Consider the following 230,686-nt stretch of genomic DNA (forward strand, 5'->3'; position numbering starts at 1 on the left):
ATAAATGCCACGTCATCCATATGTTAAGTTACATTCAACTCAACATATTTCGGCACAACGCACTGTTCTAAATGAGCACAGAGCCCATCAATAAGGGCTTGTAAGCCAAATTCGTCTTCTTCATCAAACCGATCAAAAATCATACTATCAATATCCAATACACCAATGATTCTATCGTTAACGATCAACGGCAACACAATTTCAGCGTTACTAGCAGCATCACAGGCAATATGACCAGGGAACTCATGAACATCATTAACACGTTGAATTCGCTTTTCTGATACAGCAGTTCCGCATACCCCCTTACCAACAGGTATTCTGACACAGGCAACCTTTCCCTGAAATGGTCCCAGAATCAATGTATCACCATCAATCAGATAAAAACCGGCCCAGTTAACGTCATGTAGGCGTTCATACAACAATGCACTAGCATTGGCGAGCGTTGCTATTAAGTCATACTCTCCAGACAACAAAGCTTTTAAGTCTCCAACCAGATCTCGATAGAACTCATTTTTATTCATATTGACCTATCCGATAAAATTTACAAAATGCATCTCTATTTTTATATCAAAAAAATATCAAATGCCCATAACAATAAGGTTAACAGCCTGTTCCACTGACGTAAATTTTTTACTGTCTCTGTTAAGATATTCTTTATTATATTTATTGCTCGTTTATCAAGGTTAGCGAGATATCACGCTCCTGATCAAAACATCAAAAGGTGCAGCCAATAAGAAGTATAATGCACCAGTAAGAGCCGCTATACCCTTTTACAATAAAAATTAGACTGTATTCTGCCCACATTTTATCTAAGCGCAGACCAGTAGAGTAACGAAAAACAAAACATTCAAACAATTTATCCGTAGAATTATTAGATTTGCCCTCTGTCATTAACACTTTTGGCTCCGAAAATTATACTAAAATAAAATATTTCCTACTGAATGTGGAAAAGTCCAAAGAATGACGAAGATGAAAAAAGCAATATTACAAAACTAAGTTTTAGTACAGATAGTTATAACAGCAATATCATCTAACGATTATCCAATTCTGGAAATATTATTACTGGCAATCTCAGTCATTTGATCTATTCTCAAATGATGGCCTTACTGGTCGTACCTGTTAATTAAAAAATTAAGGAGCCATCATGAAACAGACAAAACTGAGAATTTCCAGCTACGAAATTGATGATGCTATTCTGTCTCCACCTTCTGCAGGAGACGATACTACTATTAGTATTCCTTGCAATTCTGATCGCGAACTTTGTATGCAGTTAGATGGCTGGGATGAACATACCAGTATCCCCGCCTTACTAAACGATAAACAAATTCTGTTATACAGAAAACATTATGACAGACAAAACCATGCATGGATTATGAGGGTGGTCTGATGTCCACAAAACTTCTGACAAAAAAAGGCCGAGTTGACTCCTCTACTCGGCCTAGGGAAAATGGCTCTTAAGAGCCGTGCGCTAAAAGTGTCATTGAGACGTAAAACAACTTACAACTTAAAGCGTAGCTGACATATTACATTTAAACAACTTCTTGGATAATAAACAGCCAAGAATGACACTCTTAAGTCAAATGTCACGCTACGCAGCTTAACTCAATGACATTACTTTCTATTACCCACTCTTTTCATCACCCACTCTTTTCATCACATAGTGCTAAAGCTGCTCTCTGGAATGGTTCTATACTCATTTTTTGAGTCGGATTTTTACTATCATCTAATAGAATAATATCCAAAGAATTAGCATTCACCTTCCCTGTCCTGACCATCTCTGTGGCTATATCATTTAACGGGTATTGCACCAAAGTACTTGGGTTAATCACAAACAAAGCCCTATTTGCTCTGCAATTCAGCATCACTTCTTCTCGAGTAAATGCCCATTTATCACCAAATTGCAGCTTACTCACCGTTTCAATAGGCGCCGCAACATTTTGAAAAGATAGACATAATAAGGAAAGTAATAAAAATAAACGTTTCATAATAGTTACCAATGTGTAGATATAAGGACAAACGAAACGAATCATCCTCACGTACTGCGTGTACGCGACGGTTTCTGCACGCTGTCCGCATTCACTATTTATTATCAATAATCAACTGCATCAATAACACCTACTGAAACAAGTTGTTAGTTAAAAAAATCAAATCGGCTGATAAGTAGCAAAAATAGCAACACATAACAAAGCCAACGCCCCAAAAATAATTTCAATCCAACTATTGATAATCAACAGTTGATAGCGACCAGGTTGCCTTAGTTTAGGAACCAAGATATAACGGTTAATCAATGCAAGCATCACCATAGCCGCTACTAGCACTATCTTCAGCCATAGCATTGACTGATATTCAGTACCGCTATACTCCGGCCACCCTGGGAGCAAAATCAAGCTACTTATTATGCCTGTAACGATGATAAGAATTACAGCAATATGACCATAGGTGGAAAAATGCATCATAGAAATCATAACCTGTCTATCCAACCCTACAGCGAGTTCATTCCGCATACGCAAAAGTTGCAGGCATAACAAAAACGGCCATAATCCACCAAACCAGTACCCTGCGCTTAATAGGTGAATTACCTGGTTAATCTGATGAAGAATACCCAACACCCCATCATGTATTACTGCATGACCTATAAAAGCATGACAGGATAATAAAATGGCAGAGCCGATTAACATTAGAATATTTCTGGTCTTTTGGTTATTGATAAACAAGAACCCTGTAGTCACTATTGAAATCAATATTTGCCACTGCCAGACTTTGCCAAAGTTTGTTCTCAGAACCGCTAACCAAACTTCCAGATCATAAGTATCCTGCCAACCATCCCCCATTAGCCCCGCTTGTATCACCAACCAGCCAATTACAGTTATTAATGCCACAATGGTACTGATAATTATCCCCAAACGGAGACGAGCATCAATTAGGACAGAGAGGCGAGCAGGAATCAACATGACAGTAAATATGCTGAGACCAAACATCAACATAACTGCCACAAAATGAGCGAAGCGACAAAAGATATAAAGTGCCGCCAGAGACATAATTATTTAACTGTAAAACTGTAGACGCCTTTAGTTTTATGCCCATCAACCGAGACTACCTTCCAGTCAACATGATATTTACCTGCCACCAGCTTATCTTCCACAGGAAGAATCAGTTTTGTATTAGTTGCAGGATCAAGCTTCAATTGACCAGTTTTGATAGGTTTATTTTCCGGGCCAGTCACTTTTACTTTACTGAAATTCAGTTCAATACCCTCTGAAAAACTCAGGGTAATTACCTGTGGTGCATTTTCCACTGTGGTATCTTCTGCTGGGATTTGTTCTGTTAAATGCGCATGAGCTAAAACTTGCTGGCAAGACATGCCGACAAACAGCACAACTAAAGCAGATAATTTCCGGCAAAAAGAACGAATTTTACTGATGGTCATAAATAACCTCTTAATTTTCAGATATATTTCTACAAATTAAGACTATCTTATATCAAAGAAGTTATTTTATCCGCGATAACTTACAATAAGAACTTCGTCTTGTGAACTATCGCGCAAAAACAAAGGAAAACCGCAGCACTGGCTTTAAATATCTAAAGTTATTGCCAGCTACTGCGGTTGATTAATTCCATTCATTAAGAGTCCGCACCGGCCAAACCTTTCAGATCTTTATCCAATAGGAAGAGTGCCTTACCATCCTCACCAACCATACTCAATTTATCAAGAATAGACTTGAACAACTTCTCTTCTTCGTGCTGTTCTGCTACATACCATTGCAGGAAGTTAAAAGTGGAATAATCCTGCGTAGTTATCGCCAGATGGGCAAGTTTATTAATTTCAGCGGTAATAGATTTCTCGTGATCGTAGGTTTTCTGAAGTACATGAGATATGGATTCATAGTCTGCTGAAGGCGCATTAATCTGCCCTAAACGTGGCATCGCACCAGTATCACTCAGATAATCAAATAAGCGATGCATGTGCTGCATTTCTTCCTGGGAGTGCGATTTGAAAAATGCAGCGGCACCTGCCAATCCTTTATCACTGCACCATGCACTCATTTGTAGATATAAATTCGCAGAATAGAATTCCAAATTCATCTGTTCATTTAATTTATGCACCATTTCTTGATTTAACATAATAGATTCTCCTAGCATTAATTTATTTGTATTATGCCAATTAAATAAAAATAAAAAAACCCAATAAACAAAAATAATTTAAAAAAATATATCGCATTGAAATACAATAATATTTTCAATAAAATCAAATAGAAATGAATCTCATTTAATATATTTAAATGAAAATGAATTTTATTCGCAAAATAATCTCATCGAATATCTTTCTATATTTAATGATAATGAATATTATTTATATTTATAAATTTATCAATTTAGTTCTTGCCAGAAAAATCAGTCTGGATTAACTTCATCATTTTATGAATTTATAGTTTCAACTGAGCGAGACACTTATGGGACATAATCTGGCCGAACTTTCCACAGAAAATATGGATAAAGTCAATGTTGATTTGGCAGCATCTGGTGTAGCTTTTAAGGAACGTTACAATATGCCGGTACTTCCTGATACAGTTGAGCAGGAACAACCCGCACATCTTCGGCAGTATTTTCAACAACGTTTAGTGCATTATCGCCAATTATCTAAACAATTTTCTCGTTTACCTTACGAGCCCAAAAGCCGCTAATTATTCAGTAAGAATTGATAACCACCGGATAACCGGTGGCTATATCAGATTACTGCTCAGCAAACTTATCCGTTGCACCAATAAGCTGATGTAAAATACCTGGCTCATCAAATGAGTGCCCCGCTCCTTCAATAATATGTAATTCTGCTTCTGGCCATGCCTGCGCCAGATCCCAAGCATTTTGCACCCGACAAGCCATATCATATCGACCATGAATAATAACTGCCGGAATATCCCTTATAGCGTCAATATTATTCAACAGCTGCTGCTCCTCATTCATAAAACCTCCATTAATAAAATAGTGATTCTCAATCCGAGCAAATGCCAAGGCAAATTCATCTTCTGTAAAAGACTCCACACTATCCGAAGGAAGCAATGTTACCGTCTCTCCTTCCCACAAGCTCCAGAGACGAGCTGCTTCTAATTGAATTTGACGATTATTACTAGTCAGCCGCTTGTTATATGCGCTAATAACATCATTTCGTTCTTCTTCCGATAAAATAGAGACCGTTCGTTGCCATTTATCCGGGAAGAAATTAGAAGCGCCATCCTGATAATACCAATATAATTCTTGCGGCCTCAGCAGGAAAATCCCTCGAAGAATCAGCTCAGAAACTCGCTGAGGGTAAGTCTGTGCGTAAACTAAAGATAAAGTGGAACCCCACGAGCCACCAAATACCAGCCACTTTTCTACCCCCACTAATTGACGTAAACACTCAATGTCTTCAACTAAATGCCAAGTAGTATTATTTTCCAAACTGGCATGAGGTTTTGAACGCCCACAACCACGCTGATCAAATAGCATGACATGATATTTCTTAGGGTCGAATAGCCGACGATGATAAGAGGCAATACCACCACCCGGTCCACCATGAATAAATACAGCGGGCTTACCTTCAGGATTGCCACATAATTCCCAATAAACTTGATGACCATCGCCTGTGTCCAAATAACCAGAACGGTAAGCTTCACAAGCCGGATATAATTTTCTCAATTCAGACATAACATTTCCTTACTGACTCACACTAAATCTAGTATCCATCTGATGACGGGTAGAGATAACCATCAGAAAATGTTATTTCAATTCGCTATAGCTAATCGTATTTTGCTGACAATTAACTACAACACGGTAATCTTTGTCATGCTTAGAACCACGAACAGTCAGTGGAACTTCTAACACATCCTTATCTGCGGTGATATTTTCTACATTTATCCACGCCACTGGTGTAGAAGTTCCCAACTGTTTTCTATCTTCTGACCAACGATTAATACGGTTTTGTAGAAAATCTCGCTTTACCTGAGCAGCAATCTGCGATTTGGTTAAATTATCGCAAGAAACAAATTTATCAACACGTTTGGTCTCTGGAACAGCGGATACGGTGAATGAAATCGTAAATAAAAGTGCAGCACCTGATAGGCCAACTCTATTAATGACATGACATGCTTTCATACTACCTCCTGTTAATATCTCAAAATAAGAGATTAAATATGGAGCTAACCTAACATGTCAGGTAAAAAAAATGTGTGATTATTGTTAAATAAATAATTTAATTATGTTCATTTTTAATCATCAAACACCACATTAACCTGCTCTTGTCCCCTATGCTTTTCACGAAGTTCCTGTGCAACCAACGCAATAGCTTCCCCACTACTCATTCCTTCAGCCATCAATTGCTGAATTTTCTCCACTGCCAGTTGTTGTTCCTGATGAGATAATGTTGGCATACCTGAAAACATGAGAATAACCTCAATAAATTGATCAATGACCAAGAGTATAGCGATTTTTAACTCAGTAAGGAGTGGATTTCTATGCTAATCTCTGGCAATTAATAATTAATGCCAACTCTTACGTTGCTATTGTTAAAACTGATACCATAATGAATACTTCATTACAAAAACGACAATTACCTTATCAATCAAATGTCGCTATCAACTATTTCGCGCCGATTTCAAACCAGCCTTGGGCAATGCTGCTCCACTCTGGCTCTGCAAACCATACCCATAACCGGTTTGATATTCTGGTTGCAGAACCACTGATCACGCTTCTTTGTCACGGTAAATCAACCGAAATAAATAAATATAGTACTCACTATATTACTGAAGAAGATCCCTTTTGCCTGTTAAAAACACAGCTAGAAAATTTAAATCTCACAGCAAAATTTAATCCTGATTTACCATTTCAGGGTGGTGCATTAGGCCAATGGGGATATGACCTTGGACGTCGTATTGAAAAATTACCGTCACAAGCCAAAAATGAGCTGTCATTTCCAGATATGGCAATAGGTATTTATGACTGGGCTTTGATTGTCGATCATCACAAAAAAAAGGTGACTTTATTAAGTCACAGTGATGTTGATGCACGTTTAAACTGGCTTATGTCGCATAAAAATTTGCCCGAAACAACTTTTACTCTGACCAGCGAATGGCAGTCAAATATGAGTGCGGAGCAATATAATGGAAAAATCCGCCGCATTCACAACTATCTATTAGAAGGTGATTGTTATCAAGTTAATCTGTCACAACGGTTTTGCGCTGACTATCAAGGCGATGAATGGCAAGCATTCATGAAACTTAATAAGAGAAATCGTGCCCCTTTTTCTGCCTTTATCCGTTTACCAGAAAACAGCATAATCAGTGTCTCTCCTGAGCGTTTCTTACTCTTGGAAAAGAATCAAATTCAAACTCGTCCTATCAAAGGAACATTACCGCGTTTAAATGATACTGAAAAGGATGCATTACAAGCTGAAAAACTAGCAACATCGAAAAAAGATCGAGCCGAAAACCTAATGATCGTCGATTTGTTACGTAACGATATTGGCCGGGTAGCCACTCCAGGGTCAGTTAAAGTACCTGAACTATTTGTGGTTGAACAATTCCCCGCTGTTCATCATCTGGTCAGCACAATTACCGCAGAACTACCAAATGAATTGCATGCTACAGATTTATTAAGAGCCTGCTTCCCCGGAGGTTCGATCACTGGTGCACCGAAAATCAGGGCAATGGAAATAATAGAAGAATTAGAGCCTCACCGCAGACATGGATATTGTGGTTCAATTGGCTATATCAGTTTCTGTGGCACAATGGATAGCAATATCACTATTCGTACCCTCTTGACCGAAAAAGGAAAAATATATTGTTGGGCCGGTGGTGGAATTGTCGCGGACAGTATTGCTGAAAAAGAATATCAAGAAACATTTGATAAATTGAATTGTATTTTGCCGCAATTAGGGAAAATAAAACCAATATGATACTACTATCTGATTTCATTAACAGATTTCAGTTACAACTTCCATCTCATCCTAAACGGCCTTCAAATAACTGCCGCCATGCTGCGGTGTTATTACCGATCATCTGCAAACCGAAACCAACACTATTGCTGACGCAGCGCTCTACTACTTTACGATCACATGCCGGTCAAGTGGCCTTTCCCGGTGGTGCTGCTGATCCTGAAGATAAATCAATAATTGCTACAGCACTGCGAGAAGCAGAGGAAGAAGTCAACATACCTCATCACAAAGTTCAAGTTTTGGGACAACTCGTGCCTTTAGACAGTATTAGCGGTTATCTGGTGACACCCGTTGTCGGGTTATTACCCCCAGAATTGTCTTTCCACAGCAACCCAACAGAAGTTTCCAGTATATTCGAAGTCCCTTTATCTAAGGCACTTTCACTTTCGAGCTATTATTATCTTGATGTTAACCGCCATGGTCAGCAACATCGCACCTATTTTTACTGGTATCAAGGGAAACTTATCTGGGGCCTGACAGCAGCGATTATTCATCAATTAGCTCAACAGGTTCAAATTTGATCTGCATCATTAGAGATAATCAATTTGTGTTTTTTTCATCCATTTTTATCACTATTGCTATCATAATTCAAAAAAAACTGTAAACTCCCTTATCAACACTACTAAATCACAGTAAAGTAGCGTACCTCAATATATATAACTATATCTCTATCTTTTTTAAGGAGTCTGGCGTGATTAGCGTTTTCGACATGTTTAAGGTCGGTATCGGTCCATCTAGCTCTCATACGGTTGGCCCGATGAAAGCCGGCAAACAGTTTGTCGACGATCTGGTAAACCAGGGACTAATGCCTTCTATCACGCGTGTAGCCGTCGATGTTTACGGCTCACTCTCATTAACCGGTAAGGGCCACCATACGGATATAGCCATTATCATGGGCCTGGCAGGCAACTTGCCAGCAACCGTTGATATTGATTCAATCCCCGGTTTTATTCGTGATGTAGAGCAAACTCAGCGCATCAAGCTGGCCAATGGCTTACATGAAGTCGATTTTCCACGTGACAGTGGCATGGTTTTCCGTAGTGATAACCTATCACTACATGAAAATGGTATGCAAATTCATGCATTCGCGGGTGACAAAAAAGTTTATAGCAAAACCTACTACTCAATTGGTGGTGGCTTTATTGTTGACGAAGAACATTTTGGTAAACCATCTCAGGATACCAAACCTGTTTCATATCCATACAGTTCAGCAAAAGAATTGCTGATGAATTGTAATAAAACCGGACTCTCGATCTCTGGTTTAATGATGAAAAACGAATTGGATCTCCACAGCCAAGAGGAAATTAACGCCTATTTTGCTGATGTTTGGGATACTATGCAGGCTTGTATTGAACGTGGCCTGAACACAGAAGGCGTTCTACCCGGCCCATTGCGCGTGCCACGCCGTGCAGCTGCACTACACCGGATGCTGACCGCATCAAACAATCTATCTAGTGATCCAATGAATGTCGTGGATTTAGTAAACATGTTTGCATTAGCAGTCAACGAAGAAAATGCTGCGGGTGGACGTGTTGTTACAGCTCCTACCAATGGTGCCTGTGGCATTGTTCCCGCCGTACTTGCTTATTATAACCATTGCATTGCACCTGTAACACCAGAGCTTTATATCCGCTATTTCCTGGCTTCAGGTGCTATTGGCATTCTGTATAAAATGAATGCCTCTATTTCTGGGGCTGAAGTGGGTTGTCAGGGAGAAGTTGGGGTTGCCTGTTCAATGGCAGCAGCCGGTCTTACTGAACTACTCGGCGGTAGCGCAGAGCAGGTTTGTATTGCAGCTGAAATCGGAATGGAACATAACCTCGGCCTCACTTGTGACCCGGTTGCTGGCCAAGTACAAGTGCCCTGTATTGAAAGAAATGCCATTGCTTCAGTGAAAGCAATCAACGCCGCTCGTATGGCTTTGCGTCGTACCAGTGAACCACGCGTTTCTCTCGATAAAGTTATTGAAACTATGTACGAAACAGGTAAAGACATGAACGCTAAATATCGTGAAACATCCCGCGGTGGTTTAGCGATTAAAGTTCAGTGTGATTAACCCAATAAATAACCTGATTTTTTAAGCAGCAAATTCTTCTTGATGAACATATCCCTACCTCATGGTTGGGATATTTTTTATCCAAAACTTGAGAGGGCTCGTTTTTCAACCAAAAAAGATGAATATATTTTTAATTTTAAATTAATAAGATGTTACCGGAAACAGAATTAATATCTATCTTAAATTAAATTTAAGATAATTATAAATAAATTTAACAATATTTAGTTTATTAAATTATTTTATTACTAATATGTTCACCTATTTCATTTTTTCTGACTGATAGCAATTTTTCTCTAGTATTTCTGATGCTAATCTAACAGGATGTTTTCTCAGTCAATAAGAGATAAAAATCTAAATCAAGCCAAATATTCAGGCACCCAATCAACAAAAGACTATTATTTGTACAAATAAATTTTTTATTGGAGGAATGATTCATCAAAATTATTGGAGTAAATTGTAATTATTCTGCGTTTATATACTAACAGAGGGGAAAATGAGGTGAGTATAGCCATTATGATTGGCACACATGGAGCTGCGGCTGAGCAACTGCTTCACACTGCAGAGATGTTAATTGGAGAACAAGAAAATGTTTCTTATATTGACTTTGTTCCTGGTGAAAATGCCGATACTTTATTTGAAAAATACAACAGCAAACTTGCAAAGCTTAATACAGAAAAAGGCGTACTGTTTTTCGTTGATACATGGGGAGGAAGTCCATTCAATGCAGCGAATCGTATCGCTGTAGACAAAGAAAATTATGAAATTATTACCGGGGTTAACGTCCCGATGCTGGTTGAAGCCTTTATGTGCCGCGATGATAACCCATCTCTGGAAGAATTGGTCTCAGTCGCCCTGGAAACAGGGAAAGAAGGTATTCGGGCTCTAAAAACAGAAGAACCGCAAAAAGTTGAATCTGCCAAACCTGTAGCTCCCGTTGCTGCACTTGCATCTGCACCATCAACCGGTGGTCATATGAAAATTGCGCTGGCCCGCATTGATGACCGCCTTATTCATGGCCAAGTCGCTACCCGTTGGACAAAAGAAACTAACGTCAAACGGATTATTGTCGTCAGCGACGAAGTTGCTGCCGATACTGTCCGTTCTACCTTATTGAAACAGGTTGCACCACCGGGGATCAGTGCTCACGTTGTTGATGTCGCAAAATGTATCCGGGTTTATAACAACCCAAAATACGCTAATGAACGTGTCATGTTGCTGTTTACAAATCCAACAGATGTTCTGCGTCTGGTTGAAAATGGGGTCAATATCACTTCTGTAAACATTGGTGGAATGGCATACCGGCAGGGAAAAACACAAGTTAATAACGCAATATCTGTTGACGAAACTGATATTGCAGCCTTCAAAAAATTGGATGATCGCGGTATTGAGCTTGAAGCCCGTAAAGTTGCCAGTGACACCCGTCTGCAAATGATGGATCTGATCCAGAAGGTCAAAAACGAAAATTAAACTAGAGCAATTTAACTATTACTCAATGACAAAAATTTCTCACCAAATTTAAATTTGGTTACAGGAGACAAACAATGGAAATTACCGTTGTTCAAATTTCATTGATATTCATCGTGGCCTGTATTGCAGGCATGGATTCCATTCTTGATGAATTTCAATTCCATCGCCCACTTGTGGCCTGTACTCTAATCGGAATCATTCTCGGTGACATGACAACTGGTGTCATTATCGGCGGTACACTGGAGATGATCGCACTTGGCTGGATGAATATCGGTGCCGCAATTGCTCCGGATGCTGCTTTAGCATCAATCATCTCAACTATTTTGGTCATCGCTGGTGGCCGAGATATCGGTGAAGGTATCGCTCTGGCAATTCCTTTGGCAGCCGCCGGACAAGTGCTGACTATCATTGTACGTACCATCACAGTTGCGTTCCAACATGCCGCCGACAACGCGGCAGAACACGGCAACCTTCGGGCTATCAGCTTTATCCATCTATCCGCATTACTGCTTCAAGCTATGCGCATCGCTATTCCTGCCCTGATTGTTGCCCTGTCCGTTGGAACCAACGAAGTTCAACAATTGCTCGCCTCTATCCCTGAAGTTGTAACAAACGGCCTGAATATTGCGGGTGGTATGATTGTGGTTGTGGGTTATGCAATGGTCATCAATATGATGCGTGCTGGCTACTTAATGCCATTCTTCTATCTCGGTTTCGTCACTGCGGCATTTACTGATTTCAATCTAGTTGCATTAGGTATCATTGGTATTGTGATGGCAGTGCTATACATTCAACTCAGCCCTAAATACAACAAATCTCAGGTGGTTACTGCGGCCCCTGGACACACCAATAACGACCTTGATAACGAATTAGATTAGAGGACGAGCAACATGTTAGATACAACAAAAACGACTGCTCAGACAGCAGGCCAGAAAAAACTGACACCAAGCGATATTCGTGGTGTATTCCTCCGTTCTAATGTGTTCCAAGGTTCATGGAACTTTGAACGGATGCAAGCGTTAGGCTTCTGTTTTTCTATGGTTCCCGCCCTTCGCCGTCTGTATCCAGAAAATACCGATGAGCGTAAACAAGCGATTAAACGCCACCTTGAATTCTTTAACACTCATCCTTACGTCGTCGCACCTGTATTGGGTGTCACTATGGCAATGGAAGAACAGCGTGCTAATGGAGCAACAATTGATGATGGCGCTATCAACGGCATCAAAGTCGGTTTGATGGGACCACTGGCGGGTGTTGGTGACCCAATTTTCTGGGGCACAGTCCGCCCGGTGTTTGCTGCTCTGGGTGCGGGCCTCGCGATGAGTGGTAGCTGGCTCGGACCTGTACTATTCTTCTTTTTATTCAATTTAGTACGCCTGTTAGTTCTCTACTCAGGCATTTCCTACGGCTATAAGAAAGGGATTAATATCGTTCAGGATATGGGCGGTGGCTTCCTACAAAAAATGACTGAGGGGGCATCGATCCTTGGTTTATTTGTCATGGGAGCATTGGTCAATAAATGGACGAAAGTAAATATTCCACTGGTTGTATCAGAAATTCCTAACCAACAAACAGGTGAAAAGACCATCACAACGGTTCAGAATATCCTTGATCAACTGATGCCAGGCCTTGTACCACTTTTACTGACATTTGCCTGTATGTGGCTATTGCGGCATAAAGTCAATGCCCTCTGGATTATTATCGGCTTCTTCATTCTGGGGATTATTGGCGCGAGGTTTGGTTTCCTCGGCCTGTAGAATATATACCCTATGGATTTCAAGATGCATCGCGACGGCAAGGGAGCGAATCCTCGGGAGCATAGCGAACGATGTGACTGGGGTGAGTAAGTGCAGCCAACAAAGAGGCAACTTGAAAGATAACGGGTATATCATCCCATTAATCATACGGGGAGGAATTCCTCCCCACATTTTCTTTTTTACAGCAAAACAGGGATTAAAGAATGAGCCTCAATGATATGGTATTAGTTGGATTAATCGTACTAATGCTGATTCTCGCTATCTATGATGAATTTGTGGTTAATCTGCTGAAAGGGAAAACTTATTTGCAAATAAAGTTAAAAAGAAAACATAGAATTGATGCTTTCATCTTTATTATCCTGATACTTATTGTTGTTTATAACAACATCACTGCTTATGGTAGTCGTTTAACCACATACTTATTGTTATTTACTATCCTGGTAACTCTTTATATTGCCTATATACGCTCACCTAAATTGTTATTTAAGAGCAATGGTTTTTTCTATGCAAATACGTTTATTTCTTATGACCGGATAAAAACCATAAATTTATCTGAAGATGGCATTCTGGTTATTGGTTTGGAAAATAAGAAATTATATATCTCAGTCTATCAACTTGATGATTTAGAAAGGATTTATAAATTCCTCATCGAAAACAGATAGATAAGAATTAATAATAAATAGAGAGATAAATAATAAACAGTCAGCTTTATGCTGACTTTTATTTTCCCCCTACATGATAGATAATGATAATTATTATCGATATCATCTCTTAATCCTAAAATAATATTATTTACTCTTTTTAAGTTATTATGCTATCTTTAAGCAAGTCATGGGGAGTAGCCTGTTTCAGAAAAACGATTTAGTTAATTTCTCTGAAAAACCCGTATCAACATACTCGTTTCAAAATAAAACGTGGTGCGGGTAGCCTTTAAGGTTGGCAAGACCATAGGCATATAGCACATCATTGGTTGGGGGTGGGTTATATGTATATGGAAACACCCAGCCGAGGCTATTTTGATGAACCTATACGCAACCCTTATCTTAGCTTTAGCACTCTCAATGGATGCCTTCGCTGCGGCAATCAGTAAAGGGGCGACACTACATAGACCACATTTTCGTGAAGCAATTCGTACTGGCTTAATATTTGGTGTAGTGGAAGCTTGTACTCCACTAATTGGCTGGTCTATAGGACTTTATACCAGCCAGTATATTATAGAGTGGGATCATTGGATTGCTTTCACTCTATTATTCATCCTAGGCTGTAGAATGATTACAGATAGTTTTAAAACAAGTCCGGAAAAAAAGTGTGAACCACCCTGTCGCCACGATTCAATGGTATTAATAACAACCGCTATTGCTACCAGTCTGGATGCAATGGCAATTGGTGTCGGACTCGCTTTTCTTCAAGTCAATATCGTCCATACCGCAATGGCTATTGGTATGATGACAATGATTATGGCAACATTGGGAATGTTAATTGGCCGCTATATTGGCCCACTATTAGGCAAACGTGCTGAACTTATCGGTGGACTCACTCTGATTGCAATTGGCTTCAATATTTTATTTGAACATCTCAAATTGTTTATGTACGCGAAATAGCACCACCAGCCCAAAATATTTATCTGTCAAACACAATATTTTGGGCAACAATCCAAATCATTTAAGGCGTTGATAGACCCGCAATATAAAATCAGTTTCACATTCAAACAATGCTCTATCTACTAATCCTTTTTTTACACTTTCTGTTGCTCGCCAGGCAAATGGTGTCATCTGTAATAAATGATACGCTTGTACTCCATCCAATTTCATTAGATAAGACAATGACTCATCGGTTATCAATTCAAACCCTGCCAATTGCTCTGTCTTCAATGGATGAAGATGAATATCTTGATAAATTAACTCCTTGAGCTGATAAAGGTGACGAGGACCCGGAGTGACTGTCAGCACAATTCCCTGTGACTTAACTACCCTTGCCAATTCTTCTGCCTTGCAAGGTGCATAAATCCTTAATATCCCGGAAAGGGATTTATCAGCAAATGGCAAACGATGACTCGACGCAACACAAAAACTGACAGCAGGATAGCGCTTAGCGCCATAACGAACCGCGATCTTAGCAACATCTAACCCATAGATTTTAAGATTACGTCTCTTGCTTAGCTGTGCTTCAAGCGAAGCAGTGTAATAACCTTCACCGCATCCTATGTCCAGTAAACTCTCTGCATTTTCTGGCAGATACTTTTCTAACAATTCCGAAACTCGTTGCTGTAATGGCTGATAATATCCAGCATCCAAAAACGCTCTTCTTGATTGCATCATCTCCGGGCTATCCCCCGGTTCTTTAGATCTTTTATACTGAACAGGCATCAGGTTGACATACCCTTCTTTAGCACAATCAAACTGATGATTATTCTCACAGCGCCATTGCTGTCGAGTGAGCAGTAAAGATTGGTGACATAAGGGGCATTGATAAGACATAAGATTCCCAAAATATAAGCGAAAACCAGCCAGCACTATATACCCAATAGATTTCGAGTTGCAGCGCGGCGGCAAGTGAACGAATCCCCAGGAGCATAGATAACTATGTGACTGGGGTGAGTGAAAGCAGCCAACAAAGCAGCAACTTGAAAGATGAAGGGTATAGCATATTCTGATACTTTTCATCATAAATCATACTCATTAATAGTTCGATAAAACGATTAATCATTACCTTGCATGAAATTATCTTCCATTATTTTCAGCCCTATTTTTGAGCCGGCTCGCAATATTTTTATGGAATAAATCTATTTATCAGGTATCATTCTCCAATTAAAACTCAAGAAATATAATTGTAAATAAGTCATTTAACTAATAGAAACAACTAATAATACAGGTAATATGATGAACATTTTCATGCAATATTTTAATAAATTAAGATCAATTTCACCGAAATTCGATATTATGCCAAATACGAATTATTTTGATCTTATTCCATCGAAGAGTGATATTGATACTTTATCAGATGACCTGGATAAAGTTCGGGCAGACTTTGCTATTGTATTAAAGCAATTCAATGATGAAATCATATCATCTACAGGGAAAGAGACGATATATGATCAAAAGAATAAACAGAAAACATCCGAAAATAACTAAACCAACTAATCAAGGTGATATCAACCCATTATATTATCAACTTCCTGATTCAGAGATATTAACGCTTTATGAACAACATACAAAAGGCGCTGCTGACCGATTTCTAACGCTGATCGAACAGCAACAAAAGCACAGACACGAGATGGAAAAAGTTGCCTTAGAACAAATGGTAAGAAAAAGTATCAGGGGGCAAAGTTATGGATTATTACTCACTTTTATCTCTTTATTTGTCTCTTTAATCTTAGGCTTAAATGGGAATAATTGGTTAGCAGGAATTATCGGAAGTGGTACTGTAACAACTATTCTAATTATTTATGTTTTAAATAGAAATCCAAAGTCATATATGAAATAAATCAAAATAGCTATCAATGATTTTTTGTTAATATATACTATTTAGTTATTAATAGTACATTGTAGAGAATAATAGATTATTCTCACGATATTATCTTAATATCTATAACTAATTGATTTCGAGTTGCAGAGCGGCAGCAAGTGAAAGCAACCAACAAAGCAGCAACTTGAAGGATGAAGGATATAGATAGCAGAAGGGATAATTCAATTTTGCTACCTGGGTCATACCACGCGCACGCGCGATCGTACCTAGCGCACGCGCAATAAAAGCAGGATCATCACCAGCTTCTTCAATACAGGCATCCAGATACGCTGCCATATCAGCTTCAGTTTTCAGGTATTCTACTGAATCCCAACGGGTAAACTGTTCACTCATTATGTTGTTCCTTCCAACTGCGGGCTAGTTGTAAAGCAAGTTTAATGTCTTTATTTTGTGTGCTCTTATCACCGCCACAAAGTAAAACAACAATCTACCTACCCTGCTGCATAAAATACACTCTATAGCCAGGACCATAATCAATACGGCATTCGCTGACACCGTTACCAACCGGTTTTACATCGCCAAAATTTCCTTCAGCCATACGATCAATGCGAGCTAATATTCGCATTCTTGCCCGTATATCCTTGAGCCCGACCAACCAGTCAGAGAATGTATACCCTATGGATTTCAAGATGCATCGCGACGGCAAGGGAGTGAATCCCCGGGAGCATAGATAACTATGTGACCGGGGTGAGCGAATGCAGCCAACAAAGAGGAAACTTGAAAGATGACGGGTATATGACTTTTCAGTATCTCTTTCATAAATTGAAGCGTATCCCATAAGCTACAATCAAGTTTTGAAGCATCGCTTGTCATCAACATTATCCCTAAACTACATTTCTTCCCTTCATGGCACAAACGAATATTGTCAGCTAAACAGTGTCTGTTTTATGTAGATAACGCTAAAAATTACTAATTGTTGCAATCATAAAAAAACAAAAAAACCGCCAAAAAATGAAGGCGGCTTGTGTTATTTTCAACTGCTAATAATAAAAAATGGAGCTTAAATTATTCCCACTCAATAGTCGCAGGTGGTTTACCGCTGACGTCATAGACAACTCTTGATATTCCATTGACTTCATTGATAATTCGGTTAGAAACTCGGCCAAGAAAATCATATGGCAAATGTGCCCAATGTGCAGTCATAAAATCAATCGTTTCTACTGCCCGTAACGAGACAACCCAATCATATTTGCGGCCATCTCCCATAACGCCCACCGAACGAACCGGCAAGAATACCGTAAATGCCTGACTAACTTTATTGTACAAATCAGCCTTGTGCAGCTCTTCAATAAAGATAGCATCTGCCCGACGCAGTAAATCGCAGTACTCTTTCTTCACTTCACCCAGTACACGAACACCTAAACCAGGACCTGGGAATGGATGGCGATTCAGCATGTCATAAGGCAATCCCAACGCCAAACCAATCTTACGCACTTCATCTTTGAACAACTCTTTCAGCGGTTCCACCAATCCCAGTTTCATCTCTTCCGGCAAACCACCTACGTTATGATGAGATTTGATAACATGTGCTTTACCTGTCGCAGATGCCGCTGATTCGATAACATCCGGATAAATAGTACCTTGTGCCAACCAGTTAACCTGAGTCTGTTTACTTGCCTCTTCATCAAAAACTTCAACAAACACACGGCCAATCGTTTTACGCTTCTCTTCCGGATCATTAATGCCAGCCAGTGCAGCAAGGAAACGATCTTCGGCGGGAACATGAACAATATTTAGCCCAAATTTGCCAGCAAACATTTCCATAACCTGCTCAGCTTCATTCAAACGCAGCAAACCATTATCAACAAATACACAAGTCAGGCGTTTACCAATTGCGCGATGCAATAATAATGCGGTGACAGAAGAGTCAACACCACCGGACAGCCCCAAAATAACGTGATCCTCACCAACCTGTTCACGCAGGCGTACAACAGTATCTTCGATAATAGAAGCAGGGGTCCACAATGCTTCACATTGGCATATATCCAAGACAAAACGTTCCAGTATGCGCTGCCCCTGATGGGTATGGGTGACTTCCGGGTGGAATTGTACGCCATAAAAACGCTTTTCTTCATTCGCTATAATGGCAAATGGACAAGTGTCAGTGCTGGCAATAGTGATAAAATCCGCAGGAATTGAGGTGACTTTATCACCATGACTCATCCATACATCCAGTAATGGTTGACCTTGCTCATTTAATGAATCCTGAATCCCACGGAATAATGCACTTTCCGCTTTAATTTCAACCTGTGCATAACCAAATTCACGTTCAGTAGAATCTTCTACCTTACCACCGAACTGCACTGACATAGTTTGCATGCCATAGCAAACGCCCAGAATAGGAACACCGGCATTAAAAACATATTCAGGTGCACGTGGACTTCCTTGCGCTGTGGTACTTTCCGGACCACCAGAAAGAATGATACCGCTTGGATTAAATTCGCGAATTTGCTCTTCAGTGACATCCCATGCCCAAAGTTCACAGTAAACCCCGATTTCACGGATACGACGAGCAATCAACTGAGTATATTGTGAACCAAAATCAAGGATAAGAATGCGGTGCTGATGGATATTAGTTGTCATGTGCGGGGAATTCCAAAAACAAGTAGTAAAAATAAAAAAAGATTAAGTGGCCTGAAGCAGGCCACAATAAATATGAATTACAGACCTAAACGGTAATTTGGAGACTCTTTGGTAATGGTAACATCGTGAACATGGCTTTCCTGAATACCAGCGCCACTAATGCGCACAAACTCCGCTTTAGTTCTCAATTCATCGATGGTTCCACAGCCTGTCAACCCCATACAGGAGCGCAGCCCCCCCATTTGCTGATGGATAATATTTTTCAACAAGCCCTTATAGGCAACACGGCCTTCAATACCTTCCGGTACCAGCTTATCTGCGGCATTATCAGTTTGGAAATATCGATCAGAAGAGCCTTTAGACATCGCTCCCAACGATCCCATGCCACGATAAGATTTAAATGAACGCCCTTGGTACAACTCAATTTCTCCAGGTGACTCTTCTGTCCCTGCCAACATAGAGCCCACCATAACACAGGAAGCTCCCGCCGCTATTGCTTTAGCAATATCCCCAGAGAAACGAATACCCCCATCAGCAATAACTGGAATACCGGTGCCTTCCAACGCTTCAACCGCATCAGAGATAGCGGTAATTTGTGGCACCCCTACCCCTGTAACAATACGGGTAGTACAGATAGAACCAGGACCAATACCAACTTTAACTGCATTGACACCAGCGTCTACCAGCGCTTTTGCACCTTCCCCAGTCGCTACGTTACCACCAATAATTTGTAGATTTGGGTACTTAGCGCGAGTTTCACGAATACGCTGTAATACACCTTCAGAATGACCATGTGATGAATCAATCAGCAAAACATCGATACCCGCAGCAACCAACGCATCAATACGCTCTTCATTGCCTGCTCCAGCGCCAACCGCCGCACCAACGCGTAAACGACCACGTTCATCCTTACAGGCGTTTGGTTTACGTTCTGCTTTCTGAAAATCTTTGACCGTGATCATGCCAAGCAGATGAAAATTTTCATCAACTACCAGCGCTTTTTCGACACGTTTTTCGTGCATTTTATGCAATACAACTTCACGGGCTTCACCTTCTTTTACCGTTACCAAACGCTCTTTAGGCGTCATTACCGCAGTAACAGGCTGATCTAGATCCGTAACAAAACGTACATCACGACCCGTAATAATACCAACCAACTCATTTCCTTCAGTGACAACAGGGTAACCCGCAAAACCATTACGCTCTGTTAGTCCTTTAACTTCACGCAGCGTTGTTTTAGGTGTCACAGTGACAGGCTCTGTTACAACACCACTCTCATGTTTTTTTACTCGGCTAACTTCTTCTGCTTGACGCTCAATCGACATATTTTTATGGATGAAACCTATTCCACCTTCCTGAGCCAGTGCAATAGCCAAATCGGATTCAGTCACGGTATCCATAGCTGCAGATAGCATAGGAACATTCAGACGGATAGTGGAAGTCAATTGAGTAGACAAGTCAGCAGTGTTAGGCAGAACAATTGAGTGGGCAGGAACTAACAGAACGTCGTCAAAGGTTAAAGCTTCTTTTTTAATTCGTAACATAAGCAATATCTCACCAAGCTGCTGAAAATTTAAGGGATAAAATATTGCCGTGGCATTATACAGAACGTAATCGGTTGCCTCCAGCATTTTATTAAAAAATTTCTTGCTTACTGCATCATGAAGGTTAGTATCAGCATATTAAGTTATTGTTTTGAAATTTGATCTTTCTCACATGTCACTACTTTTTAACACTGGAATTTTTTCTGTCAGCCGCCTCAATCAGACAGTTCGACAGCTGCTCGAAATGGAAATGGGCAAAATTTGGCTAAGCGCTGAAATATCCAATTTTTCTCAACCTTCCTCTGGGCATTGGTACTTCACACTGAAAGACGAACGTGCCCAGGTGCGGGCTGCAATGTTTCGCAATAACAATCAGCGCATGACATTCAAACCACAAAATGGTCAGCAGGTCTTAGTTCGCGCTGCAATTACACTTTATGAACCAAGAGGAGACTATCAGCTTATTGTTGAAAGTATGCAACCCGCCGGTGATGGCCTGCTACAGCAACAGTTTGAATTATTAAAACAAAAACTCAGTGATGAGGGATTATTTGACCAAAATTATAAAAAACCGCTGCCCTCTCCGGCCCAACAGCTTGGGGTGATTACTTCAACCAGTGGTGCTGCTCTGCATGATATTTTGAATATTTTAAAGCGTCGCGATCCATCATTACCCATCGTCATTTATCCAACAGCCGTTCAGGGTACAGAAGCACCATTACAGATTATCCGATCTATTGAATTAGCTAACGAAAGGCGGGAATGTGATGTATTGATTGTTGGGCGCGGTGGCGGCTCACTAGAAGATTTATGGAGTTTCAACGACGAACATGTTGCTAGAGCAATTTTTCGCAGCAATATCCCGATAGTCAGTGCCGTAGGTCATGAAACGGATGTCACCATTGCTGATTTTGTGGCAGATTTACGCGCCCCAACACCTTCAGCAGCGGCTGAACTTGTCAGCCGTAATCAGCTTGAATTGTTACGTCAAATTCAATCACAACAACAGCGGCTGGAAATGGCAATGGATTACTTCTTTGCCCAGAAACAACGTGTTTTCAGTCTATTACATCATCGTTTACAGCAACAACATCCTCATTTGCGATTGGCTCGTCAGCAAAACTTGTTGGTCAGTTTACGCCAACGACTCACTGACAGCTTGCAACGGCATCTACGCCAAAGCGATCTGGCATATGAAAAATTGCAGCAACGCCTCTGGCATTCAGAGCCTGGTCAGCAGATCCGCCAGTATAGCCAACAAATCCAACAACAAGATTTCCGGCTAAAACAAGCAATTGAACGACAACTCAGCCGTTCCAGAGAAAAATTTGCCGTTTCCTGTTCACGAATGGAAGCCGTCAGCCCACTGGCAACACTGGCTCGTGGGTACAGCATCAGTGAAGCACCTGATGGAAAATTGCTGAAACAAACCAAGCAAGTACATGTTGGTAATGCCATTAGGACTCATTTACAAGATGGTTGGGTAGAAAGTGAAGTGACTAAGGTCAAGAAAGAACGAAGAAAACGGCCTGTAAATCTGAAATAGTGGCATTCCCTTGCCACTTATTTTTCCTATATCAGAAACGAATTTCTGCGCCTGCAATATAGGTGCGCCCTCTGGCTGTTTGCATAGCTGAAGTTTGTTCAGTCATTACTGGAGAAGAATTGACACGATTAAGCGCTTCAGAATAATTTTTGTTTGCCAGGTTCTGTACTGAAAATTTCAACAACACATTTTCATTTATCTGATAATCACTATAAAGATCAACTATCGTTGGGATTTTAGGCTCTTTTTGCAGTACAACCCGTCCATCACTATCAACATTATATTGATCTGGGTCCAGTCTATGAGAATCACCGGTATATTTAACAATCGCACCAATACGGAATTTCTCATCCAATAAACGAACACCTGTATCCAGAGTCATAAAACTATCAGGTAATTGTGACACAGGATCGGCCCCAAAATACGCTGTAGCGGCAGAAGTTGGCTGACGCGTTTTTTGCCAGCTATAAGCCAATTTGCTATAAAACATACCCGTATCATAATCAGCAGAAACTTCATATCCACGTATTGTCACTGGCGTCAAGCTATTGTGATAAATATACATTTTGATATTAGGATCGACTGTATCGTAATTGTCCAGTGAACTATCGTTTTTACATGTTTTCCTATCGCCACAAATAATCCAGATATCATTGAGAATATAATTTTTTACTTTAGAGTGATACCAGGCAGCTTTCAGGCGGAAAATATCTCCCTTAACAATCAAGTCTGGGCGAAAACTATTAAAACCAATTTCATAAGTGTTTGCTGTTTCTCCCTTCAAAAATGGATTCATGGAACCACCGCCTTCATTACTATAGAAAGTTTCCTGAATGTTTGGCGCTCTCATTGAACGAGCATAGCTGACGAATGGCTGGAATTCAGGAATAATTTCTGCTGATAGTAAAATACCTGGATTAAACCCACGTTCTTTCAAATTCAATTCGGTTGCCCCTTGAGGGAAACAAGGTATCCGCAGATCACAAGCCGGTTTATGTCCTTTAACACTGTAGTCCATATAATTAAAGGTAATATTGGCCTGATAAATCCCACGATTCATTTTCAGCCCACCATAAATACTGGCAATTTCTTGTTTACCACTTGGTGCAAAGACATTATTTTCTTTTGCTTCCCTATCCGTTTTTTCAAATTCTTTCTTTTCTTTCTCATCTTTACCTTTGCCAGAATAAACACTATCCGTTGTTTTGCTATATTCGGTTTTCATCAATTTACTGCCGAATGTTAGCTCAAAATCTGTATCGCCATAGTCGAATCGACTAATGTTACTGATATCTATTGCATCTGACTTGTTTTTGGCTTTGCTATTTATCAACTCAAAAAGTGAATCACCTTCGTAGCGTTGACTACTCTCACTGGTGCTGGCTAATAATTTTATATCAACCCATTCATTGAATGGTGTGTAATTATATTTTAAATAAACATCCCGACTGTCAATATGACGGCGGGTAAATTTATTATGATAATTCCGTCCACTGAGTTCCATATCATGAAATTCGTTCGGTTTAATATTTATTTTCATTAATTGCGAATTGGGTTTTTGCTTAAATGATTTATTGGTAGCAAACTCATCACTTAATACTCCGTCGCCATTCTTATAATGCGCATCAATTGAATGCCCGCTGACAGCCAGCATAGCACCTATTGACCCGTCAGAACTAAAAGCCGGTATTTTACCCGCAACCGCCATCATGCCATTATGACCAATGCCATTATTGCCATAAGTTGCTTTTGTACGTATTCCTAGCGAATCCCCAGAGAATATCACATCATCTACGCCAATTGTGCGGAAATTAGCACTACCTACCAAGGCATTAACGCTATTTGAACCATCAGATTGACCACGGTTAACATCAACTCCCACAATAAAATTAGGATCAATTATTGTACCGAATTGGTTATAAGTCGTACCGTGAATTGGACTCGTCGGAGATGTACCATAAAAACTCTGGCTAACACCATCAACCATCATATTAACCCGACCAAAGCCACTTAATCCTCGGATATTTACACTCACTGTTCCCTGCCCCGGATCTATTTGCGTATAGGTTCCAGGCATACTGCGTAATATGCTATCGATTGACTGAAGTTTAGTATCTTCGCCTTTAGAACTGTAAGAACCGGGCCTTTCCATTGCCCGCACTTCAGCATTATCTTGTGAACCTGAAACCTTAAGGCTGCTAAATTTCAGTACCTTATCTGATTTCTTCTCTTGTTTTTCTTCACCATAAGCAAGCCCTTGAAGCCCAATTAACACGATACTGGCCCCTGCTATTTTTGTCATTATTTTCATTTCAATCATCCCAAATGCATAAAAATAAATATTTGCTCACATGTCAGTCTTTAAGAAAAGAATAAAAAGATTCAGCACTGATAAATAATTATCAGTGCCTTAAATAAAAAACTTACTATTTATAATTTCTTTCAGTTATCTTTTAATTGCGGAAAATACTTTTTAGCATCATCCAACATTAAAATAAAACTATAATCTAATGCAGTATCTTTCAAACGATTAAAACGGCCTGATTTACCACCATGTCCTGCACTCATATTAGTTTCCAGTAATAAAACAGTGTCACCTTTCTTTATATCCCGCAATTTCGCCACCCATTTAGCCGGTTCCCAATATTGAACTTGTGAATCATGAAATCCACTCGTGACCAATAAATTGGGATAGCGCTGAGGCTTTATATTATCATATGGACTATATGATTTAATTCGGAAATAATCTTCCTTATTTTCAGGATTACCCCACTCTTCATATTCTCCAACTGTCAGCGGAATAGAGGGATCGAGCATGGTTGTAACAGCATCAACAAATGGCACCTGAGCAACAACACCACGATATAATTCCGGTGCCTGATTAATTACTGCGCCCATCAGCAGGCCACCAGCGCTACCTCCCATAGCATAAACACGTTTGCTGTCACCATATTTCTGGGTAATCAGAGCTTTGGTTACATCGATAAAGTCATTAAAACTATTCATTTTATTTTCGACTTTACCTTGCAGATACCACTGTTTGCCCAATTCACCGCCACCACGCACATGCACCAACGCGTAAACAAAACCTCTGTCCAACAGACTCAATCGTGGTGAGCTGAATGCCGGGTCCATACTCGCACCATAAGCCCCATATCCATATATCAATATTGGATTATGGCCTTTTTCGAACAGTGACTTACGATAAACCAGAGATACTGGAACTTCCACGCCATCGCGAGCTTTCACCCAAATACGCAGGCTCTCATAATTATGTTTATCGAATCCTTTTACTTCCTGTTGCTTAAGTAATTCACGTTCTCCCGTTCTCATATCCCACTGGAATGTTGAACTTGGCGTAGTCATGGATGAATAACCATAACGTACAAAATCAGTATCAGGCTCAGGGTTGTAATCAATCCATGCCATATAACTTGGATCATCAAATTTAATCTGCTTTTCTTGCTGTGTTTCCCAATTAATCTGACGAATTGTCGGCAATCCTTTTGCTCGCTCTTGTACCACTAACCAGTTATTGAACAATGCGAAATCTTCAAGATCACTATCCTGCTGTGGAGCAATAACTGTTTTCCAAGGTATATTTATTGCATCAGTTTGATAAAGTCCATAAGTCTCATTTTCATGATTTGAACGGATATAGAAATGACCGCGGAAATGGTCAATATAATATTCTCGTCCTTCCTGACGCGGAGAAAATACTTGCAATTCAGCTTGTGGTTTATTCGCATCAATCAATAAATATTCCGAAGTCGAAGTACTGGTTATCGACAACATAATATAATCACAGGAAGAACTTCTAGAAAGATCTAAGTAAAATCGCTCATCTTTTTCCTGATATATTTTCTGATCCCTCTCAGTATCTGTACCATATTGGTGACGAAATACTTGGTATGGCAACAGAGTTTGAGCATGTCTGCGCACATAAAACAATGTGTTGTTATCATTTGCCCAAACAATGTTGCTGGAAGCATTTTTTATTACATTGTTATTCCACTGTTCATCACCGATCTCTTTAAAAGAGATCTGATAATTACGGCGTCCCTGAGTATCTTCAGCAATCGCAATACGTTTATTATCCGGAGTGATAGCAAAATTACTCAACCGATAATATTCATGTCCTTTAGCCCTTTCATTGCCATCAACCAGAATCTGCCAATCTGATGAACTATCAACCGGTTTACGCTGATAAATCGGAAAATCTTTCCCAGTTTCATAGACTGTACGATAAATATACCCGTTATAAGTATATGGCACAGATTGATCATCCTGTTTCATCCGATCAACCATTTCCTGATATAACGTATCCCGCAATTGCTCACCGGGTTTCAGCATCTGTTCAGTATATTTATTCTCGGCTATCAAATGATCAATAATTTTTTGATCCTGGCGATTATCATCCCTCATCCAATAATAATCATCTGTACGAGTATCACCATGAATAGTCATCTGATGTGGTTGTTTAATTGCCTTTGGTGGCATAATTCCTTCCTCTGCCGCAGCTGAACTCAACCAGCCACTTAATAAAAATGTTAACAACAGCCCTTTAGTCTTCAGGGCAAACTGCGCTTGCTGCCTTAGCATATATGCTGTCCTTAAGTCATTAAAGATATTAATTGATTAAACTAAAATCAATTGGAAGTTCTATCGTAATTTCACTGCCATTTAAAATAATATCGGGAGGAGCTGGCAATGGCTGCGCTCTTGTCAGAACTTGCTTCGCTTCCCTATCCAGAGAATGAGTACCTGAGCGGCGAACTAAGTCGCTGTCAGTAACATAGCCTTGTTTATCAATAGTGAATCTGACTGTAGGCCGGCCAGTGCGGTTTCTTCTCTGCGCATCCTCAGGATAACGTTTATAACGATTTAAATGCCCGATAACCTCCGCTCTCCATGCAGCATCTGCATCAACAACAGCATTTGAATCACTATCATAAGAAGCAGCAACTCGCGAAGTCAGATTGGCAGAAGTAGCAGTACTACTCACTGAAGCGGCACTACTTTGGGATTTTTCACTCTCTTGTTCTTCTACCTGTTGGCGCTTGACTGGCGGTGTTTTTTTAAACTCTTCGTGGTTCTTTTTTTGTTTTTTAGGCTTATGTACCAAAATCTGTGCTTGTTCATCTTTAATAAGCTCAGGTGCCTTAATCTCATTAATCGCACTTTCTTGCTGTCGGCTGGCAACAGAAAGTTGTTGTTCAATACCAATAGGTTGTTTTTGCACCTGATGGATTGCTTCTGTCAGCAATGAAAGCTCCATCATCACCGCTGGAGGTGACATCAATTCATTAACAGAAATTTCTTTTGGCTGGTAGATAATCCATCCGGCCCAAATAAGATGAGCAGCAATAGCGAAAACCAGTCCTTTTTTAAAATGACTTGTTTGAAAGGCAGGGTGTGTCAATGTCAACATTAGTTACAGTGCATAATTTTAATTATCATTTGGTAATGATAATTAATTTCATATGTTAATGAAAATTATTTTTACACATATCGTTAACTTGCGCACATCCATGTGCCAATATCTTCAAATACAGATAAAAAACAAATAATTATGTAAGATATCTATGGTTTTTTTACTGGTGTATACCAGACATAATCAGCATGCTGACTATCCAGTACATTTGCTTTCTCGGCGATAATCAGCACAACAAAATCCTCTCGTGGTGACAAATCTTTAATGTGCAGAGGAACACCCATCACTTTCGTTGCATGGTATCCACCCGCAATCAATGTGGCAGGAACAGGCGCTTTAAGTAATTGCTCTGCCATTCTGCGATCCCGCATTTGCTGAATAGTTGTCATTGCAGATAACTGTCGCTCAGTTATTTCACCACCATGGGCATCTTTAATCGTCGCTGCAATCTGCGCTTTCACATCTTCAGAAACAGAAATATTTCCCTGTAAAACAGGAGGATTGTTGTAAGCAGCCTTAATTTCACTGCGAGCCAGGTTTGCCGCTAAGAGCGGATAAGGCTGATACATAAGTTCCATTACCAGCTCACCATACAATTCCCATGGCCATCCAGCGTGCCACTCCAGCAAATCTTTTATACGACTTTCACGCACAGTAGGCTTAGTTTGTAACCAGCTTTTGACTTTATTCACTCTTTCCTGTTGGTCAGGGGTAATCATTTCCAACAGCACCGAGCCAGGTTCTCTCTTGAGAAGAAGTTGCTGAACCAGCCAAAGCTCAATTTGATGATGGTATGGGTTATCGTGTTTTTCACCCACAATGATCCGCTGGTGCGATGCTAATTGGTTGAGTAATTCATCAGGAGTAAGCACGTTGCCGGTTTTAAGATCGATAACAACCCCTTGCTGGGTCAATTCCGGCGAAAGTATTTGCAGAGTTGGCGTTTGTTGTACAGATGCACATCCAGATAAGATCAGTAAACCACAGGTAATCAGAAAAGATTTTATAGCTATGAAAAATTTCATAATGTCCGTTATCCCTATAATATTTTTCCGCATCATAGAGATAATAAGAATTATTTACAATAAACAGCCCGGCTTCCCATAGGATACCGCAGCTGTTTTAACTCATATTAATTAAGATCTGTAATTACAATGGATGAGTCTGCGCTTCAACCGCAGCTAAAGCGACCATATTGATGATACGGCGTACAGAAGCAATTGGCGTCAAAATGTGTACCGGCTTTGAAACTCCCATCAGAACCGGCCCCACGGTAACTCCCTCAGAACTGGTGACACGCAGCAGGTTATAGCTAATACGTGCAGATTCCATATTCGGCATAATTAACAAATTCGCCGCCCCTTTCAATGGGCTGTCTGGCATGATGTCACGACGAATACTTTCAACCAACGCCGCATCACCGTGCATTTCGCCATCAATTTCAAGCGAAGGTGACATCTTATTAACCAATGCCAGTGTTTGACGCATTTTCTGTGCGGAAGGGCAATCCATAGAACCAAAACTTGAATGAGAAAGCAGCGCAACTTTTGGCTCAAGACCAAAACGGCGAATAGTCTCTGCCGCCATGAGAGTAATCTCTGCCAATTGTTCAGGCGTTGGATCATGATTGACATAGGTATCAGCGATAAAAGTATTACCACTTGGCAACATCAATGCGTTCATTGCTCCCGCAGTATGAACCCCCTCTCGGAAGCCAAATACATCTCTCACTACATCATAATGTTCGCTATAACTGCCAACGGTACCACAAATCAGGCCATCAGCTTCACCGCGCAGCACCATAATTGCCCCAATCAGGGTTGGATTACCAATAACAGCTCGGCGTGCTTGTTCAGGAGAAATACCACGACGTTTCATAATATTATGATATTCCTGCCAATACTCTTTGAAGCGTGGATCGTTCTCATTATTGACAACTTCAAAATCTTTACCTGCTTCGATATGCAACCCTAGTTTCTGGATACGCTTTTCGATGACACTTGGCCGGCCAATCAGGATCGGATAAGCCAATCCAAGAGAAACTAGCTCCTGAGTCGCATGCAATACCCGTACTTCCTCCCCTTCGGCCAGAACAATACGTTTTTTCGCTTTCTTTGCCTGAGAAAAAATAGGTTTCATAAACAAGTTCGTTTTATAAACAAACTCATTCAGTTTCTCTATGTATGCACTAAAGTCTTTAATCGGACGGGTTGCTACACCAGAATCCATAGCCGCTCTAGCCACTGCCGGGGCAATCTTAACAATCAGGCGCGGATCAAATGGTTTGGGAATAATATATTCTGGGCCAAAAAACAGATCCTGATCATTATACGCAGAAGCCACTTCTTCACTTTGTTCTGCCAGCGCCAAATCAGCGATAGCGTGAACACAGGCAAGTTTCATCTCTTCGTTGATAGTTGTTGCTCCAACGTCTAACGCACCACGGAAAATAAATGGGAAACAGAGAACATTATTAACCTGATTCGGATAATCAGAACGACCAGTACAAATAATGGCATCAGGGCGAACTTGTTTAGCTAATGGTGGCAGGATTTCTGGTTCAGGGTTTGCCAGCGCCATGATAAGAGGATCTTTTGCCATGGTTTTCACCATATCCTGAGTCAGTACACCCGGACCGGAACATCCCAGAAAAATATCTGCACCTGGGATAACATCACCTAGTGTACGGCTGCCATTGTCTTCAATGGCATAGGCTGCTTTAGTTCCTTCCATATTTTCATCGCGGCCACGATAAATAACGCCTTTAGAGTCACATACCACAATGTTTTCGCGTTTCAGCCCAAGCGCAACCAGTAAATTCATACAAGCAATCGATGCAGCACCGGCACCAGAAACAACCAGACGAACTTCTGAAATCTCTTTTTTCATAATCCGTAAGCCATTGAGAACAGCAGCAGTACAAATAATCGCTGTGCCATGCTGGTCATCATGGAATACCGGAATATTCATTTTTTCCCGGAGTTTTTGTTCAATATAAAAACATTCCGGTGCTTTGATATCTTCGAGGTTAATTCCCCCAAAAGTTGGCTCCAATGCCGCAATGATATCAATCAATTTATCAGGATTAGACTCATCGACTTCGATATCAAATACATCAATCCCTGAGAACTTTTTAAACAGTACACCTTTTCCTTCCATTACTGGCTTACCTGCCAGTGCACCAATATTCCCTAACCCTAAGACCGCACTACCGTTAGAAATCACCGCAACAAGGTTGCCACGCGCAGTATATTTGTAAGCCGCTAATGGATCTTCTGCAATCTCCAGACAAGGCGCAGCAACACCTGGTGAATAAGCTAAGGCCAAATCGCGCTGAGTTGTCAGAGGCTTAGTTGGAGTAACCATGATTTTTCCTGGTTGTGGAAACTGGTGAAAATCCAATGCACTCTGCTTTAATTTTTCGTCCATTGTCGATCCTTTTATATACATTATCTGGAGTAAGAGCATAGCCAGTATAATTGGTACCGGGTGTAAAAGCATAACTTTGACCGTAATTCACCAATAAACCAGCACTTTTTTGCTCAAAAAAACACTGATGAATTTATCCATCAATACCATATACTGAACATGGATAATATAAACATAGAAATATTATTCATGATATAATGTCATTATAATTATAATAACATTGATAATTATAACCGATAAAAACTCTCAATATAAATTCAATTAAAATAAATTTTATAAAAGAAAACAAATCTAATAATTAGATTTATAACAAATTGATTTACAATATTATTTTCCTCATCAAAGTTATGTGTTTTTTGTGAAAATTACTCACATTCTTTTTTTACTTATCAAACTAATTTGCGCTATTTATCTTTTTATATCAGGATGTGTTTTCTGGACTTACAGAGCTATCAACTTTGTAACTCAATCGGTTTTTATAAAATTTTTTTGTATCAATTTAATTTAGGGCAGACTCATTCATTACTGCCTACCAATCGAATTAAAAGTCTGAATTTCGTGGCTTTACCTATAAGGGAGAAGGACAATGTATAACCATTCAGTGATGATAGTTGATGACCACCCTCTCATTCGCCATGGCCTGAAACAAATTGTAGAGCTCGACCGTGCGCTTACCGTCACTGCGGAAGCGGACAACGGAGAAGAAGCAATAAACATTGCATGCAAGCTCAAACCTGATGTCATTATGATAGACCTCAATATGAATGGTCTTTCAGGCGTGGACACAATTAAATCTATTCGTAGAAAAGGGATCAACTCTTATGTGCTGGTATTATCCGTTTCAGATGACCGGAATGATGTTTACGCGGCTATTGACGCTGGTGCCAATGGCTATTTACTCAAAGATAGTGATTTAGATTCACTATTAAGCAGTATTCGCCACGCAGCTCGTGGACAAACTGTATTTAGTGAAAAAATATATCAACATCTGGCTAACCGCCATAAACACGTTGATCCTTTATCTGAATTGACCAAACGTGAATTAGATGTATTAAAAGAGGTTTCCAGTGGCATGACCAATAAGGAAGTTGCGGATGTACTCTTTATTTCTGAAGAAACAGTAAAAGTACACATTAGAAACTTGTTAAAAAAACTAAATGTACGTTCCCGTCTGGCTGCAACAATTATGTATCTGCAACATAGAAAGAATGGGATAGCCTAATATTTTTGCTAAGCCGCTCCCTTAGGTTTATAACCGGGGACCGGCTTTTATGGTTTTTGTTCAGTACAATAACCTGCGTGAGACAAGCTAGCTCACCAAACCCTCTTGATATCTCTGGCAATAAAAATCCAGATACCGTCTAGATAAAACTGGCATTTTCCAGCATTATATTTAGGTATTTAAACTTTTTTTAGGGATCTCTTATTTATGTCAGATAAACCTTCTCACTCTGCCTTTACTCTCTACGGGATCAAAAACTGCGACACCATAAAAAAAGCCCGTCATTGGCTGGAAGAACAGAAAATCGCTTATCTTTTTCATGATTACCGTGTAGATGGATTAAACGAAGCTCTCTTACAATCATTTATTGACAAACTTGGCTGGGAATCACTGATTAACACTCGCGGCACGACCTGGCGTAAACTCACTGACCAACAGAGAGCCGCAATTAATAACGCTGATGTCGCAAAAGCGTTAATGTTGGAACAGCCCGCAATTATCAAGCGTCCATTATTAATTTCTGCCAAAGGTAACTGTCTGTTGGGTTATAACGCAGATAAATATCAGCAATTTTTTGCTGAGGCACTCTAAGATGACTTGTCCTGTAATTGAACTTGCACAACAACTCATTAGGCAACCATCAGTCAGTCCGGACGATAAAGGTTGTCAAGATATTATGATCTCCCGCCTGCAAGCGATCGGCTTCACCATTGAACGGATGCCTTTCGGCGATACAAACAATTTTTGGGCTTATCGTGGTACAGGTTTAACGCTGGCCTTTGCAGGACATACCGATGTTGTTCCTGCGGGTGATGAATCTCAATGGGAACATCCACCTTTTGAGCCGACCATTCGTAATGGCATGTTATATGGTCGGGGTGCAGCGGATATGAAAGGTTCGCTGGCCGCCATGGTTGTTGCAGCCGAACGCTTTGTTACCAGCCACCCTAATCATAATGGCCGCCTAGCTTTTCTTATTACCTCAGATGAAGAAGCGCAAGCCACCAATGGTACCGTTAAAGTGGTTGAAGCATTGATGTCCCGTAATGAACAACTGGATTATTGTCTAATTGGTGAACCCTCTAGCCAATATCGCCTCGGTGATATGGTGAAAAATGGCCGTCGTGGTTCCCTTACAGCCAATTTGACTGTCCATGGCATTCAAGGCCATGTTGCCTATCCACATTTAGCTGATAACCCAATTCACCGGGCTATCCCTGCTTTACAAGAACTAGTCAGTACACACTGGGATCAAGGAAATGAGTTTTTCCCGGCGACCAGTATGCAAATTGCCAATATTCATGCCGGAACAGGCAGCCATAACGTGATCCCTGGAAATTTACAGGTTCAATTTAATTTCCGCTTCAGTACAGAACTAACCGATAGCCAAATCCGTGAACGGGTTGAAACCATCCTGAAAAACCACGACCTGGATTACACTATTGAGTGGATATTACCAGGAGAGCCTTTCCTGACAGCCAAAGGCGAATTGGTCGATGCCGTCGTACAAGCAATAGACCATTACTGTGGCTATAAGCCTGAATTATCCACCAGCGGTGGTACATCAGACGGACGGTTTATTGCCCGGATGGGTGCTCAAGTTGTCGAACTGGGCCCAATCAACTCAACAATTCATAAAGTTAATGAGGCTGTCAGTGCCGCAGATCTGCAACAACTTAGCCGGATTTATCAGCGTGTTATGGAGCAGCTAATCCAGTGACAACAGCAAATATATTGACCGGCCTGACTACCAAGCATTTGGTTCCTCTCTCTGGCAACCATCAGTTACAACCAGAAGCAGCCAAAGCTTTTCTCTCCATGCAGCAAGCAGCAGCAAGCGCGGGATTTAATTTGCAACCTGCCAGCACTTTCCGCGATTTTCAGCGCCAACAGGCTATCTGGAATGACAAATTCCGGGGCACACGCCCTGTATTGGATGAAAATAGCCAACCAATGGATATCACCCAGTTAACAGAAGGTGAACTCTGTAAAGCTATTCTTCGCTGGTCTGCCTTGCCCGGTGCCAGCCGTCATCATTGGGGAACCGAACTGGATATTTATGATCCAACGCTGCTGCCGGAAAGCCAGAAATTACAATTGGAACCTTGGGAATATGAAAAAGGCGGTTATTTTGAACCATTAACTCACTGGTTGACAGAAAACATGCCGCACTTCAGTTTTTACCGCCCCTTTGGTGGACACGGAGGTGGCGTTGCTTATGAACCATGGCATATCAGCTACTGGCCACTATCCGAACAATTAGAAAAATTGCTAACTGAACAGATTTTACTGGATGTATGGCAACAGCATGATATCGCAGGTATCGACTGGCTATCGGCTAACCTATCTTTTCTATTTGAAAACTACCTCCGCACTCCACAGGAGACACCCCGATGCAATGGTTAGCTGATTACTGGTGGATTATTTTAATTTTACTGGTTGGTGTTCTTCTCAATGCCATCAAAGAATTACGCCGTTTGGATGTCAAAAAATTTTTGGATAATAAACCAGAACTCCCCCCTCACCGGGATCTTAATGACAAATGGGATGATGAAGACGATTGGCCTCAGAAAAAACAGTAGTCCACTCCTGCCAGTACATAGCAAGTTTCTCGTCGAGGCTGACCAGCGCCTGCGCGGTTTCTTGCCGCCAGAGTAACGTTAATGCCTTATGCCCATTCAACCTTAACTCAGTGACACACTGTTCAATACTCATTTCCCGCTGAAGGTGATTTCTTAGCGCTGTCAGCGGCAAACCACAATTCAATAACAATCGCTGTAAAGCGGGCAATGAAGCAGACAATGGCCGGTGAGCAAATGCAAAACCTGCAAGCTCCTGCCAGTCATTTTGATTGAGACGTTGGTCAGCCTGGTCATCGACAGGCAAGCTGAATCCAATCTGTGACTCCAACCAATAGGCATCACGGGCAAGCTGCTGTTGTGCCTGAACACAAAGTGCAATCCCTTGTTGACTGAGTGGAAAAATTGCCATTGCGGTATAACAACCGCTGCTGGCTTCCAGATGGGTACCTATTCGTACCAGTTGGAAACCACACTTTTGCCATAACGCCCAAAGTTCAGCGGTATAACCAAAGCTAACAGAAATAAAATCCATTCCTTGCTCTTCTGCTCTTTCGCGTTGAAACGCAATCATTCCCTGAGCAATACCCTGTCTTCGACGGTTAACCTGCACCGCAACCCGGCTAATTCGCTGAGATTTCAGGACAGCCGCTTGGGGTAAACCACTGTGGGCCGCTAACGATTGCGCTACCAAATTTCCTCTTGGGCGACGTCTTCCCGCCCATATTTCATGTGCCAGTTCAGCGGATAATCCGCCCTCTTCAACCATCCATAAAGCACCAATCAAAGTGTTATTGCCAAGAGCTGCAACAAATTGCATTCCTTTGGCATCCAGTAAACGCCGTAAATCTAAAGGTGAGGTTTTATAATGAGCACTGGTTAATATTCCATAAAACTGTTTTAGTAACTCAGGTTGCTGAATCCATTGCTGCTGTTGATATACGTGATAGCCGATCGCTTTAGCAGAATGATTTGCAGGAACAGCATCGTCAAACAATAAAGCTTCTTCCAGCCAGTTTTCCAGCGGATCACTTTCCGCCCAACGCATAGGTTCTGTCAGGTTCAATATATGACAGCCAGGAATTTCAGCACAAAATTTATGCAAAAATCCTCGTCCGGTACCTTCATATCCCTGTACTGTTGTTGTTAATAATATTCGGGGAAAATAACTGATAAGTTCAAATAACTGGGGCGTTGGAATAGCAGCGGCTTCGTCTATCAGCAACCAATCAATATCTGATACGCTATTTTGTCTGCAATACTTCAACAAATTATCTACTGCCCAGAATTGTCCTTTTTCACTTGAATAACACCTGACAACTTCAGTGGTTGCTTTTGCGGGTGCCGTTAGCCAGCAATGTCCTTGCCATTGCTGTATCAACATACCAGCAAGTGTCGATTTACCTCGCCCTCTCGGGGCAATAATCACCCATACCCCCTGATTTGCCCGCAAAAGTCGCGCCAAAATAGTATGCTGATGGGCTGTTGGCTGACCATCAGGTAGTTGCCACTCTCTATATTGCGGCAATTCAGGGATATAAAAGGGATCATTTTGCCGCCATAGCAAAACCTGACGATCATTAGCAATTTGCCGTTGAATATGCTGAATAAAATTCGGCGTTGGTATAGCACCTGATTGTTCATTCCAGCGAATACTGTCACGGTCTGGTTGATCATTCCATTGGTGCCATGATGGCACCATCATCACCAACCAGCTCCCTGCTTTCAACGTACCCGCTAGTATCGCCAGTGCTTCCGCATTCAAACCTTCGGTAGCATCAAATACTCCGTGTAAATACTCCTGACCCAATAATCCTGCCGCTTTTTCAGGTAGAACAGCTTTCTCTTTGCGATAAGAGATCCATAACCAATCACCCATAAACTCCTGCTGTAACTCATGAGCCTGTTGGTGACACCAATTATGATCTCCACTCAGCACTAGCAAACGACGTAATCCTTGTTGCTGCATTTCCGCCTGGATCGCACTTAATTCTGGCAACATAACGATTACGATTTACCAATCAGCAATGACAAAATCCCCGCAGCAATCAGCGGCCCGACCGGAACACCTTTAAACATGGCAACACCCAGCACAGTTCCCACGAGCAAACCAGCGACTATCGATGGTTGATTAGACATCAGGGAAACACCCCGACTGCCCAACCATGACACTAAGACACCTATCACTATTGCCAATAACGATTTCCAATGCATAAATGAGTTAAGAACCGCTTGTACAGTGATTTTTCCACTGGCGATAGGTGCCATCACTCCCACAGTCAAAATAAGCACACCAACCGTCAACCCATATTTTTCTACCCACGGGAAGAACTGATTTAATGGCGTTATACGAATAACTAGCAGGAACAACATTGCAAGAGTGACGGTCAGGTTGTGGCTGATGATACCCAGCGCTGCCAGCACCAACAACACGAGTAAAGTAGGATCGATATGGCTCATAAACGTTAATACCCTAAGCTGCCTTAATCGACTCGACCAGGGCGATTTTTCCTTGTATTTCATTAATAAACTAATTTTTTACTTACTGATATTATTAATAATTTTTAAACAATTAACTGGTCAGTGTTGTACTATTATCATTATCATCTATCATCAACAAATCGTATTTTTTCATCATCATCTGTTTTCCCATGGAATGCTGCATATGGGTATCCGTCGAATCAAGCGATATGCCATTATAGCTACTTTTCCTGAAAGCAACAGTTGCTGAGAACAAACAACTCCCCTCTTTCCGGATCGCCAATATCGAGTTTTATATATTCATATAGCATCAATAATTTCAAAATTATCCGGCAACTATTATGACTAAATAAAGCATTAATAGACCCCTTATTTTCGGCAACACAAAAATGTAATATAAAATTCAGCCAGTTCTAACACTTGTATTATTTCGTTATCACTTTTTTATGCCGGCTAAAATTAAATTCGCAGTTAACGAGAAAAACTGTTGATAAAGTTGATGATAACTAAATTTACGATTACCATAGACAATTACAATCATTTCTGACTATATTTATCATTGTTTATGAAATATTTAAGTTAAAGACCGACCATTGGTATAAACTCAATATATACCCAATAGATTTCGAGTTGCAGCGCGGCGGTAAGTGAACGCAGCCAACAAAGCAGCAACTTGAAAGATGAAGGGTATATATCTATTTACTTTATCTTGCATCAAAATATTCCCCGCCCTGTTTTGTGAGCTGCTTCTAAATAAGCATACCTTTAACAAGTCATACTTAGCCTAAACACTCAAAATACGCATTTAATTAACCAATACATTGCAAAATGAATTCATACTGATAATAGTGAATATCGCCTGACTATTAATCTAACCGGGGGTAAATTATGTCATGCTTTCCTACCGGATATTGGGAAAAATATCCGAATACAGCCACTGTGATCACAACATACACTTGCAATGCCGCTTGCAAAGAGTGTTGTTTTGAATGTAATCCTTCTGTGAAAGCACGCCTCAGCCTGGATGAAATTAAACAATTTATTGTACATTCAAAAGCTAACTTTCCAGGGTTGAAGTTAGTCGTTTTCAGCGGAGGAGAATGTTTCCTACTAGGCAAAGACCTCATAGAAGCCATCCGTTTTGCTTCAGAACATGGCTTATTGACCCGTTGTGTGACTAATGGTTATTGGGGGAAAAATCGGGAAAAGGCGCAAAAAATCGCCCAAGATTTAACAGATGCCGGTATCACAGAGATAAATATCAGTACCGGGAAAGATCACAGTGAATGGGTACCAATCGACAGCGTGGTTGCAGCAGCAGAAGCGTTGGCCGAGCAAAACATTACGACACTGATTACCATAGAACAGGACACCGCAGATTCCTCCATTGCAACACAAATTACCCAAAACCCAATCATTAAACGTCTCAAAGAACAAAACAAGATCAGCTTACAACGAAACACCTGGATGCCATTCTATGATACCAGCGAAGAACGGAAAAACGTGCCAAACCGGGCTGAACAACTGACAAAAGGGTGTGATCAGGTCTTTGAAAATATCGTTCTGACACCACATGGTGAAATTTCCGCCTGCTGTGGTCTGACATTAGAGCATATCCCGGAAATGAAACTGGGTCGGTTACAGGGAGGTGATTTAGCCCAACTTTTCAAAGGGCAAGAAGAAGACTTTATGAAAGTCTGGTTACGGACAGAGGGGCCGTACACGATTCTAAAAAAATATCGCCCGCAAGATAGCGACATTAATCTGGAAAAAATCGTTCATCCCTGCCAAGCCTGTGCCTATTTGCATAAGGACGAAGGAACACGCCAGAATTTATTAGATAATTATCATGGGGAAATTATTCCAATAATCAAAAAATTTAATGCCAAAGAAAGATTGGATCTTCTGATATATCAATCAGCAGCAGAAAATACAGTTGACTCAATATAAGGGGTAAATAATGAAACGACGTACATTTATTGGTGTAGCCGCCGGAGCTGCCATTGGCAGTGTCATACCCACCGTTAACGCAAAAGCTAACAGCAATCGTCTCTTTGGCGTACCACGTTCATTACTCTCTCCAGGAGAAGTTGAAGAAAATAAGCTCAGGCTGTCAATGTCACATGCCAAACTCCCGGTTGAAATTTGGGAAGATATCATCGCCTATAACCGATTTTGGGAAACCATAAAACAACAACCTGAATTAGTATTAGAATATAGAGAGTCACCAGAAAAAGTTCTGAATGAATTTGGCATAGACAAAAATATTGTTAGCCCCGGTTCCTCAGAGGAATTATTGCTATTTATCACTTATGATAAGGAGTTAATGGATGCGGTAAAAACCAACAACTATGAGAAACTATTTTCCCGACTAAAGACTTACGGCCTAAATAAAAGGAAATCAAACCTGAGAAGCCGGATCAATTACTACCTTAGCCAGGATGCCAATCTGGTTGCACATTTTAAAGATTACATCCCATTAGAGCAGCCAGAAAGTTCCCCGCTTATCAGGTTGAAAGAAATCCTGGAACCTGTGAACAACAAAGATGATACCCGCCTTACAGCGGGGGCAAATATGGTTGCCGCTATTAATATGGCCGTCGTCGTTACCGTGCAAACATCTACCACAGTAAATGTCTCAACGACAACTAGCGTATCCGCATTTGTCTTAGTAACTATCCTGACAAAAATAGCTGGAAAACATAGGGTAAATTATCGCCCTCAAATTAATCATGAAGACATTTCTGTCAGTGCTGCCTCTCTTCACCTTGCCAGGATCTATCACAATCGAGCAATGGTAGATACGCTGGTCAGAGAAACAATTCGGCGAGAAGTCATCGCTTGCCTGTTTGCCGCACAGAAATGTGGTTATATTAACCTTCCAGTGACTCGGACAGAACGCAAAGAAGTGATTCATCTTTTTACCGAATTGTCTTTAGAGATGATGATAACATAGACAATATCATGGAGTTGAATCTGAATTTCAGCACAGAATCTCAATGACAAACATCACTATGATTCATATTTGTAAGCCATAAATTTTTATACCCTTCATCCTTCAAGCTGCTGCTTTGTTGGCTGCTTTCACGCACTCCAGTCACATAGTTATCTATGCTCCTGGGGATTCGTTCACTTGCCGCCGCGCTGCAACTTGAAATCTATTGGGTATATCGAATGAGGTGGTAATCAAGGAAAGGAAATATTTTGTCATCCTTTAGGAATATTTCCACCACCTATTCTGTGAGCAGACTCTAAATAAGCACATTTTGTAACTCAATATATTTAGCCTAAACACCAAAAATATAAATTTAATCAACTAACCTATTGCAAAATGGAACCATCCGGCTAATAGTTAGTAGCGCCTAACCTTTAATCGAACGGAGGACAAATTATTCTATGCTTTCTCACCAGATATGAGGAATAATATCCAAATACTGTTACGGTAATCACAATATATACTTTTGCAATGAGCATCGTTGATAAAAATATTAGCCATATAATTACTTCATGAAACTATATCAGTAATAAAGAATTTAATAAGAAAAGGTTGAATTTCGTCTTATAACACTCAGTAAAAAAGAATTTCGTTCACTTATAAAGGAACCAATGATGAAAAGACGCACATTTATTGGTGTAGCTGCTGGAGCAGCTATTGGCAGTGTCATACCTACCGTTAATGCCAGTATTGACAGCACTCGTCTATTTGGCGTGCCACGTTCACTACTTTCCCCAGGAGAAATCGAAGAAAATAAGCTGAGACTGTCAATGTCAAATGCCAAACTCCCGGTTGAAGTTTGGGAAGAAATTATTACCTATAACCGGTTTTGGGAAACCATAAAACAACAGCCTGAATTAGCATTAGAATATCGAGAATCACCAGAAAAAGTGTTGGATGAATTCGGTATAGACAAAGATATTGTTAGCCCCGGCTCCGCTGAGGAATTACTGCTATTCATCACGTATGATAAAGATTTAATGAATGCAGTAAAAACCAACGATTATGAAGCGCTCTTTTCCCGACTAAAAACCTATGGTTTAAACGAGAAAGGCTCAAGTCTGAGGAACCGAATCAATTATCACCTCAGTCAAGACGCCAACCTGGTTGCACATTTTAAAGAACATATCGAATCCTACCAGCTACAAGATACAGACAATCCTCCACTTATCCGGTTAAAGGAAATTCTGGAGCCTTTAAACAGCGAAGACGATACCAGCATTGAGATTGCCCGCCTGGTAGTCGGAGCAAATGTGGTTGCTGCGGTTAACGTGGCTGTCGGCACCAGAGTCGTCGCGGCGGTAAATGCGGCGGCGGCGGTTAACGTAGCTGCCTATTTAAGTCTGGCAGTACAAACAGTCGTTACTGTATGCATGGCAAATTATCTACCCAAAATTGACCATAGCGACCTTTCAACCGGTACGGCTTCTCTTCATCTTGCCAGGCTCTATAACAATCAACAGATGGTAGACACACTGGTTAAAGAAGCTATCCGGAGGGAAATCACTGCCTGCCTGTTTGCTGCACAAAAGTGTGGTTATATCAATTTGCCGGCAACTCGCGAAGAGCGTAAAGAAGTGATTCATCTTTTCACCGAATTATCTTTAGGAATGGCAGTAGCATGAGTAATATCGTGGGATTAAATCCGGACCTCAAAGTCATATTAATGAACGTCGCCATGTTCGTCCTTATTGCCCTGGTTTTGCTGCCAATACCATACTGGCTCAATAACAGTAATCCCAATAAATTGGTGGCAGGCATTACAACCACTCTCTTTATCATCATCACCTTATTTGTGAGCTATCAACTATTATCAAATAAGGCGGTGGTCAAGGAAGGAAAATTATTAATGAAGTCCGGAGTATATTCACACGAATGGACTATTTCCTCATTGCGCCGGGAAGAAGGAACTTCCCTGAATGACTTTCATCGCAGTAATGGTATACATATTATCCATTATTCATCCGGATACTATCAAAAAAAACCAAACACATATTTTATTCTGCGTACCAGCAAACGTCCTCTGGTGTGTTTTAGTGCAGAAGATAATATTGGATTATGCATAGATGAATCTGTTTACGAAAGAATAAATAGCTCGTTGCAAAATAAAATATAGAGTGGAGTCGCAGGATAATGGAATATAGTGAAAATTATTGGCCATTGAACTATACACAGCTCCGTTTAGCCATTGCTAATACTGTAGCTGATGATAAGTCTGCCTTTAATGTCGGCGAATTCGTCAGCTTCAGTGACAATATTAATCTAGAAAGACTAGAACAAGCTATTATGACCATTCATAATTTTAATGATGGTTTTTCTTTACGTTATCGTCTTGCTGAACAAAACATTTTTCAGGATCGAGGATCTGCACCGATTGAAGTCATACGGATAAAACAGTCAAATTCGATGATAGAACACGCGGCTAAAACTGATTTTGAAAAGAGAGCAACTGAACCGCTGGACATCGAAAATGGTGTCACAATCAGACATTATCTTTATTTTAATGATATTGGATGCTATTTTTGGGGAATAGTTGCTCATCATGTTGCTACAGACTATTGGGGAATTGGGCAATTAATTCACGATGTTTTATCCTGCTATGAAGAAACCCCATTTCCGCCAATATTAGAACCTGTTTTTACCTATCATGCTTACCTTAATGACGCTAAATATAAGGCAAGCGTACATTATGCCAACGACAAAAACTATTGGGATAATTATCTTCACCAACTTCCCATATTAGAAGATTACACACGGAAACGCTTATTTCCTTCAAAAACGATTAAAGTCACCCGACCGCTCACCGCAAATAACGACAGTTTCACTTTTAATGATAAATTGATAATGATATTGGCCTTATGTTTACAAATGACCAAACAGGGCCATTTATCAACAAGTATTATCAATTTACCTTTCTCCAATAGACGAAGCAAAGGAGAATATCGTTATTATCGCCCCGCTATGAATACCTTGCCTTTGATGGTTTCTTTATCTCCAGAAGCAACAATAAAACAGATTCTTGGGGAAATGCAATCTCAGATCAGTTTACATAGCAAACATAATCGTATTGATATAAATGATTTAAGCGATAGCGCGATAAACCGAGCGGATCAATTAACTTCTGCGCCCTATGTTAACCTATTACATGAGCTTGAACATGATTTCATGAAAAATAACCGCGCTACTCGCGGTTGTATGACTTCCGGTGCAGTAAATAATTATGGCATTAATATCCGATTCTCTTCTGACGAGAAATCGGCATTAGTTGAATTAGATGCAGGGAGCCGACTGTATAATTATTTTACCGCACATGCTTTGATTGATGAATATTTACGCATCTATAGCGCTATTACGGAGAATATCAATGAAACTATCGATACATATTGGATAAAATATAACAAAATAGCACCAGAAAATAATACCATATCGAACGGAAAAACTATAGGTAATATTTCCATAAATCACCCTATCAAAGAGAATATTATTGTCAAAATAGCGCAAATCGCCTCGGAATCACCAGATAAAAAAGCCGTTATTTGTGGGAATCAAACCGTAATAAACGCCGCACATTGCCTTACTTACTGTGAACTTTACTATAAGTTATTAAACTTCAGCCAGCAGCTATTATCTTATCAGATACAAAACCGAAGGGTAGCCGTGTTATTACCAAGAGGAATGGAATCCTTATTATCTATATTAGCAATCCATGCTACTGGGTTATGCTTTGTTCCAATCAACATGACATTCGGACAAGAAGAAATCAGCAGTATATTACGTGGACTGAATATCTCTTTATTGATAACTGCACATCGTTATCATGAAAAAGTAAACGGTATTAATCATGCACATATTTTCTTTGTTGAAGATATAAATACGATCCCTAATGGAGTATTTCTTGAACATGACATAAAACATCCAACGACCAAAGAGGACGAAGCCTATATCTTTTTCACATCAGGAACCACTGGCGTGCCAAAAGCAGTACCGATAACTTTTAAGGGACTTTATGCTTATTTGGCAGCTATGACAGATAATTATGGCATTAAACAGGATGATGTTATTCTTAATTTCAGCACACCAGTTTTCGATGCTTATATTGAAGAAGTGTTCGGATGTTTTTATCTGGGAGCCACACTGACAATTGCCAGTGATCAAATGATTGCTGAGCTTGATACACTGTTTTCATTTTGTCATGCTCAATCGGTTACTATAATTAACTTTCCTACCAATTACTGGCATCAAATTGTCTTTTTCCTACATGCAGCCATTAAAGAATTGTCACCTTCGATCAGAATGACAATTATTGGTGGCGATTTAGCAATGGATAAAGCTATCCTCCATTGGTTAGAAAAAGTAGGCTGCGGGATCTCCTTAATTAACTCTTATGGCCCAACAGAATGTTGTGTTATAGCTAGTTGCCAAAAAATAGATGATGAATTCCAACCCGGCAATATCATTGGCAAAGCGTTGGCAAATACCTCTATCGTTATTCGGGAATATGGAACTGATAAAATCATCAGCGGCAGTAGTGGAGAAATATGCATCCGTGGCGATTCTATCTGTGCTGGATATATTAATGATGACGAATCAACTTCACGCAAATTCTTACGATTGAATGATGGAGAAGTTTATTATCTAACCGGAGATCGTGGATTTTACGATACTCAGGGGAATTTAAATTTCATTGGCCGATTGGATAAAGAGCAAAAAATTGATGGAAAACGTGTCAATTTGGAAGAAATGCACAAAATACTTGCAACAACTTTCGATATCGACGAGATTCATTTAACGGTAAAAGAAAATGAAACCGGGTACCAGTATATTAATATATTTATACCTCATGATGTATACCCGATAGATCGCCACGAAATTGTCTCCTTCCTGCGCGGATGCTATCCAAAATTGCAGATACCTTTTATTGTCGAATTGAGTTCATCCAATCAATCTGTTCCAGAGCCAGATTTAAGTAAAAGAAGCAATATGCCACAAATTGAAGGAGAAAAACGCGAATTATTTTTCACTTTATGGCGAGAAGTCTTTGGCGATAGTGACAAAATAGTTAATGAGGATACCGATTTCTTTGACGCAGGCGGTACTTCTCTTAAAGCATTGTTGCTAATTAATAAGATCCAACAACGCTTTGATTGCACAATCCGTCTGGAAGATTTCTATCAATCTCCCAGATTAGGTTATTTGTTGCAATCTGTTATTCAGCAGGGACGGACGCCTGTTTTAACCAATAAAAATAGCACCTGCCTGACAGAACAGCACGACCAGTATTATTGGATAATTGACACTATCTCTAATCGTTCAGGGGCACATAACATACCGTTATATTATCATCTTGCCGGTAATATCGATTTAAAGAAATTACATCATGCTTTGTTGTATACCATGCAATATTTCCCTGCCCTCTGCCAAAGGGTAACAATGGCAGACGGGCAACTCTCTTTATCCTTTTTACCTATTACCAAAGAGAGTTTACCCTTCGAATATATCGACCTGACTTATGCTACAAGCATTAACATTGAGATTTCATTACGCAAGATCTTAAATGATATGGCATTCAAGCCAATGACATTACAGGAGAATCCACCAGTATATTTTAAGCTACTAAAAGTAGCGGAGAATGAACATTATCTCTTGTTAAATTTCCATCATGCATTTTGTGATGGAATGTCAATTGCTCATGTGCTGCAAAAATTATCTTCAGCTTATACCAATAATACACAGAACATAGAGGCCGTTACAAAAACAGAAGTTGCTGTCGCTAATCCGCGTATGTCAGATGAAACATTGAATTTTTGGACCGAAAAACTAGTCAACGTACTTTCTATCACCGGAAAACATAATTCTGTACCAGAGGCTAATCTTCGAATTCGTGGTCGACGCTACTCGATGCCATTGTCCCCTCAATTAATTGCAACATTATCTTCGATACAAAAAAAACACGCAGTTACTCTGGAACATATCGTGATTGGGGCATTTTCGATGACCATCAGATCATTACTCAATAAAAACGAGCTAATCGTAGGCATCCCTTGCGCCAACCGTGTTCCTCCTGTGTCATTCGATAGTGTCGGCAGCTTCGCAACAACATTACTATTGCCTTATGCTACTGCTGAAACCTCATTGATTAACGTATCTAAGTATGTCCGTGATTTCCTGATGGATGCAAATACACATTCCAATATTTCGCTGGCGTACTTAAAACAACATCTTCACCACTATCACAATATGCAATTACCAGAAATCGCTTATTATTTCTCTTCTCAAATGGGATTCTCCACCAATTTGCATCTTGGTGAAACCCATTGCACAAAGGAAAAAATTAAGGGGCTTAAGCCCAAAGGGGATATTGCTCTCGAATTAGTAAATACACCAACCGGGTTGGGTCTGGAATGGCTCTATGACGATGATATTTTCTCTGAAGAGATTATTAACAATATGGGACTGTTTCTGATTGATTTATTGGATTACATGGGCGCTCAGCATGACTAGACTCCTGACAATACGAAACGATAGCAAATACTAAGATGGATACTGATTGTGCCGATCAAAAAAAAGAAATGGATAATTACCACTACCATCATGATCATTTTTATCGCCGTGGTTTATTACACATTCAGCCGGAAAGAAACGCCTGCTGTGATGGCAGAGCAAATCATCACTGGAACGTTAGGTGATGTCATCACGACGGTAGATGCTGCTGGTATTATACAACCGACTAGTCAAGTTAACGTTGGTAGCCAAATCTCGGGCCAGTTAATTAAGTTATATGTTGAAGTCGGGGATATCGTCGAAGCCGGTAAGCTGGTTGCCAGCATTGATGATACTTTTTATCGTACTAAAGTTGAGGCGAGCCGCGCGCGATTAGAAAAATTGCGAGCTATATTGAAGGAGGAACAATATACCTACCAACTCCTAGTCATTACTGAAAAACGCCAAAGGCAACTTAATCTATATTCTGCAACCAGCCAACAATTACTGGATGAGGCAACTTTCGGAGTAAAAAAAAGTCTGGCGAGAATTGAAAGTCTCAAGGCAGACATCAAACAAAATGAACATATTTTACATAGCGAAGAGGTCAGCCTTAGTTATACCCAAATCTATGCACCTATTGCCGGCGTAGTAACTGCAATCTATGTTGATCCAGGACAAACCCTAAATGTTAATCAACAGACACCCGTTCTCATGCAAATTGCCGATCTCAAAAATATGACCGTTTATGCAAAAGTTTCTGAAGCAGATATAAACCAAATCGTGACCGGGCAAAAAGCCTCTTTCAAGATCTATAGTGCAAATCAGCATATATGGCACGGTAATGTTAAGAAGATCATGTATAAACCAGACCTAATTAATAATGCAGTTTATTATACGGTACTGTTTGATGTAACTAATGACAATTTCCTGCTAAAACCCAACATGAGTGCTGATGTCACTATTGTGACACATGAAAGCACGGGGGTAGTGACCATCCCCAATAACATACTAAATAACAAGCGGCATCAACCTTTAAATGAGAATCTTACCGCTTATTTTTTACGAGAGGTGAAAGATGGAAATATCGCAGTAAGGAAATTGCTCATTGGTCATAATGATGGAGTACACTCAATTGTTGTCAGCGGATTACAGAATAATGAACAGATCGTTGTCCTTTCTAAACAAGATAATCTTGGTGGTAAAGATGATAATCCTAAATAATATCTGTAAGATCTACGACAATGAGAACAAACAGCATCTTGCGCTGAAAGATATCTGCTTAACAATCGATCCACATGACTACGTTGCTATTCTTGGTCGCTCCGGTTCAGGGAAAAGTACCTTATTAAATATAATCGGACTTTTGGATACCGCCAGTACGGGAAAATATCTTATTAACGACCTTGAAATCACTCAGCAAAAAATTCATTCATTGGCACTTTTACGACGGAAATATTTTGGGTTTGTTTTTCAGAACTACAATTTACTCGATAATTACCGGGTCGATGAAAATATCTTAATGCCCATGTACTACTTAAAAAGAGATTTCAATTACGACAGAAAATATTTCAATTACTTAATAAAGCGTCTCCAACTTAATAATTTATTAGATAAATACCCGCGTCATCTTTCTGGCGGAGAACAGCAACGCGTTGCTGTAACCCGCGCATTAATCAATAATCCGAAGTTTATTATTGCTGATGAACCTACCGGCGCACTAGATACCACTAATGCGACCAATCTGATGCAACTTTTTACTGAATTACATAATAGTGGATGTGGCATCATTCTCGTGACACACGATCAAGCTGTTGCCGGATACGCCAAGCGCAAGTTGTACCTGGATAACGGTTCTTTGGTGACATAATGGGCATAATAAAAACACCCCTAAAGCTTAATATTTATTCTACTGTTATCCTATTTAACCTCAAAATGGCAGCACGCTCCCTTGTGGCACATAAGACACGGGTTTTCTTAACTTTGCTATGTATTGCCATCGGAGTAGCTTCAATTGTGATTATGCAGGCTATCGGGATGGCAACTAAGGATCACATTGTCAAAGCTGTTTCCTCAATGGGAAGTAACATCATCTCCGTAAAATACAAAGGGCAAGAAAGCGGTGCTTTCGATTCCCATAATAATTATCTGACCCAAAAAGATATCACGTCACTTTCAGGTAATCCGCATATCAGCTACAGCACCCTTTTTTCCACTGCTTCAGGGACAATAGTTTCTCCACAAGGCACTACCAATGCTCAGTTGATCGGTGCGAATGCGGATATTGCAATTATCCGAAATCTGGTCATTGAACGCGGGCGTTTTTATACACCAAAAGAAGACGAGACTCTGGCAAACGTCGTCGTTTTAGGTGCTTCTTTGGCCGAAAGACTATTTTCCCATAAAGAATCTGCATTTGAACAGAATATCAAAATTAACGACATTTCTATGCGGGTCACCGGCATCCTGGCACAGAAAGGTGAAGGCATGGATGTAGGAGTGGATGACACTGTTTTTATACCAAGAAATAGCTATCTGGTGAGACTATTCGGCAATACGCCTCCCAGTGGTATCGTGTTGAAAGCCAAAGACGCTTCTCATGTCGAATCAGTTAAGCGCGCTGTTGAGGAACAGTTATCACCGTTTAAACGTCAACAAAGCTATGAGATACGAAATACTACGGAATTGTTGAAAACTTTGAATGAAACTCAGTCGAAAATTAACCTTTTCCTGCTATCAATATCATCGGTAACGCTCTTTGTTGCAGGAGTTAGTGTTATGAATACTATTTTGATCAGTGTCAGAGAGCGTAAAAGAGAAATTGGTATACGACTTGCCGTAGGAGCAAGTTATTCCGATATTTTTTATCAATTTCTTACCGAAGCATTTTTGATTTCATTATTGGGAGCGCTATTAGGATTATTATTCTCATTTATCGGTTTCAAGATCTTATCACTATTTGATATTGCCGTTGGCTTCTCATTTTATTCATTTCTATTGGCTTCCCTCTCGGCATTTTTCATTACGGTGGTGTTTGGCGTATATCCATCCCATCGCGCAGCAGCATCCGCGCCGATCGAAGGGATCAGGGAATTGTAGCCTGTTTTGTTTAACACAACTTTGGAGGTACGATGAAAAATCAACTTTTATATGAAATTTTACTTCGGGAAATCACAACTCTTCACCCAGAGGAAAAAACCATTCCAGCAGACGAGAATCTTTTTGATATTGGTTTCGACTCGATAAAAATGTTAATGCTGGTTGATCGGTTAAAATATGCCGGTTATTCAGTTAAATTTGCAGATTTGGTCCGGTGGCCGACAATTAATGACTGGATCAATCTAATCGCAAAAAATTAACTGAGCTACCTGTCATTTCATGATGAGTGGTGGATAAGCCATGTAGCAAGATCAGTAATCACCTGCTCTGGAATCTGGCTTGGTTGCAGATAATCCTCGCTACTGGAATATCCTGTTGTAGGCAATAAAATGTGATTCAACCCAGTATAAAGTTTGAATTCCGCATCTTTATTGCCTTGCAGTGCAGTTTTCCACATTGCCAAGTCAATATCATACGGAACCTGAAAATCCTGATCACCTTGAGCCAAGAATAAAGGTATTGAGGGCAAATCTTTTAAGCAAGTCAATGCGTGGTAACCCTCAATTTGTTTGAGATAACTCTCCGGTACGGCCAGCAAGTTCGCAAGAGACACCGTATCGTTCTCTTTCCCACTGGATAATTGGGATAAAATCACCTGAAGTAAACTACGAAATGGCGTCGCCAGCATCACTATGCCCGCAATATTTAGACCCGACTTTTGCCGTAAATTCTTTGCAATTAATGGGCTAACATATCCGCCGAAACTGTGCCCAACAAGGAATACCGGCACATTGTGAAATTCAGTATGTTCCATTAAGCCAGTTAAAATATTACATGCGTCATCAACAATTTCTGCATTAAGATCTATCGACTCTGGATCGGTATTTCCCTGCCAAGAGCGATAATAGCGTTTGTCAAACCGTGCGCTTGCGATACCGTATCGGCTTAACTCATGTGCCAACATACGAAACAGTGGATTAGGACCAACATCATAATCCATTGAATGCGGACCAGAACCAGCAAGCAATAATGCCAGTGCTTTGACATTATGTGGTGACGGCAGACACACCAAACCATCAGGAAGCTCTTCAAGGCCAAACTCCCTTAGCATTTTTTCGGTAAAAATGCCCGGCCTTTCATACGCATTGGGTATCGGGCATCGAGATAACGTAAGCGAATCAATTTGCTGATCTTTAAGCCCAATATAAAGATTGAATTTTCCATTGAGAGTATTTAGTCGCAGATGACAAGCACCTTGCTGGTGGTAAATAATATCGATATCTGAGTTATACAAACTGTCTGCCAGTGCAATTAAAGTCAGATCATCAGCCACCACGCGCAATGGTTCATTCATTAATTCCCTAGCAGCTTCCCATTGTTCATCAAGTAACGCAGTTATCAATACTGTTATTTCCTCATCCAACGCGGTAATTAATCTCTTAACAAGCATGCCATTTCTCAAATAACGGTGATTTGCTTTTTTATATCAATTTTTGCTCAAGTATCCCAGTCTTTGGTGTTTTTGATATGAAAAGCCCGATATACAGAAAAATTGTGCAGATTAAATTCAGACGAAATAGTTTTTTAATCAGTGTAGGGATTATTTAGATTAGTAATCGTGATAATAGTTATCTGACTCCAGCGAAACGAAGCTTGCTGTAACCTTCACGTGAGGAACACAAAAAATCGATATCAACCGATTCCCTGTACTCAGAGAGCATCATAACTATTGCGGTCCCCCTGCAAAATAGCCATCTGCATCATCAAGAAAGTCTTGTGATAAAGAGCTTAACACCTTCGCAATACGGTTATGATGCGCAAGACGAAAATTAAACATTTAAAAAACCATGCCCCTGCTCATGAATGAGTCGTTCAATCAACTGACGTTCCTGGGGTTCAAGCTTATCTTCTTCGACATATTTCCAATTGCGCTCGTAAAATGCCAGAGCATCACGATCAGTTAGCTCAGTATCTTCAGCAAGATACCAAGCACAACTTTTCATTTGTGGATAATCAGCGATTTTTACCATAACAACCTCTCCTTTCATATTTGTATAGCTGAGTGGAACCTTCAACTCAACCACATTGCAAGTGCCTACATTCTTTATACATTGAAACTCACCTGGCTAAAGCCAGGTGATTCTTGTTGTCATTGGCAATCGCATAGCAATATACGATTATACGAATACGATTGCTTTAGTCTTACATTGCCTCTGACAAGCATTTAACGTATCGGTATTCCCTAGCGCCATTACATTATTAGGCTAAGCATTCCCTCATGCGGCACAACTATTTTCCAGGGATCATGCCAACTCCCTCCGTCGTTGAACAGTAACAATATGGTCAGCTTTAGCGAGAAGATCAGCATTGCATGAAACAACAATCCACAAACCAGGCCAACGCTCCGGCAAGGTGGACCATAAGTGACGAGCCGTAACTGCATCTAATGATGAATCACAATTATCAACAATATAAACATCAGCAGGACGACATAACATTCGAGCCAACGCCAAACGTTGACGCTGGCCACCAGACAGTTGCCGGGCGCTGCCAGAATTAATGACAGTATCAAGTCCTTCTGGTAGCTCATATGAGCCAGGAGTCATACCTACCGCCTCTAAAGCCTGCACCATAATATCGTCATCAATATCCGTATCGCCCAATGCGAGATTTTGTCTTACTGTTCCACCAAAAAAACCCGCTCTTTGTCTGGCATATCCGATACGTGGATTCCGCCACCAGTTTTCATTCCCCAGAACTTCTCTGTTATTCCAAAGCACACTGCCAGAACTGGACTTTTCCAAACCGATCAAATAACGCAAAAAGGTGGTTTTACCCGCCCCCATCTCCCCAACAATTCCAACGACCTGATTAGTTGTCGCTTCAAATGAAACAGGGAGCTGAGTATTTGAATACGCAAGATGATTAACACTAAGCTTATGGAGAACCTCACCTTGTTCATCTTCTTTTATTTCTCTTTTATCTGCCAATAACTGTTTGATGCGCTCATAACACACATCAGCATTTTTATAATTAGCAATAGACCGACCAAAGAAAAATATCTGTTCACTGATCCAGCCGATATAAGTCAAAAATAACGCCAGATTACCCACAGTAAAACTGCCATCAACGATTCGTTTACTCACTATCAATAAAACCGCTGATGTTCCGATTATGACAATATTTTTAAACAGGCCAGAAAGAAGGTCAGTAAATACCTGATGTTTGGCTTGAATAGCCCGTCGACTCACAAATTTCTGCGACAATCTCTCAATCTGACCTTCAATTTTGTTGCTAAGGCGCAGATCACGTATACCCGTTAAAACATCAGTAATCTGACCTGCAATATCTCCCTGCGATTGACGTTTACTCTCTTGTAAATTACCTACTTTGCGTTTAAGTATCGCGCCAATCCAGAGACCCACAATCATCGGCATAAGAGCCAGCGTGGTTATTGGATCAGTGTTGATAAGCACAACTAATGCGATAATTAAAAGTAATGCCCGGTAGATAAAATCAGAAGTCCAACTCAAGAATTCCGCAATTTCATCACTATCATCACGAATGCGATTCAAAATATCGCCTTGTGAAAAAGCGTGCCTCTGATTATGAGAACAATGGCTCACGCCGCGTAAAACTCTCTCTTTCAAATAAGCACTTACTTTAAATATCAACGTAAAGTCCAGGCTTAATCCCATGAAGAGAACTAGCGATCGCAAAACCATTACAGCAATTGCAGAGGAAAGTAACCACCAGACTGTAGGATTAGTCGGTTCATTTATTGCACTATCCAGTAGCTTACTGATTAAGTAACCAATCAACAAAGGAAAACCGTGCATAAGTGTCCATACAAACATTGTGATGAAATAGAGAGGGGCAAATTTTTTCACCAAATCAATCAATGCCGATAACATCTTAGGTTTAGTTGATACACTGGATATAGTCATACAATGAGTCCATGATTGCTGGTTAACATTGCGATTTCTGTTTCTGGAACTCGCTGTTTAATCCGCCCATCATCAATAATGATGATTTCATCAACGGCTGAAAGTGTATGAAGACGGTGTGCGACCATCACTACGGTGCGATTGCGACTTAATTTTCCAAGTAATTTCAGCCAACTCTCTTCAGTCTGCGGATCGAGTTGAGATGTTCCTTCATCAATAATCACCAACGAGCAATGCTGTAACATCACTCTGGCGCCCGCTATCATTTGAATTTCCCCTTCTGACATTATCCGTCCGTTGGTTCCGACGAGTGTATTAAGACCATCCGGTAATGCTTTAGCCCATTCAAGCGCATCTAATTCTTGCAGAACAGCCCAAATCTGACCGTCAGATATTTCATTACTGAATAGTGTTAAATTTTCCCGCAACGTTGCAGAGAACAAATGAGAACGCTGACTAAGCACGGCAACCTTTTTCGCAAATTCTTCAGGTCTAATTGTTGAGACATCAATATTTCCAATTGTCACTCTTCCCGAATCAGGCTGCGCAAATCCACACATCAAATTAAGAATAGTGCTTTTTCCTGCTCCCGTTCTCCCGATAATGCCAATTTTGCTCCCCGGAGCAACGTAAAAATTAACGCTATGCAAAACCTGTGTTTCTTCCCCACCATAACTGAAATCAACATTATCGAAATGGATAGAGAGAGGGCCATCAGGCAATAGATTATCTGGTGATTTACTTGCAGTACCTTCACTTAGCGTTTTAGCCGCAAGTGATAAAGCAGCAAATAACTTCTGTAGCAACTCTATTTCTTGTGACATGTCTTCCACTGGCTCTCGCAGCTTGTCAACATAGAGATAGACCATTGTTAATGTGCCGATACTTATACTGTCTTGGCCAAGTAACTGAAGCCCAAAGCCAAAACCTATACCGAAGCACAATGCAAAAAAGAGCTGAGTAATTGGCCAGAAAGCCCTACCGCCGATATAAGCCTTGCGTTCAATTTTGAGTAATACTGACAACATCTTACGAAATGCAACGGAAGGCCAATGGGCTTGAGATAATGGCTGCAAATCATCCATTGCATGGAGTGAATCACCGATAAAACCAAAGATCCTTGCTTTCTCCGTTCGCGCAATGAGCCAACGACGAACAGCAAGTCTGGTTAATTGAATAAGTACATATGCCACCAATATAATAACAATAGCCATAGCAATGCCCGCCTGGGGCATGACATTGAATATAATGATTAATGTACCGAGTGCCAGTGCTGAATTACCAATAGCCTTGAAACCAGCTTTAGAAATCGTTTTTCCTATAATGTCAGCGTTTCCTTCGACGCTTTCCAACAGCTCTCCCTGCGATCTTCTCTCTATTTCCAATACGGGTAAAACCGTCATCACATGATGAAAAAGTTTGTATCTAATAGTATCTGCAATACCCCAACCAGCCTTGGTGCTCATGTAGCTAGTGACCAAACTACCCATGACCCCAATCGAGGCGATGAAAAGATAAATTATTGCCAACATAATAAGCTGATCAGCAGTGGTTCCTGACGTCGCCTTATCGACGTAATTCCTTATAATATAGGGGCCACCTAGATCGCATAATAATGTGACGGTTAAGGCCAGAAAGGCACACATAACCGTTCCCTTAAACGGTATGGCACTACGTAACAGTATCTGCCATGCGGTTAAATTCTTTGACATAATGTTTTCCATCTTTGGGTTATATCACCTCAGTAAAATTAGGGATGTTATTCATAACATCAATATATGGAGATGCAGCTAATGCTGCCCTTATTAATAACAAATTAATCACAACAGTAACATCTTGTTTGCATTTGGAAAAATGCAATTATCGCAAAATATTCACGTTTATCACTACATGATTGAGATCTTTATAAACGCTATCACAAGAAAATAGCCAGAAAATAAAATTTATGTCTTATTCTATATTGTCAATACCTTTTACGGGTTACCCTATATCCAAGCAGGCAAGTATATTGCCAATGGATAACTTATTCCAGACAATGAGTCACAAGTGAAGAAAAAGCCAACAAAAAAACCGATGAATTATCACAATATTTACAAATGCATAACAATTATATATACCCAATAGATTTCAAGTTGCAGCGCGACAGCAAATGAACGCATCCCCAGGAGCATAGATAACTATGTGACTGGGGTGAGTGAAAGCAGCCAACAAAGCAGCAACTTGAAGGATGAAGGGTATAAATGTATTTCTGGTTAATTTTGGTTGTTTTCTAACTTAACCATTCATTACTAATAAAATGACAAATTATCCTTATTGAATTAATATTCAATTAATTCAAATAAGCTAAATCAATATAAGTTAATTTATATCCGCTATTAATCCCATCCGATGATATTAATTACCAAAAACAAAGTGGAAAATTATAACCAGTATCACTTTATACTAATAAAAAGGGCCTTTCGGCCCAGGTAATCGTTTGCGTAATTAATCTAAAACAACACCAATACGGTGCGCTACTTCTTCATACGCTTCAATCAGACCACCAAGACTTTGGCGGAAACGGTCTTTATCCATTTTATCCAAAGTCTCTTTATCCCATAAACGACAACCATCGGGAGAAAATTCATCACCCAGAACTATTTGCCCTTTAAATAAACCAAACTCAAGTTTGAAATCAACCAAAATCAAACCAGCATCATCAAACAATTTGCTCAATATTTCATTGGCCTTGTAGCTCAAATTTTTCATTTCAGCCAGGTGTTCTTTACTGACCCAACCAAAAGTTTCACAATAGGATTCATTCACCATTGGATCGTGCAGAGCATCATTTTTGAGAAACTGATCGAACAGAGGGGGACTCAATACTAAACCTTCTTCAACCCCAAGGCGTCTGACTAACGAACCGGCAGCCCGATTACGGATAACACACTCAACTGGCACCATATCCAGCTTTTTGACCAGTACTTCAGTGTCTGATAACAGGCGTTCCATTTGCGTTGGAATACCCGCTTCTTCCAGCTTATTCATAATGAAATGATTGAATTTGTTATTCACCATCCCTTTGCGGTCGAACTGTTCAATACGTTCACCATCCAACGCCGATGTATCATTACGGAATTCCAAAATTAGCCGATCAGGATCATCAGTGGTGTACACCGTTTTTGCCTTGCCACGATACAACTCAGCTTTTTTTTGCATTTTACATACTCCCAAATATCAATACGAAAAATAATCATTAGAAATAGCTATAAATAGCAAAGGGGCTTTCGCCCCTTTGCTTATATTTATGTCTACAATCCTGCTGTCTGGCTGAAAGCGGCTTTCAATACTGCAACCAGCTCATCATTTTGTACCTGCGTCAACGGCTTACCTTTATCGCTAATAAATTGTAAGCTGCTTCGGTTATTTAAATCACCAATTTGTAATTTATAATCACCTTCGCTGATGGAAGGTTCATTAACACCCATTGATTTCCATTCAGATGTACTGAGACTTTTATAGGCTACAGTGATAGAACCTGTCGAACGACTACGGTTACCTACTTTCATACCCACTTTTTCCAGCGCTGCCGGTAGCCTGTCCCAAACGATATTATATGGTGCCCGAACAATCATCTGAGGTAATCCAGAAGTATCTCCACCACTCTGTACATCTAATGGCCCTAAATTGTGTGCCGCAGGGTTGTCACTCATGCGTTCACGTTGCCGGTTCACACCTTCAATCAGTTCATTAAGCATCAGTGCGTTATAACGCTGGATTTCAACAGGATCAGTTACCTGTTGACCACCTTGTCTCAACCCCTCGTTAGCCACCGATAATTCAATCTGATAGTTCTGGTGTGCAATACTGATACGGTGACGAGTCTGATAGGGCACATCCTCATCTGTACGTTGCCATTCAATCCAATCTGTTACCAGTGTTTGATTAGCATCATCACGCTGGCTGATTTTGTCACCTTTTTTCAGCAGAACATTATTAATCTGTGACCACAGATTGCTATTCTCAGGGGTGTTTTCAAGTAGCAATTTACTGCTTTTTATACTGTTTTCAGTACGGGAGCCACTTAACAAAGCCAACGCCTGAGATGGTGGACGAATATCAAGCTCTTTCCCTATCAGCCCCTTAGATATCGTTGGTGGAATATCATATTCACCATTCTGTAATGGTAATATCATACCCGCAGGAACATTCAGTGCTTTCAGAGGAGGCGCTTCAAGATACGCATAATCACCATTAACCTGGCGCTTATAACTTTGGTCGCTGGAACACGCTGCCAGTAACATTGCCAATGACATACCAGCAATCTTCATGACCTTTGATTTTTGCAATAATATTGCCATTAAAATTCCCTAAATTTTACAGTAATCCGGCCATTCTCAAGGCTTTTTCGACTGAGACTTTTCCTGCATCTGTCAATGGCGTCATGGGCAGACGCACAGTGTCATCAGCAATCAGACCTAATTTGTGACATCCCCATTTAACTGGAATTGGGTTAGGTTCAACAAATAACTGATGGTGTAAATCCATCAGACGGTTATTCAGCTTACGCGCTTCTGTAAACTGACCGCTTAATGCCAATTCACAGAGCTTGGCAATTTCAGGCGCTGCAATGTTTGCAGTAACAGAAATTACCCCTTTTCCTCCAAGCTGGATAAAATCCAATCCACTTGCATCATCACCGCTCAATAAGATGAAACTATCATCATTAACCAACTCTTGGATTTGACTAACGCGATTTAAGTTCCCTGTCGCTTCTTTAATTGCGACAATATTTTTAATCTTCGCCAAACGAGCTACAGTTGACGGCAGCAAATCACATCCAGTACGAGAAGGCACATTATACAGAATTTGTGGCAAGTCAGTATTTTCAGCGATAGTTTTAAAATGCTGATATAACCCCTCCTGTGAGGGCTTATTATAATAAGGTGTTACCGTCAAGCAACCAACAACACCACTATTTTCAAAACGCTTCGTCAGGGATATCGCTTCAGCAGTCGCATTTGCACCTGTTCCAGCAATTACCGGAATACGTCCGTCGGCCAGTTCGATGGTTGTCAAAACAACATCACCGTGTTCATCGTGACTTAATGTGGCCGATTCTCCCGTTGTTCCTACCGAAACGATAGCCGATGTACCACTGGCAACATGATAATCGACTAACTTTTTCAAGCTGACTTTATCAACATGACCATTTGCATTCATTGGTGTCACCAGCGCAACAATACTGCCTGTGAATTCAAAGCTCCCGCTAAACATTACATACCCCCCTATACAAACAAGAGTTCCATGGTACTTTCTAGCCATACAGAAGGAAACTATTTAACACCAGATTTCAATGAATTTTGTTAATACCGGAGAACCTTTGTTAAAGAGAAGTGATAATCAAAGTAATTTATACCTGTTATCTTTCAAGTTGCCTCTTTGTTGGCTGCACTCACTCACCCCGGTCACAGAGTTATCTATGCTCCCGGGGATTCGCTCCCTTGCCGTCGCGATGCATCTTGAAATCTATTGGGTATATTGAAATTCAAAGGTAGGGAATGAGAATAATAGGACAACTTTGATGCAATTGACCTTGGCAGTATAGCCTTTTTGTGTTTACCTTAAATAAACCACAGCAGAGAAGGAAACGTGACTTTGCCACAATCAGAACAACATTTTTTAGTTATAACCGCTTTAGGTGCTGACCGCCCTGGCATCGTCAACACAATCACTCGTCTGGTAAGTGAATGTGGTTGTAACATTGAAGACAGCCGACTAGCTATGTTTGGTGAGGAATTTACCTTCATTATGCTGCTTTCCGGTAGCTGGAACGCTATCACCATGATTGAATCGACGCTGCCACAGAAAGGGGCCGAGCTAGATCTTCTTATCGTCATGAAGCGTACAAGGTGTGATACTCATACAACATTCCCTTCCACGGTTTCCGTCAAGGTTGATGTTGATGACTCCCCCGGTATTGTTGAGCAGTTTACCAATCTGTTTACTACCCAGGATTTTAATATTGCTGAACTGGTATCAAAAACGCAGCCACGAGAAGGTAATGTCTCTGCCCGATTACAAATCCAAATTACTGCTCACAGTCTATTAGATGATGACGGCTTAATTATTAAGCAAGCGTTTAATAAGCTATGTACAGATCTAAAAGCACAAGGCAGTATTAGTATTCTTGAACCACTTTAGTAGAAAGATTAAACGGAGAATACGTGATGAACCCATTGAAAGCCGGTGATAAGGCCCCCCAGTTTAGCCTTCCTGACCAAGATGGAGAAACAATCAATTTGTCTGATTTTGAAGGTCAGCGTGTTTTAGTTTATTTTTATCCCAAAGCAATGACTCCTGGCTGTACTGTACAAGCCTGTGGTCTACGCGATGAAATGAATACATTAAAGGGATCAGGTGTTGAAGTGTTGGGTATTAGCACTGATAACCCAAGTAAACTGTCGCGCTTTGTGGAGAAAGAAATGCTGAACTTCACGCTGTTGTCTGACGAAGATCATCAAGTCGCTGAACAATTTGGTGTCTGGGGTAAAAAACAATTTATGGGGAAAACCTATGATGGTATTCACCGTATTAGTTTCCTAATTGATGCCACAGGTAATATTGAACACGTTTTTGATAAATTTAAGACTAGTGATCACCACCAAATCGTGGTGGATTATCTGAAACAACACTCTTAAGAAAACAGCAAGAACTTAATCATATTTCTAACAGCTCAAGATAGTCGGGGCAGGTACGGGAGGGATATTCCCACTCCGTCCTTCCCCTAATAGCAGTAACTGGCATCAATCAATGAGATAAATACCAAGATAATTTTCAACATAAAAAGAGGAGCTACTCTTTCACCTCACCGTCTTCTGTTATAACCATCTCTTCCGGCCATGCATGAATAACCGCTTTAATCAGCGTCGCCAATGGAATAGCAAAGAATATGCCCCAAAATCCCCATAAGCCACCAAAAGTAATTACAGAAAGAATAATCACCAAAGGGTGTAGATTTACTGCTTCAGAGAACAAAATCGGTACCAGTAAATTACCATCCAACCCCTGAACAATCAGATAAGCAATAATCAACGTCCAGAAATCTGTCCCTACCCCCCACTGAAATAAAGCAACCAATATGACCGGGATCGTGACAATCAGCGCTCCAACATAGGGAATTAATACTGACAACCCGACCAGGACAGAAAGCAATAATGAATACTCCAATCCAAGAAATGCAAATACAGCGTAGGTACAAATACCAACAATGACCATCTCCGTGACTTTACCACGAATATAATTAGTGATTTGCTGATTCATCTCGCGCCATACCTGCCCAGCTAAAATGCGGTTACGTGGCAGAACCCGTTGTAACGCTTGCAACATCTGGTTTTTATCTTTCAGTAGGAAGAACGCCATCAATGGCACGAGTATCAGATAGATAGCCAGCGTCAGCAAACCAATCAATGAAGCTACTGAAAATTTCACGACAGACTCTCCGGCAGTTGAAATCTTACTACGCAAATTCTCCGCCATCATATCAATAATGCCAGCATCAACCAGAACCGGATAACGTGTCGGTAATGTCTGGGCATATTCATTAAACCGGTTAAGCATATTAGGTATATCTGACAGTAGATTAAGCCCCTGTTGCCACGCAGTGGGTGCCACAATCAAAATGACCAACGCACTGATCCCAGAAAAAATAATCAGCACAATACAAACAGCAACTGTCCGTGAACATCCCAGTTTTTCAAGCATAGAAGTTGGCCATTCCAGCAAGTAAGCAAGGACAATCGCTACCAATAGTGGTGCTAAAATGCCATGTAAGAAATAAATAATACAAAACCCAACTACAAGGATGATAAATAGCGCAATGACTTGCGGATCAGTAAATCGACGACGATACCACTGTATAATCATGTCCAGCATTGACCAGGCTCCTTAATAGCAGTATTCATAATTTCTATTTTTCTTAAAAATTGTACTAATTGGTTAATTTTAAGGTACCCTTGTTCATCATACACGCATTATCTAAAAACAATGGCCAAATGAGATCATTTTTGTTTTATGAAAATAATGTCTAACAAATTTCTGCCAGCAATATTCGTCAGTACACTATTGCTAGCACATTCCCCTGTTCTCAGCGCCTCTATTGAAGATTCGTTACCGGACATAGGTACCACGGCAGGTTCAACCCTGAGTATTAATCAGGAATTGGCAATGGGAGATTTTTACGCCCGCCAGATGCGTGCTAATGCCCCTCTAATTTATGACCCATTATTGATTCAATATATCAATACTCTTGGGCAAAAATTGGTAGCCCATGCAGACTCAGTTAAAACGCCGTTTCATTTCTATCTGGTTAATAACCCAAATATCAACGCCTATGCTTTTTTCGGTGGAAACGTCGTCCTCCATGCTGCACTTTTTCGTTATAGTCGTAATGAAAGTGAACTTGCATCCGTTATAGCTCACGAAATTTCCCACGTTACTCAACGCCATCTGGCTCGAATGATGGAAGATCAGCAGCGTAAAGCACCTCTAGCTTGGGCAGGTACATTAGGCTCCATTCTCTTGCTCATGGCTAACCCACAAGCGGGCATGGCAGCACTCAGTGGCACTATCGCCGGTGTACAGCAAGGGATGATCAGCTTTACCCAATCCAATGAACAAGAAGCTGACCGCATTGGTATGCAGACGCTCCGCAAGGCCGGTTTTGATCCTCAAGGTATGCCAGATTTTATGCAGATCCTGGCAGATCAAACCCGTTATAGCTCTAAACCACCAGAAATATTACTCACTCACCCGTTACCTGACAGCCGTCTTGCTGATGCTCGTAACCGGGCTAACCAGTATCCTGCGAGGCGTGTTCCACAATCTCAAGATTTTCTATTCGCCAAAGTCCGTATTATCGGAATGTACACCACAGAACAACGTAGCTACTTGGAGCAAATTTTAGAAAATTATCGTAAAGGTACAGCTAAAGAACAACTTGCTTCAGCTTATGGCAAAGCAATCTTGTTTTCTCAGGATAAAAAATACGCTGAAGCCCGGGCTATTCTGGAACCATTATTGGCAAAACAACCGGATAATATCTGGTTTATTGATATGATGACCGATATCGATATTGAGCAAAATCGGACTGCTCAAGCCATCACTCGGTTACAAAACGCCTTACAGAAACAAAAAGATAATTTGGTATTACAGATTAACTTGGCAAATACACTTATTCGCGCCAAGCAATATCAACAAGCTGAAAAACTGCTTTACCGTTATACGTTCAATAATCCCGATGATCCGAACGGTTGGCACCTGATGGCTGAAGCCGCAGCTCAGCAAGGCAAACGCCACGAAGAATTATCAGCTTACGCCGAAGAAATGGCGCTCCGTGGCCAATTTGACAACGCGATTAAATACCTTAGTAGCGCCAGCTCACTGGTAAAATTAGGTAGTTACGATCAAGAACGTTATGATGCCCGCATCGATCAGTTACGTCAGCTACAACAGCGTTACAGTCAATACAAACGTTAAGGAACTCTCATGCAACAGGTAACTATTTATCATAACCCACGCTGCTCCAAAAGCCGTGAAACGTTAGCGCTCATTGAAGAACAGGGTATTAAGCCACAGATTATTTTCTATCTAGAGACACCCCCAACTGTAGAGCAATTATCTGCTTTATTAGAACAACTTGGTTTTAATGATGCTCGCCAGTTGATGCGGACTAAAGAAGATTTATACCAGGAGTTAAATCTGGCTGATGAACAACTCACTCAGAATGATTTACTGAAAATAATGGTAGCAAATCCTAAACTGATTGAACGCCCGATTGTTGTCTGTGGCAATAAAGCCAGACTTGGACGCCCGCCGGAACAAGTAAAAGAAATTCTTGGCTGAATCAAGTGAATGTGATGATGGTGAAATCACCATCATCTTTACAGGTGCAAGATATCCTTCACAAACGGAATCGTCAGCTTACGCTGAGCAACTATCGAAGCATGATCTAACTGGTTCAATGTCATAAACAAGGTTCGCATTTCTCTGTCCAATCTTTTCAGTAAGAAACGCCCCACATCTTCCGGCAATTCAAAACCACGTAACTTTGCACGCAATTGCAAAGCCTGTAATTTCTCATCATCGGAAAGCGGTTGTAATTTATAAATTTGTCCCCAATCCAGACGGGAAGCCAAATCAGGTAGCATAAGATCAATCTGGCGAGGTGGGCGATCTCCACTGATCAACAAACAAGTGCGCCCAATTTCTAGGATACGATTATAAAGATTAAAAATCGCCATTTCCCACTCTTCATCACCCGCAATACATTCAATATTATCAATACAAACTAGTGATAAGTGTTCCATGCCATCAAGTACTTCAGGGATAAAATAGGCACGTTTATCCAGAGGAACATAACCCACAGCTTCATCTTTTAGAGATAATTCAGCGCATGCGGCATGCAATAAATGGCTTCGCCCCCCACTTTCGCGGGACCAGAAATAAATATAGCTGCCATGCTGCTGATTAATGGCCAATTTGATTGCAGCTAACAGGGTAGCGTTTTCCCCCGGGAAAAAACTGGCAAAAGTTTCGTCATCGGGAAGATATAAAGGTAATGAAAGCTGCGATGGTGTGTTCAGAAGCACCTCAAACAGAGCGGGTAACAAGCACAAATAAGTTTATCATAGAAAATAGTTGTAAATGAACTGTATAGGTAAATAATAAAAAAACAATTTTTAGGATTCAACAAGTTAAATTCGTTTCAGATGCAGCATCTTCTAATGCAGCACAACATTTCACTACAAATAGCTCATATACAGAACAATCTGCAAATGTCTGTGAAGTATCTTGAATGCTAAGAATGACAAAAAACAGGGACAGTTTAAGCTTTGCGCGCGATACTCTTCAAAAAAACTAGGCAATAGGTTGTCCCGTTCCCGCAAAATCAGTGTAGTTACCCTTCATCTTTCAAGTTGCTGCTTTGTTGGCTGCTTTCACTCACCCCAGTCACAGAGTTATCTATGCTCCCGGGGATTCGTTCACTTGCCGCCGCGCTGCAACTCGAAATCTATTGGGTATATAACAACACCCCATATAACTTGACACTTTCATTTCATATGCATACAGACAAAGATCACATCCCCTCCCTATTCCTCAACATACTCTTATCAATATGCGAACAAAATCGCATCAAATTTAACATAAGTTGCTAGTCTTATAAAAAGTACAAGTGTTCCCATTAGAAACGAGGCTAAGTTATGAAAAAAATCCTATTGTGTTGTGCTGCCGGCATGTCCACCAGCATGTTGGTACAACGTATGCGAGCAGAAGTAACAAAAAGAGGATTGGACATTGAGATTAAAGCTGTTCCCACTGCTGAATTAAAACACCTGATAGCCGACACTGACGTTGTTTTACTTGGCCCACAGGTAAGATACCAACTGACCCACTTTTCCGCTATCGCCAAACCACTCGGTAAGCCAATAGACGTTATTGACATGATGGATTATGGCGCGCTTCGCGGTGACAAAGTTCTCGATAAGGCATTAAGTCTGTTGGAATAAGCTATTTCATCATCATGTGGAGTAACCCCCATGAATCTTTACGCATCTTTCATGCGTGTTTTAGAACACTACATTATCCCGTTTGCCGGGAAAATCGGTAATCAGCGACATATTATTGCAATGCGTGATGGCTTCATCTCAGCCATGCCATTTTTGATCATCGGCAGCATGATGCTGATTATGGCAAACCCACCATTCGATTCACAAACTTCATCCTCATTCGGCCAAGTTTGGTTATCCTTTGCTAAAACGCACTGGGATACCATCACTATGCCTTATTTTATGACGATGGGATTAATGAGTATTTTTGTCTCAGCTGGTACTGCCTACAGCTTAGCTAAATCCTACGGTTTGGACGGGTTAACTTCTGCTTTACTCTCTCTAATGGCATTTTTGCTAGCCGCAGCCCCACAGATAGAAAACAAAATAGCCCTCGACTTCCTCGGTGGCACGGGTGTATTTACCTCATTAATTTGCGCTATCTGGTCAGTTGAACTGACGCGCTTATTAAAAAAATATAACATCACCATCCGAATGCCGACACAAGTACCACCAGCAATTGCCCGTTCTTTCGAACTTTTGTACCCAGTCATAGGTATCCTGTTAACCGTTTATCCTGCTAGCTTGCTATTGCAGAGTGAATTCAATCTACTTATTCCCGCTGCTATAATGCAAATGTTCCAACCCCTTATTTCCGTCAGCGATACTCTGCCCGCCATTATGCTGACACTATTCATTGCTAACCTACTGTGGTTTGCTGGTATTCATGGCGCCAATATCGTTACTGGCCTGATGACACCTATTTTTATTGCCAATCTTGCTACCAATGCAACATTAACGGCGCAAGGTATTGCGCCAACACAAATTCTTACTGATCCTTACTGGTCATTTTATGTATGTATTGGCGGTTCTGGTTCTACACTAGTTCTGGCTATTCTTTATCTGCGTAGCCGTTCTATGCACTTACGTACAATCGGAAAACTGAGTGTAGTTCCAGTCATGTTCAATATTAACGAACCTTTGTTATTTGGTTCACCGATTGTTATGAATCCAGCCCTATTTATTCCGCTATTGGTTGTACCATTAGTCAATGCAGTATTGTCCTACAGCGCTCTGCATCTTGACTTTGTACATAAAATGGTCGCCATCTCGCCCTGGACCACTCCGGCCCCCCTTGGTGCAATGATTTCTGCCGCCTGGGATTACCGCTCGGCAGTACTGGTTATCATATTAATAATAATCGATCTATTCATCTGGTATCCCTTCTTCAAAATTTATGAAAAGCAATTAGTCAATGAAGAAAGTAAACAACAAGAAAACACGGAATCCATCGAGGTAAAAACTCGCTCTCAACCATAATCGGAGGATTCACACATGGATTTGGAACAAACTATCGTAGAACTGCTAGTTCATGCCGGGAGCGCACGCAGTCATGCTCTGATGGCATTACAGCATGCCAGAAATGGTAATTTCCAAGCCGCACAAACAATGATGGATGAATCCCAACAGGCAATCAAAGAAGCACATACCATTCAAACAACCTTGATCGGACAAGATGAAGGCTGCGGTAAATTGCCTGTCAATCTCATCACCATCCATGCGCAAGATCATTTAATGAACGCGATGGTTATTCAAGATCTTGCCAGCGACATGATTGAACTTTACCGCCGAATGTCGTTACAGGAGGAAAATACATGAAACAGATCAAAATAGCCGTTATTGGCGGTGGTAGTAGCTACACACCTGAATTAGTCGAAGGGCTTATTCAGCGCCACAAAAGTATTCCGCTATCCGAATTGGCGTTAGTTGACATTGACAGCGGAAAACAGAAAGTAGAAATCATCGCTGCACTTACCCGCCGAATGTTAGCCCGTCATGGCCTGGATCACGTTATCGTCAGCGTACATTTCACATTAGATAATGCAATTCGCGGTGCCAGTTTTATTTTGACTCAATTACGTGTTGGCCAACTTCCGGCACGCGCGGCAGATGAACGTCTGGGGTTAAAATATGGCTTGATCGGCCAGGAAACTACCGGCGTAGGTGGATTCGCCAAAGCATTACGCACCATTCCCGTTTTGCTGGATATCGCCCACCGAGTTGAGCAACTTGCACCAGAAGCATGGGTTATTAACTTTACCAATCCAGCTGGGATCGTTACCGAAGCAATTTCCCGTTATAGCAAGGTAAAAGTTATTGGCCTATGTAATGTCCCGGTCACCATGCATCACATGATAGCCAATATGCTGCAACGTCCCTACCAAGATGTACAGCTACACTTTGCGGGACTTAATCACATGGTCTGGGTACATCAGGTGTTGGTTTCAGGGCGAGATGAAACTCAGCGGGTGCTTGATATGCTATGCAATGGTGCAGCTTTAACCATGAATAATATTAAAGAAGCACCTTGGCCCCCACCACTACTTAAGGCATTAGGCGCAATCCCTTGCCCTTATCATCGCTACTTCTACCAAACCCGCAATATGTTACAGGAAGAGCGAGAAGCCGCCGCCAAACAAGGCACACGGGCCGAACAGGTCATGCAAGTAGAGCGGGAACTATTTAAACTGTATTCTGATCCAGAACTTAACCACAAACCAGAACAACTTAGTTTCCGTGGTGGTTCATTCTACTCTGAGGTTGCTCTGGATCTGATTTGCGCCATTCATAATAACCTCAACAGCCAATTAGTGGTCAATACGGCTAACCACGGTACTATTCGAGGTCTGCCGGATGATGCGGTCATTGAAACCAACTGTATTATTAATGCGGAAGGCGCTCACCCACTCACGTTTGGTCGCCTGTCCGACAGTATGTATTCTTTGACACAACAAATAAAAACCTACGAGCGTTTAACGATTAAAGCAGCAGTTCATGGTGATCGTGACGCTGCACTATTAGCACTGATCACCAACCCACTGGTTGCCGATACAGACATTGCTTCACCACTACTGGATGATGTATTGGCGATCAATCGTGATTATTTGCCACAATTTCAATGAACAATCTGAGTCTGATTCATTAATTTGAAATCAAAATAGGCATAAAATTAAAGCGATATCCGTTACTTCTGATTAACAGATATCGCTAACTGACTTTTATAACCTCTTTTTTTTGCGGCACCGCACGCATTTATCTTTAATACTAAGTTTGAACAAGAGATTCTGTATTATACTGCGCTGAAATCAACTAATTGAAGAATACTAAAAATAACAGTTTCAACACATTGAAATTTTGAGAAATTCTATGCCTTTTAAAATAGAAAATTTGGGATATGGCGAAGCACATATCTCAGATTTTAAGGTGTCTGGCGTGGAATATACCTTGATTATAATGGAAATTATCTCAAAGGGAGATTCCTCTGTCGTTTTACCTGAAAATTACAGACTCGACCTAAGTCGCTTTTTTGAGGTTTCATTTGATGCAAAAAACAATTTAGACAGTAATACACTATTTGCGAGATACCCCACAAATAACCACGATCAAATGACAGGGATTATGCATAAAGTTGAAAGGCTGATTAATGAGCACTATAATGCGGTTAGTCCTAGTGGATACGTTTTGCTAGCCGCAGATGAACGACTCAACAAGGTTTATAAACGATATATTCATCGATTTGTGACACAAAATAGCTTTACCATGACAGATAAGTTAGGCCCAAACGGGAGGGGTTATGTCATCCATACATAATAAACAAGCTGAGAAAGAGCTCGAAAAAGCTATAAATAAAAAGGCTGAACGCATGAGTGCTGCTTACAACGCCCTAAAAAAATCTGAAAAAGAGGGGACTGTTCAGTATCTTAATGAAAAACAAAACTGGTACGTAGTTCGATAAACATTCACAAGGGAGATTTTTGCTCCCTTTTCTATTTCATAACCAACAAACCTAATGCCTTAGATAATTATTTCCTTTTATACCCGTTATTTTTCAAGTTGCCTCTTTGTTGGCTGCACTCACTCACCCCGGTCACAGAGTTATCTATGCTCCTGGGGATTCGCTCCCTTGCCGTCGCGAAGCATCTTGGAATCCATAGGGTATATATTTGTTTTATTAATCTCTTGGATTAATTCATAACCTAACCTGTTCAATTAATTATATTATTAAGATAAAAATTAATTTAAATCACTTAAAATAACCAGTAAAACATATTCTTTCACTGGTTATTTAAAACTCTCTTAACGATTGTATATAAAGAAGAAAGCGACGTTATTTATCTCGCTTAACAGATTCAACGGAAGATTCAATATATTGCGCTTCTGGACGAATAATACTAACCAAGCGGAAAATCAGGCTCATACCAATCCCTACAATGGTTGCCAGCGCCATACCTTTAAGTTCAGCAACACCAATATTAATTTTCGCTCCACTGACGCCAATAATAAGAATAACGGAAGTCAGGATCAGATTTTGTGCTTTATTATAATCCACCTTGGAATCAATCAGCACACGAATACCTGATGCACCAATAACCCCATAAAGCAACAGCGAGACACCACCCATTACCGGAACCGGTATAGCCTGAATTGCTGCCGCCAGTTTACCAACGCAGGAGAGTAAAATCGCCAGTACCGCAGCGCCACCAATAACCCAAGTGCTATAAACCTTGGTAATTGCCATGACGCCAATATTCTCACCATAAGTCGTATTCGGCGTTGAGCCAAAGAAACCAGAAATCACGGTTGAAAAACCATTTGCAAACATAGAACGATGCAATCCTGGTTCTTTTAACAAATCTTTCTTCACAATATTAGCTGTTACAACTAAATGACCCACATGTTCTGCTATAACAACCAGTGCCGCAGGCAAAATCGTCATAATAGCGAACCATTCAAAACGCGGCACGTAGAAAGTGGGCAATGCAAACCACGGTGCTTCACGTACTGGCGTCAGATCGACTTCCCCCATCAAAAAAGCCAGTGCATAACCCACCAATACCCCAATCAGAATTGGGATGATAGCCAGGAATCCCCGGAACATAACCGAACCAAGAATAGTAACTGCCAATGTGACCAGAGAGATTGTCAACGTTGTTAGATTAACATCAGCACCTTCCGCTGGACGCAGACCCGCCATCTCAGCCGCAACCCCTGCAAGCTCCAAACCGATAACAGCAACAATGGCCCCCATTGCCGCAGGTGGAAACAGCACATTAATCCAGCTCCGCCCTGCTACTTTCACAATCAGCGAAACCAAACAAAACAACACACCGCATACAATAAAACCACCCAGAGCCAATTCATATCCCAATGGCAACAGCAATAAGACCGGCGAAATAAAGGCGAAACTTGATCCCAAGTAAGCCGGAATTTTTCCCTTACAGATAACCAAATACAATAACGTACCAATACCGTTAAATAGCAGGATCGTCGCCGGGTTGACTTTAAACAGAATCGGCACCAATACCGTCGCCCCAAACATAGCAAAAAGATGCTGTAAGCTCAGCGGAATGGTCTGTAAAAATGGAGGCCGTTCATCTACCCCAATAGTGCGACGGGTCATTTATTTATCCTCTTTAAATGCATCACGAGCCAAAAAAAAGCCGACTCAAAAGTCGGCTATCTAACTTATTATTTCGTACCAAATATTTTATCGCCAGCATCTCCCAAACCGGGAACAATGTAACCTTGTTCATTGAGTCTCTCATCGATAGAAGCGGTATACAGTTCTATATCTGGGTGAACTTTTTCTAGCGCAGCAATACCTTCAGGTGCGGCAACCAGCACCAAAACTTTAATCGACTGACAGCCTGCTTTTTTCAGTAAATCGATAGTTGCAATCATGGAACCACCCGTTGCCAACATTGGGTCAACCACGAGTGCCATACGTTCATCAATATTGGAAGCAAGTTTTTGAAAATAAGGGACAGGTTCTAATGTTTCTTCATTGCGGTAAACACCTACAACACTGATCCGGGCACTTGGGACATTCTCTAATACCCCATCCATCATCCCCAGCCCAGCGCGCAGAATAGGCACAACTGTTATTTTTTTACCTTTAATCTGTTCAACTGCTACCGGGCCACACCAGCCATCAATAGTGACTTTTTCCGTTTCTAAATCAGCAGTTGCTTCATAAGTCAGAAGGCTTCCAACTTCCGCAGCCAGTTCACGAAAGCGTTTGGTGCTGATATCATTCGCTCGCATCAGGCCGAGTTTATGTTTAACAAGTGGGTGTTTCACCTCAACGATCTTCATGGACCTTCTCCTACTGTATATCATGTCACCGGCAGACAAAAAAACCGCGAGATTATACCCTCTTTTAAGCATAACACCACTATCAATCTGTTGATTTTAATCAAACATAAACTCCTTATTACTTTTCACTCTGATATTTAAGATCCTGAACAAGGGCCTCGCAAACGTTTGCTTAGACTGATAGAATTGCTAATACTCTATCTTAATTTATCAAATGCAACCGCCTGGGGACTTCGCAGTGACCAACAAAACCTCTCTTAGCTATAAAGATGCCGGTGTAGATATTGATGCTGGTAATGCCTTAGTAGACCGTATTAAAGGTGTTGTAAAACAGACCCGTCGTCCAGAAGTCATGGGCGGTTTAGGTGGGTTTGGTGCTTTATGTGCATTACCACAAAAATACCGTGAACCCATTCTAGTTTCCGGTACCGACGGTGTTGGTACCAAGTTACGTCTGGCAATGGATCTCAAACGTCATGACACTATCGGCATTGATTTAGTTGCAATGTGCGTTAATGACCTGGTTGTCCAAGGTGCAGAACCTCTGTTCTTCCTTGATTATTATGCAACTGGGAAGCTGGATGTTGATACAGCAGCCAGTGTTATCACCGGTATCGCAGAAGGTTGTAAATTATCTGGCTGTGCTCTGGTGGGCGGTGAAACCGCAGAAATGCCAGGAATGTATCATGGTGAAGATTACGATGTTGCTGGCTTCTGTGTTGGTGTCGTTGAAAAATCAGAAATCATTGACGGCAGCAAGGTTCAGGCGGGTGATGCTCTGATCGCTCTAGCCGCCAGTGGTCCACACTCAAACGGCTATTCTCTGATACGCAAAATTCTGTCAGTCAGTAATACAAACCCAGAAGCAACAGAGCTTGAAGGCAAACCACTGGCAGATCACCTACTTGCCCCAACAAAAATTTATGTTAAATCCGTTTTATCCCTGATTGAAAAAGTTGACGTTCACGCTATTGCTCACCTGACGGGGGGTGGTTTCTGGGAAAATATCCCGCGTGTCTTGCCTGAAAATACCCAAGCACAGATTAATGAATCCAGCTGGCAATGGCCTGCAATATTTCACTGGCTACAACAAACCGGTAACGTCAGCCGTCATGAAATGTATCGTACATTCAACTGTGGTGTCGGCATGGTGATTGCACTACCACAAACAGTAGCGGAACATGCTGTTGAATTGCTCAATGCGGCTGGTGAAAAAGCCTGGCAAATCGGTACAATTGCTACACTGAAAGCAGGTGAACAACAGGTTGTTATTAAATGAAAAACATCGTTGTATTAATCTCTGGCAACGGCAGCAATCTCCAGGCGGTGATTGATGCCTGTCAGCTGAATAAAATCGGTGGGCAGATTTGTGCAGTATTTAGTAATAACGCAGACGCTTACGGCTTGTTGCGAGCTACACAAGCAGATATTCCAGCCCATACCATCAGCCCTGAAAACTATGCAGATCGTCGAGCTTACGATGAAGCATTAAAACACGCCATTGATCAATATCAACCAGATTTAGTTGTTCTCGCGGGTTATATGCGTATTCTGACGTCTGACTTTGTTCAGCACTATCTTGGTCGCCTACTGAATATCCATCCTTCTTTGTTGCCCAAATATCCCGGCCTGCATACTCACCGCAAAGCAATAGAAAATGGTGACACAGAGCACGGAACTTCGGTTCATTTTGTAACAGAAGAGTTGGATGGCGGTCCAGTTATCCTGCAAGCCAAAGTCCCTATTTTCGCAGATGATCTGGAAGAAGACATTATTAAGCGGGTTCAAACTCAGGAGCACAATATCTATCCATTAGTGATCAACTGGTTTGTCGAAGGACGTCTGAGTATGCTCAATGGCAAGGCGTATTTAGATGGGAATTCTCTTCCCCCACAAGGTTACGCTACAGAATAATCTATTTACTAACCGCTAATTACAGTGCTGTGGTAAGATACCCAGCACTGCAAACTATATTAATAATACCCTTTTACTAAAAACACCGAGGTGTCAAATGTCTGGTGGCTCTCATATTCCACCTGTCAGGTTACGTCCACTTGAGCGGGAAGATTTACCTTTCATCCATCAATTAGATAACAACGCCAGCGTAATGCGTTACTGGTTCGAAGAACCTTATGAAGCTTTTGTTGAGTTAAGCGATCTCTATGACAAACATATTCACGACCAAAACGAACGCCGGTTTATTATCGAGAGTTCTGATTCTAAAGTTGGATTGGTCGAACTCGTCGAAATCGACTATATCCATCGCCGAGCAGAATTTCAGATCATTATCGCTCCAGCATCTCAAGGTCAGGGACATGCAACTAAAGCGGCAAAACTCGCGATGGAATACGCATTTTCCGTCCTCAATCTGTATAAACTCTACCTGATTGTTGATAAAGAGAATGCCAAAGCTATTTATATCTATAATAAGCTGGGTTTCTGTATTGAAGGCGAATTAATAGATGAATTCTTTATTAATGGCTGTTACCGCACGGCAATTCGCATGTGTATTTTCCAACATCAATATTTTGCATCTAAGGCGGGTGACAAAGCCTAAGCCAGCAATTATGACCGAAATTTTAGCGACTGGCAGCGACCAAATTTCAATACTTTTACTTTAACATCTGGAGTAACAATGTCCCAAGACAAGCTCTATACCGAGAAAGAACTTAGTTGGTTATCATTCAACGAACGTGTGCTTCAGGAAGCGGCGGATAAGAGCAATCCATTAATTGAAAGGATGCGGTTCTTGGGTATTTACTCTAATAATTTGGATGAATTCTACAAAGTCCGGTTTGCTGATGTTAAACGACGAATCCTGATTAATGAAGAACGGGGCTCTGCCAGCAGCGCCCGGCACGTACTGAAAAAGATTCAAGCCAAAGTAGCCAAAACCGATCAAGAATTTGATGTGCTCTATAATGAATTATTGTTAGAAATGGCCCGCAATCAAATTTTCCTGATCAATGAACGACAAATTTCACCTAATCAGCAAATCTGGTTAAGGCAATATTTCCGTCAACATCTGCGGCCACATATCACTCCTATCCTGATCAATCCGGAAACAAATCTGGTTGAATTCTTGAAAGATGATTACACCTATTTGGCGATCGAAATTATACGTGGCCAAAATATTCAATATGCATTACTGGAGCTGCCATCAGATAAAGTTCCCCGTTTCGTTAATTTACCGCCTGAAATGCCACGCCGCCGCAAATCAATGATCTTGCTGGACAATATTCTACGCTACTGTCTTGATGAAATTTTCAAAGGCTTCTTCGATTATGATTCACTGAATGCCTATTCCATGAAAATGACCCGCGACTCTGAATATGATTTGGCAACAGAGATGGAATCCAGTTTACTTGAATTGATGTCATCTACATTGAAACAACGATTAACTGCGGAACCGGTAAGGTTCGTTTACCAAAGGGAAATGCCAGATGAAATGGTGGAATTACTGCGTAACAAACTTGGCTTATCAAATGATGACTCCGTAATTGCTGGTGGACGCTATCACAATTTTAAAGATTTCATTAAGTTTCCCAATGAGGGAAAGAAAAACTTACTGAATAAACCACTACCGAGATTACGGCACATCTGGTTTGATAATTTCCGCAATGGTTTTGATGCCATCCGTGAACAGGATGTTCTACTCTATTATCCCTATCATACCTTTGAACATGTGCTGGAATTATTACGCCAGGCTTCTTTCGACCCAAGCGTGCTTTCCATCAAAATCAATATTTATCGGGTGGCAAAAGATTCTCGCATTATTGATTCAATGATTCATGCTGCCCATAACGGTAAAAAAGTTACCGTTGTTGTTGAACTGCAAGCGCGGTTTGATGAAGAGGCCAATATTCACTGGGCTAAACGACTAACCGAAGCGGGAGTACATGTTATCTTCTCCGCACCGGGGCTCAAGATTCACGCAAAACTATTTTTTATTTCCCGCCTGGAAGGCGAAGAAATTGTTCGTTATGCCCATATCGGCACTGGTAACTTTAATGAAAAAACAGCTCGTCTCTATACAGACTATTCCCTGCTAACAGCAAATCCGAAAATTACCAACGAAGTACGCCGGGTATTCAACTTCATTGAAAACCCCTATCGTCCGGTTAAATTTGAAAATCTGATGGTTTCGCCACAAAATTCTCGTGCAATGCTCAACCAACTTATTTCACAAGAAATAAAAAATGCCAGAGCGGCTAAACCTGCGGGAATTACGTTAAAGATTAATAACCTTGTTGATAAAGAGTTAGTAGATCGTCTATACGACGCCTCAGAAGCGGGTGTAAAAATACGCCTACTGATACGCGGTATGTGTTCACTCGTGCCCAATCAGCCGGGATTTAGCGAAAACATTCAAATTACCAGCATTGTTGACCGCTTCCTTGAACATGATCGAGTTTATGTATTTACCAATAATGGAGACGAAAAAGTCTTTCTCTCCTCTGCCGACTGGATGACCCGTAATATCGACTACCGGATTGAGGTTGCCGTCTGTCTGCTTGATCCACAGTTGAAACAACGTGTATTAGATATTCTTGAATTGCAATTCAATGATACGGTGAAAGCCCGTTATGTCGATAAAGAATTGAGCAACCGTTATGTGCTACGTGGCAATAAACGGAAGATCCGCGCGCAAATGGCTATTTATGATTACATAAAATCCCTCGAACAACCCGAAGCAAGAGTTTAATTTATGCCGCTAATACACGATAAGTCCACGCCCAGACCAATGGAAATTGCCGCTATCGATTTGGGTTCAAACAGTTTCCATATGGTCATTGCACGAATTGTTAACGGTGCCTTACAAATTCTTGGCCGTTTAAAACAACGTGTTTACCTTGCTTACGGTCTTAATCATAAAAATGAATTAAGCGAAGAAGCAATGGAACGCGGTCTGGCCTGTCTTGCGTTGTTTGCTGAACGGTTACAAGGCTTTCCGGCGGACAACGTCTGTCTGGTAGGGACCCACAGCTTACGTGAAGCCAGTAACGCAAAGGAGTTTATCAAACGGGCAAAAGAAGTTATCCCCTACCCGATTGAAATTATTTCCGGCCATGAAGAAGCCCGTCTGATCTATATGGGAGTGGAACATACCCAACCAGAACAAGATCGTAAGCTGGTGATTGATATTGGTGGTGGTTCCACCGAATTAGTGATCGGTGAAAATTTTAACCCTTTATTGGTTGAAAGTCGCCGAATGGGATGCATCAGTTTTGCTCACCAATTTTTTCCTGACGAAGACATTAGTGCAGAAAGATTCAGCAGAGCACGACTTGAAGCAGCCCAAAAACTGGAAAATCTCTCATGGCAATACCGAATTACAGGCTGGAATTCGGCACTTGGGGCATCCGGAACAATCAAAGCGGTTTATGAAGTACTAGTCGCAATGGGAGAAAAAGACGGATTAATCACACCAGAACGACTAGAAATGCTAGTCAAAGAAGTTCTTAAATTCAAAAAACTTAAAACCCTTAATCTGCCCGAATTATCCGATGATCGTAAACACGTTTTTATTCCTGGTCTGGCTATCTTATGCGGTGTATTCGATGCCTTGCATATAAAAGAATTACAGCTATCAGATGGCGCTTTACGCGAAGGTGTTTTATATGAAATGGAAGGTCGCTTTCGCCATCAGGATATTCGCCGGAGAACCGCCAAAAGCCTGGCTGAACACTATAATATTGATAGAGAACAGGCAAAGCGTGTACTTGACACTACCGAAGTGCTTTATAAACAGTGGGCAACCCAAAACTCAAAATTAGTGCAACCTCAACTCGAAGCTATTTTACATTGGGCGGCAATGTTACATGAAGTTGGACTAAACATTAACTTAAGCGGATTACAGCGGCATTCTGCTTATATTCTCCAACATACTAATTTACCTGGCTTTAATCAGGAACAACAATTGCTGCTGGCGACACTGGTTCGCTATCATCGCAAAACAATAAAACTGGATGATTTACCAAAATTCAACTTATTTAAGAAAAAACAATATTTGCCATTAATTCAAATCCTACGCTTGGCTACTTTACTTAACAATCAGCGCCAATCCACAACAACTCCTACATCACTCAGACTGGCAACTGATGATAGTCATTGGACACTCTATCTACCTCACAATTATTTATCGGAAAATACCCTGATGCAACTTGATTTAGAAAAAGAGCAGGACTATTGGCACCATGTTACTGGTTGGCAACTGGAAATAGAAGAAGAATCAGCATAGCAGCCTAAATTTATGAAGAAAAAGAAACGATCTCAAATTACCAAACTAATTTTACTTATCAGTTTTCTAATTTTATTCGGTCGTTTTACTTATTCATCTATTGCGGCATTGGATCATCATCAGAAAAATAAACAGACTACACCAGAGAAAATCGGAAATCATCAAATGAAATAAAAGCACAGGAAAACATATTCTTACATAAAACATTTAAGGGAAAAATATTAGAATGTATCATTGAAAAACCAATAATAACACCAGATAGTAACAGCATAAATAACACTATCATTGACTATATCAAATCCAATCTACCAAATAAAATTGTTAATAATTCCAATCCTGTTTGGCTGAAAAATAAAATCTTGCAATATTTATTACTACATTATTTATCCTGTTAACAACTCAGTCATCTGATAATTACAATATACCCGTCATCTTTCAAGTTGCCTCTTTGTTGGCTGTACTCACTCACCCCGGTCACAGAGTTATCTATGCTCCCGGGGACTCGCTCCCTTGCCGTCGCGATGCATCTTGAAATCCATAGGGTATATATTAATCTTCATTCTCATCTTTTAAAATTAAGATTCAATATTATTCTCCAGTGAACAGTAATCAATGATTTTAACCTTTTTATTCTTTGATATAATTATCCCTTTTTCATTTAAGCTCTTAATAGCTCGATTTAATTGCCTAACTGAAACACCTAAAACAGATGCTAAATTTTCTCTTTTTTCTAATGAAAATAAAGATCCATTTTTTTTCGAATTATAGTAAAGAAATCTCTTTAATTTTTCTTCAACATTAAGAAACACCCCAGTTTGAAATAAAGAAGACTCAAAAAGTTTATTACTGAGTTGGTTACATACAAACTCAAGAAAACAAGGATCATTTAATCCAAAAATTTTCACTGCTGCCAATGGAATTGACAAAAGCACTGAATGTTCTTGAGCAGAGATAGTATTAATGAAGCTATTTTTTCGGGCATGAAAAAGCTCTAAATCTCCTACAAGAAAAAGGGGAGTGGCAAATGTAAAAACAAAGAATTTTCCATCAACATTACAAAATTCAACCTTTAATTTACCATCAACCAGAATATATAGATGAGTGAACTTTGACGACTGGTACGTAAGATAAGCATTTTTTTCAATTTCCACAATATCTAATTCTTTAATAAGTTCTGGTAAAAAAATACTATTAAGGTGATACTTGCTAATATAATTTTTCACTTTATCCCGACACATACTTATTCCCGCCCCTTTTAAACCACCCCATGACTGAGTATAGTCTACTATTCACGGTATCTCATTCTTTTCTCAATTTCACTGTAACGCCATTTTCTAGAAATTGATAATGTTTTTTGATAAAACTTGCCATATTCAACAGAAAATAAACAGAATTTAATTTTTCATTACTACAATCTAATTATCTCTCTTTCTAATTTATTTTTAAGCTCTTTACTACAAAAAGATGAGTGTAATGTATTCAAATTTACTTCAATAAAATCACTATACCCTTCATCCTTCAAGTTGCTGCTTTGTTGGCTGCTTTCACTCACCCCTGTCACATAGTTATCTATGTTCCTGGGGATTCGTTCACTTGCCGTCGCGCTGCAACTCGAAATCTATTGGGTATATACTGCCAATCAAAATATCGATTAATCTTCAAATATTCTTCACATAAAGTTATATTTGCAACTGTTCTGGTATCCGTATTAATCCCAATATTTACACCAATCCGTTTTAACAAATTAACTGGATGGCTTTCATAGACATCATAAACATCGCAAACAATATTACATGTAGGGCATATTTCTAGATGTATATTCCTTTCTATAATAAGATCAATAACATCTTGATCTTCAATGCTTCTTACACCATGACCTATACGAGAAACATTTAATTTATTAATATACCTGTCATCTTTCAAGTTGCCTCTTTGTTGGCTGCACTCACTCACCCCGGTCACAGAGTTCTCTATGCTCCCGGGGATTCGCTCCCTGGCCGTCGCGATGCATCTTGAAATCCATAGGGTATAGTCTCACTCACACTTTCAGCCCCCTTAGCTTCTCCCGCGTGGGCAATAACATTACCACCATTTTCCAATACTATTCTAAATGCATTCAAATGAGCATTGAGTGGATATTTTGCCTCATCGGCAGCAAGATCGAGAGCAACAACACCATAATTACAGTATTCATTAACAAGATATGCTGTTCTCAAACTTTGATCCTCTGAAAAATGCCGCAATGTACATAATATTAAACTTGCTTCTATACCATATTTAACCGAAGTATTTCTCATTGCCTCGATAACAGTTTCGACAATATCGCGGTCACTTAATCCCAAACGAAGATGAAATAAAGGAGCAAATCTAATTTCAACATAGACTACATTATCTTTTTTTAATTGTATAAAAAGATCTTCGACAGCATCAGCTATTACGTCCTTTTTTTGCAGTAAATCTAATGAAGGACTGATCTTACCCAAAAAATCGCCTAAATCACGACATTTTTCAGGGGCTATATACTTTTTACAAAATGCCCACGGTGTAATATCAGGAACAAGTTTTTTAATAAAATGATAACTCAACCCAGAATCAAGGTGCGTATGTAACTCTACTTTTTTCAGTAAATCAGGATTAAAACTCATCTTTTATCTTCTATACCCGTTATCTTTCAAGTTGCCTCTTTGTTGGCCGCACTCACTCACCCCAGTCACAGAGTTATCTATGCTCCCAGGGATTCGCTCCCTTGCCGTCGCGAAGCATCTTAAAATCCATAGGGTATATATCATTAAAATTATGATAACAATGTAAATAATTTATTCTTAAATACACTATCCTTGATTCTAGTCACCAAAGTCATATTATGAGGATTATTGAGAAGACCGGTTGAGTCAATAACTAAATGCCCATATGAACGCGCACTTTGATATTCAACATAACCATACACCTCTAATTTATCCTCTATCATTTCATTGGGATATAAAGCAACAGCCATAGTTATAGGGTCAGGCAAATCAAACCCTTTTCTATTAGTTCTTCCCGCATTGAATTCAATCAATGTCTTATTACATCTCACTGCAAACCGACCAAGATCACTTAAAGAATTTAATTTATCCATATCAACTTCATTAATAAAAGCGTTTTCCATACCTAACTCCCACCCACAGAATATAAGAGGCAGTCCAGAATTTAATACTATATGTGCGGCTTCAGCATCTACATAAATATTAAATTCAGCTAACGGTGTAATATTCCCAGATTTCAATCCGGCCCCGCCCATAATATAAATCACTTTGACAAATTTATGCAAATCTGGCTCTTTTAAGACTGCCATTGCGATATTCGTCAATGGTCCCAATGTGATTATTTCTATCTCACCAGGAAATTTTTTCACGATATCAATAATTGCATCTACCGCATGTTTGTTTTCCGCTATTAACGGAGATTCTGGTAGATTCATATCACCCATGCCATCATTTCCATGAATGTGATATGAAGTATGGTGCTCTTTAAATAATGGTTTACTCATTCCTTCATATACCGGTGGAATATACGTCCCCGCTTTTTCGATACTGACTAACGCATTTTTCTTACACTGAGCGACAGTACAATTACCTGCGACAATCGTGATACCCTCAATAAAAACTGAAGGCTCCCGTAACGCCATCAACAATGCGATTGCATCATCGGAAGCCGTATCTGTATCAATAATTACATGTCTCATCGCACCTCCTCTTTATAACGTCCCTTACATTAGGTTATAAGTTCCTCTAAAAAAAAGTCATATGACCTTTTTCTAGAATAAAGAAACAAGACGCACAGAGATATATAGCGAATATGTGATCTATTTCACAGCGCATTATCAATAGATAATTTGACGGGATACAATCCTAATAGCCCTATATACCCTTCACCTTTCAAGTTGCTGCTTTGTTGGCTACTTTCACTCACCCCGGTCACAGAGTTATCTATGCTCCCGGGGATTCGCTCCCTTGCCGTCGCGATGCATCTTGAAATCTATTAGGTATATACCCGCTTAACTTGAAGATGCAGGATTCAGAATCTGAAAATTGTCATTAATACGGCGTGACAGACTCCCGGCAAGTTCCGGTAATATTTCCGTAAAAAAGTGATGTATTGCCTGCCTGAACAAGGCCGCCGAGGCGAAGTAACGATTATTTCTGACTTGTTCATTCATCACTTTCCACAGCCTTTCTATCGGGTTCAGATTTGGGCTGTAGGGCGGTAAGTAATGAAGTTCAATATTCATCACATAAGCCCAGTCTTTCACCAACTCACTCCGGTGATAACCGGCTCCGTCAAGGATAATATGAACCTTCTGACTGACCGGATAGGTTTCACGCAGGGCAATGAAGAATTCTGCGATGTGATAACTGTCGATACGATCATATTCGTGTACGACTGTTTTGCTGATATCGGCCAGATTCAGGGCTCCCATCAGGTTCAGACGGGTACGGCTTCCCGTGGTTTTCACTACGGTTTTCTGGCCTTTACGCATCCAGCCATAAGCCAGTTTCGTCCCCTGAGTGGGATGGACGCCATCAATGAACAGGATGGGCTCATTGTCTCCGGCTTCCTGCTTGAGTTTCCCGTAGGTTTCTATAAAGGCCCGCTGCTGTTCCGCGTTGAACTTGTGTGGCACGCCGGTCGGTTTTTTATAACTAAATCCATTGTGGTGCAGCCATTTATTCATGCCGGGAACGGTGTAACTGATATTCCACGCTTCTTTGACAAGGTGGATAACCGCCTGTGTGGTGGGCAGAAGATTCGCGGTCAGATAAGCGATAAGTTCCTTCGTCTGTGTTTCGCTGAGGTGGCTCTGAGAGCCGCCATTGTCGGGCTTGAGTTTGCGGTGATTAAGGTAATCGCTGATATGACGATTAACGGTCATTTCATGCAGGCGCAGGGCCTGAGCGATCATGACAGAGCTCCAGCCCTCAGAGGCCAGCAGGACCGCTTTGATACGATCACACTCCCGCTTATCACGGCAGGTGTGATGAAGGTGTTCAAGTTCGGCTTTTTGTTCGTCGGTAATGAATATTTTCATGACGGATACCCTGAACCTCATTTGGGCGAAAATCAAGCAGTTTCAATGAGCACGGGTATATACATAAAATAATGAAAAAAATTATTAACATAAACAATTAAAGTTTTTCATTAAATTTATCTCTCTCAAACCATACTGAAGCATCATCTAAAAATGATGTCTATTTCCATCCTTTCTACTTTATCTGTGTTTTATAATTGACCTGAATCTTTATAAAAAAATAAATATATGCTCTAATCATTGCGAAAAAATTAAAGCGACAAAATATCATTTACATAATTTTTGGAGCCGTCTCGAAAAAAATGACAAAAAACGCCTTAATTTACCTTAAAAAGCGTTTCCTTGACATATTTTCCACATTTCCTCCATTTTTTAGTCTATCCTCACTAGCTAAACTAATAACATACGATTAAATCGATAATACAACCGTACATAAATCAAGTCATACCTTGAGCTTTGAGAGAATGCCGAAGAAATGAATAAAAATAATAAACACCGCCTTTTCCGTGCAATATTAGCCACATTAGCTACCATTACGATAGCTACAGCTATATTTGTCTGGCACCAATTTAAAACATCTTCTGCCCCTCAAACGAAAAATGCACAATCCAGTGTATCTGGACAATCCTCTGTCTCAAGGCACCCTCCTTTACCTCCCGTTCAGGCTGCCACTGCCCAAAAACAGACTGTACCCCGTTTTCTAACCGGACTTGGCACCATTCAAGCTGCAAAGACAGTCACCGTGACCAGCCGGGTAGAAGGTCAGCTTATGGCGCTACACTTTCAAGAAGGGCAACAAATTAAACAAGGTGATTTACTGGCAGAAATTGATCCACGTCCTTTTCAGGTTCAATTAGCACAAGCTGAAGGCCAACTTGCCAAAGATCAAGCCACACTGGTTAATGCTCATCAGGATCTAAAGCGCTATCAGAAGCTGGCAAACACCAAACTTATTTCCCAGCAAGACATGGATAATCAGCAGGCACTTGTTCGCCAATATGAAGCTAGCCTAAAAGTTGATCAAGCCGTCATTGATAATGCAAAACTTCAACTCACTTACAGCCGTATCACTGCACCAATTTCTGGTCGAGTGGGCCTGAAACAGATCGATGTGGGAAATTTTATCTCCAGTGGTAACAATTCCCCTATTGTAGTTATTACACAAACTGATCCCGTCGATGCGCTCTTTTCACTGCCTGAAAACGATATCAATGCGGTTTTGCAGGCTCAAAAAAGGAATCATGACGTTGCTGTCAGCGCATGGGATCGCAGTAACCAACAACAACTTGCCGAGGGAAAATTGTTAAGTATCGATAATCAAATCGATACCGCTACCGGCACGATTAAACTCAAGGCCCGTTTTTCCAATCAGGATGAAATTCTATTCCCAAATCAGTTCGTTAATATTCGTATCAAAGTCGATACATTGGAAAACGCAGTCGTGATCCCAAGCGCCGCGCTGCAAATGGGTCATGAAGGGAATTTTGTTTGGATACTGGATGAAAATAACAAAGTTAGTAAACACTTGGTTACGGTCAAATTACAGGATGCCCAACGCGTTGTTATCAGCACTGGCCTAACAGAAGGTGACAAAGTGGTTACTGATGGTATCGACCGACTGACAGACGGCGATCAGGTAGATATCGTTACTCCGATGGTAAATAAAACTAAAATCCAACCACATAATAGCAAGGCGGAGAATTCCTGATGCAGGTGAGCGCCCAGATCCCAGGAGGCGGGCCATCTCGCCAGTTTATCCTGCGTCCTGTCGCGACCACGTTGTTTATGGTAGCGATCTTACTGGCAGGAATTATCGGCTATCGCATGTTGCCCGTGTCCGCTTTACCGGCAGTGGACTATCCCACAATTCAGGTAGTCACATTCTACCCTGGCGCAAGTCCGGATGTGATGACCTCTGCGGTAACAGCGCCATTAGAACGTCAACTTGGGCAGATGTCCGGTCTTAAACAAATGGCCTCCCAAAGCTCCGGCGGCGCTTCGGTTATCACATTACAATTTCAACTAACATTGCCATTGGATGTAGCTGAACAGGAAGTACAGGCTGCCATTAACGCTGCCAGCAATTTATTACCCAATGACTTGCCCTATCCTCCTATTTACAACAAAGTTAACCCCGCTGATCCCCCCATTTTGACACTGGCAGTAACCTCCGATGCCATGCCGATGACTCAGATTCAAGATATGGTGGAAACCCGTGTTGCACAGAAAATTTCACAGGTAAATGGTGTTGGGTTGGTGACACTTGCCGGCGGTCAACGCCCAGCAGTTAGAGTGAAACTGAATGCTCAAGCTGTCGCTGCTCAGGGATTAGATAGCGAAACTATCCGTACCGCCATCAACAGCGCCAATGTTAACTCAGCCAAAGGCAGTCTTGACGGACCAACCCGTTCTGTCACGCTTTCAGCCAATGATCAGATGAAATCCGTTGATGATTATCGCAAACTGATCATTGCCTATAAAAATGGTGCACCAGTACGATTACAAGATGTAGCAACTATTGAACAAGGAGCCGAAAATAGCAAACTAGGCGCATGGGCAAATGGTAAACAGGCCATTGTGATTAATGTTCAGCGCCAGCCGGGGGTCAACGTCATTGAAACCACAGATAACATTCGTCAAATGTTACCGGAACTCATTAGCAGTTTGCCAAAATCTGTCGATATAAAAATCCTGACTGACCGCACAACGACGATTCGAGCCTCAGTAAAAGATGTTCAGTTTGAGCTACTACTGGCAGTTGTGCTGGTTGTTATGGTGATTTATCTGTTTTTACGTAGCGGCATCGCAACCCTTATTCCAAGTATTGCAGTTCCCCTTTCGCTGGTCGGTACATTCGCAATAATGTATTTCTGCGGCTTTTCCATTAATAACCTGACACTTATGGCTCTCACCATTGCCACTGGATTTGTGGTGGATGACGCAATTGTGGTGATCGAAAATATCTCCCGCTATATAGAACAAGGCGAGAAACCGATGGCCGCAGCATTGAAAGGTGCAGGTGAAATCGGTTTTACCATTATCTCCCTAACTTTCTCTTTGATCGCCGTGTTGATCCCGTTATTTTTCATGGGCGACATCGTTGGCCGTCTTTTCCGTGAGTTTGCCATTACTCTAGCCATTGCAATTCTGATTTCTGCCGTTGTCTCGCTGACATTAACCCCCATGATGTGTGCCAGAATGCTCAAATCAGAATCACAGGTAAAGCACAACCGCTTTGAACAGGCTAGTGAACACTTTTTCAAACGGATAATTGCTGGTTATACCGTATGGCTGAAAAAAGCACTAAACCACCCGCTGATCACACTTGGTATCGCCCTAAGCACGCTGGCGTTAACAGCCCTGCTCTATATCATTATTCCAAAAGGTTTCTTCCCATTACAAGATAACGGACTGATTCAGGGAACATTGGAAGCACCGCAATCAATATCTTTCTCTGCAATGGCAGATAAACAGCGACAAGTTTCGTCCTTATTATTACAAGATCCAGCAGTAGAAAATGTCACTACATTTGTCGGCGTTGACGGTAGTAACCCAACGCTAAATAATGGTCGGCTACAAATTACGCTGAAACCAATCAACCAACGTAACGACAGAATCGCTGAAATTATCCCGCGTTTACAGGGAAAAATGGCTTCCATACCAGACGTAAAGCTCTACCTACAACCGATGCAAGATTTGACAATTGATACTCAGGTTACACGTAACCAATATCAATTCACATTGCAAGCCACTTCCCTGGATGAATTGAGTATATGGGTACCGAAATTATTGGCTGAACTGAAACAGCGATCAGAACTGGTTGATATCAGCAGTGACTGGCAAGCGCGAGGGCTGATCGCTTATATCAAAGTGGACAGAGACATTGCTAGTCGGTTAGGTATCTCAATGGCTGCTATAGATAATGCCCTTTACAATGCGTTCGGCCAACGCCTGATTTCAACCATTTATACTCAGGCAAATCAGTATCGAGTTGTGCTAGAACATGATATGAAATCGACTCCGGGACTCGCGGCATTTGATAACATTCGTCTCAACGGAACTGATGGCAATATCGTACCACTCAGTACTATCGCTACTGTTGAACAAAGATTTGGCCCGTTAGCAATTAACCATCTGGCCCAATTCCCTGCAACAACATTTTCTTTCAATGTTTCGGGAAATGCTTCTCTTGAACAGTCAGTCAATGCTGTTCGCAATGCAGCACAACTCATTGAAATGCCAAAAGATATGACGATTAAATTTCAGGGAACAACACTGGCATTTGAAAGCGCACTCGGAAATACATTGTGGCTAATCGCTGCCGCTGTTACCGCCATGTATATCGTGTTGGGAATACTATACGAAAGCTTTATTCATCCGGTAACGATTCTCTCCACACTGCCAACAGCTGGAGTTGGTGCACTGCTGGCACTGATGATGACAGGTCAAGAACTGGATGTGATTGCGATCATCGGCATTATCCTACTGATAGGTATTGTGAAGAAAAACGCTATCATGATGATCGACTTTGCTCTAGCCGCAGAACGCGAACAGGGGTTACCCCCTTATGAAGCAATTTATCAGGCTTGTTTATTACGTTTCCGTCCGATTTTGATGACCACAATGGCCGCATTGTTCGGTGCTTTACCATTGATGCTCAGTGCCGGTGTAGGTGCCGAATTACGCCGTCCATTGGGAATTTGTATGGTTGGTGGACTGATTATGAGTCAGATCCTGACGCTGTTTACAACTCCGGTTGTCTATTTACTGTTTGACAAACTGGCACGTTATCGCCGTAATCGCAAACCCGGCGAACTGGATAATTCATCTATTAATAATCAGGAGCTACGGTGAAGTTTTTTGCTTTATTTATCCAGCGCCCTGTTGCCACAACGCTGCTCAGTTTAGCTATAACCCTATGCGGATTATTAGGTTTTACCCTATTGCCGGTTTCCCCTTTGCCGCAAGTGGATTTCCCAGTAATCACCGTTTATGCCTCATTACCGGGAGCATCACCGGAAACAATGGCATCATCTATTGCTACTCCGCTGGAGCGGGCATTAGGCCGAATTGCCGGTGTCAATGAGATGACGTCCAGTAGTTCACTTGGCAATACAAATATCACGCTTGAATTTGACCTGAGCCGTGATATTAATAGCGCCGCACGGGATGTACAGGCAGCCCTAAATGCCGCTCAAAATATGTTACCCTCCGGTATGCACAGCAGACCACGTTACTACAAAGCAAATCCGTCCGATGCCCCCATTATGATCCTGACACTGACTTCTGATACCTACAATCAGGGGCAACTTTATGATTTAGCGTCTACTCAACTCGCCCAGAAAATTGCACAAGTCGAAGGAGTCAGTGAAGTTTCTGTTGGAGGAAGTTCTCTACCCGCGGTGAGGATTGAATTGAATCCTAACGCTCTGTTTAATCAAGGTGTTTCTCTAGATACAGTGCGTCAAGCTATCAGCAATGCAAATGTTCGCCGCCCACAAGGATATGTGGATTCAGATCAGCAACGCTGGCAGATCCAAACCAACGATGAACTGAAAACCGCTGAAAGTTATCGCCCGATAATCGTCCACTACAAAAACGGCTCACCCGTGCGACTACAAGATGTAGCGAATATAAAAGACTCGGTTCAGAATGTCAGAGCAGCCGGTATGTCTGGCGGTGAGCCAGCGATTTTACTTATCATTCGCCGTGAAGCTGGCGCAAATATCATCGCCACGGTAAACCGTATTCGTGAACAATTACCTGCATTACGTGAATCCATCCCCGCTTCTATTCAACTTAAAGTTGCTCAGGATCGTACACCAACTATTCGCGCTTCATTAGCAGAAGTGGAGCATGCGCTGGTAATTGCTACCGGACTAGTCATTTTGGTGGTATTCCTGTTCCTGCGTTCTGGCCGAGCAACATTAATCCCAGCGATTGCCGTACCTGTTTCACTCATTGGAACTTTTACCGCCATGTATTTGTGCGGTTTTAGCCTTAACAATCTTTCCCTGATGGCACTGACGATTGCAACAGGATTCGTCGTTGATGATGCTATTGTGGTATTGGAAAACATTTCCCGTCACCTTGAAGCAGGTATTAAACCTATGCAAGCAGCGCTACGAGGTGTTCAAGAAGTGGGCTTTACCGTCCTTTCCATGAGTATTTCGCTGGTCGCGGTCTTTATCCCTCTTCTGCTCATGGATGGGTTGGTTGGTCGGCTGTTCCGTGAATTTGCTATTACTCTAACAACAGCAATCGGTATCTCGTTGTTGGTCTCTTTAACATTGACTCCAATGATGTGTGCTCACTTGCTGAAATCCCAACACATCAAAGCCCAGAAAAAAATCCGCGGGTTTGGCAAGGTCATGCTAAAAATTCAGCAAGGTTATGGACGCTCCCTAACATGGGTTCTTAATCATAGTCGCTGGGTACTGTTAATTCTGGCTGGCATTATCGCCCTAAATGTTTGGCTCTATATCAATATTCCAAAAACTTTCTTCCCAGAACAGGATACTGGCCGGTTGTTAGGATTTGTCCGAGCAGATCAAAGTATCTCTTTCCAGTCTATGCATGAAAAAATGAAAAATTTTATGCAGATAATCAATGCCGACCCGGCAGTAGATAACGTTACCGGTTTTACTGGCGGCTGGCAGGTAAACCGAGGTTTTATGTTTATCTCTTTGAAGCCGCTAAAAGAGCGCTCAAACAATGCTGAACAAGTTATTTCACGCCTGAGAATCAAACTTGCTAATGAGCCAGGGGCAAATCTGTTTCTAATTCCAGTACAAGACATCATGGCGGGTGGTCGTCAAAGTAATGCAAGCTACCAGTTTACATTACTGGCAGATGACCTCAATGATCTACGCAAATGGGAACCGGTTATTCGTAAAGCATTAGGACAATTGCCTCAATTGGCCGATGTGAATTCAGATAAAGAAGACAAAGGCGCTGAAATGGCAATAACCTATAACCGCGATACCATGTCACGGCTGGGAATTAATGTCAGTGAAGCAAATAGCTTACTAAATAATGCTTTTGGTCAGCGACAAATATCTACTATTTATCAGCCACTGAATCAGTACAAAGTTGTAATGGAAGTTGCACCGGAATATACACAAGATGTCAGTGCATTGGAAAAAATGTTTATTATTAACAATAAAGGAGAGGCAATTCCACTTTCCTATTTTGCTCACTGGCAGCCCGCTAATGCGCCGCTAAGTGTGAATCATCAGGGACTCTCTGCTGCTTCTACCATTTCCTTTAACATACCTGAAGGTTATACCCTCTCCGATGCTATCAATGCTATTGAAAGGACCATCACTGAGCTTGGTGTACCTCCAACTGTTCGCGGCACTTTTGCAGGCACTGCTCAAATTTTTCAAGAAACAGTGAAATCACAGTTATTCCTGATTCTGGCTGCGATTATCACCGTCTATCTGGTGTTAGGAATATTGTATGAAAGTTATATCCACCCACTGACTATTCTTTCTACCTTACCTTCTGCCGGTATTGGTGCTCTGTTGGCATTAGAACTATTTAACACTCCATTCAGCCTGATAGCCTTAATAGGCATCATGTTGTTGATTGGTATCGTGAAAAAAAATGCCATTATTATGGTGGATTTTGCCATTGAAGCTCAACGTAACGGCAATATCTGTGCTCGTAATGCGATATTCCAAGCTAGCCTGTTACGTTTCCGCCCAATTCTGATGACTACACTCGCCGCCTTGTTTGGTGCCCTGCCATTAGTTTTGAGTAACGGCGACGGCGCGGAATTGCGCCAACCATTAGGCATTACCATTGTTGGTGGCCTGGTCATGAGCCAACTTTTGACACTATATACCACACCGGTGGTTTATCTTTGTTTTGATCGATTAAGAGAAAGATGGCAACAACGGCGCGCCACCAGACAAATTACGGGACAATCATGAAACTAAGTATCAGCAGTAAATTATTTATGGCTATCTTCGCTACTTGTATGTTGGTACTTATCACTATGCACTGGGGTGTCAGAAGCAGTTTTCAGCGTGGTTTTATTGGTTATATAAAACAAAATATCCAGCTACGCACTTCTATGTTAGCTGAAGCACTTGCTGAGCAATATCAACAATATGGTAGCTGGAAATTCTTAAAGAAGAATAATCGGATCATCTTTCAAATAATCCGTTCTATTGAACAAACCAGTGAAAGCCACCAAGGCCCACCACCCCGTGGCTGGAGAACTCAGTTTTGGGTCGTGGACAGAGATATGAAATTATTGGTCGGTCATGAAGGTGAAATTCCACCAGATACCTATAGAGAACCAATTAATTATAATAATCAAATAGTTGGATGGGTAATTGTCAGTACGTCTGACAAAATTACCCGCCAGGCTGATATCAGTTTTGATCGCCAGCAACAACTGACAAGCTGGATAATTGCAGGCCTATCTACTTTACTGGCAATCATAGCCACATTATTGTTGTCTCGCGGTATGCTAAAGCCCGTTAAGCGCCTGGTTGAGGGGACACATAAACTAGCAGCCGGCGATTTTAGTGTCCGAGTGACACCATCAAGTAAAGATGAAATCGGTCAGCTTGCCTACAATTTTAACCAACTTGCCAGCACACTGGAAAAAAATGAGCAAATGCGGCGCGATTATATGGCAGATATTTCCCATGAACTGCGCACTCCTCTTTCTGTATTGCGGGGTGAACTGGAAGCTTTACAGGACGGTGTTCGCAAACCAACATCTGAAACGCTGAATTCATTACTGGCAGAGATCACCACATTAACCAAACTAGTTGATGATCTGCACCAACTATCTCTATCAGATCGTGGAGCGTTGGCATATCGGAAAGGATTTATCAATATCAGTGAGTTACTTCAGGTTGCCATAGCATCTTACCGTGGACGTTTTATTGATAAGCAAATTCAGGTGGATGTTAAGCTACCTGAAATTGTCATGCTATTTGCTGACCCAGACAGGTTGACTCAACTATTTCATAATTTACTGGAAAACAGCCTTCGCTATACCGCTAAAAATGGAAAACTGATGATTGAAGGCAACTCTGATGATAGCCATTTTATACTGAACTGGCAGGACAGCGAACCCGGCTTGTTACCAGAACAATGTCAGCGGGTCTTTGAACGCTTCTATCGCAGTGAATCTTCACGAAACCGCGCCAGTGGTGGATCAGGGCTTGGGCTGGCTATCTGCTATAACATCACTGAAGCACATAATGGTACGATCCATGCTGAACCCTCACCTTTAGGTGGCCTGAGAATTAACATAGAATTACCGCTAATAAAATCCCCTGATTGTGAAACGCTATGAATACAGAATTTGAACATCATACTGTTTTAATTGTTGAAGATGAGCCAAAACTTGGTCAATTACTGATTGATTATCTAAACGCAGCTGATTACAAGACCCAATGGCTATTGCGTGGTGATGAAGTCGTTCCTTACGTACAGCAACATAATCCAGATATTATATTACTGGATCTAATGCTTCCAGGTTGTGATGGCTTATCTGTCTGTCGTGAAATCCGCTGTTTTTCTGACATACCTATTATTATGGTCACCGCTAAGACTGAAGAGATTGACCGATTACTGGGGTTGGAAATCGGGGCAGATGATTACATCTGTAAACCGTACAGCCCACGTGAAATTGTTGCACGAGTGAAAACCATTCTCCGTCGCTGCTACCGACCACAAGATATTGTCAAGCAAAGCGACCTGCAAATTGATGAAGCCTGCTTTCAGGCACGTTACCGCGATAAGATATTGGACTTAACTCCGGTTGAATTCCGGTTACTAAAAACGATGGCTATCCGGCCAGGGCGAGTGCTTTCCCGCGATCAATTACTGAATAATCTGTATGACGACCACCGCATCGTTACAGACCGTACTATTGATAGCCATATTAAGAACCTGCGTCGCAAATTGGAACAATTAGACAGCAACAAAACATTCATCCGCTCCATTTATGGGCTTGGTTACCGATGGGAAGCCGATATATGCCGTTTGTTATAACTGTCACACTTTAATTTCTCTCAACCTCTCACGGTCAGAAATTCAGCTATATTAAAAATACTCATCTTTAATTGGAGGAATTATCTATGGCTATAGGTCACTATGATCTTAAAAGGACAAAAAACAAGCAGTATTACTTCAACTTAAAAACATCGAACGGTGAAATCATTCTCACCAGTGAAATGTACACTACAAAGGCAGCAGCGAATAAAGGGATTCGTTCTATTCAAGCGAATTCCCCTGAAGAAAAAAACTTCGAAATCAGAGAAAACAAATCTGGTAAGTCTTATTTCGTGCTTAAAGCGAGAAATTATCAAGTTATCGGACTCAGCGAGTTGTACGATGATGAAATTACTGCCAAAAAAGGCATTCAGTCTGCGATTAAAAATGGCTCCAGCGTGAATGTCCGCGATCTGACAAAGTCAGAGTAACAACTTTTTATAATGAACTGCACCTTATCAGTTTGAATAAATATTCAACTTTTAGGTGCACCCTATCGTTCTGCACAACTAAGCCCTTCATACTAATAAATTTGTATCTTCAATAGATTAAGCGTTAGAATCCTCACCTTATCCTTACTTTTTGTAATGAAAACTGACCTGAATTCAGATCGAGAATTTTTTAAACATGTTTATTCCAGAATTACTTTCCCCTGCCGGCTCGCTGAAAAATATGCGCTATGCCTTTGCTTACGGCGCGGATGCAGTATATGCCGGTCAACCACGTTATAGCCTGCGCGTTCGTAATAATGAATTCAATCACGAAAATCTGGCACAAGGCATTAAAGAGGCTCATGAACTCGGTAAACGCTTTTACGTTGTGATCAATATTGCTCCGCACAATGCCAAACTGAAAACCTTTATCCGTGATCTGAAACCTGTCGTTGAAATGGGGCCTGATGCCCTGATTATGTCCGATCCCGGACTCATTATGATGGTTCGTGAAGCTTTCCCAGAAATAGAAATTCATCTTTCCGTTCAAGCTAATGCAGTCAACTGGGCAACAGTAAAATTCTGGCAACAAATGGGACTAACCAGAGTCATTCTTTCCCGTGAACTTTCGCTAGATGAAATTAACGAGATTCGCCAACATGTTCCTGATATGGAGCTGGAAGTTTTCGTACATGGTGCACTGTGCATGGCCTATTCCGGTCGCTGCCTGCTATCCGGTTATATTAATAAGCGTGACCCAAACCAGGGAACATGTACTAATGCCTGCCGCTGGGAATACAACGTTCAAGAAGGTAAAGAAGACGATATTGGTAATATTGTCCATATACACGAACCGATACCGGCAAAAAATATCGAGCCGACATTGGGAAAAGGTACACCAACAGATAAAGTATTTACATTTGAAGATATGAAACGTCCAGGCGAATATATGTCTGCTTTTGAAGATGAACATGGTACTTACATCATGAATTCTAAAGACTTACGCGCAATTGAACACGTCGAACGATTAACCAAAATGGGCGTGCACTCTTTAAAAATCGAAGGACGCACAAAATCTTTCTATTACTGCGCCCGCACAGCGCAAGTTTATCGCAGAGCTATTGATGATGCTGTAGCAGGAAAGCCTTTTGATCCAACCTTACTAACAACCCTGGAAGGACTTGCCCATCGTGGATATACCGAAGGATTTTTACGCCGTCATACCCACGATGCCTATCAGACTTATGAATACGGCTATTCGATATCCGATACACAACAATTTGTTGGTGAATTTACCGGTGAACGAGTCAGCGGATTAGCTGAAGTTGCTGTCAAAAATAAATTCATGATCGGAGACAGCCTCGAATTAATGACACCATCAGGCAATATCCAGTTCACACTGGAAGCTATGCAGGATAAAAAAGGTCAGCCAATGAAAGTTGCCCCTGGAGATGGGTATATTGTCTATTTATCAATTCCTAAACAAATTGATATTAATTACGCCTTATTAATTCGTAATCTAAATGGTACTAATTCTCAATTCCCACATGTGAACCGAAATTCAGACAAATAATCATCAATATACCATCTTGGTGATGGTATATTTCTTTTTTTAGAAACAGATCACATCAATACTATTTTATTTACCGTAGTATTGTCGACGAAAAATAAAAAACTAAAAAAGTATTACAGTAAGACTAGGAACCACCTCCTTGGCCGGCTCAATCTCCCTTGAGCTGGCCTTTTCTTTTTTCCCATGAGAATAAAATCAATAAGTTGTAGAATTCATTTACATGATTAATTAAATAGATTAACTTAACTATTAAATTAATAAATCTTTGTATTAATATGTTTCTTATATCCTTTGCATTAATAAGAAAATATTTATAGTTACTGAAATATCACACTATCTAAAGAAATTTAATTAAAATTTTTCACTATTCAATAATTCAGAAAATCCATCATATTTAGACTAAACATTATACGATTTGATAAAATCGATTAGGTGAAAATTATGAAATAAGATAATTACAATTTACTTATTGTTAAAACTATTAGTTCAACATTTACCTGATTATCCTAGTTATCCACGCTCACATCAGGCTACTGATTCACAAACAACGAAAATTCCTGAATTAGCTAGCTGACTATCATTACCCTATCCTAATTGGTTTAGCACAGAATTTTCACTGTATTACATATCCACAACTTGAACAGGGAAAAATAGCAATAATCAATTAATAAAATCTCAATCAGCTGTAAGTACTATCCCACATTTCAAGAGGATAGAATTAATATTTACCTTGACCCTACAATAAAAAATTGACTAGAAAGTCAAAGGAAAGCAGAAAACATTCCTACATTGGCTTCAAAATGATAAATATCACTTGATAAAAACATTCAGAAAAAGTTAGTCAAATAAGTAATGACAACAAATATTCAACCTCACTATCAAACCCAATAGTCTCTATCAGCAAGACATGACTTTATGGAATGCTATTCGCAAAAGAACTAACAAAGAATCAATGTAACAGTGAAATTATTTTGTGCGAATAAAATAAAACCCAATATCAACATTTGCAATAAAAAACCGCGAGAAATTTTCTATCTGTAATAAAATCAAACTGCACTTATACATTTATCAATCAATTAATTTATTGGAAAATACAGATCAAAGTTAAAAATTTAGAACAACAATTATTTCCCATTATGGCTATTTAAAAAAAAGAATAAATAACCATATTAATGGTTCACAATAGAATTATATGATTTTAAAAACAGGAATAGCCCAAAGAGCTATTTATCATATATAGTGATACCAAATAATAAATTATTTACTAAAATAAAAATTCAATTCATATAAGAAATCAGTACCCGTTATATTTATATCAACATTCAAAAATTAACAATTAATCTTACAGAGTTCATTAAAATAAAATCAAGATATATATTCAATAGATTTCAAGTTGTAGCGAGGCAACAAGTGAGCGCATCCCCAGGAGCATAGATAACTCTGTGACTGGGGTAAGTGAAAGCAGCAACTTGAAGGATGAAGGGTATATTGCATTTCATCATAAAGCGCATATAATCAATAGCATCCATTACAATATTAATTGGACGATAAAATGGCTAGTTCATCTATAAAAAAAGAAGATAGTATAAAAGCGGCTCTTATTGATTGGTTAATAGAACGAAACGAATTAAACGATAATGCAGTATTAATCAATGAACTCCCTATTGCAAACTTCAGCAGACGCGTTGATCTAGCACTTGCAAATGGTAAACTCCATGCATATGAAATTAAAAGTGACTCTGACAGTCTAGCCAGACTTGAAGGGCAAATATCCACCTATATACCCTATGGATTTCAAGATGTATCGCGACGGCAAGGGAGCGAATCCCCGGGAGCATAGCTAACTATGTGACCGGGGTGAGTGAGTGCAGCCAACAAAGAGGCAACTTGAAAGATGACGGGTATAGACTCTATTTTGATAAAGTTACATTAGTTTGTGCACCAAAATTTACTGAGAAAGCCTTGTCAATTCTACCCACTGATATTGAAATATTAGAAATAAAGCAAAACAATAGTGGAATAATTAACACTTTTATAAAAAAGAGACGTGGACGTACGTGCAAAATCTCTGAAGATAAGTTTATTTTTTCTTTTGTCGATAAAAAAGAGAGCGTTAAATTTGTCAGAAAAAATGGTTACACATGCCATCCCTCTGAGATGAGAGAGAATATATATAATTTAACAAAAAATATCTCAATTGAAAAGAAAAGAGATTTCACAATAAATTATTTAAAGATAAAATATAAACTTTCTTTTAAAAATTTCATAAACAATAAGAATTCTAATTCAACTTCTGCTGAAAATATTTCATTATTGAGCAATAATAAAATAAAAATGAATTTTAATAAAGTTAACAAAGATGAAGAAGTTAAACATATTGATATTTCAGCTTATCAAAAACCCATAAATACCCATGCTATAAATATAGCAAAAAACTTATCATTTATAGGTATTAAATCTCATACTCCTATTTATATTATTCCAAGAAAGAAAATTGCCTCTTAAAGAGGCAATTACAAAAAATCATGGCAATATACTACCATTCAACAGAATTATATTCATCTGTATCATCATTGATATGAGATAACACACCATCTTCTATAAACCGAATCATTCTTTCTATATGTAAATTTACTCGTACCGAAATCCATTTAGATGGCGACTTAAAGCGACTCACATTACCTTCACTAACAGATTTAATGATTTCTGTACCCCAAACCTCCAATGAATCATCCCATCCCTCATCTGTAACAATATCTTTTGCTGCTAATTGATATAGTTCATCTCTCTGATGACTACCTGCTCGACGCTCAAAACGCCAAACTCCTGGTGTAGGATAATCTATTCGCGCAACGAACTTCGCATAACTTCCTGGATAAAATTCTCCATGAATACTTGCTGCATCACCATATAAAGCAACTTTTTCACCGCCTATTGCAAGATAGTTTTGCCACTCCAACATGCTAATAGCTCCACTTTCTTTACCATATTCAGCAAATGTACGAGGAAAACTGGTACCGGAACTAACAATCTCTATTCCAGGATCAATATCCCTAAGCATATTGATTCCCCTAATAGTTGCATCTAAACATAGATCTTGACGAGAGCTATCTATTTGCCCTACATCCAATATAAATAATACATTACTTATACCCAATAGATTTCAAGTTGCAGCGCGACGGCAAATGAACGCATCTCCAGGAGCATAGATAACTATGTGACTGGGGTAAGTGAAAGCAGCCAACAAAGCAGCAACTTGAAAGATGAAGGGTATATATCGTCAACTATTGATGCTGCCGTTGTCGCAGTCAGTAAATCATGCAACTTTAACCGATTAATTTTAACTACAAACCTACCAAAATAAGATTCTAACTTCTCAAGCTGCTTAACATAATCCCGTTGCCCCAAATCCTTATAGAAAATCGCTGCGGGAATAATTTTATTATATTTCTCTTTCTGATTTTTAAAAAAATTAATCCAACTATTATAATTTCTGTCAGATAAATAAAATGAATCTGAATCGATACATTTCAAAACTGGACCATTTGAGATTTATATAATTGATTCGTTATTATAAGAGTCAAACCATTTATCAATAGTTGAATCAACATTCTGCCCACCCTTGATATTTTTCTCCTCAATAAACTTGAGGTATTATTTAATCGGACTAAGATAATAAATAATTATTAATCCTTGTAAAATAATTACTCTACTTTATAACCCATGAAATATTATATTAAATTTCAATCGTTTAATAAGACATAATAAAAACCAAATTATTTCACTTTTATCCTATTTATCAGGTAGAAAACACCTTAAATATAAATAAGACCTAATGAACTTAAATAAAAACCCCCAGTCATTTATCTCATTATTTTTTCGACTTTACTATAATTTTTATATCTATAAATTTTTTCTTGCGACAATAATCAAAAACATAGCAATCCTTACCTAACACGAAAATAATCAAATATTTTAATTAATAACGATAGATTTTAAAAGCAATTAACAGATACCATTCATATCATATAAAAATCAAATTAATCGAAAAACCATAATTAATATGAATTTTAAAAAGAAAAAAATCCAATACATAAATACTTTAGACTTTAACCGCTAAATATCACTTAAAAATAGAGTAATACCTCTCTTCTCTTTTATATTAAATAACTACTTTTCAGGTAATAAATTTCACTTTTAAACTCCACCTGAAGCGATCCACTCCCCCTTCCCTTCGAATACAACTTGTTATTCTAAAAAGGATAAATGACAATCAATAACATCTTTCAAGAGCTGGAGTAAGTCATGACTGATATCGCTAAGTTGTTAGGCAAAGATGCAGACAGTTTATTGCAACACCGTTGCAGTACCATTCCGAGAGAAAATCTTTATCTGCCAGGTTCCGATTTTGTTGATCGAGTAATGATCGACAATAATCGGCCAAATAAGGTTCTGCGCTCCATGCAGACACTGTTTAATCATGGCCGTCTCGCAGGCACTGGCTATTTATCTATCTTGCCGGTGGATCAAGGTGTAGAACATTCTGCCGCCGCTTCTTTTTCTGCTAATCCACTTTATTTCGATCCGAAGAATATTGTTGAATTAGCGATTGAAGCAGGTTGTAACTGCGTGGCCTCTACTTATGGCGTGTTATCCTCAGTTTCTCGTCGTTATGCCCATAAGATCCCTTTTTTAGTCAAACTGAACCACAATGAAACACTGAGTTATCCTGCTCAATATGATCAGACTTTATATGCCAGTGTTGAACAGGCGTTTGAGATGGGTGCCGTAGCCGTTGGTGCAACTATTTACTTTGGTTCTATCGAATCACGCCGTCAAATTGAGGAAATCTCAGCCGCTTTTGAACGGGCGCATGAATTGGGAATGGTGACAGTCCTGTGGGCCTACCTGCGTAATTCTGCTTTCAAAAAAGATGGGGTGGATTATCACGCCAGTGCAGACTTAACAGGCCAAGCTAACCATCTGGCAGCCACTATCGGCGCAGATATCGTCAAGCAAAAGATGGCTGAAAATAACGGTGGTTATACCGCCATTGGTTTTGGTCATACCGATAAACGTGTTTATGCCAATTTGACCACTGATCACCCGATCGATCTGGTGCGTTATCAGATAGCTAACTGCTACATGGGTCGTGCTGGCCTTATTAACTCAGGTGGTGCATCTGGTGATAATGATCTGAGTGATTCGGTTCGTACCGCAGTAATCAATAAACGCGCGGGTGGCATGGGATTGATTCTCGGTCGTAAGGCTTTCAAAAAATCTATGGAAGATGGCATCGAACTCATTAATGCCGTCCAAGATGTTTATCTGGATAATCAAGTTACCATAGCTTAATAAAGCTTGTTGTAGATCATGGTGATAATGAACAGGATGGTCAAGACACTATAAATTCTGAGTCAAGTTACTTTTATTAGCGAAGACGTCTTGCTGGTTATCACCTTTTATCCAAAATACCAAAACATCATTTAACGGTTATTCTCACCACCACTGATGAAAATGATGTACCGGTCCAATCCCTTTACCTACTTCAAGAGAATCCGCACATGCTAACGCAGTCTGGAGATAAGATTTGGCAACAGGAATTGTCGTCTGCCAATCTGAATAACATGGACGCAAAGCAGCTAATGCAGCAGAAAGAGTACACCCTGTGCCATGAGTATGACGTGTATTGATTCTAGGAGCAGTGAAACGCCATTCCCCATTACCCATAAATAGCCAGTCAGGGCTTTCACCGTTTATAAGATGACCGCCTTTAAGTAGAACCGCTTCACATCCCAATGATAACAATTCACGCCCTTGCTTTTGCATCTCCGTTTCAGTTTTTGCGACTGAACATTTCAGCAGAACTGCGGCCTCTGGCAAGTTTGGCGTAATCAACGAAACCTTAGGTAATAATTGCTCAACAACTAAGGAAACAGCTTCCGGAGCCAGCAGCGGATCTCCGCTTTTCGCAACCATTACTGTATCCAATACAATATAAGGAATTGAATAATGGCTTATTGCATCTGCAACCACTGCAACATTAGCCGCATTAGATAACATGCCAATTTTGGCACTATCAATTCTGATATCTGACAACACAGACTCCAGCTGGGCAGCAACGAAAGCTGGGGCTATATCGTAAACAGACTGTACACCACGAGTATTTTGTGCAACAAGCGCTGTCATCACTGTTGTGCCATAAGCCCCAAGTGCAGAAAAAGTTTTCAAATCAGCCTGAATACCAGCACCACCGCTAGGATCAGTGCCAGCAATTGTCAGTGTATTAATTCTCACTATAGATACTCCTTCCAACCAGCAAAAGATAAAGCACGTATCAGGAAGAAGACACCATGACTTCCCTACGCTGGCATTATCCAGATCAGGTATTACGGGTTCATCTCAGCTCAATTAAGAGCGCCCCGAGTCAAAACAAAAACACCCTATCAGATAACTAACAGGGTGATATCAGTATGTCATTGTTGCCAATAAAAAATCAGTCAGACAACAAAATTTACTCTGTCAATCAAAAACGATCGACAAAAAGAAGTTACGCTGTGGTGACATTTGCCGCAGAAGGACCTTTCTGGCCATCCTGAATTTCAAACTCAACTTTTTGACCTTCCGCCAAGGTTTTAAAACCATCGCTCTGAATAGCGCTAAAATGTACAAACACATCTTTGCTGCCATCAGCTGGAGTAATAAAACCAAAACCTTTAGATTCGTTGAACCACTTTACAGTACCAGTGATTTTTGCCATTTTAAGAATTTCCTTTGGATCACTTAATTCTAATTCGCCATTTTGGCGCAACATAAAAACCAGAGAAAGTTGCTGCTATTAACAGAACCATATAACAGAACCGTACCTCGTTTACCGGAACGATTTATCACATATTCTTAATATGATGGCAAGCCATTTTTTATCAGCTATGGAGCTAACGCACATATTTAAAATTCTTAACAACAATTATTGTTTAACATAACCACAAAAATTTGAAAACCCAAGGTTATCCTAATTAGCTTACAGTTTATCCACTCAACGAAACCGCAGATAACATAAATAATTTTAATTTATTCTGCCGATCTTATTATTAGCATTTTTATATCTAAGCTATGTCTATCAGCTCTAATCTCCTCTTTTTGAATGAAAGAAAAAATCAACACCTTTCTAATATCCATCGGCTAAAATATGAGTATTAAATATAGCCATTTAATACATATAACATCTTAATATTCATTTTTCGTTTAACTTTTATTGAGAATAGCAAGAGTAGAATTCCCGAATTTAGATGTTTGTCATATTTTATATGGCGCAAAAGAATCTCCCCCAATTTATGTCGCCGGGAAATTGGAGCAATAAATAATGAAGTTCGATTTGACCACAGCTTATACACTATCAATACCCCTTTTAGCCTCATCAGGGACGGTACTTGCAACCACAGCAGATACCTCCAGCAAATCATCAACAATGACTGCAATCCACACATCAACGGGTTATAACAATCATTCAGATAGTTTGTGGGCAACATTCAACAACAATGTTGCCCTCACCTGGGATGCGCCCAACAATGAATTTTATCTTCCGGTAATTACCTGGCATAACAGATATACCTACGACAAAGAGAAGACCGACAAATATAATGAACGTCCCTGGGGTTTCGGTTATGGTAAATACCGTTACGACAAAGACAATGATTGGCATTCTCTCTATGCCATGGCTTTTATGGATTCTCATAACCGCCTGGAACCTATCATTGGCTATGGATTTCAGAAAATGTGGATACCAGGTGACTTAGACGGCTTCCGACTGGGGGTTGGTTTTACTCTAAGTGTTACAGCTCGCCACGATTATTACTATGTCCCTATTCCACTCCCATTACCATTGTTCTCTGTGGAATATGATCAACTGTCATTTCAAGGAACCTACATTCCGGGCACATATAATAATGGTAACGTATTCTTCGCCTGGCTACGCTGGCAGTGGTAACGTAAAAGCACCAGACCGCTATTTATAACAGTCTGGTGTTTGACTGTGATAACCGGGGTATTACATTACCCTTGGTTTATTGTTTTCAATTTATCCCGCTGGGAACGAGATGCTATAAACCCAATCCATAAGACACCAACCCAAAATGGCATCAGAATGACTGAAATACGAATACTTTCTGTCATCAAAATAATGACCAGAATAAAGACAAGGAAAACCAAACACAGATAATTACTGAATGGGTACCAGAATGCCTTAAACGATGGCTCTACACCTTCTTTAACTTTCTGGGCCCGGAATTTTAAATGAGCCATACAAATCATGACCCAGTTAATAACCAGCGTTGTAACCACCAGCGCCATTAGTAATTCAAGCGCTTTGCCCGGCATCACATAGTTAATTAATACACCAATCGAGGTTGCTAATGCAGACATCACGATAGCCCTGACTGGAACGCCACTCTTATTAACTTTTGTTAAAATTTTAGGCGCATTACCTTGTTTTGCTAAACCATACAGCATACGGCTGTTACAATATACGCCGCTGTTATAAACAGATAATGCAGCAGTCAGGACAACAATATTAAGAATATTCGCCACCCAGAAACTATCCAAGTTATGAAAAATCATAACAAACGGGCTTTCACCTTCAATGACATTGCTCCACGGATAAAGCGACAATAACACAGTCAGAGAACCGATATAGAAAATTAATATCCTATATACCACCTGATTGGTTGCTTTAGGAATACTGATCCGCGGATTCTCTGCCTCAGCGGCGGTAACACCAACCAATTCCAAACCACCAAAAGAGAACATCAGCACAGCCATTGCCATAATAAGACCAGAAGCCCCATTAGGCATAAAACCACCATATTGCCAAAGATTGGTGATACTGGCCTGTGGACCGCCCTTACCACTGATTAATAGATAAGCGCCAAAAACAATCATACAGATAATTGCAGCAACTTTAATAATTGCAAACCAAAATTCTGTTTCACCATATAATCGAACGTTAATTAAATTTACGCTATTGATTAAAACAAAGAATACCATCGCAGATACCCAAGTCGGAATATCAGGCCACCAGTAATGAATATATATTCCCACAGCCGTTAATTCTGCCATTCCGACCAGAGTAAACATTGCCCAGTAATTCCATCCCGATAAGAAACCGGGAAAATCTCCCCAATATTTATATGCAAAATGACTAAACGATCCAGCTACAGGTTCTTCAACAACCATCTCTCCTAGCTGGCGCATAATCAGAAATGCGATAAAACCTGCAACCGAGTATCCTAAAAGTACGGAGGGACCTGCCATTTTTATGGTTTGTGCAATACCGAGAAACAACCCAGTCCCGACAGCTCCTCCTAAGGCAATAAGCTGAATATGTCGGTTTTTTAAACCGCGTTTAAGTGTTGATTGCTGCGATTGTCCTGCCATCTTGTCCTCTTGCTGCAACTTTTATTTTGTTATGAGTGGGGAAACAACCGATTCCCATTTATACCCTTCATCTTTCAAGTTGCTGCTTTGTTGGCTGCTTTCACTCACCCCAGTCACATAGTTATCTATGCTCCTGGGGATTCGTTCACTTGCCGCCGCGCTGCAACTCGAAATCCATTGGGTATATCTGCTTTGCTCAAAGCAGACAAAACACTAGCCTTAAAAGGTGGATACTGAACATATATGTTAGCACAGATACAGCAAGGGAGAATGACTGATGAGTATCAACAACTAATCAGAAAGGAAGATATCGGGTCACAAAACAGATACCTGAATCAAACTTTTCACCCTGATCACAGTAGCGGTCCAAAGCTAGCAGGTACAAGAACAGACATATTCCAAGTAATACTAAGATTGCAATGGTTTTTTTTATGTCCAATTCTATTTCCTTAAGCTTAGTCAGCACTCAATATACATAAGAATATACCCTTCATCCTTCAAGTTGCTGCTTTGTTGGTTGCTTTCACTCACCCCAGTCACATAGTTATCTATACTCTTGGGGATTCGTTCACTTGCCGCCGTGCTGCAACTCGAAATCCATTAGGTATAAATTCAAGAAATTATATTTTACAATAATGAAAATAAGAAAAGTATCCATCCCGTGCTTCTGTTACGGAGAAATCACACTAGCAACATGTCATACCAGTCAATGTGCCGGAACAAATTAAACAAATACTGAATTATAGGGATTCTATTCCCTGGAACAAAAAAATCAATTGTCACATTTAGTTACAATTCTGCTCACTATGCCAACGCTTTGTCATATTTAAAAAAAGTTGTGTATACTTCTTTCACTTTCAACCAGAACGAAATTGTTAATGCCACAGGATAATCACTTAGCACTTGTATACGCTCTCAGCAAATGGATTGAGAATCACCTTGGCCGGGTAATCCACCTGGAGGAACTGGCAGCTTACTCTGGCTATTCGCTTTGGCATATGCAGAAGATATTCAAGGAAATTACCGGAATTTCTCTTGGCAAATATATCCGCCAACGACGTCTGGCTGGCGCTGTTCATCTCCTGAGAAACAGCTCTTTGTCTATTTTCGATATCGCCCTAGATTTTGGCTTTGGTTCACAGTCTCATTTCACTTACATGTTCCGCAAAGAGTACGGCATAACACCTTATGATTTCCGGCAGAATCCAGATATTGAGCTTGAGGTAAAACTACCTCTTCATTTTACCAATAGCTGTTCATGATACTACCATCAGGAAGGGAAACGCTTTTAAGCGGGCAATTATACAACAAAGCAGCAGTACCTAATCAGGCTTTCAGGAGAGAGAAATGTCAATAGAATTGATCGCCATTGATCTTGATGGCACTTTACTGAACGAAAGTCATCAGATCACTTCCCCAGTCAAACAAGCTATTCATCATGCTAGAAAACAGGGAATTCATATTGTTCTGGCTTCTGGCCGACCTTTTACTGGCATCCAGCGATATTTACAGGAATTAGGGCTGAACGAAACGGGCAGTTACTGCATCAGTAACAATGGCAGTGTTGTCCATCAAGCAAATGATGGTGAACATTTGCTAGAAAATTTATTGGATTTTGAAGACTATCTGTTTTTTGAATCGCTCTCCCGTGAAATTGGCGTTCACCTTCATGCTTTAGAATTTAATAAAATATATACTGCCAACCGAGATATCAGTCCATATACCGTCAGAGAAGCCTTCCTTACCGACACATCGCTAATTTATTGTCCTGTTGATGAAATGGACGACGAGATGTGTTTCACTAAATTAATGATGATAGATCATCCAAGTATCCTTAGTGATGCTATCAACTTCATTCCAGCAGATGCTTATGAGCACTACACATTGATGCAAAGCAGTCCCTATTTTCTAGAAATTCTCAATAAAAAAGCCAATAAAGGCACAGCTGTCAAAATCATCGCTGATCATCTGGGTATCACCAGAGATAAAATTATGTGTATCGGTGATCACAATAATGACTTAGCTATGATCGAATTCGCCGGTGTGGGTGTTGCAATGGGGAATGCTGAACAAAGTGTTAAAGATATCGCTCAGTTCATTACTGCAACAAATGAGCAAGATGGAGTCGCAATAGCTATAAATAAATTTCTATAAAGTGATTTATTTTATAAAATAAAAAAATTCACTGATAATTATTTAATTTTAAATTAGATAACTAAACGAAAAAATTTCGTTTAGTTATCTTAATATTTTTACAATACATCACAAATATAATGACAGGTAATATAGAAACGAAAATTTCTATTTTGTTATTTTACGTCAAAATATAAACACCCCATCTGCTCATAGGTAATTCATTGTAATACCTTACTAAAACCCTTTAAATAACAATATAATACCTGGTTTCTCACTACAAATATCATGACTGTTTCAACGATATTATTCAAACAGACGATTAAATATTTTCGACTCAATAATTGTGCAGATTATTTTTCAAAATTTAACTCAAGATTAGGTTGTCAATTCTGGGTTATCTTTTTCAATCTTATGACAACCTTAGTTTCCAACTCTATTAAGCAAAGCAATAAGATCCTGAGATCTAGATACATTCTCGACCTGAATAACAAGCAAATCAGATTTTCAAAAATGTATGAGGTTGGGGTGTCTTCAAGAATTCCCCACCTCATTACCATCCCTAATATTGCGATCTTGCAAATAAAATAATGTTGCAACTCACAAGTACTATTTAGTTCTGGTTGCTAACCAGCAAATAATTGACCCTACTGTAACCATTAGCACACCCTGCCAAAATGAAAAAGAAAGCGCTGTGCTAAGTAGCAATGATGAAAAAGCGGTAGATATAATTGGCGTGAAATAAGATAACGTCGCCAATAATGTAACATATCCCCTAATGATCGCCACTGTCCATGCCGCATTTGCTACACCAATAACCGCTCCAGCAAACAATAACATGCTGACACTACGAAGAGTTACCACCATTTCAGGAGGAGAGGTGAAGAAGTATTGAATCCATAACGCCAAAGCCGTTAGGATAAAAAACAACGACATGCCATTTTTACCCTCTGACATTATTTTTGTAATGTTACAATACATCGCCCAAATAATTGCACCAGCAAAAGCCAATCCATAGCTTAATGGATTACTCTGGATATTCTCTATCATTTGCCTGAATGACCAGCCATTGTCACCACTCATCACCCAGCCGATTCCCAAAACAGATAACAATAAGCCGGGATATAACCACCAGTTCACTTTCTGCTTATTAACCATGACTGATAATAGGACAGTAAAACCCGGCCACAGGTAGTTAACCATGCCTAATTCAATTGCCTGAACACGATTATCGGCAAAACCTAATGCAAGTGATAAACAAATTTCATAGCTGACAAATAACAGACTTCCAAGCCATAAATAGGCTTTAGGAAAAACACTGATCTTTGGCAAACCTATTAGCAGAACCAAAAAAATTGAGCCAACAGTATAAATAAGAGCCGCACCACCTACAGGTCCAAAACTTTCACTAATACTCCTTATCAAACCAACGATTGTGCTCCACAGCACAATCGCCAATATTCCATATACCGTAGCTTTGTGTTGTTCAATCCCTGCCTTCACATTCATCCCCATACTTAGAGCCTATTCTCATAGGTAGTTATTCTTCACCTAATTCTCTGTCACGCTGAACCAAATAAATTAATACCAGAATGATAGTTACAAAGAAACGGAAAGCGCTGGGCACACCGTTCCACTGTTTAGACATCCACATCCCAAACCATTCACCACCAATTGACATAAACGCGACTTGCCAGGTCAGGAAACCCAAAGTCAAACCAGCTATCGCAATAGCTTTCTTCTTATTAAAAACAGCAGCTCCAGATTTTAAATTCGCCAGCAAAAGAATGCCTCCGATCCAACACAGCACCGCAGTGAAAGTTTCTAAGGCAATAATTACAATATAACCAATATGATGTAACACGGATGAATAAATCGCACGATAAGTAATAGTAGCATCAGGGAAAACGGTATCCATCATAAACACATGCTGTACAAACACAAAATTAGTACCATAGTCTGTAATGTTGCCAAAAGCGACCAATGTAGCAAACAAAGCAATTGCACAGACAGTCAGAGCTTTAGATAAACGAATAATCATTTGTTGAGTCCTCAAAGAATAAGAATAACTTAAGTACTAATAAGATCATAAAGCCTACAAACTATCATATAACTTAACAATCATCACCTTATTATCACATATTTAATCATATGATCGTCTTTTTAGGATATTTCTATCCAATTTGTAATTTATATTTTTCTGTTCATACCATCATCAAATCAGTTATTATCTATTCAATATTTAATTACCTGACTATTCTTTATGGATGATTCTCTGTTTAATGCAATAAAAAGCTATTTCAGGCAAAAACTGAGTAGAATAGATTATATTATCAACTTTATTACAGCGGCGGTTATTCTCGGAACGCTGATCTTCTTATCTGGTTATCTGGCAGAAAATAATTATGCTGCCTATATGCAATATGAAGTATCAGTATGGTTGTACATGATTTCTATTGGCTTATGGGCAATGTGTTCCTTCGCCACTGTTTACTACTTAATCATGAAAACAGCTTTTAGGTTTAATAGCGCGGGGTTATATGGCTGGCCAATATCTATTTTTATTTATCTATGCAGTGTCTTACCAAACTATCTTTCTGACAGAATAGTCATGTACTCACCACTTATCAGCCTTGTTGGAATCATTCTTGCGTTTACTCTTCCTGCAAGAAAAAATAATAATAAAAGGTAATATTGATCTCATATATCATAAGTTTTATTTAATATTAATATTACCTGTAGTGGTAATAGTCGTTATAAAATAAAGCGACTATTACTTAAACAAATAAAGCTCATCATCTTATCACTACTGAATATTTGACCATTCAGCAATGTCCTGTTTCTATAACTGCCTCTTGTCATCCCTTATTAAAATAATTGACATGCAAGAATCATAGAAGAGATCTGGATTAAATACAGCGAAAACGGGTCATTCTTGATTAAGAATTGTTGAGGTAAACGGTGATATAAAACAAAGCAAAGATGAACTCGGAGAATAAACCATGTCACAAAAGCCGCTTTTATAAAGCAACTTCTGTAACATGATTTTACTCTGATATCAAAAACTATCCTTTATACTTCTCAACCAATGCCGAAGCTATCGACTCAGTTTGCGCATCAGGATTACCACTAATGTCATCTGGTCTAAAATGCATCTGGAATGCACTGATTGTTCTACGAGTATCTTCATCAAGTACACCTGTTTGTGGAATGGTATAGCCATATTTCTCTAATGTTTTCTGTATTAACTCAACAGAAGCCATTTCATTCCATTTCCTGCCAGCCATATATTTTTCAACGGTGACATCATCAGGCCATGCACCAATACCTTGTTCGGCCAATTCCTTCCAAGGGAAATCTTTACCTGGATCATACTTTCTCAGAGGAGCAATATCACTGTGACCAATGACATTTTGAGGTTCAATGTTATAGCGCTGGATAATATCTTTCGCCATACGCGTTAATAGATCGATCTGCCGCTCATTGAATGGATACCACTCTTTCTCAAGTAACCTTTCTGTAAATCCTTTATTAACAATTTCGATTCCAATAGAGGTGTCATTCAAATCCTTCCGACCATTCCATGCACTCACACCCGCATGCCATGCCCTTTTATCTTCAGGAACCAATTCCAAAACGACAGGCTTCCCTTTCGCATGCTTCGGCAATGAAGGAATCAAATAATGGGCACTGACACCGCCCTGAGTTAATATACGCAAAGAATCTTCATCGTTGACAGCAGTATAGTGAAATACCAAAAACCTTATTCTGTCATTCTGACTTTTTGAAGGAAAAGCGCTATCAACTTGATAAGTGCCCCTATCTTCCAAGTGATGCTGGCTAGAACACCCCGCCAATAACATCAATAAGCTAACCAATATGATCTTCTTCATAATCTCCTTGTCCCACCTATTAATTTAAAACGAGATAATAACACAAATAAATCAAATGAATACAAAATAAAATTTATATTTTGTATGATTTTTTTATGAAATCATTAGCTTCTTTTTTGATATAGAACACCAAGAAAAATGCCTTATTACCATAATTTCAATGGCAATAAGGCATAAACAATAAGCAAAACGTGAAAGGCAATCAGAGTCTACATCATTAAATAATATTAACTATATCCTCTGTTCCGGTATTTCACTCGTGACCAGTCACTTGATTTGATCGGGCACGACTTGCCGTTTCTTCCCAAATACCAACTTCGACTTTTTGCTGAATCTCAGGATATTGATTAATATCAAACGTCGGTAGTTTCCCAGCACGTCTCTGCTGGTTATAATCTTTCGCAAGCTTAAATGCGACGCCAGAAAGCAGCAAAATAGCGGTCAGATTAGTGATTGCCATCAATGCCATAGACAAATCAGCCATTTTCCAAACTAAAGGCACTTCAGCCAATGCACCAAACATCACCATACCTAAGGCCGCCAGACGGAGAACGAACAAGCCCGCAGTGTGATTACGTTCAAGGAAAACAATATTACTTTCCGCATAAGCATAATTCGCAATGATTGATGTGAAAGCGAAAAAGAAGATAGCTAAAGCGATAAACTCAGCCCCCCAATCGCCTACTGCTGAAGATAATGCTCGCTGAGTCAGCTCTATTCCGCTTATTCCTGAAATATTGCCATCAAGCACACCCGATGAAAGGATAATGACAGCGGTAGCACTACAGATAACAATAGTATCCATAAAAACGCCCAGCATTTGTACATACCCTTGGGATGCTGGATGAGGAGGATACGGAGAAGCCGATGCCGCCGCATTAGGTGCTGACCCCATCCCGGCTTCATTCGAAAACAATCCACGTTGAACACCCTGCGTCATCGCCTGAGCAACACCATAACCAACGGTTCCTGCAACAGCTTCCTGTAAGCCAAACGCACATTTGAAGATCAATGCAAAAACTTCTGGCATGCGTTCAAAGTTATGGCCAACGACCCAAAACGCCAAGATTAGATAAGCAGTCGCCATAAAAGGAACAACCAGCTCCGCAACTCTGGCAATAGAACGTAAACCACCAAAAATAATGATCCCGCTCAAGATAACTAATCCAATACCGACATATAATGGACTAAAATTAAAGGCAAAAACCGCAGCCTGGACAATTGAATTTGCCTGAACAGCATTAAATACCAGACCAAAAGCAATAATAAGGAATATGGAGAACAGAACCCCCATCCAGCGTGCCTTAAGCCCTTTTTCCATATAATAGGCTGGGCCACCGCGGTAATTCCCTTTATCGTCTTTTGTCTTGTACAGCTGAGCAAGTGTACTCTCTATAAAAGAAGTCGCCATCCCAATCAGAGCAACAACCCACATCCAGAAAATGGCACCGGGCCCACCAGCCGTTAAAGCGATCGCCACACCAGTGAGATTACCTGTACCTACTCGCGCCGCTAAACTGGTACATAGGGCTTGAAATGATGAAATACCTGCACTGTCAGATTTTTTACTGTTTTTCAATACCGAAAACATATGCCCAAAATGGCGGATCTGTATAAACCCCGAACGTATAGTGAAGTAAGCACCAGCCCCAAGAAGAAGATAAATCAACACGGAGCCCCAAAGGATGTTGTTAAAAAAGTTAATTAGTTCCGTCAAGATATTTTTCCCCTTATAATTAGCAAACCTAGTCTGACCATAAAATCGTATCCGGCAGAATTCATTGCGCTTAATATGCCTTTATAATTAAACAAGTAACACAATGCCGTATAAAAAGAACACAGAGATACTGGTCAGAAAAACACTATGAATGTAACACAAGTTTGAAATTGATGTGTAATGTTTACTGACCTTTTTACATTATTCATCAGATTAAATGAATGTTTGACGTACTGCTCTTGACTGATAGTTAATAGATCATGTCATTCAATCGACTATTGTCCGTCAGTAACTTCTATACATTCATTAGCTATACCACTTACCTATGATTCGCAACAAACTCCATATATGAAACTCATTGCTCCATTCCACACAGGTAAAACGAGTTGTACCAATGAATCGCTTGTTAATTAGATCAACAAGCAATCAATATCAAGAAAAAAGATTCAGAAATAAGAGATAGTGATTAATTTTGTGAGCAGATTATCAGCTTTAAGAAAAAAATCGTAATTAATTGTGAAGAATTTCACATAATGACAGTCATCATATAAAACAATAAAAAAATCAAAAAGATAACTCATCAGTTCTTATCAGATTACAACGAAATGTCAACGCCATAATACTAATGTAGGAAATATCATCTCAATGAATAGCATGACATTCAAGAAACTAATAAACGGGTAAACTTGTACCACCTCTTCACCGCCACCCCGTAAAAGCACAAAAATAAATTATATTTTTCTTTTGGTTATTTGCATTAAGGAATTATTAATATTAAAAATTTTATAACAAATACTCACTCTCTTTATCTGGTTACAATTAATACATTGTCTGCTTACTTTTCAACTTCCTGAGTATCTTTAAATATATATACCCAATATCTCCTACTACGGTATTTTCTGTAATATTATTGTATAATATTCCTACAGTCATATTAAAATTAAATTACAATAGAATTAGCATCACAAAATATTTCTTACAAAAAATACTGACTGCTCCCTGGTTAGCTCTTAGAAATAAATAACATTTATCTCACAATTTTCCGATTGCATAAGTAGAAATTTAATTTTTTGCCAGATAGATTGAATACTTTATAAAATTCACAAAAAATTTACCTGACGAACAGCAGAAGTCAACTGAGACTAGATATATCGCAGACTAAAACCATGACAATAATATCCTTACCTTAAGCTTTCCTAAGACTGAGCAACTACAAATGACCGCACTTTATAAATCACAAGTATGGAGTTCAACAACCCCCTCCTACCGAGATAATTTAATCAAAATCACGACAACCATCTGTTACAACAACCATTTTTCCTTCAAGCATCAAAATTTCCCTAAACTAATATTTACACGATTAATTACAAGCTTATCAGCCAGTGAAAACGCACATTTGACCCGACCATACATAATCATAACCAATATTTTCTTCACACTGTTTTAATATAACGAATTAATTACAATATGATATAATTTCAATTTGAAATCATATTTGTAAAAAATATGAAAAAACTTCTCTTATATGCAACATAAGACTGGATCTTTTATTATCTACTGCTAATATTTTCATTTGTTATCTTTTACAAAAAAAATATGTCTATAAAGTTAATATTGCGTAAATATCTCACTTTTATTCTGAATACATAATTTAAACAATATACGTTGAGGTTATGAATGATGTTAAGAAGAAAAAGGAAGAATCCCACAGATAACAATTTACCTATAAGAGTCTATCGTGGGAGATCTAAATATGAATATCACCCTCCATCAGGAGGTTCAATATCCATTTGCTGTTTAAGTTCACCATTATCTGTCGTTTGGGAGGAATATGAAAAAATTCTTAATAAGGAAAATAATAACTAAATAATAAAATTTCGAATATTACACAGTAAGTATTATATTTACAGTTATAAAAACAGCGGGAGAACACACTCCCGTTAGCGGTTTTTACCTAATCACGCCCATCATAAAGATTTTTACAAACTATTAAATTAATTATCTAGTTATAACTTCTGTAATCGACCTAATTGCTCATCAGGAAATCTGAAATAAAAATGACTATTCGAACTATAGCCTGGGAACACCTTACTGATGATAATCCAATCAAATCTGTGCAAATTGGAAATAATTCACGATAAGCTATTCAAGATAGATAGCGTTCTACCACCAAGATGGCTCTGGACAGTCCGTTAATCAGTAAACAAGGAATCTATGAATTTAGGTCAGCAGGTTTTTTCCTGTCCATATGAAGTCATACACACAGCTACAGTACCATTCCAGCATAAACGGGAACATACCGTAGCAAGGGTTATAAAGAAGAAGAAAAAACAATAGGTAAGAAAATAACTAACCGTAACTTACAAAATTTTGCAAGCTACTGGACCAAAGTCGCCGCCTTAAAAATATACTCTTTGAAAAGCAGCGCCAGCGCCGCCGCAACAATAAACCATTGAAGGCGATCAAATTTACCTTCAAGTTTATCAAAACGTTTGTCAACAGATTCGAAGCGCTTATCAATAAATTCGAATCGTTGGTTAATAACCTCAAATTGTTTGTTCACAGACTCAAATTGTTTATTCACAGACTCGAATTGCTTATTCACAGACTCGAACCGCTGGTCAATATCAGATCTCAGTGACGCGAAGGAAACCTCATTCTCACGGCGTAAATTATCAACACTTTCCTGAGTCGCAAGATGTTGCATATTCTGCCCACGATGCAAAAGAGCGTTCAGAACATCACTGGTATTAAATTCTATTTTTTTATCATTTGAATCACTCATCTTACCCCCATATCAAACAGAACAAACATTAACCTCATTATACACCCTGCCATACATGAGTTGCAAAATTTGAAACATTCATCCCCCACAGAAGCATTAGCTACCGTGGAGGAATCAGCAAATTTCAGATTACATATGCTGGATAATAGCGTCGCCAAATTCGCTACATTTCAACAGCTTAGCACCTTCCATCAGACGCTCGAAATCATAAGTCACCGTCTTAGCCGCAATCGCACCTTCCATACCTTTAACAATCAGATCTGCGGCTTCTGTCCAACCCATATGACGTAACATCATTTCAGCGGAAAGAATAACTGAACCTGGGTTCACTTTATCCTGGCCGGCATATTTTGGTGCTGTGCCATGAGTTGCCTCAAACAAAGCACATTCATCACCGATGTTTGCGCCCGGAGCGATACCAATACCACCTACCTGAGCAGCCAACGCATCAGAAATATAGTCGCCATTTAGGTTCATACAAGCAATAACGTCATACTCAGCAGGGCGCAGCAGAATCTGTTGCAGGAAAGCATCTGCAATCACATCTTTGACAATGATCTCTTTACCATTTTTCGGGTTGTTAATTTTCACCCAAGGCCCGCCATCGAGCAATTCACCGCCAAACTCTTCACGAGCTAGCTGATAACCCCAGTCTTTAAAAGCGCCTTCGGTGAATTTCATAATGTTGCCTTTATGAACCAGAGTTACAGATTCACGGTCATTATCAATTGCGTATTCGATAGCAGCACGAACTAGACGTTTAGTGCCTTCTTCAGAGCATGGTTTCACACCAATACCACACTGTTGTGGAAAACGGATTTTACTCACACCCATTTCATCTTGCAGGAATTTGATTACTTTATCTGCTTCGGCAGAACCCGCTTTCCATTCAATACCTGCGTAAATATCTTCAGCGTTTTCACGGAAAATCACCATATCCGTCAACTCAGGTTGTTTAACCGGGCTTGGCGTTCCCTGGTAGTAACGAACTGGACGGAGACAAACATACAGATCTAATTGTTGACGCAATGCCACGTTCAAAGAACGGATACCACCACCAACTGGTGTCGTCAGAGGACCTTTGATAGCGACGCGGTATTCACGGATCAGATCCAGTGTTTCATCCGGCAACCAAACATCTTTGCCGTATACATGAGTAGATTTTTCACCCGTATAGATTTCCATCCAAGAAATTTTACGCTCACCCTGATAGGCTGTCTGAACCGCTGCATCGACAACTTTCAACATCGCAGGGGTAACATCGACACCAATCCCATCCCCTTCGATATAAGGGATGACCGGGTTATTCGGAACAACCAGTTTACCTTTAGCGTCGACTGTTATTTTTTTACCTTCCGCCGGAATAACTACTTTGCTTTCCATTAACCTCTCCTTTCAAGTAAGCGTAATGCCTTGTTAATTTTTTGTAAGGGACGTGTCAATACTACTTGAATATTCTACGAACGCCAATCAATAGCAGACTAATGTATAATATCTCTCCCTTTTTGCTCAGTGACCTATGATGACAAATTTCCCTGTTAAAAAACACAAACTTAACCAATTCGGCCAAAGAAAAATATCAAATTCTGTCAAAAAACTAACAGGACCTCGCCGGGTGCTGATATTTAACAAACCTTACGATGTCTTACCCCAGTTTACCGATGACATGGGCAGAACAACGCTGAAAGATTTTATCCCGTTTTCTGATGTTTACGCTGCCGGGCGTTTGGATCGTGATAGTGAAGGATTATTAATTTTAACGAATGACGGTAAACTGCAAGCACAATTAACCCAACCGGGTAAAAAAACTGCTAAGGTTTATTATGTTCAAGTTGAAGGGGTTCCAGATGAAGAATCGCTCGATAAACTGCGCAAAGGCATCATCCTAAAAGATGGGCTTACTCTACCCGCAGGTGTCGAATTAGTTAATGAACCAACCTGGCTCTGGGTTCGTCATCCACCTATTCGTGAACGTAAAAGTATTCCAGTAAGTTGGTTAAAAATAACACTTTACGAAGGTCGAAACCGTCAAGTGCGCAGAATGACTGCTCATATTGGTTTCCCTACGCTTCGACTAATTCGCTTTAGCATGGGAACTTTACAATTAGGCGAGATAAAACCCGGTGAATGGAAGGAGATCAATGTTGTTTAGCCCTCATGTCACAGTTGCTTGTGTCGTCCATGCTCAGAATAAATTTCTGGTAGTTGAAGAGACAATTAATGGAAAAGCATTATGGAATCAACCGGCTGGTCATCTTGAAGCTGATGAAACATTATTACAGGCGGCAGAACGTGAATTATGGGAAGAAGCGGGTATCCGAGCTAAGCCCCAAGCGTTGCTGAAAATTCATCAGTGGGTTGCACCAGACAATACAGCATTCATCCGTTTTTTATTTCTGGTTGAAATGGAACAACAAATAGCAACCAATCCACAGGACAGTGATATTGACTGCTGTCACTGGGTTACGGCAGAACAAATACTAAACAGCACCTGTCTTCGCTCTCCACTTGTTGCAGAAAGTATCCGCTGTTATCTGCAAAACAAAAAACATCCTCTTACGATACTGGATAACTATGCCGCTTCGTTCAATTAACAGCAAAACAGTCATGTGCTTGATGCACCCTTGCTTGCAACGTGTTAAAGTACTGCGCTTGTTTTTTTCTCCAGTGAGATTCCCATGTCAGATAACAGCCAGAAAAAAGTCATTGTCGGCATGTCCGGCGGTGTAGATTCCTCCGTTTCCGCATACCTATTACAACAACAAGGTTATCAAGTGGCTGGCTTGTTCATGAAGAATTGGGAAGAGGATGATAATGAGGAATACTGTTCAGCGGCAACTGATCTAGCTGATGCTCAATCTGTTTGCGATAAACTGGATATTGAACTTCATACCGTCAATTTTGCTGCTGAATACTGGGATAATGTCTTTGAGCATTTCCTTTCTGAATATAAAGCGGGCAGAACCCCTAACCCAGATATTCTGTGCAACAAAGAAATTAAGTTTAAAGCGTTTCTGGAATTCGCCGCTGAAGATTTAGGGGCAGATTATATCGCTACAGGTCATTATGTCCGCCGCAAGGATATTAACGGAAAAAGCCAGTTACTGCGTGGACTCGACAATAATAAAGACCAAAGCTACTTCTTATACACCTTGAACCACCAACAAATCGCTCAAAGCCTGTTTCCTGTTGGTGAACTAGAAAAGCCGGAAGTTCGCCGCATTGCTGAAAAAATCGGTTTGGTGACAGCAAAGAAAAAAGATTCTACCGGTATCTGTTTTATTGGAGAACGCAAGTTCCGTGATTTCCTTGGCCGTTATTTACCCGCCAAACCTGGCCCCATTGTTACTGTAGATGGAAAAAATCTCGGTGAGCATCAAGGACTGATGTACCATACACTTGGTCAACGTAAAGGTCTGGGAATCGGTGGTACAAAGGACGGCAACGAAGAGCCGTGGTATGTAATAGATAAAGATATTCAGAATAATATTCTGATAGTAGCGCAGGGACATGAACACCCTAGCCTGATGTCTACCGGCCTTATTGCCCAACAGCTTCACTGGGTAGACAAACAACCATTAACTGAAGAAATCCATTGTGTAGTCAAAACACGCTATCGTCAGCAAGATATTCCTTGCACTGTCACACCAATAAACGAAGATAAAATAAAAGTACGTTTTGCTAACCCTGTCGCCGCAGTCACACCTGGCCAATCAGCTGTCTTTTATCAGGGTGAAATCTGTCTAGGTGGTGGCGTGATTGAACAACGTTTACAGGAGTAATTGTGGCAAAGAATTATTACAATATTACACTGGCGCTAGCAGGCATTTGCCAGTCAAGTCGCCTAGTACAGCAACTTGCCCATGAAAACCAGTGTGATACTGATGCAGTTACAACTATGGTGAATAGCATCCTGAACACTAACCCAACATCCGTTCTAGATGTATTTGGCAATCATGAACGCAATCTGCGTATCGGGCTGGATGCAATATTAGGGATATTTAGTGGCGGTAATAATAATATTTCCGCCAATCTTACCCGCTATATGTTAAGTCTTATGGCTTTGGAACGCCGTCTGAATAAACATCAGGAAGCTTCCAATGCACTTGGTAACCGTATCAATCTGTTAGAACGTCAACAGGCATATTTTGAACCAATGTCAGAAGGCATGTTCAACGCATTGGCGGGTATTTACGTCGATGTTGTTAGTCCACTTGGCCCTCGTATCCAAGTAACAGGTTCCTCTGATGTTCTACGTAATCCGCTTGTACAGGCGAAAATCCGGGCTATTCTGCTGGCTGGAGTTCGTTGTGCCGTCTTATGGCAGCAAGTTGGCGGCGGTCGCCTGCAATTAATGTTTTCTCGTCAACGCCTGATACAACAGGCGAAAGATATTCTTGCTCATTGTTAAATAAAACCCAGGAGTTGCTACCAATGGAATTATCCTCACTGACTGCTATTTCTCCGATTGACGGCCGCTACGGCGATAAAGTCAACGCATTACGTACCATTTTTAGTGAGTTTGGTTTACTGAAATTCCGCGTGCAGGTTGAAGTACGTTGGCTGCAAGAACTGGCAAAATGTGCTGAAATTGAAGAAATCCCCGCTTTTGATGCAGAAGCAAACGCTTACCTGGATGAAATTATCGCAAATTTCAACGAACAGGACGCAATGCGTATCAAAACTATCGAACGTACCACTAACCACGATGTTAAAGCGGTAGAATATTTTCTAAAAGAGAAGGTTGCACACCGCCCTGCACTGCACGAAGTTTCCGAGTTTATTCACTTTGCTTGTACTTCTGAAGATATTAACAACCTGTCTTATGCGCTGATGTTGCAAACAGCCCGCGAAGAAGTGCTTTTACCACAATGGCGTCAGATAATTGATACCATTAAAAAAATGGCTCATGAATACCGTGAGTTACCTCTGTTGTCCCGCACTCATGGCCAACCGGCAACGCCTTCCACTGTTGGAAAAGAGTTTGCAAATGTGGCTTACCGGATGGAACGCCAGTATCGCCAACTGGAACAAATTGAAATATTAGGCAAAATCAATGGCGCAGTAGGTAACTATAATGCCCACATAGCCGCTTACCCACAGATTAACTGGCATCAGTTCAGTGAAACTTTTGTCACTTCACTCGGCATTAAGTGGAATCCATACACAACTCAAATCGAACCGCATGATTATATTGCTGAATTGTTCGATTCTATCGCCCGTTTTAACACGATTTTGCTCGATTTCAACCGCGACATTTGGGGTTATATCGCACTTAATCATTTCAAACAGAAAACTATTGCTGGTGAAATTGGTTCTTCCACTATGCCGCACAAAGTCAATCCAATTGATTTTGAAAATTCTGAGGGCAATCTGGGGCTGGCAAATGCGGTATTAAGTCATCTAGCAGGTAAACTACCCGTTTCTCGCTGGCAGCGTGATCTGACAGATTCAACCGTCTTGCGTAACCTTGGTGTTGGCCTGGGATACGCCCTAATTGCTTATCAATCTACAATGAAAGGCTTAAACAAGCTGGAAGTTAATGAGCAACACCTGCTGGATGAGTTGGATCAAAACTGGGAAGTACTTGCTGAACCTATCCAAACTGTCATGCGCCGTTACGGTATTGAAAAACCTTATGAAAAGTTAAAAGAGCTTACCCGAGGTAAGCGCGTCAATGCCGAAGGTATAAAAGCTTTTATTGATGGTTTGGATCTACCAGAAAAAGAGAAGACTCGCCTAAAAGCCATGACTCCAGCAAACTACATTGGCCATGCAATCACTTTGGTTGATGAACTGAATTGATTAATATTTCACAGGTGGATAAAATATCCACCTGTTTTCCTCATTTATATAAACCAATCCCAAACACATATTAAAGTTATATTCTATATTTCCACTTAGCGACTTGCTGTTACATATCCATGTATCTAACATGTTTAGCGAAGTCCATTGTATTGAATTTTTTGCTGGCAATTTTGTCTATATAAACAGTCTTAATGAGCTGATTATCGTATATTGCTTGCTGGAGTTTAGAAGGAATATTCCATGCGGATATTGATTGTTGAAGACAACATGTTACTACGCCACCATTTGACGGTACAACTTCGTGACACAGGTCATCTGGTTGACGCTGCCGCAAATGCTAAAGAAGCTGATTACTATCTGGCAGAGAGCGAACCAGATATCGCTATTGTTGACCTTGGTTTGCCTGGAGAAGACGGTTTAAGTCTGATCCGTCGCTGGCGCCAGAAAGATGAGAAACTCCCTATTCTTGTTCTAACCGCCCGTGAAAGTTGGCAGGAAAAAGTCACCGTTCTTGACGCAGGTGCAGATGACTATGTCACCAAACCATTTCATCTTGAGGAAATTATTGCCCGTATGCAGGCACTCCTGCGCCGTAACAATGGATTGGTTTCTCAAATTATCGAATTCCCACCTTTCAGAATTGATCTGTCACGCAAGGAATTAACAATTTATGGTGAAAGTGTCAAATTGACGGCTTTTGAATATAAAATTGTTGAAATACTGATGTGCAATAGTGACAAAATTGTCACTAAAGAGTCGTTAATGCGTCAACTATATTCCGATGCTGAACTCCGCGAAGGCCATTCTATTGATGTTTTAATCGGGCGGCTAAGAAAGAAAATACAAGATGTTTGGCCTTATGAAGCTATCGTGACTGTTCGCAGCCAAGGCTATCGCTTTGATGTATAAAACCTTAATGTGTAGAAAAGTGCTTAAACGCCAAAAGAAACCTTTTTCACTCCGTACCCGGTTTTTAATGGCGACTGCCGCAGTCATTCTGGCTCTGACAATGTCTTATGGTATTGTTGCCATTGTCGGTTACCTGGTCAGTTTTGACAAAACCGCTTATACACTACTACGCAGTCAGAGCAACTTGTTTTTCAGCCTTGCTCAGTGGAACAACAATAAGCTGGATATTTCGGTACCCCCCAATTTCACACTAAACAACCCATCATTAGTTCTGATTTATAATGACAAAGGCACTATCCTCTGGCGTCAACGTCATATTCCCAAAGTAGAAAGATCTATTCCAAGTGAGTGGTTGAAGGAAGATGGTTTATATGAACTGGATACTGACCTGAAAAGCAGCCGAGACTTGTTAAAAGACTCAGGCAATATGCAGGGACAATTAAACAAACTTGGCGCTCTCGACGAAAACGAAGATAACGAACTGACCCATTCCGTTTCTGTTAACAGGTATAACGCAACAGAGCATCTGCCAGAGTTAACTATCGTAGTGATTGATACCATTCCGCAAGATTTGCAGAAAACGGTTCTGGTATGGGAATGGTTCGGCTATGTACTCATTGCCAATCTTATTTTGGTCATCCCATTAATCTGGCTAGCAGCTCACTGGAGTCTACGACCAATCAAATCGCTTATCCATCAAGTTAGCTCGTTAGAAAAAGGTGAAAGGGAAAAATTAGATGAAAATCCACCAGCTGAGCTGCGGGGATTGGTTCGTAACCTTAATGTGCTACTCAATAATGAGCGCAACCGCTATACCAAATACCGTACAACACTGGCTGATCTAACACACAGTTTAAAAACACCGTTGGCTGTATTGCAATCAACTCTCCGTTCTTTGCGCAGTAGTAAACAAATGACCATTGAACAGGCAGAACCTATCATGCTTGAACAGATAGGCCGTATTTCTCAGCAGATAGGCTATTATTTGCACCGGGCCAGTATGCGCGGTGATCATAGTATTATTATGCGGGAAATTTCTTCTGTTCCAGCTTTACTGGATAGTTTGTGTAGCGCTTTAACAAAAGTCTATCAACGCAAAGGTGTCAGTCTCGCGTTAGATGTATCGCCAGAAATTACCTGGCTTGGTGAAAAAAATGACTTTATGGAAATCATGGGTAATGTTCTGGAAAATGCCTGTAAGTATTGCCTTGAATTTGTTGAGATTTCAGCAACTATGGATCATGATTCGCTGAAGATCATTGTTGATGACGATGGCCCCGGTGTTCCTGTGGATAAACGCGAAATGATTTTCCAACGGGGTCAACGTGTCGATACCTTACAGCTAGGTCAAGGACTTGGATTATCCATTGCCTCTGAAATCATCGAACAATATAAAGGTGATATCAGTATCAATGATAGCCCGCTTGGCGGTGCCAGAATTTGCGTCACATTCCGCTGCCAGCAAATTAACGATGACGATTAACTAAATATGCCTGTGTAGTCTGATACTAGATTTAACTATTTCGTTATAATGTCCTGAAACTCACCTCAACTCAGGATACCACTATGGACTATCAGTTGAATCTGGACTGGCAGGCATTTTTGCAAAATTATTGGCAAAAACGGCCTTTGCTGATTAAACAAGGTCTTCGTCAATTCATTGATCCCCTTACTCCCGATGAACTGGCCGGCTTGGCTATGGAAAATGAAGTGGATTGCCGATTGGTCAGCCAGAAAAATGGTCGTTGGGATGTTTCCCATGGTCCATTCGAAAGTTACGATCATTTAGGTGAAAAGGATTGGTCACTGCTGGTACAGGCAGTTAATCATTGGCATCATCCTTCCGCCGCATTAATGCAACCATTCCGTGTCCTATCTGACTGGCGAATAGACGATCTAATGGTTTCTTTCTCCGTTCCCGGCGGAGGTGTCGGCCCACACCTTGACCAATACGATGTATTTATCATTCAAGGAATGGGACGTCGTCGCTGGCGTGTTGGAGAAAAAGTGCCAATGAAACAACACTGCCCTCATCCTGATCTGTTACAGGTCGATTCATTTGACGCCATCATTGACGAAGAGATGGAACCAGGTGATGTTCTTTATATTCCCCCCGGATTTCCACATGAAGGCTACGCCATTGAAGATTCACTGAATTACTCGGTTGGCTTCCGAGCACCAAATACTCGTGAGCTATTCAGTAGCTTTGCCGATTACCTGCTAGCTAATGACTTAGGCAGCTATCGCTACAGTGATCCCAATCTGGCTTCCCGCGAAAATCCAGCATTGGTGCAAAAAAACGAGCTATCCGGGCTACATTCAATGATGAGTGAGTTATTGGCACAACCTGAAGTTTTCCAACAATGGTTTGGCGAATTTATCTCTCAGTCACGGCATGAGCTTGATATTGCCCCACCAGAGCCACCTTACGAAAGTGATGAAATTTATGAATTAATGAAGCAAGGCGAAAATATCCACCGCCTTAATGGATTACGGGTTATAAGAATTGGTGATCAATGCTTTGTTAATGGCGAATTAATGGATACGCCTCATATTAATGCAACTGACGTTCTTTGCCATCATTATGAAATTAATGCTGAAATGTTTGGTGAAGCGATAGATGATGTTCGTTTTATTAGCTTACTTACTGCATTAATAAACAGTGGTTACTGGTACTTTAATGATTGATGCATCATTACAAAAGGTTAATTTAAGCGGGACCGCCAAAAAGCCTATTTATTCCATTTAACTTCTAACTCGATTATTAATTTACTGCCTTTTAATCAAAACTTCCGATTAAAAGGCAGTTGCTAATCCTCAAAAATAATAGGTAATTAAACATAGCTATACCTGTTTATTTTATATGCCCTTCATCTTTCAAGTTGCTGCTTTGTTAGCTGCTTTCACTCACCCCAGTCACATAGTTATCTATGCTCCTGGGGATTCGTTCAATTGCCGCCGCGCTGCAAATTGAAATCTATTGGGTATAGCTGTAAAAGGCATTAATTACTCGATAGAAAGCTCACTCAAAGTAGATGTCTTAGCAAAATATTATGATATACCTGTTATCTTTCAAGTTGCCTCTTTGTTGGCTGCACTCACTCACCCCAGTCACATAGTTATCTATGCTCCCGGGGATTCGCTCCCTTGCCGTCGCGATGCATCTTGAAATCTATTGGGTATATATCCAAAGGTAAAATCGACCAACAGTTTATATATTCTCAAAAACTGTCAACTAAATTTAATGCTAATAGTTATCCGCTGATATTTGAGGGACACCACTATGACAAACATTCCAGGCAAACCTAGTTAATCAATAACAAAAATCATTATTAATCATAAGCTTGAATAAAATCACAAGAAACATGTGATAATCTCAAAAAAGAAATATATCTTATATAAATAGCCGTTAATCTAATTAATACCACTAATTAAATTCTATTGATAATACTATTTAACTGATGGGAAAGTGACTAGTATATTTAAACCATGTCACTTCCACATCTAGACCAACAGCCGTATTCTGCTCATTTGCAATAAAGCCGCTCTCTTCTGCAAGTTATTTCATTTAACAATTTGTCGTATCAGGATTTTTCCTAATACCAAATCAAATTAGTTAATGCTGTAAAACTCCTGAATTATTCTCAGCCTTTTTAGACAACAAAGCAGTTAATTCAGCAATACGCATAACAACACTTACAGCCTGTTCCATTCCTTCCAGAGAAATAAACTCATGTTTACCATGATAGTTATATCCCCCCATAAATATATTAGGACAAGGTAAACCACGAAATGACAATTGTGCTCCATTAGTACCACCACGAATGGGTTTAATAATGGGTTCAATATCACAATCCAGCATTGCCTGTTTTGCAATTTCAATAACATGCGGATATTTAATAACTTCATCGTGCATATTGTAATAATTGTCATCGATAGTTAACTCGATATAACAATCAGGATGTAATCCCTTACCTGCTTTTTCAGCAATTTTGGTCATCTTCTTTTTACGTTCTTCGAAGTTATTTCGATCAAAATCACGAATGATATAATGCATTTCAGCACGCTCCACCGTACCTTTAATACGTTGCAGATGATAGAAACCTTCATATCCATCCGTATGTTCTGGTGTTTCTCCTGATGGTAATTCCTGATGAATACGCATCGCCAGCGATAAAGCATTAATCATGATACCTTTAGCATTACCAGGATGAACGTTGTTGCCAACAATCTTGACCGTGACTACCGCCGCATTAAAATTTTCGAATGCCAATTCACCCACACCACCACCATCAACGGTATAAGCCCACTCAGCATCGAATGAATTAATATCAAAATAACCAGCACCCTTACCTATCTCCTCATCAGGTGTAAACGCTATCCGAATATCTCCATGTAAGATATTGTTATCTTTCAAGCGAACCATTGCGGTAATGATTTCTGCAATACCCGCTTTATCATCGGCACCAAGCAATGTTTTACCATCTGTGGTAATCAGTGTTTTTCCTAACATATTATGCAATACAGGAAACATAACTGGCGATAACACGTCATTACCGCATCCTAAAGCAATTTCACCGCCCCGGTAATTTTCCAGCATTTGTGGGTTCACATTTTTTCCAGAAAAATCTGGCGAAGTATCAAGATGAGCAATAAAGCCGATGGCCGGCACAGGCCACAATGTATTAGCCGGTAATGTTGCCATCACACAGCCATGCTCACTCAGCGCCACATTGGAAAAACCCAGTTCAATGAGTTCCTGTTTCAATGCGTTGGCGAGTTTACGCTGACCATCACTGCTGGGAATGGTTTTCGCTGATGGTTTTGACTGAGTATTAAAAGAAATGTATTTAAAAAAGCGCTCTAATAATCTGTCCATTATTCTCTTCCCCCTAGAACTTTGCTGTCCATTATGGGGAAGAGAAACATAATAATTATTGCGTCAAATCAGCTTTAAATTCTTTTACCTTATCAATTAACCTTCGGACATATTCATCCACTATTTTACTGGCTGGTCCATAGTGCTTTTCATCAAACAGACTTTCTACCTGACTCGGTTCCAGATTCAACTCTACCGTATGTGCACCCGATAGTTTAGCTTCATGCACAAATCCAGCAGCAGGATAAACATGCCCGGAAGTGCCGATCGCAATAAAAATGTCGGCCTGAGCCAGTGCAGCATAGATTTGTTCCATACCAAAAGGCATTTCACCAAACCAGACAATATGTGGACGTAATGGTGATGGAAACTGACAACAATGGCAGCGATCATCTGTAGTGAGTGCATCTGTCCATTCAAATACTTGCCCAGATTGACAGCAACGGATCTTGAGTAATTCACCATGCATATGTACCGTGCGACAACTACCGGCCCGTTCATGAAGATTATCGATATTCTGAGTAATCAACAGAAAATTATCGCCAAGTTCATGTTCCAGTGCTGCCAAAGCATAATGCGCTACGTTCGGCTTTATATCGGGTTGCTGGAGTTGACGCCGCCGAGCGTTATAAAACGCCTGTACCAATTCTGGATCTTTCTGAAAACCTTCAGGTGTAGCAACATCTTCCACTCGATGTTCTTCCCACAATCCATCAGAAGAGCGGAAAGTCCGAATGCCGGATTCAGCAGAAATACCCGCACCAGTTAGTACTACCACGTAAGGTTTTTTCATATTAAGTGCCAATCGATTATCCCTGTAGAAAATTCGGCTACGAAATCGCTGATGCCTCAAACGCCTAACCTTACGAAATCGACAAAGTCGACGACGAATACGCATACTGATTTCCTTTAAGATTTCTCAAGTTTCCTTTACACCATAGCGCTTTTGGTTAGCTGATGCCAATAATAGGTTTATTATTTCCCACTTAAAATTCGTGCCGGATCAAGCCTGCTTGCCCGTCTCGCCGGATACCAACTTGCCAATAAACTCAAAATCAATGCAGTCGCTAAAACATACAAAACATCCATGCTATGTAACTCTGATGGTAAGAAATCAATGAAGTACACATCACCGGAAAGGAATTGATGGCCGATCAGCTTTTCCAGACCATGAATAAGAGAAGTCAGATTAAGTGATGCCAATATTCCAACTACAGCACCAGCAATACTGCCTGTCATCCCCGCCAGTAATCCATACCAGAGAAAAACTGCTCTAATTTGTGCGTCTTTTGCACCAAGTGTTCGCAGGATAGCGATATCTCTGCTTTTATCTTTTACAGCCATAATCAAGGTAGAAACAATATTGAAACATGCCACGCCAATCACCAGAATCATGGCCAGATACATAATGCTACGTACCATCTGAATATCCTGATACATATAGCCGTAATTTCTTATCCAACTACTAATATAAACATATTCCTGTGATGCTTCTCCAGCCGCCCTTACTCGCTGATTGGCAGCAAACACATCATCAACTTTGATAGCAATTCCAGTGATCCCCTGATCATAATCCAAATATCGCTGTGCATCAGCCAAAGGAATCAAAGCCAGGCTATGATCAAGTAAGCCACTTAATTGAAAAATCCCGCTGACCTGTAAACGAATCCGCTTTGGTTGCAACAGCTTCATTTCTGGATCATTGTTTGGGATCATCACAGTCAACCAATCGCCTTGTTTAACCTTCAAAGCATTTGCAACCCCTTGCCCCAGAATGACTTGCTGATGGCCAGACTGAAAGTGTTGCCATGCATTATCCTGTACAAACGTTGGTAATGAGCTAACCTGAGCCTCTGTGACTAAATCAACACCTCTTACTTGAACAGCATGTAGACTAGCACCTTTCTCCATCAATCCTGTGAAGGTAATATAAGGTGAAGCAGCAACCACGCCAGTTGTGTTTTTCACCCGTTCTAATGCAGATTGCCACTGTTCAAACGGCTGATTGACCGCATAGATTTCACCATGAGGAACAACAGAAAGTATCCGGTTCCGCAATTCCCGTTCAAAACCATTCATGGCACTCAAACCAATAATCAGGACTGCGACCCCAAGCATAATTCCCAGAGTAGAAATCACCGAAATCAAGGATACCATTCCACCACCACGACGCCCCCGGCTAAATCGCAGAGCAGTCACTAAAGAAAGAGGCAAATTTGCCATTACATTGCCCCCGTCAGGGTCAATTCATCTTGCAAATAACCATCACGCATCTCTACCTGGCGATCCAATCTGTCGGCAAGTTTCAAATCATGGGTGACTACCAGAAACCCAGTACCTTGCTGCCGGTTAAGCTCGCCCAATAATTCAAAAATGCTATCTGCATTACGTAAATCAAGGTTGCCAGTTGGTTCATCAGCCAGAACTAAAGAGGGCTCATTCACTAATGCTCTGGCAATCGCCACACGCTGACGTTCACCACCCGATAATTCCGACTGGCGGTGATAAACTCGTTTCTCCAGACCAACAGCAGCCAGCATTTCTAACGCCTTCCTCTGTGCTTGATCCCGATTTTTGCCACCAATCAGTAGTGGCATAGCCACATTTTCTATCGCATTAAAATCTGGCAATAGATGGTGAAACTGATAAATAAAGCCTAATTCATGATTACGCAATTCTGCTCTGGCTCTGGAAGACATTTTATTCAGAGACTGTCCCTTAAATAGGACTTCACCAGAAGTCGGTGTATCCAACCCACCAAGCAAATGCAGAAGCGTACTCTTACCTGACCCCGAGCTTCCTACAATCGCCATCATTTCGCCCCGATTAATAGAAAAGGTGACATTTTTCAGTACTTCGGTCAGTACCTGCCCTTCCTGATATTTTTTACACAGATTATTACACAACAGTAATGGTCGACTATTCATAACGCAAAGCCTCAGCAGGTTGGGTGGCAGCGGCACGCCAGGAAGGATATAACGTAGATAACAAGGCAATAATCATCGCTGAAATTGCAATTGTAGCGACTTGTAATGGCTCAATAGCAACAGGCAACTCAACACCTGGAGTCAACAGACCAAGAAGTGGCATTAAATTATTAAGCTGGCTCGAAAGTAGAACACCAAGCCCGGTTCCCAATAATGTACCGATAATCCCGGCACCGGCACCTTGGATCATAAAAATTATCATGACCTGACGGCGTATCAGGCCCTGTGTTTGCAAAATCGCTACTTCACCCTGCTTTTCCATTACCAGTAATCCAAGGGAAGTAATGATATTGAATGCAGCCACAGCAATAATCAGGCTCAACAACAATCCCATCATATTTTTTTCCATCCTTACAGCCTGGAAAAATTCACCCTTGCGTTCGCGCCAGTCTTTCCATAACAACCCTTCCGGCATGATTTGCAAGCTCAAGCTATCCACTGCCAACGGTTCTTTAAGATAGAGACGCCAGCCAGTAATATTACCCAATGGATAACGCATCAAACGCGCTGCATCTTGTTGATTAACAAGAATTTGTGTGCCGTCTACTTCACTGTTAGAAGCAAAAGTACCCACAATCATAAACAAGCGTTGGCTAGGAATTCTCCCCATTGGCGTCAATTGGCTTGCACCTGGCACCATCAGACGAACTCGGTCACCACGTTTTACTCCAAGCTCCTCCGCCAGTTTTTCTCCTAAAATCGCGTTATAACTACCAGGTTCAAGTTGATGGCGATCGGTGTTAACCAAATATTCAGTCAGTGGCTCATACTCATCTGAAGTAATACCCAACATCACACCCACACCGACATTGCGAGCGCTTTGCAACACAACGTCGCCCATCGTTAATGGTGTAATCCTGTTGATTTGCTTCAGGTTCGCGAGTTCACTAGCCAGATGCTCTGTGGGATTCAGAGAACCGCTTGCCGACGTCACAATAGCCTGCGGCATAAAACCAAGAATGCTGGTTTCCAATGAACGTTCAAAACCATTCATCACTGACAATACAGTGATTAATGCAGCGACACCAAGAGTAATACCGATTGCTGACAGCCAAGAAACAAACCGACCAAATTTGTCAGCTGCCCGGCCACGCATATACCGCAAACCTATAAATAATGAGACAGATTGAAGCATGAAATCCGCCGTATCAAAGAATTTGATTTAGAAACAGTGAATTAATACAAAATACCATATTTTATCTCTAATTATGTACACTTGAATATGCAAAACTTAAACTTATCCAAGTACATAATTACATATTATCACCGTTTCACCTAAATTTGCTTATACCCTTCATCTTTCAAGTTGCTGCTTTGTTGGCTGCTTTCACTCACCCCAGTCACAGAGTTATCTATGCTCCTGGGGATTCGTTCACTTGCCGCCGCGCTGCAATTCGAAATCTATTGGGTATATTCCCAATTCCAAGTTAAGGATAGGAAAACAAATCACTCCCAACTTTCTCTTAAATTCATCGTTTGAGATATTTATTGACAGCTGAGCACACACAGCCACTCTGTCAGTTCGTACCCACTATGATATTGAGAAACCATTTAATTAGCTTGCTGTAGAGTTTTTTACGAAATGTAACCTGATAAAACGCCTGCAAAATCGTTTTATGCGGGTGTCCGCCAAAATTCTAGATTCTATTCACCGTTTTTATGCTTACCTCATTCCTTTTACGTCACTGATAAACTTCAATATTTAACTGTTTAGGATAAGTACCAAGTTAAATTCTGCTGATAAAATCACCAACTATATAGTAGCCAAATAATCGTAATAATTAAGGAAACAATAATATGGCACAAATACAGATAAATCCTAATCAAGCCACTGATATCTATAATAATGGCAATATATTACTCCCTAGTTATCAACCTCATATAGGGATAAAAAACGTCGGTCTAGCCACCGTTAAAGTGAGTAGTCACTGGGCCCCTCCATTCGGAGATTATACTCAATATAGCGTTATTGAAGTCCCCCCTGACGAGGTTGGAATACTCTTACCACCACCTAACCTTATTTGCTTCTTTAAAGTTACAGCCACCAATCTCAGTGGTTTTTTAACCGCAAAAATTGAAATGGAGGTAGGGACACACAATAATCCGCCTTGGAGTAAGACCGCATAATACTTAATCTTTTTAACCACACGCGACTCAGTTCAGTCCATATTGAACTCCAACGCGCAGAATAGTAAGACCCACATTTTTGTCAAAAAACCCGCTCTTGTGAAATAAACCACTCTACCTGAGCGGGTCTTAATCCCCCTCCCTCCGCCGGCACAGAGCAAAGGTTTACGGCTATTTTGACTAAGGCAACCTGAAATCTGTTACGCCCCTGTTGCCAAAGTAAAACGTTCGGGGATAATAAGAGCAGTTATACTTTATGGAACCACCAACACCCTGATCTGTGGTTTTTTTATTTTCTCTCAACCTGCCAGCGTGTTTATTTTAAGGCCATTATGGGTCAAAGAATCTGTTGGGAATGGACTGAATCATAGAGAACACATTAACGCTTATGTCCTCAAAATACCGTTATGAACTTCCTGAACGCCACGGCGATAACCGCCAGTTAGGTCGGCTTACTGGTGCAGCCTGTGCTGTAGAGTGTGCTGAAATTGTCGAACGCCATCAAGGCCCTGTCGTGCTGATAACCAAAGATATGCAAAACGCTTTACGTTTGCATGATGAAATCCATCAGTTTACCGACTGCCCTATCGATCTACTTTCTGACTGGGAAACGCTGCCCTATGACAGTTTTTCTCCTCATCAGGAAATTATTTCCAACCGCCTATCTACACTTTATCGTCTGCCAACGATGACGAAGGGTATTTTAATCCTGCCGATAAATACCTTAATGCAGCGGGTTTGCCCACATGAATATCTTCACGGGCATGCACTGGTTATGCATAAAGGGCAAAAACTCTCTCGGAATAAACTCCGCGCTGAATTAGAACAGGCAGGATATCGCAGCGTTGAACAGGTTCTTGAACATGGTGAATTTGCCACGCGAGGCGCGTTACTTGACCTTTTCCCAATGGGAAGTGAACACCCTTATCGTATCGATTTTTTCGATGATGAAATTGATAGTCTGCGAATCTTTGATGTTGACAGCCAGCGCACGCTGACTGAGGTCAAGCAAATCAACTTACTACCTGCTCATGAATTCCCCACAGATAAAGAAACTATTGAACTGTTTCGTAGCCAATGGCGGGAGCGTTTCGAAGTCCGCCGTGATGGTGAACACATTTATCAGCAAGTTAGTAAAGGCACGCTACCAGCAGGAATAGAATATTGGCAACCGTTGTTCTTTAAGCAACCCTTACCATCACTGTTTGATTATTTACCAGATAATACCCTGATTATCAGTCAGGATGTCAACAGCTCTGCTGAACGCTTCTGGCAGGATGTTCAACAACGTTTTATAAACCGCAAAACTGACCCAATGCGACCGCTTTTATCACCGGAAGAACTTTGGCTTCCGGCTGATAAGCTATTCTCTAAACTGAAAAACTGGCCTCGTATTCAACTCAAAACCGAAGAACTTAGTAAAAAAACTAACCACACAAATCTTGATTATCAACGACTACCTGATTTATCCATTGTCGCGCAAAATAAAGCGCCGCTGGATAAACTCCGCCGTTTCCTTGAACAATTCAATGGTCGTGTTATTTTCTCCGTTGAGAGCGAAGGCCGTAAAGAAACGCTGCAAGAATTATTGTCACGAATAAAGATTAAACCAATTAAAATCAGCAAATTGCATGAGGCACAACAACCAGGTCACTTTTTGATGGTTGGCGCGGCTGAACATGGCTTTATTGACAAAAAGAATGAACTTACTCTGATCTGTGAAAGTGACATGCTCGGAGAGCGTGTTGTCCGCCGTCGTCAGGATACTCGCCGCACTATCAATACCGATACTCTGATCCGTAACCTTGCAGAATTACGCCCCGGTCAACCCGTCGTCCATCTGGAACATGGTGTTGGTCGTTACCAAGGATTAACCTCTCTCGAAGCCGGTGGCATCAAAGCAGAATACCTGATACTAAGCTATGCGGGTGATGACAAACTCTATGTCCCTGTATCTTCACTGCATTTAATTAGCCGCTACGCAGGTGGTGCAGATGAAAATGCACCATTACATAAATTAGGCGGAGAAGTATGGAGCAAAGCTCGTCAAAAAGCCGCGGAGAAAGTCCGCGATGTGGCCGCTGAGCTGCTTGATATTTATGCCCACCGTGCAGTAAAACCAGGATTCGCCTTTAAACACGATTGGGAACAATATCAGCTATTCTGTCAAAGCTTCCCATTCGAAACCACGCCAGATCAGGAACAGGCTATCAACGCAGTTCTGGATGACATGTGTCAACCTATTGCAATGGATCGTCTGGTTTGCGGTGATGTGGGGTTTGGTAAAACCGAAGTTGCAATGCGCTCCGCATTTCTGGCAATCCAAAATAACAAACAAGTGGCTGTCCTGGTTCCAACAACACTTCTGGCTCAGCAACACTTTGACAATTTCCGTGACCGTTTTGCTAACTGGCCTGTACGTATTGAGATGATATCCCGCTTTCGCAGTGCAAAAGAGCAGCAACAAGTGGTTGAAATGGCAGCCGTTGGAAAAGTCGATATTATCATTGGTACGCATAAGTTATTGCAAAGTAACCTACGCTGGAAAGATCTTGGTTTGTTAATCGTCGATGAGGAACACCGGTTTGGTGTACGCCACAAAGAACAGATTAAAGCCATGCGTGCGGACGTCGATATTCTGACGCTTACCGCAACACCTATTCCACGAACACTCAATATGGCAATGAGTAGCATGCGGGATCTATCGATCATTTCAACACCTCCCGCTCGCCGTCTGGCAGTCAAAACATTCGTTCGCGAATATGACAGCCTAGTTGTTCGAGAAGCAATGCTGCGTGAAATACTGCGTGGTGGCCAAGTTTACTATCTCTACAATGACGTTGAGAATATTGAGAAAGCAAAATTACGTCTTGAAAAATTGGTACCAGAAGCACGGATCGCCATTGGTCATGGACAGATGCGAGAGCGAGATTTAGAACGGGTGATGACTGACTTCCATCATCAACGATTTAATGTCCTTATCTGTACTACGATTATTGAAACTGGCATTGATATTCCAAGCGCTAACACTATCATCATTGAACGTGCTGACCATTTCGGCCTTGCTCAATTGCATCAACTGCGTGGACGTGTTGGACGCTCTCATCATCAAGCTTATGCTTATCTTCTGACCCCACATCCAAAAGCAATGACAGCCGATGCCCATAAACGTCTGGAAGCAATCGCCTCGCTCGAGGATTTGGGGGCCGGTTTTGCGTTGGCGACTCACGATCTTGAAATCCGTGGTGCCGGTGAGCTACTTGGTGAAGAACAAAGCGGCCAGATGACAACTATTGGCTTCACACTCTACATGGAGCTATTAGAAAGTGCTGTCGACTCGCTAAAAGCGGGTCGTGAACCTTCACTTGAAGACTTAACGAATAGCCAGACTGATGTTGAATTACGCATGCCTGTCTTATTGCCTGATGATTATATTCCTGATGTTAATATACGTTTGTCCTTCTACAAGCGGATTGCCAGTGCCAAAGACAAATTAGAATTAGCTGAATTAAAGGTTGAATTGATAGACCGATTCGGCACATTACCAGATCCAGGACGTTATTTATTACAATCAGCAGACATTCGCCTATCTGCCCAAAAATTAGGTATTAAGCGCATAGAAGCCCACGAAAAAGGGGGATTTATTGAGTTTAGTGAAAAAAATAATGTTGATTCAACTTATCTTATCGGCCTGTTACAGAAACAGCCTGAAATTTACCGGCTGGATGGTCCCGCTAAGCTTAAATTCATTACTGATTTGAACGAAAAGACATTACGTCTGGAATTTATCCAGCAGTTACTTGGTTCTTTTGAACAGCATCAACTCAGCGCCTAAGTCACTTTTCACTTCCCCCTTCCGTGATTGATTATCAGTCTGTGGGGAAGTGCTGTAATTCTCCTTGCAAAACTACACTATCCATTTCTTCCATATATACCCTTCATCCTTCAAGTTGCTGCTTTGTTGGCTGCACTCACCTCAGTCACATAGTTATCTATGCTCCCGGGGATTCGCTCCCTTGCCGTCACGATGCATCTTGAAATCTATTGGGTATAGATTGGAAAAAAGATCAATTTCCATAAAATACCAATCAGATATAGTCATGCTAGTAATAGCGACCCGTATTATCAACCCGCTTTAACAATGGTTATTTTAATTTTTACTATATTACCCCGCTATAATTATTATTTTTACTTATACATATGTAACCTTATATACCTCAAAATAATAATTAAAAAAATAAGAAGCACCTTAACCTCATTATTTAAATACAATTTTATTAAAATACCGACATAAGACTGTTCAAGTATTTCATTCCACTACATAAATTCAGCTTAAGTCGCCATTCAATTACAGTCATCGTACCAGTCATCTAATATTCTAATAATATTGAGAAACAGTGCCTCATTGTAACAATCAATCAAATATATTGAGTAATTATAAAAATCACATTCAAACATATTGTTTATTAGAAAATAAATTATTATATATTCCTAAATATTATATTATCTTTTAATTGCATTATCTTACACTTCGTCTATACCAATTAGTTAAACCACTATTTATCTATTAAGAAGGAAACAATAGATATTTATAACAAGTATGAGAAATAGTCATTATGCAAAGTGCTACTGATAATAAGATTACTTCCGATAATATTTCCTCTAAAAATATTTCCATGCAGATTCTGCATGAATTGTTGCAATACCGCCGACACCTGACCGATTCAGAAAGAAGTTCAGTTCAAGAAGAAGAGATCATTAAAGGTGTACAGTTACCCAGAATTGAATATTTTATCAGAAATAAAAAACCTATAGAGTTTATTTTGCCTGCATTCCCAACCAAATCTCCAAACAAAAACAAAGTGCTTGGTACTTCTCCGGATATGGCGGAACGATTGTCTTTAACTTTTCTTAATTCTCTGTGTCAGCGTATCCAACTTTATTATTCTCCTGGTGCACGCATTATCATTTGTTCAGATGGACATGTTTTCGGTGATCTAATTCGTGTCAGAGATGAAATTATTAGCCAATATCATGAAGATATTAAACAATTACTTCATGAAATGGGTGCTATCAACTTAGATACATTTAATCTCAATGACGATAAGGACCTCTGCGATCATCGTGATAATTTTGATTTACAGAGAAATATGTTAGTAAAACATTACGCCCGATCTGAAGAATCCATCAAAGATGAATTATTGAAAAATAATGATGGGTTACAATTGTATCGTGCAGTCACTCGTTTTTTATATGAAGACAGTCTATTACCTGGCTATACCGGATCAAACAATGCCCTGCAAAAAGATGCCAAACAAAGAGCTATCGGTGTTATCCAACGAAGCTGGGCATGGGGAAATTTATTAGATACTCATTTCCCAAAAGCTATACGCCTGTCTATTCATCCTCAACCGGCAGACAGTATTAAATTCGGTATTCATATGATGCCAACCAGGGATGACTGGTTAACCCCTTGGCATGGTGTCGCAGCCAATGTAAATGGACAATTTATACTTATGAAACACAAAGAAGTTCAAATGATGGGCGGAAAATTAGTCAATATTCATGGAAAACCCAGCCACTATGTGATTTAAAGGAAAAAGATGATGACAGAACTAAATAAATTTCAGACAGAAGAGATATTTCCTTTTGGTCTAAAGATCACACCTCAATATTCCGATCAACACATTGATACGCTATCAGTGGAACAACTGAAAGAGCTGACTAAAAAACACAATCTGCTTATATTACGTGGTTTCAAATCTAACTTATCCGATCACGAAAAATACGAAGAATATGCCCGTAATTGGGGCGAAATAATGATGTGGCCGTTTGGTGCTATCTTAGATGTCCGTGAACACCAAGACGCTACCGATCATGTCTTTGATAACAGTTATATGCCGCTTCACTGGGATGGTATGTATAAACCGACAATTCCCGAATTTATTATGTTTCATTGTGCCCACGCGCCTGAAAGTGACCAAGGAGGCAGGACAACCTTTGTCAATACCCGTCGTGTTATTGCTAATGCTACCCAGCAACAATTATCGCAATGGAAAAATATATCTGTTACTTATCGTATTAATAAAATCACTCATTATGGGGGAGAAGTTCATTCTCCTCTATTAGAAGAACACCCGGATGGAAACGGCTATGTTATCAGATATAATGAGCCAGCAATAGACGGTGAAAAATTCCTGAATAAGCATGCTATTGAATACCATAATATCAGCCCTGATCAAGTAGCCGAATTTCAGCAAGATTTCATAAACATCTTGTACGATAAGCGCCATTTATATGCCCATTCCTGGCAAAAAGGCGATCTGGTGATTGTGGATAATTTCTCTCTGCTACATGGACGTGAAGGGTTTACTTCCAAATCTGAACGACATTTACAGAGAATTCACATTCAATCTAATCCAGTCTTTAATAATCAGGCGTTAAGATCATAGTATTCTTAACCGACAAAAAACTGGAAAGACTATTATTTTGACTCCCATTATAGTATGCTGCTGGCATTATCAGTACAATTATAATATACCCAATAGATTTCAAGTTGCAGCGCGTCGGAAATGAACACAACCAACAAAGCAGCAACTTGAAAGATGAAGGGTATAACCAGCTAAAACAAATCCGGGAGTCAATAATGATCCGCCCTTTTAACACACAGGATATGGATTCTATTCTGCATATTTGGCTATCAGCATCATTGATTGCCCATAAATTCATTGATGCTGATTTCTGGAAAAGCAAAGTAGACGATATGCGCAATATCTATATTCCGTTATCAGAAAATTATGTCTATGAAAAGCAAGGTTCTGTAATTGGTTTTTTCAGCTTGTATGAAAATAGTATTGCTGCGATCTTTGTTGCACCATCAGAGCAAGGAAAAGGCATCGGTAAACAACTTATCAACTATGCCAAAAATCTACGGAATAAACTGGAATTAGAGGTTTATTGCCAAAATACAAATTCCATCAATTTCTATCTTAACTGTGGTTTCACGGAAAAAGAAAAAATAATAGATAAAAATACAGGTTACCCATCACTATTAATGGAATATATACCCTATGGATTTCAAGATGCATCGCGACGGCAAGGGAGCGAATCCCCAGGAGCATAGATAACTCTGTGACTGGGATGAGTGAAATCAGCCAACAAAGCAGCAACTTGAAAGATGGAGAACATATTAGAAACTGAGCTTTTCAATCAGACCATTATTATAATCTCAAAAAATGAAAAATTTATTTCCCAATAGATTATAAATCTATTTTAAAATCACACTCAGTAATAGTCAATATAGATAGTCCAATCACTCTCTATGGACTGAGAAATAATAATAATTTTAAGTACCCAATTATAGTTATACTAAGGAGGCAATTAACACTAAAGAGGAAAATAACAATGACCATATCTCTTGAGTATTTTAAATCTGCAAAGTTTGACGGAAATCTATATCTTAAATGTCATGGTGAAATAGGTAAAGATACAGTAATAAAATATACATTAACCAATTTAACCACGAAAAAGATATATGAGTGTTACAGTGAAGACAATCAACTTTCCTGTTTTACTTCGCTTAAACCCGAAAATTATATAATAGAAACTACTATCATTAAAGATGGTAAAACTATTAAAAACCTGCCACCAGAAAGCATAGAGATAACAGAATCAGACTTGCTATTTGATATAGATAAAGAAATAGATGAAATAAATAAAAATGCAAGTAATGATATTAACATCAACAAAATTCCACCGAAACAAACTCTGTCTAAAGATAGAACTGTCTCTCTAAAAGGGAACAATCATATCCTAAATGATAATTTGAAATACCATATTGAGATCATGTTTTCTGCCGATGGATTAAAAACATTCGAAGTCGAACGAATTGATTTATTACCTATTTTTAATTCATTCAAGCATAAAATAGATATAAGACCCGTTTTTAATAAAGAAGATTTCGATAAAAAAATATGGAAAACTCCAGAATTTAGTAAATTAACTAATCTTTATAAAATAAACGCTGATATTAGTCATTCTGATTTAGTAAAATTAGCCAATGAACTGGAGAAATTGGACTACGTCGAGTTCTGCTCTCTCATTCCTGAGCTGAAAAATCTGCCTCCACCTCCTTTACTTTTAGCCCAAGAGACACTCTCCGAATCTACCGTCGATATCACTACACCTGACTTTTCACATCTACAGGGGTATTTAGACGAGCACAATGGCATGAATATCAGAAATGCCTGGACTGAAGGTTATAAAGGTCAAGGTATCACTGTACACCACCTTGATTTTGGTGTTTACAGAAACCATGAAGATCTAGTTGGTAATATTACAGTTATCAATAGTCGCCCAGAAACACAAGATTGTAATCACGGTACAGCCGCCACCGGCTGTATTTCTGCAAAGGATAATAAATTCGGTGTAACTGGTATTGCTCACGAATGCCAATTCCGTTTTTATGACGTCGATGATTTTGATAGAATCATATATAGCTTTTTACCAGGAGATATTATTAGTTTAAATATTCAAACTGTAGCCAATAATAGATATTATCCTTTTACCTATCTAGCATCTAATTGGCAAAAAATAAAAAGTTGTGCCGACGCAGGAGCAATCATTATTTTTGCTTCTGGTAATAGTGGCATTAATTTAGCCTATGACTTCACTTTCCCTAATTATGGCGATCCTGGTGGTATTATGATCGGTGCCTGTACATCAATTAATGGACACAGGTTAGGCTTTTCCAATCATAATCTGCATACCAGTTTAAATTCCTGGGGTGAGAATGTCACAACCACTGGATATTCAAATTTACAGCGCCTACCAGGAAATAATAGGAATTACACTCGTAGTTATAATGGGACATCCAGTGCAACACCTTTAGTTTCAGGCGCATTAGCACTCATTCAGTCTTATGCAAAATCAAAATATCATAAATATTTTAATTGTTCCCAAATAGCGACACTGGTCAAAAGCAGTGGCTTTTCATTAGGAGAACTACAGGGAATTGGCTCGCGTCCGAATGTCGCAAATGCTTTTAAACTAATTGATCGTCTATTGTCTTAATTCAGTAAATTATTTCAAATAAGAAAGTCATGTCTTATAAAGGCTACCAGCTAATTGCTGGTAGCCTTATCAACTATATCTCTTTCAAGTTTGTTGGCTGCACTCACTCACCCCGGTCACAGAGTTATCTATGTTCCCGGGGATTCGCTCCCTGGCCGTCGCGATGCATCTTGAAATCCATAGGGTATAAATAATTAATGCAATTTTAATCGTGGACGAATTACACGGTTAATTCCACCAACCAACATCATCAAGCCAGTTTTAATATAACCATGTAAAGCCACCTGATGCATACGATATAAAGAAATATAGACAGCACGCGCCACACGACCTTCTATCATCATTGAGCCACGCATTAAATTACCCATCAGACTACCCACCGTACTGAATTTAGATAATGACACCAAAGAACCATGATCTTTATAAACGTACTCTTTTAACGGCTTGTCACTCAGCAAAGCAATAATATTGTTATGACAACGGCTGGCCATTTGGTGAGCCGCCTGTGCTCTCGGTGGAACAAAACCACCCTCTTTCTTCAAGCATGATGCACAATCACCAATCGCAAAAATATGGTCATCAAGCGTCGTTTGCAATGTTGGTTTCACCACCAACTGATTAATCCGGTTAGTTTCAAGACCAGCAATATCTTTCATAAAATCCGGTGCTTTGATACCAGCAGCCCATACCATTAGATCAGCTTTAATCAACTCACCCTCTTTGGTATTCAATCCATGTTCATCAGCACTCGTCACCATAGTTTTGGTCAATACCTGAACGCCAAGTTTTGTCAGCTCTTGGTGTGCCGCAGCAGAAATACGTGTTGGCAGTGCTGGCAAAATACGCTCTCCAGCTTCTACTAACGTAACATTTAACGCTTCTGAATTAAGTCCCTCAAAACCATAGCTGTTAAGCTGTTTTACTGCATTGTGTAATTCCGCCGACAATTCAACGCCTGTCGCACCACCACCAACAATAGCAATATTAACCTTATCCTGTTGAGCACCGCTTGCAGAATACTTGAGGAACAAATTCAACATTTCATTATGAAAACGATGAGCTTGTTGTGGATTATCCAAGAAGATACAGTGATCTTTCACACCCTGCGTACCAAAATCATTGGACTTACTACCCAAGGCCATAACCAAAATGTCATAACTCAGTTCACGCTCAGGAACCAGTATCTCGTTATATTCATCCCGGATCTCAGCCAAAGAAATCTTTTTCGTATCACGGTGAATATCAGTTAAGGTTCCTAATTGGAAAGTGAAATAGTGGTTACGGGCATGAGCCAGATAACTCAACGCATCAACACCATCGTCCAGTGATCCTGTCGCGACTTCATGCAACAACGGCTTCCACAAATGACTTTGGTTGCGATCTACCAGCACAATTTCTGCTTTCTTTTTGCGTCCCAACTTATGCCCCAGACTGGTTGCCAGTTCCAAACCACCAGCACCTCCACCAATGATCACAATTCTTTTCTTTGGTGTTGTCATGACTACTCCACTAAAATGTAAACAAAATGTTATTTAAGGACATTAAAATAATATCCTTAAATAACATTTCTTTTTATATAAATAACTGATGTGATAGTTACAGAATATCATGACTGGTTAGTTGGTCATACCAAAATTGAGTGACATCAAACTCTTTTGAATAAATAAACACCAATCACAAAAATTGTCAATTTATTTTCAATTAGTTCAATTCATCTCTCATTTATCTTACTTTTCTATTTACATAGAAAATAAAATATGCCCCTAAAAAAGGAGCCTTAAAGAACCTGATATTAAAGAAATTTCAGAAATGCGACCATGTCGAACGCATAAAAAAGAAGGCATTTTCTTGCATAGATAATCATCATTAAAGGTAATTTCTCTAGCAATAGAGCAACCTCTTGAAAATGGACAATACGGGCAAAGCGATGCACGTTAACGGCAGACAGTTTTCTAATAACATGATATTTAAGATATTTTTATTAATTACCGCTCACAATTCTGCCATTTATCATGTAACGCAGTTAATACTTTATTAGCCTGCTGCCAGCGTTTTGAATCCTTTAGCTCATTCAAACTGAATTGACCTCCCTGATGATACAATTCTGATACTTTCTCTACCCTGGTCTGAGGCAAGTTATCAATCACACTGACCGCCCCATCACGGTTATTACACACCAAGATCATGTCACAGCCTGCATGCAATGCAGCCTGCCCACGCTCAGCATAATCTCCCATAATTGCCGCCCCCTCCATAGAAAGATCATCTGAAAATATCACGCCATTAAAGCCTAATTGCTGACGCAGCACTGATTTCAACCAATATGATGATCCACTAGCGGGATATTTATCTACCTGAGAATAAATCACATGAGCCGGCATAATCGCATCCAACAAATTACGCTGGATAAAATCACGGAAAATAGACATGTCATGACGACAAATGAGTTCCAGAGGACGATCATCGTGAGGCGTTTCTTTATGAGAATCGGCACAGACAGCACCATGTCCCGGAAAGTGTTTACCCGTCGATTTCATGCCAGCCGAATGCATACCTTTAATAAAGTGCTCAGCCATAATCATGGCCTGTTCAGGGTTTTCATGGAATGAACGTTCACCAATAGCCACACATTGATGACCTAAGTCCAGAACAGGGGCAAAACTGATGTCGATATCCATGGCAATCATTTCGGATGCCATGAGCCAACCCGCTTCTTCTGCCAATTTCATGCCATTAAAGTTATCACCCAATCCAGCAAAAGACTGGGCCGCCGGTAAACGAGTGAAACCTTCACGGAAACGCTGCACTCTGCCACCTTCCTGATCAACAGCAATCACAAGACGATGACGGGAAGCCTTACGAATCTGACGTACTAATTCACGTAATTGCTCAACATCATGAAAATTGCGGGTAAACAGAATTAAACCACCCACTAATGGATGTTGTAAAATTTCCTTTTCTTCACTATCTAGTTCATAACTGACAACATCTAACATTACCGGCCCCATAACACTCCTCACTTATATACCCTTCATCCTTCAAGTTGCTGCTTTGTTGGCTGCTTTCTCTCACCCCAGTCACAGAGTTATCTATGCTCCTGGGGATTCGTTCACTTGCCGCCGCGCTGCAACTTGAAATCTATTGGGTATATGTAAATGTACTGCAATTAATGCAGCTTAATAGATTAAAACGCCAGACCAAAAGAGAGACGTAACCGCTGTGCTAATTCTAAAAATTGTCGATTACTGCTCTGTTTCCAACGCACTTCAAACCACATTAAAATCATATAATCAACCCAAGGTTGCCAACGTTTAATCTGATGTTCCAATAACGTTTGATCCGGGTATCCCAGTGGCTGACCACAATAATAGTTCAAAAACACCTGTTGCTGCGATTCATCCCAATGATTAGTCCGAAACAATGTTGCCAATGCAAACCCAATATCTGTATCCGCTGCATATTCCCAGTCAATAAGTTTTAGTCCCTGATGAGTATCAATTAAATTACCACAATGAACATCCATATGAACTGGTGACAATTTCAGTATTGATGGCATTGGCGAGGAGATAAAACGTTTATGTAGCCGTAACCAGCAAGGAGTGATGCGAGCTTTATCGATTTGCAACCACTGGCTTTCTAATTGATGCCGTAGCTGAAGCGGATAACCGAACAGAGGCTGACAATGCAAAGTGACCAATAGTGCCGACAATTTTTGCAAAAAATCAGGCTGAGAAAACTCATCTTGCCCAATGGCATAACCCGGCAACCATTCTAATAACAACCAGTGACGATCCATGGCGATCATTTGCGGAGCAATCTCTGCCCGACTGAGATGGCGCAGAATAGCCTTCTCACGTTGACGATTAACACCAAGTTGACTCCCTTGCTGCCCGTGCCTGCGACCGACAATATGGTATTCGCCATTAGTCGCGTAATGGCTTTCATTTGTCATACCGCTTAGCGGTCTTATCTTCCAATCGCTTGCTGTTGTATGAGGCCATTGTCTACACAATGCCTCCAACAAACACTCATGATTACTTAACGTCATCAACTCCTGACCAGAGAATCTCACCCGTTTGTACCAACATCAGTTGCATGACGATGTCACGCTTATCACTGTTACCTGAAACTATGGAATAGAGAACATAATCCACATTCAAATAGCGAGCCAGGCCAATAGCCTTACTACGTAATCCCAGACTGTCTTCTTCAGATAGCCCCAGAGATTGACGGGCGCTCTGCACCTGATTTTGAGAAACTAATTCAAAAACATTCTTGCTACTAACAGCTTGACGCAAAGCTTCTGTTGCTTGCGTGGTTTGCAGCACCCCGTTGGTATTGTTCTTTACCGTATCAATTAACAGTAACTTCCCGCTTCCCAACCCATCAGTCTTAACCATTTGTTCTACTAATGGTTGCATCGTTCCTTCCCAGTCAGTTATGCGCATTTTAGGCGGTTCTGGGACCTTATCAGGTGGTGATATCGGTTTTTCGTGTGGGGGCACAGGCACAACCGGAGTTGGAGGCTCAGGCTGCTGCGGTGGCAAGGATGGACAACCAGCCAACAACATGACCGATAGTGCTACAAAAATAATTCTTTTCATCAACCTATTCCAATTACAGAGTTAGAAAACGGATAAATTCCTGCTGTGACACCAGCAATTAATTATCAACTCAACCCAGTAACAAAACCAGTAGCGTTTATTTAAATATCCAGGGTCATCTGAAGTCACTATTCCCCGGATATCTGCCTATACCCGTTATCTTTCAAGTTGCCTCTTTGTTGGCTGCACTCACTCACCCCGGTCACATAGTTCTCTATGCTCCCGGGGATTCGCTCCCTTGCCGTCGCGATGCATCTTGAAATCCATTGGGTATATATAAATAAATATGGATGCTTCACATTTACTTCGCCAGTAGCGGCCCCAAATGACGACCACCCACCAAATGCATGTGGATATGGTATACTTCCTGCCCTGCATGGCGGTTACAGTTCATAATTAAACGATATCCATCTTCTGCAATACCTTCTTGTTCAGCAATTTTTGCAGCAACCGTCATTATTCTCCCCAGCGCTAATTCATGCTCTGGCTTCACATCATTCACCGTTGGGATCAAAACATTTGGAATAATCAGAATATGCGTCGGTGCCTGTGGAGAAATATCACGAAATGCAGTGACCAAATCGTCCTGATAAACAATATCAGAAGGTATTTCACGACGGATAATTTTACTGAAAATAGTTTCTTCTGCCATCACATTTTCCTTTTATTTAAACAACACCAAGAGCTATAAATGCTTATATACCCTTCATCCTTCAAGTTGCTGCTTTGTTGGCTGCTTTCTCTCACCCCAGTCACAGAGTTATCTATGCTCCTGGGGATTCGTTCACTTGCCGCCGCGCTGCAACTTGAAATCTATTGGGTATAAACCATAAGTTTAAGCTGGTAGATCAGTTTTTATATACTTCAACATGAAATAGATCACAGAAATTCTGCGTGGTAACTTTAGCCATTTCCTCAATACTTACGCCTTTGAGCACAGCCATATATTCCGCTACATCACGCACGTATGCAGGCTGATTTTCTTTGCCACGATGTGGCACTGGCGCAAGATAAGGAGAATCAGTTTCAATCAAAATACGATCTAACGGTACATATCTTGCCGCTTCACGAATTTGTTCTGCATTACGGAAAGTCACAATCCCAGAGAATGAAATATAGAAACCTAAATCCAGTAATTCTTTGGCGGTATCTTTATCTTCGGTAAAACAGTGTAAAACACCACCACATTCTTGTGCATGTTCTTCACGCAATACCCTCAAAGTATCATCACGAGCACTACGGGTATGAACAATAACAGGCTTATTAAGTTTACGGCCAATACGAATATGTTCACGAAATGAAGTTCGCTGTAGTTCAGCGTTATCTTGTTGATAATAATAATCCAACCCAGTTTCACCCAGAGCAACAACTTCATTGCCGCCAGCTAAATGAGCCAGTTCATCAAAATCATAGCCTTCATCCAAATTAAGTGGATGAATACCACAGGAAAACACAATATTCTCCCGTTCACCAATCAAAGTTTTCATTTGCCGGAAACCGGGTAGCGTAGTCGCTACTGCCAGCATAAATTTCACCTCTCGATCTGCCGCTTTTATAACAACATCATCCACATCTTTATGTAGATTTTCATAATCAAGACAATCGAGATGACAGTGTGAATCAACTAACAACATATTAAACTCGTATACAAAAAGATTTCAGGGTTATGAATTAAACTGTTTTTCCCAATTGAGCAATTGCTCTGTTAGTAACAGCTCCCAGTTTACGCCCACTACTGAAAGTAGCTGATGACGACAATATGTCCAATCATTAATATTTTGTAGTAAAACAGCAGTAGTATGCATAGAACTCAATTGATAAATCAGCGTTTGTTGATCCTGATTGATACAATAACTCTGCGCCTGCCGCTGCCACTTAACCGCATCAAGTAATAAGCTGATAAGCCAATGAAGACATTGCGGCGCATTTTCGTGATTTAATCGGGGCAAAAGTGACAAAGCATCGCGTTTATCCAACGCCTGTTCAATAGCCTGACAAAACTGTTTCCGTATCTGCCATTGTTCCGGTTGTAGTAACTGCTCTGCCGCAATAGGCGCTCCTTGAGACAGCTTCAAAGCCGTCATTGCATCGTTCGGAGAAATTGAAGGCAACTGTTTTTGCAACCAATAAAGAGTGCCCTCCGCCTTGGGTACAGGGAGAAAATAATAAAAACAACGGCTGCGTAAAGTTGCCAGAAGGCTAGTTGGCTGCTGGCATTCCAAAAGAAAATAGGTACATTCCGGCGGTTCTTCCAACGTTTTCAATAATGCATTGGCAGCTGCATCTGTCAAACCTTCAGCTGAAGGTAACCAAACAATTTTTACACCGCCTTGCTGGGAACGGCGATAAAGTGTTTCCGTAATCTGACGTACCATTTCAACACCGATACTGGTTTTACCCTTTTCCGGTGACATAATATGCCAATCTGGATGAGTTTCTGCCATCATCAGACGGCAACTATGACACTTCCCACAACTTTTCATCTCCTGTTTATTCTGGCACATCAACCAACGGCTTAATCCATATATCAATACATCAGCCCCTGTTCCTGCATTAGCATGAAGCAATAAAGCGTGATGGCCGCGGCCTTGCTGATGAGACTCCACCAATTGACGATATGCCTGACTAAGCCATGGATACCAGTTCATTAGCAATTTTCCTGCTGTTTCAACCATTGCTCAAGTACCTGGCAAATATCTGCTTGTACCCGATCTATTGGTTGGGAAGCATCAACTGTCACAATACTCTTATCCTGCGATGCAAATTCCAGATAACAACTACGAGTACGATCAAAGAAATCCATCGACTCCTTTTCAATTCTGTCTAATTCTCCACGCTGGCAAGCTCGTAACAAACCAATTTGAGGAGGAAGATCGAGATAAATAGTCAAATCGGGACGAAAACTACCAAGGACAGTATTACGCAGCGAGGTCATCAAATTTTTATCAATACCACGCCCTCCTCCCTGATAAGCCTGAGAAGAAAGATCGTGACGATCACCGACAACCCATGCACCACGAGCCAAAGCAGGTTTAATCACATTTTCCACCAACTGAACCCTGGCTGCATATAACATCAGTACTTCTGCTTTATCCGTTAAAGGTTCATCTTCAATGCCTTGCTTAATCAACTCACGCAGTTTTTCTGCCAGCGGTGTTCCTCCCGGTTCTCGGGTAAAAACTAAATCTTGAATACCGTGCTGCTTCAATAGTTCAACGACCGTTTTCATCGCTGAGGTTTTTCCGGCACCTTCCAGCCCTTCAATAACAATAAATTTGCTGTTCATTTGCCTTGTCTTAATCCCTGACGGTAAATATTCACCGCCCTGTTATGTGCAGCCAGATTGGTCGTAAAAGTATGGCCACCTTTACCATCCGCCACAAAATAAAGAAATTCAGTTTTTGCTGGATGCGCAGCAGCTTTTATTGAAGCAAGACCGGGCATGGCAATCGGGGTTGGTGGTAAGCCATTAATCATATAAGTATTGTATGGCGTCAATGTGGTTAAATCTTTGCGGAAAATAGTGCCTCTATATTTCTCACCTAAACCATAGATCACCGTCGGATCAGTTTGTAGCCGCATATTCATCCGCAAGCGGTTAATAAATACAGAAGCAACTTTTGTTCTCTCCGCTTCAACACTTGTTTCTTTCTCAATTATCGACGCCATGATTAACATTTCATGAGCATTTTTATAGGGCAAATCTTTAGCTCGACCTTTCCATTCCTCTTCCAGCGTCATTTTCATCTGTCGGTATGCCCGTTTCAGTAACGCTATATCGCTGGTACCCGCTGTATACAGATAGGTATCAGGATAGAGCCACCCTTCTAAAGTATCAGTATCCTTGATCCCCAGAATCTCAGCTAATTCCTGAGTACTTTTATCATCCAGTTCATGCTTAAGATACTCAGATTGCTGTAGTATTTTCCACCAATCAGACAAACGACTGCCTTCAACAAAACGGACCGTGAATTGAGCCTCTTTACCACTGGAGAATAATTGCAACATTTCCCGCAAAGTCATTTCTCGTGTCAATTGGTAAGTACCTGCTTTAAACTCGGCAAGTTTTGGCTCTAGCCTTAATAACCAAGGGAAAATATGACTATCTTTAATCAAACTATCCTGAACCAGTAATGCTTCCAAACCATGACGGCCAATACCTGTTGGCAGGGTAAATATTCGATCCTGTTTAATTGCGAGTGTTTGATCCGCAAATTTTTCAACTTTTTTATAACCAGCATAAAGTAATAATGCTACCGTAAAGATTATCGAAGCCAATAAGGCAAAAAGGTATTTTTTCCGTTTCATCAATTAATCTAATCACCTAAACACAGCGTAAATTACAATTTCAGACATTCAGGAAGCAAATATTCATACAGTTCCCTTGACTGATATTTCCATGCAGGCCGATTTTCATGCACCTGAATTTCGCTGACAGGTATCACCGGCATTAAAGAATTACAGACTATCACCTCGTCTGCACATGCCAATGTCTCAGGATAATGGTTTATACAAGAAAGGTCATAATCACTTTCTAATAGTAACTGCATTATTCTTTCCCGCATCACGCCCTCAACGCCACAGTTCTGCAAGTCAGGAGTATACACATCTTTCCCTTTACGCCAGAAAATGTTTGCAGTACAACATTCGATCAAGAAACCATTTGTATCAAGTACCAAAGCTTCATCGGCATTTGATTTTTCGATAAACGATTTAATCAATACTTGTTCCAATCGGTTAAGATGTTTAATTCCAGCAAGATAGGGGTTTATCCCCATAGGTATTGGACTAAGTACTAAAGAAAGACCTTTCTCGCGCTGTCTCAGATAGCGTTCAGGATAAGGACTAAGAAACAAAATCTGATTTGGTTGTGTAAATCCTTGAGTGCTGTAACCACGCCCCCCAGTTCCACGGGAAAGGATAACTTTGAGTACTCCTTGTTCAGAAGTAGAAGCAATCTGCTTTATATGGCTTTCAAGCTGTTGCCAATCAGGTTGTGGAAGATATAACTTTTCAACGCCTTTTTGTAATCTTTTAATATGCAATGACAACAAGGCGACTTGTCCTTGTTCTATTTTTGCTGTTGTGAAACAACCATCACCAAATTGAACTGAACGATCATTTACAGGCAAATAGTCACACGGCTCTCCATTAATCCAATACATATGATTTTATTCTTAATTACTCAAAAAAGGCATTTCAGCTAACCTATCAAGAAGAAGTATCATAGTATATAGCTGTTATGAGTGCAAAAGTGCCCGCAGAAAATGAAGCCGCGATAAAAAAGCCCCAATAATTATCAAGTTATTGGAGCTTTTTATACTCTATCGCCTTAAAGTTTTTACAAAACTATGCTTAATGGGATCTCAACCGGCACGTATTTGTAACATCAGGCTTTACAGATCAATAAAGTTTATATCTTACGAAAAATCAGTGAACCGTTCGTACCACCAAAGCCGAAAGAGTTACATAATGCATATTCCATACTTTCTACTTTACGGGATTCGTTAGGAACAAAATCCAGACGGCAATTTTCATCCTGATTTTCCAGATTGATAGTTGGTGGAACAATCTGATCACGCAGCGCCAAAATTGTGAAAATAGATTCCACTGCACCAGCAGCACCCAGCAAATGACCAGTCATTGACTTGGTTGAACTGACTAAAACATCAGTGCCTTCACCAAATACTGCTTCGACGGCGTGGGCTTCCGCTAAGTCACCCGCTGGTGTTGAAGTACCGTGTGCATTGATATATCCGACTTGTTCAGTGGTAATACCAGCATCTTTTAAAGCATTTTCCATCGCTAACGCAGCACCAGCACCATTTTCTGGTGGCGACGTCATATGGTAGGCATCACTGCTCATACCAAAACCTACGATTTCTGCATAAATCTTCGCACCACGTTTCTTCGCGTGCTCGTACTCTTCCAGTACCAAGATACCTGCACCGTCCCCCAGAACAAAACCATCACGGCCTTTATCCCATGGGCGGCTTGCACTCTGAGGATCATCGTTACGGGTAGACAAAGCACGGGCAGCAGCAAATCCACCAACGCCCAGAGGAGTGCTGGCTTTTTCCGCGCCACCTGCCAACATAATGTCAGCATCATTGTAAGCAATAATACGAGCTGCATGACCGATATTATGTACACCTGACGTACATGCTGTAGCAATAGAAATGCTTGGGCCACGTAAACCGTAAATAATACTCAGATGACCTGCTACCATATTTACAATCGTAGAAGGCACAAAGAATGGACTGATCTTACGGGGACCATTAGCCACCAGTGCGCCATGATTTTCCTCAATAAGACCCAAACCACCAATACCAGAACCAATAGCAGCACCAAAACGACTAGCATTGGCTTCTGTTACTTCGATTCCAGAATCTTCAATGGCTTGCATACCTGCTGCAATACCATATTGAATGAAATCATCCATTTTTCGCGCATCTTTGCGCGAAATATTAAAATCTTCATGATTAAAATCTTTAACCAGACCAGCAAATTTAGTTGCATGGTGACTGGTGTCAAAATGGTCAATCAGGCTGATACCACTCTGTCCGGCACAAACAGCTTTCCAAGAAGATTCAGCTGTATTACCGACAGGAGATAACATGCCTAGTCCGGTCACCACTACTCGACGCTTAGACACGCTTATCCTCCAGGGAGGGAAATAGATTTAGGGCAGAAACATAGGCGGTCGAATGACCGCCTAGGTGTGTTCACTTATTTGCTTTCGTTCTGGACGTAATCAATAGCTGCCTGAACTGTAGTGATTTTTTCTGCTTCTTCGTCTGGAATCTCAATATCAAACTCTTCTTCCAGAGCCATTACCAGTTCAACTGTGTCAAGAGAATCAGCGCCCAAGTCATCAACAAAAGAAGCTGAGTTGACAACTTCTTCCTCTTTAACACCAAGCTGTTCAACGATGATTTTTTTAACGCGTTCTTCAATAGTGCTCATGCTATTAAATTTCCTATCAAAATTCGCTTTCGCGATGGTTTTCGTAGTTTATAAAATACAGGAAAAGATGCAACCAAATCCCGGCTGGTCGAACCACAATCTTGCTCTATTTTGCGTTATTTAACACAAAAAATGCAACTGGTTCGCTCATTTTTTAGCTCATATACATGCCGCCATTGACATGTATTGTTTCACCTGTGATGTAGGCCGCTTCATCAGAAGCTAAGAAAGCCACAGCACTGGCAATTTCTTTCACATCCCCAAGTCGTTTAGTCGGTATGTCCTTCGAAAAGCTTTCTAACTGCTCATCTGGCAATGCTCTAAGCATATCAGTTTCGATAAGCCCTGGCGCGACAACGTTAACCGTTATACCACGGGAAACAACTTCACGAGCCAATGTTTTACTGAAACCAATAAGCCCGGCTTTCGCTGCCGCATAACTCGCTTGACCAGGGTTACCTATTGCTCCAACAACAGAACCGATAGAAATGATACGGCCATAACGTTTTTTTATCATAGAACGCATTGCCGCTTTTGACATACGGAAAACGGAAGAAAGATTAGTGTCAATAACATTTTGCCACTCATCATCCTTTATGCGCATCACCAAGTTATCACAAGTAATACCGGCATTATTAACTAATATGTCAATTTCACCAAACTCTGTACGAATGGTAGACATAACCTGTTCAATGGATTCCTGATCAGTAACATTCAGTACAAGCCCCTTGCCCTTCTCACCAAGGTAAGCACTGATGACCTCAGCGCCTTTTTCACTCGTTGCTGTACCAATAACACAGGCTCCACGTTCAGCGAATAACTCAGCAATTGCACGACCGATTCCACGGCTAGCACCTGTTACCAGTGCAATTTTTCCATCTAATTTCATGTTATTCCTCAATTATTTTCCAATGCGGTTGCTAATGAAATTGTGTCATTAACCGCTGCTGCGCTTAAAGTATCGACAATTCGTTTGGTTAAACCTGTCAAAACCTTACCTGGCCCTATTTCTAATAGCTGCCCGACACTCTGTCCAGCAATAAATTCAACTGTTTCTGTCCAACGAACAGGATTATAGAGTTGTCGTACCAGTGCATCACGGATAGCTTCAGCAGATTGTTCTATTTTCACATCAACATTGTTTACCACTGGGAACTGAGGATGACTAAATTCAATTCCGTTCAAAACAATTGCCAACTTATCTGCGGCTGGTTTCATCAGTGCACAATGAGATGGTGCACTGACCGCCAAAGGCAACACACGTTTCGCTCCTGCGGCTTTGCATGCAACGCCAGCACGCTCTACAGCCTCTTTCTCACCTGCAATAACAACCTGTCCAGGTGAATTAAAGTTAACAGGAGAAACAATCTGCCCCTGAGCTGCTTCTTTACAGGCTCTGTCAATAGATTCATTATCCAAGCCAATAATTGCATACATTGCACCAGTGCCTTCGGGCACAGCTTCTTGCATCAATTTGCCACGCAGTTCAACAAGTTTAATGGCTTGTTTGAAATCAATGACACCTGCGCAAACCAGTGCAGAATATTCACCCAGGCTATGTCCTGCCATCAGTGCTGGCGCTTTTCCACCTTTTTCCTGCCAAATCCGCCAAATAGCAACTGAAGCTGCCAGTAACGCGGGTTGGGTTTGCCATGTTTTATTCAGTTCTTCTGCCGGCCCCTGCTGAACCAAGGTCCAAAGATCATATCCCAGCACATCAGATGCTTCAGCAAAAGTGTGTTCCACAACTGGGAACTCTGCGGCCAAATCGGCCAACATACCAAGGGATTGAGAACCTTGGCCAGGAAATACCATTGCAAATTCAGACATGTTCATTTTCCTGTCAAATTAAAAACGTATCAGTGCTGAACCCCAGGTAAGACCCCCACCAAAAGCTTCAATCAAAATCAACTGACCACGCTTAATCCGGCCGTCGCGCACCGCCTCATCAAATGCAGTGGGTACCGATGCCGCGGAAGTATTACCATGACGATCCAACGTCACTACCACTTTATCCATAGTCATATGTAACTTTTTAGCTGTCGCGGCGATAATACGCAAGTTAGCCTGATGAGGTACCAGCCAATCCAATGCACTATGCGATAAGTTATTTGCTTCTAGTGTTTCATCAACCAGATTAGCCAGTTCACGGACTGCGATTTTAAATACTTCATTACCAATCATGCTGGCATATGCTGGTTCTTCCCGATTCTGACGATCTTGATGAGGCAACACCAACAATTCACCATAACCACCGTTTGCATGAAGGTGAGTTGAAAGAATCCCAGGTTCATCAGAGGCACCCACTATCATCGCACCCGCTCCATCACCAAACAGGACAAGTGTTCCTCGATCTTCTGGATCAAGTGTTCTGGTAATAGAATCAGAACCAATAACCAACGCATATTTTGCAGCACCGGTCTTAATAAACTTGTCAGCAATGCCTAGTGCATAAGCAAAACCAGAGCAAGCAGCGGAAATATCAAAAGCAGCTGAATTTTGGGTCCCCAACATGTACTGAATTTGGCACGCAGAACTAGGGAAAGCATGACTGGATGAAGCCGTTGCCACAATGATTAAATCAATCTGATCCTTATCAATGCCCGACATTTCAATTGCTCTTTCAGCAGCCCTAAAACCCATGATTGCAACAGTTTCATCATTGGTAGCAATACGACGTTCACGAACACCCGTGCGGGTAACAATCCACTCGTCAGAGGTATCCACCATTTTTTCTAAATCGGCATTAGTGCGTACTTGCGCAGGCAGATAACTACCTGTACCTAAAATTTTTGTATACATGTATGTTCAGTCACTCTTGGGTAATGCTGTTTCCAGGCGTGCAGCGATTCTATCAGGAACCTGCCTTTCAACGGCCTGAACAGCCTGTTCGATTGCGGCTTTAAACGCATGTTCATTAGCCGCCCCATGGCTTTTGATTACTATTCCATATAATCCTAACAGACATGCGCCATTATATTGGTCAGGGTTCAAGTGACCGAAGCGTTTTGTCATCCGTTTTTGCAACCACTTCTTGACTATCTTCAACAACCAGGAAAATTGTTTCTTTTGCCCATCCGATGACTTAAGCAGGGATAAAATAACCCTGATTGCTCCTTCCATCGTTTTCAACGTTACGTTACCTGCGAAGCCGTCACACACCAATACATCAGTTTCACCTGTTAGCAATTGATCGCCTTCTAGATAACCAATGTAATTCATTGTTGAAATGCTTTTTAAAATAGTGGCGGCTTCGCGGATATTATCAAGCCCTTTACTCTCTTCCGTTCCAATGTTGAGTAATGCTACCCGAGGATTAGCTACACCGACGACTTCCTCTGCCATGACTGAACCCATAATGGCGAATTGCACGAGCATACAGCTATCGCAACTAACATTGGCCCCCAAATCTAATACCACGGTACTCTGCTGTTTCAGATTTGGTAATACTGTCATCAAAGCAGGTCTTTCGATGCCATCAATAGATTTTAGCATCAATTTGGCCAACCCCATCAATACTCCTGTATTCCCTGCACTGACACACGCCTGCGCCTTACCAGATTTAACTAAATCCAGTGCAACACGCATTGATGTTCCTCGACTAGCACGAATTGCCTGCGACAGTTTAGCATCATTAGCCACAACCAGTTCAGCAGGTACTACTTGCAAACGACTGAGCAGCTCAGCATTGGCATTTACAAGCAAAGGAGAAATGATATCGGGAAGCCCAACTAACAATAATTTCAATTTTGGATTAGATGCCAGTGCCTGCAATGCAGCAGGCACCGTAACGCGAGGACCAAAGTCCCCGCTCATGGCATCTAACGCTAAAGTCAGATTAGTCAAGGTATCTACTTGCTAAATGACTAGCGGAGATTATTTGTTGATGACCTTGCGGCCACGGTAGTAGCCATCAGCAGTCACATGGTGACGCAGGTGAGTCTCACCAGAAGTTTTGTCTACAGATAATAATGGTGCAGTCAGTGCATCATGAGAACGACGCATACCACGTTTAGAACGAGTTGGTTTATTCTGTTGTACGGCCATTGACCTTACTCCTTAAGTACTTTTCTTTAAGCTGGCTAATACGGCAAATGGGTTTGGTTTTTCAGCCTCTGGAGGTAACTCACCAAACACCATTTCCGCGTCGGACACTTCACAGTGTTCAGAATCATGTACCGGAACCACCGGCAGAGAAAGAATTATTTCATCTTCAATCATCGCCAGCAAATCTATTTCGCCAAATTCATCAACGTCAATTGGCTCATATTCTTCCGGTAATGCTTCAACCTGTTCATCATTGACGACCGGGCTAAAACAATATGTTATGTGAACGTGATGGCTGAAATTACCGCCACAACGCTGGCACTCAAGAGTGACATCCACATCAGAATGCCCCCGCACAACTGCCAGACGTTGATTATCTATCTGAAACGATAAAACGCTGTCTACATCATTGTCCACGCTAACCACAGATTCCGCTATACGCAAAACTTGCTCAGGTGAATAACTACCTGTGTAGTCTAATCGTTTCTGAGCTGCGCGAAGCGCATCAATGGTCAGGGGTAATTTTACCTTTTGCATAAGGCGCGCATATTATCTTTGTAATGAGATATAGTCAAAGAAAAAGGCCACACATCTGCACCTTTCCACCAAATATTCGCTTATTAAGCAATGCTTAGTTTAAAATGCCTACAATTATTTCGCCATGTATTTTAGAAAAATTATGACACAAATCATTTTAGCTTCCACATCTGTTTACCGCCGTATGTTACTGGAAAAACTTCATCTACCCTTTATATGCGTGACGCCCATGGTGAATGAAACACCGCAAGTTAATGAAAACGCGGAACAACTCGTTATGCGTCTGGCACAAACTAAAGCACAGTCATTACAAGCAAAATATTCTCAGCATTTAATTATTGGTTCTGATCAAGTTTGTGTTATTAACAACAAGATTACCGGCAAACCACACAGTTTCGAAAATGCATTTAAACAATTACGACAAGCCAGTGGCCATTGCGTCACCTTTTATACAGGTATTTCTCTCTTTAATAGCAAAACAGGGGTCACAGATACCCGTTGTGAATTATTCAATGTTCATTTCAGGGAACTAACTAATGATGAAATCTGGGCTTATTTGAAAGCAGAAGAACCTCTTAATTGTGCCGGCAGCTTTAAAAGCGAAGGATTAGGGATCACTTTATTTGAACGTCTTGAGGGGAAAGATCCGAATACGCTGATCGGCTTACCATTAATTACACTGACTGAACTATTAATCCGCCAGGGGATAAATCCTCTGACGGCTACATGTTAATTTAATTACGTACAGTTTGACGCAACATTTTTATGCAAGAGTATAATTGTCCATCCATCGGTGCTTCAAGACGTAATGTCTCCCCTGTCGAAGGATGGGTAAATTTCAACGCACTAGCATGTAAAAATAGGCGATTGAGGCCCGTATCTGATAGCTGCGAATCAAAAGTCTTGTCGCCATAACGATCATCAAAAGCAATCGGATGACCCACATATTGAGCATGAACACGTATTTGATGGGTCCGGCCTGTTATTGGACTGGCCCTCACTAGCGTTGCATTGGTAAAGCGCTCTTCTATTTTAAAGCGTGTTTCAGAAGGTTTGCCTTCACCACTCACTTTCACAATCCGTTCACCGCTTTGCAAGATATTTTTCAGTAATGGTGCCTGAACAACCTTACAATGTGATTGCCATTGTCCCCGCACCAAAGCCAAGTAATCCTTCTGCATCTGTTTGAGCCGTAATTGTTCATGCAAGGCTCGTAAAACTGAGCGTTTCTTCGCAATCAATAAAATTCCAGACGTATCACGATCTAAACGGTGAACCAGCTCAAGAAATTTTGCCTCCGGGCGTAAAACCCGCAACCCTTCAATAACACCAAAACTTAAACCGCTGCCTCCATGCACAGCTGTACCGGAAGGTTTATTAATCACCAGAATATAGTCGTCTTCATATAAGATACAGCCATCCAGTGCAGCCACTTTATGCAGTTTAGCTGAAACCGCTATCTCTTGCCGTTCTGCAACCCGAACAGGCGGAATTCTAACTACATCCCCCGCAGATAATTTATACTCAGGTTTTACCCTGCCTTTATTTACCCGGACTTCGCCCTTACGTACAATCCGGTAAATCATGCTTTTAGGAACACCCTTCAAACGCGCTAATAAAAAGTTATCAACGCGTTGTCCAGCCTCATCGTCATCAATAGTGACAAATTGTACAATTTGATTATTCGTTTTCATGATAGAGATTCTAATTACCACTCAAGCGAAGCGCTACCCATTTTTAAATATGAATAAAAATCACGCATACTTTCCGCCTGTAGCCTTTTCCTCTTTAAGACTAAAGACCAAATATTAACTATTTATTCATATTTCATCAGAAAAAGCTCTTAAAGACATAAAGTCACCTTGCTATCACCCCAACAGCAATGGAATAATGCGCAAGCACCATCAGTTTTTTAATTCTGGATGGCGAAGTTGAATGTTTGTTCTTTGTTTGATTGCACAAAAACGCAGCAATGGCGTAAGACGTACTGGGGAATCAAATAATTAGCGGGCTACGGGTAGCAGCTTACTGGAATTGGACTAAATCTGCTTCATTTATATTTGTGGATTATTCCTGGGAAAGAGTGCTGTTTTTTAAGTGAAAATTCAGGCTCACCGAAAATATGCGTCTCTATACAAACGACAACCGGGAGGTTGGCGGATTTGTAAAAGACACGAGACCGTCGGTTACTAGTAGCTCATCTATATTTGCCCGTAGCTCTATAACTAATGTAAAAATAATGAGTAAGTTACAATGAAAAGAATGCTAATCAACGCAACTCAACAAGAAGAGTTGCGTGTTGCTCTGGTTGATGGGCAACGCCTTTATGATTTGGATATCGAAAGTCCAGGACACGAGCAAAAAAAAGCAAATATCTACAAAGGTAAAATCACCCGAATTGAACCTAGTCTGGAAGCCGCTTTTGTTGACTATGGTGCTGAAAGGCATGGTTTCCTTCCTATTAAAGAAATAGCCCGCGAATACTTCCCTAATAACTACCATCCCCATGGTCGCCCTAATATCAAAGATGTTCTGAAGGAAGGCCAGGAAGTTATCGTTCAAGTCGATAAAGAAGAACGTGGTAATAAAGGGGCTGCATTAACAACATTTATCAGTTTGGCTGGTAGTTATCTGGTTCTAATGCCTAATAATCCCCGCGCTGGCGGTATTTCTCGCCGCATCGAAGGTGATGACCGCACAGAACTGAAAGAAGCCTTGGCATCTTTAGAAGTACCGGAAGGCATGGGGCTAATTGTTCGTACCGCTGGCGTCGGTAAATCCGCAGAAGCCCTACAGTGGGATTTGTCATTCCGTCTCAAACACTGGGAAGCTATCAAAAAAGCTGCCGAAAGTCGCTCAGCTCCATTCTTAATCCATCAGGAAAGCAATGTTATCGTCCGTGCTTTTCGTGACTATCTACGACCAGACATTGGTGAAATATTAATCGACAATCCCAAGATTCTCGACCTGGCTCGCCAACATATCACTGCGCTTGGCCGCCCGGATTTCACTAGCAAAATCAAACTATACAGTGGCGAAGTTCCTCTATTTAGCCATTATCAGATTGAATCACAGATTGAATCTGCGTTTCAGCGTGAAGTTCGCCTACCATCAGGTGGTGCCGTAGTTATCGATACCACAGAAGCGTTAACAGCGATTGATATTAACTCTTCCCGTGCAACACGCGGAGGTGATATTGAAGAGACCGCTTTTAACACTAATCTCGAAGCCGCAGATGAAATTGCCCGTCAGTTACGTTTGCGTGACTTAGGTGGCCTGATTGTTATCGACTTTATCGATATGACACCAGTACGTCATCAACGCGAAGTAGAAAACCGCCTGCGTGATGCAGTCCGTCAAGATCGTGCTCGTATCCAGATTGGTCGTATTTCCCGCTTTGGCCTGCTGGAAATGTCCCGTCAGCGTTTGAGTCCATCACTGGGTGAATCCAGTCATCACGTTTGTCCGCGTTGCAGCGGCACCGGTACTATTCGTGATAACGAATCTTTATCGTTGTCCATCTTACGTCTGATTGAAGAAGAAGCTCTGAAAGAGAACACGCATCAAGTACATGCTATTGTTCCGGTACAAATTGCGTCATATCTGTTAAACGAAAAACGCCAAGCGGTCAGTGCAATCGAACGTCGTCAGGGAGATGTTGGTGTAGTGATCGTTCCTAACGATCAAATGCAAACCCCGCACTTCTCTGTTCTACGCGTGCGTAAAGGTGAAGAAGTTTCTACCTTGAGTTATCTACTGCCTCAGTTTCATGAAACTGGCGCGGCAAATCCTCAAGAAGATATTCAACCAGAACGTAAACGTCCAGAGCAACCAGCTATCTCTGCTTTTGCTTTACCAACTGATGCGCCAGCCCAGGCCCAGCAACCATCAAATAAAGCAAAAGAGAAAAAACCTAACCAACCTACTCAGGTTAAAACGGAACAACCTAGTCTATTAAGTCGTTTCTTGACTGCCTTGAAGAAAATATTCAGCACAGAAGAAGAAACGGTACAAAGAAAAGACAATAAACCGTCTGGGAATGATAATCGCCGCTCTTCTGAGCGACGAAATCAGCGCCGCCAACATTCACGTAAAGATCGTGATGATAATAACCTACGTGATGAGCAACGTAATAACCGTGATCGTGACGAACCACGGAAAAATCGTAATACTCAACAGAAAAATGGTGTTCAGGACAACAACCCCGTGAATACGGCTGCTCGTGAAACCCAGCAACAGCAACGCCGTGAGCAACGTGCAGAACGTCAACGCCGTCGTCAGGAAGAAAAACGTCACCAGCAACAACTTGAAGCCAATAAACCAGACGTCGTTGAGCATGAAGTTGAAGAATGCCTACCGGTTATTCCTCGCCGTCAGCGCCGTCAGCTTGAGCAAAAAATCCGTATCACCGATGAAGTGAAAGAAACTACAGTTGTCACTTCCTTGCCGCAGCCAGTACCTGTTATCACGGAAGAACAATTACCAATATCAATTGAAACAACACAGGTTGAAACAGTTCAGCCACAACAATCGTCTGAAAATAAAGAGCAACAAGACAATGTTATGCCGCGTCGCTCCCGCCGCTCACCTCGTCATCTACGTGTCAGTGGTCAGCGCCGTCGTCGTTACCGTGATGAAAGGAATCTGCTTCAATCACCGGTGCCATTGTCTATGGCGGTTGCCTCACCGGAAATGGCTTCTGGCAAAGTTTGGGTTCGCTATCCAGTGGTTCCTATCTCTAACGATATTTCTGAGAAAACTTTTGAGTCTGAGCAACAAGTCGTTGAGCAACAGAATAAGTCTCTACCAATGATAGTGACAGAAACAGCACCGACAATGGTAATTGCAACAGAGTTTGAACAAACCATCGCTGACTTGCCTAAGGTGGAAGAAGTATCCGTAGCTTATGCTGCTCAGGACGAAATCAGACCAGAAGCAACTATTACAGAAGAAAATAACGTTGTTTTGCAACAAACTGCATCAGTACAGCAAGAATCAACAGTAATTGAATCTGTTGCAATAACACCAATTACTACTGAATTCGAACAACAAACTCAGGCAGAAGAAATTATTGTTCCTAAAGAAATTTCAGCAGTGGCTACTGTTGAAGAAAGTGAAACTGAAACAATTAAACAACCTGTTTCTATCGTCAAAAGTCATTATGCTTATGCACCAATGACCAGAGCACCAGCCCCAGAGATGACTGAACAATTTATTGTTATCAACGAGTGGCAACGGCCTTCTTCAAATTTCGAAGGGAAAGGAGGCGCTGGAGGCCATTCCGCGACTAACACAGCCACTTCTCCGATGGCTAAACCTCAATCTTTTGAATAACAACATTATTTAATATGCGCAGAATGGCTCTTTTTTGGGAGCCATTTTTTTTTGCTACTCGACCCACAAAAACCCTCACTATTAATTTTATTCCACCTACATAAGGTTTAGATTGCACGGCTACCATCCTATCGATTTATTATTTAATCTGGAGAATATTCTATGAAACCGTGGCTTATTTTTGGTGCAGGTAGTGGGATTGGACGCCACTTAGTCGCTATCGCATTGCAACAAAAACGCCCCGTAATTGCACTTATCCGCAATTCCCAACAAGCTTGCGAGCTTAGCGATTTAGGTGTCAGAGTGATACACGGTGATGCCTGTGATGCAGGAAATGTTGAACAAGCAGTTCAAAATGCAGGCTCACAAGCAATTGTGTTTTCTACTATTGGTGGGATTGATTCAGATCTCCTGGGTAATACAACTATCATTGATGCTATTGAAAAAGCAGGAATAACGCGTATGTTACTCGTCACATCAATAGGTTGTGGAGAAAGCTGGAAAACCCTGTCACCCAGAGCCAAATCATTATTTGGTCAGTCTGTCAGACGTAAATCAATGGCAGAAAGCTACCTTCAGACCAGTTCTCTGAATTATACAATTATTCGCCCAGGTGGATTAACAGACAAACCAGGAACAGGCCATTGCCAGCGATATCAAAATGATATTCATGGTGTGGTAAGTCGCAAAGATGTTGCACATGAACTGGCCGTAATGGCTGAAGAAGAATCTTCACACCAGCAGATTTATGCCTTGGTTGATCCAGAACTTAAACCTGATTGGGCTATTGCATAATCGATCAAGGAATAACCACGCATTAATGCGTGGTTATCTGATGATATTTACTTAAGCTCGCCTATGGTCTTAAGTTTTTTGGACAATTCACGGCGCTCTTTGGAGAGATCCGCATTTTTAATGATGTAATCGTCTATACGGTCCTCATAGTCATTACGCATATTCATAATAATGTTCTGGATATCCTCAATTGACATACCCGGCTTGATGTATTCACTCAGGTTATCAAGCAATAAAACACGTTTCTGGTTGTCACGTATTTTCTTTTCATTGTCTGCGATTTCGCGCTGTAATTTATTCTTACGACGAAACATACGCACAAACTCCAACACATTCTGAAATGACGGCTTATTTACATTGTCCATTTTCTTACCTTTATTCAACTTAGACATACAGATTATAATCTAATTACACAATACAGGTTAAAACCATTAATAGACAAGCTAGTTTCTATTCTTTATTGATTTTAATTGGTTACAGAAACCTATCAGTTTTTTGCTGAAAATTTCAGCATACTGACTGTTCGAAGAAAACTGTCTGCTACAAATGAATAACAAACAATCAATCCTTCTCTGAGAGAAACCCAAGTTTTTTCTTCCTTCATCTCTCCATTTCTTACCACAACAGCTCTTAAGCATGATAAACGCTATAACTGTCTGAAAACCAAGTTATAGATCTATTGGAAGAAAAAATTCTACACTAATAAGTGACAATTAACTCCATTCCTATGTCATAAAAATCAGAAAATTAAATAAAAAAGTATAAAATTAATTATCCATTCTTTCAGAAATTAAAATAATTTAATAAATCATTTAAAAACCAACAGAATAAAAAATTAATCACATAAAATATCATTATTAAAACTTTAAATAAGAGATAAATATCCCCCACAGCATCCTATACCCAATAGATTTCGAGTTGCAGCGCGGCGGCAAGTGAACGAATTCCAGGAGCATAGATAACTATGTGACTAGGGTGAGTGAAAGAAGCAACTTGAAGGATGAAGGGTATATATATTTTCAAAATGAACACGTCATAAAGTCTTCTATAAAATAAATTTAAAAAATTAGTTTAAATAAAAAACCATCACAAAAGAAACAAATATTAGTTTATTAGTTTATTAGTTTATTAGTTTATTAGTTTATTAGTTTATTAGTTTATTAGTTTATTAGTTTATTAGTTTATTAGTTTATTAGTTTATTAGTTTATTAGTTTATTAGTTTATTAGTTTATTAGTTTATTAGTTTATTAGTTTATTAGTTTATTAGTTTATTAGTTTATTAGTTTATTAGTTTATTAGTTTATTAGTTTATTAGTTTATTAGTTTATTAGTTTATTAGTTTATTAGTTTATTAGTTTATTAGTTTATTAGTTTATTAGTTTATTAGTTTATTAGTTTATTAGTTTATTAGTTTATTAGTTTATTAGTTTATTATTTAAATCCCTTACAAAAACCACCATGTTTGTGATATTTATCTTAATAATAAAATAAAAAATTCCTTATTTCTGAAACATAATTAAAATTGACGAAAAACATAACGACGACCAGGTTAAGTGATGAAAAGAATTCCTTTTGATTTAGATGGTTATGAAATTTCCTTTGGCCATGCACGTAGAACTAAGATTCCGATCATAAAAATAACCCATCCCAGAAATGGCCTTTCTATTAGACCATTCTATAGTGTCAATAGAGCTAATTTGCTTGAAAGAATTCAGTACGAGACGGGTTTAAGCAATCAATATATTGAGTCCATTAATCAGCATTTTCAGGAGTTGAATTATCCTTAATAAACCAGACATACCGGGAACCTATATCCTGCCATTCTGTTTAATACCTTGTTTGCTGGTGAGATTACCTACATAATCCATCAGCAAAAGACATCAGCCCAAATTTTACTCTAGAGCTGAAATCAATTAGCGTTGTAATCGATTATATATAAATTATCACTTACTGGAATAACCTGCATTTTTCTTTTATTTTTTCCGTTATATAGTAAAGAAACGCAGAAAATGCAAAATATATACCCGAAACTATCGCATACTGATATTAGTTTCCCATGTTGGCATCAATGTAAAATAAACCCATAACTGAAAATACACTCAGCACACCAATTATTCCCTACATTATATAATCACAACATTCATTAATATCCTTATGATTTCCACTGGCATTTATCTAATCTCTCGGTGAATTCATCAAATATTTCATTAAATAAACCCGATCTTATTCATACACTTTCAGAACTCTGATATATGGTTCTATTCTGCCTTTAACCCTAAATAATGCTAAGCATTCTTCTAGCCTTAAGTTGCATCTTAATTACACATATCAATGTATTCGCCTCAGATTAATAGATAATCCATCTCAGTATTGGATGAAAGGGAGCAAAAACGAGCTCATCAATACCTAATAGCGTTCCAATCATGGTGCAGAAAGCGAGAAAATATGTATACAATATTGCAATTGCTTGGATTCTCTAAGATAGTAGCAACAATTATTCACATTTTTGGACAAAATATCATTTACCGCCTAAAAAGCAGAAAAAACAAATAATTAACATGATTGGATATTGAACAACAGTGAAAAACAGCAACGAACAACCCACCTTCTACATTCATGACTACGAAACTTTCGGTAAACACCCAGCATTAGACAGACCTGCCCAGTTTGCCGGTGTCCGTACTGATATGGATTTCAATATCATTGAAGATCCGTTAGTTATTTACTGTTCTCCTGCTGATGACTATCTCCCTCAGCCAGAAGCGGTCATGATTACAGGAATTACGCCTCAAGTTGCATTAGAAAAAGGTATCAACGAAGCGGAATTTGCCCGCAAAATTCATAATGTATTCAGTGTGCCGAACTGTTGTATCCTCGGTTATAACAATATTCGGTTTGATGACGAAGTTAGCCGGAATATTTTTTACCGCAATTTTTATGATCCATACGCTTATAGCTGGCAAAAAGGTAATTCCCGTTGGGATTTACTTGATGTATTACGTGCCTGTTATGCCCTACGTCCCGAAGGTATTATCTGGCCAGAAAATGACGATGGTCTGCCCAGTTTTAAACTAGAACATCTGACCAAAGCAAATGGTGTTGAGCATTCACATGCTCATGATGCTATGTCCGATGTTTACGCCACAATTGCAATGGCAAAATTGCTTAAAAAAGCACAACCGCGGATGTTCGATTATTTCTTTCAGTTAAGAAATAAACAAAAAATCAGCAATCTCATCGATATCCCCCAAATGAAACCATTAGTTCATGTTTCTGGTATGTTTGGCGCTGCGCGTAGTAATACCAGTCTGGTTGCTCCTCTTGCATGGCATCCGATAAACCGGAATGCCGTTATTATGTGCGATCTGGCAGGAGACATTTCACCATTGCTGGAACTGGATGCAGATGCCTTACGTGAACGCCTGTACACCCGTCATGATGAATTACTGCCAGATCAACCACCAGCCCCTGTTAAACTGGTCCACATTAATAAGTGCCCGATAATCGCACCTGATAATACCTTACGAGCAGAAGACGCTGAACGTCTTGGGCTGGATCGTGATCATTGTGAAAAAAATCTGGCTATTCTACGAAATAATCCACAAATCAGAGAAAAAGTTGTCGAACTGTTTGCTCAGGCCGAACCTTTCCCTGAATCAGATAATGTTGACGCTAAGCTGTATGATGGCTTCTTTAGTGATGCAGATAAAACAGCGATGAATATTATTCGTGAAACACTACCGCAAAATTTACCTGCTTTAGATCTGACTTTCCAAGATCCGAGAATTAAGACACTGTTATTTCGCTATCGTGCCAGAAATTACCCTTCTACTCTAACTTATGATGAACAACAACGCTGGCTGCGCCATCGTCAGGACGTATTAACCCAAGATAAGCTCAGTGAATATATCTTTATTATTGAGCAGCTCTTTATTGAACACCAAAGCAATGAAGAAAAATGTCGTCAACTTAAAACACTGATGGAATATGCCGTAAAACTAGCTGGATAATCAAACTGATAGTAGACAAACATAGATCGGCGAGTAACTCATACTCGCCCTCCTCTCAAATGGAGAAATCATCACAGACTCAAATCCTCTTAATATTACCATGATGTTAAAAATACTGGCATTAAAATTCTCCTCCCCAATTTTTCAGTTTAGATGTTTTCCCAATTCCTGGGTTGAGAGTGTTAGTAGGATCGGTCATTTGATAGAAAGCCTTAAGCTGAGGCTTAGCCTTATATTGATGACCTACATTGTGTTCAGCAGGATATTCCGCACCACGCTGATCGAGGATTTCTATCATTCTTTCTTTCAGTGCATGTATATCCACGCCCTTTTTTATAATGTAATCATGATGGAATACATGGCACATAAAATGCCCACAGTAAAGTTTATGCACTAATACATCATCAAATTCTGGCGGTAATTGTTCAAACCATTCACGATCATTACGACGCAGAGCAATATCAAGCGAAAGAATATTTTCCACTTCATTACTATGTATCGCTCGATAACGAATCGCCGCACCAGCAGCAGAGAAGCGATGAAGAAACGCCTTAGCACCTTCTTCCGGCGTACAGGCAAAGAATGCTCCCTTTGCTTGGCTGAAATAACTCTCTAGCCAACTTCTAGCTTCCTCAACCCCATCACCAGACATCTTTAATATCAAATGGTGCTCAAAGCGATTTCGATATTCTTTCAAACGATTAGGTAAGTGAGAAGGAAATAAACGACTCAATCCTTGCATTATGCGATCGATAAGATGGGAAGGTAAAAATGGAATCTTGTTGAAAATAGCATCCATTTTTCCTTTCAAAGTAAAATAGGCCGGCATTTTATCAGTACCAAGCTTATCAATCATGATAAAAGTATCTTTACCATAGCTTTCTGCAATATCAAAAATATCCCGGTGCATATATTCACCCGCCACCGGCAAGTTACGGAAATTAGCTAACATATGACGACGTAACTCCGTCAATACGTCAGTTTGGTTGGTTCCGATATAAAATACTTGAGACGAAGATTCCGCCGGAAAAGTATCGAGCCGGACAGCAAACACGACCAACTTACCCGCACAGCCAGACGCTTCGAACAAACGACGTTCGTCAGAATTGAAACGAGATGGCGTATCAGCATCTACGTCACGTACTCGTTGGGCATACTCATAATCAGACGCTTTACGTTGACCGTGTTCTATATCCTGGTCACTATAACGACGTTCTTCCAGACAAGAGAGGATCTCTTCCGGTGTTTCTCCCAGATAAATGCCCAGATGATTAATCAACTCTGGCTTACCGTTCTTATTCACTCGCCCATATAACGCCATTTCGGTATAGGCTGGGCCACGACGAATCAGAGATCCCCCCGAATTATTACAAATACCACCAATCACAGAAGCGCCAATGCAGGAAGAACCGATCACCGAATGAGGTTCACGTCCCAGAGGTTTTAACGCACGTTCAAGTTGCCACAATGTACTGCCCGGCAGTGCGACTACTTGGTTATACTGTTTCAAGATTTGTATCTTATTCATGCGCAGCGTGCTGATGATCACGATGTCACGGTCATAATCATTACCACTCGGGGTAGAACCTTCAGTCACACCGGTATTAGCTGCTTGCATCAAGACGATTTTATCTGCTTCAACACAGGCTTTAAACACACGCCACTGTTCCACCAGCGAGCTGGGAAATACTACGGCTAAAGCTTCGCCTTGGCCCGAGCGAAAACCTTTACGATAGCGTTCAGTTTTATGAGAAGCGGTTAGGATATGAGATTTACCGACAATATTGGTCAGGGTAGTAATGAATTGCTGATTTTGCGAGGTCTTTGCATCATTCATAGTCTCTTCCTTAATAGTATATAATTACCTCTCAGAGCATAGATTGTTTTTCTCTATTTACCGCCGGAATTTTTCTTATCTGCAAGCAGCATCGCTGTTTTCTTTTCTCAGATCCTTCTTCTGCATTATTGCGGCAAAACTGGAAACAATAGCAAAAAAAACGGTACCAAATTTGGTACCGTTATTCTTTTTCAAACCGAATATTAAATCATTTCAGAACATTGAGGCATCGGCTGACGGAAACGACGGGTCAGGAATACCATATAAACTAGACCAATGGCTCCCCAAGTTAGACCCAATTCCATAGAACTCTGTTCCAAGTTCATCCACAACACCCCGACAGTACAGGCACCAATCACAGGCAATACCAGGAAGTTGATTGTATCTTTCAATGTACGGTTACGACGTTCACGGATATAGAACTGAGAGATAACCGATAGGTTTACAAAAGTGAACGCTATCAGCGCACCAAAGTTAATCAGAGCCGTTGCAGTCACCAGATCAAAGGTAATTGCAGACAGTGCTACGATACCTACCAACAATACATTGACTGCCGGAGTCCGCCATTTTGGATGAACATAGCCAAATATTTTCTCAGGAAATACGCCATCACGCCCCATAACATAGAGCAAACGCGAAACCCCCGCGTGAGATGCCATACCAGAGGCCAAAACGGTGACACAAGAGAACACCAGAATAATGGACTGGAATAAGGTACCCGCAACATACAGCATAATCTCTGGCTGAGATTCATCCGGGTTCTTGAACCGGGAGATATCAGGAAAATAGAGCTGTAAGAAATAAGAAACTATAATAAAGATAACGCCACCGATTAACGCTGTCAGGAAGATCGCTTTCGGGATCACTTTGCCTGCATTCGGCGTCTCTTCAGACAACGAACTAATGCCGTCAAACCCAAGGAACGAAAAACACAAAATCGTTGCCCCAGTAATCATTGGGATTAAATGAGCATCTTCAGAGGTAAAAGGTCTTACACTCCATAAAGTTCCGACACCTTCTCCATTGTATACACCGTGGATCAACAAGCCCACAAATACAACCATTATTGCAACCTGAACAATAACAATACCGGTGTTAAGATTAGCAACGACATTGATACCACGCAGGTTAAAGGCAGTCATCACTAATGCCAATCCCACAACGAAAACCCATGGTTCTACGCTAGGAAAGATGGCCTGGAGATAAATTTTCGCCAATAAGATGTTAATCATCGGCATGAACAGATAGTCTAGTAGCGACGACCAACCTACCATAAAGCCAACATGCGGACTGATGGATTTTTGTGCATAAGTATATGCAGATCCGGCAGATGGGAAGCGTTTTACCAATTTCCCATAGCTTAAAGCAGTAAATAGAATTGCGATCAGAGCAATAGCATAAGATGTCGCGACATGGCCATCAGTCAAACCAGAAACAATTCCGAAAGTATCAAAGATAGTCATAGGTTGCAGATAAGCAAGACCCATCATCACCACTTGAACTAAGGTCAGTGTTTTCCTGAGTTGAACACGATTGTTCGCACCAGTTTGGTTGGTGCCAATTGAAATTTCAGTATTATGCGACATGAGCGAAACCTCCCATAACTCCGATTCGCGTTTTATCGCTACTTAATCGACAGTTACTGGGAAGACTTCGCTTCTGCCTATAGGCAGAATAGACAGTGGGGTTAGAGGCTGGATTGTACATAGAGCGCAATGCTCCATAGTCATCAATGCAGCAGCCTGTGCCGATTGGCACAAGTGCGATAGAGAATAATTGCTCCATATTAGCGTTCCTCATTACGGCAACCAATTCTCGTTATGGTTGCACGTGGGCCAATTATCTATCCGGCTCAGAGTCCGGCCTCTTGGTATATACCCTTCATCTTTCAAACTGCTGCTTTGTTGGCTGCGTTCACTTGCTGCCGCCCTGCGGCTTGAAATCTATTGGGTATAGTAAAAAATAAGTCAAAGCAAAAAAAATAACCGACACATATAAACGCATCAGTTATTTTCCAGTGGGCGAATTCTGCACTTGAAGACCTAAAATAGCAATACTCGCCGCACTAAAAGTTCATTATTTTTTACCACACAGATTGACTACGCTATGGAATTTAACCATGTCATATACATTCCTTTGACATGTACTAAGTTTTAGCACAATGCAAAATGAATTACCACTCAGTTTTTATGGGTTAAGCAAAAAACAAAAACCCCCAACCTAAAACAGGCAAGGGGGTTAACACACATTCAATAAGAATTATTTATCAGAAGTCATAGGTAAGACCAATGTTATAGCGACGGCCATCTAGTACCGCATCATGAATATCTTGAGTAACGCGTTTATCAAATACGTTGTATACCCCACCTAACACGCGTAAATCTTTAGTCAGATTATAGCTGGCTCCGATATCCACAAAGGCATAGGACGGAGTTCCATTATCCATTCGACTACCACGCCATAAATAATCTGAGGTTTTGCCACGGAAATTAATTCGGGTCCAAGTTTGCATCTCTGGTAAGGTCTGCCAATTTAGAGTCGCGTTGGCCATATGTTTAGGCGTCTTGTTCAAAGGTTTTCCCTTGAACTTTCCACTTTTCTGTTCTGAATCAGTGTAAGTATAGTTCGCAGACAATGACCAGTTTTCAACAATATCCCAGTTCACCGTTACTTCTACACCACGCATATTGACTTTACCGACATTCTCTCTAAGATTTACAAAATCAAATGAATTAAATACTGTAGGGCAATCAGATTCTTTCGCACATTTATATTCAGTAATTTTATCTTTAAAATCAGTATTAAATACCGTTAAACCAATATTCAAATTATCTTGATTATTCCAGATAATACCAATTTCTTCACTAACACTTTTTTCTGGTTTCAGTTCAGGATTACCTAAAATAATACCGTTACTATTACCCCCACCCGTTGCCTGCCCCCAATTTACCGAGATATGACGTAAATCAGGAGAACGATAACCAGTAGATACACCACCTTTAATCGTCCATTGTTCATCCGCATGCCATACACCATATAAACGTGGTGTCCAATGACTACCAAAATTCTCGTCTTTATCCATACGGATACCACCAGTCAGGGCAAAATCATTGGTCATCTGCCACTCATCTTCAGCAAATAATGCCCAACTCCAGCGAGTCAATTTATTTAATTCATTGTTAGTAGAAGCTAATTTATTATCACCGCCATGCAAATTTTCATAACGATATTGTCCCCCAGTACTTAAAGTATGATCACCTAACTGGAAAACAGTTTGATTGTTAAATACTGTATCTTGGTACTTCATGTCACGCCCTGGATTACGTGAATCATCATGTTGAATATATGAAGTCATAGTCCCGAAATCATAAATACCATTGTGCGTAATAGAATAGTTATTGCGCTTGTAACGGTTTTTACTATCTTTACAAAATTCATTCTTTTTCTTACCACAACCAAGTAATTTAGTTGTTTTACCCGCAGTAGAATCACGATCTTGCTCATAACGACCCGCTTCAAAATCAAAAGTATTTTGATCATCAGGTGTCAGAGAAAGAGTTGCTGAACCGTTACGCATTTCTTGCTCTTTAAAACCACCAACAAATTTATCTTCGTTACGGTGAGAATATAGGCCATTGATTTTTAGGCCCAACAAACCATCAATGACCGGCCCTGCTGCATAAACACTGCTCTGATAACTATTACCCGAATTTTTACTCTCAGTTAAGGTCGTATCAGCGCGAAAACTCGTTATCCACTCTTTCTGAACTTTACGAGTAATGACATTAATAACTCCCCCCATCGCATCAGAACCGTAAAGAGAAGACATCGGTCCACGTACCACTTCGATACGTTCTATCGCAGCCAATGGCGGTAACCAACCCTGTTCAATACCAGAGCCATCACTGTTTGGACGCGTATTGCGGGTATCAACACGCTTACCATCAATCAGAATCATAGTGTACTTAGACGCCATACCACGAATACTAATATCACTGCTGCTACCGCCATCTGTAACTAAAACACCTGGCACATCTTTCAGTGCATCAGTCACATCACGATAAGCTTTGGTTTCTAATTGTTCACGGCTCACTACAGAAATAGACGCTGGCGCATCTTCAATCTTCTGTTGGAAGCCTGATGCTGTAGTCACAATAATTGTGTCATTACTACTACTGGCCGCAAAAACAGAACCAGATGATATTGCAGCAATAACCCCTAACGCGATTTTTCTTTTATTAAAAATACCCATTCCCGATTCTCCAAGAAATATATACCCGTTATCTTTCAAGTTGCCTCTTTGTTGGCTGCACTCACTCACCCCGGTCACAGAGTTATCTATGCTCCCGGGAATTCGCTCCCTTGCCGTCGCGATGCATCTTGAAATCCATAGGGTATAAGTATGATTTATTCATTTATAAAAATGGATAATCAACATATGCTCAAAAATAATAGGGATAAAATATTCAGCCCTGTGTAGTCTTATTATTTTGTTTTATTATATTAGCTTATACCTTATTACTATAAAATATAAATCAACATTATTCCCTAATTCAGATAATCTATCTTATTCAATTATTTTATTGCCCACTCTTTGTAGTAATAAAGAATGGACATGAACATTACTCAGACAAAAACGACAGCTTTTAAGGCTACTTTATTTATTGAAAATATGTCCTATGACAAGGTTATTAGAATAGGTTCTAACTGACTAGCTTTGAAACTAACCCATCAATTAATACCTGTGGAATGCCCTGAGAACAGCGTTCAATTCTACCTCTAACACCATAAACCTGCGCCAAGCTGTACGGCGTAATAACCTGTTCAGGAATTCCTTCTGCAATTAAATTACCTTTTTGCAACATTAATATATGGTTACCATGCCGCAAAGCGATATTAATATCATGCACGACCACTATAGTAATAATATTACGTCGGCGTGTTTCTTGTGCAACCAATTCCATTACATGATATTGATAATTTAAATCCAGCGCACTAAGTGGTTCGTCTAATAATAATAATGTTGGCTTACGAATTAGCGATTGTGCCAATCCAACTAGCTGTTTTTGACCGCCAGACAACTGATCTAAATAACATAACGCCAGATGTTCAATCCCCAACTGACCTAATAAAGACATCACTTCTTCTTCATTGGTTTCAGAATAACGTCCACCAGATGCCCGTTGAGCAACAATAATCGATTCCAACACATGTAAATGAACGCCAGCAGGCAAACTTTGTGGTAAATAAACCACATCTTCTGCTCTCCTCGCAAAATTCATTTTCATTAAATCCTGACCATCAAGCCAAAGCTGCCCATTGGCACGATTTAAACCAGCTAACGAACGCAAGAGCGTTGATTTACCACTGCCATTTGGCCCCAACAGCACTGTAATTTTCCCACGAGATAACGGAGCAACATTCAGATTTTCAATAACTGGATGTTTCGGGTAACCAGCATAAAAATTGCTGATGGTTAATCCCTGCTTCATACATTCCCCCTGTAACGTAAAATTATACTAAGGAAGAATGGAACCCCAACCAATGCGGTAACAATCCCAACCGGAATAATGACTCCAGGGATCAAGTTCTTCGAAATAATTGACGTCATAGACAGTACTAATGCACCAATCAGCGCACTAGCCGGCAAATAGAAGCGGTGATCTTCACCAAACATCATACGAGCAATATGAGGTGCAACCAAACCGATAAAAGCAATTGGTCCGACAAATGCAACCGCTAAAGCAGAAAGAATACTGATACGCAATAATGTCCCCAAGCGCAAACGACGAGCATCAATACCAAAACTGATGGCCCGATCTTCACCCAAACGCAATGCTGTCAGTTTCCAAGCATTCATCATTGAAATCGGAAAAATAACTGCAAATACCAGCAACATAACACCCAGTTTTATCCAAGTTGCTCTGGCAAGGCTACCCATTGTCCAGAGTACCAGCCCCTGAAGGGTATCTTCAGTTGCAATAAACTGCATCATGGAAACCAGTGCGTCAAAAGTAAAGTACAGCGCAATACCAAACAACACCACGCCATAAGTGGCAGCCCGTGTCCAACGGGTGATGCCATCCAACACCAATGCAGCCAGCAAAGCAAAAATAAAGGCATTCGCAGAGATGAACCATTGATCAGGCACCCCCGGAATACCAATACCTGACACGATAGCCAACGCAGCACCAAATGCAGCCGCCTGAGAAACCCCTAACGTAAAGGGGCTTGCCAATGGGTTATTCAGAATCGTCTGCATTTCAGCGCCAGCCAGTCCAAGAGACAAGCCAATCACTACCGCCATCAGAGCGTATGGCAAACGGATATCCCAGACAATCACCCGTGTACCCGCATCGACACTATCTGGTGAAACTAAAGTCTGCCAAAGAGACTGCAAAGACAAACCTGATGGCCCTATAGTAAAATCTAATACCAAGGAAGCACCGATAACCAAGAAGATGGACACCATCATCACGATACGGCGGCGTAAAATATATTGGTAATGGGCTTTTACACCGCTGTTATTTGATTGTTGTTTCACCGTTGGCATAGGCTCGGTAGTGACACTCATTATTTTTTTACCTGTCTTACTGATTACTTCTCACTGACCCAATAAACACCTGATGGCTCAACTGCCAGGAATTTACTGTGTAACTCATTCAGTGTTTTTTGCGGATCTAAATCTGCAAATTGTTCAGGATAAAACCACTTAGCAAATACCTGCGCGACTATTACGTTATATGGAGAATTGTAATAGTTATGCCAAATAGCATAGTCTCTACCCTCTGTAACTGCAGTCAAAGTGCTAATACCTTTGCGATCAGTCATTTTTTTCAGACTAGCTTTTGCCAACTCAGGTGTAGCTTGCGCGCCCAGTTTTACACCGGGTTCATTACTGTCTGGCGCTTTTGCACCACTGGCAATGTAAATATAAGGATCGGTTGCAATAATCTTTTCAAGATTCATATTGCCAAGTGCACCAGGTAGTACGTCTTTAGCGATGTTTTTACCACCCGCCAGATCGATAAAATTGCCCATATTACCATTACCAGCAGTAGCACAGCAGTCTTCAAAAGCACCCGCTCTTAGGTCAATAAATACAGTTGGCTTTTTCTCTTCCGGGATTTTATTGGTGATTTCAGTGACCAGTTTTACATTCTTCTCGTAGAAATCAGCATACTCTGTTGCTTGTTTTTCACGGTGCAATACTTTACCCAGCATACGAATACTTGGCAGCGTGTTTTTTAGTGGATCGGTACGAAAGTCAACAAACACAACTGGAACGCCTGCTTTTTCAAGCTGAGCAACCAATTCACTGTTTTTACCAGGACCATGACCAGACAAGCCAAAAATAGCAATATCTGGATTGAGAGTTAACACTTTTTCAGAACTAACACTGTCAGCACTGGTATCACCAATCAAAGGAACTTTGTCAATCTCAGGGAATTTAGCTTTATAGATGGCGTAGGATTGAGGGTCTAGTTTGCGAAAATCACCTTGCCAACCCGCGATACGGGCGAGTGGTTTATCCCCTTCAAGTAAAGCGACAGCGTGAAACAAACGGCCTTCGCCCAACAAAATACGATTTACATTCCCAGGAACTTCAACAGTACGGCCAACTATATCGGTAACCGTTTCAGCCCATGATGCGAAGCTTGCCATTACTGCCGAACCCGCCAACAGGCTGATACTGATACTCTTTGCAATAGATCGAGATACAAATTTCACTTTGTTAGCCTCTTTCATATTAATAATAATGGCGCTAACAATAAAGCAAACGAGAATACTTATCAATGTGATTTACATAGGTTTTGGTAAATACATGATTAATTATATGACCAACCCTATGAAAAATAAGAAAACGTCCAGTTAGTTACAAAAATGAGCGTTTTCTGCTGATTTCTTGTCAATAGCTATTTAACCATAATAGAACAAAACGTTAAGATAATAATAAATTGATCGTGAATCGCATTGAAATAACGCTAAATCAGGCTGGTTAACATCTTTCCAAAGATCCTACCAGCCAATTAATTATTATTCAGCGTGATCAAACTCACTTATTGAAGGTATCAGGAAACTCCATCTCACCATATTTAATAAAACGGGTTTTCTTCACCAATTTATAGCCAAACCAAATCAATAGGAACAATGGAATACCAATATAAGTCGCGGTTACACCATACCAGTCAATTTTATCTTGCAAAAATGCCTGATAATTCTGCCCTAATGTAATGATTAGGCAGAGGATAAACGCAAAGATCGGACCAACCGGGAAAAATCCTGAACGATAAGGTAGCTTACCTAAATCCAATCCCTGAGCTACATAACCACGGCGGAAACGATAATGACTGATAGCAATCCCTAACCATGCAATAAAACCGGTCATTCCAGAAGTGTTCAACAACCACAAATAGACAGTTTGGTTACCGTACATTGAACTGAGGAAACACAAAGCAGCAACAACCGTTGTTGCATACAAAGCATTACGTGGCACACCACCTTGGGATAATTTACCAAAAATCTTTGGTGCTTTGCCCTCTTTTGCCAATGTGAACAGCATACGAGTCGATGCATACATCCCTGAATTACCCGCAGACAACACCGCCGTTAAAATAACGGCATTCATCACAGCCGCAGCTGATAATAAACCAGCATTTTCAAATACCAACGTAAACGGACTAACGCTAATATCACCGACTTCATTACATAGCAAATTTGGATCAGTATAAGGAATGATCAGGCTAATAATCAAAATAGCAAAAATATAAAACAACAGAATACGCCAGAATACCTTACGTACTGCGCGGGGAACATTCTTCGCGGGATCTTTGGACTCACCCGCCGTAATGCCAATAAGCTCAACGCCCTGGAAAGAAAATCCAACTATCATTGCTACGCCAATCATAGCAGAGAAACCACCGGCAAAAGGGGCATCACCAACAGTCCAGTTATGCCATCCAGCACCTTCTGTACCTTTCATTATTCCGGTTATCATCAATATTCCGACCACAATAAAGACAATAATCGTGACAACTTTAATCAAAGAAAACCAGTATTCAGCTTCCCCAAAACCTTTCACTGAAATAAAATTCAGCAGAAAAATCAATGCAAGGAACAAAGCACTCCAAACCCAACCTGGCACATCTGGCAACCAATAACTCATCACCAACTGAGCAGCCACTAAATCCACCGCAATAGCCACCGCCCAGTTGTACCAATAATTCCAACCAAGGGCGAAACCAAATCCTTCTTCAACATATTTGGAACCATAAGTTGAGAAAGAACCAGAAACAGGCATATAAGCAGCCAGCTCTCCCAGACTGGTCATCAGGAAATAGATCATCAAGCCAATCACCGCATAGGAAAGTAATGCTCCACCAGGCCCGACCTGTGAAACCGTCACTCCTGAAGCCACGAATAGCCCTGTGCCTATTGATCCACCAATAGCAATCATCGCCAAATGCCGCGCTTTTAATTCACGACGTAAATGTTGCACCACTGGTTTCCGGGAAATACTTTGTTGTTGAGACATTATCTTCCTGTTATCTGAGAATAAACTTGATGGCGGATTGTAACAAATCCTCGCTATCAAAATAGCAAGGAAACACAATTATAAGATACCTTCATAATTCAGAAGAAATTATAAGTAACATAACTAATTCTTAACTAATTCTTAAACAAAAAATAAAATTTACTGGCAATAACTCAGCAGCTTTTGCAGTGCATTGGACATGTGCTTTTGCCGGTGACAAATCAGGTACAACATTCTGAAAAGTTTCAATTCTGGTACCTTCAGTTCCAGCAAAGTGTGATTTTCCAATTGTTCTGCAACAACTCGTCTGGATAAGCAGCTAATCCCCATACCAAATCTGACAGCATGTTTTATCGCTTCAGAATTTCCCAATTCCATCAAAATTTTGAACCCAGGTAAACGAGCAAATAACAGATGATCCAACACCTCTCTGGTACCCGACCCTCTTTCTCTTAATATCCACGATGCCTTAGCTAAATCATCCAATTTCAGCACCTGTTTCGCCAACGGATTCTCAGGAGCCGAGAAAATAACCAATTCATCCTCCATCCAAAGCTGAGTTATCAATTCAGGACTGTGACAAGAACCCTCTATCAAACCAAGATCAACGCGGAATTCCAGAACAGAATTGATGACATCCTGAGTATTACTGATGTTTAACTCTAAGGGTGTCTCAGGAAAATCCCGACGATAATTTGCCAACATTTCCGGCAACATATAATTACCAATAGTACTACTGGCAGCAATACGTAATGCACCCAGCTCTTGTTTAAATAACTGCTGAATTTCCCCTGCCTGTTCCAGTAATGCCAAAGCCTTAGGATAGAGTAAACGACCGTGCTCATTAGTTACCAGCCGTTTTCCTACCCTGTCAAAAAGCTGAACGCCAAGTTGGTTTTCAAGATCTGTTAATGAAGCACTCACCGCGGATTGAGAAAGCGCTAATTGCAGAGAGGCTTGTGTCGTTGAACCGCTTTTCAATACCTCAGTGAAAACTTCCAATTGCCTCAGTGTAATATGCATATTGCCCCACAAAATAATTATAGTGTCAACCAGATAGATTGTTTTAATTTTATACAGAAACAAACAACTTAACAAAAATCCTCTCTCTATTACCACTTTTTTCGATTATATATAAAATTTTTATCAATTTTAATGATAAATCTGTTTGCTATATACTTACGTTTAAAATATATAAGCAAAGCGAGCAATATCTATGTCTAACATTCAAACTGAAGAATTCAGTAAACAAAAATCTATTCCCGGCATGAAATTAATACCTGGACTAATAGTGGCAGCAATACTTACCGCAATTTCAATCTATGCTGGAAATATCCCATGGTTTATTAATATGGGGCTGGGCGCACTGACACTGGCAATTCTGGCCGGAATTATTATCGGTAATACCGTTTATCCTTTACTTAAACCTTATTGTGACGAAGGTATTCATTTTTCAAAACATTATCTCCTGCGAGCAGGCATTATTCTTTATGGATTCCGTCTGACATTTCAACAAATTGCTGACATAGGTGCTACCGGTCTTTTAACTGACGCAATTATGTTGTCTTCAACTTTCTTTATTGCAATCTGGCTAGGCAAATCCCTCTTTGGATTAGACCAACAAACCTCAATATTGATTGGTGCTGGTAGCAGTATCTGCGGTGCAGCGGCTATTATGGCAACAGAGCCTGTGGTGAATGCCCCTGCCAGTAAAGTTGCTGTTGCTGTATCAACTGTTGTCATCTTCGGAACCCTCGCTATTTTCATTTATCCATGGTTCTATCAACTCAACGAACATTATCAGTGGCTATCATTCACTCAACAATCTTTCGGCATCTTTACTGGCTCTACTGTGCATGAAGTTGCTCAGGTTGTTGCTATTGGACATGCTATTAGCGATCAAACCGAGAATGCTGCTGTTATCAGTAAGATGATCAGGGTTATGATGCTGGCACCATTTCTGTTGTTATTATCCAGTTATATCGGCAATACTTCTGCTAAAAATAGCAAAAACAGTCAAGCAAGAACCCGAATTACTATCCCTTGGTTTGCGGTGATTTTTATTGCAATAGCCGGTTTTAACTCTTTTAATTTACTGCCTACAGTAATAGTTAATTATCTGATCAACATCGATACAATTATGCTCGCTATGGCCATGGTTGCATTAGGTTTAACGACTCATGTAAGTGCTATCCGCCAAGCTGGATTTAAACCTATCTTATTAGCGCTGATTTTGTTTGTATGGCTGATGAGCGGTGGATTTCTGATAAATCTAGGCATCCAGCATATGCTTGGCTAATCAGAATATTCGTACAGAGGAATCTATTAGCGTATAACCCTTCTGTTCTTAAGGTTCATTGACTGTCCGAACAATGACATAATGGGATATATAGTAGGAAGGAGAAGAAGATGAAATTTGTTGGAGCACATGTCAGCGCTGCTGGTGGAGTCGATCAAGCCGTTGTTCGAGCACATGAATTAAAAGCCACCGCCTTTGCTCTGTTCACAAAAAATCAGCGCCAATGGAATGCACCACCGTTAACCACTCATGTCATCGATAAATTTAAAGAAAATTGTGAACGCTATGGATATGGTAGCCGACAAATTCTGCCTCACGATAGTTATCTGATTAATCTGGGCCACCCAGAAATTGAAGCATTGGAAAAATCCCGGCTGGCTTTTATTGATGAAATGCAACGTTGTGAACAACTAGGTATCGATTTATTGAATTTTCACCCTGGCAGTCATCTTAATAAGATAGATGTGGATGAATGTCTGATACGAATTGCAGAATCTATCAATATCGCTCTCAATAAAACCCAAAAGATTACTGCGGTTATCGAAAATACAGCCGGTCAAGGCACAAACCTGGGCTTTAAATTTGAACATTTAGCTGCAATTATTGACAAAGTTGAAGATAAAAGCAGAGTTGGTGTCTGTATTGATACCTGCCACGCTTTTGCCGCTGGCTATGATTTACGTACAGAGAATGCTTGTAAACAGACTTTTCAGGAGTTTGAAAAAATTGTCGGCTTTCAGTATCTGTGCGGAATGCATCTAAATGATGCAAAAAGTGAATTCGCCAGCCGTGTTGACCGGCATCATAGCCTTGGAGAAGGAAATATTGGCAAAACACCTTTCAGTTATATTATGAAAGATATCCGTTTTGATGAAATTCCGCTGATCCTTGAAACAATTAATCCAGATATCTGGCCGCAAGAAATTGCCTGGCTGAAATCACAACAAAATTAATTATTCATTAAGTAAAACATCATTTAATAGGTGTCAGTTCAATTCTAGCCATCATTGCGGCTAATTCAGGGCGACTGCTGATACCCACATTAGGCTGGCTAACTGCCAATGCAGATACAGCGGTCGCCAATCGCAACGTATGCTCGCTGGATTCCCGCATCAGCAAACCATAAACTAAACCACCGACCATTGAATCACCAGCGCCAACAGTGCTGACAACTTTACAAGACGGTGGTTTTGCCAACCATGCTCCAGATGCATTAACCCATAATGCCCCCTGCTCACCTAAGGATATAACAACATGAGCAATTCCCTGGTCCCTGAGTTGATGTGCCACCATGATGACATCGGATAAGCTCGGCAACAGTCGACCTGCCCAAATCTCAAGCTCATAAAGATTTGGTTTAACTAACCAAGGAGAGGCTTTTAACCCTGCAACCAATGCTTCACGGCTACTGTCGAAAATAATACAAGGACAAATCTGACGCAGGCGGGCCATCCAGTCTGTAAAAGATTCAGCAGAAACTCCTGTGGGTAAGCTACCACTGACAACAACCATATCAAATTGTCCAAGCCATGAAAGCGAATCATTAAAAAACTCTAACCATTCGTCTTCGCTGACACAAAAACCAGAAAAATTGAAATCCGTCACTTCACTGTTTCTTTCTGTCAATTTGACATTAATTCGTGTTCTACCTGGTACTAAATAGAAACGATTTGTCATACCATTTTCACTAAAAAATTGCTGAAATCCTTCCTGATTTTCCTTACCCAAAAAACCGCTGACAGTAACGTCAATGCCCAAATCACACAAAACCTTAGCAACATTATTGCCTTTACCAGCAGCATGTAATCCAACTGTTTGCACACGATTAATTGCCCCTTTGGCAATTTCCGAACACAATCCAACCAAATCATAAGCTGGATTTAAGGTAATAGTGGCAACTCTACGGCTCATTTTGCCCGGTATCTCCTGAGTGGATAATTATCATGACTATTGAATTTTCAGCCCTATTTATATCACTTTATACCACTAAAATTGAATCGTTTCAGTTAAATTACTTATTTTCTTGCTCATTGCCTTAAGCTGATTTGCGAGTCAGAATAGTATCTAAACCCTTTTTTCTTAAAAAGAGATATTAACTCATTGAAATTTAACTGAAGGAATATATTAAATGTCCGTAATTGTGGGTGTTGGCGTTGTTATTGTAAATGAGTATGGCCAAGTGTTACTTGGAAAACGCAGCAGTACACATGCGCCATACTGGTCAATCTTTGGTGGTCATGTTGATGCTGGAGAAACTTTTGAACAATGTGCAATCCGTGAAATTAAAGAAGAAACGGGTTTGATAATACAATCCCCAGAAATCTACGGTATTTGTAATAATCTTCAGACTTATCAACAGGAAGGTAAACACACTATTTCAGTGTGTTTACTCGCGAAACACCCAGGTGGCGAACCCAAATTGATAGAACCAGAAAAATGCGAACAACTTATGTGGTGCGATCCCAATAATCTCCCCGAACCTCACTTTGAAGCCAGCCGGCATGCAATAAAAATGTGGCAAGAGAATAAATTCTACCTTATTAAATGAACTAACTTATATTATTAGTTTAATTTCAAATAATACTTTATGACAGCTATTTACACTCCATACTCAAAAATGTATCTTTAAGCTAGTACAAAGATCATATACCCAGCAGGAGTTAATATGTCCACTGAGACAGCTCAGAGTTTAAAACGCCCTTCCATACTTGGCGGTACCATGATAATTGCCGGAACCACGGTTGGAGCCGGGATGTTCTCCATTCCCGTGGTAACTTCCGGTGTTTGGTTTACTGGCTCAATTATTCTGCTGGTTTACACATGGACGTGTATGTATTTTTCCAGCTTAATGATTCTGGAAGCCAACCTGAACTATCCATCAGGAGCGAGTTTCCATACTATTGCTAAAGACTTACTCGGCAAAAAATGGAATACAATAAACGGTTTCTCTATTACATTCGTTCTCTATACACTAACCTACGCCTATATTTCAGCCGGCGGCTCAATCATTGCCCACAATTTTGAAAATATTGTTCCAATATCACAGGCAAGTGCTGGCTTTATCTTTGCCTTTATCGTCGCGTTTATTATCTGGTCATCAACTCAAGCTGTCGATCGTCTGAGCACAATTTTAATCGGCGGTATGGTTATTACCTTTTTTATGTCCATTGGTGGAATGTTCACAGAAGTTAAATCTGTAATCCTATTCAATCAAGGCGATACCATACCAAACGATACGACAGAAAGGTATATGCCTTATGCTTTAGCTGCTCTGCCCTATTTACTCATTTCATTCGGATATCACGGTAACATTCCAAGCTTAGTAAAATATTATCATAAGGATATCAAAGCCGTTATTCGCAGTCTGTTATTTGGTGCGTTAATCGCATTGGTTATTTATATCCTGTGGCAATATGTCATTCAGGGAAATATTCCCCGCGAAGCATTCAAACAAATTATTGCTGATGGTGGGAATATCGGCGCTTTACTGAAACAAATGGATAATACCGCAAATAGCACAGCTGTCATCCAGTTTCTTACTGCATTTTCTTATATGGCATTGGCTAGTTCATTTCTTGGCGTCTCTTTAGGATTATTTGATTACATAGCCGATCTCTTTAACTTCAAAGATGACAGCGCTGGCCGGTTAAAATCTGCATTAGTAACATTCATTCCACCTACAGCCTTGGCTTTGCTATTTCCAGACGGTTTTCTGTATGCCATTGGTTTTGCTGGATTAGCTGCAACTCTCTGGGCAGTTATTATTCCGGCACTTATGGCACGAGCCAGCCGCCAACGCTTCCCCGAAGCCAGTTACCGAGCACCAGGAGGGAAATTCCTTATTGGATTCGTCATCCTGTTTGGTTTGATAAATGCTATAGCTCATATTTTAGCCTCTCTTGATCTATTACCTGTGTATCGTTGATATATAAAACATTCTTACTTACTACAAACCCCAACGTAAAAAAACGCTGGGGTTTTTTGATCCCCCACTTGCCTAATGTCTTGACTGCGAGTAATTTTGTCGCCGATTCTTCTCTCCCTGTTTTATGGAAGGTTACATATGGCTAAAGCCAACGAAATTAAACGCGGTACTGCTATTAGTTATAATGGTAAGCTACTGCTGGTTAAAGATATTGATATTCAATCACCAAGCGCTCGTGGCGCCAGTACATTATATAAAATGCGTTTCACCGACATCCGCACCGGGCAAAAAGTGGAAGAACGTTTCAAAGGAGATGATATCCTTGATACGATCAGCCTGACTCGCCGCAGCGTTAACTTTTCCTATATTGATGGCGATGAATATGTCTTCATGGATGATGAGGATTTCACACCTTATCATTTTAAAAAGGAACAAATCGAAGAAGAGCTGCTATTTATCCCTGAAGGTGGCCTGCCTGGTATGCAAGTTCTAACAATAGACGGGCAGGTTATTGCCCTTGAACTTCCACAGACAGTCGATATGATTATTGAAGAAACTGCCCCCGGAATTAAAGGTGCTTCCGCCAGTGCACGGACAAAACCCGCTAAAATGAGTACCGGCCTCACTGTTCAAGTACCTGAATATATCAGTAGCGGTGAAAAAATTCGCATTCATATTGCAGAACGCCGCTATATGGGACGTTGTGATTAACAATATTAGCTAATTCTGAGTTGCACTGTATAAAACAGAGCAACTCACTTTCGCCCATTTCATTACGAAAATCAGTTACCTGCTTTCCTTGATAATTTAGGCATAAATCAATTTAATTCTCAAATAAAATACAACTTTAACCTATCATTAATTTTCTTTAATACAGTTCAAGAATGACAGATAAAATACCTATACCTGTTATCTTTCAAGTTGCCTCTTTGTTGGCTGCACTCACTCACCCCAGTCACATAGTTATCTATGCTCCTGGGGATTCGTTCACTTGCCGTCGCGCTGCAACTCGAAATCTTTTGGGTATAATCCTCTCCAATTAAGCATTGAAACAATAATATTTAGACTTTTTCCTAACATCAATTATAGGAAATTGTAACAACGCCAACTTTTTCTTTTCCTTTTACCCACTTAATTTCGGTTACGCCAATTTGGTGTGGTAAATAAAAATAAATATCATGCTGGAGATCAAGTTTTCGTCGCTGAGTAATTTTATGTCCCTTCCGCCAACAAGTGGTATTAGCCCAGTTATCATGCCAATCAAAACGACACGGTGACTCAACAATTGTACCGGAGAAACGAATAACCCCTGAACTTGATATTACATCTGACTCACTACTGACAATACCAGGAATCATAAGAAAAAAACAACCAATAATCATCCGGAACATAGGCATAAAATCCCCGCCATAAGACAACATTATTTGCTTCAATTTCCAAAATCAGTCTGGAAATCAGAAAAATTTATGAGGCCATGTTATTGGTAACGGCTATTTTCGGTGTTTATTTACTGTTTCTATCTTCCAGAGCCGATTAAAATATTTATATCTTTCTATATGTGAATTTTCAGAAATAATTTTCAATAAATTAAGAATTTACAATTTTAAATATTGATTATCCAAATCGATAAAATTCTGTAGAGTCGGCCAGGAAAACTTATCAGAGTCAATAAACAGAAAGGAAAAAGCACAAAACAGATAAAAAAATCACCAGACTAACTTATGATAAGAATTAAATTCACGACATGATTACCCAATATTTGTTATATTAACCTACATATTACGAGCTTAGTTACCACTGAATTTTACTTTTAACAAAATAGGTATCCCATGACACGCAGTCACCCGTTTGCCATATTTACACTGAACCTATTGGGGGTCGCTTTATTTCTTTCATGGTATTTACCAGAGCATCATGGTTTTTGGTTCAAAATCGACTCGGCAGTCTTCTATTTTTTTAACGAAAAGTTAATACCTGGTTCAAAATTCACAGAATTTGTGGCATTTGTGAATATCAGAGCTTTTGATGCAATTTCACTTTTTTGTATGGGATTGCTTTATTACAGCGCATTTCGTAAGCAGAATTACCATGGAAAGCGCAGGCTATTCATGATTGGACTGGTCATGCTGATAAGCGCAGTTACACTTAATCAAATCGGCCATCAGCTCCCAGTCATTCGCCCAAGCCCGACATTAACATTTGATAATGTCAATCGTATTAGTGAAATGACCAAGCTAATGACAAAAGATGCCTCTGGCAATAGCTTTCCAGGCGATCATGGATTAATGCTACTAATTTTTAGCTGTTTTATCCTGCGCTATATTTCAGGTAAAGCGTTCTCCATTGCATTACTTATCGTAGTCATATTTTCATTGCCCCGTATTATGGCGGGAGCTCATTGGTTTACTGATATTACAGTCGGTTCTTTGTCTCTGGTTCTGATTGGAACAAGCTGGTTATTGTTAACACCATTAAGTGACATAATGGTTAACTGGTTAGATAAACATCTACCGCAAATTGGTCGTCCGGTTTAAAACCTTTCTCATTCAGTTCCTTTTTTCTGAATAATATTGGGAAGATATTCAACCTTCCCAATTGCTCATAAGATCCACATAAACAACATAAATTAACAACATTCCTATTCCTTCGCGCTCAGTAATCTAATTTTTTGTAAATTATGCTACTAAATACTCGCCTTTTCCTGATTGTTTCGGTACTCTCGGTTTTGAATGACATTTATTGTGAATATCATTATAAAACGTGGCATCCAGCGCGTTTTTACACCAAACGCATTTTACTTAATTGTTTTTTCTAACACCAGGCTTCGAAGCGTTTGATATTTTTCAATAATAGCGACCAACTAAGGTAAGGATAGCAAGGGAAAACAAAAATAATGGTCAAGTCTCAACCGGCACTGAGATACACTACACGGCTGATACCCGTGCTGTTCGTGGCGATGACTTTATCCGCGTGCAGCTCACCAGATTCTTCAAAGTTTCGTAATGCACAAACTGACACTCATGCAGTAAATGGTAAGAACGGTTTCTTACTGCAAGCGTCTCAGGATGAATTCGAAGCGCTGGTTCGCAATCTGGATATAAAATCTAAAATTCTTAGTCAATACAATGGCTGGAAAGGTGTTGCCTATCGACTTGGTGGTAATACTAAACGCGGTATAGATTGCTCTGCCTTTGTTCAACGTACTTTCCGTGACCAATTTGGCATGGAACTGCCCCGTTCAACATCTGAACAGCAAAACATTGGTAGAAAAATCGACCGCTCGAAATTACGTCCTGGTGATTTGGTTCTATTTAAGACTGGTGCCCGCACAAGACATATTGGCATCTATGTCGGCAATGACCAATTTGTTCACGCCTCCACCAGCAACGGTGTGATTGTTTCCAAGCTAAGCAGCACATACTGGAGTAAACGTTATTATGGTGGTCGCCGGGTCATCAGTAGTAGCATGATGCCTAACGGTTAAAAACATTTTTTCCCTTGCATACAAAAAAGCGCTTCCAACAAAGGAAGCGCCTTTCTTCTCTAATCTATTTAATCTGTTTATAGTCAGAATGGATAAAGCGCTGTTATCTTTTCAGCAATTGCTGCACCAAGAGTCTTCAAACGGCACATAACAGCACTTTCATCTTCACTATCAACAAACAAGCATGGTTGGCCTTCCCATTCAATCACAGTGCTTTCAATTTGCATATCAGCGAGTGATTGCTGTAATTTCTGCATAACATTCCACGCAGCCGCATCTTCGTGGCTGAGTAGTTTCAACCCCATCAGGCTACTTTTTACATTTACTTCATCAACCGGAAGTGGTTCAACTTTGATACCCACAAGGCCGGGTGACCATCTGTAACTTTGCGGTAGTCGATGTACCACCGAAAGCTGAATATTATTCACGAATTATTCCTACCTGAAAGAACATAAATAAATAAAGTTAAAGTTAGCGACTATCTTCAGGTGTTCTACTCGCCAAAACCGAATAACTAACCCCCAAAAGGTAAACAAAAAGTTAAATTTGTGTTTATAGTATTACATTAATTTCAAACTTCACCTTAGAAAAAATGCGATCAATCTCGCATTTTGCATATATTTATACTTTTTTTAAGGAAAACTCAACTTTTTTTTATGCAAAAAAATAACTTGATGTTTAATAATTATTTACATATTTTATTTTTTCAACTCATGCCCTTAACATAAAAATCAAGCAAGAACTATAAAAATAAATGAATAACAATGTGTTCTATAAAGGAAAAACTAATCATAACCTAATGATAACGTGCTTCAATATTTTTTAGTTAACATAAATTTAACACCAAATTCATAATTATTGTCAATGAATTGCCAACCATTTATTATCATAAGCTGATAATTCGGAATTTCCTTACATTGAGAGATCAGTCCTTAGCACAATCAACAAAAACAAGGAAATCAGAAAACCGCTCACTCAATTCCAAAATAGCCACTGATATTCAAGCCTCCCAACAATTCCCTCAATAATATTATGGTTTTTAATGATAACTTTAGTGATGCAGAAAATGCTTTTAACGTTAAATAGCTAATACCATTTCATGATCTAATGTCAGACTTCAGAATAACATATCATGACAAAATGCATTGATATTATTGATAAATTCAACAAAAATCAGATTATCTCCGATCTCGTTAATCAGGAATACATAGATAAAGTCAAACGTGGATATTGGAATAAAATTACTTCTCAATAATCTCACATAAAATCATAACCAAACAACACCGTCAAAAGTACCTGTAATTTACAGTAATCTTGTCTAACCAGGAAAAAGGCTGCACATAACGCAGCCTTATATTTTTATTTAAGACCTTTTCTCGCATGGGTAATAAGTAACATAGCTGAAATAACACATAAGACCATAGAACCCACCATTGGCCAAGCATTGTATGCAGGTAACATAGCAAGTAATGCTCCAACCAAGGCACTAATCCCAAAACGAACGGTACCTGCCAATGAAGATACCGTTCCGGCCATATGTGGGTAATCATCTAAAACCACCGCCATGGCATTGGATGTAATCATAGAAATACCACATATATAAGCTGCAACACCGATGACTAGAGCAGTAAAGCCAAAATCGAGTATGGTAGACAATAACAACCAAATCCCCATCACACATTGCACACTCAAACCAAAATACATCATTTTCAACGCCCCAAAGCGCCGTACATAGCAACTATTTATCGTTGTCATCACAAACATAAATACGATATTAAGCGCAAAGTAATAACCAAAGTTCTGAGGGGAAACGCCATTTAACTCAATATAAACAAATGGCCCAGCACTGAGAAAAGCAAACATTCCCGCAAACGAAAAACCACTGGCAAGCATGTAACAAAACACGCGACGCTGGCGGAATAACATAATAAACTGACGTATAGTTGTGCGAAGGTGAAATTTTTGTCTTTTTTCTTTCGGCAAAGTCTCTTTTATAAAGAAAGCAACAAGAAATACAGCAATCACAGAGGTAATCGCAATGCTCCAGAAAATAGCATGCCATGTAAACCAAATCATCATCATTCCCCCAAGAATCGGGGCAATTAATGGCGCAATAGTCATCACCAATACCACGAAAGACATACTACGTGAGAATTCATCTTTCGTGAACAGATCTCGCATTAACGCATTAATAACAACACCCGCGGCAGCGGCAGAAAACCCATGCAAAAAGCGCAGATAAATAAAATCATCGATATTCTGAACCATTGCGCATGCAGATGAAGCTAGAGCAAATACAGCAACTCCCCCCAGAATAACTGGCTTACGCCCCAAACTATCAGCCATTGGGCCATATACCATCTGACCGATAGCAAAACCAAGAATATAACTGCTCAGCGTCATCTGAACCTGTCCATTATCCACACCGAAATCCTTGGCAATGGTCGGCAAACTTGGTAAATACATATCAATGGCAAGAGGCATTAACATAGAAAGCAGCCCAAGGATTAAAATCAACCCAAAATAGGATAAGCGTTTTTGTTGCACGCGTATTGCTCCAATAATTTAAAATAATTAACTAAAACTAAGCTTAAGGAACAGTAATACTGGCAACTTCTTGCTCAGTTAACGGTCGGTATTCCCCAGGTTCTAGAGCAGGATCTAAGATAATTTCACCAATTCGTTCACGATGAAGTTCTATCACCCGGTTTCCTACTGCTGCAAACATACGTTTTACCTGATGATAACGCCCTTCACTGATCGTCAGGCGGGTTACTTGCGGTTCCAGCATTTCCAGTTGGGCAGGTTTTGTCAGTGTTTTCTCACCATGAAGTTGAACACCTGCAAGAAATTTATCTGCCGTCTCTGCTGCAACCGGACATTCAAGCGTTACTAGATAGGTTTTTTTACAATGATGTTTGGGGGAAGTAATACGATGAGACCATTGACCATCATCAGTCAACAAGACCAGACCTGTGGTATCCATATCCAGCCTACCAGCAGTGTGTAATTTATGTGCTGCCGGCTCATCAATAAAATAGAGGACCGTTGGGTTCACAGGATCATCCGTGGAACAGACATACCCTGATGGTTTATTCAGCATAAAATAACGGGGTCCTTGCTGCTGTTCCAGCAATGAACCATCAAACATGATTTGTTGTTCTGGAGTTATTTTATAAGCTCCGGTTTTTATAATCTCATCATCAACAGTAATACGCCCCGCGCGTAACTCACGCCCCACTTCATTCCGGCTGATACCAAGCTGTTGTGACAGAAATTTATCCAATCGCATGGATGAAGACACCTGTATTAAATTAATTCAAAAATAAATATGACTCTACTATCTTGGCACCACAACGCAGAGCCACCAAAAAAGAAGATATACCTGTTATCTTTCAAGTTGCCTCTTTGTTGGCTGCACTCACGCACCCCAGTCACATAGTTATCTATGCTCCTGGGGATGCGTTCACTTGCCGCCGCGCTGTAACTCGAAATCTATTGGGTATAAAAGTAAATTTAAATCATTTTCATACTAATCATAACTATGTTTACTATAAACAACAATTATCTATTTGTTATAACTGATTATCGTTTCAATCAATTAGATAATTATCTTACCTCACATCTATCCACAGTAAACTGATCGGAAAAATGTTACCCTCTTAGGCGTGTTTTTCTGTTACAGAGCAAATATGACTTTTACTTTACGTCCTTACCAGCAAGAAGCTGTGGATGCGACTATCAATCACTTCCGGCATCATCATGAACCCGCGGTCATAGTGCTACCAACCGGAGCAGGTAAAAGCCTGGTTATTGCTGAACTGGCAAAATTGGCCCGTGGGAGAGTATTAGTACTGGCTCATGTCAAAGAGTTGGTCGCACAGAACCACAGCAAATATTGCGCTTATGGATTACAAGCAGATATTTTTTCCGCCGGATTACAACAGAAGCAAAGCTCAGGAAAAGTCGTATTTGGCGGCGTGCAATCTGTCGCCCGCAATCTTGAACATTTCAATAATCAATTCTCCTTACTGATAATCGATGAATGCCATCGTATCAGTGATGATGAAAACAGTCAGTACCAGCAAATTATTTACCACCTTCGACAACATAATCCACAACTACGTATTCTTGGATTAACCGCAACACCTTACAGACTGGCTATTGGCTGGATATATCAATATCACTATCGCGGCATGATCCGTGGTGATGAAAATAGTTTTTTCCGTGATTGCATATACGAATTACCCCTACGTTATATGATTAAACATGGTTTCCTGGTGCCTCCACAACGACTGGATATGCCAGTGATGCAATATGATTTCAGTCAGATCCGCGCTAGTCAGCAAGGTATTTTTAATGAAACTGATTTAAATCGCGAAATCAAACGACAAAAACGCATCACACCTCATATTATCAGACAAGTCATTGAATATTCGGCTGACCGTAAAGGGATTATGCTTTTTGCTGCAACTGTCGAACATGCCAAAGAGATTTTTCAATTACTCCCTTCCGGACAAGCTGCCTTAGTCAGTGCCGATACATTAACCGCCGATCGTGATCTATTTATCGAAGCCTTTAAAGCTCAACAATTGCGTTACATGGTTAACGTTGCCGTATTGACCACCGGATTTGATGCACCTCATGTCGATTTGATAGCAATTCTACGTCCTACTGAATCCGTCAGCCTGTATCAACAGATTATTGGCCGAGGTCTGAGATTATTCCCAGGCAAAAAAGATTGCCTTATTCTCGATTATGCAGGGAATCCCCACGATCTCTACACACCGGAAGTCGGTAACCATAAACCAGATAAACAGAGCCAGCCAGTTCAGGTATTCTGCCCTATCTGCAACTTTGCCAATATGTTCTGGGGAAAATGCGCCTCCGACGGTGAAATTATTGAGCATTTTGGACGCCGTTGTCAGGGCTGGGAAGAAGATCAACACGGCAAACGCCACCAATGCAACTTCCGTTTTCGCTTTAAACTATGTCCCCATTGTGGCGCTGAAAATGATATTGCGGCACGGCGTTGTCATAGTTGCCAAGAGGTACTGGTTGATCCTGACGATATGCTGAAAGCAGCATTGAAACTCAAAGATGCGCTGGTACTACGTTGTGGTGGTATGCAACTTACCCCAGGAACTGATAGTAAAGGAGAATGGCTAAAAATCACCTACTATGATGAAGATGGCGCTGACGTTTCCGAACGCTTTCGACTGACAACCCCAGCCCAACGGCTGGCCTTTCAACATCAATTTCTCCGCTATCATCAACGTGCTCCCGCTGTACCTTTTAACTGGAAAACAGCCTCAGACATTGTTCAGAAACAGCCTTTACTACACCATCCAGACTTCGTTATCGCCCGTAAAAAAGGCCAATTCTGGCAGATCCGGGAAAAGATCTTTGACTATCAAGGACGTTTCCGACGAGCAGATCAATTATATTAATATGTCCAAATGGACGTATTCCATTTGCTGTAACTACCATTTTTCGCTAGAATGCCGCCCGTTTAACACTACGTTAAGCCAAATCTCGAACCTGCTGCTGGGTCGCCTGTAGCAGGATTTATTTTCTTATTTTATTATGTGAGAAAGAGAAAAATAATGTTTACTATTAATGCAGAAGTACGTAAAGAGCAGGGTAAGGGTGCGAGCCGCCGCCTGCGCAGAGCTAACAAGTTCCCAGCTATCGTATATGGTGGCAAACAAGAACCTGTTTCTATTGAACTGGATCACGACCAAGTTATCAATATGGAACACAAAGCAGAATTTTATAGCGAAATTCTGACTCTGGTTATTGATGGTAAAGAAACTAAAGTTAAAGTGCAGGCTGTACAGCGCCATCCATTTAAGCCAAAACTGGCGCACATTGACTTCCTGCGTGCTTAATTAGCCACAGTCGAGCTTTTCGGGACGCCGAGTAAATAACGCCGCATTTGCGGCGTTATTTATTTCTAATATCAGTGTCCCCCACTACGACGCTGTAATTGATCACGTAAATTAGGTGGAGTCCCTTTAATTGTTAAAGTATCCGTTACCGGGTCCCAAAAAATTCTTTCACCAAATAGCATAGCATCAAAATTAATTGTCAATCCGCCACCACTGCCGGCAAATTTAGTCAACTGACGTAATGTACTACGATCTGCCGGGAAACTCTCTTCCAGTTCATATCCCTGTTCTTGAGAAAATTGTTGGAAACTCTGTTCGCCAACTGTAGGTAATTCCTGGGATAATTCCTTGATCTCAATTTCTTCTCCCGCCTGCAACTGCTCATTGCAATAACTGTATACCTGCTGGCGATATGCCTGACGCTCATTTTTATCCAGCTGTCCAGATTCACAATAATCATCAACTGCCTGTAATAAGCCTTTATTTTGTACCTTAGCATTCATACCTTCACTGGCAGCAAGAAAGTCCATAAAAAAATCTGAAACTTTGCGCCCTACTCGCCCCTTCAGGAATGTTAAATAACGGCTTGATTCAGGATTGGTTTCCCACTCAGTCAAATCTACACGTGCAACAATATCAGCATGAGGAATATCTAGATAATGAGTGGTATTCAAATCTAAATTATCGTTAACCGACATACTGTTACAGCTATTAAGCACAGCAATCAATAAATACTCTACCGCCAAATAGCGATACTGACAAAATAAGACCGTCCCACCCTCAGCAAACGGATATTTAGCCAGTTCATCCCTCAAACGTGCGGTTGCTGCACGACTGAATCCAAGAAAATCTTCATCACCCTTGCGCTGATGTCTGAGAGCTTCTGCTAATTCACTCTCTTCATTAAATAAGCCATAAGCTTTGCTTTTTGCGCTGTATACACGGTGTAATTCAGCCATCATATCTTCCACCACTTGATCGGTGGCGAGCAAAGAATCACGCAGCACAACATCTAACGTCTGTTCATCACGCTTGATTAGTTGATGCAAAGCAATCTGGTCTATTTGCAGACTCATTCTTTCCACTCCTTACTCTGCTTACTTCATTCGCTTTTAACGGCGTATTCAAACACTGATAACAAGCTGCTGCAATAAAAAAACTGGGGAAAAATCGCGTTTCACCCTGTATTATCCGCTACTATTTACCGACAACGACCCAAAAATGGCTAAAGGCGTCCTAATTATTGCAACATAATATTAACTATGAATTAATTTGCTATAAAAGGGCAGAAAATCACTCACCTATACGGTAAGATAGTGTGCTTTGTTAGTTCAGGAAGTTTAAATTTATGCCACAGTCATCTCGTTACAGTGACGAACACGTCGAACGTTTATTAACAGAATTAGTCAGTGTTCTGGAAAAAAACCATACGCCGACAGACCTTTCTCTGATGGTACTGGGCAATATGGTAACAAATTTAATCAATACGAGTGTGTCCCCTGCACAACGCAGACATATAGCCGACTCGTTTGCACACGCGCTTAAAGCTTCAGTAAACGAAGATAAAGCCCATTAATTTTAACTAAAGACCAAAACGTAAACAAAATTATGGTGACTAGCCGTCAGCGTTATCGAGAAAAAGTTTCCCAGATGATTAGCTGGGGGCATTGGTTTGCCTTGTTTAATATCCTGCTCAGCCTTGGATTAGGCAGCCGTTACCTATTTATTTCTGACTGGCCGGGCTCACTGTTCGGCCGAGTCTATGCTTTGATTAGTTGGCTTGGGCACTTTAGTTTTATTGTTTTCGCTGCTTATCTGCTCATTCTGTTTCCGCTGACATTTATTGTCATGTCACAGCGCCTGCTAAGATTTCTTTCGGCTATTTTCGCCACAGCTGGGTTGACACTGTTGATATTCGACAGCGCGGTGTACAACCGTTTCCACCTTCACCTTACACCTTTAGTTTGGGATCTGGTGATCAATCCAGATCAGGGGGAATTGGCACGGGAATGGCAACTGATGTTTATCTGTATCCCAGTCATTTTTTTGATACAGATGTTATTTGGCACCTGGAGTTGGCAGAAACTACGTAGCCTGAATCGGCAACGGTTTGGTAAGCCATTGGCGGCAGTTTTCATATCTGCCTTTTTAGCTTCCCATCTAATGTATATCTGGTCTGACGCTAATTTTTACCGCCCAATAACCATGCAACGCTCTAACCTACCGCTCTCTTATCCAATGACAGCGCGTAAATTTCTTGAAAAACATGGCCTGCTGGATCAAAAAGAATATCAGCGCCGCCTTATGCAACAGGGTGATCCTGCTGCTTTATCTGTTGAATATCCACTGAATAAGCTGACTTATCAGGATCAAGGAAGCGGATACAACCTATTAATACTCGTTGTTGACGGGCTGGATAATAAAGATATCACCGAGAATATGCCCGCTCTTTCTCGTTTTAAAGAAACCAGCATCCAGTTCAATCAACATTTCAGTACTGGTATTCAAAATGATACCGCCCTGTTCGGATTATTCTACGGTATTTCTTCCGGCTATCTGGATGGAATACTTGCTGGGCGTAAATCATCAGCGCTGCTCAATGCACTGACTCATCAAGGGTATCAATTTGGGTTATTCTCTTCAGAAGGGTTTAAAACTCCGCTTTATCGTCAAGCATTGCTTTCCGACTATTCATTACCTATTGGTGTCAACCAAAGCAACCAACTCACGGTAGAACAGTGGCAACAATGGCTGAATTTACCCAATACCGGCAGCCCATGGTTTTCTTTACTGAAGATGAATGGATTGGATAAAGCTGCTGAGACAGCTGACAAATCAACGCTGGATAACCAAATTCACGCTGTATTAGAAACACTGAAAAGCAAAAACGCTCTGAATAACACGGTAATTATCATTACCGCTGACCATAGCGAAATCACAGCTACCCATCCACATAAGTGGATAAATAATGACAGATTCAATCGTGTTCAAATGCATGTTCCTTTGCTTATTCACTGGCCAGACACACCACCACAAACAATCGATAAACTGACTGGCCATCAGGATATCATGACAACATTAATGCAACGCCTATTGCATGTCAGCAATTCTCCTGATGACTATTCTCAGGGTGAAGACCTGTTTGCAGCACAACGTAATAATCCATGGATTATTACTGGCGATAATGGTTCTCTAATCATTATCACCAATGAAAACACCCTGTTTCTGGATAAAAACGGAAACTATTACCTGTATGACCTCGAAGGCAACGAAGTCAAAGATGCTAAACCCAATCTGGCACAGCTGTTACAGATACTAACAGAGGTTAAACATTTTATAGCTAATTAAATGCTTAAAAATCAATCGGTCACGAAATTCAATACTTGCTTTTAGAGAAAAAATCAGTACTATAATACAAATTATCGGCATGTAGCGCAGCTTGGTAGCGCACCGTCATGGGGTGTCGGGGGTCGGAGGTTCAAATCCTCTCATGCCGACCAAATTTCCCTAGAAAAACCAACCTGTTAAGGTTGGTTTTTTTATGTCTAGAATTTGCGCGGGGTAAAATAGGGGTAAAACTACGACAAATTGTCCCTCAAAATCTCCCTTTCTTTAGCGCATAAAATTACCCTTTTCTCCTTGCTATCCTATCCATTACCTTATATAAATTACTGTATAAGAACACAGTTAAATAGGTAATACCATGATTAAACTCGAAATAAATAATGCTGAATATATTGCTCAGTCAGAAGAGGCTCGTTTATCTGCAGATAACCCTTATGGCTATCTGTTTATGGATATTATCTTTTCAGATCCAAAGTTTGATGAGAATGCGTTTGAAATGAAGGATGTTAGACGGGAACCAATGAGGACGTATATGACTGAGGATGCAGCTAAAGAGTTACTAAAGCAGTTCAGTGAACATTACAATCGTAGGAATACGTGCATATAACATTATTGTATCATTACATCCATTGCTATCACTACTATATTAAAATAAAATAAATATATTAATAATATAAATGGAAAAATATCATGAATAATTTTGTTATAAGTTTATCCCAAAACAACGAAAAACGTAGAAATCACATCGTAGAACAGTTTTCAAAAAAATCAATACCTTTTGAATTTTTCGATGCTATTGATAAAACAAAAATACATATTGCCAATGATTTGGGGGTTTCTTTTGATAACCCTAATCTTTCATTAGGTGAAAAAGGATGTATATTAAGCCATGTAATGTTGTGGAAAAAAGTAATTGATGAAAACTTACCAATGGCAACTATTTTTGAAGATGATATATATCTTTCAAAAGAAGCTGAAAATTACTTAAAAAATTATGACTGGATTAATCCTGACTGGCACGTTATTAAAATTGAGCGTGCTGATGAAAAAGTAAAAACAGCAATATCACCAGTTAAAACATTTAATAAGCATGAAGGAATATTCAAGTTAAGAGGGGAACACCTCGGTGCAGGAGGATATATAATCACTAATAAAGGTGCAAAATATCTGTTTGAAAAAATAACATCATCACCATTTAAAGATCCTATTGATTATGAAATCTTTAACAATTTCATCTATGATAAAAATTACTTTATTTGCCAATTCATTCCTGCTTTATGCATGCAAGACTACACCATAAATAAATGCCATGATAAATTTCCAAGTTCACTAGAAAATGAACGTATTCATAAAGAAAAAATAATTACAAAAAATAGTAGCAATAAACTGATTAGAGAAATGTCTAGAGTAAAAAAACAACTTATTAATCTTGTATTAAAAAAACAAAAAGAAAGGAAACTACCATTCAATATGTAATAACTTTATAGGCCTACATTAATAGGGCTATAACATCAAATCAATATCCAATAGCTATATAACTAAAATTCAAAAGGCGGATTCGACTGATAAGTGCAATTTTTCAGAAAGGCGGTCAGTTGCTATAGTAAGCATCTTTCTCGCCAAAGGAAAATGCACTATGACCTATACACAACTGACCGAAACAGAAAGATACCCGATTTCCAGTTTAAAAAAAGCGGGTTTTTCACAGCGTTTCATTGCTGAGTCACTTGAGCGAAGTCCGTCGACCATCAGCAGAGAATTGAAGAGAAATCAGGAAGCCCTGACATACTGCCCAGAACAAGCTCATTTGAAGGGATTGTCTCGTCGTCATTTTGCTAAAAAAGCCGTAAAAATAACGCCGGAAGTAAAAAAATGGATAAAACGGTTAATTTGGAAAGATTTAAGTCCTGAACAGGTGGCTGATTATTTGAAGCAACATAAAGGGATATTTTTGCATCATGAGACGATTTACAGGCTGATTTATCAAGATAAAATAGAAGGGGGTGATTTATGGCAACATCTGCGAATTGCCCAAAAACCCTATCGTAAACGCTATGGTCGCTATGAAAAAAGAGGCAAAATTAAAAATCGGGTCAGCATTGATGATCGCCCGGAATTTGTTGATAAAAAAGAACGTATTGGTGACTGGGAAGGTGATACGATAATGGGGAAAGAGAAAAAAGTGTCTTATTAACCCTGGTTGACCGTAAAACGCTGTATACAATTATTGTTAAACTGGATAGCAAGCGGGCATCAGAAGTGACGAAAGCGGCGGTGAAAGTATTATATCCGTTAAAACAAAGAGTTAAAACCATCACCTTCGATAACGGTTTGGAGTTCGCAGATCATGAAACCATAAGTAAAAAATTAGAAACTGAAATTTATTTTGCCCATCCTTACTCGCCTTGGGAGAGAGGGATCAATGAGAATATCAATGGGTTAATCAGACAATACTTTCCAAAGGGAACTGATTTTAATAAAGTCTCTGATCAGGAAATAAACTTTGTGGTAAACCGATTAAATCATCGTCCCCGAAAAACACGGGGTGGGAAAACCCCGAATGAATTATTTAAGGGTATACGAACATGTTTACTTCCAGATTAACGATGTTGCACTTATTATGTGAATCTACCTTACCTGTAATATTTTGCATCGTGTCTATTTGTGTCGATAATATAGAGCGATTCGTATCAACTCCACGACTACTATCCCAACCACGGATAAACTCACCGCGCAAATCGGGTAATACGCCTGATGAATATGCTGCCACTAATTGCGGAAATTTCGACTTATCAAAGGCCGCACCGTTACATTGCAGCCATCCAGTTGGCGGTATGGCAGTTGGCCAGGGAATAGGAACACCTACAGGAATATTATTGACTGTATTAATCAAATCATTAACTTCTGCCTTGGTATATGCACCTACATTACCAGCTGGGATATTAATATTTGCCGTACCATCAAAGGCAACTCCGGCAATCGTTCTGGCTGTAGCCAATTTGTTAGCTGCTATAACAGCGCCATCAGAAGGCAATGCCCCTACATCCACTGCACTCAGATTAATATCTGTACTTAATTCTTTCCCATTCACCTTCCGGGTATTAGGTACTCTATTATTAAGATCTTCACGCAATGAATTTATTATTTCCTGAACCAGCTTTTGTGTAACCGCCAATGTGTCGCTATTACCAATCACATTTGTAAGCTGAACAACGCCTTTTTGGGTTAACGAGGCATCGGGAACTTTTGTTGTAGTTTTTTGTTCTAAAGCTCTATTTAATTGTGCGGTGAGTTTAGCTATATCCCCATCATCGAGAACATCCTCGCCAGATTGTGTCGCAATAAAATCAGCCAAGACAGATGATATGGTTGATGATTGACGTAGTACCTTATTTAACACATGAGTGGTAACATTATCTGGAGGAAATCCTGTTTTTAAACTTTGTTCTTCTTCATATCTTCCCTGACTCACCACATTAGCATTATTACCAATAGAAAAAGCCTTAAAATCATTCTTTGTACTCATATATCTTCCTTAAATTAAATGATATTATAATCAATATATTGAATTATTGTAAAAATAATTTCTAATTCACACCAATCAAAGTCTAGTTCAGAAAAATAATAATGCGATGTTCTTATTGCTTATAAGGTTAATTGTTTTTGTATAATTAGCAGCAATAAATAGCTTAATATTTTAGAGTCAAAAATATAACTCCAATTTTATATTTAGCATCTTAGCCCTAACATCTAAGCGGCAACATTCAGTGATATCACACAGCTTTACGGTTTGGATGTTTAATGCAGATTTTGTACTATTTATATTTACAGTCATGACATATCTGAGGTCGAAAATTAAAATCCTTTTATGCCGACAAAATTTCTATGGAAAAAACCAACTATGTAGAGTTGGTTTTTTATGTCTGGTGTTTAGATCTGTTAAAAATCCGATTTAAAACCTGGCATTTACTGCCATTAATAAATCATCTCCCCTCATCTAAAAATATAAAATTATACCCGTCATCTTTCAAGTTGCCTCTTTGTTGGCTGCACTCACTCACCCCGGTCACATAGTTAGCTATGCTCCCGGGGATTCGCTCTCTGGCCGTCGCGATGCATCTTGAAATCCATAGGGTATATCTAATTAACTAGAATGAAGCTGGTTTTATTATCCAAGTACCCTTACCTATTCAATATCGGGAACCTGTGAAGTATCTACACCAGTGAGTAATACCCGATATTTCTTCCATCCCAACACAACCGGGTCATATTCTAAAGAGTATTTTTAGCCATTATGCAGCCCTTACTATGTAATTAAATGCGATGTTTCGTGGTCTTGATACGCCGATAAAACTGTAACCCGCTGACCAGTCTGTCTGAGTTCCATAATGTACCGCTTTTACCGAAATATTTTTATTTTGGGGAATATCCCACTGCAATTTTGAAAGCTCATTGCGTGAAAAAGCAATAATAAAATTATTCGCCCGATCAACATTCTGTACTAAATAAGCCCCTTCCTGCCACGACAATATTGGACGAAATGGATCAACATTTCGACCACTGTCCCAACCTCGGATAAATTCGCCCCTTAGATCAGGCAATTTACCGTCAGGATAAGCTTCTGCTAACTTTGGGTACTGTAATTTATTGAAAAATGCCCCGTTACAAACGAGATGATCTGTAGGCGGATAGGGCAATGGCCACGGAATAGGAGAACCGACAGGAACCTCACTGACTGTTTTAATCCGATTATCTATCTCTTCGAGGGTATATTCACGTAATGAATTTACTATTTCTTGAACAAGTTTTTGTGTCACTGCCAATGTATCACTATTACCGATCGCATCTGTAAGCTGGACAACACCTTTTTGTGTTAATGAAGCACTGGGAATATCTGTTGCAATTTTTTGTTCTAACGCTTTATTTAATTGAGCCGTGATTTTAGCTATATTCCCATCATCAAGAACATCATTACCCGATCGTGTTGCGATAAAATCAGCTACAACCGACGATATTGTTGACGATTGGCGTAATACCTTATTTAATACATGAGTAGAAATACTCTCTGGTGTAAATCCAGTTTGCAAACTCTGATCTTCTTCATATTCTTCTTGACTGACTATATTCGCATTATCACTAATAGAAAAAGCTTTAAAATCATTTTGGGGATTCATATAATTTCCTTAAATTAAATAATACCATTTCATAATTAGTCTATTTGAATTATTGTAAAAATAATCCCATCTGCAACTCATGCCAATCAAAGTATAGTTCATAAAAATAATAATGCAGTGTTCTTATTGCTTATAATGCTAACTATTTTTGTATAATTTCCAGCAATATATAATTCAATATTTTGAAATAGAAAATATATTCACAAATACATATTTAACATATTAAAACTATTTCCCTCTTATTTTTTCCATCTCTTCTTATCTCTATTTATGAAAAATAAAATATGAACTGAAAAAAAATTAGACAAAGAAAATAAATCGGACTAATTATTTTCCTACTCAAGTTATTCATGTTTCAAAGCCAATAATTCAGTTAGAAAAACCAACCTATTATGGTTGGTTTTTTATAAGCCAATTAGACCCACTTTTTCTTTACTTCGGGTTTAAAGAATATTGCTATTCTGCCATTATGCTGCTCTTACTATGTAATTAAATGCGATGTTACGGGGGCGATTTTCATTTGCAGTCGGCACAACGCGAGACGCATCAAACGATAATTCTGCAAGTCGATCACGTGCACCTGCACTACTCATTGGCCCTTTAGACATTACAACGTAATCTCCGTATTCGCCTGATGTTGAAAATGCTCCAGACCTATCATTATTACCTGAAAATATTCTCCCGTTGGCTCTATCCGAGCGTCCTTTTACGAATGCCGTGATATTTCTAATGGCGTCCCCCTGCAACGATAAAATCTCACGACCATTATCCACACCACGTTTCCCACTCCAGCCTCGAATAAACTCCCCACGCAAATCAGGTAATTTTCCTGTGGGATATGCTGCCGCTAGTTGTGGGTAAGCTGCTTTATCAAACTCGGCTCCGTTACATTGTAACCACCCGGCTGGCGGTATGGCAGTAGGCCAAGGAATAGGAGAACCCACAGGTATATTAATTTCCTCACGCAATGAATCGACTGTTTTTTGAACAAGACTTTGCGTAACAGCCAATGTATCACTATTACCAAGCACATCTGTTAGCTGAACAACACCTTTTTGTGTTAATGAGGCATCTGGAAATTCTGTTATTAATGCCCTACTTAATTGAGTGGTTAACTTAGCTATATCACCATCATCCAAAACATCATCACCAGTTCGTGTCGCGATAAAATTAGCTACCACTGACGCTATGGTTGACGATTGACGCAGCACCTTATTTAACAAATGAGTGGGAACATCATTTGGTGGAAATCCAGTCTGCAAACCCTGACTTCCTTCATATCTATACTGACTCAATACATTCGCATTATCACTAATAGAGAAAGCCTTAAAATCATTCTTAATACCCATATAAAATCCTTAAATTAAATAATACTATTCCATAATCAATCTATTTGAATTATTATAAAAATAATCCCATCTGCAACTCATGCCAATCAAAGTATAGTTCATAAAAATAATAATGCAGTGTTCTTATTGCTTATAACGCTAACTATTTTTGTATAATTGCCAGCAATATATAATTCAACATTTTGAAATAGAAAATATATTCATAAATATACATTTAACATATTAAAACTATCTTTCTCTTATTCTTCCCATCTCTTCTTATCTCTATTTATGAGAAATTCACATATGAACCATGTTTGTCCCACCAAACACTAATTTTTAGATTACATATATACCCTTCATCTTTCAAGTTGCTGCTTTGTTGGCGGCTTTCACTCACCCCAGTCACAGAGTTATCTATGCTCCTGGGGATTCGTTCACTTGCCGCCGCGCTGCAACTCGAAATCTATTGGGTATATATTATATCCTTTGATTTTTCATGAAATAGGAAACGGTTTAACAAATTCATTTCAGATTACCAACGCAATTGTCATAGAGTGTCGGAACATAGGTTAATATCCTATTATGTCGACCAAACTTCCCTAGAAAAACCAACCTATTAGAGTTGGTTTTTCTATAGCTGAAATTTGCCTGAGGAAAAACCCAACTTCAAATCTGGCATTTATAACCACTTACAGACTATTATTTCTTACCTAAAAATATAAAACTGTTTAATTATTCCTGTTCTTACTTCGGCATCTCCGGCCACTCAATATCAGGCGCTTGTGAAATATCTACCCTACTTAGTAATATCCGGTATTTTTTCCATTCAAGTAAAGCGGCTGCTTCTACTTCTGTGGCAACTTCCAAGTCAACAGAGTCTTGTAGCAATGACAGTATTTCATTTGCTTGCCGAAACAGTTCTGCTTGCTTTTGTTTAACTTCTGCAATCTGATGGGATTTAAGCAGGTCTTTATCAACTACCCATTCTTTACCATCCCACTGATCATAATCAGTAGCAGGTTTCTTGAATGTCAGTGTTTCTGGTAATTCACCGAGTTCTGTGATTTCTTGCTGTACACGAGTTTGCTTATCGTAAGCAATTTTCCCGCGATAATCTGGCACAATTTCCCAATGACTTCCGTCCTCACTGCGACGCACAGTCATATCATCAGAATCTGGAAGCCCTGGCGCATCGGAATAAGCGCCCGCTGGCAAACTCATGCCGAGCATGATGTACTCAATATTTGTATTTGTGAATTCTCTTGTGACCGGATTAGTGTGATAAACCTTTATCCAACCAGCCTGGATAGCTAACCCATCTTTACCCAATACAGCAGTTTCATGTTCTAAAGAGTATTTTTGTTCAGTCATTATGCTGCTCTCACTATGTAATTAAATGCCACATTTCGCGGTCGGGTCTCTATTCCTGTTGAAGCAGCAACCGCATTGTCCATATAACCGAAACCGCCAGATCCCATGCCGATAGCAATGCCTAATCCGCGAGTATCAATTCCGTAGTTAACGCCTTGGTAGACACTATTGAGAATACGGCTCGGTGTACCCAAACCCTCGGCTCCAGCATTTGAGTTGGACCACATCCGGCCAATCCTGTGGCTATGTGGGGCGATATCCGCTAGTTGAGTGGATAGTACATATCGACCAATATCCACCCCTCGCCCATCATCCCAGCCACGGATAAATTCACCGCGTAAATCGGGCAAATTACCACTAGGGTAAGCTACCGCTAATTTAGGATATAAATATTTATCAAAGATTGCCCCATTACATTTCACCCACCCATATGGCGGTATGTCAGTCGGCCAAGGAAGTGGTATTCCCACCGGGATTTCTTCAAGTATAGATATGCTCATTATGCTTACCCTCACAATGTATTTAAACGCTATAATGTTATTTTATAATCAACATATTAAATTATTGTAAAAATAATCCTCCCTATCATTCACACTAATCAAAGTCTAGTTTAGGAAAAAAATAATGCAGTATTCCTATTGCTTATAAAATTAACTGTTTTATACAATTAACAGTAATAATTAGTTCAATATTTTAAAATTGAAAATATATGCAACATATAGAAATTATGTTTGGATGCAATAAATCCTATAATAATAAATCTCGCGTTGATAGGTCATTATACCCTATGGATTTCAAGATGCATCGCGACGGCCAGGGAGCGAATCCCCGGGAGCATAGCTAACTCTGTGACCGGGGTGAGTGAGTGCAGCCAACAAAGAGGCAACTTGAAAGATGACGGGTATATATAAATTTACGGTCTTAGATAAGATACAGACAGATGTTTTTGTACTCGTGTTTAACCTAATAAATCGGAATAATTATTCTCCTACTCAAGTTATTCATGTTTCAAAACCAATAATTCAGTTAGAAAAACCGACCTATTATGGTTGGTTTTTCATAAGTTAGTTAGCCCAGCTTTTGGTTTAAAGAATATTGCTATTCTGTCATTATGCTGCTCTTACTATATAATTAAATGCGATATTGCGGGGGCGAGTTTCATGTGCAGTACGTACAACCCGAGATGAATTAAATGCAACATACATTAGGTTTCTGGTCACATACCCAGATGTTACAACAGTACCTGGGATAGGAGTATTAGTAAATGCGCCATTTGCATATGCGCTAAACGTATTCTCAGTTGATATATTTATATTACCTGTAATATTTTGCATCGTGTCTATTTGTGTAGATAATATAGAGCGATTCGTATCAACACCGCGGCTATCATCCCAACCACGAATAAATTCTCCCCTTAAATCAGGTAACCTACCTTCAGGATAAGCTTCCGCCAACTTCGGATACTGTGATTTATTAAACGCTGAACCATTACAAGTGAAATAACCAATAGGTGGATGGGGTAATGGCCATGGAATAGGAGAACCAACAGGAACTTCATTGGCTGTTTTAATCCGATTATCTGTATATTCACGTAATGAATTTACTATTTCCTGAACAAGCTTTTGTGTCACCGCTAATGTGTCACTATTACCAATCACATTTGTAAGCTGGACTGCACCTTTTTGTGTTAATGAAGCACTGGGAATGTCTGTTGCAATTTTTTGTTCTAACGCTTTATTTAATTGAACCGTGAGTTTAGCTATATTTCCATCATCCAAAACATCACTGTCAGATTCTGTCGCAATAAAATCAGCTATAACTGATGATATGGTTGACGATTGACGTAATGTCTTATTTAACAAATGAATATCAATATCACTGCCTGGTTTTAATCCAGTCTGCAACTCCGAACTACTTTCATATAAACTTTGACTCACTACATTAGCACCAATCTTAATAGAGAAAGCTTTAAAATCATTCTTTGCACTCATATAAAACCCCTAAATTAAATAACATTATTCATTTACAAAAAACACATTAAGCTATTATGTAAATAACCCATATATATCCTTCATCTTTCAAGTTGCTGCTTTGTTGGCTGCTTTCACTTACCCCAGTCACATCGTTATCTATGCTCCTGGGGATGCGTTCATTTGCCGCCGCGCTGCAACTTGAAATCTATTGGGTATATACTAGAAACTATTTTTCTCCTATTCCCTCTATATTTTCCTGCAACTTCTTCTATTTTAAATCCCAGGATGAATCTTCCGGCATTTGGACACGAACATCTAAGCGGCAATTCTCTGGAATATCACAAGGCTCTCCGTCTTTGTAGAAAACACGTTCATCATTATCATCGATAAATTTAAGTCGCCAGTTCTGAAAACGTGTCGGTAAATGAGAATGTTGTCTGTGAAAGGTCTCGATGATAATAGAACCATCAGGTTGAATACGGTCATCGATAAAAATCAACTCTAACCCATTCTTATCTTTTGGTGCTGAAATACCACCATGCTCTCCCCATGCACCATCAGCGTTACAGCCTGAAATATTTGAAATGCGGTATACACCAGTTCCCTCTTTAGTGACTTCTGCACCTTCAGATTCTTCATTAGTTGAAAACTCACCGTCAGAGTAGATTTTGACTATCGGTGAGATTCTCTTGAGAAATCCATTAGCATCGAATGCACTGTTTACATCTTCAACTAAAATTCTTTTTTTACCTTTAAATTTACCATCTTTGTCAAATGCGTATGTATGTATTCCAAACCCTTCTTGGCCTCCAGATGTACTACCGTATTCAAAAGAAATTCCTCTTGAGTGTCGAATCCCTGCACTAGGGTGAGCGACATGAATTGCCAAACCACCTAAGTCCGCCCAACTATTTGGACGCAAGAAACCTGACAATGACAAATCTCGCAGGGATGGATCGTCACCTAAATTTGCTGTCTTAGATAAAATGCAACCAGATGTTTTTGTATTCGTATTTAACCGAATAAATCGATTATCAGATTCTACTTTGATTTTTTGTTCTAATGCTTTATTTAATTGTGCAGTGAGATTCGCTATATTACCATCATCCAAAACATCACTGCCCGATCCTGTCGCAATAAAATCAGCCACAACAGATGATATAGTTGACGATTGACGCAATGCCTTATTTAACACGTGAAGATCAAATTGTTTTGTTGGATCAAATCCATCCTGTAGCTCTGAACTATTTTCATAGCGATATTGATTCAAGGCATTTGAATTATTACTAATAGAAAAAGCTTTAAAATCATTCTTTACACTCATATATAACCCTCAATTTAAATAATATTACTTGTTTACAAAAAACACATTGAATTATTATGCAAACAACTCAGTATAATTCATACTGGTCATAGTCTAGTTTAAAAAAATAACAATAAAACATTCTTATAAATTAGAGCATTAACCATTTTGCATAATTGATTTAAATAGGAAACTCAATATTAAAAAATTCCCATTATCTCCCTTATTTAATTTCTTACCAAAATTTTTCTATTTAATATTACATTCTGGATCTATCAATATATAAATGGCCGTTTATTCAGGCCATTTACATTATTTATTTCTGTTCAATGCCAAGAACCCATGAAATATTAATTTCATCCAACTACATCTTATAATAGTGCTATCTACTGGTAATATTTCCTTATGGCGCATTATAAATAGCATATTTATGCTAAACACCATTCACTCATTTCAACAATATCATTAGACAACGAACCAGAATCAATATTATTTCATTCCAATTTTATAGAGTAGAATGCATTTATTTTCATGCTATAGTCATTAATATCCTATCGCAAAATATCTCACATAACTATTTGTTAACGCGTTTGCAGAATTTCTGCACGTTACAATAAATTGACTGGCAGAAATAGGTACGGCAGCAACCCCAGAGCCAAAATTATAAAAATCAGCATATGTTGCCACAATCTGAAAACAAGCATTAGGAAATGGGATTGTGAAATTTCTATAATCATTTATATTTAGAGAGCCGTTTGCCTGTCCCCACTGAATAATTATCTCAGTATCACCACACTTCCACCAACCATTTGCAACCTTGTTAGCAGTATTCACATTAAGATTACAACACTTTGCAATTTTCTGATCTAACACGTTTTTTAATTGTGCGGTAATTTTGGTTACATCACCATCATCCAAAACATCACTGCCCGATTCTGTCGCAATAAAATTGGCTACAACGGATGATATAGTTGACGATTGACGTAATACCTTATTTAACACGTGAAGATCAAATTGTTTTAATGGATCAAATCCATCCTGCAACTCTGATCTACTTTCATAGTCATATTGACTCAATGCATTTGAATTATTACTAATAGAAAAAGTTTTAAAATCATTCTTTACACTCATATACAATCCTCAAGTTAAATAATATTGTTTATTTACAAAAAAATGTATTGAACTATTGTAGAAATAGACCTTGATAATTCACACCAGTTATAGTCCAGTTCAGAAAAATGATAATGAAATATTTTTACAACTAAAATGAGCAACTATTTTTATATAATTATCAATAATAAACCACCTAACATATTGTAATCGAAAAACTCAGTAATACTCTATGTTTCCCCAAGTCTATTAACTGCTATTTTTTTACTTTCCATATTATTCATATATAGCCAAAATACTTATTTAAATTCTGGCTATATTATTAAGATATTCACCAAGAGATTACTACCTGAATTAGCATCAGACAAGCAAATAAATAGATGCCAATCTTATACACCTAAATAAATGACAGGTATCATACTGACATTTAATGGGCGATTTTCATCTGCCGTTGGTACCACTTTTGATGCATCAAAAGTGGCATATGCGAATATTGAAGCTGTATCAGGTGTGTTCTTTTTCACGACACTTCCTTCAGAGTTCACATTTACACCATGAAATGCTCCACTAGTACGAGCAAAAAGCCCCCAACTCCACAATCCCACATCACCTATAATATTTCTAATCGCATCTCCCTGTATCACACCAGGCTGCAAACCAGCACGTACAAATACTCCTCGTCCATCAACAAACAGATTAGGGAGGTTAATTTTTCCATCATGCAACTTGATTCCCCATGCTGCCTTATATGCATCGGATAAATTATTCAATGCCCGACCAACAGTTGAATCAATCGCATAAGCCGCACCATTCGCAATATATTCTCCTTTAGCTAAATCTGATGCTGGATGTGCCGATAAATAGATATCACCTGGACGTTTAGCGCTAACTTTTTCTAACGCCTTTTTTAATTGTGCAGTGAGTTTCGCTACATTACCATCATCTAAAACATCCTCACCAGATTGTTCCGCAATAAAATCAGCTAAAACCGATGATATGGTTGACGATTGACGCAATGTCTTATTTAATAAATGAACATGAATAGAACTATTTGGTGCTAATCCAGTCTGCAACTCTGGACTACTTTCATATAAATTTTGATCCACTACATTAGCACCATTCTTAATAGAAAAAGCTTTAAAATCATTCTTTACACTCATATACAATCCTCAGGTTAAATAATATTATTTATTTACAAAAAACATATTGAACTATTGTGAAAATAGACCTTGATAATTCACACCAGTCATAATCTGGTTCATAAAAATGACAATGAAATATTTTTATAAATTAGAACATTAACTATTTTTCATATAATTGTTAAAATCAACGACATTTCACTTAGAGAGATTTAAATATATTGGCTATAACAATCACCATCGGACTAAAAACAAATTCAAAGGTCTGAGTCCCGTTGAATAAAGAACTCAAACTTTAATTTAAAATTTCCAAGTTTCTGAAATCAATTTAAAGATAGAAATCATTAACTCTTTCACTGCAAAGATATATCAATATCCTATTGCAAACCAAAAGGCAGAGATTTCTGTCGGGTATGCCCAATAATTAAATCCTGTCACAGACAGTTTGTTCGCAACAACATTATATGATGATTTTAGGTCAGTTTTATGACTCAATGTTAACAAAACATTTACACAAATATTGGGAAACCGAATAGGGAAATTAACGGGCGTATCATATCCTGTCCAGTTCACAGTCCCCCACTGATAAATCACCCCTGTATCCCCGCACTTCCACCAACCATTAATATCCTTACCCGCTGTATTCATATTAACTTTAGTATTAACCCGGCTATCTACTTCAGCTTTTGTATACACATCAATATCCGCAGCAGTCGGTTTATTCAGGGTATTATACTCTCTAGCCCAGGGTGTCCATGCCCCATTGGCATATTGGCTACGTGTATATATCCGACTGCTGTTATAGACAAAATAACGTTGAATGATTCCAGCCGCTCTGAGAACAATAAGCGATCCCGCCAACGGTTCAGGGTAATTAAGGCCGTTTTGAGCATAAGCATTGTATTCTTGATAATAAATACCCGGTGTTTTATGACTATCCAAATTCGCCCTATCACCTAAATTAATCGCCAACCCACCAAAGATATCTTGAGAGGTAATGTCAATATCCGCAGATAGTGTTTTTCCATTCACTTTCCGGCTATTAGAAACTTTACTATTAATATTTTCACGTAATGAATTTATTATTTCTTGGGCCAACTTTTGCGTAACCGCTAATGTATCACTATTACCAACCTGATTTGTTAGTTGAACAACACCTTTTTGTATTAACGAAGCATTGGGAATGTTTGTTTTAACTTTTTGCTCTAACGCCTTATTTAATTGTTCGGTAAGCTCAGCGATATCACCATCATCCACAATATCATCACCAGATTGTGTCGCAATAAAATTAGCCACAACAGCTGATATGGTTGACGATTGACGCAGTACCTTATTTAGCAAATGAATGGGAACGTCATTGGGAGGAAACCCAGCCTGTAAATCTGGACTGGCTTCATATCTCTCTTGACTCACTACATTGGCATTATTGCCAATAGAAAAAGCTTTAAAATCATTCTTACCACTCATATACCATCCTTAAATTACATAATGTTATTTCATAAATAATATATTAAATCATTGTATGAATGACTTATCCAAATTCATTTCAATTAGACGTCTGTAATAGACGTCTAATTCAAAAAGTATAATTAAATATTCCTATAACTTAGAATATTAACCATTTTCGTATAATTGGTTAAAATAGAAAATTAAAAAGTTATTATGCTCTCCCCTCTTTCATTTCTTACAATTTTTCTATTTCAGGTTATAGACTGAATCTCTTTCAGTATCCTAACTTTAATATCAACAAAACCATTGTATGAATGATCTGTTTATTCAGACCACTTTTTTATTATTTCGGCTGCTCTGGCCACTCAACATCAGGGACCAATGAAGTATCAACTCGGCTCAACATCACCCTATATTGCTTCCATGCCAACAGATCTGTTTTTTCTTCTTCGGTAGCAATGCCTAAATCAACAGCATCTTGTAGTGGCCCAACAATATTATTAACTTTAGCCAGTGACTGGAATTTCTCATGTTCTGCTTGCTGGATTAATGCTTCTTTAGTCGGAATATAAGTATTATCAGACTCTCCTTCCGTATCCTTTCCAACAACCTTATCAGAAGGTTTATTCAACGAATTATATTCTTGAGCCCAGGGTGTCCATGGATTATCATGGAATTGGCTACGTGTATATATCCGACTGCTATTATAAACAAAATAACGTTGAATAACCCCAGCCGCTTTCAACACAATAAGCGAACCGGCAAGCGGTTCAGGATAATTGACGCCATTTTTAGCATGGGCATTATACTCCTGGTAATAAATCCCTGGTGTTTTGTAGTAATCCAAATTTACATTATCACCTAAACCAATCGCCTGCCCACTAAAAATATCCTGAGAAGTAATCGTGACATCCGTAGATAAAGATTTCCCATTTACCTTGCGAACTCCTGCAATATATCGAGAATCAGAGTCTATTTTTGTATATGAGCCAATATCCTCTGCCGAAGGTTTATTCAGAGTGTTATATTCTCTAGTCCAAGGGGTCCATGGGTTATCATGAAACTGGCTGCGTGTATATACCCGACTGCTGTTATAAACAAAATAACGTTGCACAACCCCAGCCGCTTTTAATACAACAAGAGAACCAGCGAGCGGTTCAGGGTAATTAAGGCCACTTTTGGCATGAGCATCATACTCCTGATGATAAATTCCTGGTGTTTTATAGCTACTCAAATCCGCCTTATCACCTAAACTAATTGCCTGCCCACCCAAAATATCCTGGGAAGTAATGGTAATATCTTCAGACAAAGCTTTCCCATTAATTTTTCGTATATTAGGTACTTTGGCATTAATATTTTCAAGCAATGAATTTACTATTTCCTTAACCAGCTTTTGCGTCACTACCAATGTATCACTATCGCCAACTACATTGGTAAGTTGAACAACCCCTTTTTGTGTTAATGAAGCATTGGGAACTTCTGTTGCGATTTTTTGTTTTAAAGCTTTATTTAATTGCTCGGTAAGTTTCGCTATATCGCCATCATCCAGAACATTATCTCCAGATTGTGTCGCGATAAAATTAGCTATTACAGATGATATTGTTGATGATTGACGTAATACTTTGTTTAACAGATTAACAGGAATATTATCTGATGAAAATCCAGTCTGCAAACTCTGATCTTTCTCATATTTATCTTGACTTACGATATTAGCATTATTACTAATAGAAAAAGACTTAAAATCATTCTTAGTACTCATACACACCCCTTAGTTTAAATGGTATTATTGATATTCAATATATTGAATTATTGTTTAAAGGTAATCTCTCATAATTTAAGACAGCCATAGTCTAATTCATAAAAATAATAATAAAATGTCCTTCTAACTCAGAAGAATAATTATTTTTGTATAATTAGTAGAAAAATCGACCTAACAAATTTCAGTCAGAAATATATTCAATTCGATTATATTCAATACTTAAATTATTTCCTCACTTTCATTTTTTACTACAATTTTTAATGCTTAATCTTCAAGATAGCATTTGTCACTATTTTAATTCCAGCATCAATAAATCACCGTATAAATGGCCTGTTTATTCAGGCCATTTTCGTTATTTTGGCTGTTCCGGCCATTCGATATTGTAAGCCTGTGAAGTATCTATCCTGTTCAGCATGACTCTGTATTTCTTCCATGCTAATAAAGCATCTTTTTCCGCTTCTGTAGCAATATCTAGGTCAACAGCATCTTGCAGAGGAGCTATTTTCGTACAAGCCTCAACCATTAATTGTCGTTTTTTTGATTCAACGCCTTGCTTAATTTCCTCATTCTTTTCGACATTCAACCGCTCAGCAGCATCACGACTAATCACCCATTTACCATCCCACTTATGATAGCGTGATGGACAAGGCTGTTCTGTAAAGCCATCGGGAATAATGACTTCTTTATTTTTCTGTGATTGTCCTGATTCAATATCGTAAATCGTGCTCCCCTTTTTATTTTCGACAAGTATCCATTGCCCTGATTTTTCACACGGCCAAAATCCATCTTTAAAGTCTGGCTCTACTCTCAGAGCATTTATGGGCGGTTCACTACCAATATTTGCATAAGTAGAACCAATGAAAGGGTGATGCTGTTTCGTGTCATCAAAATAATAATTTTTCATTGTTTTATACCCCTAAATAAATTACAGGTACCATACCGACGTTTAGTGGGCGATTTTCGCTTGCCGTTGGTACTACCTTTGATGTATCAAAAATGGCATGTGAGAATATTGAATATTGATCAGGTATATTCTTATGATTAGCGCTTGTATTATTACTTGCCTTAACACCATAAAATGCTCCACTGACACGGGAAAAGAGTGCAGTCGACCACCATCCTAGTTCACCTTGAATATTTCTAATCGCATCTTCCTGTATCACACCAGGTTGCAAGCCGGCACGCATAAATACTCCTCGTCCATTAACAAACAGATTAGGGAGGTTAATTTTTCCATCACTCTGTTTAATTCTCCATGCCTTCTTATATTCCGCTGATAAACTATTTAATACTCTACCGATATTCGAATTAATCGCGTAAATATCACCATTCGCAATATATTCCCCTTTTGCCAAATCCGATGCTGGATGCGCAGATAAATAGATATCACCCGTCCGTTTAGCGCCGACATCAATCGCTGAAAATTCAATATCTTCAGTCAACATTTTTCCGTTGACTTTCCGGTTATTAGGTACTCTGCCATTAATATGGTAATCGACTTCTGCTTTGTTATACGCTCCCACATCCGCAGCGCTTAGATTGATATCCTTGATCAACTCCTTGCCATTTACTTTCCGACTATTCGGTACTCTGTTATTAATATAATAATCGACTTCTGCTTTGCTATATGCTCCCATATCCGCAGCGCTTAGATTGATATCCTTGATCAACTCCTTGCCATTTATTTTCCGGCTATTCGGTACTCTGTTATTAATATTGTTAAGCAATAAATTGATAGTTTCCTGAAACAGTTTTTGCGTCACTGCTAATGTGTCACTATTACCCATTATATCAGTAAGCTGAACAACACCTTTTTGTGTTAATGAGGCATCAGGTACTTCTGTTTTAATCTTTTGTTCTAACGCTTCATTTAATTGTGTAATAAGTTTGGTTATATCACCATCATCCAAAACATCATCGCCAGTTTGTATCGCAATAAAATTAGCTACAGCGGATGATATGGCTGACGACTGACGCAATACTTTATTTAACACGTGAATATCGGGTTGTTTTCCTGCATCAAATCCATTCTGCAACTCTGATCTACTTTCATAGTCATATTGACTCGGCACATTGGCACCATTTTTAATAGAAAAAGCTTTAAAATCATTCTTGGAACTCATATATTCCCCTTAAATTAAATAACATTATTTTATAATTAATACATTAAATTATTGTAAAGATGATTTATCACAATTCGCATAAATCAAAGTCTAACTCAAAAAAACAATAATAAACTTTTATTCTAACTTAGAGTGTTGACTATTTTTATATTATTCGCAGTAATAAATAATTCAACACCTAAAAATAACTCTTATTCTCTTTCTATTTCCCCCCATACTCCTATTAATATATCAAAAGGAATAAAAATAGACCCATTATAGCGTAGAGGTATTTTTGACATAGTAGAAAGCTCACTTCCTATTTTTTGCATGATCTTTTATTAGTTCAAAGCGCTGACTAAATAGCCAGAGCTTTATCAATACTTTTGTCACTAGCTAAAATATTAAATGACGTCTCAAGTCAATTAGTTCTCTAATGTAGATTGGCATTGACCATTAATATCGGAAATCCTGCTCATGTAATAGGCATCAGTATATCGACCATGACGAAAAGCATAACGTTTAGCTGTTCCTTCAATCTCAAACCCAAAATTTTTATATAATGTAATAGCCACATCATTGTCTGTATATACTTCCAGTTCTATGCGTTCGACATTCAACCAATTATCACACATGTCGAGCATAGCTTTTATTAATTCACTACCAATACTCTGCCCCTGATAATCAGCATGTACTCCTATGCCAAAAGTAGCAACATGACGACGCCGCAAGTTTTGACATATTTCAATACCAATCTGGCCCACTCAGCATCATCTCTCTTCAAGATACGTTCACTCTGTCACCTAAAGCACTCAACACAAAAATATTTTAATGTTTAAAATATTTTTTAAAAACTGCTTGACTCTGAAGTTTTTCTGATTAAAATCGCCGCCAGAATTTAGATTTTCGTGAAACAAATCACATTTTACCAATAAAGAGAGTTCATCATGAAATCTGTTACATCTTTCATATCAAACGTTCATAGCGTTGTTATCTACCTGTCAACGCCTCGTTTTCTGTAAGCCTACGTTTTAACCGATGCGTGAAAAGCCAGTTTTTGAGCTGGCTTTTATACCCAATAGATTTCAAATTGCAGCGCGGCGGCAAATAAACTCATCCCCAGGAGCATAGATAACTCTGTGACCAGGGTGAGCGAGTGCAGCCAACAAAGAGGCAACTTGAAAGAACGGGTATATTAGTATTAGACTAAAAGATCCGATTTTAAAGGGAAAGAAATAAGCAATCGACAAATAAGAATCCTGCCAATAAATTATTTATCACATATTCTCGGCCTATTGGGTATATATAGCCGAGAATATATGAAATAGCACCCAACCGATATTAATAATTCAATGCTTCAAGCAGTCGTTTCTTCAATAATGCAACATCATCCACACTATTCTGAACCAACAGAGTAAGATTGGTTATATCACTTTCCAGAGATTCAATCTTTTCTGCCAATTCTTTATTCTTTGCATCTAATAATATATCAACTCTTGTCGATTCAGCATATAATTGCTGACCATTAACCGCCTCAGTACTATGATTTGAAATATCCCCAGCAGCAACATGTATAATCTTACGCTCGTGACCCGTTTTTCCTACAGAGACAACATTTGGTTTATTAGCAATAGAATCTGCACCTAATGCAATACTCCCTTGTTCTGTTGCAGAGGAGTGTTGCCCAATCGCCACAGCCTGAGCCGCACTCGCGGTCACCTTTTGCCCCAAAGCGATAGAAGCCAAGCCACTGGATACGGAATCGGCACCAATCGCAATAGGCCAAACGACCTTAGTATCACCCTGTTTACCCGCAAGTTGATTTTGTCCAATAGCAATGGCCGCTTCACTGATTGTTTTAGAATTTCGGGATGATGCACCAATTGCAATAGAATGTACTGCCGGCGCTTCTGCATGTCCAAGTACAACTGAATCCTTGCCAGTTGTTTGTTCGGCTATATCGGTATTTTCAATAGACATATTAAACCTCTTAATTCATAAATTAAATAATTATGCTTTATTAGAAAATCAATAAAATACTCAACAAGATTTGACATTATTTATCGTGAATTAATTCCACGCTCTGCAATCTAAAATAACGCCACCTTCTTTTCCCGACAATATTAGACAGAAATTCAAGATTGTAAATAAATTAAAATTATTGGATTATGTGATACATTGTATGGAACTTATTTAATGTATTATCAAGCTTTATGAAATATATGTTCTATCAACTTCATTGCAACCAGTTAATTAATAATTTCTATATTAATTTATTCTTATATGATCAACCTAAGTTAATGATAAATTAATAATAAACACAACGACAATAAAATTATTTTCAGGATAATTTAATAACCGTAAATAACTGTAACTGAAAATCATGGACACACTTGAGTTAAACATGCAACGATCCAAATCTCGTTTAAATCTCCTGAGAACTCTAAAACTCAATTTTCTTTTGGATAAAAAATAAAATAATTAATCATCGTTGCGTAATGTAATAATATTTACTATAGTAAATATTATTACAAAACCCAATCGGGCTCACAAGAATGAGAATTTTTATCACCGATGATTTCGCAGCCTTCATCGACGATCATTCACTAACTAATGCAGATCTTTGCCAATCCGCTAAAGAAATCATAAGCGGATTAGTAGATGCCAATCTTGGTGGCAGTCTATTCAAAAAAAGGATCGCCCTTGCAAGAACAGGGAAAAGTGGTAGTGCACGTTCTGTCGTTGCATTCAGGCATAATGACAAAATAATCTTTATTGATGGCTGGCTAAAAAAAGACGTAGCAAAATCGGGAAAAGAAATTCCCGATAAATTGTTGAAAGTTTATACCCTATGGATTTCAAGATGCATCGCGGCGGCAAGGGAGCGAATCCCCGGGAGCATAGATAACTATGTGACCGGGGTGAGTGAGTGCAGCCAACAAAGAGGCAACTTGAAAGATGACGGGTATATAAGCTATTAGCCAAAGACTTTCTTAATATCAATGATAAGAATCTTGAAGACAACTTATCATCAGGTTTATTAATCGAGGTAATATGTGATGAATGATAACCGACTCATCAAAATGCAAAAAATGGCAGAGCGTTTTCATAAATCTGGTACCGTATCAAATATAACCATGAGAGAAATTAACGCTTTGGTTAAAGAAGATAAAAATACGAATCACTCTTCATCTGATGTAATGACTGGAGAACGTATAAGAAAAATTCGCGAATATTATAATATCAGCCAGGGAGCATTAGCCACCGCTATTAATATGTCCGCAAACAGTGTCCAGAAATGGGAAAGAGATGAAACACATCCTACAGGCGCTGCATTGAAACTTCTCATGATTATTGAGAAAAAAGGACTCGAAATACTCATGTAAGTTACCGATTTGTTTACTAAGCGAACGGATAAGACATCGGTATATTAGTCGCTTATCCGTTTTATAGATACTTGCCTGAACTTTCTACCTCAGTGAAAACATGTCTCACGGATCGCATTTCACTGACAGTATCGGCCAGTTCAATCAATGCAAAATGGCAATCTCGTCCAGTAATAATCACTGTCTGATTAATTGGCCGTTGGTTTAATGCCTCGATAATTTCATCAGGTGATAAATAATCATTGCTTATCAGATAAGTCAGTTCATCAAGCACTACTAATGATAAGGCAGGATCACGCATCATACGCCGCGCATGTTGCCAGCTCTCCGTAACAGCAATATCCTCTGTACGATTTTGCGTTTCTCCCGCCAAAATCGGCATTAGCTGAAATTCAATCCCATGCTGTTGCAACAAAGTATGTTCACCGGTTGACCATTCGTCCTTAATAAACCGAACGACTCCAACCTTTAATCCATGGCCCAACGCTCGCGTAACCGTCCCTATCGCTGCGGTTGTTCTCCCTTCACCATTACCGGTATAGACGATCACAATCCCCCTGCTTTTCTGAGCAGCCGCAACCTGTGCCATAAATCTCTCTTTTTGCCGCTGTTTTCTCTGTTTATATCGCTCCTCACGCATTTATATGGCTCCAGTATGTTTGTCAGTCAAAGAACAACTGTCTGTTTTTTTTGTATTTGCTTCAGATGATTCAGAAAACAATGTTTCTACCACACGATCAATTTGTTGACGATCTCGACTGAGCAACGATTGCGTTAATGGTTTACTCGTAAAAAACCGCTCCCAAAAGTAACGACGGGCGGCCAGATTATCAAAATGCTGTTTTACCCGTTGACGGAGTGCCCCACCATAAGCAGCCAAACGCCCAAGATGTGTCGGTAACAGCTGTTCCAGTTTTTCACGTAATAACCTGACCAGCACCGGTGCATGACCACCAGAGGAGATAGCAATCACCAGTGGCGAACGATCAATGACTGACGGTGTAATAAAACTCGCTTGCTGTGGCTCATCCACCACGTTGCAGAAAATACGCCGTTCCGTCGCACAATCACTCACGTAACAATTAACGACTGCATCATTGGTCGCGGCAATAACCAACCAACAGAGATCAAGCCAACGAGGTTCAAACTCACCGTAAATCAGTGTGACCTGACCTGCATCATCCCAAGTATGGAATTGTGAGGTGAATTCTCGCGCGTTAACCAACAGATACGCGCCAGCGTCCAATAACAAACGCGCCTTACGCTCAGCCACCTGACCGCCCCCAACCAGCAGACAGGTTTTATCCCGGATCTGACAAAAAATCGGCAAATAATCCAACATAATCCCTCCTTCTACCGTTAACGCACACCACCCGGTATCATACTCAGCAAATGCTGATGTGGATAAAAACGGGTGATGTCCTGGTGTTTCAGCCACCAGCATAAGTACTCAACATCATGCTGGCGACGATCACACAGTAACCCAACAACACTGCCACTATGAGCAACATTTAGTCCGTAGATCCCACTCTGTTCCACCAGTTCCAGCAAACTGTCAAATGCCGGTTTTACCAACAGCTTTTGACTAGCTTGTGCGCTGAGCGTCGTGGCTTCCCCCAACCGCCAGCAATTCCGTGTCGCAACCGCTTGACAAACGAGTTTCCAGGCATGCTCTAACATTGCAGCACTCTCCAGTAATGTCGCATGGCGATCTAAACGATGATAATCAGCAGTAACCAAGGTTTTCGGGCTTTCGAGTAACAAAATATCTACCGGTGGCTGCCAGTGACATGAAATTTGAGTGGCACCCGTTTGATGATCAAATAAAGTAAGCCGGCTGAACAGCGTGCTATCCGTAGGTTCCAGCTGGACACAAAAGCCAGCCAGTGTCGTTTCATCAAGGGTTTTGCCCAGATAACGTGCCGTCGCCAGCGCCGTAGCGGCAATATCAGCGGTACTACTTGCCAGCCCTTTTGCCACCGGAATCGTAGAAGTCAAGGAGATACGTAGACCTCGTGCCATCTCCACCGGCAAGTCAAAATACGCCAATACAGCTTTCATCATTTGGCGCATACGAGGACGCTCCCGTTTTTCCGGTACACCATCTGTAATAGAAACCTCACTGAACCAATTCACTGGGCAGGAGATTAACTTTTCACCTCCAAGAATCCATCCTTGGATCAGTTCACCACACGATGCAGGACAGCGTGCTTCAGCCATAACCGAATACCTGACGTAACGCTGATACCAGACGATGGTTATCATGCTCGCTCTTTATGGCGATCCGGTAATGAGCCGCACTTAAACCCGGATAGTTAGCGCAATGACGGATGAGTATTCGGTGTTTCAGCAATGCTTGCTGAAGATCGATTTCCGGGCGCAGACAGCGCAGGAAAATATAATTCGCCGCCGGAGGCCAAACGCACAATTCCGGTAACGTTGCCAATGCTTGATAGAACCAACGTTGCTGCTGTGCCAACCAACAATGTGTTGCCTGAATATAAGCGTTATCATTGAGGATGATTTCACCCGCCAACGCTGCGAAAGCATTAATCGTCCACGGTTCTCGCCAGCGCTTCATTGCCCGAATGCCCGCGACATCATGACTAACCAGATAACCAAGCCGCAACCCCGGAATAGCAAAAAATTTCGTTAGCGAACGCAGAATATAAAGACGGGGAAAATCAGCTATCTGAGGAATAAACCCGGCAGTAGCCGGGAGAAAATCAATAAACGCCTCATCGACAATCAGCGCAATATTATGTTGACGGCAACGTTCAAATACCGCCTGCAATAACGCAATATCTGGCATCAAACCGGTTGGATTATTAGGTGTGGCAAGAAACAGACAATCAGGGCGATAGCGATCCAATTCCACCAGCAAACGCTCATCAGGTTGATAACCATCAGCTTCACTCATCACATAATCATTAATCTGGCAATCAACCCGCTGTAAGGCTTTCCGATATTCAGCAAATCCCGGTATTAATAGCATGGCCCGACACGGCTTAAGATAATTCACCACCGCGTAAATTAATTCGGTAGCGCCATTACCCGCGATCACGTTTTCGGTAGTGCAATGATGAGCCTGTGCCAATGCTGCATGTAACTGGCGATATTCTGTATCAGGATAACACTCTGCCCGCTGTAACTGGTCAATAATGGCCGTTTTCAGGGATTCCGGCATGCCCAACGGGTTAATATTAGCGCTGAAATCCGTCATCTCTTCCGCTGTAACACCGATTTTCAGCGCCATTTCCAGCACATTACCGCCATGTTCGCTCATCGAATACCCTATATTCAGATGTGAAACAGAAAATTAGAGCGCCATCAGTGATGGAACGGAAGTCAGTAACAAACGATCCCGACTAAAAGCCAGTCTCTCCCGTAGACGCACTACATCACCAATGACAATCAATGCCGGAGCCGTCAATCCTTGTGCCGCTACCTGCTGCGCCAGTGTTATTAACGTCGCGCTGGCAACCTGCTGTTGCTGATGGCTGGCATACATCACAACCGCCGCCGGGGTTGTTGGCGCTTTACCGCCGGCAATCAGTTGTTCACAAATGCTCGCCAGTTGAGTCATTCCCATCAAAATCACCAGCGTACCTTCTAACTTTGCCAGCAGCGTCCAATCTTGCGATTCATTTCCCTGGCGCAGGTGACCCGTAATAACGTGAAAACCCGAAGCATAATCACGATGGGTCACTGGAATCCCTGCACAAGCCAGACCACCAATTGATGAGCTGATACCCGGTACAACCTCAAAAGGGATTTTCGCTAGTGCTAACGCTTCAGCCTCTTCACCGCCACGGCCAAACACATAAGGATCGCCCCCTTTCAACCGAACAACATTTAACCCTTGTTGCGCACACTCCACCAGAATCTGATTGATTTGCCGTTGCGGCACCGGGTGATAATTCGGCGTTTTACCGACGTTAATCATTTTACAGCCATCAGGTGCTTCAGATAACAGATCGGGACTGACTAACCGATCATAGACCAGCGCATCAGCCTGACGGATACAATGTAATCCTCTAACAGTAATCAGCGCCGCATCGCCCGGACCAGCGCCTACCAACCAAACTTTTCCGCTATTTATCATTTTTCTTACCCCGTAACGAAAGTCTGTTGGAAGATATATTACTGATAGCCAGCAATACGATATGGTGTGAGATCAATAATTCTTCACTTTTGTTAATGACAAAATGCTCGGCCCATTATGGCTTTATCTGCTTGTTTCTCCTGATAACTTGGCCCGGTAGCTTGCACCTACATCGTTTTTATTATAATGCCTAATGTTTTTGTGATTTCAGTTGTCTTTTTAACCAAATTGCTGGCATTTAATACTGATCCATAAAAAAAAATGCCAACATACGCCTTATTACAGACAGAGGGCGTCGTTATGGAAGCCAAGGAATTATTCAGTGTCGGTATTGACATCGGAACCACCACCACACAGGTGATTTTTTCGCGTCTGTCGCTGGTAAACCGTGCAACAGTATCACAAGTACCACGCTATGAATTTGTTCGCCGCGAGATCATCTGGCAAAGCCCAGTATTATTCACTCCCGTAGATTTTGCCGGGCAACTGCGCGAAGACGAGCTACTTGGTTTGATTCAGGAACAATATCGAGTAGCTGGGATCGAGCCAGAAAATATTGATTCTGGTGCCGTGATCATTACTGGTGAAACCGCTAAAACCTGCAATGCACGCTCAGCGATCATGACACTAGCACAAAAACTGGGAGATTTTGTTGTAGCAACAGCAGGGCCGCATCTGGAATCAGTGATTGCCGGTTTGGGTTCTGGTGCTCAAGCATTGTCACAACAGAAAATGACTAAAGTGCTCAACATTGACATTGGCGGCGGCACCGCGAACTACGCTTTATTCGATGCTGGACGATTGATCGCCTCCGCCTGTCTGAATGTCGGAGGCCGCTTATTGGAAACCGATCCTCAAGGGAAGGTCTTACGAGCACATCCACCAGGATTACTGATTGTTCATTCACTGTTTGGTGAAAACACCGATGTTCAACATCTGACAGCCACGCAATTGCAACAGGTTACCGAACGAATGTCACAATTGCTGTGGGAAGTCGCCGTCGGGCATCTCACACCTCTGGCAAAACAATTACTGATGACAGAACCACTACCAGATTGCGGTGAACTTTATGCTGTCACACTCTCCGGGGGCGTAGGCGAATGTTATCGTGAAGCATCAGACCGTGATCCATTCCGTTTTCACGATCTGGGGCCATTATTGGCACATGCTATTCACCGTGATAATGATTTCGCCAAACTACCATTACAAGTACCAAAACAAACCGTGCGTGCCACCGTGATTGGCGCTGGCGCTCATACATTATCGCTATCCGGTAGCACTATCTGGCTTGATACGTTATCGCTACCACTGTGTAACATTCCCGTAGTCCATCCTGAAGCAGAAACCGCTGAATCACTGGTAGGAGACTGGTTACACGCGCTGGTGCAAATGGATCTCAATGCCGAACAAGATCTATATGCATTAGCTCTGCCCAACACCTTGCCGGTAAATTACGCCGCCGTACAAATCTGCATCACCGCTCTACAGGATTTTGCCGCACGCTATCCCTCTTCTCATCCACTGCTGATAGTTGCCAGCCAGGATTTCGGCAAAGCGCTGGGTATGCTGCTACATCCCTTAATGGGAGGACGGCAACTGGCGGTTATAGACGAAGTTATCACCCGCACCGGAGATTATATCGACATTGGCATTCCACTATTTGGTGGCACCGTCGTTCCCGTCACCATCAAATCATTGGCTTTTCCTGCCTGAGAGAGCGAAATATGAAACTAAAAACACAGCTTTTTGGTAAAACGTATCAGTTTAAAGAGATTAAACAGGTGCTGGCGATGGCCAACGAACTGCGTTCAGGGGATATATTGGCCGGAGTAGCTGCCGAAAATTCTCAGCAACGCGTAGCTGCTAAACACGTCCTCTCTGAAATGACGGTAGCGGATATCCGTATGAACCCAGTTATTCCCTACGAAGAGGATTGCGTCACCCGCATTATTCAGGACAACATTAACGAAATCGCCTATGCCCGCATTAAAAACTGGCGCATTGGCGAACTGCGTGAATATATACTGAGCGATGATACCAGCGTGGATGATATTGCCTTTCTTCGCAAAGGGATAAGTTCCGAAGTCGTCGCGGCGGTGGCAAAAATCAGCTCCAATGCTGACCTGATCTATGGCGCAAAAAAAATGCCCGTGATCAAAAAAGCCAATACCACCATTGGGATGCCGGGAACATTCAGCGCTCGTCTTCAACCTAACGATACCCGCGACGATATACAAAGTATCCGCGCTCAAATTTACGAAGGATTATCTTTCGGCGTCGGTGATGCGGTTATTGGTGTTAACCCGGTAACCGATGACGTAGAAAACCTGACTCGCGTGCTAGACACCATCTACGAGGTAATCGACAAATTCGCTATCCCAACGCAGGGTTGTGTCTTAGCGCATGTCACTACTCAGATAGAAGCCATTAAGCGAGGTGCACCGGGTGGTTTGATTTTCCAAAGTATCTGCGGCAGTGAAAAGGGACTAAAAGAGTTTGGGGTAGAACTGGCGATGTTGGATGAAGCACGTGCCATTGGCGCGGAATATTGCCGCCTTGCCGGTAGCAACTGCCTGTATCTTGAAACCGGACAAGGCTCGGCCCTCTCCGCCGGTGCTCACTTTGGCGCTGATCAAGTGACAATGGAGGCACGAAACTACGGTCTAGCAAGCCATTATGATCCATTCCTGGTGAATACCGTTGTCGGTTTCATTGGGCCGGAATATCTCTACAATGACCGCCAGATCATCCGCGCCGGGCTGGAAGATCACTTTATGGGCAAACTCAGCGGCGTATCAATGGGATGTGATTGCTGCTATACCAATCACGCAGATTCCGACCAAAACCAGAATGAAAACCTGATGATCCTATTAGCAACCGCAGGATGCAACTTCATCATGGGAATGCCACTCGGTGATGACATCATGCTCAATTACCAAACATCTGCTTTCCACGATACCGCGACTATTCGTCATTTACTCAATCTGCGCCCATCTCCAGAATTTGAACGTTGGCTGGAGCAGATGGGATTGATGGCAAATGGCCGTTTAACATCACGTGCAGGCGATGCATCGTTCTTTTTCTGATTCTTTGCTGAGATAAATGCCCATGAACCAAGAACAAATTAAAAAGAATGCAAACAATATGGCATCTGACCAAAAACCCCATGCCTCTCCTGAGATCACAGATGAAGCTGAAAGCTGTACGCCGGATTTAGGCTCTTTAGAAGCCAAACAGTGGATCGGTGTCCAAAACCCGAACCGCATGGAAGTTCTACAGGAATTACGCCGCAGCACTGTGGCGAGAGTCGGTACCGGCCGCAGTGGTCCGCGGCCACGCACTCAGGCATTACTGCGTTTTCTGGCTGATCACTCTCGTTCCAAAGATACGGTATTAAAAGAAGTCCCGGTTGAATGGATAAAAAAACGAGGATTGCTGGAAGTACAATCTCAAATTAGCGACAAAAACCTCTATTTAACTCGCCCGGACCTGGGAAGAAAACTCAATGCGAATGCAGTAGAAACCTTGCTGACACAGTGCAAAACTAGCCCAGATGTACAGGTTGTGATCTCCGATGGCCTTTCCACTGATGCCATTACCACCAACTACGAAGATCTTGTACCACCACTGTTAAAAGGGTTGGAACAGGCAGGAATATGCATCGGAACCCCATTCTTTGTGCGTTATGGTCGCGTCAAAATCGAAGATCAAATTGGCGAATTACTAAAAGCTAAAGTAGTTGTCTTACTGATTGGAGAACGACCGGGATTAGGACAATCGGAAAGTCTCTCTTGCTATGCAGTTTATAAACCGACCGTAGAAAAAACTGTTGAAGCCGATCGCACTTGTATCTCTAATATTCACCGTGGCGGCACACCGCCAATTGAAGCCGCGGCAATTATTGTCGATTTAGCTAAAAATATGCTGGAACAACAAGCCTCCGGTATTGCGCTTAGTCGTTAATGGAATGGCGGATATATACCCAATGGATTTCAAGGTGCATCGCGACGGCAAGGGAGCGAATCCCCGGGAGCATAGATAACTATGTGACCGGGGTGAGAGAGTGCAGCCAACAAAGAGGCAACTTGAAAGATAACGGGTATATCAGGAAATTAGGCGACGCCAGACAAAAACCTATTAACAAATAGGTGAGTTTTCCCATTTAACCATTTACCTCTAAGGGTTACGTAACTACGTAAACATACGGAGCAAAAGAATATGGCTAGTATTCAATTTATTACAGACGAGCATGGCAAAAAACAAGCCGTTATTTTGCCAATGGACGAGTACGAAAGGCTGTTGGCAGCTGCGGATCATGATGAAGATTATCAAACTATTCCCTATACAGCGGGACCAAATGACGATGAAACTATTCCTCATGAAGTCGTTTCTATCATGGTAGACGATGAAGTTTCACTACAAGCCGCTTGGCGCATTTATCGTGGACTATCACAAGCTGAGGTAGCGGAAAAACTGGGTATAAAACAAGCTGCTGTTTCTCAGTTTGAGAAATCAGATCGCCCACGCAAAGCAACGGTTGAAAAATTAGCGGCTTTATATGATTGCCAAGTAAGCCAACTAGTGCTCGACTGATTAAAAGAAAATTATCAATATAAAAATAAAAAATAGGATGGCAGGCCAGAGCCTGCCTCCTACTTTATTTATCTCCCGTTCCATAAATGCGATATAACTTCAATTTCTGAATTTTTAACATAGATATTCATATTGTAGAGTATAACTTTATAGTAATTAATAACATTAGGCGGTGCTGCAAGTATTTCACTCTTACCGGCGTAAATATCAACATAGCTATACATTTCATAATTTCCAAACGGACCAGCCCAATAATTTATAGCCCTAACATTTGCCAAGCTATTGTTTCTTATAACTGCGTCATTGAACTCAACGGGTAATACTGCATCACCATCCTTATAAATTTCCTGTACCTCGGTAGAGATCAGATGTATCTTTTTCGATGGAATTCCAGTTTCTCTCCACACTTCCTCCATTACAAATTCAATTTCTGCATTTTCGGTATTGCTAAGATTGGAGACTACAATTTGATAGCGGTAAATAAGGTCACCAGGTGCCCCAAATATCTTAAGTTCTCCAGCATCAATATCAACAGAATTATACTGATGATATTCTCCAACCAGACGAGCCCAGTAACTTATAATCCTAACTGTTGATGTACTGCTATTGTTTTTTATAATTACCCCTGGGACATTAGTAGGCACTAAAACATTACTAACAGTATAAATCTCAACGGTTTGAAGAGGGCCTATAGATATTCTTTTTTTCGTTGACATTATTTTTCTCCTCATTATTTCTGTTATTTATTAACATATATAATAGGTAATTTTACTTGTAAAATTTAACTTAACACTTTCCACAAACAATTAAATATTGAGATTTGTCAGCACAGTGAAAAAATACAGCCAACGAATTCATTGTATATAATTCGTCACTCAATCGTGTAATACGTAATAACTGAAATCAGATACTTTTTTTCTGCGCTGTCTATTCTGATAACGCTGTTTTCTTTCATTTATTTTAAGAAAACAGTACCATTAATAAAATCATCAATATAAAAATAGGATGGCAGACCAAAACCTGCCTCCTGCTTTATTTATCGGTCATGCCATAAATGCGACATAACTTCAAGTTCTGCATTTAGAGCACCACCAAGATTTAAGAATACAACTTTATAGTAATTAATAGCATTAGGGGGTGATGCGAGTATTTCAGTTCTACCCGCGTAAATATCAATATAACTGTACTGATTATAATTCCCAAACGGGCCAGCCCAGTAATTTACAGCCCTAATATGTGCCGGACCATTGTTTTTTATAATTGCGTCATTGAACTCAAGAGGTAATATTGGACTACCAGAATTATAAATTTCAAAAGGTTCATTAGAGGTCATATATACCATTTTTGATGGAATTCCAGTTTCTTTCCACAAAAAATCCATTACAACTTCAATTTCTGCATTCACGACATCGCTAAGATTGGAGACTACAATCCTATAGCGATAAATAGAGTTCTGAGGTCTTGCGAGTATTTTAACTTCGCCAGGATAAACATCAACATTACTATACAGATTATAATCTCCAATCATAGGAGCCCAGTAACTTATAGCCCTAATTAGCGTTGTGCTATTATTTTTTATAATTGCCGCTGGGACATTATCAGGTAATACAATATTGCCTTCACTATAAATCTCAATGGTTTGAAGAGGACCTATAGATATTATTTTTTTCGATGACACTATTCTTCTCCTTATTATTTCTGTTATTTAGCAACATATGTAAATAGGTAGTTTTACCTGTAAAATTTAACTTAGCACTTTCCAAAAACAGTTAAATATTGAAATTTGTCAGCCCTGTGAAAAAATGCAGTCAACGAATTCATTACATATAATTTTCCATTCAATCATGTAATAAATAACAACCAAAATTAGATACTGTTTTTTCCGCGTTATCTATTCTGATCACACTTTTTTCTCTCATTGCTCTTACAACGACAGTTCCATATTACTAAGCACAACAAACTTTCGAAAAAAATCTAACGCATGTATTTATCAATAATAAAACAATAGTTATGTTATAATAAGTCATTATATCAGCTAAAATATTATGAGATTAAATAAATAGACTTGGAAATCCTTTCTATGATTAGTATCGATCTGCTATACCCAATAGATTTCAAGTTGCAGCGCGGCGGCAAGTGAACGAATCCCCAGGAGCATAGATAACTCTGTGACTGGGGTGAGTAAACGCAGCCAACAAAACAGCAACTTGAAGGATGAAGGGTATATATCATTTCAACAATAATATACATATGCTATAAATCTTTTTATCACCGCTATCGTTATAATTTTTTCACATGCATAAATATAGGCTCATAGTTGGCAATTATCGGATTTTGTTTTAATTAATG

Annotated in this window: 208 protein-coding genes, 1 tRNA gene, 3 pseudogenes and 2 riboswitches; of the genes and pseudogenes, 98 read left to right on the forward strand and 114 right to left on the reverse strand. The window is 40.2% G+C overall.

Translation table 11 applies throughout. The annotated features are described in order from the left end of the window. Positions 1-23 precede the first annotated feature (23 nt). On the reverse strand, positions 24-521 hold the full coding sequence (locus BDD30_RS02215; protein ID WP_015833992.1) for a GAF domain-containing protein: 498 nt from the start codon (positions 519-521) through the stop codon (positions 24-26). A 623-nt stretch (positions 522-1,144) separates the two neighbouring features. Here BDD30_RS02215 and BDD30_RS02220 point away from each other — a divergent pair. Next, positions 1,145-1,387, forward strand: coding sequence for a DUF1480 family protein (locus tag BDD30_RS02220; RefSeq protein WP_015833991.1), 243 nt, complete (start codon positions 1,145-1,147; stop codon positions 1,385-1,387). A 250-nt stretch (positions 1,388-1,637) separates the two neighbouring features. Here BDD30_RS02220 and BDD30_RS02225 read toward each other — a convergent pair whose 3' ends face one another. The 4 genes from BDD30_RS02225 to ftnA all read right to left on the reverse strand — a co-directional run bounded on the left by BDD30_RS02225 (position 1,638) and on the right by ftnA (position 4,122). Continuing rightward, positions 1,638-1,985 (reverse strand): YebY family protein, encoded by a 348-nt coding sequence (locus BDD30_RS02225; RefSeq protein WP_041381791.1) that lies wholly within the window; start codon positions 1,983-1,985, stop codon positions 1,638-1,640. A gap of 159 nt (positions 1,986-2,144) precedes the next feature. Then, a complete protein-coding gene (gene copD, locus BDD30_RS02230; RefSeq protein ID WP_015833989.1) occupies positions 2,145-3,038 on the reverse strand; it encodes a copper homeostasis membrane protein CopD in 894 nt (297 codons plus the stop codon). 2 nt (positions 3,039-3,040) lie between these two features. Continuing rightward, a complete protein-coding gene (gene yobA / locus BDD30_RS02235) occupies positions 3,041-3,427 on the reverse strand; it encodes a CopC domain-containing protein YobA (protein ID WP_015833988.1) in 387 nt (128 codons plus the stop codon). A gap of 194 nt (positions 3,428-3,621) precedes the next feature. After that, positions 3,622-4,122, reverse strand: a complete 501-nt coding sequence (gene ftnA / locus BDD30_RS02240) for a non-heme ferritin (protein WP_041381789.1) — start codon at positions 4,120-4,122, stop codon at positions 3,622-3,624. 329 nt (positions 4,123-4,451) lie between these two features. On the opposite strand from ftnA, the gene BDD30_RS02245 reads away from it, so the two are divergent. Beyond that, entirely contained in the window at positions 4,452-4,682 is a 231-nt protein-coding gene (locus tag BDD30_RS02245) for a DNA polymerase III subunit theta (RefSeq protein WP_015833985.1), read from the forward strand. Between the two features lie 49 nt (positions 4,683-4,731). Here the strand turns inward: BDD30_RS02245 and pip are convergent, their stop codons facing one another. The 3 genes from pip to BDD30_RS02260 all read right to left on the reverse strand — a co-directional run bounded on the left by pip (position 4,732) and on the right by BDD30_RS02260 (position 6,419). Continuing rightward, positions 4,732-5,685, reverse strand: a complete 954-nt coding sequence (gene pip, locus BDD30_RS02250) for a prolyl aminopeptidase (protein WP_015833984.1) — start codon at positions 5,683-5,685, stop codon at positions 4,732-4,734. A 72-nt stretch (positions 5,686-5,757) separates the two neighbouring features. Continuing rightward, entirely contained in the window at positions 5,758-6,132 is a 375-nt protein-coding gene (yebF, locus tag BDD30_RS02255) for a protein YebF (protein WP_015833983.1), read from the reverse strand. A 113-nt stretch (positions 6,133-6,245) separates the two neighbouring features. Next, complete coding sequence (locus tag BDD30_RS02260) at positions 6,246-6,419, reverse strand: YoaH family protein (RefSeq protein ID WP_071823700.1); 174 nt, start codon at positions 6,417-6,419, stop codon at positions 6,246-6,248. A gap of 140 nt (positions 6,420-6,559) precedes the next feature. Here BDD30_RS02260 and pabB point away from each other — a divergent pair, with 140 nt between their 5' ends. The 9 genes from pabB (at position 6,560) to mntP (ending at position 14,850) form a co-directional block, all read left to right on the forward strand. Then, positions 6,560-7,930, forward strand: a complete 1,371-nt coding sequence (gene pabB, locus BDD30_RS02265; RefSeq protein ID WP_041382779.1) for an aminodeoxychorismate synthase component 1 — start codon at positions 6,560-6,562, stop codon at positions 7,928-7,930. Beyond that, on the forward strand, positions 7,927-8,490 hold the full coding sequence (locus BDD30_RS02270) for a CoA pyrophosphatase (RefSeq protein ID WP_015833980.1): 564 nt from the start codon (positions 7,927-7,929) through the stop codon (positions 8,488-8,490). Before pabB ends, BDD30_RS02270 begins: the two co-directional genes overlap by 4 nt. Positions 8,491-8,660: 170 nt before the next feature. Continuing rightward, the gene (locus tag BDD30_RS02275; RefSeq protein WP_015833979.1) at positions 8,661-10,025 is read left to right on the forward strand and encodes an L-serine ammonia-lyase; all 1,365 of its coding nucleotides are present in this window, start codon (positions 8,661-8,663) and stop codon (positions 10,023-10,025) included. Positions 10,026-10,523: 498 nt separating this feature from the next. Further along, positions 10,524-11,492, forward strand: coding sequence for a PTS mannose transporter subunit IIAB (gene manX / locus BDD30_RS02280; RefSeq protein ID WP_015833977.1), 969 nt, complete (start codon positions 10,524-10,526; stop codon positions 11,490-11,492). Between the two features lie 74 nt (positions 11,493-11,566). After that, on the forward strand, positions 11,567-12,370 hold the full coding sequence (locus tag BDD30_RS02285) for a PTS mannose/fructose/sorbose transporter subunit IIC (protein WP_015833976.1): 804 nt from the start codon (positions 11,567-11,569) through the stop codon (positions 12,368-12,370). 12 nt (positions 12,371-12,382) lie between these two features. Then, a complete protein-coding gene (locus BDD30_RS02290; RefSeq protein ID WP_015833975.1) occupies positions 12,383-13,249 on the forward strand; it encodes a PTS mannose transporter subunit IID in 867 nt (288 codons plus the stop codon). Positions 13,250-13,322: 73 nt separating this feature from the next. Beyond that, positions 13,323-13,466, forward strand: a complete 144-nt coding sequence (locus tag BDD30_RS23375; protein ID WP_170152936.1) for a hypothetical protein — start codon at positions 13,323-13,325, stop codon at positions 13,464-13,466. After that, on the forward strand, positions 13,453-13,911 hold the full coding sequence (locus BDD30_RS02295; protein WP_015833974.1) for a DUF986 family protein: 459 nt from the start codon (positions 13,453-13,455) through the stop codon (positions 13,909-13,911). The genes BDD30_RS23375 and BDD30_RS02295 overlap by 14 nt, the downstream gene beginning before the upstream one ends. A gap of 160 nt (positions 13,912-14,071) precedes the next feature. Further along, a riboswitch (yybP-ykoY riboswitch) is annotated at positions 14,072-14,262 on the forward strand. Positions 14,263-14,268: 6 nt separating this feature from the next. Beyond that, a complete protein-coding gene (gene mntP / locus BDD30_RS02300; RefSeq protein WP_015833973.1) occupies positions 14,269-14,850 on the forward strand; it encodes a manganese efflux pump MntP in 582 nt (193 codons plus the stop codon). Positions 14,851-14,907: 57 nt separating this feature from the next. Here the strand turns inward: mntP and rlmA are convergent, their stop codons facing one another. Further along, positions 14,908-15,726: a 23S rRNA (guanine(745)-N(1))-methyltransferase gene (gene rlmA, locus BDD30_RS02305; protein WP_041381787.1), complete on the reverse strand. Its 819-nt coding sequence runs from the start codon at positions 15,724-15,726 to the stop codon at positions 14,908-14,910. Between the two features lie 613 nt (positions 15,727-16,339). On the opposite strand from rlmA, the gene BDD30_RS02315 reads away from it, so the two are divergent. After that, positions 16,340-16,732: a DUF2335 domain-containing protein gene (locus BDD30_RS02315; protein WP_015833970.1), complete on the forward strand. Its 393-nt coding sequence runs from the start codon at positions 16,340-16,342 to the stop codon at positions 16,730-16,732. 108 nt (positions 16,733-16,840) lie between these two features. Here the strand turns inward: BDD30_RS02315 and BDD30_RS02320 are convergent, their stop codons facing one another. The 4 genes and pseudogenes from BDD30_RS02320 to guaB all read right to left on the reverse strand — a co-directional run bounded on the left by BDD30_RS02320 (position 16,841) and on the right by guaB (position 20,901). Next, on the reverse strand, positions 16,841-17,107 hold the full coding sequence (locus BDD30_RS02320) for an addiction module antidote protein (RefSeq protein WP_015833969.1): 267 nt from the start codon (positions 17,105-17,107) through the stop codon (positions 16,841-16,843). After that, positions 17,100-17,402, reverse strand: a pseudogene (locus BDD30_RS02325) (type II toxin-antitoxin system RelE/ParE family toxin). Before BDD30_RS02325 ends, BDD30_RS02320 begins: the two are co-directional and overlap by 8 nt. Before the next feature lie 377 nt (positions 17,403-17,779). Continuing rightward, a complete protein-coding gene (gene guaA, locus BDD30_RS02330; RefSeq protein WP_015833967.1) occupies positions 17,780-19,357 on the reverse strand; it encodes a glutamine-hydrolyzing GMP synthase in 1,578 nt (525 codons plus the stop codon). 77 nt (positions 19,358-19,434) lie between these two features. Continuing rightward, on the reverse strand, positions 19,435-20,901 hold the full coding sequence (gene guaB, locus BDD30_RS02335; RefSeq protein ID WP_041382776.1) for an IMP dehydrogenase: 1,467 nt from the start codon (positions 20,899-20,901) through the stop codon (positions 19,435-19,437). 172 nt (positions 20,902-21,073) lie between these two features. On the opposite strand from guaB, the gene xseA reads away from it, so the two are divergent. Next, positions 21,074-22,447: an exodeoxyribonuclease VII large subunit gene (xseA, locus tag BDD30_RS02340; protein ID WP_015833965.1), complete on the forward strand. Its 1,374-nt coding sequence runs from the start codon at positions 21,074-21,076 to the stop codon at positions 22,445-22,447. A gap of 31 nt (positions 22,448-22,478) precedes the next feature. On the opposite strand, the gene BDD30_RS02345 is transcribed toward xseA, so the two are convergent. The 5 genes from BDD30_RS02345 to maeB all read right to left on the reverse strand — a co-directional run bounded on the left by BDD30_RS02345 (position 22,479) and on the right by maeB (position 31,310). Beyond that, positions 22,479-24,758 (reverse strand): TonB-dependent receptor domain-containing protein, encoded by a 2,280-nt coding sequence (locus BDD30_RS02345; protein WP_015833964.1) that lies wholly within the window; start codon positions 24,756-24,758, stop codon positions 22,479-22,481. Positions 24,759-24,889: 131 nt separating this feature from the next. Then, positions 24,890-26,947 carry a S9 family peptidase gene (locus BDD30_RS02350; protein ID WP_015833963.1) on the reverse strand — a complete coding sequence of 686 codons (2,058 nt, stop codon included), beginning with the start codon at positions 26,945-26,947 and terminating at the stop codon, positions 24,890-24,892. A gap of 130 nt (positions 26,948-27,077) precedes the next feature. Continuing rightward, positions 27,078-27,878, reverse strand: a complete 801-nt coding sequence (locus BDD30_RS02355; RefSeq protein WP_015833962.1) for an energy transducer TonB — start codon at positions 27,876-27,878, stop codon at positions 27,078-27,080. A 152-nt stretch (positions 27,879-28,030) separates the two neighbouring features. Next, positions 28,031-28,906: a ChaN family lipoprotein gene (locus BDD30_RS02360; protein WP_041381786.1), complete on the reverse strand. Its 876-nt coding sequence runs from the start codon at positions 28,904-28,906 to the stop codon at positions 28,031-28,033. 124 nt (positions 28,907-29,030) lie between these two features. Next, positions 29,031-31,310: an NADP-dependent oxaloacetate-decarboxylating malate dehydrogenase gene (gene maeB, locus BDD30_RS02365; protein ID WP_015833960.1), complete on the reverse strand. Its 2,280-nt coding sequence runs from the start codon at positions 31,308-31,310 to the stop codon at positions 29,031-29,033. A 586-nt stretch (positions 31,311-31,896) separates the two neighbouring features. On the opposite strand from maeB, the gene BDD30_RS02370 reads away from it, so the two are divergent. The 5 genes from BDD30_RS02370 to BDD30_RS02390 all read left to right on the forward strand — a co-directional run bounded on the left by BDD30_RS02370 (position 31,897) and on the right by BDD30_RS02390 (position 35,114). Further along, positions 31,897-32,532, forward strand: a complete 636-nt coding sequence (locus tag BDD30_RS02370) for a response regulator (RefSeq protein WP_015833959.1) — start codon at positions 31,897-31,899, stop codon at positions 32,530-32,532. Positions 32,533-32,739: 207 nt separating this feature from the next. Further along, entirely contained in the window at positions 32,740-33,123 is a 384-nt protein-coding gene (locus BDD30_RS02375; RefSeq protein ID WP_015833958.1) for an ArsC family reductase, read from the forward strand. A 1-nt stretch (position 33,124) separates the two neighbouring features. Further along, entirely contained in the window at positions 33,125-34,252 is a 1,128-nt protein-coding gene (gene dapE, locus BDD30_RS02380; protein WP_015833957.1) for a succinyl-diaminopimelate desuccinylase, read from the forward strand. After that, the gene (locus BDD30_RS02385; RefSeq protein ID WP_015833956.1) at positions 34,249-34,938 is read left to right on the forward strand and encodes a M15 family metallopeptidase; all 690 of its coding nucleotides are present in this window, start codon (positions 34,249-34,251) and stop codon (positions 34,936-34,938) included. Before dapE ends, BDD30_RS02385 begins: the two co-directional genes overlap by 4 nt. Continuing rightward, the gene (locus BDD30_RS02390) at positions 34,926-35,114 is read left to right on the forward strand and encodes a YpfN family protein (protein WP_015833955.1); all 189 of its coding nucleotides are present in this window, start codon (positions 34,926-34,928) and stop codon (positions 35,112-35,114) included. Before BDD30_RS02385 ends, BDD30_RS02390 begins: the two co-directional genes overlap by 13 nt. Here the strand turns inward: BDD30_RS02390 and BDD30_RS02395 are convergent. The 3 genes from BDD30_RS02395 to BDD30_RS23380 all read right to left on the reverse strand — a co-directional run bounded on the left by BDD30_RS02395 (position 35,065) and on the right by BDD30_RS23380 (position 37,848). Next, on the reverse strand, positions 35,065-37,113 hold the full coding sequence (locus BDD30_RS02395) for a tRNA(Met) cytidine acetyltransferase TmcA (RefSeq protein ID WP_015833954.1): 2,049 nt from the start codon (positions 37,111-37,113) through the stop codon (positions 35,065-35,067). The genes BDD30_RS02390 and BDD30_RS02395 overlap by 50 nt on opposite strands. Positions 37,114-37,118: 5 nt before the next feature. After that, positions 37,119-37,571 carry a DUF441 domain-containing protein gene (locus tag BDD30_RS02400; RefSeq protein ID WP_041381785.1) on the reverse strand — a complete coding sequence of 151 codons (453 nt, stop codon included), beginning with the start codon at positions 37,569-37,571 and terminating at the stop codon, positions 37,119-37,121. A 112-nt stretch (positions 37,572-37,683) separates the two neighbouring features. Then, positions 37,684-37,848 carry a hypothetical protein gene (locus tag BDD30_RS23380; RefSeq protein ID WP_158307060.1) on the reverse strand — a complete coding sequence of 55 codons (165 nt, stop codon included), beginning with the start codon at positions 37,846-37,848 and terminating at the stop codon, positions 37,684-37,686. Positions 37,849-38,480: 632 nt separating this feature from the next. Between BDD30_RS23380 and BDD30_RS02405 the strand changes: the two genes are divergently transcribed. The 9 genes from BDD30_RS02405 to BDD30_RS02445 all read left to right on the forward strand — a co-directional run bounded on the left by BDD30_RS02405 (position 38,481) and on the right by BDD30_RS02445 (position 50,426). Then, positions 38,481-39,542, forward strand: coding sequence for a radical SAM protein (locus tag BDD30_RS02405; protein WP_015833951.1), 1,062 nt, complete (start codon positions 38,481-38,483; stop codon positions 39,540-39,542). A 10-nt stretch (positions 39,543-39,552) separates the two neighbouring features. Further along, entirely contained in the window at positions 39,553-40,548 is a 996-nt protein-coding gene (locus tag BDD30_RS02410; protein ID WP_015833950.1) for a hypothetical protein, read from the forward strand. Between the two features lie 653 nt (positions 40,549-41,201). Beyond that, positions 41,202-42,212: a hypothetical protein gene (locus BDD30_RS02415; protein WP_015833949.1), complete on the forward strand. Its 1,011-nt coding sequence runs from the start codon at positions 41,202-41,204 to the stop codon at positions 42,210-42,212. Further along, positions 42,209-42,703, forward strand: coding sequence for a hypothetical protein (locus BDD30_RS02420; protein WP_015833948.1), 495 nt, complete (start codon positions 42,209-42,211; stop codon positions 42,701-42,703). Before BDD30_RS02415 ends, BDD30_RS02420 begins: the two co-directional genes overlap by 4 nt. A 17-nt stretch (positions 42,704-42,720) precedes the next feature. Next, entirely contained in the window at positions 42,721-47,088 is a 4,368-nt protein-coding gene (locus BDD30_RS02425; protein WP_015833947.1) for a condensation domain-containing protein, read from the forward strand. A gap of 48 nt (positions 47,089-47,136) precedes the next feature. Beyond that, positions 47,137-48,291, forward strand: coding sequence for an efflux RND transporter periplasmic adaptor subunit (locus tag BDD30_RS02430; protein WP_015833946.1), 1,155 nt, complete (start codon positions 47,137-47,139; stop codon positions 48,289-48,291). Further along, positions 48,275-48,937, forward strand: coding sequence for an ABC transporter ATP-binding protein (locus BDD30_RS02435; protein WP_015833945.1), 663 nt, complete (start codon positions 48,275-48,277; stop codon positions 48,935-48,937). Before BDD30_RS02430 ends, BDD30_RS02435 begins: the two co-directional genes overlap by 17 nt. 65 nt (positions 48,938-49,002) lie before the next feature. Continuing rightward, positions 49,003-50,166, forward strand: a complete 1,164-nt coding sequence (locus BDD30_RS02440; RefSeq protein WP_249039918.1) for an ABC transporter permease — start codon at positions 49,003-49,005, stop codon at positions 50,164-50,166. 32 nt (positions 50,167-50,198) lie between these two features. Further along, positions 50,199-50,426 (forward strand): phosphopantetheine-binding protein, encoded by a 228-nt coding sequence (locus BDD30_RS02445; protein WP_015833943.1) that lies wholly within the window; start codon positions 50,199-50,201, stop codon positions 50,424-50,426. 17 nt (positions 50,427-50,443) lie between these two features. Here the strand turns inward: BDD30_RS02445 and BDD30_RS02450 are convergent, their stop codons facing one another. The 8 genes from BDD30_RS02450 to dapA form a co-directional block, all read right to left on the reverse strand. Further along, the gene (locus BDD30_RS02450) at positions 50,444-51,616 is read right to left on the reverse strand and encodes an alpha/beta hydrolase (RefSeq protein ID WP_015833942.1); all 1,173 of its coding nucleotides are present in this window, start codon (positions 51,614-51,616) and stop codon (positions 50,444-50,446) included. Between the two features lie 178 nt (positions 51,617-51,794). Beyond that, positions 51,795-51,890 (reverse strand): hypothetical protein, encoded by a 96-nt coding sequence (locus BDD30_RS24935; RefSeq protein WP_387794976.1) that lies wholly within the window; start codon positions 51,888-51,890, stop codon positions 51,795-51,797. A gap of 105 nt (positions 51,891-51,995) precedes the next feature. Then, positions 51,996-52,196, reverse strand: a complete 201-nt coding sequence (locus BDD30_RS02460; RefSeq protein WP_015833941.1) for a hypothetical protein — start codon at positions 52,194-52,196, stop codon at positions 51,996-51,998. A 273-nt stretch (positions 52,197-52,469) separates the two neighbouring features. Continuing rightward, on the reverse strand, positions 52,470-54,113 hold the full coding sequence (locus BDD30_RS02465) for an ATP-binding cassette domain-containing protein (RefSeq protein ID WP_015833940.1): 1,644 nt from the start codon (positions 54,111-54,113) through the stop codon (positions 52,470-52,472). After that, the gene (locus BDD30_RS02470; RefSeq protein ID WP_231849203.1) at positions 54,110-55,825 is read right to left on the reverse strand and encodes an ABC transporter ATP-binding protein; all 1,716 of its coding nucleotides are present in this window, start codon (positions 55,823-55,825) and stop codon (positions 54,110-54,112) included. Before BDD30_RS02470 ends, BDD30_RS02465 begins: the two co-directional genes overlap by 4 nt. A gap of 772 nt (positions 55,826-56,597) precedes the next feature. Next, positions 56,598-57,311 carry a phosphoribosylaminoimidazolesuccinocarboxamide synthase gene (gene purC, locus BDD30_RS02475; RefSeq protein WP_015833938.1) on the reverse strand — a complete coding sequence of 238 codons (714 nt, stop codon included), beginning with the start codon at positions 57,309-57,311 and terminating at the stop codon, positions 56,598-56,600. 92 nt (positions 57,312-57,403) lie between these two features. Continuing rightward, the gene (gene bamC, locus BDD30_RS02480; protein ID WP_015833937.1) at positions 57,404-58,453 is read right to left on the reverse strand and encodes an outer membrane protein assembly factor BamC; all 1,050 of its coding nucleotides are present in this window, start codon (positions 58,451-58,453) and stop codon (positions 57,404-57,406) included. 16 nt (positions 58,454-58,469) lie between these two features. Continuing rightward, the gene (dapA, locus tag BDD30_RS02485; protein ID WP_015833936.1) at positions 58,470-59,369 is read right to left on the reverse strand and encodes a 4-hydroxy-tetrahydrodipicolinate synthase; all 900 of its coding nucleotides are present in this window, start codon (positions 59,367-59,369) and stop codon (positions 58,470-58,472) included. Positions 59,370-59,750: 381 nt separating this feature from the next. Between dapA and BDD30_RS02490 the strand changes: the two genes are divergently transcribed. Both BDD30_RS02490 and bcp read left to right on the forward strand, forming a co-directional pair. Next, positions 59,751-60,296 (forward strand): glycine cleavage system transcriptional repressor, encoded by a 546-nt coding sequence (locus BDD30_RS02490; protein WP_015833934.1) that lies wholly within the window; start codon positions 59,751-59,753, stop codon positions 60,294-60,296. A gap of 26 nt (positions 60,297-60,322) precedes the next feature. Continuing rightward, positions 60,323-60,793 (forward strand): thioredoxin-dependent thiol peroxidase, encoded by a 471-nt coding sequence (gene bcp, locus BDD30_RS02495; RefSeq protein ID WP_041381784.1) that lies wholly within the window; start codon positions 60,323-60,325, stop codon positions 60,791-60,793. Positions 60,794-60,947: 154 nt separating this feature from the next. On the opposite strand, the gene BDD30_RS02500 is transcribed toward bcp, so the two are convergent. After that, positions 60,948-62,027, reverse strand: coding sequence for an AI-2E family transporter (locus BDD30_RS02500; protein WP_015833932.1), 1,080 nt, complete (start codon positions 62,025-62,027; stop codon positions 60,948-60,950). Positions 62,028-62,165: 138 nt separating this feature from the next. Between BDD30_RS02500 and bepA the strand changes: the two genes are divergently transcribed. Continuing rightward, positions 62,166-63,629: a beta-barrel assembly-enhancing protease gene (gene bepA / locus BDD30_RS02505; RefSeq protein WP_015833931.1), complete on the forward strand. Its 1,464-nt coding sequence runs from the start codon at positions 62,166-62,168 to the stop codon at positions 63,627-63,629. Positions 63,630-63,638: 9 nt separating this feature from the next. Beyond that, the gene (gene arsC / locus BDD30_RS02510; RefSeq protein ID WP_015833930.1) at positions 63,639-63,995 is read left to right on the forward strand and encodes an arsenate reductase (glutaredoxin); all 357 of its coding nucleotides are present in this window, start codon (positions 63,639-63,641) and stop codon (positions 63,993-63,995) included. Positions 63,996-64,033: 38 nt separating this feature from the next. On the opposite strand, the gene hda is transcribed toward arsC, so the two are convergent. Beyond that, on the reverse strand, positions 64,034-64,741 hold the full coding sequence (gene hda, locus BDD30_RS02515; protein WP_036769868.1) for a DnaA inactivator Hda: 708 nt from the start codon (positions 64,739-64,741) through the stop codon (positions 64,034-64,036). Positions 64,742-65,353: 612 nt separating this feature from the next. Here hda and BDD30_RS02520 point away from each other — a divergent pair. From BDD30_RS02520 to BDD30_RS23385, 6 genes are all read left to right on the forward strand, one after another. Next, positions 65,354-65,659, forward strand: coding sequence for a PTS sugar transporter subunit IIB (locus tag BDD30_RS02520; protein ID WP_015833928.1), 306 nt, complete (start codon positions 65,354-65,356; stop codon positions 65,657-65,659). Between the two features lie 30 nt (positions 65,660-65,689). Further along, on the forward strand, positions 65,690-67,018 hold the full coding sequence (locus tag BDD30_RS02525; protein ID WP_015833927.1) for a PTS sugar transporter subunit IIC: 1,329 nt from the start codon (positions 65,690-65,692) through the stop codon (positions 67,016-67,018). Between the two features lie 15 nt (positions 67,019-67,033). Further along, positions 67,034-67,357: a PTS lactose/cellobiose transporter subunit IIA gene (locus BDD30_RS02530; protein WP_015833926.1), complete on the forward strand. Its 324-nt coding sequence runs from the start codon at positions 67,034-67,036 to the stop codon at positions 67,355-67,357. Then, positions 67,354-68,661, forward strand: a complete 1,308-nt coding sequence (locus BDD30_RS02535; RefSeq protein ID WP_015833925.1) for a 6-phospho-beta-glucosidase — start codon at positions 67,354-67,356, stop codon at positions 68,659-68,661. Before BDD30_RS02530 ends, BDD30_RS02535 begins: the two co-directional genes overlap by 4 nt. Positions 68,662-68,905: 244 nt before the next feature. Continuing rightward, complete coding sequence (locus tag BDD30_RS02540; protein ID WP_041381782.1) at positions 68,906-69,349, forward strand: hypothetical protein; 444 nt, start codon at positions 68,906-68,908, stop codon at positions 69,347-69,349. Then, complete coding sequence (locus BDD30_RS23385) at positions 69,333-69,494, forward strand: hypothetical protein (RefSeq protein ID WP_158307059.1); 162 nt, start codon at positions 69,333-69,335, stop codon at positions 69,492-69,494. Before BDD30_RS02540 ends, BDD30_RS23385 begins: the two co-directional genes overlap by 17 nt. Before the next feature lie 372 nt (positions 69,495-69,866). Here the strand turns inward: BDD30_RS23385 and uraA are convergent, their stop codons facing one another. Beyond that, entirely contained in the window at positions 69,867-71,159 is a 1,293-nt protein-coding gene (gene uraA / locus BDD30_RS02545; protein WP_015833922.1) for a uracil permease, read from the reverse strand. 68 nt (positions 71,160-71,227) lie between these two features. After that, positions 71,228-71,854: a uracil phosphoribosyltransferase gene (gene upp / locus BDD30_RS02550; protein ID WP_015833921.1), complete on the reverse strand. Its 627-nt coding sequence runs from the start codon at positions 71,852-71,854 to the stop codon at positions 71,228-71,230. Between the two features lie 238 nt (positions 71,855-72,092). Between upp and purM the strand changes: the two genes are divergently transcribed. The 5 genes from purM to ppx all read left to right on the forward strand — a co-directional run bounded on the left by purM (position 72,093) and on the right by ppx (position 78,095). Next, complete coding sequence (purM, locus tag BDD30_RS02555; protein WP_015833920.1) at positions 72,093-73,133, forward strand: phosphoribosylformylglycinamidine cyclo-ligase; 1,041 nt, start codon at positions 72,093-72,095, stop codon at positions 73,131-73,133. After that, positions 73,130-73,768 carry a phosphoribosylglycinamide formyltransferase gene (gene purN / locus BDD30_RS02560; RefSeq protein WP_015833919.1) on the forward strand — a complete coding sequence of 213 codons (639 nt, stop codon included), beginning with the start codon at positions 73,130-73,132 and terminating at the stop codon, positions 73,766-73,768. Before purM ends, purN begins: the two co-directional genes overlap by 4 nt. A gap of 97 nt (positions 73,769-73,865) precedes the next feature. Beyond that, entirely contained in the window at positions 73,866-74,411 is a 546-nt protein-coding gene (gene speG, locus BDD30_RS02565; protein ID WP_041381780.1) for a spermidine N1-acetyltransferase, read from the forward strand. A gap of 78 nt (positions 74,412-74,489) precedes the next feature. After that, a complete protein-coding gene (gene ppk1 / locus BDD30_RS02570) occupies positions 74,490-76,559 on the forward strand; it encodes a polyphosphate kinase 1 (RefSeq protein ID WP_015833917.1) in 2,070 nt (689 codons plus the stop codon). Positions 76,560-76,562: 3 nt separating this feature from the next. Beyond that, positions 76,563-78,095, forward strand: coding sequence for an exopolyphosphatase (gene ppx / locus BDD30_RS02575; protein WP_015833916.1), 1,533 nt, complete (start codon positions 76,563-76,565; stop codon positions 78,093-78,095). Between the two features lie 575 nt (positions 78,096-78,670). On the opposite strand, the gene BDD30_RS02585 is transcribed toward ppx, so the two are convergent. The 6 genes from BDD30_RS02585 to BDD30_RS02610 all read right to left on the reverse strand — a co-directional run bounded on the left by BDD30_RS02585 (position 78,671) and on the right by BDD30_RS02610 (position 83,163). Further along, positions 78,671-79,318, reverse strand: a complete 648-nt coding sequence (locus tag BDD30_RS02585; RefSeq protein WP_015833914.1) for a Crp/Fnr family transcriptional regulator — start codon at positions 79,316-79,318, stop codon at positions 78,671-78,673. Between the two features lie 185 nt (positions 79,319-79,503). Next, positions 79,504-79,656, reverse strand: a complete 153-nt coding sequence (locus BDD30_RS23390; RefSeq protein ID WP_015833913.1) for a hypothetical protein — start codon at positions 79,654-79,656, stop codon at positions 79,504-79,506. Positions 79,657-79,664: 8 nt separating this feature from the next. Next, positions 79,665-80,057 (reverse strand): amidohydrolase family protein, encoded by a 393-nt coding sequence (locus BDD30_RS02590; RefSeq protein WP_015833912.1) that lies wholly within the window; start codon positions 80,055-80,057, stop codon positions 79,665-79,667. An 8-nt stretch (positions 80,058-80,065) separates the two neighbouring features. Beyond that, positions 80,066-80,740 carry an amidohydrolase family protein gene (locus BDD30_RS02595; protein WP_015833911.1) on the reverse strand — a complete coding sequence of 225 codons (675 nt, stop codon included), beginning with the start codon at positions 80,738-80,740 and terminating at the stop codon, positions 80,066-80,068. Between the two features lie 149 nt (positions 80,741-80,889). Continuing rightward, the gene (locus BDD30_RS02605) at positions 80,890-81,819 is read right to left on the reverse strand and encodes a nucleoside hydrolase (RefSeq protein ID WP_015833910.1); all 930 of its coding nucleotides are present in this window, start codon (positions 81,817-81,819) and stop codon (positions 80,890-80,892) included. Between the two features lie 312 nt (positions 81,820-82,131). Next, positions 82,132-83,163 carry an IS630 family transposase gene (locus tag BDD30_RS02610; protein WP_041381472.1) on the reverse strand — a complete coding sequence of 344 codons (1,032 nt, stop codon included), beginning with the start codon at positions 83,161-83,163 and terminating at the stop codon, positions 82,132-82,134. A gap of 475 nt (positions 83,164-83,638) precedes the next feature. Between BDD30_RS02610 and BDD30_RS02615 the strand changes: the two genes are divergently transcribed. The 10 genes from BDD30_RS02615 (at position 83,639) to BDD30_RS02650 (ending at position 97,695) form a co-directional block, all read left to right on the forward strand. Then, on the forward strand, positions 83,639-84,871 hold the full coding sequence (locus BDD30_RS02615) for an MdtA/MuxA family multidrug efflux RND transporter periplasmic adaptor subunit (protein WP_015833909.1): 1,233 nt from the start codon (positions 83,639-83,641) through the stop codon (positions 84,869-84,871). Next, the gene (locus tag BDD30_RS02620) at positions 84,871-88,017 is read left to right on the forward strand and encodes an MdtB/MuxB family multidrug efflux RND transporter permease subunit (RefSeq protein ID WP_015833908.1); all 3,147 of its coding nucleotides are present in this window, start codon (positions 84,871-84,873) and stop codon (positions 88,015-88,017) included. Before BDD30_RS02615 ends, BDD30_RS02620 begins: the two co-directional genes overlap by 1 nt. After that, positions 88,014-91,100, forward strand: coding sequence for a multidrug efflux RND transporter permease subunit MdtC (gene mdtC, locus BDD30_RS02625; RefSeq protein ID WP_015833907.1), 3,087 nt, complete (start codon positions 88,014-88,016; stop codon positions 91,098-91,100). The genes BDD30_RS02620 and mdtC overlap by 4 nt, the downstream gene beginning before the upstream one ends. Next, positions 91,097-92,485, forward strand: coding sequence for an envelope stress sensor histidine kinase BaeS (gene baeS, locus BDD30_RS02630; RefSeq protein ID WP_015833906.1), 1,389 nt, complete (start codon positions 91,097-91,099; stop codon positions 92,483-92,485). Before mdtC ends, baeS begins: the two co-directional genes overlap by 4 nt. Further along, positions 92,482-93,186: an envelope stress response regulator BaeR gene (baeR, locus tag BDD30_RS02635; protein WP_015833905.1), complete on the forward strand. Its 705-nt coding sequence runs from the start codon at positions 92,482-92,484 to the stop codon at positions 93,184-93,186. Before baeS ends, baeR begins: the two co-directional genes overlap by 4 nt. An 86-nt stretch (positions 93,187-93,272) precedes the next feature. Beyond that, positions 93,273-93,617 (forward strand): YegP family protein, encoded by a 345-nt coding sequence (locus tag BDD30_RS02640; protein WP_015833904.1) that lies wholly within the window; start codon positions 93,273-93,275, stop codon positions 93,615-93,617. A gap of 196 nt (positions 93,618-93,813) precedes the next feature. Further along, positions 93,814-95,190 carry a prephenate-dependent tRNA uridine(34) hydroxylase TrhP gene (trhP, locus tag BDD30_RS02645; protein ID WP_015833903.1) on the forward strand — a complete coding sequence of 459 codons (1,377 nt, stop codon included), beginning with the start codon at positions 93,814-93,816 and terminating at the stop codon, positions 95,188-95,190. A gap of 1,442 nt (positions 95,191-96,632) precedes the next feature. Next, positions 96,633-96,761 (forward strand): hypothetical protein, encoded by a 129-nt coding sequence (locus BDD30_RS24580; protein ID WP_282958017.1) that lies wholly within the window; start codon positions 96,633-96,635, stop codon positions 96,759-96,761. Next, the gene (locus BDD30_RS23000; protein ID WP_015833902.1) at positions 96,743-97,030 is read left to right on the forward strand and encodes a sce7726 family protein; all 288 of its coding nucleotides are present in this window, start codon (positions 96,743-96,745) and stop codon (positions 97,028-97,030) included. The genes BDD30_RS24580 and BDD30_RS23000 overlap by 19 nt, the downstream gene beginning before the upstream one ends. 8 nt (positions 97,031-97,038) lie before the next feature. After that, positions 97,039-97,695, forward strand: coding sequence for a hypothetical protein (locus BDD30_RS02650; RefSeq protein WP_041381777.1), 657 nt, complete (start codon positions 97,039-97,041; stop codon positions 97,693-97,695). 31 nt (positions 97,696-97,726) lie between these two features. Here BDD30_RS02650 and BDD30_RS02655 read toward each other — a convergent pair whose 3' ends face one another. Further along, positions 97,727-98,347: a beta family protein gene (locus tag BDD30_RS02655; protein ID WP_015833900.1), complete on the reverse strand. Its 621-nt coding sequence runs from the start codon at positions 98,345-98,347 to the stop codon at positions 97,727-97,729. A gap of 60 nt (positions 98,348-98,407) precedes the next feature. Between BDD30_RS02655 and BDD30_RS23395 the strand changes: the two genes are divergently transcribed. Continuing rightward, entirely contained in the window at positions 98,408-98,554 is a 147-nt protein-coding gene (locus BDD30_RS23395) for a hypothetical protein (RefSeq protein WP_158307058.1), read from the forward strand. Between the two features lie 941 nt (positions 98,555-99,495). After that, the gene (gene fbaB, locus BDD30_RS02660; RefSeq protein WP_015833899.1) at positions 99,496-100,545 is read left to right on the forward strand and encodes a class I fructose-bisphosphate aldolase; all 1,050 of its coding nucleotides are present in this window, start codon (positions 99,496-99,498) and stop codon (positions 100,543-100,545) included. 144 nt (positions 100,546-100,689) lie between these two features. Here the strand turns inward: fbaB and thiD are convergent, their stop codons facing one another. Together thiD and cspE are read right to left on the reverse strand one after the other, a co-directional pair. Continuing rightward, positions 100,690-101,487, reverse strand: coding sequence for a bifunctional hydroxymethylpyrimidine kinase/phosphomethylpyrimidine kinase (thiD, locus tag BDD30_RS02665; protein WP_015833898.1), 798 nt, complete (start codon positions 101,485-101,487; stop codon positions 100,690-100,692). 45 nt (positions 101,488-101,532) lie between these two features. Next, a riboswitch (TPP riboswitch) is annotated at positions 101,533-101,625 on the reverse strand. Positions 101,626-101,740: 115 nt separating this feature from the next. Next, positions 101,741-101,950 (reverse strand): transcription antiterminator/RNA stability regulator CspE, encoded by a 210-nt coding sequence (gene cspE, locus BDD30_RS02670; protein ID WP_015833897.1) that lies wholly within the window; start codon positions 101,948-101,950, stop codon positions 101,741-101,743. Positions 101,951-102,553: 603 nt separating this feature from the next. Here cspE and pagP point away from each other — a divergent pair. Then, positions 102,554-103,177 (forward strand): lipid IV(A) palmitoyltransferase PagP, encoded by a 624-nt coding sequence (gene pagP / locus BDD30_RS02675; protein ID WP_015833895.1) that lies wholly within the window; start codon positions 102,554-102,556, stop codon positions 103,175-103,177. A gap of 65 nt (positions 103,178-103,242) precedes the next feature. Here pagP and BDD30_RS02680 read toward each other — a convergent pair whose 3' ends face one another. Next, complete coding sequence (locus BDD30_RS02680) at positions 103,243-104,622, reverse strand: amino acid permease (protein ID WP_015833894.1); 1,380 nt, start codon at positions 104,620-104,622, stop codon at positions 103,243-103,245. Positions 104,623-104,917: 295 nt separating this feature from the next. Further along, complete coding sequence (mgrB, locus tag BDD30_RS24585; RefSeq protein WP_015833892.1) at positions 104,918-105,088, reverse strand: PhoP/PhoQ regulatory lipoprotein MgrB; 171 nt, start codon at positions 105,086-105,088, stop codon at positions 104,918-104,920. 412 nt (positions 105,089-105,500) lie between these two features. On the opposite strand from mgrB, the gene BDD30_RS02695 reads away from it, so the two are divergent. Both BDD30_RS02695 and yidA read left to right on the forward strand, forming a co-directional pair. Further along, positions 105,501-105,884: a helix-turn-helix domain-containing protein gene (locus BDD30_RS02695; RefSeq protein ID WP_041381772.1), complete on the forward strand. Its 384-nt coding sequence runs from the start codon at positions 105,501-105,503 to the stop codon at positions 105,882-105,884. An 85-nt stretch (positions 105,885-105,969) separates the two neighbouring features. Further along, on the forward strand, positions 105,970-106,776 hold the full coding sequence (gene yidA / locus BDD30_RS02700) for a sugar-phosphatase (protein ID WP_015833890.1): 807 nt from the start codon (positions 105,970-105,972) through the stop codon (positions 106,774-106,776). Positions 106,777-107,364: 588 nt separating this feature from the next. Here the strand turns inward: yidA and yddG are convergent. After that, the gene (yddG, locus tag BDD30_RS02705) at positions 107,365-108,264 is read right to left on the reverse strand and encodes an aromatic amino acid DMT transporter YddG (protein WP_041382770.1); all 900 of its coding nucleotides are present in this window, start codon (positions 108,262-108,264) and stop codon (positions 107,365-107,367) included. Positions 108,265-108,295: 31 nt separating this feature from the next. Then, entirely contained in the window at positions 108,296-108,796 is a 501-nt protein-coding gene (locus BDD30_RS02710) for a DUF2165 family protein (protein ID WP_015833888.1), read from the reverse strand. Positions 108,797-109,018: 222 nt separating this feature from the next. Between BDD30_RS02710 and BDD30_RS02715 the strand changes: the two genes are divergently transcribed. Then, entirely contained in the window at positions 109,019-109,447 is a 429-nt protein-coding gene (locus tag BDD30_RS02715) for a hypothetical protein (RefSeq protein WP_015833887.1), read from the forward strand. 373 nt (positions 109,448-109,820) lie between these two features. Here BDD30_RS02715 and BDD30_RS02720 read toward each other — a convergent pair whose 3' ends face one another. The 4 genes from BDD30_RS02720 to icd all read right to left on the reverse strand — a co-directional run bounded on the left by BDD30_RS02720 (position 109,821) and on the right by icd (position 116,533). Then, positions 109,821-110,648, reverse strand: a complete 828-nt coding sequence (locus BDD30_RS02720) for an N-acetylmuramoyl-L-alanine amidase (protein ID WP_015833886.1) — start codon at positions 110,646-110,648, stop codon at positions 109,821-109,823. A gap of 253 nt (positions 110,649-110,901) precedes the next feature. After that, the gene (locus tag BDD30_RS02725) at positions 110,902-112,365 is read right to left on the reverse strand and encodes an alanine/glycine:cation symporter family protein (RefSeq protein ID WP_015833885.1); all 1,464 of its coding nucleotides are present in this window, start codon (positions 112,363-112,365) and stop codon (positions 110,902-110,904) included. Between the two features lie 2,377 nt (positions 112,366-114,742). Next, positions 114,743-115,150, reverse strand: a complete 408-nt coding sequence (locus tag BDD30_RS02730; protein ID WP_015833882.1) for a hypothetical protein — start codon at positions 115,148-115,150, stop codon at positions 114,743-114,745. 129 nt (positions 115,151-115,279) lie between these two features. Continuing rightward, positions 115,280-116,533 (reverse strand): NADP-dependent isocitrate dehydrogenase, encoded by a 1,254-nt coding sequence (icd, locus tag BDD30_RS02735; protein WP_015833881.1) that lies wholly within the window; start codon positions 116,531-116,533, stop codon positions 115,280-115,282. 139 nt (positions 116,534-116,672) lie between these two features. Between icd and rluE the strand changes: the two genes are divergently transcribed. From rluE to BDD30_RS02775, 8 genes are all read left to right on the forward strand, one after another. Continuing rightward, positions 116,673-117,302, forward strand: a complete 630-nt coding sequence (gene rluE / locus BDD30_RS02740; protein WP_041381770.1) for a 23S rRNA pseudouridine(2457) synthase RluE — start codon at positions 116,673-116,675, stop codon at positions 117,300-117,302. Beyond that, entirely contained in the window at positions 117,295-117,744 is a 450-nt protein-coding gene (locus BDD30_RS02745; RefSeq protein ID WP_041382769.1) for an NUDIX hydrolase, read from the forward strand. Before rluE ends, BDD30_RS02745 begins: the two co-directional genes overlap by 8 nt. Positions 117,745-117,828: 84 nt before the next feature. After that, positions 117,829-118,932: a tRNA 2-thiouridine(34) synthase MnmA gene (gene mnmA / locus BDD30_RS02750; protein WP_015833878.1), complete on the forward strand. Its 1,104-nt coding sequence runs from the start codon at positions 117,829-117,831 to the stop codon at positions 118,930-118,932. A gap of 2 nt (positions 118,933-118,934) precedes the next feature. Further along, a complete protein-coding gene (gene hflD, locus BDD30_RS02755) occupies positions 118,935-119,561 on the forward strand; it encodes a high frequency lysogenization protein HflD (RefSeq protein ID WP_015833877.1) in 627 nt (208 codons plus the stop codon). 23 nt (positions 119,562-119,584) lie between these two features. Continuing rightward, positions 119,585-120,955 carry an adenylosuccinate lyase gene (gene purB, locus BDD30_RS02760; protein ID WP_015833876.1) on the forward strand — a complete coding sequence of 457 codons (1,371 nt, stop codon included), beginning with the start codon at positions 119,585-119,587 and terminating at the stop codon, positions 120,953-120,955. 243 nt (positions 120,956-121,198) lie between these two features. Then, positions 121,199-121,867, forward strand: coding sequence for a two-component system response regulator PhoP (gene phoP / locus BDD30_RS02765; RefSeq protein WP_015833875.1), 669 nt, complete (start codon positions 121,199-121,201; stop codon positions 121,865-121,867). Positions 121,868-121,886: 19 nt separating this feature from the next. Beyond that, positions 121,887-123,350, forward strand: coding sequence for a two-component system sensor histidine kinase PhoQ (gene phoQ, locus BDD30_RS02770; protein WP_015833874.1), 1,464 nt, complete (start codon positions 121,887-121,889; stop codon positions 123,348-123,350). 83 nt (positions 123,351-123,433) lie between these two features. Then, positions 123,434-124,555 carry a ribosomal protein uL16 3-hydroxylase gene (locus tag BDD30_RS02775; protein ID WP_015833873.1) on the forward strand — a complete coding sequence of 374 codons (1,122 nt, stop codon included), beginning with the start codon at positions 123,434-123,436 and terminating at the stop codon, positions 124,553-124,555. A gap of 928 nt (positions 124,556-125,483) precedes the next feature. Here BDD30_RS02775 and pepT read toward each other — a convergent pair. The 5 genes from pepT to lolC all read right to left on the reverse strand — a co-directional run bounded on the left by pepT (position 125,484) and on the right by lolC (position 130,868). Then, positions 125,484-126,746, reverse strand: a complete 1,263-nt coding sequence (gene pepT / locus BDD30_RS02785) for a peptidase T (RefSeq protein WP_015833871.1) — start codon at positions 126,744-126,746, stop codon at positions 125,484-125,486. A 55-nt stretch (positions 126,747-126,801) separates the two neighbouring features. Then, positions 126,802-127,644: a Sir2 family NAD+-dependent deacetylase gene (gene cobB, locus BDD30_RS02790; protein ID WP_015833870.1), complete on the reverse strand. Its 843-nt coding sequence runs from the start codon at positions 127,642-127,644 to the stop codon at positions 126,802-126,804. Positions 127,645-127,721: 77 nt separating this feature from the next. Then, the gene (gene lolE, locus BDD30_RS02795; protein WP_015833869.1) at positions 127,722-128,969 is read right to left on the reverse strand and encodes a lipoprotein-releasing ABC transporter permease subunit LolE; all 1,248 of its coding nucleotides are present in this window, start codon (positions 128,967-128,969) and stop codon (positions 127,722-127,724) included. Next, entirely contained in the window at positions 128,969-129,673 is a 705-nt protein-coding gene (gene lolD / locus BDD30_RS02800) for a lipoprotein-releasing ABC transporter ATP-binding protein LolD (protein ID WP_015833868.1), read from the reverse strand. The genes lolE and lolD overlap by 1 nt, the downstream gene beginning before the upstream one ends. Beyond that, positions 129,666-130,868, reverse strand: a complete 1,203-nt coding sequence (gene lolC / locus BDD30_RS02805) for a lipoprotein-releasing ABC transporter permease subunit LolC (RefSeq protein ID WP_015833867.1) — start codon at positions 130,866-130,868, stop codon at positions 129,666-129,668. Before lolC ends, lolD begins: the two co-directional genes overlap by 8 nt. Positions 130,869-131,530: 662 nt before the next feature. Between lolC and BDD30_RS02810 the strand changes: the two genes are divergently transcribed. The 6 genes from BDD30_RS02810 (at position 131,531) to BDD30_RS02835 (ending at position 140,932) form a co-directional block, all read left to right on the forward strand. Next, positions 131,531-131,860, forward strand: coding sequence for a hypothetical protein (locus tag BDD30_RS02810; RefSeq protein ID WP_015833865.1), 330 nt, complete (start codon positions 131,531-131,533; stop codon positions 131,858-131,860). A 388-nt stretch (positions 131,861-132,248) separates the two neighbouring features. Beyond that, positions 132,249-135,695: a transcription-repair coupling factor gene (mfd, locus tag BDD30_RS02815; RefSeq protein WP_015833864.1), complete on the forward strand. Its 3,447-nt coding sequence runs from the start codon at positions 132,249-132,251 to the stop codon at positions 135,693-135,695. Between the two features lie 781 nt (positions 135,696-136,476). After that, a complete protein-coding gene (gene pvcA, locus BDD30_RS02820) occupies positions 136,477-137,454 on the forward strand; it encodes an L-tyrosine isonitrile synthase (RefSeq protein ID WP_015833862.1) in 978 nt (325 codons plus the stop codon). A 12-nt stretch (positions 137,455-137,466) separates the two neighbouring features. Beyond that, positions 137,467-138,312 carry a TauD/TfdA dioxygenase family protein gene (locus BDD30_RS02825; RefSeq protein WP_015833861.1) on the forward strand — a complete coding sequence of 282 codons (846 nt, stop codon included), beginning with the start codon at positions 137,467-137,469 and terminating at the stop codon, positions 138,310-138,312. Positions 138,313-138,416: 104 nt separating this feature from the next. Next, positions 138,417-138,983: an N-acetyltransferase gene (locus tag BDD30_RS02830; RefSeq protein ID WP_249039910.1), complete on the forward strand. Its 567-nt coding sequence runs from the start codon at positions 138,417-138,419 to the stop codon at positions 138,981-138,983. 281 nt (positions 138,984-139,264) lie between these two features. Then, positions 139,265-140,932: a S8 family peptidase gene (locus BDD30_RS02835; protein WP_015833859.1), complete on the forward strand. Its 1,668-nt coding sequence runs from the start codon at positions 139,265-139,267 to the stop codon at positions 140,930-140,932. Between the two features lie 194 nt (positions 140,933-141,126). Here the strand turns inward: BDD30_RS02835 and BDD30_RS02840 are convergent, their stop codons facing one another. The 19 genes from BDD30_RS02840 to yceD all read right to left on the reverse strand — a co-directional run bounded on the left by BDD30_RS02840 (position 141,127) and on the right by yceD (position 157,086). After that, complete coding sequence (locus tag BDD30_RS02840) at positions 141,127-142,431, reverse strand: NAD(P)/FAD-dependent oxidoreductase (RefSeq protein WP_015833858.1); 1,305 nt, start codon at positions 142,429-142,431, stop codon at positions 141,127-141,129. A gap of 486 nt (positions 142,432-142,917) precedes the next feature. Next, positions 142,918-143,940, reverse strand: a complete 1,023-nt coding sequence (nagZ, locus tag BDD30_RS02845; protein WP_015833857.1) for a beta-N-acetylhexosaminidase — start codon at positions 143,938-143,940, stop codon at positions 142,918-142,920. 176 nt (positions 143,941-144,116) lie between these two features. After that, positions 144,117-144,980, reverse strand: a complete 864-nt coding sequence (gene thiK / locus BDD30_RS02850) for a thiamine kinase (RefSeq protein ID WP_015833855.1) — start codon at positions 144,978-144,980, stop codon at positions 144,117-144,119. Continuing rightward, positions 144,967-145,536 (reverse strand): penicillin-binding protein activator LpoB, encoded by a 570-nt coding sequence (gene lpoB / locus BDD30_RS02855; protein WP_041381767.1) that lies wholly within the window; start codon positions 145,534-145,536, stop codon positions 144,967-144,969. Before lpoB ends, thiK begins: the two co-directional genes overlap by 14 nt. A 128-nt stretch (positions 145,537-145,664) precedes the next feature. After that, entirely contained in the window at positions 145,665-145,835 is a 171-nt protein-coding gene (locus BDD30_RS23400; protein WP_170152937.1) for a hypothetical protein, read from the reverse strand. 2 nt (positions 145,836-145,837) lie between these two features. Further along, positions 145,838-146,188, reverse strand: coding sequence for a purine nucleoside phosphoramidase (hinT, locus tag BDD30_RS02860; protein ID WP_015833853.1), 351 nt, complete (start codon positions 146,186-146,188; stop codon positions 145,838-145,840). A 196-nt stretch (positions 146,189-146,384) separates the two neighbouring features. Beyond that, entirely contained in the window at positions 146,385-147,170 is a 786-nt protein-coding gene (locus BDD30_RS02865) for a metal-dependent hydrolase (RefSeq protein ID WP_015833852.1), read from the reverse strand. Positions 147,171-147,200: 30 nt separating this feature from the next. Next, positions 147,201-148,184, reverse strand: coding sequence for a DNA polymerase III subunit delta' (holB, locus tag BDD30_RS02870; RefSeq protein WP_015833851.1), 984 nt, complete (start codon positions 148,182-148,184; stop codon positions 147,201-147,203). Further along, positions 148,184-148,822, reverse strand: a complete 639-nt coding sequence (tmk, locus tag BDD30_RS02875) for a dTMP kinase (RefSeq protein ID WP_015833850.1) — start codon at positions 148,820-148,822, stop codon at positions 148,184-148,186. Before tmk ends, holB begins: the two co-directional genes overlap by 1 nt. Further along, a complete protein-coding gene (gene mltG, locus BDD30_RS02880) occupies positions 148,819-149,844 on the reverse strand; it encodes an endolytic transglycosylase MltG (protein ID WP_015833849.1) in 1,026 nt (341 codons plus the stop codon). The genes tmk and mltG overlap by 4 nt, the downstream gene beginning before the upstream one ends. Before the next feature lie 32 nt (positions 149,845-149,876). Then, on the reverse strand, positions 149,877-150,701 hold the full coding sequence (gene pabC, locus BDD30_RS02885; protein ID WP_015833848.1) for an aminodeoxychorismate lyase: 825 nt from the start codon (positions 150,699-150,701) through the stop codon (positions 149,877-149,879). A 248-nt stretch (positions 150,702-150,949) separates the two neighbouring features. Beyond that, complete coding sequence (gene fabF / locus BDD30_RS02890) at positions 150,950-152,191, reverse strand: beta-ketoacyl-ACP synthase II (RefSeq protein WP_015833847.1); 1,242 nt, start codon at positions 152,189-152,191, stop codon at positions 150,950-150,952. 74 nt (positions 152,192-152,265) lie between these two features. After that, positions 152,266-152,502 (reverse strand): acyl carrier protein, encoded by a 237-nt coding sequence (gene acpP, locus BDD30_RS02895; RefSeq protein ID WP_015833846.1) that lies wholly within the window; start codon positions 152,500-152,502, stop codon positions 152,266-152,268. Between the two features lie 154 nt (positions 152,503-152,656). Then, positions 152,657-153,391 (reverse strand): 3-oxoacyl-ACP reductase FabG, encoded by a 735-nt coding sequence (fabG, locus tag BDD30_RS02900; RefSeq protein WP_015833845.1) that lies wholly within the window; start codon positions 153,389-153,391, stop codon positions 152,657-152,659. An 8-nt stretch (positions 153,392-153,399) separates the two neighbouring features. Further along, positions 153,400-154,332, reverse strand: coding sequence for an ACP S-malonyltransferase (fabD, locus tag BDD30_RS02905; RefSeq protein ID WP_015833844.1), 933 nt, complete (start codon positions 154,330-154,332; stop codon positions 153,400-153,402). Between the two features lie 18 nt (positions 154,333-154,350). Then, a complete protein-coding gene (locus tag BDD30_RS02910) occupies positions 154,351-155,304 on the reverse strand; it encodes a beta-ketoacyl-ACP synthase III (protein WP_015833843.1) in 954 nt (317 codons plus the stop codon). A gap of 6 nt (positions 155,305-155,310) precedes the next feature. Continuing rightward, entirely contained in the window at positions 155,311-156,348 is a 1,038-nt protein-coding gene (gene plsX, locus BDD30_RS02915) for a phosphate acyltransferase PlsX (RefSeq protein WP_015833842.1), read from the reverse strand. Positions 156,349-156,378: 30 nt separating this feature from the next. Then, positions 156,379-156,549, reverse strand: a complete 171-nt coding sequence (rpmF, locus tag BDD30_RS02920) for a 50S ribosomal protein L32 (protein ID WP_011147057.1) — start codon at positions 156,547-156,549, stop codon at positions 156,379-156,381. A gap of 12 nt (positions 156,550-156,561) precedes the next feature. Then, positions 156,562-157,086, reverse strand: a complete 525-nt coding sequence (yceD, locus tag BDD30_RS02925; RefSeq protein ID WP_015833841.1) for a 23S rRNA accumulation protein YceD — start codon at positions 157,084-157,086, stop codon at positions 156,562-156,564. Positions 157,087-157,228: 142 nt separating this feature from the next. Here yceD and BDD30_RS02930 point away from each other — a divergent pair, with 142 nt between their 5' ends. After that, complete coding sequence (locus BDD30_RS02930; protein ID WP_041381765.1) at positions 157,229-157,819, forward strand: Maf family protein; 591 nt, start codon at positions 157,229-157,231, stop codon at positions 157,817-157,819. 1 nt (position 157,820) lies between these two features. On the opposite strand, the gene rluC is transcribed toward BDD30_RS02930, so the two are convergent. After that, complete coding sequence (gene rluC, locus BDD30_RS02935) at positions 157,821-158,780, reverse strand: 23S rRNA pseudouridine(955/2504/2580) synthase RluC (protein ID WP_015833839.1); 960 nt, start codon at positions 158,778-158,780, stop codon at positions 157,821-157,823. Between the two features lie 559 nt (positions 158,781-159,339). On the opposite strand from rluC, the gene rne reads away from it, so the two are divergent. Both rne and BDD30_RS02945 read left to right on the forward strand, forming a co-directional pair. Then, positions 159,340-162,420: a ribonuclease E gene (gene rne, locus BDD30_RS02940; protein WP_015833838.1), complete on the forward strand. Its 3,081-nt coding sequence runs from the start codon at positions 159,340-159,342 to the stop codon at positions 162,418-162,420. Between the two features lie 162 nt (positions 162,421-162,582). Further along, positions 162,583-163,215: an SDR family oxidoreductase gene (locus BDD30_RS02945; protein WP_015833837.1), complete on the forward strand. Its 633-nt coding sequence runs from the start codon at positions 162,583-162,585 to the stop codon at positions 163,213-163,215. Between the two features lie 47 nt (positions 163,216-163,262). Here BDD30_RS02945 and tmaR read toward each other — a convergent pair whose 3' ends face one another. Then, the gene (gene tmaR / locus BDD30_RS02950) at positions 163,263-163,580 is read right to left on the reverse strand and encodes a PTS system regulator TmaR (RefSeq protein WP_015833836.1); all 318 of its coding nucleotides are present in this window, start codon (positions 163,578-163,580) and stop codon (positions 163,263-163,265) included. Positions 163,581-165,795: 2,215 nt separating this feature from the next. Here tmaR and sbcB point away from each other — a divergent pair. Continuing rightward, positions 165,796-167,226: an exodeoxyribonuclease I gene (gene sbcB / locus BDD30_RS02965; RefSeq protein WP_015833833.1), complete on the forward strand. Its 1,431-nt coding sequence runs from the start codon at positions 165,796-165,798 to the stop codon at positions 167,224-167,226. 121 nt (positions 167,227-167,347) lie between these two features. Here the strand turns inward: sbcB and dld are convergent, their stop codons facing one another. From dld to yieE, 8 genes are all read right to left on the reverse strand, one after another. Next, positions 167,348-169,063: a D-lactate dehydrogenase gene (gene dld / locus BDD30_RS02970; protein ID WP_015833832.1), complete on the reverse strand. Its 1,716-nt coding sequence runs from the start codon at positions 169,061-169,063 to the stop codon at positions 167,348-167,350. 203 nt (positions 169,064-169,266) lie between these two features. Beyond that, positions 169,267-170,649 (reverse strand): APC family permease, encoded by a 1,383-nt coding sequence (locus BDD30_RS02975; RefSeq protein ID WP_015833830.1) that lies wholly within the window; start codon positions 170,647-170,649, stop codon positions 169,267-169,269. Between the two features lie 680 nt (positions 170,650-171,329). Beyond that, positions 171,330-173,315, reverse strand: coding sequence for a ligand-gated channel protein (locus tag BDD30_RS02985; protein WP_015833829.1), 1,986 nt, complete (start codon positions 173,313-173,315; stop codon positions 171,330-171,332). A 451-nt stretch (positions 173,316-173,766) separates the two neighbouring features. Further along, positions 173,767-174,555 (reverse strand): ABC transporter ATP-binding protein, encoded by a 789-nt coding sequence (locus BDD30_RS02990; protein ID WP_015833827.1) that lies wholly within the window; start codon positions 174,553-174,555, stop codon positions 173,767-173,769. After that, complete coding sequence (locus BDD30_RS02995; RefSeq protein WP_041381762.1) at positions 174,552-175,637, reverse strand: FecCD family ABC transporter permease; 1,086 nt, start codon at positions 175,635-175,637, stop codon at positions 174,552-174,554. The genes BDD30_RS02990 and BDD30_RS02995 overlap by 4 nt, the downstream gene beginning before the upstream one ends. 23 nt (positions 175,638-175,660) lie before the next feature. Then, the gene (locus tag BDD30_RS03000; RefSeq protein ID WP_387795052.1) at positions 175,661-176,812 is read right to left on the reverse strand and encodes an ABC transporter substrate-binding protein; all 1,152 of its coding nucleotides are present in this window, start codon (positions 176,810-176,812) and stop codon (positions 175,661-175,663) included. A 307-nt stretch (positions 176,813-177,119) separates the two neighbouring features. Continuing rightward, the gene (locus tag BDD30_RS03005; protein WP_015833824.1) at positions 177,120-178,598 is read right to left on the reverse strand and encodes an amino acid permease; all 1,479 of its coding nucleotides are present in this window, start codon (positions 178,596-178,598) and stop codon (positions 177,120-177,122) included. 159 nt (positions 178,599-178,757) lie between these two features. Further along, the gene (gene yieE / locus BDD30_RS03010; RefSeq protein ID WP_015833823.1) at positions 178,758-179,621 is read right to left on the reverse strand and encodes a DNA-binding transcriptional regulator YeiE; all 864 of its coding nucleotides are present in this window, start codon (positions 179,619-179,621) and stop codon (positions 178,758-178,760) included. A 193-nt stretch (positions 179,622-179,814) separates the two neighbouring features. On the opposite strand from yieE, the gene BDD30_RS03015 reads away from it, so the two are divergent. Together BDD30_RS03015 and nfo are read left to right on the forward strand one after the other, a co-directional pair. Beyond that, on the forward strand, positions 179,815-180,897 hold the full coding sequence (locus BDD30_RS03015; protein ID WP_015833822.1) for a YeiH family protein: 1,083 nt from the start codon (positions 179,815-179,817) through the stop codon (positions 180,895-180,897). 110 nt (positions 180,898-181,007) lie between these two features. Further along, a complete protein-coding gene (nfo, locus tag BDD30_RS03020) occupies positions 181,008-181,850 on the forward strand; it encodes a deoxyribonuclease IV (RefSeq protein ID WP_015833821.1) in 843 nt (280 codons plus the stop codon). Positions 181,851-181,869: 19 nt separating this feature from the next. On the opposite strand, the gene fruK is transcribed toward nfo, so the two are convergent. Next, positions 181,870-182,808: a 1-phosphofructokinase gene (gene fruK, locus BDD30_RS03025; protein WP_015833820.1), complete on the reverse strand. Its 939-nt coding sequence runs from the start codon at positions 182,806-182,808 to the stop codon at positions 181,870-181,872. A gap of 217 nt (positions 182,809-183,025) precedes the next feature. On the opposite strand from fruK, the gene BDD30_RS03030 reads away from it, so the two are divergent. From BDD30_RS03030 to yeiP, 3 genes are all read left to right on the forward strand, one after another. Beyond that, entirely contained in the window at positions 183,026-183,445 is a 420-nt protein-coding gene (locus BDD30_RS03030; protein ID WP_015833819.1) for a nucleotide triphosphate diphosphatase NUDT15, read from the forward strand. A gap of 117 nt (positions 183,446-183,562) precedes the next feature. Further along, positions 183,563-184,822, forward strand: coding sequence for a tryptophan permease (gene mtr, locus BDD30_RS03035; protein ID WP_015833818.1), 1,260 nt, complete (start codon positions 183,563-183,565; stop codon positions 184,820-184,822). A 138-nt stretch (positions 184,823-184,960) separates the two neighbouring features. Further along, complete coding sequence (gene yeiP / locus BDD30_RS03040) at positions 184,961-185,533, forward strand: elongation factor P-like protein YeiP (protein WP_015833817.1); 573 nt, start codon at positions 184,961-184,963, stop codon at positions 185,531-185,533. Positions 185,534-185,901: 368 nt separating this feature from the next. Here yeiP and BDD30_RS03045 read toward each other — a convergent pair whose 3' ends face one another. Beyond that, positions 185,902-186,255, reverse strand: a complete 354-nt coding sequence (locus BDD30_RS03045) for a hypothetical protein (protein ID WP_249039911.1) — start codon at positions 186,253-186,255, stop codon at positions 185,902-185,904. Positions 186,256-186,651: 396 nt separating this feature from the next. Here BDD30_RS03045 and BDD30_RS03050 point away from each other — a divergent pair, with 396 nt between their 5' ends. Further along, positions 186,652-187,356, forward strand: a complete 705-nt coding sequence (locus BDD30_RS03050) for a phosphatase PAP2 family protein (protein ID WP_015833815.1) — start codon at positions 186,652-186,654, stop codon at positions 187,354-187,356. A 359-nt stretch (positions 187,357-187,715) separates the two neighbouring features. Then, positions 187,716-188,306 carry a bifunctional murein DD-endopeptidase/murein LD-carboxypeptidase gene (gene mepS / locus BDD30_RS03055; RefSeq protein WP_015833814.1) on the forward strand — a complete coding sequence of 197 codons (591 nt, stop codon included), beginning with the start codon at positions 187,716-187,718 and terminating at the stop codon, positions 188,304-188,306. Between the two features lie 83 nt (positions 188,307-188,389). Here mepS and BDD30_RS03060 read toward each other — a convergent pair whose 3' ends face one another. The 4 genes from BDD30_RS03060 to BDD30_RS24590 form a co-directional block, all read right to left on the reverse strand. Beyond that, complete coding sequence (locus BDD30_RS03060) at positions 188,390-188,734, reverse strand: YejG family protein (protein ID WP_015833813.1); 345 nt, start codon at positions 188,732-188,734, stop codon at positions 188,390-188,392. Between the two features lie 931 nt (positions 188,735-189,665). Then, entirely contained in the window at positions 189,666-190,853 is a 1,188-nt protein-coding gene (locus tag BDD30_RS03065; protein ID WP_015833811.1) for a Bcr/CflA family multidrug efflux MFS transporter, read from the reverse strand. Between the two features lie 43 nt (positions 190,854-190,896). Continuing rightward, the gene (rsuA, locus tag BDD30_RS03070; protein ID WP_015833810.1) at positions 190,897-191,598 is read right to left on the reverse strand and encodes a 16S rRNA pseudouridine(516) synthase RsuA; all 702 of its coding nucleotides are present in this window, start codon (positions 191,596-191,598) and stop codon (positions 190,897-190,899) included. A 17-nt stretch (positions 191,599-191,615) separates the two neighbouring features. Further along, the gene (locus BDD30_RS24590) at positions 191,616-191,744 is read right to left on the reverse strand and encodes a hypothetical protein (protein WP_015833809.1); all 129 of its coding nucleotides are present in this window, start codon (positions 191,742-191,744) and stop codon (positions 191,616-191,618) included. A 254-nt stretch (positions 191,745-191,998) separates the two neighbouring features. Here BDD30_RS24590 and radD point away from each other — a divergent pair, with 254 nt between their 5' ends. Continuing rightward, on the forward strand, positions 191,999-193,756 hold the full coding sequence (radD, locus tag BDD30_RS03080; protein ID WP_015833808.1) for a DNA repair helicase RadD: 1,758 nt from the start codon (positions 191,999-192,001) through the stop codon (positions 193,754-193,756). Between the two features lie 156 nt (positions 193,757-193,912). Next, complete coding sequence (rplY, locus tag BDD30_RS03085; protein WP_015833807.1) at positions 193,913-194,197, forward strand: 50S ribosomal protein L25; 285 nt, start codon at positions 193,913-193,915, stop codon at positions 194,195-194,197. A gap of 71 nt (positions 194,198-194,268) precedes the next feature. Here rplY and yejK read toward each other — a convergent pair whose 3' ends face one another. Then, positions 194,269-195,273, reverse strand: a complete 1,005-nt coding sequence (gene yejK, locus BDD30_RS03090) for a nucleoid-associated protein YejK (protein ID WP_015833806.1) — start codon at positions 195,271-195,273, stop codon at positions 194,269-194,271. 272 nt (positions 195,274-195,545) lie between these two features. Between yejK and BDD30_RS03095 the strand changes: the two genes are divergently transcribed. The 6 genes and pseudogenes from BDD30_RS03095 to BDD30_RS03120 all read left to right on the forward strand — a co-directional run bounded on the left by BDD30_RS03095 (position 195,546) and on the right by BDD30_RS03120 (position 200,146). Next, complete coding sequence (locus tag BDD30_RS03095) at positions 195,546-195,773, forward strand: YejL family protein (RefSeq protein WP_015833805.1); 228 nt, start codon at positions 195,546-195,548, stop codon at positions 195,771-195,773. 32 nt (positions 195,774-195,805) lie between these two features. Continuing rightward, positions 195,806-197,545 (forward strand): LPS biosynthesis-modulating metalloenzyme YejM, encoded by a 1,740-nt coding sequence (gene yejM / locus BDD30_RS03100; RefSeq protein WP_015833804.1) that lies wholly within the window; start codon positions 195,806-195,808, stop codon positions 197,543-197,545. Positions 197,546-197,620: 75 nt separating this feature from the next. Further along, positions 197,621-197,697: transfer RNA gene (locus BDD30_RS03105), tRNA-Pro, on the forward strand. Between the two features lie 203 nt (positions 197,698-197,900). Next, entirely contained in the window at positions 197,901-198,149 is a 249-nt protein-coding gene (locus BDD30_RS03110) for a hypothetical protein (protein ID WP_041381757.1), read from the forward strand. Positions 198,150-198,232: 83 nt separating this feature from the next. After that, a complete protein-coding gene (locus BDD30_RS03115; RefSeq protein ID WP_015833803.1) occupies positions 198,233-199,018 on the forward strand; it encodes a glycosyltransferase family 25 protein in 786 nt (261 codons plus the stop codon). Positions 199,019-199,178: 160 nt separating this feature from the next. After that, positions 199,179-200,146, forward strand: a pseudogene (locus tag BDD30_RS03120) (IS30 family transposase). Here BDD30_RS03120 and BDD30_RS03125 read toward each other — a convergent pair. The 6 genes from BDD30_RS03125 to BDD30_RS03150 form a co-directional block, all read right to left on the reverse strand. Continuing rightward, positions 200,112-201,068 (reverse strand): tail fiber protein, encoded by a 957-nt coding sequence (locus tag BDD30_RS03125; RefSeq protein WP_015833800.1) that lies wholly within the window; start codon positions 201,066-201,068, stop codon positions 200,112-200,114. The pseudogene BDD30_RS03120 and the gene BDD30_RS03125 sit on opposite strands and share 35 nt — an antisense overlap. 660 nt (positions 201,069-201,728) lie before the next feature. Next, the gene (locus BDD30_RS24940; RefSeq protein ID WP_071823782.1) at positions 201,729-201,800 is read right to left on the reverse strand and encodes a tail fiber assembly protein; all 72 of its coding nucleotides are present in this window, start codon (positions 201,798-201,800) and stop codon (positions 201,729-201,731) included. A gap of 34 nt (positions 201,801-201,834) precedes the next feature. Continuing rightward, entirely contained in the window at positions 201,835-202,716 is an 882-nt protein-coding gene (locus tag BDD30_RS03135) for a tail fiber protein (RefSeq protein WP_015833799.1), read from the reverse strand. 467 nt (positions 202,717-203,183) lie between these two features. Continuing rightward, positions 203,184-204,065 carry a tail fiber protein gene (locus BDD30_RS03140; RefSeq protein ID WP_015833798.1) on the reverse strand — a complete coding sequence of 294 codons (882 nt, stop codon included), beginning with the start codon at positions 204,063-204,065 and terminating at the stop codon, positions 203,184-203,186. Between the two features lie 726 nt (positions 204,066-204,791). Next, complete coding sequence (locus BDD30_RS03145; RefSeq protein ID WP_015833796.1) at positions 204,792-205,418, reverse strand: tail fiber assembly protein; 627 nt, start codon at positions 205,416-205,418, stop codon at positions 204,792-204,794. Beyond that, positions 205,418-205,918 (reverse strand): phage tail protein, encoded by a 501-nt coding sequence (locus BDD30_RS03150; RefSeq protein ID WP_015833795.1) that lies wholly within the window; start codon positions 205,916-205,918, stop codon positions 205,418-205,420. The genes BDD30_RS03145 and BDD30_RS03150 overlap by 1 nt, the downstream gene beginning before the upstream one ends. 231 nt (positions 205,919-206,149) lie before the next feature. On the opposite strand from BDD30_RS03150, the gene BDD30_RS23005 reads away from it, so the two are divergent. Next, complete coding sequence (locus BDD30_RS23005; protein ID WP_147408116.1) at positions 206,150-206,329, forward strand: hypothetical protein; 180 nt, start codon at positions 206,150-206,152, stop codon at positions 206,327-206,329. A gap of 198 nt (positions 206,330-206,527) precedes the next feature. Here the strand turns inward: BDD30_RS23005 and BDD30_RS03155 are convergent, their stop codons facing one another. From BDD30_RS03155 to BDD30_RS03210, 10 genes are all read right to left on the reverse strand, one after another. Continuing rightward, positions 206,528-207,409 carry a phage tail protein gene (locus BDD30_RS03155; protein ID WP_015833794.1) on the reverse strand — a complete coding sequence of 294 codons (882 nt, stop codon included), beginning with the start codon at positions 207,407-207,409 and terminating at the stop codon, positions 206,528-206,530. Between the two features lie 250 nt (positions 207,410-207,659). Next, on the reverse strand, positions 207,660-208,715 hold the full coding sequence (locus tag BDD30_RS23975) for a phage tail fiber protein (RefSeq protein WP_015833793.1): 1,056 nt from the start codon (positions 208,713-208,715) through the stop codon (positions 207,660-207,662). A gap of 522 nt (positions 208,716-209,237) precedes the next feature. Then, on the reverse strand, positions 209,238-209,825 hold the full coding sequence (locus BDD30_RS03170) for a gp53-like domain-containing protein (RefSeq protein ID WP_015833792.1): 588 nt from the start codon (positions 209,823-209,825) through the stop codon (positions 209,238-209,240). Between the two features lie 368 nt (positions 209,826-210,193). Beyond that, entirely contained in the window at positions 210,194-210,964 is a 771-nt protein-coding gene (locus BDD30_RS03175; RefSeq protein WP_015833791.1) for a hypothetical protein, read from the reverse strand. A 348-nt stretch (positions 210,965-211,312) separates the two neighbouring features. Continuing rightward, the gene (locus tag BDD30_RS03180; RefSeq protein ID WP_015833790.1) at positions 211,313-212,410 is read right to left on the reverse strand and encodes a pyocin knob domain-containing protein; all 1,098 of its coding nucleotides are present in this window, start codon (positions 212,408-212,410) and stop codon (positions 211,313-211,315) included. A 325-nt stretch (positions 212,411-212,735) separates the two neighbouring features. Beyond that, positions 212,736-214,151, reverse strand: coding sequence for a tail fiber assembly protein (locus BDD30_RS03185; RefSeq protein WP_015833789.1), 1,416 nt, complete (start codon positions 214,149-214,151; stop codon positions 212,736-212,738). A 352-nt stretch (positions 214,152-214,503) separates the two neighbouring features. After that, on the reverse strand, positions 214,504-215,055 hold the full coding sequence (locus BDD30_RS03190; protein WP_015833788.1) for a tail fiber assembly protein: 552 nt from the start codon (positions 215,053-215,055) through the stop codon (positions 214,504-214,506). A 4-nt stretch (positions 215,056-215,059) separates the two neighbouring features. Further along, positions 215,060-216,274, reverse strand: coding sequence for a tail fiber protein (locus BDD30_RS23855; RefSeq protein ID WP_015833787.1), 1,215 nt, complete (start codon positions 216,272-216,274; stop codon positions 215,060-215,062). A 404-nt stretch (positions 216,275-216,678) separates the two neighbouring features. Next, entirely contained in the window at positions 216,679-217,017 is a 339-nt protein-coding gene (locus tag BDD30_RS03205) for a GNAT family N-acetyltransferase (RefSeq protein WP_015833786.1), read from the reverse strand. 577 nt (positions 217,018-217,594) lie between these two features. Further along, positions 217,595-218,233, reverse strand: a complete 639-nt coding sequence (locus BDD30_RS03210; protein ID WP_015833783.1) for an adhesin — start codon at positions 218,231-218,233, stop codon at positions 217,595-217,597. Between the two features lie 575 nt (positions 218,234-218,808). On the opposite strand from BDD30_RS03210, the gene BDD30_RS03215 reads away from it, so the two are divergent. Both BDD30_RS03215 and BDD30_RS03220 read left to right on the forward strand, forming a co-directional pair. Beyond that, positions 218,809-219,234 carry a type II toxin-antitoxin system RelE/ParE family toxin gene (locus BDD30_RS03215; RefSeq protein WP_015833782.1) on the forward strand — a complete coding sequence of 142 codons (426 nt, stop codon included), beginning with the start codon at positions 218,809-218,811 and terminating at the stop codon, positions 219,232-219,234. A 78-nt stretch (positions 219,235-219,312) separates the two neighbouring features. Next, a complete protein-coding gene (locus tag BDD30_RS03220; RefSeq protein WP_015833781.1) occupies positions 219,313-219,639 on the forward strand; it encodes a helix-turn-helix domain-containing protein in 327 nt (108 codons plus the stop codon). Between the two features lie 61 nt (positions 219,640-219,700). On the opposite strand, the gene cobO is transcribed toward BDD30_RS03220, so the two are convergent. The 5 genes and pseudogenes from cobO to cobA form a co-directional block, all read right to left on the reverse strand. Beyond that, on the reverse strand, positions 219,701-220,279 hold the full coding sequence (gene cobO, locus BDD30_RS03225; RefSeq protein WP_015833780.1) for a cob(I)yrinic acid a,c-diamide adenosyltransferase: 579 nt from the start codon (positions 220,277-220,279) through the stop codon (positions 219,701-219,703). 69 nt (positions 220,280-220,348) lie between these two features. Beyond that, a pseudogene (locus BDD30_RS03230) lies at positions 220,349-220,978 on the reverse strand (NAD(P)-dependent oxidoreductase); the annotation flags it as partial. A 20-nt stretch (positions 220,979-220,998) separates the two neighbouring features. Further along, a complete protein-coding gene (locus BDD30_RS03235; RefSeq protein WP_041381755.1) occupies positions 220,999-221,859 on the reverse strand; it encodes a GHMP family kinase ATP-binding protein in 861 nt (286 codons plus the stop codon). Beyond that, on the reverse strand, positions 221,852-222,925 hold the full coding sequence (cobD, locus tag BDD30_RS03240) for a threonine-phosphate decarboxylase CobD (protein WP_015833777.1): 1,074 nt from the start codon (positions 222,923-222,925) through the stop codon (positions 221,852-221,854). Before cobD ends, BDD30_RS03235 begins: the two co-directional genes overlap by 8 nt. A 33-nt stretch (positions 222,926-222,958) precedes the next feature. Then, the gene (cobA, locus tag BDD30_RS03245) at positions 222,959-223,741 is read right to left on the reverse strand and encodes a uroporphyrinogen-III C-methyltransferase (RefSeq protein WP_041382758.1); all 783 of its coding nucleotides are present in this window, start codon (positions 223,739-223,741) and stop codon (positions 222,959-222,961) included. Positions 223,742-224,044: 303 nt separating this feature from the next. Here cobA and eutA point away from each other — a divergent pair, with 303 nt between their 5' ends. The 4 genes from eutA (at position 224,045) to BDD30_RS03265 (ending at position 228,337) form a co-directional block, all read left to right on the forward strand. Then, complete coding sequence (gene eutA / locus BDD30_RS03250; RefSeq protein ID WP_015833775.1) at positions 224,045-225,457, forward strand: ethanolamine ammonia-lyase reactivating factor EutA; 1,413 nt, start codon at positions 224,045-224,047, stop codon at positions 225,455-225,457. Between the two features lie 11 nt (positions 225,458-225,468). Continuing rightward, positions 225,469-226,830, forward strand: a complete 1,362-nt coding sequence (locus tag BDD30_RS03255) for an ethanolamine ammonia-lyase subunit EutB (RefSeq protein WP_015833774.1) — start codon at positions 225,469-225,471, stop codon at positions 226,828-226,830. A 58-nt stretch (positions 226,831-226,888) separates the two neighbouring features. After that, on the forward strand, positions 226,889-227,707 hold the full coding sequence (gene eutC / locus BDD30_RS03260) for an ethanolamine ammonia-lyase subunit EutC (RefSeq protein WP_231849228.1): 819 nt from the start codon (positions 226,889-226,891) through the stop codon (positions 227,705-227,707). A gap of 255 nt (positions 227,708-227,962) precedes the next feature. After that, positions 227,963-228,337 (forward strand): helix-turn-helix domain-containing protein, encoded by a 375-nt coding sequence (locus tag BDD30_RS03265; RefSeq protein WP_015833772.1) that lies wholly within the window; start codon positions 227,963-227,965, stop codon positions 228,335-228,337. A 68-nt stretch (positions 228,338-228,405) separates the two neighbouring features. On the opposite strand, the gene BDD30_RS03270 is transcribed toward BDD30_RS03265, so the two are convergent. Together BDD30_RS03270 and BDD30_RS03275 are read right to left on the reverse strand one after the other, a co-directional pair. Next, entirely contained in the window at positions 228,406-229,053 is a 648-nt protein-coding gene (locus BDD30_RS03270) for a hypothetical protein (RefSeq protein ID WP_015833771.1), read from the reverse strand. 320 nt (positions 229,054-229,373) lie between these two features. Then, on the reverse strand, positions 229,374-230,015 hold the full coding sequence (locus BDD30_RS03275; protein WP_015833770.1) for a hypothetical protein: 642 nt from the start codon (positions 230,013-230,015) through the stop codon (positions 229,374-229,376). Positions 230,016-230,686: the final 671 nt, after the last annotated feature.

The organism is Photorhabdus asymbiotica (assembly GCF_003634575.1).
GTDB classification, from domain to species: Bacteria; Pseudomonadota; Gammaproteobacteria; order Enterobacterales; family Enterobacteriaceae; genus Photorhabdus; species Photorhabdus asymbiotica.

Coding starts and splice junctions, on each gene's coding strand:
- BDD30_RS02215 (WP_015833992.1), bottom strand. CDS start 521: ATGAATAAAAATGAGTTCTATCGAGATCTGGTTGGAGACTTAAAAGCT.
- BDD30_RS02220 (WP_015833991.1), top strand. CDS start 1,145: ATGAAACAGACAAAACTGAGAATTTCCAGCTACGAAATTGATGATGCT.
- BDD30_RS02225 (WP_041381791.1), bottom strand. CDS start 1,985: ATGAAACGTTTATTTTTATTACTTTCCTTATTATGTCTATCTTTTCAA.
- copD (WP_015833989.1), bottom strand. CDS start 3,038: ATGTCTCTGGCGGCACTTTATATCTTTTGTCGCTTCGCTCATTTTGTG.
- yobA (WP_015833988.1), bottom strand. CDS start 3,427: ATGACCATCAGTAAAATTCGTTCTTTTTGCCGGAAATTATCTGCTTTA.
- ftnA (WP_041381789.1), bottom strand. CDS start 4,122: ATGTTAAATCAAGAAATGGTGCATAAATTAAATGAACAGATGAATTTG.
- BDD30_RS02245 (WP_015833985.1), top strand. CDS start 4,452: ATGGGACATAATCTGGCCGAACTTTCCACAGAAAATATGGATAAAGTC.
- pip (WP_015833984.1), bottom strand. CDS start 5,685: ATGTCTGAATTGAGAAAATTATATCCGGCTTGTGAAGCTTACCGTTCT.
- yebF (WP_015833983.1), bottom strand. CDS start 6,132: ATGAAAGCATGTCATGTCATTAATAGAGTTGGCCTATCAGGTGCTGCA.
- BDD30_RS02260 (WP_071823700.1), bottom strand. CDS start 6,419: ATGTTTTCAGGTATGCCAACATTATCTCATCAGGAACAACAACTGGCA.
- pabB (WP_041382779.1), top strand. CDS start 6,560: ATGAATACTTCATTACAAAAACGACAATTACCTTATCAATCAAATGTC.
- BDD30_RS02270 (WP_015833980.1), top strand. CDS start 7,927: ATGATACTACTATCTGATTTCATTAACAGATTTCAGTTACAACTTCCA.
- BDD30_RS02285 (WP_015833976.1), top strand. CDS start 11,567: ATGGAAATTACCGTTGTTCAAATTTCATTGATATTCATCGTGGCCTGT.
- BDD30_RS02290 (WP_015833975.1), top strand. CDS start 12,383: ATGTTAGATACAACAAAAACGACTGCTCAGACAGCAGGCCAGAAAAAA.
- BDD30_RS02295 (WP_015833974.1), top strand. CDS start 13,453: ATGAGCCTCAATGATATGGTATTAGTTGGATTAATCGTACTAATGCTG.
- mntP (WP_015833973.1), top strand. CDS start 14,269: ATGAACCTATACGCAACCCTTATCTTAGCTTTAGCACTCTCAATGGAT.
- rlmA (WP_041381787.1), bottom strand. CDS start 15,726: ATGTCTTATCAATGCCCCTTATGTCACCAATCTTTACTGCTCACTCGA.
- BDD30_RS02315 (WP_015833970.1), top strand. CDS start 16,340: ATGATCAAAAGAATAAACAGAAAACATCCGAAAATAACTAAACCAACT.
- BDD30_RS02320 (WP_015833969.1), bottom strand. CDS start 17,107: ATGAGTGAACAGTTTACCCGTTGGGATTCAGTAGAATACCTGAAAACT.
- guaA (WP_015833967.1), bottom strand. CDS start 19,357: ATGACAACTAATATCCATCAGCACCGCATTCTTATCCTTGATTTTGGT.
- guaB (WP_041382776.1), bottom strand. CDS start 20,901: ATGTTACGAATTAAAAAAGAAGCTTTAACCTTTGACGACGTTCTGTTA.
- xseA (WP_015833965.1), top strand. CDS start 21,074: ATGTCACTACTTTTTAACACTGGAATTTTTTCTGTCAGCCGCCTCAAT.
- BDD30_RS02345 (WP_015833964.1), bottom strand. CDS start 24,758: ATGAAAATAATGACAAAAATAGCAGGGGCCAGTATCGTGTTAATTGGG.
- BDD30_RS02350 (WP_015833963.1), bottom strand. CDS start 26,947: ATGCCACCAAAGGCAATTAAACAACCACATCAGATGACTATTCATGGT.
- BDD30_RS02355 (WP_015833962.1), bottom strand. CDS start 27,878: ATGTTGACATTGACACACCCTGCCTTTCAAACAAGTCATTTTAAAAAA.
- BDD30_RS02360 (WP_041381786.1), bottom strand. CDS start 28,906: ATGAAATTTTTCATAGCTATAAAATCTTTTCTGATTACCTGTGGTTTA.
- maeB (WP_015833960.1), bottom strand. CDS start 31,310: ATGGACGAAAAATTAAAGCAGAGTGCATTGGATTTTCACCAGTTTCCA.
- BDD30_RS02370 (WP_015833959.1), top strand. CDS start 31,897: ATGTATAACCATTCAGTGATGATAGTTGATGACCACCCTCTCATTCGC.
- BDD30_RS02375 (WP_015833958.1), top strand. CDS start 32,740: ATGTCAGATAAACCTTCTCACTCTGCCTTTACTCTCTACGGGATCAAA.
- dapE (WP_015833957.1), top strand. CDS start 33,125: ATGACTTGTCCTGTAATTGAACTTGCACAACAACTCATTAGGCAACCA.
- BDD30_RS02390 (WP_015833955.1), top strand. CDS start 34,926: ATGCAATGGTTAGCTGATTACTGGTGGATTATTTTAATTTTACTGGTT.
- BDD30_RS02395 (WP_015833954.1), bottom strand. CDS start 37,113: ATGTTGCCAGAATTAAGTGCGATCCAGGCGGAAATGCAGCAACAAGGA.
- BDD30_RS02400 (WP_041381785.1), bottom strand. CDS start 37,571: ATGAGCCATATCGATCCTACTTTACTCGTGTTGTTGGTGCTGGCAGCG.
- BDD30_RS02405 (WP_015833951.1), top strand. CDS start 38,481: ATGTCATGCTTTCCTACCGGATATTGGGAAAAATATCCGAATACAGCC.
- BDD30_RS02410 (WP_015833950.1), top strand. CDS start 39,553: ATGAAACGACGTACATTTATTGGTGTAGCCGCCGGAGCTGCCATTGGC.
- BDD30_RS02415 (WP_015833949.1), top strand. CDS start 41,202: ATGAAAAGACGCACATTTATTGGTGTAGCTGCTGGAGCAGCTATTGGC.
- BDD30_RS02420 (WP_015833948.1), top strand. CDS start 42,209: ATGAGTAATATCGTGGGATTAAATCCGGACCTCAAAGTCATATTAATG.
- BDD30_RS02425 (WP_015833947.1), top strand. CDS start 42,721: ATGGAATATAGTGAAAATTATTGGCCATTGAACTATACACAGCTCCGT.
- BDD30_RS02435 (WP_015833945.1), top strand. CDS start 48,275: ATGATAATCCTAAATAATATCTGTAAGATCTACGACAATGAGAACAAA.
- BDD30_RS02440 (WP_249039918.1), top strand. CDS start 49,003: ATGGCAGCACGCTCCCTTGTGGCACATAAGACACGGGTTTTCTTAACT.
- BDD30_RS02445 (WP_015833943.1), top strand. CDS start 50,199: ATGAAAAATCAACTTTTATATGAAATTTTACTTCGGGAAATCACAACT.
- BDD30_RS02450 (WP_015833942.1), bottom strand. CDS start 51,616: ATGCTTGTTAAGAGATTAATTACCGCGTTGGATGAGGAAATAACAGTA.
- BDD30_RS24935 (WP_387794976.1), bottom strand. CDS start 51,890: ATGATGCTCTCTGAGTACAGGGAATCGGTTGATATCGATTTTTTGTGT.
- BDD30_RS02460 (WP_015833941.1), bottom strand. CDS start 52,196: ATGGTAAAAATCGCTGATTATCCACAAATGAAAAGTTGTGCTTGGTAT.
- BDD30_RS02465 (WP_015833940.1), bottom strand. CDS start 54,113: ATGACTATATCCAGTGTATCAACTAAACCTAAGATGTTATCGGCATTG.
- BDD30_RS02470 (WP_231849203.1), bottom strand. CDS start 55,825: ATGTCAAAGAATTTAACCGCATGGCAGATACTGTTACGTAGTGCCATA.
- purC (WP_015833938.1), bottom strand. CDS start 57,311: ATGCAAAAAAAAGCTGAGTTGTATCGTGGCAAGGCAAAAACGGTGTAC.
- bamC (WP_015833937.1), bottom strand. CDS start 58,453: ATGGCAATATTATTGCAAAAATCAAAGGTCATGAAGATTGCTGGTATG.
- dapA (WP_015833936.1), bottom strand. CDS start 59,369: ATGTTTAGCGGGAGCTTTGAATTCACAGGCAGTATTGTTGCGCTGGTG.
- bcp (WP_041381784.1), top strand. CDS start 60,323: ATGAACCCATTGAAAGCCGGTGATAAGGCCCCCCAGTTTAGCCTTCCT.
- BDD30_RS02500 (WP_015833932.1), bottom strand. CDS start 62,027: ATGCTGGACATGATTATACAGTGGTATCGTCGTCGATTTACTGATCCG.
- bepA (WP_015833931.1), top strand. CDS start 62,166: ATGAAAATAATGTCTAACAAATTTCTGCCAGCAATATTCGTCAGTACA.
- arsC (WP_015833930.1), top strand. CDS start 63,639: ATGCAACAGGTAACTATTTATCATAACCCACGCTGCTCCAAAAGCCGT.
- BDD30_RS02520 (WP_015833928.1), top strand. CDS start 65,354: ATGAAAAAAATCCTATTGTGTTGTGCTGCCGGCATGTCCACCAGCATG.
- BDD30_RS02525 (WP_015833927.1), top strand. CDS start 65,690: ATGAATCTTTACGCATCTTTCATGCGTGTTTTAGAACACTACATTATC.
- BDD30_RS02530 (WP_015833926.1), top strand. CDS start 67,034: ATGGATTTGGAACAAACTATCGTAGAACTGCTAGTTCATGCCGGGAGC.
- BDD30_RS02535 (WP_015833925.1), top strand. CDS start 67,354: ATGAAACAGATCAAAATAGCCGTTATTGGCGGTGGTAGTAGCTACACA.
- BDD30_RS02540 (WP_041381782.1), top strand. CDS start 68,906: ATGCCTTTTAAAATAGAAAATTTGGGATATGGCGAAGCACATATCTCA.
- BDD30_RS23385 (WP_158307059.1), top strand. CDS start 69,333: ATGTCATCCATACATAATAAACAAGCTGAGAAAGAGCTCGAAAAAGCT.
- uraA (WP_015833922.1), bottom strand. CDS start 71,159: ATGACCCGTCGCACTATTGGGGTAGATGAACGGCCTCCATTTTTACAG.
- upp (WP_015833921.1), bottom strand. CDS start 71,854: ATGAAGATCGTTGAGGTGAAACACCCACTTGTTAAACATAAACTCGGC.
- purN (WP_015833919.1), top strand. CDS start 73,130: ATGAAAAACATCGTTGTATTAATCTCTGGCAACGGCAGCAATCTCCAG.
- speG (WP_041381780.1), top strand. CDS start 73,866: ATGTCTGGTGGCTCTCATATTCCACCTGTCAGGTTACGTCCACTTGAG.
- ppk1 (WP_015833917.1), top strand. CDS start 74,490: ATGTCCCAAGACAAGCTCTATACCGAGAAAGAACTTAGTTGGTTATCA.
- ppx (WP_015833916.1), top strand. CDS start 76,563: ATGCCGCTAATACACGATAAGTCCACGCCCAGACCAATGGAAATTGCC.
- BDD30_RS02595 (WP_015833911.1), bottom strand. CDS start 80,740: ATGAGTTTTAATCCTGATTTACTGAAAAAAGTAGAGTTACATACGCAC.
- BDD30_RS02605 (WP_015833910.1), bottom strand. CDS start 81,819: ATGAGACATGTAATTATTGATACAGATACGGCTTCCGATGATGCAATC.
- BDD30_RS02610 (WP_041381472.1), bottom strand. CDS start 83,163: ATGAAAATATTCATTACCGACGAACAAAAAGCCGAACTTGAACACCTT.
- BDD30_RS02615 (WP_015833909.1), top strand. CDS start 83,639: ATGAATAAAAATAATAAACACCGCCTTTTCCGTGCAATATTAGCCACA.
- BDD30_RS02620 (WP_015833908.1), top strand. CDS start 84,871: ATGCAGGTGAGCGCCCAGATCCCAGGAGGCGGGCCATCTCGCCAGTTT.
- baeS (WP_015833906.1), top strand. CDS start 91,097: ATGAAACTAAGTATCAGCAGTAAATTATTTATGGCTATCTTCGCTACT.
- baeR (WP_015833905.1), top strand. CDS start 92,482: ATGAATACAGAATTTGAACATCATACTGTTTTAATTGTTGAAGATGAG.
- BDD30_RS02640 (WP_015833904.1), top strand. CDS start 93,273: ATGGCTATAGGTCACTATGATCTTAAAAGGACAAAAAACAAGCAGTAT.
- trhP (WP_015833903.1), top strand. CDS start 93,814: ATGTTTATTCCAGAATTACTTTCCCCTGCCGGCTCGCTGAAAAATATG.
- BDD30_RS23000 (WP_015833902.1), top strand. CDS start 96,743: ATGGCTAGTTCATCTATAAAAAAAGAAGATAGTATAAAAGCGGCTCTT.
- fbaB (WP_015833899.1), top strand. CDS start 99,496: ATGACTGATATCGCTAAGTTGTTAGGCAAAGATGCAGACAGTTTATTG.
- cspE (WP_015833897.1), bottom strand. CDS start 101,950: ATGGCAAAAATCACTGGTACTGTAAAGTGGTTCAACGAATCTAAAGGT.
- pagP (WP_015833895.1), top strand. CDS start 102,554: ATGAAGTTCGATTTGACCACAGCTTATACACTATCAATACCCCTTTTA.
- BDD30_RS02680 (WP_015833894.1), bottom strand. CDS start 104,622: ATGGCAGGACAATCGCAGCAATCAACACTTAAACGCGGTTTAAAAAAC.
- BDD30_RS02695 (WP_041381772.1), top strand. CDS start 105,501: ATGCCACAGGATAATCACTTAGCACTTGTATACGCTCTCAGCAAATGG.
- yidA (WP_015833890.1), top strand. CDS start 105,970: ATGTCAATAGAATTGATCGCCATTGATCTTGATGGCACTTTACTGAAC.
- yddG (WP_041382770.1), bottom strand. CDS start 108,264: ATGAATGTGAAGGCAGGGATTGAACAACACAAAGCTACGGTATATGGA.
- BDD30_RS02710 (WP_015833888.1), bottom strand. CDS start 108,796: ATGATTATTCGTTTATCTAAAGCTCTGACTGTCTGTGCAATTGCTTTG.
- BDD30_RS02715 (WP_015833887.1), top strand. CDS start 109,019: ATGGATGATTCTCTGTTTAATGCAATAAAAAGCTATTTCAGGCAAAAA.
- BDD30_RS02720 (WP_015833886.1), bottom strand. CDS start 110,648: ATGAAGAAGATCATATTGGTTAGCTTATTGATGTTATTGGCGGGGTGT.
- BDD30_RS02730 (WP_015833882.1), bottom strand. CDS start 115,150: ATGAGTGATTCAAATGATAAAAAAATAGAATTTAATACCAGTGATGTT.
- icd (WP_015833881.1), bottom strand. CDS start 116,533: ATGGAAAGCAAAGTAGTTATTCCGGCGGAAGGTAAAAAAATAACAGTC.
- rluE (WP_041381770.1), top strand. CDS start 116,673: ATGACAAATTTCCCTGTTAAAAAACACAAACTTAACCAATTCGGCCAA.
- mnmA (WP_015833878.1), top strand. CDS start 117,829: ATGTCAGATAACAGCCAGAAAAAAGTCATTGTCGGCATGTCCGGCGGT.
- purB (WP_015833876.1), top strand. CDS start 119,585: ATGGAATTATCCTCACTGACTGCTATTTCTCCGATTGACGGCCGCTAC.
- phoP (WP_015833875.1), top strand. CDS start 121,199: ATGCGGATATTGATTGTTGAAGACAACATGTTACTACGCCACCATTTG.
- BDD30_RS02775 (WP_015833873.1), top strand. CDS start 123,434: ATGGACTATCAGTTGAATCTGGACTGGCAGGCATTTTTGCAAAATTAT.
- pepT (WP_015833871.1), bottom strand. CDS start 126,746: ATGGACAGATTATTAGAGCGCTTTTTTAAATACATTTCTTTTAATACT.
- cobB (WP_015833870.1), bottom strand. CDS start 127,644: ATGCGTATTCGTCGTCGACTTTGTCGATTTCGTAAGGTTAGGCGTTTG.
- lolE (WP_015833869.1), bottom strand. CDS start 128,969: ATGGCAAATTTGCCTCTTTCTTTAGTGACTGCTCTGCGATTTAGCCGG.
- lolD (WP_015833868.1), bottom strand. CDS start 129,673: ATGAATAGTCGACCATTACTGTTGTGTAATAATCTGTGTAAAAAATAT.
- lolC (WP_015833867.1), bottom strand. CDS start 130,868: ATGCTTCAATCTGTCTCATTATTTATAGGTTTGCGGTATATGCGTGGC.
- BDD30_RS02810 (WP_015833865.1), top strand. CDS start 131,531: ATGGCACAAATACAGATAAATCCTAATCAAGCCACTGATATCTATAAT.
- mfd (WP_015833864.1), top strand. CDS start 132,249: ATGTCCTCAAAATACCGTTATGAACTTCCTGAACGCCACGGCGATAAC.
- pvcA (WP_015833862.1), top strand. CDS start 136,477: ATGCAAAGTGCTACTGATAATAAGATTACTTCCGATAATATTTCCTCT.
- BDD30_RS02825 (WP_015833861.1), top strand. CDS start 137,467: ATGACAGAACTAAATAAATTTCAGACAGAAGAGATATTTCCTTTTGGT.
- BDD30_RS02835 (WP_015833859.1), top strand. CDS start 139,265: ATGACCATATCTCTTGAGTATTTTAAATCTGCAAAGTTTGACGGAAAT.
- BDD30_RS02840 (WP_015833858.1), bottom strand. CDS start 142,431: ATGACAACACCAAAGAAAAGAATTGTGATCATTGGTGGAGGTGCTGGT.
- nagZ (WP_015833857.1), bottom strand. CDS start 143,940: ATGGGGCCGGTAATGTTAGATGTTGTCAGTTATGAACTAGATAGTGAA.
- thiK (WP_015833855.1), bottom strand. CDS start 144,980: ATGACGTTAAGTAATCATGAGTGTTTGTTGGAGGCATTGTGTAGACAA.
- lpoB (WP_041381767.1), bottom strand. CDS start 145,536: ATGAAAAGAATTATTTTTGTAGCACTATCGGTCATGTTGTTGGCTGGT.
- hinT (WP_015833853.1), bottom strand. CDS start 146,188: ATGGCAGAAGAAACTATTTTCAGTAAAATTATCCGTCGTGAAATACCT.
- BDD30_RS02865 (WP_015833852.1), bottom strand. CDS start 147,170: ATGTTGTTAGTTGATTCACACTGTCATCTCGATTGTCTTGATTATGAA.
- holB (WP_015833851.1), bottom strand. CDS start 148,184: ATGAACTGGTATCCATGGCTTAGTCAGGCATATCGTCAATTGGTGGAG.
- tmk (WP_015833850.1), bottom strand. CDS start 148,822: ATGAACAGCAAATTTATTGTTATTGAAGGGCTGGAAGGTGCCGGAAAA.
- mltG (WP_015833849.1), bottom strand. CDS start 149,844: ATGAAACGGAAAAAATACCTTTTTGCCTTATTGGCTTCGATAATCTTT.
- pabC (WP_015833848.1), bottom strand. CDS start 150,701: ATGTATTGGATTAATGGAGAGCCGTGTGACTATTTGCCTGTAAATGAT.
- acpP (WP_015833846.1), bottom strand. CDS start 152,502: ATGAGCACTATTGAAGAACGCGTTAAAAAAATCATCGTTGAACAGCTT.
- fabG (WP_015833845.1), bottom strand. CDS start 153,391: ATGAAATTAGATGGAAAAATTGCACTGGTAACAGGTGCTAGCCGTGGA.
- fabD (WP_015833844.1), bottom strand. CDS start 154,332: ATGTCTGAATTTGCAATGGTATTTCCTGGCCAAGGTTCTCAATCCCTT.
- BDD30_RS02910 (WP_015833843.1), bottom strand. CDS start 155,304: ATGTATACAAAAATTTTAGGTACAGGTAGTTATCTGCCTGCGCAAGTA.
- rpmF (WP_011147057.1), bottom strand. CDS start 156,549: ATGGCCGTACAACAGAATAAACCAACTCGTTCTAAACGTGGTATGCGT.
- yceD (WP_015833841.1), bottom strand. CDS start 157,086: ATGCAAAAGGTAAAATTACCCCTGACCATTGATGCGCTTCGCGCAGCT.
- BDD30_RS02930 (WP_041381765.1), top strand. CDS start 157,229: ATGACACAAATCATTTTAGCTTCCACATCTGTTTACCGCCGTATGTTA.
- rluC (WP_015833839.1), bottom strand. CDS start 158,780: ATGAAAACGAATAATCAAATTGTACAATTTGTCACTATTGATGACGAT.
- rne (WP_015833838.1), top strand. CDS start 159,340: ATGAAAAGAATGCTAATCAACGCAACTCAACAAGAAGAGTTGCGTGTT.
- BDD30_RS02945 (WP_015833837.1), top strand. CDS start 162,583: ATGAAACCGTGGCTTATTTTTGGTGCAGGTAGTGGGATTGGACGCCAC.
- tmaR (WP_015833836.1), bottom strand. CDS start 163,580: ATGGACAATGTAAATAAGCCGTCATTTCAGAATGTGTTGGAGTTTGTG.
- dld (WP_015833832.1), bottom strand. CDS start 169,063: ATGAATGATGCAAAGACCTCGCAAAATCAGCAATTCATTACTACCCTG.
- BDD30_RS02975 (WP_015833830.1), bottom strand. CDS start 170,649: ATGTCGCATAATACTGAAATTTCAATTGGCACCAACCAAACTGGTGCG.
- BDD30_RS02985 (WP_015833829.1), bottom strand. CDS start 173,315: ATGGGTATTTTTAATAAAAGAAAAATCGCGTTAGGGGTTATTGCTGCA.
- BDD30_RS02990 (WP_015833827.1), bottom strand. CDS start 174,555: ATGAAGCAGGGATTAACCATCAGCAATTTTTATGCTGGTTACCCGAAA.
- BDD30_RS02995 (WP_041381762.1), bottom strand. CDS start 175,637: ATGAGTGTCACTACCGAGCCTATGCCAACGGTGAAACAACAATCAAAT.
- BDD30_RS03000 (WP_387795052.1), bottom strand. CDS start 176,812: ATGAAAGAGGCTAACAAAGTGAAATTTGTATCTCGATCTATTGCAAAG.
- BDD30_RS03005 (WP_015833824.1), bottom strand. CDS start 178,598: ATGTCTCAACAACAAAGTATTTCCCGGAAACCAGTGGTGCAACATTTA.
- yieE (WP_015833823.1), bottom strand. CDS start 179,621: ATGCATATTACACTGAGGCAATTGGAAGTTTTCACTGAGGTATTGAAA.
- BDD30_RS03015 (WP_015833822.1), top strand. CDS start 179,815: ATGTCTAACATTCAAACTGAAGAATTCAGTAAACAAAAATCTATTCCC.
- nfo (WP_015833821.1), top strand. CDS start 181,008: ATGAAATTTGTTGGAGCACATGTCAGCGCTGCTGGTGGAGTCGATCAA.
- fruK (WP_015833820.1), bottom strand. CDS start 182,808: ATGAGCCGTAGAGTTGCCACTATTACCTTAAATCCAGCTTATGATTTG.
- BDD30_RS03030 (WP_015833819.1), top strand. CDS start 183,026: ATGTCCGTAATTGTGGGTGTTGGCGTTGTTATTGTAAATGAGTATGGC.
- mtr (WP_015833818.1), top strand. CDS start 183,563: ATGTCCACTGAGACAGCTCAGAGTTTAAAACGCCCTTCCATACTTGGC.
- yeiP (WP_015833817.1), top strand. CDS start 184,961: ATGGCTAAAGCCAACGAAATTAAACGCGGTACTGCTATTAGTTATAAT.
- BDD30_RS03050 (WP_015833815.1), top strand. CDS start 186,652: ATGACACGCAGTCACCCGTTTGCCATATTTACACTGAACCTATTGGGG.
- mepS (WP_015833814.1), top strand. CDS start 187,716: ATGGTCAAGTCTCAACCGGCACTGAGATACACTACACGGCTGATACCC.
- rsuA (WP_015833810.1), bottom strand. CDS start 191,598: ATGCGATTGGATAAATTTCTGTCACAACAGCTTGGTATCAGCCGGAAT.
- radD (WP_015833808.1), top strand. CDS start 191,999: ATGACTTTTACTTTACGTCCTTACCAGCAAGAAGCTGTGGATGCGACT.
- rplY (WP_015833807.1), top strand. CDS start 193,913: ATGTTTACTATTAATGCAGAAGTACGTAAAGAGCAGGGTAAGGGTGCG.
- yejK (WP_015833806.1), bottom strand. CDS start 195,273: ATGAGTCTGCAAATAGACCAGATTGCTTTGCATCAACTAATCAAGCGT.
- BDD30_RS03095 (WP_015833805.1), top strand. CDS start 195,546: ATGCCACAGTCATCTCGTTACAGTGACGAACACGTCGAACGTTTATTA.
- yejM (WP_015833804.1), top strand. CDS start 195,806: ATGGTGACTAGCCGTCAGCGTTATCGAGAAAAAGTTTCCCAGATGATT.
- BDD30_RS03110 (WP_041381757.1), top strand. CDS start 197,901: ATGATTAAACTCGAAATAAATAATGCTGAATATATTGCTCAGTCAGAA.
- BDD30_RS03115 (WP_015833803.1), top strand. CDS start 198,233: ATGAATAATTTTGTTATAAGTTTATCCCAAAACAACGAAAAACGTAGA.
- BDD30_RS03125 (WP_015833800.1), bottom strand. CDS start 201,068: ATGAGTACAAAGAATGATTTTAAGGCTTTTTCTATTGGTAATAATGCT.
- BDD30_RS03135 (WP_015833799.1), bottom strand. CDS start 202,716: ATGAATCCCCAAAATGATTTTAAAGCTTTTTCTATTAGTGATAATGCG.
- BDD30_RS03140 (WP_015833798.1), bottom strand. CDS start 204,065: ATGGGTATTAAGAATGATTTTAAGGCTTTCTCTATTAGTGATAATGCG.
- BDD30_RS03145 (WP_015833796.1), bottom strand. CDS start 205,418: ATGACTGAACAAAAATACTCTTTAGAACATGAAACTGCTGTATTGGGT.
- BDD30_RS03150 (WP_015833795.1), bottom strand. CDS start 205,918: ATGAGCATATCTATACTTGAAGAAATCCCGGTGGGAATACCACTTCCT.
- BDD30_RS03155 (WP_015833794.1), bottom strand. CDS start 207,409: ATGAGTGCAAAGAATGATTTTAAAGCTTTCTCTATTAAGATTGGTGCT.
- BDD30_RS23975 (WP_015833793.1), bottom strand. CDS start 208,715: ATGAGTGTAAAGAATGATTTTAAAGCTTTTTCTATTAGTAATAATTCA.
- BDD30_RS03170 (WP_015833792.1), bottom strand. CDS start 209,825: ATGAGTGTAAAGAATGATTTTAAAACTTTTTCTATTAGTAATAATTCA.
- BDD30_RS03175 (WP_015833791.1), bottom strand. CDS start 210,964: ATGAGTGTAAAGAATGATTTTAAAGCTTTTTCTATTAAGAATGGTGCT.
- BDD30_RS03180 (WP_015833790.1), bottom strand. CDS start 212,410: ATGAGTGGTAAGAATGATTTTAAAGCTTTTTCTATTGGCAATAATGCC.
- BDD30_RS03185 (WP_015833789.1), bottom strand. CDS start 214,151: ATGAGTACTAAGAATGATTTTAAGTCTTTTTCTATTAGTAATAATGCT.
- BDD30_RS03190 (WP_015833788.1), bottom strand. CDS start 215,055: ATGAAAAATTATTATTTTGATGACACGAAACAGCATCACCCTTTCATT.
- BDD30_RS23855 (WP_015833787.1), bottom strand. CDS start 216,274: ATGAGTTCCAAGAATGATTTTAAAGCTTTTTCTATTAAAAATGGTGCC.
- BDD30_RS03210 (WP_015833783.1), bottom strand. CDS start 218,233: ATGTCTATTGAAAATACCGATATAGCCGAACAAACAACTGGCAAGGAT.
- BDD30_RS03215 (WP_015833782.1), top strand. CDS start 218,809: ATGAGAATTTTTATCACCGATGATTTCGCAGCCTTCATCGACGATCAT.
- BDD30_RS03220 (WP_015833781.1), top strand. CDS start 219,313: ATGAATGATAACCGACTCATCAAAATGCAAAAAATGGCAGAGCGTTTT.
- cobO (WP_015833780.1), bottom strand. CDS start 220,279: ATGCGTGAGGAGCGATATAAACAGAGAAAACAGCGGCAAAAAGAGAGA.
- BDD30_RS03235 (WP_041381755.1), bottom strand. CDS start 221,859: ATGGCTGAAGCACGCTGTCCTGCATCGTGTGGTGAACTGATCCAAGGA.
- cobD (WP_015833777.1), bottom strand. CDS start 222,925: ATGAGCGAACATGGCGGTAATGTGCTGGAAATGGCGCTGAAAATCGGT.
- eutA (WP_015833775.1), top strand. CDS start 224,045: ATGGAAGCCAAGGAATTATTCAGTGTCGGTATTGACATCGGAACCACC.
- BDD30_RS03255 (WP_015833774.1), top strand. CDS start 225,469: ATGAAACTAAAAACACAGCTTTTTGGTAAAACGTATCAGTTTAAAGAG.
- eutC (WP_231849228.1), top strand. CDS start 226,889: ATGGCATCTGACCAAAAACCCCATGCCTCTCCTGAGATCACAGATGAA.
- BDD30_RS03265 (WP_015833772.1), top strand. CDS start 227,963: ATGGCTAGTATTCAATTTATTACAGACGAGCATGGCAAAAAACAAGCC.
- BDD30_RS03270 (WP_015833771.1), bottom strand. CDS start 229,053: ATGTCAACGAAAAAAAGAATATCTATAGGCCCTCTTCAAACCGTTGAG.